At 66.3% G+C, this 205,976-nt stretch carries 197 protein-coding genes, 3 tRNA genes, 1 pseudogene and 2 riboswitches; of the genes and pseudogenes, 94 read left to right on the forward strand and 107 right to left on the reverse strand.

Annotated features, from left to right (window positions below):
* Positions 1 to 404 precede the first annotated feature (404 nt).
* The 5 genes from AC07VS_RS18760 to AC07VS_RS18780 are packed head-to-tail and all read left to right on the forward strand — an operon-like array spanning position 405 to position 4,912.
* Entirely contained in the window at positions 405 to 1,262 is an 858-nt protein-coding gene (locus AC07VS_RS18760; RefSeq protein WP_494751697.1) for a 3',5'-nucleoside bisphosphate phosphatase, read from the forward strand.
* 43 nt (positions 1,263 to 1,305) lie between these two features.
* On the forward strand, positions 1,306 to 2,187 hold the full coding sequence (locus tag AC07VS_RS18765; RefSeq protein WP_492348440.1) for a DMT family transporter: 882 nt from the start codon (positions 1,306 to 1,308) through the stop codon (positions 2,185 to 2,187).
* A 17-nt stretch (positions 2,188 to 2,204) separates the two neighbouring features.
* Entirely contained in the window at positions 2,205 to 2,840 is a 636-nt protein-coding gene (locus AC07VS_RS18770; RefSeq protein WP_492348429.1) for an L-threonylcarbamoyladenylate synthase, read from the forward strand.
* A gap of 47 nt (positions 2,841 to 2,887) precedes the next feature.
* The gene (locus AC07VS_RS18775; protein WP_494751698.1) at positions 2,888 to 3,562 is read left to right on the forward strand and encodes a site-2 protease family protein; all 675 of its coding nucleotides are present in this window, start codon (positions 2,888 to 2,890) and stop codon (positions 3,560 to 3,562) included.
* A 51-nt stretch (positions 3,563 to 3,613) separates the two neighbouring features.
* The gene (locus AC07VS_RS18780; protein ID WP_492348427.1) at positions 3,614 to 4,912 is read left to right on the forward strand and encodes a tryptophan--tRNA ligase; all 1,299 of its coding nucleotides are present in this window, start codon (positions 3,614 to 3,616) and stop codon (positions 4,910 to 4,912) included.
* A gap of 102 nt (positions 4,913 to 5,014) precedes the next feature.
* On the opposite strand, the gene AC07VS_RS18785 is transcribed toward AC07VS_RS18780, so the two are convergent.
* The 5 genes and pseudogenes from AC07VS_RS18785 to AC07VS_RS18805 form a co-directional block, all read right to left on the reverse strand.
* A complete protein-coding gene (locus tag AC07VS_RS18785; RefSeq protein WP_492348439.1) occupies positions 5,015 to 6,127 on the reverse strand; it encodes a methyl-accepting chemotaxis protein in 1,113 nt (370 codons plus the stop codon).
* Positions 6,128 to 6,208: 81 nt separating this feature from the next.
* Positions 6,209 to 6,640, reverse strand: a pseudogene (locus tag AC07VS_RS18790) (methyl-accepting chemotaxis protein); the annotation flags it as partial.
* Positions 6,641 to 6,809: 169 nt separating this feature from the next.
* Complete coding sequence (locus AC07VS_RS18795; RefSeq protein WP_494751699.1) at positions 6,810 to 8,537, reverse strand: mechanosensitive ion channel family protein; 1,728 nt, start codon at positions 8,535 to 8,537, stop codon at positions 6,810 to 6,812.
* Positions 8,538 to 8,541: 4 nt separating this feature from the next.
* Positions 8,542 to 9,549 (reverse strand): Tll0287-like domain-containing protein, encoded by a 1,008-nt coding sequence (locus tag AC07VS_RS18800; RefSeq protein WP_494751700.1) that lies wholly within the window; start codon positions 9,547 to 9,549, stop codon positions 8,542 to 8,544.
* Between the two features lie 216 nt (positions 9,550 to 9,765).
* On the reverse strand, positions 9,766 to 10,269 hold the full coding sequence (locus tag AC07VS_RS18805) for a MarR family winged helix-turn-helix transcriptional regulator (RefSeq protein WP_494656882.1): 504 nt from the start codon (positions 10,267 to 10,269) through the stop codon (positions 9,766 to 9,768).
* A 130-nt stretch (positions 10,270 to 10,399) separates the two neighbouring features.
* On the opposite strand from AC07VS_RS18805, the gene badH reads away from it, so the two are divergent.
* From badH to AC07VS_RS18840, 7 genes are all read left to right on the forward strand, one after another.
* Positions 10,400 to 11,167: a 2-hydroxycyclohexanecarboxyl-CoA dehydrogenase gene (gene badH / locus AC07VS_RS18810; protein WP_494751701.1), complete on the forward strand. Its 768-nt coding sequence runs from the start codon at positions 10,400 to 10,402 to the stop codon at positions 11,165 to 11,167.
* A 35-nt stretch (positions 11,168 to 11,202) separates the two neighbouring features.
* Positions 11,203 to 11,985 carry a 2-ketocyclohexanecarboxyl-CoA hydrolase gene (badI, locus tag AC07VS_RS18815; RefSeq protein WP_494751702.1) on the forward strand — a complete coding sequence of 261 codons (783 nt, stop codon included), beginning with the start codon at positions 11,203 to 11,205 and terminating at the stop codon, positions 11,983 to 11,985.
* A gap of 15 nt (positions 11,986 to 12,000) precedes the next feature.
* Positions 12,001 to 13,155, forward strand: a complete 1,155-nt coding sequence (gene aliB / locus AC07VS_RS18820) for a cyclohexanecarboxyl-CoA dehydrogenase (protein ID WP_494656881.1) — start codon at positions 12,001 to 12,003, stop codon at positions 13,153 to 13,155.
* A gap of 85 nt (positions 13,156 to 13,240) precedes the next feature.
* Positions 13,241 to 14,896, forward strand: coding sequence for a cyclohexanecarboxylate-CoA ligase (gene aliA / locus AC07VS_RS18825; protein WP_494751703.1), 1,656 nt, complete (start codon positions 13,241 to 13,243; stop codon positions 14,894 to 14,896).
* Between the two features lie 38 nt (positions 14,897 to 14,934).
* Positions 14,935 to 15,924, forward strand: coding sequence for a Bug family tripartite tricarboxylate transporter substrate binding protein (locus tag AC07VS_RS18830; RefSeq protein WP_492348419.1), 990 nt, complete (start codon positions 14,935 to 14,937; stop codon positions 15,922 to 15,924).
* A 12-nt stretch (positions 15,925 to 15,936) separates the two neighbouring features.
* Entirely contained in the window at positions 15,937 to 16,716 is a 780-nt protein-coding gene (locus tag AC07VS_RS18835; protein ID WP_494656879.1) for an enoyl-CoA hydratase-related protein, read from the forward strand.
* Between the two features lie 57 nt (positions 16,717 to 16,773).
* Positions 16,774 to 17,805 carry a zinc-binding dehydrogenase gene (locus AC07VS_RS18840; RefSeq protein WP_492348417.1) on the forward strand — a complete coding sequence of 344 codons (1,032 nt, stop codon included), beginning with the start codon at positions 16,774 to 16,776 and terminating at the stop codon, positions 17,803 to 17,805.
* Positions 17,806 to 17,816: 11 nt separating this feature from the next.
* Here AC07VS_RS18840 and AC07VS_RS18845 read toward each other — a convergent pair whose 3' ends face one another.
* Complete coding sequence (locus AC07VS_RS18845; protein ID WP_492348416.1) at positions 17,817 to 18,023, reverse strand: hypothetical protein; 207 nt, start codon at positions 18,021 to 18,023, stop codon at positions 17,817 to 17,819.
* Complete coding sequence (locus AC07VS_RS18850; RefSeq protein ID WP_492348415.1) at positions 18,020 to 18,934, reverse strand: helix-turn-helix domain-containing protein; 915 nt, start codon at positions 18,932 to 18,934, stop codon at positions 18,020 to 18,022. Before AC07VS_RS18850 ends, AC07VS_RS18845 begins: the two co-directional genes overlap by 4 nt.
* A gap of 113 nt (positions 18,935 to 19,047) precedes the next feature.
* Between AC07VS_RS18850 and AC07VS_RS18855 the strand changes: the two genes are divergently transcribed.
* The 10 genes from AC07VS_RS18855 (at position 19,048) to AC07VS_RS18900 (ending at position 29,718) form a co-directional block, all read left to right on the forward strand.
* On the forward strand, positions 19,048 to 19,872 hold the full coding sequence (locus tag AC07VS_RS18855) for an SDR family NAD(P)-dependent oxidoreductase (RefSeq protein ID WP_492348414.1): 825 nt from the start codon (positions 19,048 to 19,050) through the stop codon (positions 19,870 to 19,872).
* Positions 19,873 to 19,890: 18 nt separating this feature from the next.
* Positions 19,891 to 21,597 carry an FAD-dependent oxidoreductase gene (locus AC07VS_RS18860; protein ID WP_494656876.1) on the forward strand — a complete coding sequence of 569 codons (1,707 nt, stop codon included), beginning with the start codon at positions 19,891 to 19,893 and terminating at the stop codon, positions 21,595 to 21,597.
* The gene (locus AC07VS_RS18865) at positions 21,594 to 21,986 is read left to right on the forward strand and encodes an NIPSNAP family protein (RefSeq protein ID WP_492348412.1); all 393 of its coding nucleotides are present in this window, start codon (positions 21,594 to 21,596) and stop codon (positions 21,984 to 21,986) included. Before AC07VS_RS18860 ends, AC07VS_RS18865 begins: the two co-directional genes overlap by 4 nt.
* 177 nt (positions 21,987 to 22,163) lie before the next feature.
* Positions 22,164 to 23,000, forward strand: coding sequence for an SDR family NAD(P)-dependent oxidoreductase (locus AC07VS_RS18870; protein WP_492348411.1), 837 nt, complete (start codon positions 22,164 to 22,166; stop codon positions 22,998 to 23,000).
* Positions 23,001 to 23,008: 8 nt separating this feature from the next.
* Positions 23,009 to 23,860 (forward strand): branched-chain amino acid ABC transporter permease, encoded by an 852-nt coding sequence (locus AC07VS_RS18875; RefSeq protein WP_492348410.1) that lies wholly within the window; start codon positions 23,009 to 23,011, stop codon positions 23,858 to 23,860.
* A gap of 77 nt (positions 23,861 to 23,937) precedes the next feature.
* The gene (locus AC07VS_RS18880) at positions 23,938 to 24,924 is read left to right on the forward strand and encodes a branched-chain amino acid ABC transporter permease (RefSeq protein ID WP_492348409.1); all 987 of its coding nucleotides are present in this window, start codon (positions 23,938 to 23,940) and stop codon (positions 24,922 to 24,924) included.
* 10 nt (positions 24,925 to 24,934) lie between these two features.
* Positions 24,935 to 25,657 carry an ABC transporter ATP-binding protein gene (locus AC07VS_RS18885; protein ID WP_492348408.1) on the forward strand — a complete coding sequence of 241 codons (723 nt, stop codon included), beginning with the start codon at positions 24,935 to 24,937 and terminating at the stop codon, positions 25,655 to 25,657.
* Positions 25,654 to 26,367, forward strand: coding sequence for an ABC transporter ATP-binding protein (locus AC07VS_RS18890; RefSeq protein WP_494656875.1), 714 nt, complete (start codon positions 25,654 to 25,656; stop codon positions 26,365 to 26,367). Before AC07VS_RS18885 ends, AC07VS_RS18890 begins: the two co-directional genes overlap by 4 nt.
* A 44-nt stretch (positions 26,368 to 26,411) precedes the next feature.
* Positions 26,412 to 27,596 (forward strand): ABC transporter substrate-binding protein, encoded by a 1,185-nt coding sequence (locus tag AC07VS_RS18895; protein ID WP_494656874.1) that lies wholly within the window; start codon positions 26,412 to 26,414, stop codon positions 27,594 to 27,596.
* A gap of 166 nt (positions 27,597 to 27,762) precedes the next feature.
* Positions 27,763 to 29,718 (forward strand): putative bifunctional diguanylate cyclase/phosphodiesterase, encoded by a 1,956-nt coding sequence (locus AC07VS_RS18900; protein ID WP_494656873.1) that lies wholly within the window; start codon positions 27,763 to 27,765, stop codon positions 29,716 to 29,718.
* Between the two features lie 12 nt (positions 29,719 to 29,730).
* Here the strand turns inward: AC07VS_RS18900 and AC07VS_RS18905 are convergent, their stop codons facing one another.
* A complete protein-coding gene (locus tag AC07VS_RS18905; RefSeq protein WP_494656872.1) occupies positions 29,731 to 31,638 on the reverse strand; it encodes a bifunctional sugar phosphate isomerase/epimerase/4-hydroxyphenylpyruvate dioxygenase family protein in 1,908 nt (635 codons plus the stop codon).
* 87 nt (positions 31,639 to 31,725) lie between these two features.
* Positions 31,726 to 32,814: a porin gene (locus tag AC07VS_RS18910; RefSeq protein ID WP_494751771.1), complete on the reverse strand. Its 1,089-nt coding sequence runs from the start codon at positions 32,812 to 32,814 to the stop codon at positions 31,726 to 31,728.
* Between the two features lie 614 nt (positions 32,815 to 33,428).
* Between AC07VS_RS18910 and AC07VS_RS18915 the strand changes: the two genes are divergently transcribed.
* On the forward strand, positions 33,429 to 34,283 hold the full coding sequence (locus AC07VS_RS18915) for a shikimate dehydrogenase family protein (RefSeq protein ID WP_492348403.1): 855 nt from the start codon (positions 33,429 to 33,431) through the stop codon (positions 34,281 to 34,283).
* A gap of 1 nt (position 34,284) precedes the next feature.
* Here the strand turns inward: AC07VS_RS18915 and AC07VS_RS18920 are convergent, their stop codons facing one another.
* The 6 genes from AC07VS_RS18920 to AC07VS_RS18945 all read right to left on the reverse strand — a co-directional run bounded on the left by AC07VS_RS18920 (position 34,285) and on the right by AC07VS_RS18945 (position 39,814).
* A complete protein-coding gene (locus tag AC07VS_RS18920; protein WP_494751704.1) occupies positions 34,285 to 34,947 on the reverse strand; it encodes an HAD family hydrolase in 663 nt (220 codons plus the stop codon).
* Positions 34,944 to 35,729 carry an IclR family transcriptional regulator domain-containing protein gene (locus AC07VS_RS18925; RefSeq protein WP_492348401.1) on the reverse strand — a complete coding sequence of 262 codons (786 nt, stop codon included), beginning with the start codon at positions 35,727 to 35,729 and terminating at the stop codon, positions 34,944 to 34,946. The genes AC07VS_RS18920 and AC07VS_RS18925 overlap by 4 nt, the downstream gene beginning before the upstream one ends.
* Positions 35,730 to 35,789: 60 nt before the next feature.
* A complete protein-coding gene (locus AC07VS_RS18930; RefSeq protein WP_494751705.1) occupies positions 35,790 to 37,400 on the reverse strand; it encodes an acyl CoA:acetate/3-ketoacid CoA transferase in 1,611 nt (536 codons plus the stop codon).
* An 8-nt stretch (positions 37,401 to 37,408) separates the two neighbouring features.
* On the reverse strand, positions 37,409 to 38,569 hold the full coding sequence (locus tag AC07VS_RS18935) for an acyl-CoA dehydrogenase family protein (protein WP_494656868.1): 1,161 nt from the start codon (positions 38,567 to 38,569) through the stop codon (positions 37,409 to 37,411).
* A gap of 95 nt (positions 38,570 to 38,664) precedes the next feature.
* Entirely contained in the window at positions 38,665 to 38,805 is a 141-nt protein-coding gene (locus tag AC07VS_RS18940; protein ID WP_492348398.1) for a hypothetical protein, read from the reverse strand.
* An 85-nt stretch (positions 38,806 to 38,890) separates the two neighbouring features.
* The gene (locus tag AC07VS_RS18945) at positions 38,891 to 39,814 is read right to left on the reverse strand and encodes a LysR family transcriptional regulator (RefSeq protein ID WP_492348397.1); all 924 of its coding nucleotides are present in this window, start codon (positions 39,812 to 39,814) and stop codon (positions 38,891 to 38,893) included.
* 113 nt (positions 39,815 to 39,927) lie between these two features.
* Here AC07VS_RS18945 and AC07VS_RS18950 point away from each other — a divergent pair, with 113 nt between their 5' ends.
* The 5 genes from AC07VS_RS18950 (at position 39,928) to AC07VS_RS18970 (ending at position 43,754) form a co-directional block, all read left to right on the forward strand.
* Entirely contained in the window at positions 39,928 to 40,977 is a 1,050-nt protein-coding gene (locus tag AC07VS_RS18950) for a Gfo/Idh/MocA family protein (protein ID WP_494751706.1), read from the forward strand.
* Positions 40,978 to 41,023: 46 nt separating this feature from the next.
* Positions 41,024 to 41,470, forward strand: coding sequence for a type II 3-dehydroquinate dehydratase (gene aroQ, locus AC07VS_RS18955; protein WP_492348395.1), 447 nt, complete (start codon positions 41,024 to 41,026; stop codon positions 41,468 to 41,470).
* 69 nt (positions 41,471 to 41,539) lie between these two features.
* A complete protein-coding gene (locus AC07VS_RS18960; protein WP_494751707.1) occupies positions 41,540 to 42,490 on the forward strand; it encodes an AEC family transporter in 951 nt (316 codons plus the stop codon).
* 169 nt (positions 42,491 to 42,659) lie between these two features.
* Positions 42,660 to 43,538 (forward strand): KilA-N domain-containing protein, encoded by an 879-nt coding sequence (locus tag AC07VS_RS18965; protein ID WP_494751708.1) that lies wholly within the window; start codon positions 42,660 to 42,662, stop codon positions 43,536 to 43,538.
* Between the two features lie 54 nt (positions 43,539 to 43,592).
* Positions 43,593 to 43,754 carry a hypothetical protein gene (locus AC07VS_RS18970; RefSeq protein WP_494751709.1) on the forward strand — a complete coding sequence of 54 codons (162 nt, stop codon included), beginning with the start codon at positions 43,593 to 43,595 and terminating at the stop codon, positions 43,752 to 43,754.
* Here AC07VS_RS18970 and AC07VS_RS18975 read toward each other — a convergent pair whose 3' ends face one another.
* The 3 genes from AC07VS_RS18975 to AC07VS_RS18985 all read right to left on the reverse strand — a co-directional run bounded on the left by AC07VS_RS18975 (position 43,755) and on the right by AC07VS_RS18985 (position 47,219).
* A complete protein-coding gene (locus AC07VS_RS18975; RefSeq protein ID WP_494751710.1) occupies positions 43,755 to 44,591 on the reverse strand; it encodes a shikimate dehydrogenase family protein in 837 nt (278 codons plus the stop codon).
* A gap of 52 nt (positions 44,592 to 44,643) precedes the next feature.
* Positions 44,644 to 45,705 carry a Gfo/Idh/MocA family protein gene (locus AC07VS_RS18980; protein WP_494751711.1) on the reverse strand — a complete coding sequence of 354 codons (1,062 nt, stop codon included), beginning with the start codon at positions 45,703 to 45,705 and terminating at the stop codon, positions 44,644 to 44,646.
* Positions 45,706 to 45,827: 122 nt separating this feature from the next.
* Positions 45,828 to 47,219 (reverse strand): MFS transporter, encoded by a 1,392-nt coding sequence (locus AC07VS_RS18985; protein ID WP_492348390.1) that lies wholly within the window; start codon positions 47,217 to 47,219, stop codon positions 45,828 to 45,830.
* A gap of 229 nt (positions 47,220 to 47,448) precedes the next feature.
* Between AC07VS_RS18985 and AC07VS_RS18990 the strand changes: the two genes are divergently transcribed.
* The 3 genes from AC07VS_RS18990 to AC07VS_RS19000 all read left to right on the forward strand — a co-directional run bounded on the left by AC07VS_RS18990 (position 47,449) and on the right by AC07VS_RS19000 (position 50,199).
* Positions 47,449 to 48,219: an IclR family transcriptional regulator domain-containing protein gene (locus tag AC07VS_RS18990; RefSeq protein WP_492348389.1), complete on the forward strand. Its 771-nt coding sequence runs from the start codon at positions 47,449 to 47,451 to the stop codon at positions 48,217 to 48,219.
* Between the two features lie 196 nt (positions 48,220 to 48,415).
* The gene (locus AC07VS_RS18995) at positions 48,416 to 49,300 is read left to right on the forward strand and encodes a 4-hydroxyphenylpyruvate dioxygenase (protein ID WP_494656862.1); all 885 of its coding nucleotides are present in this window, start codon (positions 48,416 to 48,418) and stop codon (positions 49,298 to 49,300) included.
* Positions 49,301 to 49,311: 11 nt separating this feature from the next.
* A complete protein-coding gene (locus AC07VS_RS19000) occupies positions 49,312 to 50,199 on the forward strand; it encodes a sugar phosphate isomerase/epimerase family protein (protein ID WP_494751712.1) in 888 nt (295 codons plus the stop codon).
* A gap of 355 nt (positions 50,200 to 50,554) precedes the next feature.
* Here the strand turns inward: AC07VS_RS19000 and AC07VS_RS19005 are convergent, their stop codons facing one another.
* A complete protein-coding gene (locus AC07VS_RS19005) occupies positions 50,555 to 51,310 on the reverse strand; it encodes an IclR family transcriptional regulator domain-containing protein (protein ID WP_492348386.1) in 756 nt (251 codons plus the stop codon).
* A gap of 223 nt (positions 51,311 to 51,533) precedes the next feature.
* Between AC07VS_RS19005 and AC07VS_RS19010 the strand changes: the two genes are divergently transcribed.
* Complete coding sequence (locus AC07VS_RS19010) at positions 51,534 to 51,782, forward strand: type II toxin-antitoxin system Phd/YefM family antitoxin (protein ID WP_494751713.1); 249 nt, start codon at positions 51,534 to 51,536, stop codon at positions 51,780 to 51,782.
* Positions 51,772 to 52,053 (forward strand): type II toxin-antitoxin system RelE family toxin, encoded by a 282-nt coding sequence (locus AC07VS_RS19015; protein ID WP_494751714.1) that lies wholly within the window; start codon positions 51,772 to 51,774, stop codon positions 52,051 to 52,053. The genes AC07VS_RS19010 and AC07VS_RS19015 overlap by 11 nt, the downstream gene beginning before the upstream one ends.
* On the opposite strand, the gene AC07VS_RS19020 is transcribed toward AC07VS_RS19015, so the two are convergent.
* The 4 genes from AC07VS_RS19020 to AC07VS_RS19035 are packed head-to-tail and all read right to left on the reverse strand — an operon-like array spanning position 52,042 to position 56,124.
* Complete coding sequence (locus AC07VS_RS19020) at positions 52,042 to 52,866, reverse strand: sugar phosphate isomerase/epimerase family protein (RefSeq protein WP_494751715.1); 825 nt, start codon at positions 52,864 to 52,866, stop codon at positions 52,042 to 52,044. The two genes, AC07VS_RS19015 and AC07VS_RS19020, sit on opposite strands and share 12 nt — an antisense overlap.
* A gap of 10 nt (positions 52,867 to 52,876) precedes the next feature.
* Entirely contained in the window at positions 52,877 to 53,503 is a 627-nt protein-coding gene (locus tag AC07VS_RS19025) for an NIPSNAP family protein (RefSeq protein WP_494751716.1), read from the reverse strand.
* Between the two features lie 53 nt (positions 53,504 to 53,556).
* Entirely contained in the window at positions 53,557 to 55,278 is a 1,722-nt protein-coding gene (locus tag AC07VS_RS19030) for an FAD-dependent oxidoreductase (protein ID WP_494751717.1), read from the reverse strand.
* Between the two features lie 18 nt (positions 55,279 to 55,296).
* Entirely contained in the window at positions 55,297 to 56,124 is an 828-nt protein-coding gene (locus AC07VS_RS19035; RefSeq protein ID WP_494751718.1) for an IclR family transcriptional regulator, read from the reverse strand.
* 191 nt (positions 56,125 to 56,315) lie between these two features.
* Here AC07VS_RS19035 and AC07VS_RS19040 point away from each other — a divergent pair, with 191 nt between their 5' ends.
* Positions 56,316 to 57,122: a shikimate dehydrogenase family protein gene (locus tag AC07VS_RS19040; protein ID WP_494656857.1), complete on the forward strand. Its 807-nt coding sequence runs from the start codon at positions 56,316 to 56,318 to the stop codon at positions 57,120 to 57,122.
* Between the two features lie 52 nt (positions 57,123 to 57,174).
* Complete coding sequence (locus tag AC07VS_RS19045) at positions 57,175 to 58,911, forward strand: FAD-dependent oxidoreductase (protein WP_494751719.1); 1,737 nt, start codon at positions 57,175 to 57,177, stop codon at positions 58,909 to 58,911.
* Between the two features lie 11 nt (positions 58,912 to 58,922).
* On the opposite strand, the gene AC07VS_RS19050 is transcribed toward AC07VS_RS19045, so the two are convergent.
* The gene (locus AC07VS_RS19050; RefSeq protein ID WP_494656855.1) at positions 58,923 to 59,453 is read right to left on the reverse strand and encodes a chemotaxis protein CheW; all 531 of its coding nucleotides are present in this window, start codon (positions 59,451 to 59,453) and stop codon (positions 58,923 to 58,925) included.
* Positions 59,454 to 59,706: 253 nt separating this feature from the next.
* On the opposite strand from AC07VS_RS19050, the gene AC07VS_RS19055 reads away from it, so the two are divergent.
* Positions 59,707 to 60,135 (forward strand): acyl-CoA thioesterase, encoded by a 429-nt coding sequence (locus AC07VS_RS19055; RefSeq protein WP_492348378.1) that lies wholly within the window; start codon positions 59,707 to 59,709, stop codon positions 60,133 to 60,135.
* A gap of 36 nt (positions 60,136 to 60,171) precedes the next feature.
* On the opposite strand, the gene AC07VS_RS19060 is transcribed toward AC07VS_RS19055, so the two are convergent.
* Positions 60,172 to 61,443 (reverse strand): D-amino acid dehydrogenase, encoded by a 1,272-nt coding sequence (locus AC07VS_RS19060; protein WP_494656854.1) that lies wholly within the window; start codon positions 61,441 to 61,443, stop codon positions 60,172 to 60,174.
* Positions 61,444 to 61,500: 57 nt separating this feature from the next.
* Positions 61,501 to 61,629: riboswitch (glycine riboswitch) on the reverse strand.
* Position 61,630: 1 nt separating this feature from the next.
* Positions 61,631 to 61,733, reverse strand: a riboswitch (glycine riboswitch).
* 201 nt (positions 61,734 to 61,934) lie between these two features.
* Here AC07VS_RS19060 and AC07VS_RS19065 point away from each other — a divergent pair.
* Both AC07VS_RS19065 and AC07VS_RS19070 read left to right on the forward strand, forming a co-directional pair.
* Positions 61,935 to 63,563 (forward strand): long-chain-fatty-acid--CoA ligase, encoded by a 1,629-nt coding sequence (locus AC07VS_RS19065; protein WP_494751720.1) that lies wholly within the window; start codon positions 61,935 to 61,937, stop codon positions 63,561 to 63,563.
* A 55-nt stretch (positions 63,564 to 63,618) separates the two neighbouring features.
* Positions 63,619 to 64,872 (forward strand): branched-chain amino acid ABC transporter substrate-binding protein, encoded by a 1,254-nt coding sequence (locus tag AC07VS_RS19070; protein ID WP_494656852.1) that lies wholly within the window; start codon positions 63,619 to 63,621, stop codon positions 64,870 to 64,872.
* Between the two features lie 21 nt (positions 64,873 to 64,893).
* On the opposite strand, the gene AC07VS_RS19075 is transcribed toward AC07VS_RS19070, so the two are convergent.
* Positions 64,894 to 65,760 (reverse strand): transporter substrate-binding domain-containing protein, encoded by an 867-nt coding sequence (locus tag AC07VS_RS19075; protein WP_494656851.1) that lies wholly within the window; start codon positions 65,758 to 65,760, stop codon positions 64,894 to 64,896.
* A 132-nt stretch (positions 65,761 to 65,892) separates the two neighbouring features.
* On the opposite strand from AC07VS_RS19075, the gene AC07VS_RS19080 reads away from it, so the two are divergent.
* Together AC07VS_RS19080 and AC07VS_RS19085 are read left to right on the forward strand one after the other, a co-directional pair.
* Positions 65,893 to 66,885 carry an MBL fold metallo-hydrolase gene (locus AC07VS_RS19080; RefSeq protein WP_494751721.1) on the forward strand — a complete coding sequence of 331 codons (993 nt, stop codon included), beginning with the start codon at positions 65,893 to 65,895 and terminating at the stop codon, positions 66,883 to 66,885.
* Positions 66,886 to 66,936: 51 nt separating this feature from the next.
* Entirely contained in the window at positions 66,937 to 67,854 is a 918-nt protein-coding gene (locus AC07VS_RS19085; protein WP_494656849.1) for a polysaccharide deacetylase family protein, read from the forward strand.
* A gap of 13 nt (positions 67,855 to 67,867) precedes the next feature.
* On the opposite strand, the gene AC07VS_RS19090 is transcribed toward AC07VS_RS19085, so the two are convergent.
* Both AC07VS_RS19090 and AC07VS_RS19095 read right to left on the reverse strand, forming a co-directional pair.
* Positions 67,868 to 68,116 (reverse strand): hypothetical protein, encoded by a 249-nt coding sequence (locus AC07VS_RS19090; RefSeq protein ID WP_494656848.1) that lies wholly within the window; start codon positions 68,114 to 68,116, stop codon positions 67,868 to 67,870.
* Positions 68,117 to 68,203: 87 nt separating this feature from the next.
* Entirely contained in the window at positions 68,204 to 69,055 is an 852-nt protein-coding gene (locus AC07VS_RS19095) for an SDR family oxidoreductase (RefSeq protein ID WP_494656847.1), read from the reverse strand.
* A gap of 90 nt (positions 69,056 to 69,145) precedes the next feature.
* Here AC07VS_RS19095 and AC07VS_RS19100 point away from each other — a divergent pair, with 90 nt between their 5' ends.
* Positions 69,146 to 69,562 (forward strand): winged helix-turn-helix transcriptional regulator, encoded by a 417-nt coding sequence (locus tag AC07VS_RS19100; RefSeq protein ID WP_492348369.1) that lies wholly within the window; start codon positions 69,146 to 69,148, stop codon positions 69,560 to 69,562.
* Positions 69,563 to 69,663: 101 nt separating this feature from the next.
* On the opposite strand, the gene AC07VS_RS19105 is transcribed toward AC07VS_RS19100, so the two are convergent.
* Positions 69,664 to 69,740, reverse strand: a tRNA-Met gene (locus AC07VS_RS19105).
* A gap of 186 nt (positions 69,741 to 69,926) precedes the next feature.
* Here AC07VS_RS19105 and AC07VS_RS19110 point away from each other — a divergent pair.
* Together AC07VS_RS19110 and AC07VS_RS19115 are read left to right on the forward strand one after the other, a co-directional pair.
* Positions 69,927 to 70,610 carry a glutathione S-transferase family protein gene (locus AC07VS_RS19110; RefSeq protein ID WP_494751722.1) on the forward strand — a complete coding sequence of 228 codons (684 nt, stop codon included), beginning with the start codon at positions 69,927 to 69,929 and terminating at the stop codon, positions 70,608 to 70,610.
* A gap of 5 nt (positions 70,611 to 70,615) precedes the next feature.
* A complete protein-coding gene (locus AC07VS_RS19115; RefSeq protein ID WP_492348367.1) occupies positions 70,616 to 71,050 on the forward strand; it encodes a lysozyme inhibitor LprI family protein in 435 nt (144 codons plus the stop codon).
* Between the two features lie 19 nt (positions 71,051 to 71,069).
* Here the strand turns inward: AC07VS_RS19115 and AC07VS_RS19120 are convergent, their stop codons facing one another.
* The 9 genes from AC07VS_RS19120 to AC07VS_RS19160 all read right to left on the reverse strand — a co-directional run bounded on the left by AC07VS_RS19120 (position 71,070) and on the right by AC07VS_RS19160 (position 80,230).
* Positions 71,070 to 72,335 (reverse strand): FAD-binding domain-containing protein, encoded by a 1,266-nt coding sequence (locus AC07VS_RS19120; protein WP_494751723.1) that lies wholly within the window; start codon positions 72,333 to 72,335, stop codon positions 71,070 to 71,072.
* A 41-nt stretch (positions 72,336 to 72,376) separates the two neighbouring features.
* On the reverse strand, positions 72,377 to 73,195 hold the full coding sequence (locus tag AC07VS_RS19125) for an EAL domain-containing protein (RefSeq protein WP_494751724.1): 819 nt from the start codon (positions 73,193 to 73,195) through the stop codon (positions 72,377 to 72,379).
* Positions 73,196 to 73,392: 197 nt separating this feature from the next.
* Complete coding sequence (locus AC07VS_RS19130) at positions 73,393 to 73,815, reverse strand: BLUF domain-containing protein (RefSeq protein ID WP_494751725.1); 423 nt, start codon at positions 73,813 to 73,815, stop codon at positions 73,393 to 73,395.
* Between the two features lie 294 nt (positions 73,816 to 74,109).
* Positions 74,110 to 74,200 (reverse strand) — tRNA-Ser (locus AC07VS_RS19135).
* 146 nt (positions 74,201 to 74,346) lie between these two features.
* The gene (locus AC07VS_RS19140; protein WP_492348340.1) at positions 74,347 to 74,586 is read right to left on the reverse strand and encodes a YbdD/YjiX family protein; all 240 of its coding nucleotides are present in this window, start codon (positions 74,584 to 74,586) and stop codon (positions 74,347 to 74,349) included.
* Complete coding sequence (locus tag AC07VS_RS19145; RefSeq protein ID WP_492348339.1) at positions 74,583 to 76,649, reverse strand: carbon starvation CstA family protein; 2,067 nt, start codon at positions 76,647 to 76,649, stop codon at positions 74,583 to 74,585. Before AC07VS_RS19145 ends, AC07VS_RS19140 begins: the two co-directional genes overlap by 4 nt.
* 159 nt (positions 76,650 to 76,808) lie before the next feature.
* Positions 76,809 to 77,978 (reverse strand): acyl-CoA dehydrogenase family protein, encoded by a 1,170-nt coding sequence (locus AC07VS_RS19150; RefSeq protein WP_494751726.1) that lies wholly within the window; start codon positions 77,976 to 77,978, stop codon positions 76,809 to 76,811.
* Between the two features lie 58 nt (positions 77,979 to 78,036).
* Positions 78,037 to 79,236, reverse strand: coding sequence for a CaiB/BaiF CoA transferase family protein (locus tag AC07VS_RS19155; protein WP_494751772.1), 1,200 nt, complete (start codon positions 79,234 to 79,236; stop codon positions 78,037 to 78,039).
* Between the two features lie 16 nt (positions 79,237 to 79,252).
* The gene (locus AC07VS_RS19160; RefSeq protein ID WP_494751727.1) at positions 79,253 to 80,230 is read right to left on the reverse strand and encodes a Bug family tripartite tricarboxylate transporter substrate binding protein; all 978 of its coding nucleotides are present in this window, start codon (positions 80,228 to 80,230) and stop codon (positions 79,253 to 79,255) included.
* Between the two features lie 149 nt (positions 80,231 to 80,379).
* Between AC07VS_RS19160 and AC07VS_RS19165 the strand changes: the two genes are divergently transcribed.
* Positions 80,380 to 81,945, forward strand: coding sequence for an IclR family transcriptional regulator (locus AC07VS_RS19165; RefSeq protein WP_494751728.1), 1,566 nt, complete (start codon positions 80,380 to 80,382; stop codon positions 81,943 to 81,945).
* 43 nt (positions 81,946 to 81,988) lie between these two features.
* Here the strand turns inward: AC07VS_RS19165 and AC07VS_RS19170 are convergent, their stop codons facing one another.
* Genes AC07VS_RS19170 through AC07VS_RS19185 form a run of 4 tightly spaced genes read right to left on the reverse strand, consistent with a single transcriptional unit; the run spans position 81,989 to position 86,402 of the window.
* Complete coding sequence (locus AC07VS_RS19170; protein ID WP_492348335.1) at positions 81,989 to 82,615, reverse strand: response regulator transcription factor; 627 nt, start codon at positions 82,613 to 82,615, stop codon at positions 81,989 to 81,991.
* On the reverse strand, positions 82,612 to 84,066 hold the full coding sequence (locus AC07VS_RS19175) for a cache domain-containing protein (RefSeq protein ID WP_492348334.1): 1,455 nt from the start codon (positions 84,064 to 84,066) through the stop codon (positions 82,612 to 82,614). Before AC07VS_RS19175 ends, AC07VS_RS19170 begins: the two co-directional genes overlap by 4 nt.
* A 34-nt stretch (positions 84,067 to 84,100) precedes the next feature.
* Positions 84,101 to 85,411, reverse strand: coding sequence for a serine--tRNA ligase (serS, locus tag AC07VS_RS19180; protein WP_492348333.1), 1,311 nt, complete (start codon positions 85,409 to 85,411; stop codon positions 84,101 to 84,103).
* 46 nt (positions 85,412 to 85,457) lie between these two features.
* Positions 85,458 to 86,402, reverse strand: a complete 945-nt coding sequence (locus AC07VS_RS19185) for a threonine/serine dehydratase (RefSeq protein ID WP_494751729.1) — start codon at positions 86,400 to 86,402, stop codon at positions 85,458 to 85,460.
* Between the two features lie 101 nt (positions 86,403 to 86,503).
* Between AC07VS_RS19185 and AC07VS_RS19190 the strand changes: the two genes are divergently transcribed.
* Complete coding sequence (locus tag AC07VS_RS19190; protein WP_492348331.1) at positions 86,504 to 87,181, forward strand: CBS domain-containing protein; 678 nt, start codon at positions 86,504 to 86,506, stop codon at positions 87,179 to 87,181.
* A gap of 10 nt (positions 87,182 to 87,191) precedes the next feature.
* On the opposite strand, the gene ispH is transcribed toward AC07VS_RS19190, so the two are convergent.
* Both ispH and AC07VS_RS19200 read right to left on the reverse strand, forming a co-directional pair.
* Positions 87,192 to 88,148, reverse strand: coding sequence for a 4-hydroxy-3-methylbut-2-enyl diphosphate reductase (gene ispH, locus AC07VS_RS19195; RefSeq protein WP_494751730.1), 957 nt, complete (start codon positions 88,146 to 88,148; stop codon positions 87,192 to 87,194).
* 158 nt (positions 88,149 to 88,306) lie between these two features.
* Complete coding sequence (locus AC07VS_RS19200; protein ID WP_019573972.1) at positions 88,307 to 88,768, reverse strand: FKBP-type peptidyl-prolyl cis-trans isomerase; 462 nt, start codon at positions 88,766 to 88,768, stop codon at positions 88,307 to 88,309.
* A 162-nt stretch (positions 88,769 to 88,930) separates the two neighbouring features.
* Between AC07VS_RS19200 and radC the strand changes: the two genes are divergently transcribed.
* Genes radC through AC07VS_RS19215 form a run of 3 tightly spaced genes read left to right on the forward strand, consistent with a single transcriptional unit; the run spans position 88,931 to position 91,705 of the window.
* Positions 88,931 to 89,608 (forward strand): RadC family protein, encoded by a 678-nt coding sequence (radC, locus tag AC07VS_RS19205; protein WP_492348329.1) that lies wholly within the window; start codon positions 88,931 to 88,933, stop codon positions 89,606 to 89,608.
* Positions 89,605 to 90,279: a Smr/MutS family protein gene (locus AC07VS_RS19210; protein WP_494656815.1), complete on the forward strand. Its 675-nt coding sequence runs from the start codon at positions 89,605 to 89,607 to the stop codon at positions 90,277 to 90,279. Before radC ends, AC07VS_RS19210 begins: the two co-directional genes overlap by 4 nt.
* Before the next feature lie 58 nt (positions 90,280 to 90,337).
* Complete coding sequence (locus tag AC07VS_RS19215; RefSeq protein ID WP_494751731.1) at positions 90,338 to 91,705, forward strand: amidase family protein; 1,368 nt, start codon at positions 90,338 to 90,340, stop codon at positions 91,703 to 91,705.
* Between the two features lies 1 nt (position 91,706).
* On the opposite strand, the gene AC07VS_RS19220 is transcribed toward AC07VS_RS19215, so the two are convergent.
* Together AC07VS_RS19220 and AC07VS_RS19225 are read right to left on the reverse strand one after the other, a co-directional pair.
* Positions 91,707 to 92,207 (reverse strand): GNAT family N-acetyltransferase, encoded by a 501-nt coding sequence (locus AC07VS_RS19220; protein ID WP_492348325.1) that lies wholly within the window; start codon positions 92,205 to 92,207, stop codon positions 91,707 to 91,709.
* Between the two features lie 34 nt (positions 92,208 to 92,241).
* Positions 92,242 to 92,658: a group II truncated hemoglobin gene (locus AC07VS_RS19225; RefSeq protein ID WP_492348324.1), complete on the reverse strand. Its 417-nt coding sequence runs from the start codon at positions 92,656 to 92,658 to the stop codon at positions 92,242 to 92,244.
* 116 nt (positions 92,659 to 92,774) lie between these two features.
* On the opposite strand from AC07VS_RS19225, the gene AC07VS_RS19230 reads away from it, so the two are divergent.
* From AC07VS_RS19230 to AC07VS_RS19240, 3 genes are read left to right on the forward strand one after another with little or no spacing between them, the layout of a single operon-like run.
* Positions 92,775 to 93,011 (forward strand): TA system antitoxin ParD family protein, encoded by a 237-nt coding sequence (locus AC07VS_RS19230; protein ID WP_492348323.1) that lies wholly within the window; start codon positions 92,775 to 92,777, stop codon positions 93,009 to 93,011.
* Positions 93,008 to 93,466, forward strand: coding sequence for a hypothetical protein (locus AC07VS_RS19235; RefSeq protein WP_494751732.1), 459 nt, complete (start codon positions 93,008 to 93,010; stop codon positions 93,464 to 93,466). Before AC07VS_RS19230 ends, AC07VS_RS19235 begins: the two co-directional genes overlap by 4 nt.
* Entirely contained in the window at positions 93,463 to 94,035 is a 573-nt protein-coding gene (locus AC07VS_RS19240; protein ID WP_494751733.1) for a GNAT family N-acetyltransferase, read from the forward strand. The genes AC07VS_RS19235 and AC07VS_RS19240 overlap by 4 nt, the downstream gene beginning before the upstream one ends.
* 202 nt (positions 94,036 to 94,237) lie before the next feature.
* Here AC07VS_RS19240 and AC07VS_RS19245 read toward each other — a convergent pair whose 3' ends face one another.
* A complete protein-coding gene (locus AC07VS_RS19245; RefSeq protein WP_494751734.1) occupies positions 94,238 to 96,757 on the reverse strand; it encodes an ABC transporter permease in 2,520 nt (839 codons plus the stop codon).
* Between the two features lie 125 nt (positions 96,758 to 96,882).
* On the reverse strand, positions 96,883 to 98,418 hold the full coding sequence (locus tag AC07VS_RS19250; protein ID WP_494751735.1) for a C13 family peptidase: 1,536 nt from the start codon (positions 98,416 to 98,418) through the stop codon (positions 96,883 to 96,885).
* A 114-nt stretch (positions 98,419 to 98,532) separates the two neighbouring features.
* Between AC07VS_RS19250 and mgtA the strand changes: the two genes are divergently transcribed.
* Positions 98,533 to 101,292: a magnesium-translocating P-type ATPase gene (mgtA, locus tag AC07VS_RS19255; protein WP_494751736.1), complete on the forward strand. Its 2,760-nt coding sequence runs from the start codon at positions 98,533 to 98,535 to the stop codon at positions 101,290 to 101,292.
* Between the two features lie 96 nt (positions 101,293 to 101,388).
* Positions 101,389 to 102,201 (forward strand): 4-hydroxy-2-oxoheptanedioate aldolase, encoded by an 813-nt coding sequence (hpaI, locus tag AC07VS_RS19260; protein WP_494656807.1) that lies wholly within the window; start codon positions 101,389 to 101,391, stop codon positions 102,199 to 102,201.
* Positions 102,202 to 102,505: 304 nt separating this feature from the next.
* On the opposite strand, the gene AC07VS_RS19265 is transcribed toward hpaI, so the two are convergent.
* Positions 102,506 to 104,461: a sigma-54-dependent Fis family transcriptional regulator gene (locus AC07VS_RS19265; protein WP_492348316.1), complete on the reverse strand. Its 1,956-nt coding sequence runs from the start codon at positions 104,459 to 104,461 to the stop codon at positions 102,506 to 102,508.
* A 334-nt stretch (positions 104,462 to 104,795) separates the two neighbouring features.
* Between AC07VS_RS19265 and AC07VS_RS19270 the strand changes: the two genes are divergently transcribed.
* Together AC07VS_RS19270 and AC07VS_RS19275 are read left to right on the forward strand one after the other, a co-directional pair.
* A complete protein-coding gene (locus tag AC07VS_RS19270) occupies positions 104,796 to 106,598 on the forward strand; it encodes an NAD(P)/FAD-dependent oxidoreductase (protein WP_494751737.1) in 1,803 nt (600 codons plus the stop codon).
* Positions 106,599 to 106,672: 74 nt separating this feature from the next.
* Positions 106,673 to 107,749: a 2,3-butanediol dehydrogenase gene (locus AC07VS_RS19275; protein ID WP_492348314.1), complete on the forward strand. Its 1,077-nt coding sequence runs from the start codon at positions 106,673 to 106,675 to the stop codon at positions 107,747 to 107,749.
* Positions 107,750 to 107,831: 82 nt separating this feature from the next.
* On the opposite strand, the gene AC07VS_RS19280 is transcribed toward AC07VS_RS19275, so the two are convergent.
* The 12 genes from AC07VS_RS19280 to AC07VS_RS19335 all read right to left on the reverse strand — a co-directional run bounded on the left by AC07VS_RS19280 (position 107,832) and on the right by AC07VS_RS19335 (position 122,854).
* A complete protein-coding gene (locus tag AC07VS_RS19280) occupies positions 107,832 to 109,358 on the reverse strand; it encodes an amino acid permease (RefSeq protein ID WP_492348313.1) in 1,527 nt (508 codons plus the stop codon).
* A gap of 162 nt (positions 109,359 to 109,520) precedes the next feature.
* Positions 109,521 to 109,778: a formate dehydrogenase subunit delta gene (locus tag AC07VS_RS19285; protein WP_492348312.1), complete on the reverse strand. Its 258-nt coding sequence runs from the start codon at positions 109,776 to 109,778 to the stop codon at positions 109,521 to 109,523.
* Between the two features lie 3 nt (positions 109,779 to 109,781).
* Positions 109,782 to 110,615 carry a formate dehydrogenase accessory sulfurtransferase FdhD gene (gene fdhD / locus AC07VS_RS19290; protein ID WP_494751738.1) on the reverse strand — a complete coding sequence of 278 codons (834 nt, stop codon included), beginning with the start codon at positions 110,613 to 110,615 and terminating at the stop codon, positions 109,782 to 109,784.
* Between the two features lie 34 nt (positions 110,616 to 110,649).
* A complete protein-coding gene (gene fdhF / locus AC07VS_RS19295) occupies positions 110,650 to 113,589 on the reverse strand; it encodes a formate dehydrogenase subunit alpha (protein WP_494751739.1) in 2,940 nt (979 codons plus the stop codon).
* A 10-nt stretch (positions 113,590 to 113,599) separates the two neighbouring features.
* The gene (locus tag AC07VS_RS19300; protein ID WP_494656796.1) at positions 113,600 to 115,174 is read right to left on the reverse strand and encodes a formate dehydrogenase beta subunit; all 1,575 of its coding nucleotides are present in this window, start codon (positions 115,172 to 115,174) and stop codon (positions 113,600 to 113,602) included.
* Positions 115,175 to 115,177: 3 nt separating this feature from the next.
* On the reverse strand, positions 115,178 to 115,696 hold the full coding sequence (locus AC07VS_RS19305) for a formate dehydrogenase subunit gamma (protein ID WP_494751740.1): 519 nt from the start codon (positions 115,694 to 115,696) through the stop codon (positions 115,178 to 115,180).
* 37 nt (positions 115,697 to 115,733) lie between these two features.
* Positions 115,734 to 117,365, reverse strand: a complete 1,632-nt coding sequence (locus AC07VS_RS19310) for an OFA family MFS transporter (protein WP_494751741.1) — start codon at positions 117,363 to 117,365, stop codon at positions 115,734 to 115,736.
* A gap of 390 nt (positions 117,366 to 117,755) precedes the next feature.
* Positions 117,756 to 118,706, reverse strand: a complete 951-nt coding sequence (locus AC07VS_RS19315) for a LysR family transcriptional regulator (protein ID WP_494751742.1) — start codon at positions 118,704 to 118,706, stop codon at positions 117,756 to 117,758.
* Positions 118,707 to 118,731: 25 nt separating this feature from the next.
* Positions 118,732 to 119,820, reverse strand: a complete 1,089-nt coding sequence (apbC, locus tag AC07VS_RS19320) for an iron-sulfur cluster carrier protein ApbC (protein ID WP_494656891.1) — start codon at positions 119,818 to 119,820, stop codon at positions 118,732 to 118,734.
* 101 nt (positions 119,821 to 119,921) lie between these two features.
* A complete protein-coding gene (locus tag AC07VS_RS19325; RefSeq protein ID WP_494656793.1) occupies positions 119,922 to 120,341 on the reverse strand; it encodes a c-type cytochrome in 420 nt (139 codons plus the stop codon).
* Entirely contained in the window at positions 120,341 to 122,098 is a 1,758-nt protein-coding gene (locus AC07VS_RS19330; RefSeq protein WP_494656792.1) for a GMC family oxidoreductase, read from the reverse strand. The genes AC07VS_RS19325 and AC07VS_RS19330 overlap by 1 nt, the downstream gene beginning before the upstream one ends.
* Before the next feature lie 12 nt (positions 122,099 to 122,110).
* The gene (locus tag AC07VS_RS19335) at positions 122,111 to 122,854 is read right to left on the reverse strand and encodes a gluconate 2-dehydrogenase subunit 3 family protein (protein ID WP_494751743.1); all 744 of its coding nucleotides are present in this window, start codon (positions 122,852 to 122,854) and stop codon (positions 122,111 to 122,113) included.
* Between the two features lie 208 nt (positions 122,855 to 123,062).
* Between AC07VS_RS19335 and metG the strand changes: the two genes are divergently transcribed.
* Positions 123,063 to 125,132 (forward strand): methionine--tRNA ligase, encoded by a 2,070-nt coding sequence (metG, locus tag AC07VS_RS19340; RefSeq protein WP_494751773.1) that lies wholly within the window; start codon positions 123,063 to 123,065, stop codon positions 125,130 to 125,132.
* A 25-nt stretch (positions 125,133 to 125,157) separates the two neighbouring features.
* Here metG and AC07VS_RS19345 read toward each other — a convergent pair whose 3' ends face one another.
* Positions 125,158 to 126,984 (reverse strand): 7TM-DISM domain-containing protein, encoded by a 1,827-nt coding sequence (locus tag AC07VS_RS19345; RefSeq protein ID WP_494751744.1) that lies wholly within the window; start codon positions 126,982 to 126,984, stop codon positions 125,158 to 125,160.
* Positions 126,985 to 127,074: 90 nt separating this feature from the next.
* Here AC07VS_RS19345 and AC07VS_RS19350 point away from each other — a divergent pair, with 90 nt between their 5' ends.
* The 5 genes from AC07VS_RS19350 to panB all read left to right on the forward strand — a co-directional run bounded on the left by AC07VS_RS19350 (position 127,075) and on the right by panB (position 132,472).
* The gene (locus AC07VS_RS19350) at positions 127,075 to 128,757 is read left to right on the forward strand and encodes a SulP family inorganic anion transporter (RefSeq protein ID WP_494751745.1); all 1,683 of its coding nucleotides are present in this window, start codon (positions 127,075 to 127,077) and stop codon (positions 128,755 to 128,757) included.
* A 49-nt stretch (positions 128,758 to 128,806) separates the two neighbouring features.
* Entirely contained in the window at positions 128,807 to 129,010 is a 204-nt protein-coding gene (locus AC07VS_RS19355) for a DUF3460 family protein (RefSeq protein WP_492348301.1), read from the forward strand.
* Positions 129,011 to 129,071: 61 nt separating this feature from the next.
* Positions 129,072 to 129,941 (forward strand): segregation and condensation protein A, encoded by an 870-nt coding sequence (locus tag AC07VS_RS19360; protein WP_492348300.1) that lies wholly within the window; start codon positions 129,072 to 129,074, stop codon positions 129,939 to 129,941.
* Between the two features lie 42 nt (positions 129,942 to 129,983).
* Complete coding sequence (gene nadB, locus AC07VS_RS19365) at positions 129,984 to 131,567, forward strand: L-aspartate oxidase (RefSeq protein WP_494751746.1); 1,584 nt, start codon at positions 129,984 to 129,986, stop codon at positions 131,565 to 131,567.
* A 26-nt stretch (positions 131,568 to 131,593) separates the two neighbouring features.
* Positions 131,594 to 132,472, forward strand: coding sequence for a 3-methyl-2-oxobutanoate hydroxymethyltransferase (gene panB / locus AC07VS_RS19370; RefSeq protein WP_494751747.1), 879 nt, complete (start codon positions 131,594 to 131,596; stop codon positions 132,470 to 132,472).
* Between the two features lies 1 nt (position 132,473).
* Here panB and AC07VS_RS19375 read toward each other — a convergent pair whose 3' ends face one another.
* Positions 132,474 to 133,844, reverse strand: a complete 1,371-nt coding sequence (locus tag AC07VS_RS19375) for an MFS transporter (protein ID WP_494751748.1) — start codon at positions 133,842 to 133,844, stop codon at positions 132,474 to 132,476.
* A 179-nt stretch (positions 133,845 to 134,023) separates the two neighbouring features.
* On the opposite strand from AC07VS_RS19375, the gene AC07VS_RS19380 reads away from it, so the two are divergent.
* Positions 134,024 to 136,234, forward strand: a complete 2,211-nt coding sequence (locus AC07VS_RS19380; protein WP_494751749.1) for a PAS domain S-box protein — start codon at positions 134,024 to 134,026, stop codon at positions 136,232 to 136,234.
* Positions 136,231 to 136,839 (forward strand): response regulator transcription factor, encoded by a 609-nt coding sequence (locus AC07VS_RS19385; RefSeq protein WP_492348295.1) that lies wholly within the window; start codon positions 136,231 to 136,233, stop codon positions 136,837 to 136,839. Before AC07VS_RS19380 ends, AC07VS_RS19385 begins: the two co-directional genes overlap by 4 nt.
* 49 nt (positions 136,840 to 136,888) lie before the next feature.
* Here AC07VS_RS19385 and AC07VS_RS19390 read toward each other — a convergent pair whose 3' ends face one another.
* The 7 genes from AC07VS_RS19390 to nadC form a co-directional block, all read right to left on the reverse strand.
* Complete coding sequence (locus AC07VS_RS19390) at positions 136,889 to 139,444, reverse strand: putative bifunctional diguanylate cyclase/phosphodiesterase (protein WP_492348294.1); 2,556 nt, start codon at positions 139,442 to 139,444, stop codon at positions 136,889 to 136,891.
* Positions 139,441 to 140,988: a methyl-accepting chemotaxis protein gene (locus AC07VS_RS19395; protein WP_494751750.1), complete on the reverse strand. Its 1,548-nt coding sequence runs from the start codon at positions 140,986 to 140,988 to the stop codon at positions 139,441 to 139,443. The genes AC07VS_RS19390 and AC07VS_RS19395 overlap by 4 nt, the downstream gene beginning before the upstream one ends.
* Before the next feature lie 314 nt (positions 140,989 to 141,302).
* Positions 141,303 to 141,911 (reverse strand): ANTAR domain-containing response regulator, encoded by a 609-nt coding sequence (locus tag AC07VS_RS19400; RefSeq protein ID WP_492348292.1) that lies wholly within the window; start codon positions 141,909 to 141,911, stop codon positions 141,303 to 141,305.
* Positions 141,908 to 143,707 (reverse strand): PAS domain-containing sensor histidine kinase, encoded by a 1,800-nt coding sequence (locus tag AC07VS_RS19405; RefSeq protein WP_494656784.1) that lies wholly within the window; start codon positions 143,705 to 143,707, stop codon positions 141,908 to 141,910. Before AC07VS_RS19405 ends, AC07VS_RS19400 begins: the two co-directional genes overlap by 4 nt.
* A gap of 217 nt (positions 143,708 to 143,924) precedes the next feature.
* Entirely contained in the window at positions 143,925 to 145,721 is a 1,797-nt protein-coding gene (locus AC07VS_RS19410; RefSeq protein ID WP_494751774.1) for a chorismate-binding protein, read from the reverse strand.
* A 5-nt stretch (positions 145,722 to 145,726) separates the two neighbouring features.
* Positions 145,727 to 146,842, reverse strand: coding sequence for a quinolinate synthase NadA (nadA, locus tag AC07VS_RS19415; protein ID WP_494656783.1), 1,116 nt, complete (start codon positions 146,840 to 146,842; stop codon positions 145,727 to 145,729).
* Positions 146,839 to 147,705 carry a carboxylating nicotinate-nucleotide diphosphorylase gene (gene nadC / locus AC07VS_RS19420; RefSeq protein ID WP_494656782.1) on the reverse strand — a complete coding sequence of 289 codons (867 nt, stop codon included), beginning with the start codon at positions 147,703 to 147,705 and terminating at the stop codon, positions 146,839 to 146,841. The genes nadA and nadC overlap by 4 nt, the downstream gene beginning before the upstream one ends.
* A gap of 168 nt (positions 147,706 to 147,873) precedes the next feature.
* On the opposite strand from nadC, the gene panC reads away from it, so the two are divergent.
* Positions 147,874 to 148,722 carry a pantoate--beta-alanine ligase gene (gene panC, locus AC07VS_RS19425; protein ID WP_494751751.1) on the forward strand — a complete coding sequence of 283 codons (849 nt, stop codon included), beginning with the start codon at positions 147,874 to 147,876 and terminating at the stop codon, positions 148,720 to 148,722.
* A 38-nt stretch (positions 148,723 to 148,760) separates the two neighbouring features.
* On the opposite strand, the gene AC07VS_RS19430 is transcribed toward panC, so the two are convergent.
* From AC07VS_RS19430 to AC07VS_RS19445, 4 genes are all read right to left on the reverse strand, one after another.
* Positions 148,761 to 149,780: an NAD(P)H-dependent glycerol-3-phosphate dehydrogenase gene (locus AC07VS_RS19430; RefSeq protein ID WP_492348287.1), complete on the reverse strand. Its 1,020-nt coding sequence runs from the start codon at positions 149,778 to 149,780 to the stop codon at positions 148,761 to 148,763.
* Between the two features lie 54 nt (positions 149,781 to 149,834).
* Entirely contained in the window at positions 149,835 to 150,281 is a 447-nt protein-coding gene (gene secB, locus AC07VS_RS19435) for a protein-export chaperone SecB (protein ID WP_019574008.1), read from the reverse strand.
* 144 nt (positions 150,282 to 150,425) lie between these two features.
* Positions 150,426 to 150,683 (reverse strand): glutaredoxin 3, encoded by a 258-nt coding sequence (gene grxC / locus AC07VS_RS19440; protein ID WP_492348286.1) that lies wholly within the window; start codon positions 150,681 to 150,683, stop codon positions 150,426 to 150,428.
* A gap of 44 nt (positions 150,684 to 150,727) precedes the next feature.
* A complete protein-coding gene (locus AC07VS_RS19445) occupies positions 150,728 to 151,135 on the reverse strand; it encodes a rhodanese-like domain-containing protein (protein ID WP_492348285.1) in 408 nt (135 codons plus the stop codon).
* Between the two features lie 73 nt (positions 151,136 to 151,208).
* On the opposite strand from AC07VS_RS19445, the gene gpmA reads away from it, so the two are divergent.
* The 4 genes from gpmA to AC07VS_RS19465 all read left to right on the forward strand — a co-directional run bounded on the left by gpmA (position 151,209) and on the right by AC07VS_RS19465 (position 154,852).
* Entirely contained in the window at positions 151,209 to 151,952 is a 744-nt protein-coding gene (gene gpmA, locus AC07VS_RS19450) for a 2,3-diphosphoglycerate-dependent phosphoglycerate mutase (protein WP_494751752.1), read from the forward strand.
* 155 nt (positions 151,953 to 152,107) lie between these two features.
* A complete protein-coding gene (locus tag AC07VS_RS19455) occupies positions 152,108 to 153,544 on the forward strand; it encodes a S41 family peptidase (RefSeq protein WP_494751753.1) in 1,437 nt (478 codons plus the stop codon).
* Between the two features lie 47 nt (positions 153,545 to 153,591).
* Positions 153,592 to 154,344 (forward strand): HesA/MoeB/ThiF family protein, encoded by a 753-nt coding sequence (locus AC07VS_RS19460; protein WP_492348282.1) that lies wholly within the window; start codon positions 153,592 to 153,594, stop codon positions 154,342 to 154,344.
* 127 nt (positions 154,345 to 154,471) lie between these two features.
* Positions 154,472 to 154,852, forward strand: coding sequence for a response regulator (locus tag AC07VS_RS19465; RefSeq protein WP_492348281.1), 381 nt, complete (start codon positions 154,472 to 154,474; stop codon positions 154,850 to 154,852).
* A 35-nt stretch (positions 154,853 to 154,887) separates the two neighbouring features.
* Here AC07VS_RS19465 and AC07VS_RS19470 read toward each other — a convergent pair whose 3' ends face one another.
* Complete coding sequence (locus tag AC07VS_RS19470; RefSeq protein ID WP_492348280.1) at positions 154,888 to 155,520, reverse strand: response regulator; 633 nt, start codon at positions 155,518 to 155,520, stop codon at positions 154,888 to 154,890.
* Between the two features lie 172 nt (positions 155,521 to 155,692).
* Between AC07VS_RS19470 and AC07VS_RS19475 the strand changes: the two genes are divergently transcribed.
* Both AC07VS_RS19475 and AC07VS_RS19480 read left to right on the forward strand, forming a co-directional pair.
* The gene (locus AC07VS_RS19475) at positions 155,693 to 157,069 is read left to right on the forward strand and encodes a CHASE3 domain-containing protein (protein WP_494656888.1); all 1,377 of its coding nucleotides are present in this window, start codon (positions 155,693 to 155,695) and stop codon (positions 157,067 to 157,069) included.
* A gap of 153 nt (positions 157,070 to 157,222) precedes the next feature.
* Complete coding sequence (locus tag AC07VS_RS19480; protein WP_494751754.1) at positions 157,223 to 157,519, forward strand: hypothetical protein; 297 nt, start codon at positions 157,223 to 157,225, stop codon at positions 157,517 to 157,519.
* Here the strand turns inward: AC07VS_RS19480 and AC07VS_RS19485 are convergent.
* Positions 157,501 to 157,662 (reverse strand): hypothetical protein, encoded by a 162-nt coding sequence (locus AC07VS_RS19485; RefSeq protein ID WP_494751755.1) that lies wholly within the window; start codon positions 157,660 to 157,662, stop codon positions 157,501 to 157,503. The genes AC07VS_RS19480 and AC07VS_RS19485 overlap by 19 nt on opposite strands.
* A 21-nt stretch (positions 157,663 to 157,683) precedes the next feature.
* On the opposite strand from AC07VS_RS19485, the gene AC07VS_RS19490 reads away from it, so the two are divergent.
* Positions 157,684 to 158,391, forward strand: coding sequence for an alpha/beta fold hydrolase (locus tag AC07VS_RS19490; RefSeq protein ID WP_492348278.1), 708 nt, complete (start codon positions 157,684 to 157,686; stop codon positions 158,389 to 158,391).
* A gap of 23 nt (positions 158,392 to 158,414) precedes the next feature.
* On the opposite strand, the gene coaD is transcribed toward AC07VS_RS19490, so the two are convergent.
* From coaD to AC07VS_RS19510, 4 genes are all read right to left on the reverse strand, one after another.
* On the reverse strand, positions 158,415 to 158,915 hold the full coding sequence (gene coaD, locus AC07VS_RS19495; protein ID WP_492348277.1) for a pantetheine-phosphate adenylyltransferase: 501 nt from the start codon (positions 158,913 to 158,915) through the stop codon (positions 158,415 to 158,417).
* A gap of 119 nt (positions 158,916 to 159,034) precedes the next feature.
* Positions 159,035 to 159,667: a 16S rRNA (guanine(966)-N(2))-methyltransferase RsmD gene (rsmD, locus tag AC07VS_RS19500; protein WP_492348276.1), complete on the reverse strand. Its 633-nt coding sequence runs from the start codon at positions 159,665 to 159,667 to the stop codon at positions 159,035 to 159,037.
* Positions 159,664 to 161,025: a M16 family metallopeptidase gene (locus AC07VS_RS19505; RefSeq protein ID WP_494751756.1), complete on the reverse strand. Its 1,362-nt coding sequence runs from the start codon at positions 161,023 to 161,025 to the stop codon at positions 159,664 to 159,666. Before AC07VS_RS19505 ends, rsmD begins: the two co-directional genes overlap by 4 nt.
* 100 nt (positions 161,026 to 161,125) lie before the next feature.
* Positions 161,126 to 162,595, reverse strand: coding sequence for a M16 family metallopeptidase (locus AC07VS_RS19510; protein WP_492348274.1), 1,470 nt, complete (start codon positions 162,593 to 162,595; stop codon positions 161,126 to 161,128).
* Positions 162,596 to 162,623: 28 nt separating this feature from the next.
* Between AC07VS_RS19510 and ftsY the strand changes: the two genes are divergently transcribed.
* Positions 162,624 to 164,042 carry a signal recognition particle-docking protein FtsY gene (ftsY, locus tag AC07VS_RS19515; protein ID WP_494751757.1) on the forward strand — a complete coding sequence of 473 codons (1,419 nt, stop codon included), beginning with the start codon at positions 162,624 to 162,626 and terminating at the stop codon, positions 164,040 to 164,042.
* Positions 164,043 to 164,131: 89 nt separating this feature from the next.
* On the opposite strand, the gene cutA is transcribed toward ftsY, so the two are convergent.
* On the reverse strand, positions 164,132 to 164,494 hold the full coding sequence (cutA, locus tag AC07VS_RS19520) for a divalent-cation tolerance protein CutA (protein ID WP_494656778.1): 363 nt from the start codon (positions 164,492 to 164,494) through the stop codon (positions 164,132 to 164,134).
* A gap of 123 nt (positions 164,495 to 164,617) precedes the next feature.
* Between cutA and AC07VS_RS19525 the strand changes: the two genes are divergently transcribed.
* The 3 genes from AC07VS_RS19525 to AC07VS_RS19535 are packed head-to-tail and all read left to right on the forward strand — an operon-like array spanning position 164,618 to position 167,347.
* Positions 164,618 to 165,883, forward strand: coding sequence for a hypothetical protein (locus tag AC07VS_RS19525; protein WP_494656777.1), 1,266 nt, complete (start codon positions 164,618 to 164,620; stop codon positions 165,881 to 165,883).
* A gap of 10 nt (positions 165,884 to 165,893) precedes the next feature.
* The gene (locus AC07VS_RS19530; protein WP_494751775.1) at positions 165,894 to 166,853 is read left to right on the forward strand and encodes a DUF3034 family protein; all 960 of its coding nucleotides are present in this window, start codon (positions 165,894 to 165,896) and stop codon (positions 166,851 to 166,853) included.
* Positions 166,854 to 166,882: 29 nt separating this feature from the next.
* Complete coding sequence (locus tag AC07VS_RS19535; RefSeq protein WP_494656776.1) at positions 166,883 to 167,347, forward strand: group I truncated hemoglobin; 465 nt, start codon at positions 166,883 to 166,885, stop codon at positions 167,345 to 167,347.
* 214 nt (positions 167,348 to 167,561) lie between these two features.
* On the opposite strand, the gene AC07VS_RS19540 is transcribed toward AC07VS_RS19535, so the two are convergent.
* A complete protein-coding gene (locus AC07VS_RS19540) occupies positions 167,562 to 167,795 on the reverse strand; it encodes a hypothetical protein (protein ID WP_492348269.1) in 234 nt (77 codons plus the stop codon).
* On the reverse strand, positions 167,792 to 167,935 hold the full coding sequence (locus AC07VS_RS19545) for a hypothetical protein (protein WP_494656775.1): 144 nt from the start codon (positions 167,933 to 167,935) through the stop codon (positions 167,792 to 167,794). Before AC07VS_RS19545 ends, AC07VS_RS19540 begins: the two co-directional genes overlap by 4 nt.
* Positions 167,936 to 168,028: 93 nt before the next feature.
* Between AC07VS_RS19545 and AC07VS_RS19550 the strand changes: the two genes are divergently transcribed.
* Entirely contained in the window at positions 168,029 to 169,402 is a 1,374-nt protein-coding gene (locus AC07VS_RS19550) for an aminotransferase-like domain-containing protein (RefSeq protein WP_494751758.1), read from the forward strand.
* A 362-nt stretch (positions 169,403 to 169,764) separates the two neighbouring features.
* On the opposite strand, the gene AC07VS_RS19555 is transcribed toward AC07VS_RS19550, so the two are convergent.
* Together AC07VS_RS19555 and AC07VS_RS19560 are read right to left on the reverse strand one after the other, a co-directional pair.
* Positions 169,765 to 170,295, reverse strand: a complete 531-nt coding sequence (locus AC07VS_RS19555) for a GNAT family N-acetyltransferase (RefSeq protein WP_492348266.1) — start codon at positions 170,293 to 170,295, stop codon at positions 169,765 to 169,767.
* Positions 170,292 to 170,876: a helix-turn-helix domain-containing protein gene (locus tag AC07VS_RS19560; protein WP_492348265.1), complete on the reverse strand. Its 585-nt coding sequence runs from the start codon at positions 170,874 to 170,876 to the stop codon at positions 170,292 to 170,294. Before AC07VS_RS19560 ends, AC07VS_RS19555 begins: the two co-directional genes overlap by 4 nt.
* Before the next feature lie 321 nt (positions 170,877 to 171,197).
* Here AC07VS_RS19560 and rpoH point away from each other — a divergent pair, with 321 nt between their 5' ends.
* Both rpoH and AC07VS_RS19570 read left to right on the forward strand, forming a co-directional pair.
* Positions 171,198 to 172,142 (forward strand): RNA polymerase sigma factor RpoH, encoded by a 945-nt coding sequence (rpoH, locus tag AC07VS_RS19565; protein WP_492348264.1) that lies wholly within the window; start codon positions 171,198 to 171,200, stop codon positions 172,140 to 172,142.
* A 135-nt stretch (positions 172,143 to 172,277) separates the two neighbouring features.
* A complete protein-coding gene (locus AC07VS_RS19570; protein WP_492348263.1) occupies positions 172,278 to 173,258 on the forward strand; it encodes a Bug family tripartite tricarboxylate transporter substrate binding protein in 981 nt (326 codons plus the stop codon).
* A 43-nt stretch (positions 173,259 to 173,301) separates the two neighbouring features.
* On the opposite strand, the gene AC07VS_RS19575 is transcribed toward AC07VS_RS19570, so the two are convergent.
* The 5 genes from AC07VS_RS19575 to AC07VS_RS19595 are packed head-to-tail and all read right to left on the reverse strand — an operon-like array spanning position 173,302 to position 177,449.
* Positions 173,302 to 173,913, reverse strand: coding sequence for an SCO family protein (locus AC07VS_RS19575; RefSeq protein WP_492348262.1), 612 nt, complete (start codon positions 173,911 to 173,913; stop codon positions 173,302 to 173,304).
* 4 nt (positions 173,914 to 173,917) lie between these two features.
* On the reverse strand, positions 173,918 to 174,814 hold the full coding sequence (cyoE, locus tag AC07VS_RS19580; protein ID WP_492348261.1) for a heme o synthase: 897 nt from the start codon (positions 174,812 to 174,814) through the stop codon (positions 173,918 to 173,920).
* Positions 174,811 to 175,983 carry a COX15/CtaA family protein gene (locus AC07VS_RS19585; protein ID WP_494656771.1) on the reverse strand — a complete coding sequence of 391 codons (1,173 nt, stop codon included), beginning with the start codon at positions 175,981 to 175,983 and terminating at the stop codon, positions 174,811 to 174,813. Before AC07VS_RS19585 ends, cyoE begins: the two co-directional genes overlap by 4 nt.
* 4 nt (positions 175,984 to 175,987) lie before the next feature.
* Positions 175,988 to 176,722: a redox-active disulfide-containing membrane protein gene (locus AC07VS_RS19590; protein WP_494751759.1), complete on the reverse strand. Its 735-nt coding sequence runs from the start codon at positions 176,720 to 176,722 to the stop codon at positions 175,988 to 175,990.
* Positions 176,679 to 177,449, reverse strand: coding sequence for an SURF1 family protein (locus tag AC07VS_RS19595; protein WP_492348258.1), 771 nt, complete (start codon positions 177,447 to 177,449; stop codon positions 176,679 to 176,681). Before AC07VS_RS19595 ends, AC07VS_RS19590 begins: the two co-directional genes overlap by 44 nt.
* Positions 177,450 to 177,464: 15 nt before the next feature.
* Between AC07VS_RS19595 and AC07VS_RS19600 the strand changes: the two genes are divergently transcribed.
* The gene (locus AC07VS_RS19600) at positions 177,465 to 177,683 is read left to right on the forward strand and encodes a twin transmembrane helix small protein (protein ID WP_019574036.1); all 219 of its coding nucleotides are present in this window, start codon (positions 177,465 to 177,467) and stop codon (positions 177,681 to 177,683) included.
* A gap of 134 nt (positions 177,684 to 177,817) precedes the next feature.
* Here the strand turns inward: AC07VS_RS19600 and AC07VS_RS19605 are convergent, their stop codons facing one another.
* The 8 genes from AC07VS_RS19605 to AC07VS_RS19640 form a co-directional block, all read right to left on the reverse strand.
* A complete protein-coding gene (locus AC07VS_RS19605) occupies positions 177,818 to 178,699 on the reverse strand; it encodes a cytochrome c oxidase subunit 3 (RefSeq protein ID WP_492348257.1) in 882 nt (293 codons plus the stop codon).
* Between the two features lie 55 nt (positions 178,700 to 178,754).
* Complete coding sequence (locus AC07VS_RS19610; protein WP_492348256.1) at positions 178,755 to 178,976, reverse strand: DUF2970 domain-containing protein; 222 nt, start codon at positions 178,974 to 178,976, stop codon at positions 178,755 to 178,757.
* Positions 178,973 to 179,596, reverse strand: a complete 624-nt coding sequence (locus AC07VS_RS19615; protein ID WP_492348255.1) for a cytochrome c oxidase assembly protein — start codon at positions 179,594 to 179,596, stop codon at positions 178,973 to 178,975. The genes AC07VS_RS19610 and AC07VS_RS19615 overlap by 4 nt, the downstream gene beginning before the upstream one ends.
* A gap of 10 nt (positions 179,597 to 179,606) precedes the next feature.
* Positions 179,607 to 179,717 carry a cytochrome oxidase small assembly protein gene (locus AC07VS_RS19620; RefSeq protein ID WP_492348254.1) on the reverse strand — a complete coding sequence of 37 codons (111 nt, stop codon included), beginning with the start codon at positions 179,715 to 179,717 and terminating at the stop codon, positions 179,607 to 179,609.
* A 25-nt stretch (positions 179,718 to 179,742) separates the two neighbouring features.
* The gene (gene ctaD, locus AC07VS_RS19625; protein ID WP_492348253.1) at positions 179,743 to 181,362 is read right to left on the reverse strand and encodes a cytochrome c oxidase subunit I; all 1,620 of its coding nucleotides are present in this window, start codon (positions 181,360 to 181,362) and stop codon (positions 179,743 to 179,745) included.
* A 38-nt stretch (positions 181,363 to 181,400) separates the two neighbouring features.
* Complete coding sequence (gene coxB, locus AC07VS_RS19630; protein WP_492348252.1) at positions 181,401 to 182,570, reverse strand: cytochrome c oxidase subunit II; 1,170 nt, start codon at positions 182,568 to 182,570, stop codon at positions 181,401 to 181,403.
* A 67-nt stretch (positions 182,571 to 182,637) separates the two neighbouring features.
* Positions 182,638 to 183,114 carry a DUF2244 domain-containing protein gene (locus AC07VS_RS19635; protein ID WP_492348251.1) on the reverse strand — a complete coding sequence of 159 codons (477 nt, stop codon included), beginning with the start codon at positions 183,112 to 183,114 and terminating at the stop codon, positions 182,638 to 182,640.
* Between the two features lie 93 nt (positions 183,115 to 183,207).
* Positions 183,208 to 184,122: a methyltransferase domain-containing protein gene (locus AC07VS_RS19640; protein ID WP_492348250.1), complete on the reverse strand. Its 915-nt coding sequence runs from the start codon at positions 184,120 to 184,122 to the stop codon at positions 183,208 to 183,210.
* 66 nt (positions 184,123 to 184,188) lie between these two features.
* On the opposite strand from AC07VS_RS19640, the gene AC07VS_RS19645 reads away from it, so the two are divergent.
* Together AC07VS_RS19645 and trmL are read left to right on the forward strand one after the other, a co-directional pair.
* A complete protein-coding gene (locus tag AC07VS_RS19645) occupies positions 184,189 to 184,869 on the forward strand; it encodes a ComF family protein (protein ID WP_494751760.1) in 681 nt (226 codons plus the stop codon).
* Between the two features lie 60 nt (positions 184,870 to 184,929).
* Positions 184,930 to 185,421 (forward strand): tRNA (uridine(34)/cytosine(34)/5-carboxymethylaminomethyluridine(34)-2'-O)-methyltransferase TrmL, encoded by a 492-nt coding sequence (trmL, locus tag AC07VS_RS19650; protein WP_492348248.1) that lies wholly within the window; start codon positions 184,930 to 184,932, stop codon positions 185,419 to 185,421.
* An 18-nt stretch (positions 185,422 to 185,439) separates the two neighbouring features.
* Here the strand turns inward: trmL and AC07VS_RS19655 are convergent, their stop codons facing one another.
* Entirely contained in the window at positions 185,440 to 185,895 is a 456-nt protein-coding gene (locus AC07VS_RS19655; RefSeq protein WP_019574047.1) for a MaoC family dehydratase, read from the reverse strand.
* Between the two features lie 62 nt (positions 185,896 to 185,957).
* Positions 185,958 to 186,587, reverse strand: coding sequence for a nucleotide-binding protein (locus tag AC07VS_RS19660; RefSeq protein ID WP_494751761.1), 630 nt, complete (start codon positions 186,585 to 186,587; stop codon positions 185,958 to 185,960).
* Between the two features lie 102 nt (positions 186,588 to 186,689).
* Between AC07VS_RS19660 and AC07VS_RS19665 the strand changes: the two genes are divergently transcribed.
* Complete coding sequence (locus tag AC07VS_RS19665) at positions 186,690 to 187,331, forward strand: trimeric intracellular cation channel family protein (RefSeq protein ID WP_492348246.1); 642 nt, start codon at positions 186,690 to 186,692, stop codon at positions 187,329 to 187,331.
* A 39-nt stretch (positions 187,332 to 187,370) separates the two neighbouring features.
* Here AC07VS_RS19665 and pcaF read toward each other — a convergent pair whose 3' ends face one another.
* The 3 genes from pcaF to AC07VS_RS19680 form a co-directional block, all read right to left on the reverse strand.
* Entirely contained in the window at positions 187,371 to 188,573 is a 1,203-nt protein-coding gene (gene pcaF, locus AC07VS_RS19670; protein ID WP_494656767.1) for a 3-oxoadipyl-CoA thiolase, read from the reverse strand.
* 81 nt (positions 188,574 to 188,654) lie between these two features.
* Positions 188,655 to 189,302, reverse strand: coding sequence for a 3-oxoacid CoA-transferase subunit B (locus tag AC07VS_RS19675; protein WP_494751762.1), 648 nt, complete (start codon positions 189,300 to 189,302; stop codon positions 188,655 to 188,657).
* A gap of 14 nt (positions 189,303 to 189,316) precedes the next feature.
* Positions 189,317 to 190,033: a 3-oxoacid CoA-transferase subunit A gene (locus tag AC07VS_RS19680; protein ID WP_492348243.1), complete on the reverse strand. Its 717-nt coding sequence runs from the start codon at positions 190,031 to 190,033 to the stop codon at positions 189,317 to 189,319.
* 190 nt (positions 190,034 to 190,223) lie between these two features.
* On the opposite strand from AC07VS_RS19680, the gene AC07VS_RS19685 reads away from it, so the two are divergent.
* Both AC07VS_RS19685 and AC07VS_RS19690 read left to right on the forward strand, forming a co-directional pair.
* Positions 190,224 to 191,027: an IclR family transcriptional regulator gene (locus tag AC07VS_RS19685; protein ID WP_492348242.1), complete on the forward strand. Its 804-nt coding sequence runs from the start codon at positions 190,224 to 190,226 to the stop codon at positions 191,025 to 191,027.
* A gap of 103 nt (positions 191,028 to 191,130) precedes the next feature.
* Entirely contained in the window at positions 191,131 to 191,565 is a 435-nt protein-coding gene (locus AC07VS_RS19690) for a DUF1841 family protein (RefSeq protein ID WP_027475901.1), read from the forward strand.
* Between the two features lie 96 nt (positions 191,566 to 191,661).
* On the opposite strand, the gene AC07VS_RS19695 is transcribed toward AC07VS_RS19690, so the two are convergent.
* Positions 191,662 to 192,327 (reverse strand): c-type cytochrome, encoded by a 666-nt coding sequence (locus AC07VS_RS19695; protein ID WP_492348241.1) that lies wholly within the window; start codon positions 192,325 to 192,327, stop codon positions 191,662 to 191,664.
* A gap of 112 nt (positions 192,328 to 192,439) precedes the next feature.
* Here AC07VS_RS19695 and AC07VS_RS19700 point away from each other — a divergent pair, with 112 nt between their 5' ends.
* From AC07VS_RS19700 to AC07VS_RS19735, 8 genes are all read left to right on the forward strand, one after another.
* Positions 192,440 to 193,282, forward strand: coding sequence for an AAA family ATPase (locus tag AC07VS_RS19700; protein ID WP_492348240.1), 843 nt, complete (start codon positions 192,440 to 192,442; stop codon positions 193,280 to 193,282).
* Positions 193,283 to 193,343: 61 nt separating this feature from the next.
* Entirely contained in the window at positions 193,344 to 193,979 is a 636-nt protein-coding gene (locus tag AC07VS_RS19705) for a GNAT family N-acetyltransferase (RefSeq protein WP_492348239.1), read from the forward strand.
* Positions 193,980 to 194,007: 28 nt separating this feature from the next.
* Positions 194,008 to 195,198, forward strand: coding sequence for a vWA domain-containing protein (locus AC07VS_RS19710; RefSeq protein WP_492348238.1), 1,191 nt, complete (start codon positions 194,008 to 194,010; stop codon positions 195,196 to 195,198).
* A 52-nt stretch (positions 195,199 to 195,250) separates the two neighbouring features.
* On the forward strand, positions 195,251 to 197,185 hold the full coding sequence (locus AC07VS_RS19715; RefSeq protein WP_494751763.1) for an autotransporter assembly complex protein TamA: 1,935 nt from the start codon (positions 195,251 to 195,253) through the stop codon (positions 197,183 to 197,185).
* Positions 197,186 to 197,193: 8 nt separating this feature from the next.
* Complete coding sequence (locus AC07VS_RS19720; RefSeq protein ID WP_494751764.1) at positions 197,194 to 201,375, forward strand: translocation/assembly module TamB domain-containing protein; 4,182 nt, start codon at positions 197,194 to 197,196, stop codon at positions 201,373 to 201,375.
* A gap of 58 nt (positions 201,376 to 201,433) precedes the next feature.
* A tRNA-Arg gene (locus tag AC07VS_RS19725) sits at positions 201,434 to 201,508 on the forward strand.
* Positions 201,509 to 201,652: 144 nt separating this feature from the next.
* Positions 201,653 to 201,916, forward strand: coding sequence for a hypothetical protein (locus tag AC07VS_RS19730; protein ID WP_494751765.1), 264 nt, complete (start codon positions 201,653 to 201,655; stop codon positions 201,914 to 201,916).
* A 3-nt stretch (positions 201,917 to 201,919) separates the two neighbouring features.
* Positions 201,920 to 202,336 (forward strand): hypothetical protein, encoded by a 417-nt coding sequence (locus AC07VS_RS19735; RefSeq protein ID WP_494751766.1) that lies wholly within the window; start codon positions 201,920 to 201,922, stop codon positions 202,334 to 202,336.
* A 178-nt stretch (positions 202,337 to 202,514) separates the two neighbouring features.
* Here the strand turns inward: AC07VS_RS19735 and AC07VS_RS19740 are convergent, their stop codons facing one another.
* The 3 genes from AC07VS_RS19740 to AC07VS_RS19750 form a co-directional block, all read right to left on the reverse strand.
* A complete protein-coding gene (locus AC07VS_RS19740) occupies positions 202,515 to 203,207 on the reverse strand; it encodes an Ea47 family protein (RefSeq protein WP_494751767.1) in 693 nt (230 codons plus the stop codon).
* Positions 203,208 to 203,420: 213 nt separating this feature from the next.
* Positions 203,421 to 203,777: a hypothetical protein gene (locus tag AC07VS_RS19745; RefSeq protein WP_494751776.1), complete on the reverse strand. Its 357-nt coding sequence runs from the start codon at positions 203,775 to 203,777 to the stop codon at positions 203,421 to 203,423.
* Positions 203,743 to 204,102, reverse strand: a complete 360-nt coding sequence (locus AC07VS_RS19750; RefSeq protein ID WP_494751768.1) for a DUF2971 domain-containing protein — start codon at positions 204,100 to 204,102, stop codon at positions 203,743 to 203,745. Before AC07VS_RS19750 ends, AC07VS_RS19745 begins: the two co-directional genes overlap by 35 nt.
* 627 nt (positions 204,103 to 204,729) lie before the next feature.
* Here AC07VS_RS19750 and AC07VS_RS19755 point away from each other — a divergent pair.
* Together AC07VS_RS19755 and AC07VS_RS19760 are read left to right on the forward strand one after the other, a co-directional pair.
* Positions 204,730 to 205,653 (forward strand): hypothetical protein, encoded by a 924-nt coding sequence (locus AC07VS_RS19755; protein WP_494751769.1) that lies wholly within the window; start codon positions 204,730 to 204,732, stop codon positions 205,651 to 205,653.
* On the forward strand, positions 205,595 to 205,976 hold a 382-nt coding region (locus AC07VS_RS19760), incomplete at its 3' end, for a hypothetical protein (RefSeq protein WP_494751770.1). The genes AC07VS_RS19755 and AC07VS_RS19760, both read left to right, overlap by 59 nt.

Raw genomic sequence — 205,976 nt, forward strand, 5'->3', positions numbered from 1 at the left:
CCCACTCAACCAAGCACCCAGAGCCATCAGACCCTAACCACCTCGCTAAGCACTGTTCTGTGCAGTCGAGCCCGCTAGTATACACACAAATCAAGCTTCTTTGGAAGCACCTGCGAAAAACAGAACCATGACCTGCTCATCCAGCGCCTCTGACCTGTTGTGAACAGGCATGAGGCTGTCGCAGAGCCTGTGCCCCTCCTCAACAAACAAGCCCTGGAGGCACTCTATATATAGAGGGAGAGAAAACAGCACTTGTTGGAGGCGAGTGCCTGCCCCCCCCCATTGCAGCACCAATCGCCAAGCCACCGACAAGACGCACAAGCCAAACCGGCAAACTCAAATCAGCGCGGGTACGTATCACACTGCAACCGGCACGGAATCGCACGCGCGCCTAAAATGGCCCGGTGACTACTTCCATCCTCAACGCAGACCTGCACTGCCACTCCGTTGTTTCAGACGGCACCCTGACCCCTGAGGCCTTGGCGGCCCGAGCCAAAGCCAACGGCGTTGAACTCTGGGCCCTGACCGATCATGACGAAGTGGGTGGGCAATTGCGCGCGGCCGCGGCCGCACGCGAGGTCGGGCTGCGCTACCTGACCGGGGTCGAGATTTCAGTGACCTTTGCTGGGGAGACGGTCCACATCGTGGGCCTGGGTTTCGATGCAACGGACACTCGCATGACCGAGGGCTTGCACCAGACCCGCGGTGGCCGCGGGCAACGTGCCAAGGAAATGTCCGCTCAGTTGGCCAAGGTGGGCATTGCAAATGCCTATGACGGCGCCCTGCGATTCGTAGGCAACCCCGAGTTGATCTCACGCACCCATTTCGCTCGGTTTCTGGTCGAAACAGGGGTTTGCAAAGATACCGGCGAAGTGTTCAGGCGCTTCCTCACCGAGGGCAAGCCCGGTTACGTGCCCCATCGCTGGGCCAATCTGCAACAAGCGATTCAGTGGATCACTGAGGGCGGCGGGGTGGCCGTGATTGCCCACCCAGGTCGCTACCGCTTCACCGCCAACGAACAGTACGCGCTGTTCTCTGAATTCAAGGCCCATGGGGGTCAGGGCGTGGAGGTCGTGACAGGCAGCCATTCCAGCGCTGAATACCTCACCTATGCCGACATGGCGATTGAGTTCGGCTTGGCCGCTTCACGCGGCAGTGATTTCCACAGTCCTGACGAATCCCACACCGATCTGGGCGCCCTCCCTTTCCTACCTGGCAAACTGACCCCCGTCTGGGAGCTGCTCGCCGACCGGATCCAGTGAGAGTGCCATCGTGAGTGTGGTTTCGGGATACACGCCCCGCGGGATGTTGGCGGGCATCGGTCTGGCCATTGCCGCTACGGCCTGCTTTGCCACCCTGGACACCACCACCAAATTCATCAGTGCCTCCGTGCCTTTGATGATGGCTTTGTGGGTTCGCTATGCCTCGCAAGCCATCGCCACCACCTTGGTGGCCCTGCCTGCCCGCGGTTGGGCCCTGCTGCACACCACCAAGCCCAAGTTCCAACTGGTGCGGGGACTGCTGCTGATGGGCAGCAGCATGTTTGCCTTCTTCAGCTTGAAGCACATGCCCGTGGGCGAGTTCACCGCCGTCGTCATGATTGCACCGCTGGTGATCACGGTGCTGGCTGCCGTCTTATTGCGCGAAAAGGTATCGATGCTGCGCTGGCTGCTCGTGCTGACGGGCTTCGCGGGCACCTTGCTGATCATCCGCCCCAGCGGCTCCAGCATCGGCGGCTGGGCCATGCTGCTGCCCCTGGGCCTGGTCAGCACCAATGCAGCATTCCAGATCGTCACCAGCCGACTGGCTCGGACCGAAGACCCCCTGACCATGCACTTCTATACCGGCTGGGTCGGCACCCTGTTGTCGTCCTTGATGCTGCCCTTTGTCTGGGCGGCCAACCTGCCCTGGCAAAGCTGGGCAGGCATGTTGCTGATGGGTCTCATGGGCTGTGTCGGCCACTTCATGCTGATCCTGGGCTACAGCCGAACGCCCGCGGCCATCCTCACCCCTTACCTCTATGCCCAGATCGGCTTTGCCATGCTGGGAAGCTGGTTGATTTTTTCCCACTTGCCCGACAGCTGGTCGCTCACGGGCATTGCACTCATTGCCCTGTCCGGCGCCGCCGGCGCCTGGCTCACGCTGCGCGAGGGCCGCATTCCCTCGCGCAAGAACGATCCGGTCTGAGCTCACAACAAAACACCATGGCCCAATTCTTCGAAGTCCACCCCGACAACCCCCAACCCCGCCTGCTCAAGCAAGCCGTGGCGCTGCTTCAGGCTGGCCAGGTGATTGCAGTGCCCACCGACTCCAGCTACGCCCTGGTGTGTCAATTGGATGATCGCAACGCCACTGAACAGATGCGTCGCATCCGCCAGGTGGACGACAAACACCACCTGACCCTGCTGTGCCGCGATCTGAGCGAACTGGCCAACTACGCCAAGGTGGACAACAAACAGTACCGCCTGCTCAAAGCCGCCACGCCAGGCGCCTACACCTTCATTCTGGAGGCCACCAAAGAGGTGCCGCGCCGCGTCAGCCATCCTCAGCGCAAGACCATCGGCCTGCGGGTGCCCGACCACAAGGTCCTGCAGGCCCTGCTCGAACTGCATGGCGCGCCACTGCTGGCCACCACGCTGATCCCGGCCAGCGAGTCAGAACCCCTGAACGATGCGGCCGAAATCCGCAGCCGTTACGAGAAAACCCTGGCGGCCGTGGTCGATGCCGGCGCCTGCCCGCACGAACCCACCACCGTGGTCGACCTCACCCCGATCGACCAGGGCGACGAACCTGTCGTGATCCGCGAAGGCCGCGGATCATTGGCCGCCCTGGGTTTGTGACAAATCCGCCCGGCGCCGCAGGGCGGCGCGTCTGAGACAATGGCGCCGTGAACTCCTTTTCCGACCTCATCCAGACCGTTCTGATCTACGCACTGCCGGTGCTGTTCGCCATCACGCTGCACGAGGCCGCACATGGCTATGCAGCCCGGTACTTCGGTGACAACACCGCCGCCATGATGGGGCGCATTTCGCTCAACCCCACCCGGCACATCGACCCCATGGGCACCATCGTGATGCCTTTGTTGCTGTACTTTGCCACCTCGGGTGCCTTCTTGTTTGGCTACGCCAAGCCGGTGCCCGTCAACTTCAGCCACCTGCGCAACCCCAAGCGCGACATGATCTGGGTCGCGCTGGCCGGCCCGGCCGCCAACTTTGCCCAGGCCATGGTCTGGGCCCTGGTGCTGGTGCTGCTGGCTGGCACCGGCATCCATGAACGCTTTTTCCTCGAAATGGCGCGCGCGGGTGTACTGGTCAACCTGGTGATGTGGGCCTTCAACCTGTTTCCATTGCCCCCGCTCGATGGCGGTCGCATTCTGGTCGGCCTGCTGCCCTGGAAACAGGCCCAGTGGCTGGCCCGGGTCGAACCCTGGGGCTTCTTCATCGTGATGGGCCTGGTGGTGGCCGGCGTGGTGGGCTCGTTGTGGCTGCGCCCGCTGATGGCCATCGGCTACGGGGTCATCGAGACCCTGGTGGTCGGGCCTGCATCGGCCCTGTTCCGCTGACACTAGCCTCACTTCTGTTTTTTTGTTGACTGCAACCGAACTGTTTCTGCCATGAGCATCAAGCGCGTCCTGACCGGCATCACCACCACTGGCACCCCTCACCTCGGCAACTACGTGGGGGCCATTCGACCGGCCATTGAAGCCAGCCGCCAACCGGGTGTCGAGAGTTTTTATTTTCTGGCCGACTACCACGCGCTCATCAAATGTGACGATCCAGCCCGCATCCAGCGCTCCACGCTTGAAATCGCAGCCAGTTGGGTGGCGGCGGGTCTGGATCCAGAGCGCGTCACCTTCTACCGGCAATCCGACATTCCCGAGATCCCCGAACTGACCTGGTTGCTGACCTGCGTCACCGGCAAGGGCCTGCTCAATCGCGCCCACGCCTACAAGGCGGCGGTCGACCGCAACGAAGCGGCCGGCGTCGACCCAGACGCCGACGTCAACGCCGGCTTGTTCATGTACCCCGTGCTCATGGGCGCCGACATCCTCATGTTCAAGGCACACCAGGTGCCCGTGGGCCGAGACCAGATCCAGCACATCGAGATGGCCCGCGACATGGCCCAGCGCTTCAACCACCTGTATGGCGAGCACCTGGTCCTGCCCGAGGCCTTGATCGAAGAATCGGTCGCCACCTTGCCCGGCCTGGATGGCCGCAAGATGAGCAAGAGCTACGACAACACCATCCCCTTGTTCACGCCGCCCGAGCAGATGCGCAAGCTCATCGCCGGCATCCTGACCGACTCGCGCGCTCCCGGTGAGGCCAAAGAGGTCGAGGGCTCGGCCCTGTTCCAGATCTACCAGGCCTTTGCCAGCGCCGAAGAAACCCAGGCCTTGCGCCAAGCCTATGCCGACGGCATTGCCTGGGGCGATGCCAAGCAACTGCTGTGGGAACGCGTGACCCGTGAAGTGGCCCCCATGCGTGCCACCTACGAAGACCTGATCGCCCACCCCGAGCGCCTGGAGGACATTCTGCAGGCCGGCGCCGCCAAGGCTCGCAAACTGTCCACGGCCTTGATCTCCGACCTGCGCCAGGCCGTGGGCCTGCGCCGTCTGGGCAGCGCCGCCAGCCCGGCCCGTGCCAGCCAGGCCGAGAAGGTGAGCCTGCCCAGCTTCAAGCAATACCGCGAAAACGACGGCCGCTTCTACTTCAAGCTGCAAGACGGCCAGGGCAAGCTGCTGCTGCAAAGCACCGGCTTTGAAGCCCCCAAGGCGGCAGGCCAGGCCATTGCCCAGCTCAAGCAAAACCCCAACGCCACACTGACCGCCTTGCAAGGCAAGTGGGCCGCCGCTGACGGTGTGAGCACCGATCAGATCATTGCCGCCCTGCAAATGTTGGCCGACGCCGCCTGAACATCAGCGGCATTCACTGCCGCCAACAAGCCCCCATGAAAAAAGCGGCCCACCCTGCAAAGGGCGGCCGCCTTTCAATGGCTGAGCTCGAAAGCGATCTGCTCAGGCCGCACTCAGGCGGGGCTGCTGGGCATGGCCCAGAGCCGGCCCAGCCGGCGCATCGTCGGCATCCAGCTTGAACTCACCCACCACAGCCTGCAACTGGGCCGCCTGACTCGACAGCGACGCTGCCGCCTGGGCCGCCTGCTGCACCAGCGCCGCATTCTGCTGCGTCACCGAATCCATGTGGGCCACCGCCTGGTTCACATGCTCGATGCCGGTGCTCTGTTCATTGAGTGCGCCCGAGATCTCGGCCAGCAAACCTGTCACCTGGCCCACGGCCGAGACAATCTCGGCCATCGTGTTGCCCGCCTGCCCCACCAGGTCGGCACCGCTTTGCACCTGCTCCACCGAGTCACCGATCAGCGACTTGATCTCACGTGCGGCCACCGCACTGCGCTGCGCCAGCGATCGCACCTCGCTGGCCACCACCGCAAAGCCGCGCCCCTGCTCGCCAGCACGGGCGGCTTCCACCGCCGCGTTCAGGGCCAGGATGTTGGTCTGAAAGGCAATGCCCTCGATCACCTGGATGATGTCCACGATCTTTTTCGAGCTGCCACTGATGGCGTCCATGGTCTTCACCACCTGGTCCACCACCTGCCCGCCCCTCTGCGCAATGCCCGACGCATTCACGGCCAGGCCGCTGGCCGACCGGGCCCGCTCGGCGTTCTGACGTACCGTCGAGGTCAGCTCTTCCATGCTGGCAGCGGTCTCCTCCAACGAGGCCGCCTGGTCTTCTGTGCGGCGTGACAGATCAGAGTTGCCGGAATCGATGTCCTGCGACGCCAGGGCAATTGAATCCGTCGACTGCTTGATTCGGCCCACCAGATCGGTCAGCGTGTCCTCCATGGTCCCCAAAGACCCCAGCAGGCGCCCAAAATCGCCCCCCAGCTCGGTGGAGAACTCCTGGCTCAGGTCACCCGATGCCACCGTCTCGGCAATCAACAAGGCGTCGTTCAAGGGTTTCACAATGCTGCGGCGCAAAGACCATACCGCCAAGACAGCCACCACAGCCGCCAGCAAACCGATCGCCAGCATCCAGTAACGGGTGGCCACGATGTCGCTGTCGACCTGCTCCACGCTCTGATCCAGGCGCTGGCGCTGCACGTCGGCCATCTGCACCCCCAGCTCACGCAGCCCGTCCAGGGCCGGCAACACCTCACCCAGCAGCTTGCGCACACCGCCGTCGTGGTCACCCTGCGCCAGTTGGGCCGCCACCGCGCGCACGGCCGTCTGGGCGCGCGTGGCACTTTCGCCCAGGCGCCGCGCCAGATCCTTCTCGGCACTTGGCAGGTCCATGGCACCCAGCTCACGGGATGCATCGGTTGCCGCCTTCAACTGCGCTTCCAGCTGCTGTGCCGACTGGCCCAGCCTGGACTTGTCAGCGTCCACCTGGGCCATCACGAGCGCGCTGCGCGCCGCGGCCTCGGTGCCCTGCACGATGCCGTTCAGGGCATCACGCTCCACGCGACTGAGCTTGCCCACAGCCTGGTAGCTGCGGTCCACATCACCCAGGCGGCTCACGCCCACCAACACAATGGCCGCTGCCAGCGCCACCACATACCCGAAGGCCAAAGCCAAACGGGTGCTGATCTTCAAGTTGTCCAGAAAAGCCAAAATGGTCTCCAAGGCTGCTGAGGGTCTCCGTCATGCACAAGCCACCCAGGCCCTCAAAGGAGGGCGCCTTGCCATGCCGGATGTTCATCATACGAGCGGAAAAGACCGTGGGTGTCCCAAAAAGTGCCACTCACACCCTACACCCAGGGTCAACCCTAGGTCTGCAAGCCAGCTGAGGCACTCAAACCCGACGAAGTGACAGCGGCGAGACCAGCCAGTGCGCCCACAGCCTGGCACTCAGGCCATCGGCGCCGACGGCGCGCCAGGCCAGCAACTCGCCCAGCGCCCATTGGTCCGCCTGCGACAAACCTTGCAGCACGGTGTGCAACACCTGGGGGCTCCAGGTCATCAGAGTGCACCCCTGGCTGGCCAGGCAATAACGCGCATCGGCCGCCAACCCCAGCACCGCCCCCGACACCAGCCAGGCGCCCGGATGCAGGGTGCGCGAGCGCTCGGCAGGCGCCTGCTGCAACAAGCCGGCCCGGGCCTGGGCATCCGCCACCGAATGCGCCAGGGCCTGCCAAGCCAGCCAGGGGTCTTCGGTCAGGGCGCCCAGCCGGGCACACAGGCGCTGCGCCACTGGCCCGAGCACCAGGCTACCCTGCTGAACCAGTTGTTGCATCACGGCTGTTTCAAGACGGCACGTCCCCTCCTCGGCTCCAGGCTGTTCGGCCAGTGCCTGCAACAGCGCCCCCAGTTCGGTCTGTGCAGCTTCAGTGGCCCCCTCGTCATGCCAGGGTCGCACCTCGCGCAGACGCCCTTGCAGCAGCAGCTTGAAGTCAGGCCCACCGCAGCGCTCCTCACGACCGAAATGCTGCAACTGACCGGCCTGCAGCAGGGCCTCGCAACCCCGGTCACTGAGCGACTGCAAACCACCGATGCACGCGGCATCCAGGCCGGCACCCGGCCTCTGACGCCCCACGGGGCGCACCACGCCAGGTACCGGAGGCATCCCCCGGGCCGGGGCCCCGCCAGTAGCCGGCAGGCGCCCCGTCACCGCATCGGATGGACTCCGATCGGCAGGCATCGCCTCGCCCCGGGGTGGCCACAATGCCCAGGGGGGCGGTGTCTCGAAAGCCAGCCCCTCACGCGACATGGCATACCAGAAACGCTCCAGAAAGGCCGACGACAGCATGCCCCGGTCCAGAAAACGCGTGGTGTAGAACCGCGCCCCGTAGCGCAAGGTCCCGCTGCCGGGATCGTTCGACATCAGGACCACACTGGGTGCGGGGGTGCTGCAGATGCCGGGCAACTCACTGCCCAGCACCTGCATCACGATGCGCATCACCTGGCCGGGTGGCCACTCGCTGCTCACCTGCAGCGGCACCAGATGGCGATAGGGCTGCTCGCGCGGCACCACCTCCAGAGCCCGGCTGGTGAAGTCACTGTTGGGCATCACCACCAGTGAGCCCCGATCGGTGCGCAGCGTGACCGAACGCCAGCCCAGCGACACAACCTGGCCCTCCAGTTCATCGCGGCGCACATAGTCCCCCACGTTCAGGCGCCGCTCCACTTCGATCGACACGCCGGCGAACAGGTGCCCCAGCAGGGGCTGCAATGCCAGACCCACAATCGCCGACAACAGCGCCGAGGTGGCCAGCAGGCGGCCCAGGTCCTGCCCCAGGCCCCAACCCAGAAACACCAGCGCCAGCACGCCAAAAAGCAGCATCGACAGCACCGACTGCAGCAGGTCCGACCCCGAACCCAGTCGAAAGCGATGACTGCCCCGCAGCAAATGAACCAGCAGCCGGCGCAGCACCAGACCCAGCGCCAACGCACTGAAGCCCATGGCCAGCGGCTTCAGCCAGGCGCCCTCGGCCAGCCAACCCGACAACTCGGGGTCGCTGCCCAAGGTCACCTGCATCAGCCACAACAAGGCCGCCAAGGCCAACGTGATCAGGGGCCACATGGGCTCAGCTCCGAGGGTTCGCGGCTGGCGCACAAGATGCGTCGGGCGCCACGGCCTGCGTGGATGCGGCCCCCGCCCCAGGGGACGAGACGGTGGCAGACCCTGGCACCGGCGACAAGGTGGGGCGCCGTTCAATCAGGCGAAGCGCATGGTCCATGCTGGCCTTCAGGCGCTGGATCGCGCGCTGCAGCTCTTCGAACTGGCCATGGCCGGTCGGCAGGGGCAGGTCGTCCTGAGCCTTGTCCAGGGGTTTGTCCAGGCTGGTGGCCAAGGCCACCCGGGTCAGGGCCTCCAGCGGGCTGGTCACATGGCGGCGCAGCAGCAGCAACATCACCGCGGCGGCCAACACAAACACACTGGTGATCGAACCGATCGTCACCACCACACTGTTGAACGCCTTGGCCTCGGCCGGGGCGGTGCTCACCCGCACCAGTTGCAGCCCCACCACATCCCCCATGCGCCAGCCAAAGCCATTGGCCGCACCATAGCGCGCCACCATGGCCCGCGGCGCGGCTTCCGGCGTGCTATGGCAATACAGACAGGCCGGCGAGCCCATGCGAATCGGACGAGCCACGTAGTACTGCCGATCCTGGCCCGTGCCCAGTTCACCGCTCAGTTCAGTGCGCTGGGGATCGGCCTCGAAGGCCCGCAGCAATCCCACCTCCCAATCGGTGGCGCGGTCGTTCAGGTTGGTGGGATTGAGCGAGCTTTCCCGGTACTGGTACTCGGGCAGCTTTTTGGCCAACCGGCGCATGGCGCCCTGCGCCGCGAAAGACGGCACCTGTGCGGCATGAAAACTGCCCTTGTCGTCCATGGCCTGCAAGGCCACAGCCACCTCTTCCGAGGTATAGGCGCGCACGGCCATGGCGGTCTCCAGCACCATGTCGGCCTTTTGTTTGACCTCTTCACGGGCCTGACGGGCCTCCAGCCGGTACGAGATGTAGCCGGCCGTGCAGATACCGAACACAAAACACGAGGCAATGATCCCGGCGAAGCGGGTTTCCAGACGCATGACACCCCCTGAGCACCCCCGCCGCCTGCGGAGCCGAGGCCGCTACAGCCCATCGGGGCAGTCGGGAACGACGGGGGTTCTTGATTCTTAGAATCCGCCGATCATCCTCGCCTAGCCACCGCCTGCAAGTCCTGTCGCCAGCAACGGCGCGCTCAAGCAACACCGCGGGAGGCGCCCGGAGACATTCATCAAGATGTCACATTCACTGGAGCGTTTTCAAGCCTCATCCGCCGCCGCCTCCAGGCCATCCAGGGCACGCATGTTGTCCAGCAGCTTGAGCAGGTAATGCAGGGTGTGGGTCAGGTCGCCCACCGAAAAGTCATGCAAGGCCTGCTCGTAGTAGGCATGGATCTTCGGCAACGCCTTCACGGCCCACACCTGCTGCCCCACCTCGGTCATCGTCACCAGCCGCGAGCGGCGGTCCCTCCCGTCGGGGGCGGTCTGGATGTGGCCATCGCGCTCCATGCGACTGATCAGGCCTGACAGGTTCTGTCGGCTCACCATCAGGTAGCGCGCCAAGTCCCCCACGCTCATGCCGCCCAGCGCCTCAGGGCGGGACAAGGCCCCCAGCACAGCCCATTGCTGCGTGGTCAAGCCTTCATCCTCCACCGCCCTCGACCCGGTTTTATGCAACATGTTTGCACATTGATAGAGACGAAAGAACAACCTATTGGCCAATTCCATGCGCGCTATATCGGTGTTTTTACTAGGGTTTTCCATAGTGATTCCAGACAAAAACCGGATTGCGATCCAAGGCAGACCGAATCCATAATACGTCCATATGTTTACATATTTAAAAGCAAACATTGATTGAAAGCATAGGGCCAAAGCCCTCACCCAGGAGAAACACATGCAAGGATTGACAGACAAGACCGTGATCGTCACCGGCGGCGCCGGCGGCATTGGCAGTGCCACCTGCCGGCGCTTTGCCCTCGCCGGGGCCAAGGTCGCGGTGTTTGACCTGAACCTCGAAGCGGCGCAGAAGGTGGCAGTCGGCATCCAGGCCGATGGTGGCGTGGCCCTGGCCGTGCGCTGCGACATCACCTCGCGCACCGAGGTCGACGCTGCCGTGGCCACCACCGAGGCCGAGCTCGGCCCCATCGACGTGCTGGTCAACAACGCCGGCTGGGACATCTTCAAGCCCTTCACCAAGACCGTGCCGGCCGAATGGGAGCGCCTGATCGCCATCAACCTCACCGGCGCCCTGCACATGCACCACGCTGTGCTGCCAGGCATGGTGGCCCGCGGCAGCGGGCGCATCGTCAACGTCGCATCCGACGCGGCGCGCGGCGGCTCCTCGGGCGAAGCGGTGTATGCCGCCTGCAAGGGCGGCCTGGTGGCCCTGTCCAAGACCCTGGCGCGCGAACACGCCCGGCATCAGATCACGGTCAACGTGGTCTGCCCCGGCCCCACCGACACCGCCCTGCTGGCCGGCGTAGCCGAAGGGGCCGCCAACCCCGAGAAATTGATCGACGCCTTCAAGAAGGCCATCCCGCTGGGTCGCCTGGGCCAGCCCGACGACCTGGCCGGTGCCATCGCCTTCTTCGGCAGCGATGACTCCGCCTTCATCACCGGCCAGGTGATCAGTGTCTCCGGCGGCCTGACCATGCACGGCTGACCGCCCCTCCCTCCCCTCTTGTTCTGGAGCAACCCATGCAATTCGAAGACATCCTGTACGAGGTCCGCAACGGCGTGGCCTGGATCACCATCAACCGCCCCGAGAAGATGAACGCCTTCCGCGGCACCACCTGCGACGAACTCATCAAGGCCCTGAACAAGGCCGGCTACGACCGCGAGGTGGGCTGCATCGTGCTGGCCGGCGCTGGCGACCGGGCCTTCTGCACCGGCGGCGACCAATCGGCCCACGATGGCAACTACGACGGTCGCGGCACCATCGGGCTGCCCATGGAAGAGCTGCACACCGCCATCCGCGATGTGCCCAAACCCGTGATCGCCCGCGTGCAAGGCTTTGCCATCGGCGGCGGCAACGTGCTGTGCACCCTGTGCGACCTGACCATCTGCTCCGACAAGGCCGTCTTCGGCCAGGTGGGGCCCAAGATGGGCTCGGTCGACCCCGGCTATGGCACCGCCTTCCTGGCCCGCGTAGTGGGTGAAAAAAAGGCCCGCGAAATCTGGTACCTCAACAAGCGCTACACCGGCCCCGAGGCCGTCGCCATGGGCCTGGCCAATGTCTGCGTGCCGCCCGAGCAACTCGACGCCACGGTACAGGAATGGGGCGAGACCATCTGCGAGCGCAGCCCCACCGCCATCGCCATTGCCAAGCGCAGCTTCAACATGGACACCGCCCACCAGGCCGGCATTGCCGGCATGGGCATGTACGCCCTCAAGCTGTACTACGACACCGAGGAGTCGCGCGAGGGCGTGAAAGCCCTGCAGGAAAAGCGCAAGCCCGAATTCCGCAAGTACGCCAAGTAAGCCCGGAGCACCGCGATGAACAACCCCTACATCGACGAAGACCTGCAGGCGCTGGCCGAACACGCGCGCCGCTTTGCCAACGGACGCGTGGCGCCCGGCTTCCTGGAGCGCGACCAGACCCGCGTGCTCGACCGCCGCCTGATGGCCGAGATGGGCGAGATGGGCTTCATCGCGCCCGAACTGCCTGAGCGCTTTGGCGGCCAGGGCCTGGGCTGCCTGGCGGCCGGCGTGATCCACGAAGAGATCGCCCGGGCCGACCTCAGCCTGTCCTACATCAACCTGCTGGCCTCGCTGAACGGCCAGATCCTGGCCGAGCACGGCCGCCCCGAGGTGGTGCAACCCTGGCTGGAGAAGCTCACCCAGGGCCAGGCCCTGTTCGCCATCGCGCTGACCGAGCCCCGCGGCGGCTCCGACGCCGCCAACCTGCGCCTGCGCATCGAGCGGGTGGGTGACGAGTACGTCATCAACGGCGAAAAGACCTCCATCTCGGCTGCCGACCAGGCCGACGCCTGTGTGGTGTTTGGCCGCACCGGCGCGGTGGACAGCGGCGCCCACGGCGTCACCGCACTGCTCGTGCCCACCGATGTGCCCGGCCTCACGCGCAACCGCTTCGACTGCCACGGCCAACGCGCCATCGGACGCGGCTCGCTGTTCTTCGAGAACGTGCGCGTACCCGTCAGCCACCGCCTGGGCGACGAGAACAAGGGCTTTGTGCAGGTCATGCAGGGCTTTGACTTCTCACGTGCCCTGATCGGCCTGCAGGTGCTGGCCGTGGCCCGCGTCGCCCTGGAAGAAACCTGGGACTACGTGGCCCAGCGCGAGGCCTTTGGCAAACCACTGTCGGCGTTTCAGGGCGTGTCGCACCCGCTGGCCGACTTCGACACCCAGGTCACCGCCGCCCGCCTGCTGTGTCTGCAGACCCTGTGGCTCAAGGACCGCCAGCAGCCGCACACCGCCGAGGCCGCCATGTGCAAATGGTGGGCACCGAAGCTGGCCTACGAGGCCATCCACCAGTGCCTGTTGATGCACGGCCACGGCGGCTACGACCGCGGACCGATGGAGCAACGCCTGCGCGATGTGCTGGGCTTCCAGATCGGCGACGGCACGGCCCAGATCATGAAAACCATCGTGGCCCGTACCCGCGCCGGCCGCCAGGCCGTGCCGGCCTGATCACCTGAGAGCCCCCCGAGGGGCCGCACCGGTCGAAGAACGCCGGGCGCCCCGATCCACCGTGAAGCCAACGAGGAGACAAGACATGGAATTCGACGCCCTGCTGCTACCCGCCCGCCGCGCCACCCTGGTGGCCCAAGGCCTGTGGCACGACCGCACCATCAATGACGCACTGACCGCCTGCGTGGCCGAGTGCCCGGACAAGCTGGCCTTGACCGCCGTCCAGGTGGCCGGCGGAGCACCCCATCCGCAGACCACCCGCTTCAGCTACCGCGAGCTGTCACACATGGCCGACCGCATCGCCGTGGGCCTGGCCCGCCTCGGCGTGGGCCGCAACGACGTGGTGGCCTGTCAGTTGCCCAACTGGTGGCAATTCACCCTCACCTACCTGGCCTGCTCGCGCCTCGGTGCAGTGATGAACCCGCTGATGCACATCTTCCGTGAGCGCGAACTCAGCTTCATGCTCCAGCATGGCGAGGCCAAGGTCATGATCGCCCCCAAGACCTTCCGCGGCTTCGACTTCGAAGCCATGCACAGTGCACTGCAACCCAGCCTGCCTCACCTCAGGCACCTGGTGATCGTGGACGGCACCGGCCCCAACAGCTTCGAGGCCCTGCTCAGCGGCCCCGCGTGGGAGAACAGCCCCGAGGCGGCGGCCGTGCTGAGCCGTTCGCGCCCCGGCCCCGACGACATCACCCAGCTGATCTACACCTCGGGCACCACCGGTGAACCCAAAGGCGTGATGCACAGCGCCAACACCACCTTCGCCAACATCATTCCCTACGCCCAACGCCTGCAACTGGGCGCCGATGACGTGGTGCTGATGGCCTCGCCCATGGCCCACCAGACCGGCTTCATGTACGGCCTGATGATGCCCATCGAGCTGCGCGCCAGCGCCGTGCTGCAAGACATCTGGGAGCCCCGCACCGCCGTCGAGGTGATCAACCGCGAAGGCTGCACCTTCACCATGGCCTCGTCGCCCTTCCTCAACGACCTCTCCAAGGCCGTGATCGAGACCGCGACCCCGGTGCCCACCTTGCGCAGTTTTCTGTGCGCCGGTGCGCCCATCCCGGGGCCTCTGGTCGAACAGGCCCGCCAGTCGCTCGGCGCCAAGATCGTTTCGGCCTGGGGCATGACCGAGAACGGCGCCGTCACCCTGACCCGGCTGGACGACGACGACGAGCGCTCGGTGAACACGGATGGTCTGCCGCTGCCCGGCGTCGAGATCCGGGTGATCGACATCGACGGCCAGCCCCTGCCCACCGGCCAGACCGGCAAGCTGATGCTGCGCGCCTGCTCCAACTTCGGGGGCTACCTCAAGCGCCCGCACCTGAACGCCACCGATGCCGAGGGCTGGTTCGACACCGGCGACCTGGCCCGCATCGACGAGCGCGGTTATGTGCGCATCACCGGCCGCAGCAAGGACGTGATCATCCGCGGCGGCGAGAACATCCCGGTGGTCGAGATCGAAGCGCTGCTCTACAAACACCCCGCCATCGCCATGGCCAGCATCGTGGCCTACCCCGACGAGCGTCTCGGCGAACGGGCCTGCGCCGTGGTGGTGCCTCGGCCCGGCCAACACATCGACCTGCCCGCCATTGTCGAGTTCCTCAAGAGCCAGCAGGTGGCCCTGCAGTACATCCCTGAAAAGCTGGTGCTGCGCCAGGAGATCCCGTCCACGCCATCCGGAAAGATCCAGAAGTTCCGCCTGCGCGAGCTGCTGCGCGAAGGCCAGCTCTGACCTCGGCCCCCGGTCCTGCATCCACCACGGAGACAACCATGATTTCAAACACCTTCAGCGGCCTGCGCCGCAACACCCTGGCCTTGATCGGCACCATGCTCTGCGCAGCGGGTCTGGCCCAGGCCCAGACACCGGCCTGGCCGAGCAAACCCCTGCGCGTCGTGGTGGGCTTTGCCCCCGGCGGCACCACCGACGTCATGGCCCGGCTGATCTCGCAACAACTGGCCGAATCCCTGGGCCAGCCCGTGCTGGTCGACAACAAGCCCGGTGCCAGCAGCAACATCGCCGCCGCCGAGGTGGCCCGTGCCGCACCGGATGGCCACACCCTGCTGATCGCCCCCACCTCGGTCGAGACCGCCAACCCCTGGCTGTTCAAGTCCAACCTGCTGCCAGCGCGTGACCTCACGCCCGTGGTGGCCGTGGGCCGCACCCAGATGTACCTGGTGGCCAAGCCACAAAGCACGGCGCACGACGTGAAAGAGCTGGTGGCCCAGGCCAAGGCCGCACCGGGCAAGATGTCGTATGCCTCGTCGGGCGCGGGCACCGCCCCCCACCTGGCCTGCGAGCTGTTCAAGGTGGCCACCGGCACCTACGTCACCCACATCCCCTACCGGGGCGCCGCCCCCGCGCTGCAGGACGTGCTGTCGGGCCAGGCCGATTTCGTCTGCGACCCAGGCATCGCCTTTCCCCACATCCGCAGCAACAAAGTCAAGCTGCTGGGCATCGTCAGCGCCCGCCGATCGCCCTTCTTCCCCGACGTGCCCACCGTGGCCGAACAAGGCTTCCCGGGCGCAGACCTTGACATCTGGTTTGGCCTGTGGGCCCCCAACGGCACGCCGCCCGAGGTGCTGGCGCGCCTGGGGCGCGAGGTGGCCACCATCCTGAACCAGCCCAATGTCAAGGCCCGCTATGCCGACCTGGGCGGCGAGACCACCTACCTCGACAACGCCGAGTTCCGAAAACTGCTGATCGACGAGAACAAGCGCCTGGCCGCCCTCATCAAGCAGCAGAAGATCAACGTCGACTGAACAGGAGCCCCGGTGCAAGAAGATGCCCCCATCCTCAGTGAGACCCAGGGCCGGGTGGCCCTGATCCGGCTGAACCGGCCGCGCCAGATGAACGCCCTCAACGACGCCTTGATGGACGCCCTGGGCGCCGCCCTGCTCGGCTTTGACGCACGTGAGGACATCGGCGTGATCCTCATCACCGGCAACGACAAAGCCTTTGCCGCTGGCGCCGACATCGCCCAGATGCAGGGTGCGGGCCTGATGGACATGCTCAACAGCCAGTTCATCACCCGCAACTGGGAAACCATCCGCCAGGTGCGCAAACCCGTGATCGCTGCCGTGGCCGGCCTGGCCCTGGGCGGCGGCTGTGAACTGGCCCTGGCCTGCGACCTGGTGCTGGCCGCCCAGGGCGCTCGCTTCGGCCTGCCCGAGATCAAACTCGCCCTGTTGCCCGGCGCCGGCGGCACGCAGCGCCTGCCGCGCGCCATCGGCAAGGCCAAGACCATGGACCTGTGCCTGAGCGCCCGCACCCTGTCGGCCGACGAGGCCGACCGCTACGGCCTGGTCTCGCGCGTTCTGCCCGACGATCAACTGCTGCCCGAAGCCCTGGCCCTGGCGCAGCAGATGGCCGCGTACTCGGCCCCCGCGCTGATGGCCATCAAAGAGTCGGTCAACCGGGCCTTCGAGGGCCCGCTGTCCGAGGGCATCCTGTTCGAGCGCCGGGCCCTGTACGCCCGCTTTGCCAGCGCCGACGCCCAGGAGGGCATGAACGCCTTTCTGGCGCGACGCGCCCCGGTCTTTCAGCACCGCTGAGTGCGGGGCACAATCGCCGCCATCATCGCAATCACGCCCCTCACAGCAGGAGAACCCATGCAGGCAGCCTTCATCACTGGCCACGGTGGCAACGAAGTGGTCCAGGTCGGCGAGCGCCCCATGCCGACTCGCGGCCCCGGCCAGGTCTTGGTGCGCCTGCGCGCCGCCACCCTCAACCAGGTCGACCTGTACATGCGCAACAGCGGCGCCGGCATCCGCCACCAGCTGCCCCAGATCATGGGCCTGGACGGCTGCGGCGTGGTCGAGGAAGTGGGGCCCGAGGAAGCCCGGCTGCAGCCCGGCCAGCGCGTGCTGGTCTACCCCGGCATCACTTGCGGTCGCTGCGAGTTCTGCCTGGCCGGCCAGCCCGTGCTGTGCGCCGGCATGAGCCTGCTGGGCGAACACCGCGACGGCACCTTTGCCCAGTACCTCAGCGTGCCGGCGGCCAACCTGTTCCCGGTGCCCGACGGGCTGGGCGACGCCGAGGCCGCGGCCCTGGGCGTGAACCACCTCACCGCCTGGCGCATGGTCAACACGCAGGCCCGCCTGCAGGCCCATGAAACGGTGCTGATCTTCGGCATCGGCGGCGGCGTATCGCTGGCCGCGCTGCAGCTGGCCCGCCTCACGGGTGCGCGCACCGTGGTCACCTCGCGCGACGACCTCAAGCTGCAGCGCGCCCTGGCCCTGGGCGCGCACCATGCCATCAACAGCCAGCGCGACGACGTGGCCCGGCAGGTCATGGCCCTGACCGGCGGGCGCGGGGTGGACGTGGTGATCGAAAACGTGGGCGCCGCGGTGTGGGACAGCGCGCTGCGCTCCCTGGTGCGCGGCGGCCGCATCGTCACCTGCGGCGCCACCACCGGCGACCAGCCCCCGGCCGATCTGCGCCGGGTGTTCATCCGCCAGTTGCAGGTGCTCGGCTCCACCCTGGGCAACCCCGGCGAACTGGCCCAGGTGCTGGCCCTGTGCCAGCGCGGCCTGCTGCGCCCGGTGATCGACAGCGTCTACCCGCTGGGCGAGGTGCACGCCGCGCTGGCACGGCTCGAATCCGGCGCCCAGTTCGGCAAGCTTGCGCTGCACATCGATTAGCACCAAGGTCTTCAGGGCTTGGGGCGTTTTGCCCTGAAATGCTTGATCACCTCGTTCGACAGGTCGCAGGCATCGGGTCGCTGGGCAGGGGCGAGCGGCATGGGCCTCAGCATCTCCTGGGCCAGAGCCTCGCCAAACAACGGCGGCAACACCTCATGCGCCGGCCGGGCCTGGACAAAAACCTCATCAGTCCATTCAGGGTTGGGTCGCTTTTTCATGGGGCTTCTCCTGCCCCGCCGGGCGCCATGGCCGCGAGCGTGCGGGTGCGGAACTCGCGCGGGGTCTGCCCCGTGTGCTTGCGGAAGAAGCGGGTGAAGTAGGCCTCGTCCACAAAGCCCAGGTGGTCGGCCACCTGCTTGATGCTGCTGCGCGTGTACACCAGCTCGCGCTGGGCCTCGTGCACGATGCGGGCATTGATCACCTCCAGGCTGGAGTGCCCCATCACCTCCCGGCACAGCCGGGTCAGTTGCCCGGGCGTGATGCCCAGGTGCTCGGCATAGGCCTGCAAGGGCCAGCGCTGGCGGAAGTGCGCATCCACCAGGCTGCGAAAGCGTTCAATCTGCTGCGCCTTGCGCGAATGGGCGGGCGCGCCGGTGCTTTGCTGCACCTGCTGCACGCGAGCGATCTGCACCAGCACCGCCGTCAGCAACGACAGCCCCGCCGCCACCTGCCCCAGCGCACAGGCTCGGGCCTCGCGCTCCACCGCCAGAAAAAGCGGCACCAGGTTGTCCAGTGCCCGGTCCTGCCCCTGCAAGGACAGCACCGCGGGCCGGCGCAGGGTTTGCAGCAACTCAGGCATCACCACGGCGGCCAGCGATTCCAGCGGGCGCTGTGCCGCCGTCACCACCGGGCCGTCGACATCGGGCGTGAAGTGAAAGCCATGCACGGTCTGTGCAGGCACCAGCAGCAGACAAGGGGCCTGCACTGCCGTGCGGCTGTGGTCGATGAAGACCTCGCCGCCGCCGCTTTGCAGCAGCAGGATCTGCAAAAACGCGCCATGCGTGTGCGGCTTGATGTCGAAGTTGTAGGGCACCGAACGCTGCGGGATCCATTCGAAGTCAAAGCCGGCCTCCCAGCCTGGGGGGTCCTGGTCGCCGTACAGCGCGTAATTGGGAATGGCTTTGGACATGGCAGCTCGTGAAGGTCTGGATTTGCACGAATTGTCCAATTCTTGGCCTGAATCGTCAAAGCCGGCAACGCCCCCAAATCCAACAATCCGCCGAGTCAAACCAAGGAGACAAGATGAAGCAAGAAGCCGAGGCCGGCCGCGACTGGCTGGGCCTGCAGGAGCGGGTGTGCGTGGTCACCGGGGCGGGCAGCGGCATTGGCGCCGCCATCGCCGAAAGCCTGGTGGCCGCAGGCGCCCGGGTAGCCCTGCTGGACCGCCAGGGTGAGGCCGCGCTGGGCGTAGCCGCCCGCATCGACCCCACAGGCCAACGCACCCTGGTGCTGCCCTGCGATGTGAGCGATGTAGCCAGCGTGGCCCAGGCCGCCGCCGCCGTGCGCCAGCGCTTCGGCGCCTGCCACAGCCTGGTCAACAACGCCGGCCTGCTGCGAGCCGGTCCGCTGCAAAGCGTGAGTCTGGACGACTGGAACACGGTGTTGGCCGTCAACCTGACCGGCTACCTGCTGTGCGCGCGTGAATTCGCCCCGGCCATGTGCGAGCAAGGCACGGGCAGCATCGTCAACGTGGCCTCGATTGCGGGGCAGTTCCCACAGACCGGCAGTGGCGCCTACAGCGCCAGCAAGGGCGGCGTGCTGCTGCTGTCGCGCCAGATGGCGGTGGAATGGGGCCCGCGCGGCGTGCGCAGCAATGCGGTGTGCCCCGGCATGATCCGCACCGCGCTGTCGGCCAAGTTCTACGAAGAACCAGGCTTCGAGGCCAAGCGTGCCGCCGTCACGGCCAGCCGCCGCATTGGCGAGCCGCAGGACATCGCCGACGTGGTGCTCTTCCTGGTCAGCCCGCGCAGCGCTTATGTCAACGGCGCCGAGCTCAACGTCGACGGCGGCATGAGCTCGATGCTCATGGACATGGTGCCCCGCCCCGGCTTCAACCAGACCGCCTGAACCGCCCCGGAGACCCCCATGACCCCTCAATACGAATGCGACCTGATCGTCGTCGGCTCCGGCGCTGCCGGCCTGGCCACCGCCATCACCGCCCAATCCCGCGGCCTGAAGGTCGTGGTGCTGGAGAAGGAACCCGTCTTCGGCGGCACCACCGCCTTGTCGGGTGGCGTGCTGTGGATTCCCCTGGGCCCGCACGGCCGCCAGCAAAACGCAGGCGACCACCGCGACGCGGTGCGCCAGTACCTGATGAACGAGACGGGCCAGTTCTATGACGAAGCCACCGTTGAGTCTTTTCTGGACAACGGCCCTCGCATGGTCGAGTTCTTCCAGCGCGAAACAGACATGCAATTCGTGCCCACGCTCTACCCCGACTACCACCCCGACGTGCGCGGCGGCGTGGACATCGGCCGCTCCATCCTGGCTGCGCCTTTCGACATCCGCACGCTGGGGCCCGACATGGCCCGGCTCAAGCCACCGCTCAAGACCATCACCTTCATCGGCATGATGTTCAACTCCTCGAACGCCGACCTGAAGCACTTCTTCCGCGCCACCAAGTCGCTGACCTCCTTCGTCTACGTGGCCAAGCGCCTGGTCACCCACCTCAAGGAGCTGGCCCTCTACCGTCGCGGCATCCAGGTCACCAGCGGCAATGCGCTGGCGGCCCGGCTGGCGCATTCGGCCCTGCAGCGCGGCATCCCCATCCGCACCGGCACCCCGGTGCGCGAACTGCTGATCGAGGACGGGCGCGTGCAAGGCGTGGTGGCCGAGGGTGCGCAAGGGCGGCAGACGCTGCGCGCCCGCCACGGCGTGGTGCTGGCCTGCGGCGGCTTTCCACACGATGCCCGGCGCATCGCCCAGGCCTACCCCCATGTGCAGCGCGGCGGCGAGCACCTGTCGCCCACGCCCACCAGCAACACCGGTGACGGTGTGCGCCTGGCCGAAGGCGCGGGCGGCGTGGCCGACATCCGCTTTGGCGACAGCGCGGCCTGGATGCCCGTGTCCCGCGTGCCCTTCGGCCATGGCGAGTTCGGCGTGTTCCCACACCTGTTGGACCGCTACAAGCCCGGCGTGATCGGCGTGCTGCGCAATGGCCGGCGCTTCACCAACGAATCCAACTCGTACCACGATGTGGGTGCCGCCCTGATCCGCGCCTGTGAGGGCCAGACCGAAACCGCCATGTGGCTGGTCTGCGACAAAAGGACACTGGCCAAGTATGGCCTGGGCTATGTCAAACCGGCGCCGATGCCGATCGGCCGCTTCATTCGCAATGGCTACCTGTTCGAGGGCCGCACCCTGGCCGACCTGGCCCGCGTCACCGGCATCGATGCCGAGGGCCTGGAGACCACGGTGCGGGCCTACAACGTGGACGCCGTGCGCGGCGACGACCCGGCCTTCGGCCGTGGCCGAACCAGTTTCAACCGCTACCTGGCCGACCCCGAGCACCACCCCAACCCCTGCGTGGCGCCGGTGCAGACCGGCCCCTTCTATGCGGTCAAGGTACTGATGGGCGACCTGGGCACTTTCGACGGCCTGCAGACCCGCGTCACCGGCGAGGTGCTGCGGCGCGACGGCAGCGTGATCGAAGGCTTGTATGCCGTGGGCAACGACCGCGCCAGCATGATGGGCGGCAACTACCCCGGCGCCGGCATCACCCACGGGCCCAACATGACCTTCGGCTTTGTCACCGCCCACCACATTGCCGACCAGGCCGGAGCGCGCGTATGAGCCCCCAGTCCACACAGCCCAAGCCCCTGGTGGACCATCGCGTCTACACCATTGCCCTGCGCAAGATGCCCGAGTTCCTGGAGGTCTTCCACCGCCTGGCCATGCCGGTGCTGCTGCAGACCCTGGGCCACCCGCTGGGCTTCTACACCAGCCTGGTCGGGCCCCAGAACCAGTTCGTGCACCTGTGGGGCTACGACAGCTTGGCCGACTACGAGCAGCGCTGCGCCGCGCGTGACAGCCACCCCGACTTCGCGGCCTACCTGGCGGCCTCGGGCCACCTGATCACGGCCCAGGAGACACGGCTGATCCGGGCCACTGCCTGGCCCATCGCTTCTGCATCACCTGCCGCCCCCGCAGCGCCCACCCCGCACGCTGTGCGCGCAACCTAGGGAAATCCCGAGCCATCGATGCACGATTTGTCCTGCTTTTTGCGCCAATCGTGAAGGGGGCCACCGGCCCCGAAAAACACAATCTGCCCCAGCCCCAGGCCCGTGAAGGGCTTGCAGTGGCCTGCCAGGTGCCGCGATCAGACGGCCCGGCCCCCACCCCGCTCAGAGGAGACAAACATGAGTTCACACCTGCCCCCCTGCGGGGCGCCGGACACCGCACGCCCGGTGGCACTGATCACCGGTGCCGCCCAGGGCATTGGCTGGGCCTGCGCCCAGGCCCTGGCCGCCCAGGGCTGGTCCGTGGCCTTGCTCGACCTGGACGGCACCAGCGCCGCCCAGCGTGCCGCCGAGCTGGGCACCTGCCACCTGGGCCTGCCCTGCGACGTGACCCAGGCCGAGGCGGTGGACGCCGCCGTGCAGGCGGCGCTGGCCCACTTCGGCCGGCTCGACGGCCTGGTCAACAACGCCGGCATTGGCGACCAGACCGGCCCCACCGTGGCGCAGAGCGCCGATGCCTTCGACCGCGTGCTGGCCGTGCACCTGCGTGGCAGCTTTCTCATGAGCCAGGCCCTGGGCCGGCACTGGCTGCAACAACCCGTGGTTGCCGGCCGAGCCCGGGGCGCCATCGTCAACCTGGCTTCGATCGCCAGCCTGGGGGGCCTGCCCACGCGCAACGCCTACAGCGCCGCCAAGGCGGGCGTACTGGGCCTGACCCGGGCCCTGGCCTGCGAATGGGCGCGGGCCGGCATCCGCGTCAATGCCGTGGCCCCGGGCTATGTGCAGACCGCCCTGGTGGCCGAGCTGGCGCGCCAGGGCGCGCTCGACGCCACCGCCATCGCCCAGCGCACCCCGCTCGGCCGCCTGGCCGAGCCCGCCGAGGTGGCCGCCGTGATCGCCTTCCTGCTCTCGCCGCAGGCCAGTTACGTCACGGGCGCGGTGTGGCCGGTGGACGGCGGCTGGAGTGCCTTCGGCGCGCCCGACAACACCCTGCCCCCTCTCTCTTTGATCTCCTGAAAGCCGACATGCTGACCATCAACTTGTTCAACGGCCTGGTCTACGGCGCATTGCTGATCGTGATGTGCTCGGGCCTGGCCCTCATCTACGGCCTGCGCCGGGTGGTGAATTTCGCCCATGGTTCGCTCTACATGCTGGGCGCCTACCTGGGCTACTCGATTGCCGCGCACAGCAATTTCTGGATCGCCCTGGTGGCGGCCCCGGCCTTGATGGCCGTGCTGGGCGTGCTGCTCGACCGCTATGGCTTTCGCTTGTTGCAGGACCGCGATCCGCTCAGCGTGGTGCTGGTCACCTTCGGGCTGCTGCTGGTGATCGAGGACGTGGTGCAGACCGTCTGGGGCAAGAGCAACCTCTCGATGGCCGTGCCCGAGCTGCTCAACACCTCGCTGAACCTGCTGGGCACCCCGGTGCCGGCCTACCGTCTGGCGGTGATCGGCGCCGGCATCACCGTGGCCCTGGGCCTGAGCCTGTGGCTGCGTTTCAGCCGGGTAGGCCTGTTCGTGCGGGCCGCCAGCACCGACCCCGTGACCACCGCCATGCAAGGCGTGAACACCGATGTGCTGAGCGCCGGTGTGGTGGGCCTGGGCACCGCCCTGGCGGGCCTGGCCGGCGTGGTCGCGGCGCCCTTTCTGTCGCTGTCGCCGTCCATGAGCAGCGACGTGATCATCGACTCCTTCGTGGTCGTGGTGGTGGGCGGGCTGGGTTCGCTGGCCGGCGCCTTCATCGCCGCCATGGTGCTGGGGATGATCCAGGCCCTGGGCGCGGTCTACCTGCCCGATGTCGCCGTGCTGCTGCCCTTTGCCGTGATGGTGGGGGTGCTGATCTGGAAGCCCGCAGGCTTTGCCGGCAGCCGCACCTGAGCCCCGTTGACGTTTTCACGCGCTCCGCCCTCCTCGCCCCTGCCTCGCCTTCCTGCCCCGACCTCCGGACCTGTCCCATGACCCTCTTCAACTCCCTTCCGATGCGCCTGCTGGCAGGCGCCGTGGTCGGCGCCGCACTGGCGCTTTCGATCAGTTCGGGCACCGTGCTGTCCCTGCTCACCCAGGCCACCATCTATGCCGTGTTCGCCCTGGGCGTGGGCCTGCTGCTGCGCCAGAACGGCATGGTCAGCTTCGGCCATGCGCTGTACTTCGGCAGCGCCGGCTATGGCGTGGGCCTGCTGCTGCAACAACAGGTGATGCCAGCGGAGCTGGCCCTGCTGCTGACCCTGCTCGGCCTGGGTCTGGTGGCCTTCTTGATCGGCCTGGTGATCGTGCGGGTGCCGGGCGTGGCCTTCGGCATGCTCACCCTGGCCATCGGCCAGGTGTTCTACCTCAGCGCCTCCCGATCGCGTGGCCTGACCGGTGGCGCCGACGGCATGAACATCGATTGGCCGGCACGCCTGTTCGGCGTCGAGCTGTCGGTCCTGCTGCAACCCAAAGGCTTGTTCATGCTGAGCTGGGCCGTGCTGCTGGGGGTGATGGCCGGCCTGACGCTGCTGCTGCGCACCCGCTTCGGCGCCATCACCGAGGCGGTGCGCGACAACGAGGAGCGCGCCCGCTTCATCGGCATCCGCACCCTGGTGCCACGGGCCGCCATCTATGCGCTGTCGGCCATGGTGACCGGGCTCGCCGGCCTGTTGGCCGCCCTGAACACCGGCTTCGTGTCGCCCGAGAACCTGCACTGGAGCCTGTCGGGCGTGGCCCTGATGATGGTGGTGGTGGGGGGCTACAAGGCCTTGTGGGGCCCCGCGCTGGGCGCGGTGGTGTATTTCCTGGCCAAGGATGTGCTGGGCGATTACGCCAACCACTGGATGGCCATCTTCGGCATCGCCCTGATCACCGTCATCGTCTTCGCCCCGACCGGCCTGGCCGGTGCCCTGGGCCAGTGCCTGCGGCCCCGAGCCGCCAAGCCGGCTCGTCGCTCTGCTCCCGCAGCCCACTGAGGAAACCCCCATGAACCCTTCATACGCATTGCAGGCCGAGGACGTGGCCATCCACTACGGCGGCGTGAAAGCCCTGGACGGCGTCTCGCTGACGCTGGAGCCCGGCCAGATCCGCGGACTGATCGGCCCCAACGGGGCGGGCAAGAGCACCGTGATCGACGCCATCACCGGGCGCCGCCCCTTGACCCGCGGCACCGTGCACCTCAAGGGCCAGGACGTGAGTGCCCTGGGGGCCACCGAAAGACGCCAACGCGGCCTGTCGCGCAGCTTCCAGCGCACCAGCGTGTTCAGCCAGATGCCGGTGCGCAAGCAGGTGGAACTGGCCTCGCACAAGATGGGCGTGGCCGATTCGCAGGCCGACGCCGACGCCGTGCTGCGTGAACTGGAGCTGCACGACCTGGCCGACATCACGGCCGACGAACTCGGCTACGGCGAACAACGCCGCCTGGACCTGGCGCTGGCCCTGGTGGGTCGCCCCAGCGTGCTACTGCTCGACGAGCCCATGGCCGGCCTGTCGGTGAAAGAGTCGCACGACCTGGCCCGCCACCTCAAGGCGCTGACCTCGCGCTGGGAGGTCTCGGTGCTGCTGGTGGAGCACGACATGGATGTGGTGTTCGGCATCTCGGATGTCGTCACTGTGTTTGAACTGGGGCGTGTGATCGCCAGCGGAGAACCCGCTGCCGTGCGCGCCAACCCTCGCGTGCGCGAGGCCTACCTCGGGAGTGCCGCATGAGCGCCTTGTTGAACCTTGAACAGGTCGATGCCTTCTATGGCTCGGCCCACATCCTGCACCGCCTGGACCTGACAGTGCAGCCGGGCGAACGCGTGGCCCTGATCGGTCGCAATGGCGTGGGCAAGACCACAGTGGTGAACACCATCCTGGGCCTGGCCAGCCTGCGTGGCGGGCGCATCCGGCTGGGCGCGCGCGAGCTGCCCCGCCCCCGCCCCTACCTTGCAGCCCAGAACGGCGTGGTGGTGGTGCCCCAGGGTCGGCGCATCGTCGCCAACCTGACCGTGGAAGAGAACCTGCTGCTGGGCGCTGCCAGCAGCGACAAAAAACGCAAGGGCCCCTGGACCGTGCCCGAAATCTACCGCCTGTTCCCCATCCTGCAGGAACGCGCCCACACCCCGGGCACGGCGTTGTCGGGTGGCCAGCAGCAGATGCTGGCCGTGGGCCGGGCCCTGATGGCCAACCCCTCGCTGATCCTGCTCGACGAACCCACCGAGGGCCTGGCCCCGGTGATCGTGGATCAGCTGGGCCAGATCTTCAATGCGGTGGCCGACCAGGGCACGGCCCTGCTGCTGATCGAACAGAACATGAGCCTGGTGGTGCGTGTGGCCGAGCGCTACTGCGCCATGGCCAAGGGCTCGGTGGTGGCGCAGGGGCCGGTCGAGAACTCACCCGCCGGCCTGCGCGACCTCGAAGCCCACGTGATGGTCTGACCCACCCCCCCTTTTTTCGAAGCACCAACCCAAGGAGACAAACCATGTTCACCACCCGCCCCCTGACCCTGGCCATGGCAACACTGCTGGCCACCGCCCCCCTCGCCACCCTTGCGCAAGGCAAAGACCCGGTGCGCGTCGGCCTCGTCACCTCCAAATCGGGCGTGTTCGCCCAGCAGGGCGAAGAGGTGCTGCGTGCCGTGCAGTTCGCCATCGATGAGGCCAATGCCGCAGGCGGCGTGGACGGCCGCAAGGTGGAGGTGCAGATCGCCGACGACGAGGGCACGCCCGATGCCGGCCGCCGCGTAGCCGAGAAGCTGGCCCGCGATGGCTACAACCTGTTGATCGGCGCCATCCCGTCGTCCATCTCGCTGGCCATTGCGCAGAACCTGGAGCGCTGGGACGCCGCCTACTTCGTGGTGGCCAGCAAGTCGGACAAGCTCACGGGCGACACCTGCAAGCCGCGCAGCTTCCGCACCAACCACGCCGACGCGATGGACATCGCGATGATCAACGCCTGGGCCAAGGACCTGAAAGAAAAATCGTTCGCCGTGCTGGCGGCCGACTATGTGTGGGGCCGTGACTCGGGCGAATCGTTCAAGAAGGCCGCCGAGGCCGCCGGCAAGAGCGTGCCGCTGTCGCTGTACGTGCCCATGGGCACCAAGGACTTCTCGCCTTACATCGCCCAGTTGAAGGCCTCCAATGTCGAGGCCATCTGGGTGGCCGAGATCGGGCGCGATGCGATCGCCTTCGTCAAGCAGGCGCAGGAGTTCGGCCTCATCCCGGCCAAGAAGCTGATCGGCCACGCACTGATCCTGAACTTCATGGTCAACGCCACAGGCGACGCGCTCAAGGACACGGTGGGCACCACTGGCTACACCCCGGACATCGCCACGCCGCGCAACAAGGCCTTCGTGGCGGCCTGGAAGGCCAAGTTCAACCGATTGCCGACAGACAACGAAGGCCAGGCCTACAACGGCGTCCAGGTGATGTTTGAGGGCGTGCGCAAAGCCGCCAGCGCCAAACCCGGCGAGGTCAGCAAGGCCTTGCGCGGCGCCAGCTTTGACAGCCTCTACGGTCCGGTCACGATGCGCAGCCAGGACAACCAGTTGCTGCTGCCCAACTTCGTGGGCCGGGCCAAGGTGGTGGACGGTGTTCTGCGCCCCAGCATCGAACGTCAGTTCGAGCCCTCGATCACACCCGCACCTTCGCCGCTGTGCAAGATGTGAAGCCTGGGGCCCGGCGAAGGCGCGGGGCCCCAGTTCAGCCGAATTTCGGCCAGATCCAAGCCAAATGAGAGGAAAAGCCGGGGTTTCCACCAACTTCTTCACACTCCGACGATTCCGAGGGGGCGCCAGAATACGATCATCAAGGCGATGACCCGGCCCCCTCTCCATGGATCGCAACACACTGATTGATCGCCTGTTCCGCCGGCTGGAAGGCATCCCCCGGCAACGCATCTGGCTGCTCGGTGTCGGACTGAGCGTGCTGATGGTGGAATTGCTGGTCGCCCCCATCGGTTACCTGATCAAGGGCTACGTCCCCACCGACTACCTGTTCACCGGTCTGGTGACCGCCGTGGTGGTGGCGGCCGTGGTGTTGTGGCTGGCCAACCGCTATCTGCAGGAGGTGGCGCGGCAGAACCTGCGCCGGCAGTTGCGCATGCAGCATGTGATCTTCGAGACCACCCCGCTGGGCGTGCTGACCCTGAACGCCGACCTGCAGGTGACCCGCATCAACCCCGCCGCCCTTCAGCGCATGCAGACGCTGGGGCTGAGCATGCAGTCCACCCTGGCCGATTGGTGGCACCCCGACGATCTGCCCACGGTGCACGCCCACCTGCAGCAGTTGAGCGCCGCCAGCGGGCGCCTGATTCTGCAAAACCAGCGCGTCACAGGCCCCAGCGGGCGCGTGATCTGGGTCGACCTGGCGCTGAGCAGCCTGGTGCACAGCCATGGCCTTGTCGAGGGGGTGCTGCTGATCCTGACCGACGTGAGCCAACGCCATGAGGCGGAGCAGGCCATCCAGAAGCTGGCCTATTTCGACGCCCTCACCGGCCTGCCCAATCGCCGCCTGATGCAGGACCGGCTGCAACAGGCCCTGGCCAGCCGCCAGCAGGGTGAGGGGCACGCCCACGGGGCGGTCATCTTCATCGATCTGGACAACTTCAAGACCATCAACGACCGGCTGGGCCACCAGGTGGGTGACCGCTTTCTGCGCACCGTCGCCGAGGCACTGGGCCGCTGCCTGCGCCAGGGCGATACCCTGGCCCGCCTCGGGGGCGATGAGTTCGTGGTGATCCTGCCTGAACTGGACGCGAACCCCACCGTGGCTGCCCTGGACACGGCCCGGGTGGCCAAAAAGATCCTGGCGCAGTTGGAGCTGGTGCTGGGCCAGGCCTACCCGGGCTTCTCGACCAGCGCCAGCCTGGGCGTGGTGCTGTTCCGACCGGGCGGCCCGGACAGCGACGAACTGCTGCGCCGTGCCGACATCGCCATGTACCAGGCCAAGGCCGCCGGGCGCAACACTTTCCGCTTTTTTGAAGAGGCCATGCAAAACGAGGTGAACCAGCGCGCGGCACTGGAGACGGATCTGCGCCAGGCCTTGCCCGCACAACAGCTGTTTTGCCTGTACCAGCTCCAGACCCGCCAGGTCGGCCGCGTCTGCGGTGCCGAGCTGCTGCTGCGCTGGCGACACCCGCAAGCGGGCGTGCTGCTGCCCGAGCAGTTCATCGGTCTGGCCGAACAAAGTCAGCAGATCCAGGCCATTGGCCAATGGGTGCTGGAGCAGGCCTGCGCCCAACTGGCCTTATGGCAATGCCAGCCCCTGCTGCAGGACCTCAGCCTGAGCGTGAACGTGAGCCCGGTGCAGTTTGCCCAGGCTGATTTCGTGGGGCAGCTGCTGCAGACCCTGGCGCGCCACCGGGTGCCGCCCGGCCGCCTGCGCCTGGAGATCACCGAAGCCTTGATCCTGCAAGACCTGGAGAGCTGTGCGCTCAAGATGGCGCAGCTGCGTGCGCACGAGGTCCGGTTTTCGGTGGACCACTTTGGGGCAGGCCATTTCTCGGCCACAGACCTGTCGCGGCTGCCACTGGATCAGGTCAAGATCACGCGCGGCATCGTTCAGACCCTGCCCGACAACCGCCAGGGCATCGTGGTGGTGAAGACGCTGATCGACACGGCCCACAACCTGGGGCTGGAGGCCCTGGCGGTGGGGGTCGAGACCGATGCCCAGCGAGAGCAGTTGCTGGCCCTGGGCTGCAGCGCCTTCCAGGGCCACGCCCTGGGCGAACCGGTGCCGGTGGACGAGCTGGCTCAGCAGCTCATGGTCCGGCAGCTCGCCGCGGGTTGAGGTGGGGTGCCCTCAGTGTCCGACCGGGTCATCGACCTGGGCCACCATGCGTGCCGAGGCGTTGAGCCCGCCCTGCCCGTCATAGCCCCCGATGCGCTGCACAAACTCGAAGAAAAAGCGGCCCTCGAAGCGCTCGGTGTAGATGTGCAGGTAGGCGCCGTCGGCACTGGCGTCGTAAAGGATGCCGGCCTCGCGCAGGCTTTGCAACAGCGCCGGCTCGATGTCGAGCCGGGTCGGCAGGTCGTCGTAGTAGTTGGGTGACACCGGCACAAAGGCCACGCCCCGCTCGCGCAGGCGCCGCACCGTGCCGATCAGGTCGGCGCAGGCGAACGCGATGTGCTGCACGGCGGCGCCGCCCTGCTGGCGCGCGTCGCGGGCGGTGCGCGTGCGCTGGCTGTCGGACACGTTGAGCACCAGGCGCACGCTGCGCGCCGGGTTGAACACCGCCTGGTTGCGCACCAGACCGAAAGGGTCGGCGATGTTGACACTGTCGCCGGTCTCCAGGCCCAGCACGGCGCGCGAGAACAGCACCCAGGTGTCACGCTGGTCCAGCGCCAGCCCCAGGCCCAGGTGGTCGATGTGCTGCAGATCGGCCACGGCGGCCTGCTCCGACAGCGGAGCCAGTTCAAAGTCGGCCTCGAACAACCCCATCTCTCCCAGGGCCGCCGGCACAAAATAAGTCAGGTTGCCACCGGGCACCACGATGGCGGGCACGTGCATTTCGCTCGGGCCGATGGGGCCGTCATAGCGCTGCGAGCACATCGCGGTGGCGCGGTTCACCGCCGCCAGCGGGCTGCCCGTGCGCAAGCCCCAGGCGCACACCGAGGCACCATGCGCCTCAAAGCGCTGGCTGGCCACCGAGCCGGGCTGGGCGTTCACGATCAGGTTGACGCCCCCCTGGCGGTACAGGTCCACCGACTTGGAACGGTGTCGCCCCACGCGCTCGAAGCCCATCTTGCCCAGCCAAGCGCCCAGCTCAGCGGCCGAGTCCCCTTGCGCGGCAAACTCGAGGAACGAGAAGCCCTCCAGCGCCGGAGCCGCCGGGGGGCTGAACAGCTCGACCTGCAAGGAAGCGGACGCCGGGTTGGCGGGTGTCGCGGCTGCACGCTGCTTGCGCACCTCGCTCTCGAGGTACAGCAGCGAGCGCATCGCATCGACAGCGATGCGGCGGTTGGGCGTACCGCGGAAGACGTCGTTGAAGATTTCGAGCGACAGCGGGCCGCTGTAACCGGCCTCGAGCACGCGCTGCAGAAAGGACACCACCGGCAATTGCCCCTGGCCCGGGAAGTTGCGGTGATGGCGCGCCCAGTGCAGCACATCCAACTGCATCCAGGGCGCATCGGCCATCTGCAGGAAAAAAATCTTGTCGCCTGGAATGTCGGCAATGCCTGCCGGATCATCGCGCAGCGACAGGGTGTGAAAGCTGTCCAGAATCAAACCCAGGTGCGGGTGATTGGCGCGACGCACGATGTCCCAGGCCTGGCCATACAGATTTGTGACGCGGCCCCAGGCCAGGGCCTCGAAGCCCACGCGCAGGTTGCGCCGGGCCGCCCGCTCGGCCAGCTCGTACAACTGGGCGGCGGCCAGGTCCGCATCGTCGATCACGGCGGGCGAGGTGTTGGAGCAGCACAGCATCAACTGGGCGCCCATCTCCTGCATCAGGTCGAACTTGCGCTCGGCGCGGTCCAGGCTCTTGCGGAACAAGGGCTCGGGCATGGCCTCGAAATCACGGAAAGGCTGGAACAGGTCGATGCCCAGCCCCAGGTCCTGCGCCATGCGCCCCAGATCGCGGGCCGAGCCGTTGAAGTGGATGAAATCGTTCTCGAACAGCTCGATGCCGTCGAAGCGGGCCGCGGCGATGGCCTCCAGCTTTTCACGCAGGGTACCGCTGAGGGAGACGGTGGCAATGGAACGGCGCATCGAAGTCAAGCCCGGAAAAATCAATTCTTGAAACAACAAGGCCTGGGGCAGCGCCCCAGGCCCTCCATCAGGCCCAGGAGCCCAAGATCAGAAGCGATGGACCACGCCCACCTGGAAGCCGCTGATGGTGCGGCCATTGACGTCCGTGCCCGCGAAGTTGGGCGACAGGCCGGCCGAGCCCGAGGGGCGGAAACCGGCATTGGTGTCGTTGCGCATGGTTTCCCACAGCGCCGACAAGGTGGTGCGCTTGGACAGGGCGTAGTACGCACCGATCGAGCCACCGTTGGCGTTCTGGCCGGCACCCGACTTGTCGCTGATGCGGCCATACAGGGCGCCCACACGCAATTGCGGGCTGACGTTGTAGTCGGCCGAGACCTGGAACACATCAAAGGTGCGGTTCACGCTGGCGCTGGTCCAGTTGACCGCACCACCCACATTGCCCAGCACCTGGGCCGCGTTGTTGCCGTTGGCGCTGGACGCGATGTTGTTCGACTTGATGTAGACGGCGTAGACCTTGCCCTTGCCGTAGTCGTAGTTGGCGTAAAGGTTGTGATAGAACACATTGGCATTGATCGCAGCGTTCTGCGGGGCCTTGGCCTGCAGGCCGGCGTAGCCCACGCGGAACGGGCCGTTCAGGTAGTCGGCGGCCAACTGGGTGATCGGGGTGCTGACCTGCGTCGTGGTGGTGCTGGCCTGTTGCTGCGCAAAATGGCCTTCGAGTTGCAGGCCGGCCCAACGCGGCGAAATGTACGACACGTCGTTGTCGAAACGTGAGGGCACGCCGAAGTTGTTGACGATCGAGCCCAAGGTGCGCGAGGTGTAGTCGATGTAGTCGCCACGGTAGAAGATGGCGGTGTTCTGGCGGCCAATGCGCACCTCACCCAGGCTGCTGTCGGCCAGACCGACCCAGCTCTGACGGTCGAAGGCGCGGCTGGCGTCTGCAGTGGCGCCCGTCACGGCGGCAATGCCCATTTCAAGCTGGAACTTGGCCGACAGACCGCCGCCCAGGTCTTCGACCCCGCGGACGCCCAGACGGCTGCGCAGGTCCTTGCCATCTTGCAAGGTGTTCAGCTTGGCACCGCTGCTGCTGGTCATGTGGTTGAAGTATTGATCGATGCTGCCGTAGAGGGTCAGGCTGGATTGGGCCTGGGCGGCACCGGCCAGGCCGAGGGCCATGACGGCGGCGATGATGGGGTTTGTCTTCTTCACGGAGTGCTCCTGGTGACTTTGTTTTGACTTGCTTGTGCGTTTCAATCGGCGCGTTGCTCAGACTCATCACCCGTTTGCGTGCCGGGTGAACAAAACAGCGTCGGCACACAGGCCGGCGCTCTTTTGCAGGGGACCCGGGCCGCTGCCGTCAGCAGCCTGGGGGAACAGGTATCCAGGCGTCGGACTTGATCGCCCGCGGTGGCAGCCGCGAGCGAAAGACCCATGGAACGCCGCCCCCTCGCGAAGGCACGGCGCCCCTCCCGGCACCTTGGATGGCTGAATGCTAGGCATCGCCCCAGGCCAATTCAATGCAAGCCCTCGCGCCCCGTGCGCATAGCGCGCAAGTCGAGCGCCGGGCACCCGATTCAGGGGATATCCCTAGCGCCCTGCGCGTCCAACAAACAACAAGCCGTGTCCGCCAAGTCCTTGCCACTCAAAGGAAAAACCCTGTGATGGCAGCCTGGCCGGACGGCCTGCGCGCTGTGCGCCCACCCGCCGTGGCGCCCGCTTGAAGCCCGGCGATCCAGCCACTATCGTGCGGGCCTCGTTCATTGAAGTGCCGGCAACGGCGCCCTTTTCGCATGCTCATCGACGGACACACCCAGGTCTTCTTCGTGCTCGGTCACCCGGTCAACCAGGTGCGCGCGCCTGAGGTCTTCAATCCCTTGTTCCAGGCCCATGGCGTGAACGCCGTGCTGCTGCCTGCCGAGGTGGCACCCGAGCGTTTCGAGGGCTTTGTGCGCGGTGCCCTGGCGGCCGCCAACGTGCCCGGCCTGTGGCTCACCATCCCGCACAAGACACCCGCACTGGCCCTGTCCCAGCACGTGGACCGGCTGGGCCGGCGCGCCGGGGCGGTGAACGCGCTGCGCCGCGAACCGGATGGCAGCCTGCGGGGGGCCCTGTTCGACGGGCTGGGCCTGTCCAAGTCGCTGGACCATTTCGGGCTGGCCCCGGAAGGCCGCCGGGTGCTGGTGCTGGGGCTGGGCGGCGCGGGCACCGCCGTGGCCACCTCGCTGGCCGAACGCCGCCTGGGCGAGTTGGCCCTGTGGGACCGCGACACAGCCCACACACAGCGGATCGCTGCGCGCCTGGCCGAAGGCGCGGCCAGCCCGGTGCACGCCATGGCCACACCCGATGCCAGTGGCTTCGATCTGGTGGTGCACTGCACCTCGCTCGGCTTGAACCGCGACGATCCGCTGCCCTTTGACGTGGCGGCCCTGGCGCCGGATGCAGCGGTGGTCGACATCCTGATGAAGCCCCATGCCACGCCCTTGCAGCAGGCCTGTGAAAAGCGCGGCATCACCGTGCATCCCGGCTTCGAGATGCTGACCCAGCAGGTACCCGAGTACCTGCGCTTCTTTGGCTTCGAAGCCATGGCCGATGCGCTGACGGCCGACCTGGGCCCGGTGCGCCAGGCCTTGCAACGCGTGGCCTGACTCAGGCCAGCAGGTCGCCAAGGCGCTCGATGAAGTGCACCTGCTGCACCAGGGTGTCGGGCAGGCCGGCGCGGGGGTGCAGCGAGCAGGCCCGCATGCCGGCGGCCAGGGCGGCTTGCAGGCCGGGCAGACTGTCTTCAACCACGGCGCAGCGTTGCGGCGCGACGCCCAGGGCCTGCGCCGCATGCAGGAACAGGCCCGGCTCGGGTTTGAAGCTGCCCACCTCGTAGGCGCAGTAGACATGGAGGCCAAAGGGCTCGCGCAGACCGGTCAGGCCCAGGGACAGTTCGACCTTCTCACGCGGTCCGTTGGTGGCCACGGCGATCGGCAGGCCCTGTGCGCACAGGGTGCTCAGCAACGTCTGCGCACCCGGCATGGCCTGCAGGCCCTGGTGAAAGCGGATGTCGGTCTGGCGCCGCACCCGGGCGATGAAATCGGCCTCGAATCCGGCAGGTCGGCCTGGGCGCTGGGCCGCGATCCAGGCCACGCACTCGGTCATGCGCACACCACGAAAACGCAGCCGCGCCTGCGCCAGGGTCAGGTCGAGGCCCGCTTCAAGCGCCAGCGCATGCAGCACTTCGAGGCCCGGCTCCTCGCTGTCGACCAGGGTGCCGTCGCAGTCAAAGATCAACGCGTCGATGCCCTGCAGCACGAGGGCGCTCACACCAGATCCCGCAGCACGTTGGCCACCTCGGTCAGGCGCGGCAGAAAGCGCTGCACCATCTCGTCGTGGGTATAGGGCTGGGCCGGCATGGTCGAACCGATGGCACCCCGGCATTCGCCCTTGCGGTCTTTCACCGGCAGGGCAATGCCGCGCAAGCCCAGGGTGAGCAGCCCTTCGCTGGTCCAGTAGCCCTGGTGGCGGGCGGCGGCCACGGTCTGCAGAAACTGCGGCGCATTGGCCGCGCTGTTCTGGGTGAAGGCGTTGAACTCGTGCACCTCGGCCCAGGCCTCCAGGGCCGGCACCGGGAAGGTGGAGAGCATCGCAATGCCCGGCGTCACCAGGTGGGCCGGCACCCGTGCACTGACCGCAAAGCCGATGGATTCCATGCGGTTGCTGGCGCTGCGCGCCACGTACACCACCTCGTGGCCGTCGAGCACGCTGAAGTTGAAGGTTTCGCCGCAGTCGGCCGACAGGCGCTGCAAGAAGGGTTGCACCAGGCGCGGCAGGCGCGCCGAATCGAGGTAGCTCTGGCCCAGGCGCAGGATGCGCGGCATCAGCCAGAAGCGCTTGCCGTCGGTGTCGGCATAACCGAAGTGCACCAGGCTGAGCAGGTAGCGGCGCGCGGCGGTGCGGGTGATGCCCGAGCGCGCGGCCACCTCGGACGAACTCAGGCGCGGATGCGCGTCGTCGAAGGCTTCGATGACGCGCAAGCCCCGGCCCAGGCTGTCGATGATGTCGCTGGAATCAGCGTTGTCTTTGGAAGCGGCGGGCGCAGTGGACATGGCGGTACGGCATTCAGGTTTGACGGGGCGGCACCCACTGGAGTGCCGCCATGGGCTGCATCATGCCTCAAGCGCAACCCCATTAGGCTCATGGAAATGGGCCTGCGCCATCGTGCGCAGGTCGCTGGCGATCAAGGGGCGGAAGTCCATCTGATCGATCACGTCGCGCTGCAGGTCGATGCCCGGCGCCAACTCGAACAGCTCCAGCCCTTGGGGCGTGAGCCTGAAGCTGGCGCGCTCGGTGAGGTAAAGCACCTGCTGGCCCCGCACCAGGCTTTGCGGCCCGCTGAAGGTGATCTGGTCGACCTGGCGCACCAGCTTGCGCACCTGGCCCTGCTGCAGCACACGCATCTGGCCGTCGCCGGTCTGCAGCTTCACGCCCTTGGCGGCCAAGGTGCCGCAAAACACCACCTTGCGGGCGTTCTGGGCGATGTCGATGAAGCCACCAGGCCCCACGGTCAGGCCCCCCAGGCGCGACACATTGACATTGCCCTGGGCATCGAGCTCGCCCAGACCCAGGAAGGCGATGTCCAGCCCGCCCCCGGCATAGAAGTCGAACTGCGTGGCAGCATCGAGCATGGCGCTGGCATTGCGGGCGTAGCCGAACAGCACGCCATCGAGCAGCGTGCCGCCATAGGTGCCGTGCTCGATGGTCTGGTACAGGCGGTGCTGCTCGCCCCGCGCTGCGATCAGCTTGGCCACGGCATCGGGCACGCCCACCCCGAAATTGACCACCGGGCACGGCTTGCCGGTGTTGAACAGCTCTTCGGCCGCCCGCCGGGCCACGGCCTGACGCTCGCCAAAGGCCTGGGTGGCGGCCAGTCGCTCGGCCTCCCGGTCGGCCTGTTCGCTGGCATGGCGGGCTTCGCCCGTCAATTCGCCGCTCAGGGCCGGATCGAAAGGGATGTCGTAGCTGGCGCGCTGCCCGGGGTCGACCACGATGGCGTCCACCCAGGCGGCCGGGATGCGCACCTCGCGCGCCTTGAGGGCGCCGCGCGGCAGCCGCTCCCTGACCTGAACGATCACCTGGCCGCCGCTGTTGCGCGCAGCCAGCGCCAGCGACTGGGCATCGAGGTTGGCGGCCTCATGCTCGAAGCTGATGTTGCCGTCCTCGTCGGCCGCACTGGCCCGCACCAGCGCGATGTGGATGGGAAAGGGCTTGTAGCGCAGGAACTCGCGGCCATCGAGTTGCAGCACCTCGGCCAGGTCGTCGCATGCGCGCTCGTTCATGCGGCCGCCGCCCTGGCGCGGGTCGCACACCGTGCCCAGCCCCACATGGGTCAGCAGGCCCGGGCGGCCGGCACCGATCTCGCGCATCAACTGGCTGGACACCCCACCGGGCAGGATGTAGGCCTCGATCTTGTTGTCCAGCGCCAGTTGCTGCATGGCCGGCGACCAGACCCAATGGCCGCCGATGACGCGGCGCACCAGGCCCTCGTGGGCAAAGCAGTTCATGCCCTTGCTCTTCTTGTCGCCAATGCCCAGGGCATGCACCACGCTGAGGTCGCGCGGTGCGCCACTGGCCAGGAAGCGGGCCTGCACCGCCTCGAACAGGCAGGTGGCCTCCATCAGGCCACCACCGCCGCCCATGAGGCCCACGGTGTCACCGTCACGGATCAGCGCCGCGGCCTGGGCCGGGCTCATGAACTTGGATGGCTTGTGTTCGCTCATGTCGGGCCTCAACGGTGCAGGTCGAACAGGGTGGCGCCCTTCTTGAGCACGCTGCGCGCAATCACCGTGCGGTGGATCTCGCTGGTGCCGTCGAAGATGCGGTAGATGCGGGCGTCGCGGTAGTAGCGCTCGATCGGCAGCTCCTTGCAGAAGCCCATGCCGCCAAACACCTGAACGGCGCGGTCGACCACGCGGCCCAGGGTTTCGGCGGCATGCACCTTGACCTGGGCGATGCTTTCGCGGGCATCCTGGCCCTGGTCGAGTTGCCACGCCGCGTGCAACACCATCCAGCGCGCGGCGTTGATCTCGATCACGCTGTCGGCCAGCATCTGCTGGACCATCTGGAAGTCGCCGATGGGCTGGCCGAACTGCTGGCGCTGCGTGGCGTAGTCGACCACTTTTTCGAGCACATGGCTGGCCTTGCCCACGGCACGGGCACCGACCTGGGCCAGGCGAACCACGTTGAGCGCCCCCATGGCCAGTTTGAAGCCCTGGCCCTGCTCACCGAGCAAGGCCACGGGTTCGAGCGGCACATTGTCGAAGAACAGCTCGACGTGAGGCGTGCCGCGCAGGCCCATCATCTTCTGGTCCTTGCCCACGGTGAAGCCGGGCAGGCCCTTGTCCACCATGAACATCGAGATTTCGCGCTCGCCCGTCTTGGCCGAGACGAGGAAGAAGTCGCTCCACTCGCCATCGCTGATGAAGTGCTTGCTGCCATTGAGCACCCAGCCGCTGTCGGTGCGGCGGGCATGGGTGCGGATGCCCTGGGCGTCCGAGCCGGCGCCGGGCTCGGTGATGGCAATGGCGCAGGTGCGCTCACCGCGCACCGTGGGGCGCAGCCAACGCTCCACCTGCTCGCCTTGGCATTTGAGCAGCGGCTCGTAGATGTTGCCGAAGGCACGGCGGATCAGGATGTCGCTGGTGTGGCCGAACTGCTCCTCGCACAGGATGCGGTCCACCACGCCCAAGCCGCCGCCGCCATGCTCGGCCGGGATGTTGAGGCCGTACAGGCCCAGGGCCTTGGCTTTTTCGTGCACGGCACGGGCCTTGTCGGGGGCCAGAAAGCCCTGCTGCTCGATCTCGTCTTCGAGGGGCTGCAGTTCTTCGGCGATGAATCGACGCACGGTGTCGATCATCATTTTCTGTTCGTCATTGAGGGCGAAGTCCATGGGGTTCTTTCAGATTCGGGAAACGGCAAGCCCCCACGCGACGACACAGCGACGACGTGGCAGGGCCTGGATGGCGAGCACAAGACAGCGCCAACTCAGGCGCTGCTGTACCAACGGGCTCCGAAAAAGAAAGGCAGGCGCGACAGCGCCTCGCCGCACGACACCGAGGTGGCGCAGGCCGACGCCAGCCCGGCCATCAGCCGGCAGGGCATGGGGAACATCGTGGGCGCAGACATGGGTGATCGTGGCATGAATTCAAGTTCTGGAATCTTATTCCATTTTTGAAGATCATTCCAATATCAACCCCTTCAGGTCATCGGATCAGTGGGTGAAGGTGTGCAGGGCGTTCGGCCCTGAGCGCAGTTCATCCACCAGAAACGAGAGGCCATGGCGCAGCTTGGGCGACTGCTGGGCCCGGGCGGCCGTGACAGCCCACACGTCGGCGTTCTGGCGATACTCCGGCAACACACGCACCAGGCTGCCGTTGCGCAAAGGCTCGTCCACATCCCAGCTCGACAGCAGCACGATGCCCTTGCCGGCCAGGGCCAGGTGGTTGACCACATCGCTGTGGTTGGAGCCCAGGGTGCCGGTGACCTTGACGGTTTCGGGCCCGCGCGGCCCCTCCAGCCGCCACACGCCAAAGCTCTGGTGCCGCTCGCGGAACAGCAGGCAATCGTGCTGCACCAAATCGGCCAGTTGACGCGGGGCCCCGCGCCGGGCCAGGTAGGTGGGCGCCGCGCACAGCACGCGCACGCTGGGCAGGATGGGGTGGGCGATCAGGTGCGGTTCGGTCACCTCACCCATGCGGATGTCGATGTCAAAGCCCTCCTCCAGCAGGTCGATGCGGCGGTCCACCAGCTCCAGCCACACCTCCAGCGCGGGGTGCTGGTCGGACAGCCTGGCCAGGATGGGCGACAGGTGATTGCGCCCCAGCCGCAGGCTGGTGGCAATGCGCAGCGTGCCGGTCAGCGCATCGCCGCTCGCAGGCCCCTGGGCATGCCACTCGTTGGCGGCCTCCAGCACCCGCCTGGCCCAGGCATAGGCGGCTTCGCCCGCTTCGCTGATCAAGACCCGCCTCGTGGTGCGGTGAAAGAGCGTCACCCCCAGGGCCCGCTCCAGGCCCGCGATGCGCTTGGTCACATAGGCCGGCGAAATGCCCAGCTCGGTCGCGGCCCCCACAAAGCTGCCGCGCCGGGCCACGAGGCAGAACACCTGCAGGTCCACCAGGTCCCAGGCTTGATTCATTTATTCACCATCAGGAAATTGTGAATGGAATTTCAAGCACATTGTGAATGGATCAAGCGGTTTTATCGTGGCAGGGCCGGCGCAACAAGACCCTTCCAGAATTCGAGACACGCATGACCCACCCCCTTCGCATCGCCGTGGCCGGCGCTGGCACCATCGGCCAGGCCCACATGGCCGCCCTGCAACAGACCCCGGGCGCGCGCCTGAGCGCCGTGGTCGACCCCTCCCCTGCCGCGCAGGCCCTGGCCACGGCGGCAGGCGTGCCCTGCTACCCCGGCCTGGACGAACTGCTGCGCCACGACCGCCCCGACGGCATCGTGCTGGCCACCCCCAACACCTTGCACGTGCCGCAGGCCCTGCAATGCCTGGAGGCGGGTCTGCCGGTGCTGCTGGAAAAGCCGGTCGCGCCCACCGTGGCCGAAGCCCTGACCCTGGTCGAGCGTGTGGACGCCACGGCGGGGCGGGTGTTGATCGGCCACCACCGGGCCCACAGCCCCATCATGGCCAAGGCCCGCGAGGTGGTGCAGGCCGGCACCCTGGGCCGCCTGGTGGCGGTGATGGGCAGCGCCACTTTTTTCAAGCCGGCGCGCTACTTTGACGAAGGGCCCTGGCGACGCGAGCCCGGCGGCGGCCCGATCCTGCTCAACCTGATCCACGAGGTGCACAATCTGCGCCTGCTGTGTGGCGAGGTGATGGCGGTGCAGGCCCTGGCATCGAACGCGGTGCGCGGCCACGCCGTCGAAGACACCGTGAGCATCAACCTGCGCTTTGCCAATGGCGTGCTGGGCAGCTTCATGCTGTCCGACACGGCGGCCTGTGCGCGCAGCTGGGAGCAGACCTCGCAGGAAAACAAGGCCTATCCAAGTTACGATGACGAGGACTGTTACGTCATCACCGGCACCCAGGGCAGCCTGTCGGTTCCGACGATGCGGCTCAAAACCTACCCCCGCAGCGGCGAGTCCTCCTGGTGGAAGCCTTTCGAGGTGGGCGTGGTGGGTCTGGTGCGCGACGATCCGATCATGCAGCAGATGGCGCATTTCGGGGCCGTGGTGCGTGGCGAAGCGCCCCCGCTGGTGAGCGCACGCGACGGCCTGGCCAACCTGCGCGTGACCGAAGCCATCGCCCGCGCGGCGGCCAGTGGCGAGACGGTCGAACTCCTTTGAAGCCCCCTGATCACCACCCGATTCAAGCAACACAGAAAGACAAGCGATGAAGATCCTCATGCTGCACGGCATCAACCACAACATGTTCGGCAAGCGCGACCCCAAGCAGTACGGCACCATCACGCTCGAACAGATCGATGGCCAACTGCAAGACCTGGGCCGCGAGCTTGGCGCCGAAGTGGTCAGCTTTCAAACCAACCACGAAGGCGCGATGTGCGAGCGCATCCACCAGGCCTACGAGGAAGGCATGGACGCCGTGCTGATCAACGCCGGTGCCTGGACCCACTACAGCTACGGCATCCGCGACGCACTGGCCATCCTGACCGTGCCGGTGGTCGAGCTGCACATGTCCAATATCCATGCGCGCGAGGCCTTCCGCCATGTCTCGGTGTTCGCCGAAATCGTGAAGGGCCAGATCTGCGGCTTTGGCGTGGACAGCTACCTGCTGGCCTTGCGCGCCGCCGTGTCAGCCGTACAACAAGCCCAAACCTGATCCCATTGATTTTTTCTCAGCGCCCGCCGGCCGAAGCCCGCGGGCGCTGAGCCGTTTTCAGCCTCCCACATGCTCGACATCCTGGCCATCACCGGCCCCATCTACATCGCCATCGCCCTGGGCTTTCTGACCACGCGCGCCGGCCTGTTCAGCAAGCCCGACATGCGCCTGTTCGGCAAGTTCGTGGTCAACCTGGCCTTGCCGGCCATGCTGTTCAATGCGCTGGCCAAGCGCCCGATCGGCGAGATCCTGAACACCGGCTACCTGGTGGCCTACCTGGTGGGCTCATTGGCGACGATGGGGCTGGGCTATGCCGCCTGGCGCCGGCTGGGTCGACACTCCGCCTTGCAAAGCACCTGCTACGCCATGGGCATGTCGTGCTCGAACAGTGGCTTTGTGGGCTTTCCGATCCTGGTGCTGACGCTGGCGCCCGTGGCCGGTGTGGCCCTGGCCCTGAACATGGTGGTGGAGAACGCCTTGATGATCCCGCTGCTGCTGGCCATGGCCGAGCGCGCGCGCGGCCACGCCACGGGCTGGCGGCACATGCTGGTGGACACCAGCCGGCGCCTGATCACCAACCCGATGGTGATCGGCCTGCTGCTGGGCTTTGCGGTCTCGCTGTCAGGCCTGCACCTGCCGACTGCCCTGGAACGCAGCGTGGGCCTGTTTGCCCAGGCCAGCAGCGCCTTGTCGCTGTTCGTGATCGGCGGCACCCTGACCGGGCTGTCGTTTGGTCGCCTGCTGCGCCGGGTGGCCCCCATCGTGGCGGGCAAGCTGCTACTGCACCCCCTGGCCGTGCTGGCCGCAGCATCGGCCCTGCCTCTGATCGGGCTGTCGCCACTGGCGCCCCAGCTCAAACTGGCCGCCGTGCTCAGCGCCGCCATGCCCATGATGGGCATCTACACCATCCTGGCCCAAGCCTACGGCGAAGAAGACACCGCCGCCGCATCCCTGCTGGCTGGTACCGTGGTCTCGTTCTTCACGGTCAGCGGCTTGTTGATGGCGTTGCACACGGTGTGAGCCAAGATCGCCCCCGTGGAGCAAGGAAACGAACCGATGAACTGACAATTCAGCAGCTTGAACTGCAAGCAACGCCCCCTCGTGCACTGTTGAAAATGGAAGGCCGCATGGTGCTTCAAACCGTTGCCCATGCTCACTCCAACCCCTTGGTCAACGGAGCGCTATCACCATGGTTAAACAATTGGCAGTAAAGGGGCACACGGTCACCCTCATCTCGAAGGCTGGGCAAGACTACATCTCGCTCACCGACATGCTGAAAGCCAAACATGGCGATTTTTTCATTGCTGACTGGTTGCGCAATCGAAACACCATCGAATTCCTGGGCATCTGGGAGTCGATCCATAACCCTCACTTCAATGAAGGCGAATTCGCCACAATTAAAAGTCAAGCGGGGCTGAACAGCTACAAGCTCAGCGTCAAGGAGTGGACGAGCAAGACCGGGGCCATCGGTCTGGAAGCCAAAGTGGGTCGCTACGGCGGCACCTACGCCCACAAAGATCTGGCATTTGAATTCGGAATGTGGATCAGCCCTGAATTCAAGCTCTACCTCATCAAGGAATTCCAACGCCTCAAAGACGAGGAAGCCCGCAGCCAATCACAGGCCTGGAACGTGCAGCGGACGCTGGCCAAGGTCAACTACAAGATCCACACCGATGCCATCCAGGCCCACCTGATGCCACCGCGCATCACGCCGGAGCAGGCACGCACCCTCTACGCCAGCGAAGCCGACCTGCTCAACATGGCCCTGTTTGGCCTCACGGCAGCCCAGTGGCGTCAGGGCCAGCCTAAGAGTCTGTTCACGATCTCCCTCGGGTCGCGCAGCGGTCTTTTCGGGATGGGATGCAAGGCGCGGTGCGCCGTCGATAGCCCGCCTATCGACAAGCGCCGCAACGCCGCAGACCGCCCGAAAAGGCCACTGCCCGAAGGGTTGGAGCGAAATCGGGCGATTGGGCGCCCCGACTGCTTGCATGGGCACCAGCCCATGCAGCGCATCCGGGCCACCCACTCATCCCGATTGCGCTCCAACGCGGCCCGTGCGAGATCGTGAACAGGCTCTAAAGCCGGCGACAACCTGCGGGACACCGCCACCCTGGAGCAGTTGGTGGTGCTCTCCAACCTGGAGAGCATCAACGCGGTGTTCATACATCAGGGCCTGGGTTCGGAGCAGCGCCTGGCCCAGCTGAACGCCATCGCCATCACCCAGATGCGTTCGCTGCTGGGACTGGCCGATTTGCGGGCCCTGCAGGGGCCGCCCCCGGCCTGATCAGTACTGGATCTGCGCCACGGCGCGCAGTTGCTCCGGGGTGGCGCTGCCGAAGCCGAAGAACTCCAGGTAGGCCGGGATCATCTCGAACAGCATGTCGGTGCCCAGTTGCACCGGGCAGCCCTTGGCCAGCGCGGCTTGCAGCAGCGGGGTGTAGGCCTGCTTCATGACCACTTCGCCCACAAAGGTGCCGGGGGCGATGCGGTCCACATCAAAGGGCAGCGGGTCGCCTTCCTTCATGCCCAGGGGCGTGGCATTGACGATCAGTTCGAAACCGGCCGGGTCGTTCGAGCCCATGCTCACCTTGAGCGCGGGGTAGTGGGCTCGCAGGCGGCCGGCCAGGGCCTCGCAAGCGGCGGTGTTGAAATCGAACAAAGCCATCTCCGCCACGCCAGCCGCTGCCAGCGAGGCGGCAATGGCCGAGCCGACGCCGCCGCAGCCGGACACCAGCACGCGCCGGCCGGCCAGGGCAAAGCCCTTGCGTTCCACGCCGCGCACAAAGCCGGCGCCGTCGAACTGGTCGCCCAGCAGGCTGCCATCGGGCCGCAACAGAATGGCGTTGCAGGCGCCCGCGATGCGGGCCGTGGGGGTGGCCTCATCCACCAGGTCCAACGTGACGACCTTGTGCGGCATGGTGATCAGGGCCCCGTGCAGATTGGTGAAGCGCCGCAGCACCTGCAGCGTGGCACGGTAGTCGTCAGCCCTCACGCCCATGGGCACCACCACCGCGTCGATGCCTTGCTGCTCGAACCAGGGGTTGTAGATCATGGGGGCCTTGAAGCTCTCGGTGGGGTAGCCGATGTGGGCAATGAGTCGGGTTTTTCCGCTGATGGGCATGTCAGTTCCAGGGGGCAAAAGGGTTCGAAGGGGATCGGGATCAGGGCTAGGCTCAGAGGCCTTCAAGTGCCACGGTGCGTTCTTCGCGCGCACTCAGGGCCAGCGCTTCGAGCGTGGCCATGTTGTCCAGGCTGCTTTGCCGCGCACGCTCGAACAGCGCCCGGTCGCCATGGGCCAGCGCCTGGGCAAAGGTTTCGGCGGCAAAGCGAAAGCCGCTGCCTGTGGGACAAGAAATCTCTTCAAACGGCAGGCTGTTGGCCACGCCGCGGCGCAGGCGCAACTGGCTGGGCAGGTAGCCCCAGGGGTTGTCGCCCGGGGCCTCAGCGGTGTGGTTGAGGTATTCGGTCTCAAGCGTGCCCAAACTGCCCATCACGGTGGCGCGGCGGTGGTTGGCCGTGTCCATGGCACAAGAGAGCTGAGCGCGGCGGCCATCGGCGTAGTACAGGGTGGCGCTGGTGCTGATGTCGACGCCGCTGTCGCTCCAACTGGCATCGGCCCGCACGCGCTGGGGCGCACCGCCCATCACCGAGCGGATCAGGCTGAGGGCGTAGCTGCCGGCGTCCAGCAGTGCGCCGCCGCCCAGCTCGGGCTGCAGGCGGATGTTGCCCGTGCCCTGGGCCACAGTGAAGCCAAAGCAGGCCTGCACGCTGCGCACCTCGCCCAGCACCCCCTGGCTCAACAAGCCCAACAGGGCCTGGTTCTGCGGCTGAAAGGCATAGGGGTAGGCCTCCAGCAGTTGCACGCCGTGCCGTTCGGCTGCATCGAACATGCGGCGCGCCTGGGCCACGCCCAATGACAGGGGCTTCTCGCACAGCACGTGCTTGCCAGCCTCAGCGGCGCGAACAGCCCATTCGGCATGCAGGCTGTTGGGCAGGGGCAGGTAGATGGCATCCACCGTGCCGTCGGCCAGCAGGGCCTCGTAGCTGCCATGGGCCCGAGCGATGCCGAGTGCCCCGGCAAAGGCCACCGCCGTCTCCAGCCGGCGACTGGCCACCGCCACCACCTGCACGGCCGCGCAGGAGGCGGTGTCGCGCACAAACTGACGGGCAATGTGGGCGCAGCCCAGGATGCCCAGGCGCAGGGTTGACGGTTCAGAGGAGAGGGGATGGGTCATGGCGGGGCTCCGGTGAAAGGGCAGCCGGGCCAGAAGCCGGCAGCCGGGATCCATGAAAAAGGCCCGCCCTTGGCGGGCCCTGGGGCCAGCGCCCCCTGCCGTGGCAGGGGGTGTGGCGGACATCAGCGCTTGGCCGTGGCCAGGGCCTGTGCGCGGGCCTTGTCGTAGTCCGCGGTGGACACCGGGCTTGCGTCGGGCTTGCCCAGGTCCTTGGTCTGCAAGCGGTAGGTTTCGCGGGCCGACCAGGCCGCCAGCGAGGCGATCACGGTGATGCCCAGGGCGATGGCGCCCACGGTGGTCGGGATGTCGGCGGCGCCGGGCGGGGCAACGGCAGCAAACAGGGCCGGCAGCAGGGCCGTGATCATGGTGCCCACGTTCTGCGAAATGGCCATGGCCGTGACCCGGGTGCGGGCTGGGAACAGCTCGGGGTAGAAGCTGGGGAACACGGCGTTGTAGCCTTGGTACACCACGCCCCACATCAGCAGAGACATCACCACGGCCAGGGGCACGTTCTTGGTGCTGATGGCATACAGGTACACAAAGGACAGCAGACCGGCACCGATGGCGCCCACGATGATCGGCGGGCGACGGCCGATGCGGTCGGACAGGTTGCCGACAAAGGGGATCACCAGCACCGCCACGATGTTGCCCAGCACCGGAATCCACAGGTACACGCTCTTGTCAAAGCCGACGCCATAGCCTGGCTGCACCGCGTAGGCGGCACCGAACACGGTGGTGACCACGGGGATCACATTCATCAGGGCCATGCAGACCACGCGCAGCATGTTGGGGCCGCTTTCGGCAAAGGCCTGCACCACCGGGGCACGGGGCACGACACCTTGCTTGGACTCTTCGGCAAACACCGGGGTTTCCTCGACTTCGCGACGGATGTAGTAGCCCACGATGATCACCACAAAGCTCAGCAGGAAAGGCACTCGCCAGCCCCAGCTGTTGAATTGCTCGCTGGGCAGGTAATAGGCCAGGGGCAGGAAGATGGCCGCCGCCAGGATCTGGCCGGCCTGCACGCCTTGCAGGGTGAAGCTGGCGTAGTAGCCGCGACGCCCCATGGGGGCGTGCTCCAGGATCATCGAGCTGGCGCCCGAGATCTCACCGGCCACGGCAAAACCTTGCACCAGGCGCATCAGCACCAGCAGTGCCGGGGCCCACAGGCCGACCTGGTCGTAAGTGGGCAGCAGACCCACGGCCATGGTCGACAGGCCCATCAGGAACATGCACAGCACCAGCACCTGCTTGCGGCCATGGGTGTCGCCCCAATGGCCCAGAAAGAAGGCACCGATCGGACGCGCCACGTAGCCCACGCCATAGGTGGCCAGCGACGCCACGATGGCCACGGTCGGGTTGCCCGAGGGGAAGAAGATCTGCGGGAAGATCAGCGAAGCGGCGGTGGCGTAGATGAAGAAGTCGTAATACTCCAGCACCGAGCCGATCCAGCCGCTGGCGGTCGCTTTCTTGGTTTGTTGCAAGCCGTGCGCAGCGGCTTTTTGATCAGACATGGATGTCTCCAATCGTCGGTTGTGTTGTCGAATGCCGTCCAGAGGCACAGCGTGCTCACACGACTGCGCCCCCGACACATCGAGGCGGCCGGCAAGCCGCTTCGGGGTGGAGGCGAATGTAGGTGGCGAGGCTTTGAAATGCCAGTGCCTACCCCCATAACGCGTGCGATGATCGAACGCTGCTGTGCGCCAATGAATCACAATAGGGGTTTCACCCGAGGTCACCCTGATGAGTCAGCCCCCCGCCATCGACCGCCAGCACCTGATCGAAGGCCTGGGAAAAGGCCTGCGCGTGCTGGAATCGTTCTCGGACGAACACCCACGCCTGACCGCCACCGAAGCAGGCGAGCTGGCCGGCCTGACCCGAACCGCCGCACGCCGCTACCTGCTGAGCCTGGTCCACTTTGGCTACGCCGACACCGACGGCAAGCACTACTGGCTGCGCCCGCGGGTGCTGCGCATCGGGCAGACCTACCTCGAGTCCGCCCGCCTGCCCCGACTGGTGATGCCTTTTCTGCAGCGCCTGTCGATGCAGACCGGCGAGACCGGCAACCTCAGCGTGCTGGACGGCCACGACGTGGTGTACCTGGCCCGCAGCAACTCGCCGCGCGTGCTGTCGATCGGCTTTCACACCGGGGCCCGCATCCCCGCGCACTGTGTGTCGCCCGGACCGGTGCTGCTCAGCAGCCTGGAGCCCCCGGCGCTGGCGCATTGGCTGCAAGAACACGATTTCAGCCGCTTCACGGCCAACACCATCACCTCGCAGCAGACCTTCGAAGCCTCGGTGACGCTGGCCCGCCAGCAGGGTTATGCCGCCACCGACCAGTTCATCAATCTGGGCATCTGCGGCCTGTCGGTGCCCCTGGTCAACCGCAAAGGCAGCAGTGTGGGGGCCCTGAGCCTGACCTTCCAGCGCGAGGCCTACCCCGCGGACACGTCGTTGCACAAGCTGCTGCCTGGACTCAAGGAGATTGCCGAAATCTTGCGCGGCCTGGTCTGAGTCGGCGCTCGACAAGCCTCTCGCCCGGAAAATTCTGGGCGACTATCGCGCAGTTCGCGCGCCAGCCGATGGATCTGGGCGCCAGGCCCGACTTTCGTCGCAGTCCTTGGCAGCATTGGCGGCATACTCGCCTCATCGCCCTGCCAACGGCCGTATCAGGCCCCTGGACGGGCTGTTGCGAACCGAAGAGGACCGAATGACCCCACTTGGCACCGACCGCGAAGCCGTGCCCGACATGCCCAATCGCCTCGGGCTGAACGGCATCGAATTCATCGAATACGCCACCACACGCCCCCAGGCCCTGGGCCATGTGCTGGAGACCATGGGCTTCAAGCCGATCGCGCGCCACCGCTCGCGTGAGGTCATGCTGTACCGCCAGGGCAGCATGAACCTGATCGTCAATGCCCACAGCGAGGACGCCCGCGTCAGCGCCCTGCTGGACGAAAAGCCCGTCATTTCGGCGGTGGCCTTCCGCGTCAAGGATGCCTTGCGGGCCCACACCCGCTGCGTGGAACTGGGGGCCTGGCCGGTGCCCAGCCATGCCCAGGCGATGGAGCTGCACATCCCCGCCATCCACGGGCCCGGCGGCAGTCGCATCTACCTGGTGGACCGATGGACCGAGTTCTCGATCTATGACATCGACTTCAAGCCCATCCCGGGTGTGGACCAGCACCCGCCGGCCCTGGCCGGGCTGGACTACTTTGGCCTGGTGCAGTACGTGGACCCGGGTCGCAGCGAGGACTGGATCCGCTATTACGAGACCATGTTCGACTTCAGCACCGTGCCGGAAGACGAGCGCTACGGCATCCTGCCCAAGGGCAAGGTTCTGAAGAGCCCCTGCGGCCAGTTCATGTGGCAGTTGATCGAACCCGACCCCTGGATGGAAAGCGACCGCGCCCCCGAGAACCTTGAACGCATCGGCCTGGGCACCCCCGATGTGGGCCAGGCCGTGACCCTGCTGAAAAGCCGGGGGGTCGAATTCATCGAAACCAGCAGCCTGCACCCCGAAGACCGCGGCGCGCTGACCCGGCGCGAACTGGGCTCGGTGTCCTTCGAGCTGGTGCACCGTACAAGCGAGTGACAGAGGCCGCCATGACGATGTTTGAAAGCTACAGCCTGGACAGCCGCACCCTGGCCGGCCCACTGGAGGCCCGGCTGACGGCCATCCGCCAGGCCGGCTTTGCCAAGGTGATGCTGGACGCCCGCGACGTGGTCAGCCACCCCGGTGGCGTGGCCGGGGCCGTGGCCGCCCTGCGGGCCAGCGGCCTGCGCCCGGCCGGCCTGCAGACCCTGCACGACTTTGAAGGCCTGAGCGGGCCGCTGCACCAGTACAAGGTCGAAGTGGCCAAGGGCATGCTGCAGACCTGCGCCCAGGTGGGGGCCCCGCGGCTGCTGGTCAGCGCCAGTACCCTGCCCCAGGCCAGCACCGACCTGGCCCGACTCGCCGCCGACCTGCACAAGCTGGCCATGCTGGCCGTGCCACTGGGGCTGCAGGTGGCCTACAAAGCCCTGTCCTGGGGCCAGAGCGTGCGTGGCTTCCTGGATGCCTGGGATGTGGTGAGCGATGCCAACTGCAGCAACCTGGGCCTGTGCCTGGACGCCTTCCACATGTTTGCCAACAGCGACTCGCTGGACGACCTGATCGAACTGGAGCCCGAGCGCATCTTCCAGGTACAGCTGTCCGATGTCATCGGTGCGCTGCCCGAGCCCGCCGCCCCCGACCCCTCGGCCCGCAGCCTGCGCGTGTTCCCCGGCCAGGGCGCCCACAGCGAGCAACTGGCCAACCTGGTGCTGCGCCTGGCCCGCCTGGGCTACACCGGCGACTACAGCCTGGACGTGAGCAACGACGACTACGCCCAACTCCCCGCCCAACACGTGGCCGCCCAGGCCCGCCAAAGCGCCAGTTGGCTCAACGACGACGTGCTGCACCGTGCCGCCCCCCTGCCCCACTGGACCCGAACCACCACGGATGCGCGCTGAAGCGCGGCGCGCCCGCCGTCGGATCAGACCCAGGAATCCGAAGCGCTCGTACGGGCCCACGACGCCCGATAGCACCGCGGTCTTAACGTTCAGAAGGCTGCGGAGCAAGCCATGCCAGCAGACACCGCGGAGCTGGCTTTGCCAGGCCGCGGGTGTCATCCCTTGGGGTGCGATGGCGTCAAATTGGGACCCTACCCAGACATCAGCACTGGGCGCTGCATCCGAACAAGAAGGGCTTCACCGTTCAAAAGGCTGCGGAGCAAGCCAAGCCAGCAGACACCGCGGAGCTGGCTTTGCCAGGCCGCTGGTGTTGTCCCCCTCGGGGGGAAGGCGCCGAAGGCGACTCAGGGGGGGGTCACAACACTTGTTGCAACTGCATCGCCACGTCGGTGACCCGCGGCAGCAGGCGCGCCACCATGGCCTCGCGGCTCTGGTGCATGGTCATGGTGGCGCCCACCGCGCCCACGCATTCACCGCGCCGCGTCTTGATCGGCACGGCAAAGCCGCGCAAGCCCGAGCTGAGCTGCTGCTCGGCCACCCAGTAGCCCAGCTCGCGCGCGGCGTCCACGTCGCGGCGGAACACCTCGGCATGGGTGGGCGTGTTGGCGGTGAAGGTGCTGAACTCGTGCTCGGCCACCCAGGCCTCCATGGCGGCCGGCTCCCAGGCCGACAGGATGGCCGGCCCCGGCGTGACCACGTGGGCCGGCACGCGGGCCCCGACCGGAAACCCGATCGTCACCATGCGGTTGCTCTGGCTGCGCGCCAGGTAAACCACCTCGTGCCCGTCGAGCACACTGAAATTGAAGTTCTCGCCGCACTCGGCCGCCAGCCGCTGGATGAAGGGCAGCACCAGCCGGGGCAGGCGCGCCGCGCTGAGGTAGCTCTGCCCCAGCATCAGCACACGGGGTGACAGCCAGAAGCGCTTGCCATCGGTGGCGGCATAGCCGAAATGCACCAGGCTCAACAGGTAGCGCCGCGCCGCCGTGCGCGAAATGTCGGCCCGGATGGCGGTTTCAGAAGCCGTGAGCCGGGCATGCTCGTCGTCAAAGGCCTCAATGACCCGCAGCCCCTTGCCCAGGCCGTCGATGATGTTCTTGCGCGCAACTTCCATCACCGATTCTGTGCCGGGCGTCTCGGGCCTGGCCCTTGGTGATATCCCTCAAAACACCCGGCTGGCGCCCAAATTGCGCGCATGTCGCCCATTCAAAGGCGACCGAGAGGTGTTGAGGCAAGCTGATGCATGCCTCTTCCCAACAGCGGTCGATCCAAAAAGCACTTTTAAAGATACTCTTAGAAGCACTAATATGAACACCTGTTTGATAACAAAGCCCCCCATGCCCCATCTCATCCTGGCGGACATGAGTGCCAGCGTGTCCGAGCTGAAAAAAGACCCCATGGGCACCGTCGCTGCTGGCGACGGGCTGCCGGTCGCCATCCTGAACCGCAATGCACCCGCGTTCTACTGCATCCCCGCAAAAACCTATGAGGCCATGCTGGAGAAGCTGGAAGACCTGGAGCTGAACGCCATCGCCAACGCCCGTGAAGGCCAGGCCATCATGGCCGTGACCCTCGATGAGCTATGAGCTCGCCTTCCTGGACGAAGCACTGAAAGAGTGGCGTCGGCTCGACAGCACGACAAGGGAGCAGTTCAAGGCGAAACTGGCAGAGCGGCTCGCCGCCCCCCGCGTCCCGACGGCCAAGCTCAGCGGTCATCCGGATCGCTACAAGATCAAGTTGCGCAGCGCGGGCTACCGCCTGGTCTACGAGGTGCGCGACCAGGTACTGCTGGTACTCGTTGTGGCCGTGGGCCGACGAGACCACAACGCGGTCTACAGGGCGGCCTCACGGCGCTGACACCACCAAATCACTCAGCACCGCGCGGCTGGCCGCCAAAGCCGCACGCGCCCAGGCGGTCAGGCCCAGGCGCGCCACCCGCACCTGGTGCGGCACCTCGACACTGATGGGCAGCTCGGCCGGCAGGGCGGCAAACATGCCGGCCAGGTCGATCACGCCTTCGCCGGGTAGCTGGCGCTCGCAACGGGCCGTGTGGATCATCTGGGGCACCGTGAGATCGGGCCCGCCAGGGGCGTCGCAGATCTGGGCGTAATGCAGCAGCTCGCGTGGCAGGGCGCGCAGGTCGTCCAGCGTGGTGCCGGAGCGCCCCACATGGATCGCGTCGACCAGAATGCCCGCCGCCTGGGGGGTGCCGGCGGCCTGCACCACGCGCAGCGCGGCGCGGGCATCGGGCACCGCGGTCCAGGGCATGAACTCCAGATCGCAACTCAAACCATAGGGCGCCGCCAGCTCGCACAGGCGGGCATAGCCCTCGACCAGCCGCGCCTCGTTCGTGTCGTCGCCAGCCACCAGCAAGGCCTTGGCCTTCAGCGCCGCCCCCGCTTCGAGCAAGGGGCGGTAAGTCAGAGGATCGAAGCCCTCGCCAATGCGGATGATCTCCAGATCGAACACGCCCACGCCGGTGTCGCGTTGGGCCGCCAGCGTCTCGCGCTGCTGCTGAGGATCGTCCAGCCAGGTCTGGTAGGGCCCGCCGGGGCCGTTGGGCAACAGGCGCAGGCCCACGTGGGCATAGCCCAGCTCCGCGGCCAGCCGCAGCATGGCGGCCGGGGTGAGTGAGCCCGCCGTCAGATAGGCCAGAGAGTAGGTCCGCATGGTGTTGACCTCATTTCAAGGGCGACACCGCCGTGGGCAGGGCGATGGTCGAGACCATCTGCGTGCTCAGGTGCGCCGGGCCCCCCTTGGGCGGCCAGATGCCCTGGGCCACCGCATCGGCGCGGGCCTGGCTGCGGGCATCCAGCGTGGGGTAGGCCCAGATGTTGGTGAAGCGCAGTGGACCGTCGAGCGCCACCATGGCCACCACGCAGGGCGACAGGGCCTCGCGCGCGGGCACACACTGCGCCCACAGGTCGATGGTGGGCTGCACGCCACCGGGCTTGATGCCATAGGTGCGAATCTCATACACCGGCCCCACGATGCCCGACTCGGCGCTGGGGCGCACTGGCTTCATCCAGGGGAAGCCGCGAAAGCTCTCCAGGCTCAGGCTCTGGTACAGATCACCGCAGCCGAAGGGGCTGGCGCTGTTTTGCGTGCGCTGGCGCTCGGCTTCGAGCGTGGTCAGATCGGCAAAGCCGCGCAGCACGATCATGCGGTTGAGTTCACCGATGTCGGTGGTCCAGCAGGCCAGCAGTTCGCCCTGCGCTTCAGGCGCGTTGGCAAACGCCTGCACCTGGGTGGCCGCCTGGCCGGCGGTGCCGAAGGGAAGAGTCAGGGTAGCGAGTTCGTAGTACATGGACAGACCAGTGGAGTGTGAATCAAGGAAAAAAGCCCGCGGGCTGCGCGCCCTCAGGTCGGCAGGGCCACGCCCGCCGCATGGTGGGCCGCGATGAAACCGAAGGTCATGGCCGGCCCCAGCGTGATGCCGCCACTGGGGTAGCAACCGCCCATGAGGCTGTTCATGTCATTGCCAGCGGCGTACAGGCCGGGAATGGGCAGGCCCTGGGCATCGAGCGCCTGGGCATGGGCGTTGGCACGCAGGCCGGCGAACGTGCCCAGGCTGCCGGGCAGCACCCGCACCGCGTAGAACGGGCCGCGCTGCAGCGGCGCCATGCAGGGGTTGGCGGTGCCGGCAGCCGCATCACCCTGGATGCAGTTATAGGGGCTCTCGCCCTTGGCAAAGTCGGTGTCGCGCCCTTGTAGTGCGGCGGCGTTGTAGTGCTGCACCGTGGCCTGCAAGCCCGCCGGATCGATGCCGCAGGCCCGGGCCAGTTCGGCCAGGGTGTGACCGCGCAGCAGGTAGCTGCGACGCAGCCAGGGGCCCAACGGCATGGGCGCGGGCTTGACCGCCCCCAGACCGTAGCGACGGATGAAGCGGTGGTCACACACGAGCCAGGCTTGCACCGTTTGGCCTGCTGGCGTGGCGGCCAGCAGCGCACTCATGAAGTCGTGGTACGAGTCGGCCTCGTTGACAAAGCGCCGGCCCGCCGCCGTGACCGCGATCAGGCCGGGCTTGGCCCGTTCGATGAGGTGCGGAAAATGCGCCACCGAGCCATCGGCGCGTGGCACCAGGGACACCGGGGCCAGTGCCGCGGCACTGCGCAGGTCACGCGCCACCACGGCGCCGGCCGATTCACCCAGGCGCAAACCATCGCCCGTGTTGCCACGCGAGGCGGCCGACCAGTGCTCGCGTCCGCTGGGGGCATGCGGCAGCAATTCGCGCTTGCGCGCCTCGTCGTGTGGAAAGCCGCCACAGGCCAGCACCACGCCACAGCGGGCGCGCAGGGTTTGGTTGCCGTCGGGGCCAGCGGTCTGCACCCCAGCCACGCGCCCGCCCTCGATCAGCAGGCGCCTGACCGGGGTGTCGACCCGGATCGTCACGCCGGCCTCGATGGCCGAGGCCGCCAGCGCGCCCACCAGGGCATTGCCATTGACCAGTCGCATGCTGCGCCCATGCAGCAGGCCATCGCGCCAGTAGCGCAACACCAACCCGGTCACATGCCAGAACGAGCGCGGGCTGCGCAGTGCATTCAGAAAATGCCGCAGCTCAGCCCCCGAGGCAATGCCCATGCCCCAGAGCGTGGTCTCGGCCAGCGGAGGCTTGAGGCGGTCGATGTGGCGGCCCAGGCGGCGGGCATCAAAAGGGGCTGCACAAACCGAGCGCCCGCCCAGCGCGGCCGCCGGACTGAGGCCATGGAAGTCGGGTATGCCGTTGCCATCGATGAACTGCAGCGCGGTCTGGCGCCGGAAGAACTCGACCATGCGCGGCCCCTGGTTCAGGAAGGCGCTCACGCGCGGGGCATCAAACTGCTCGCCCAACTCGTGGCGCAGGTAGGCCTCGGGCAGGGCCGGGTCTTCGTCGATGCCGGCGGCGCGCGCCAGCGGGTTGCGCGGGATCCACATCCAGCCGCCCGACCAAGCGGTGGTGCCACCGTACTGGGGGTCTTTCTCCAGCACCAGCACTTTCAGGCCCAGGTGCGCCGCAGCCACGGCGGTGGCCAGCCCTCCGGCCCCTGAACCCACCACCAGCAAATCGACATCGGCGTTGGAAGAGGGGCTGGCGGGGTTCATGCAGGCGTGGTGGGGCCCTCAGGCCGCGTAAATGGGTTTGGCACCTGCCGCGGCGCGCACGCCCTGGGCAGGTTTGCTGAAGAAAGGCGAGCTGCCGCTGGCAGCCGCCAGTTGGGCGGCGCAGGCCTGCAGCTCATCGCCCAGGGCCTGCATGCGCTCGGGGGTGAAGCGCACGGTCGGGCCTGCGATGCTGAGCGTGCCCAGCGGTGGCTGGCCATGCAGGCGGATCGGGGCGGCCATCGCATTGAGGCCGGCGGTGTAGGTTTCACTGGTCAGGCTGTAGCCGCGCTGGCGCGTGGCCTGCACCTCGGCCATCACGGCCTGCAGGCTGGTGGGGGCATTGGGGCCGTATTTGCCGGGCTCACCCAGCCCTTGCTGGGCCAGCAGGGCCAGGGCTTCGTCGTCGCTCAGGCCCGACAGCCAGGCCAGGCCCGAAGACGAACAGGCCAGCAAGGCATCGCTGCCCATGTCGGGGTCATAGCGCAGGCCTTGGCGTGCCCCCTGGGCACGGGCCACCCAGGTGAGGCGGTGACCGTCGACCACGGCCAGGCGCACCAGTTCCCCCGAAATCTCGGCCAGCCGGTCCAGCAGGGGCTGGGCGATGTCGACGATGCCCGTGCTGCTGAGGAAGGACAGGCCCATGGCCACCAGCTTGGTTGTGAGCATGTAGTCACCATGGTCGCGCAACTGGCGCACATAGCCACAGCGCACCAGATCGGTCAGCAGGCGGTGCACCGCGCTGCGCGGGATGTCCAGGCGGTCGGCGATGACGGCCAGTTCCAGCCCGTCGCCATGCTGGGCCAGCAGTTCAAGAATGCCCAGGGTTCTTTCCAATACGCCACTCATTGCTCAACACTCCATGCGGGAAGGAGCCCGAGCGTACCCGAGCCACAGCCAGCGGTGGGGATGAGTGACGGGGCGTTGCGTGACAGCATGGCCCAATCATATCCATAAATTAGAATTAAATTCAATAGTTGAATTGAATTCCACTTTCAAATACGATCTGGCTTCTTTTCACCAGTCATCACCCTCACACCATGACAGACAAGCTGAGCCTTTCGCTCGACGGCGCCACCCGAGTCCACTACATCGTGGGCGACCCGATTGCCCAGGTCAAATCCCCCGCCGGGGTCAGCCTGGCCTTGCAGGCGCGTGGCCAGCACGCCCTGGTGGTGCCGGCCCATGTGCCGCCGGCCGAGCTGGCGGCGTGGACGCGTGGCGTGTCGCTGGCCCGCAATGTGGACGGCATCATCGTCACCGTGCCGCACAAGTTCGCCTGCTTCGATCTGTGCAGCGCCCATTCCGAGCGCTCGGCCTTTTTGCACACGGTCAACGTGATGCGCCGCCTGCCCGATGGCAGCTGGTATGGCGACATGTTCGACGGCCTGGGTTTTGTCAGCGCCATGCAGGACCGCGGCTGCCACCCGGCGGGAAAAAAAGCCTTGCTGGTGGGCGCCGGCGGCGCCGGCTCGGCGATCGCCCACGCGCTGGTGCTGGCGGGTGTCAGCGAACTGGCCATCCATGACGAGGACAACACCCGCCGCCAGACCCTGGTGAGCCGCCTGGCCGGCCTGGGCCGCTGCCCGGTGCAAGACGGCAGCGCCGACCCGAGCGGCTTTGACATCGTGCTCAACGCCACGCCCGTGGGCATGAAGAACGGTGACCCTTACCCCTTGGACGCCAACCGCCTGCAGGGCCAGATGTTTGTCGGCTGCGTGATCACCCAGCCGGCCGTGACCCCACTGATCGCCCATGCGCGCAGCCTGGGCTGCACGACCATGACTGGCGCGGACATGTTCGCGCGGGTGAAGGACCTCATGGTGGATTTTCTGTCCCCCGCTTAAGGCCGCTCCCTGAGCCGCCTTCGGCCCCACCGTTTTCTCTTGGATCACTGAAATGCAGTTGTTGGACAAAGACCTGAGCGGCCTCACAGCGGGCCAGACTTTTGATGTGGTGGTGGTGGGTGCAGGGGGGGCCGGGCTGTCGGCGGCGCTGTTTGCGGTCATCGAGGGGGCGCGGGTGTTGGTGGTGGAGAAGACCGGGTACGTGGGGGGTACAACGGCCCTGTCGGCGGCCACCACCTGGGTGCCGGGCACGCGCCAGGGCGCCGCGGTGAACCCGCAAGACAGCCTCAACGAGGCGGCGCGCTACCTCGACAACGCCATCGGCGACAACGCGCCGCGCGCCCTGCGTGAGGCTTTTCTGGCCCATGGACGGGCCGCGGTCGAGCAGATCGAGGCGCACTCCGAAGTGCGCTACCGCGCCTACGCCAAGCACCCCGACTACATCTCGGACCTGGGCGGCTCGACGCTGTGCGGCCGGGCGCTGGAACCCCTGCCTTTTGATGGCCGCCGCCTGGGCCCGCTGCTGAAGTTGCTGCGCCCACCCATCCCCGAGTTCACGGTGCTGGGCGGCATGATGGTGGACCGCAACGACATCAACCACCTGCTGGGCATGACCCGCTCGTGGGCTTCGCTCAAGCACTCGATCAAGATCCTGGCGCGGCACGGCCTGGACCGCCTCAGCCACCCGCGTGGCACCCGACTGGTGATGGGCAATGCCCTGATCGCGCGCCTGCTGTATTCGCTGGCGCAGCATGACTCGGTCAGCCTGGCACTGAACACCAGCGTGGCTGCCATCGGCCCCGACCAGCAGGGCCTGCGCGAACTGACACTGGAGCACCAGGGCCAGCGCCTGAACGTGCGGGTGCGCGGTGGTGTGGTGCTGGCCAGCGGGGGCTTCAACCGCCACCCCGAGTGGCGCCAGAAACTGCTGCCCGGGGCGGACGAGGCCTGGTGCCCGGCCGCGCCCGGCCACACCGGCCAGGCCCAGAGCCTGGCCCGGAGCCTGGGTGCCCGGCACGGCCAAAACGGCCTGAGCCCGGCCTTCTGGGCCCCGGTGTCGCTGCGCCGCCGGCCCGACGGCAGCCAGGCCGTGTTTCCGCACTTCGTGATGGACCGGGCCAAGCCCGGCATGGTGACCGTCAACCAGGCTGGTGAGCGCTTTGTCAATGAAAGCACCTCGTACCACCTGTTTGGCTTGGCCATGCAAAAGGCCGCCCCACACGCCCCCGCCATCCCGGCCTATCTGGTGTGCGACGCCAAGGCCCTGCGCCAATACGGTCTGGGCATGGTGCGCCCGGGCGGCAAGGGGCTGGCGCCTTTCCTGGCCGAGGGCTACCTGCTGCGCGGCCAGACGCTGGCCGAGCTGGCCGCCCAATTGAAGGTGCCGGCGCAGGCGCTGCAACACACGGTGGCACAAATCAACCGCTACGCCGAGACCGGCGTGGACCCCGACTTTCACCGCGGAGAAACCGCCTACCAGCAGAACATCGGCGATGCGGCGGCGGGCCATCGCAACCCCAACCTGGGGCCGCTGAGCGAGGCGCCGTTCTACGCCATCCGCCTGTACCCCGGGGACATCGGCGCCAGCACCGGCCTGGTGACCGACGCGCAGGCCCGATTGCTCGATGAGCACGACCAGGCTCTGCCCGGCCTGTACGCGGTGGGCAACGACATGAACTCGATCATGGGGGGGGTGTACACCGCACCGGGCATCACCATCGGACCTGGCCTGGTGTTTGCCTACCTGGCAGCGCAGCACGCCTGGGCGCGCGCCAGATCTGCGCTCTGAGGGTTGAAACCTTACATGGGCACCGCGAGCAAGGCCTGCTCGCTGTCGCCCAACTGGCCCAGCAACTGATCAGCGTCGAGCAGGATCAGCATCTGTTGACGGCCCTCCACGCTCAACTCACCCAGGCCCTGGATGAACGTACCGCGCCCCCCATCGGCCAGCTCAGGGGCGGGCTGGATTTGAGCCAGGGCCAGGCCCACCACATCGGTCACGCCATCCACCACAAAGCCCACGGTGCGCTGCTTGAGGTTCATCACGATGGTCACGGTAGCCACCCCGATGTCGGCCGGCAGGCCCATGCTGTGACGCAAATCCAGGATGGGGACGATCACGCCACGCAGGTTCAACACGCCGCGCACCACCTCGGTGGCACCCGCGATGCGGGTCGGCATCTCAAAGCCGCGAATCTCCTGCACACGCAGGATGTCAACGCCGTACAGCTCTTTGCCAACCTGGAAGGCCAGGTACTCACGCACCTGGGTTGCGGCCTCAGTGGGTCGGCCGGCACGGCTGGTAGAAGGCATTGAAATCGAGCGCTCCATGATTGACTCCAGAAGGCAAGCTTGTTGCCAAGTCGCCATATTTGCTTAAATTGATTTAAATGATAAGCAAAACAAATGAAAAAATCAATAGAAAACACACCCGCAGCGCGCCTCCCCTGCCCCGCAGAAAGCGAGGGGTCGCGCCGGGACAACGGCCGTCCAGCCGCTCACAGGCCACAATCGGGGCCGTGGCGAGCGGCGACTGAACCACCATCGCCCTGCCAAACAAATCAATGAAATCAATGGAGACCCCATGACCAAGACCGTGGTCTATGAAGTGAAGGTGATGTTCGGCGACTGCGATCCTGCGGGCATCGTGTTCTTTCCGAACTTTTCGAAATGGATGGATGCCTCGTCGCTGAACTTTTTCGTGAGCTGCGGCGTCCCGCCTTGGCGTGAACTGGTCAAGACCACCGGCATCATCGGCACGCCGCTGCTGGAGATCAACACCAAGTTCATGCGCCCCGCCACCTATGGCGAAACGCTGCAGATCCACACCAGTGTCGAGGAATGGCGCGACAAGACCTTTGTGCACCGCCATGTCGTGATGCGGGGCGACGACGTGCTGTGCGAGGGCCGTGAGGTGCGCGCCTTCTGCGTGCGCCTGCCCGAAAGCCCCGAAGGCCCTGAACGCATCAAGGCCGTGCCGGTGCCAGCCGACATCCTGGCGTTGTGCCGCTGAGCTGAAGGCCGGTCCGCATTCGATGCGGTAGCGTCTTCAGGCCTGTGACAGCGCCCTGCCCGAGGGGGCGACCATCACCATCGGCTGCGGCAACAAGGCCTCGGCCACCACATCCCCGATCATGTCCGCGGTGACGGCGCTCAGCGTCCAGCCCAGGTGACCGTGACCGGTGTTGTAGAACACCCCGGGAGCCCGGCCCCGGCCCACGCGCGGCAGCATGTTCGGCATCATCGGTCGCAGCCCGGCCCAAGGCACCACGCTCTGGGTGCTGACACCCGGGAAGCACTGCTGCACCCAGTCGATCAGGGGTTGGATGCGGTCGGCCCGGATGTCTTTGTTGAAGCCGTTGAATTCGGCTGTGCCCGCCACGCGGAATCGGTCCACCCCAAGGCGGCTGGTAACCAGCTTGGTGGCGTCGTCGAGCAGACTGACCTGGGGAGCGGCACGCTGGCTGGTTTCATCGCGCAGGTTGACGGTGATGGAGTAGCCCTTGACCGGATAGATGTTGATGCGGTCTCCCAGGCTGGCGGCGATCTGGCGGCTGGCGGTGCCCGCGCAGACCACGACCCCGTCAAAGCGGTGCTGCATCACGCCCGAATCATCGGCTGCCGTGATCTGGATGCCGCCACCATGTGCCTTCACGCCCTGAACATCCTGCCCGAACAGGGTGCGCACCCCGCGGCGTTCAGCCGCACGGGCCAGGCCATTGGTGAACTTGTGGATGTCGCCGGTGGAATCGCTCTCGGTGTAGTAACCGCCAAAGTACTGGCCGGCCAGCGTGGGCTCGATGGCTTTCATCTCGGCGGGGGTCACGGCACGGCGCGGCAGGCCGCCGCGCGCCAGCAATTCGGACACCCGGCCCGCATGGTCAAAGCCGGCCTTGTCGCGGTAGATGTGCAGGATGCCCTGCTTCTTGAGGTCGAAGTCGATGGCCTCTTCCTGGGCCCAGCCAAACAGATGCTCGCGCGCCGCCACCGCCAGGCGGGCCGTCTCGATGGTATTGCGCTCGTAATGCGGCAGGTGGGCCATGAACTCAGCGAACCACGAGATTTTGTGCCAGCTGGGTTTGGGGTTGACGAGCAGCGGGGCATCGTTGCGCAGCATCCACTTCAGGCCCTTGAGCAGGGTGGAGGGATGGTTCCAGACCTCGGCGTTGGAGGCCGACAGCTGGCCGCCGTTGGCAAACGAAGTCTCCATGGCGGCGTAGCGGTTCTTCTCGAACAGGGTGACCGACAGGCCGCGGCGGGCCAATGCGTAGGCGGTGGTGACACCGGTGATGCCGCCGCCAATGACTGCGATGGTTTTCATGGGAAAAGCTCCAGAACTCGTCATGAGGTTGGGGCCTGCACGCGACATTGCGTGGCAGGCGCCCCCTCTGTTCTGGACCTGAGAGATTCACCCGGCCGCCGCCCTGACAGGGGGGCGGTGCGGGCTTGCTCCTTCGGTGCGCCGGACGACGAAAACGATTTCCGGCAGCTCTTCAGAGTATCTGTCGCGTGTGAACCCGGTCCTTTTGCCTGAGAGTTTCCGGGGCGGTTGCTCCTTCGGCGCTGCGCACCAGCCATCGAAGGCGGGGCAGTCTCTCCCGGGTTCACTTGGTGTCGGAGGTTTTCAACCGACAACCGGGCGCAGTGTAGAAGAACCCGGGCCACTTGGAAACAAAAAGTTTTTACCCCCATGCCAAAACCCACCAGTCGCCGACACGACAAGGGTGAGCGAATGCGTTTGCGAACATCCGGACACATTTTCAAGGGCCGACAGCCCCGAACCCTCAAAACAGCCCCAAGGAGACACAGACAATGCAACAGCCCGGCCGCATGATGGACCGCCCCCTGCTGGTTTCGGCCATCCTGGAACACGGCACCGCCCAGTTCGGCACTCAGCAGATCGTCTCGCGCGAGACCGATGGCAGCCTGCACCGCTGCACCTTCACCGACCTGGCCCGGCGCGCCCGACAACTGGCCAAGGCCTTGCAGGCACTGGGCCTGAAGACGGGCAGCACCGTGGGCTCGATCGCCTGGAACAACCACCGCCACCTGGAGGCCTACTACGCCGTCTCAGGCAGCGGCATGGTGATGCACACCTGCAACCCGCGCCTGCACCCCGAGCAACTGGCCTACATCATCAACCACGCCGACGATGAGGTGGTGCTCTTCGACACCACCTTCGCCCCCCTGGTGCAGGCCGTGGCAACGCATTGCCCCCGCGTGCGCCACTGGGTGGCCCTGTGCGACGAGGCGGCCCTGCCCTCACTGGAGGCCGGCCCGGCCGTGCTGGCGGTGGACAGCCTGATCCAGGCCCAGGACGACCGCTTTGAGTGGCCGGAGCTGGATGAAAAGACCGGCGCCGCCCTGTGCTACACCTCGGGCACCACCGGCCACCCCAAGGGGGTGCTGTACTCTCACCGCGCCCTGTGCCTGAGCGCGTTGTCGGCCTGCCTGCCCGGCGTGCTGAGCCTGTGGGCGCAGGAGACCCTGCTGCCCGTGGTGCCGATGTTTCACATCAATGCCTGGTGCCTGCCCTATGCGGCCCTGATCTCGGGCGCCAAGCTGGTCTTGCCCGGCCCTCGTCTGGACCCGGCCAGCCTGTACGAGCTGATGGAGTCCGAACGTGTCACCGTCAGTGCCGGCGTGCCCACCATCTGGATGGGTCTGATCCATCACGTGGAGCAGCACCAGCTGCGCTTCAGCACCATGCGCCGCACTGGCGTCGGTGGCTCGGCCATGCCCAAGGCCCTGATCGCCAAGTTCAATGACGTGTATGGCGTGGACGTGCGCCACGGCTGGGGCATGACGGAGACCACGGCCATCGCCACCATGAGCCACCTGGGCCCCGACGAGATGGCCCGCCCGGCCGAAGAACGCCACGCGCTGGTGGGCAAGCAGGGCAAATCGGTGTTCGGCATCGAGATCAAGGTGGTCGACGAAAACGGCCACAACCTGCCGCGTGACGGGGTGTCGCAAGGCGAGCTGATGGTGCGCGGCCAGTGGATCGTGGAGCGTTATCACAAGGCCGAGCGCGAGGCCCTCGTTGACGGCTGGTTCCCCACCGGTGACATCGCCACCATCGACGCCCAGGGCGTGATGCAGATCCGCGACCGCACCAAGGACGTGATCAAGTCCGGCGGTGAATGGATCAGTTCGATCGATCTCGAAAACGCTGCGGTGGCCCACCCCGCCGTGGCCATGGCTGCGGTGATCGGCGTGAAGCACCCACGCTGGGATGAGCGCCCACTGATGTTCATCGTGCGCAAGCCCGGGCAGGATCTGAGCAAGCAGCAGGTGCTCGATTTTCTGACGGAGCGGGTGGCCAAGTGGTGGCTGCCCGACGAGGTGCTGTTCGTCGACAGCCTGCCCCTGGGCGGCACGGGCAAGGTGCAGAAAAACGAGTTGCGCCACCAGCACGGCGGCGTGTTCGAAGGCCAGTGACCCACCGGCCACGGCTTCCCACAACAAAAAGCGCCTAGGCGCGCCTGGAGACTTCATGACCCTGTTCAAACCCTCAAGCCTGCGCCGCCGCACCTGGCTGGCCACCGCCCTGCTGGCCGCTGCGGCCCACGCCGGCGCCGCCGAGACCGTGCGCATCGGCTTCATCGACCTGCTCTCGGGGCCCTTTGCGCTGACCGGGCAAAGCTCGCTCAAGCAGTTGCGTGAGGTGGTACAGCAACTCAATGCCAAGGCCGGCCCGAACGACCCCAAGTTCGAGGTGGTCGACTTCGACAACAAGGGCTCGCCCCAGGAAAGCCTGAACGTGCTCAAGGCGGCCACCGACCGGGGCATCCGCTACATCACCCAGGGCGGTGGCTCAGGGGTGGCACTGGCCCTGGTCGATGCGCTCAACAAGCTGGCCGAGCGCGAGCCCGAGCGCGCCACGGTGTACCTGAACTACGCCGCCATGGACCCGCTGCTGACCAACGACAAATGCAGCTTCTGGCATTTCCGCTTCTACCCCTCGAGTGAGATGAAGATCGAGGCGCTGACCACCTACCTGCAGGGCCGCAAGGACATCAAGAAGGTGTACCTGCTGAACCAGGACTACACCCATGGCCGCCAGGTGTCCAAGGCAGCCCGGGAGTACCTGGCGCGCAAGCGGCCGGACATCCAGATCGTGGGCGACGACTTCATTCCGATCGCCCAGACGCGCGACTTTGCCTCGTACGTGGCCAAGATCGCCTCCAGCGGGGCCGACACGGTGATCACCTCGAACTGGGGCAGCGACCTGACCCTGCTGTTCAAGTCGTCACGCGACTACGGGCTCAACATCAACTACTTCACCCTGAACGCCAACAACCCGGGCACCCCGGCCCAGTTGGGCAACTGGGGTGAAGGCAAGGTAGGCGTGGTGTGGAACTGGGTGCACAACGCGCCCACGCCCGAGCTGGAGAAGATCTACGTCGACTACAAGAAGAAGTACAACGACGAATTCATCTTTGCCGCGCACTGGAACAGCATGAACATGCTGCGCGAGGCCATGCGCAAGGCCAGCTCCACCGACGCCAAGAAGGTGGCCCTGGCGCTCGAAGGCATGAGCTACAAAAGCCCCATGGGCGAGGTGAAGATGCGCAAGACCGATCACCAGCTGGAGGCCCCGCTGTACCTGGGCATCTGGGCCAAGCAAGGCAGCAAAGGCGTGAAGTACGACGCCGAGAACACCGGCTACGGCTTCCGCTCCGAGGTGGCCTGGGATTCGTACATCAGTGCCCAGCCGACCTCCTGCCAGATGAAGCGGCCCAGTTGAGCGCCGGCGCGGCGACACACATCAGGGCCGGGCGGGCGGCGCCACTGCCGCCCCTTCGATGCCGTGGCGGCGCAGGCTGTCGGCCACCCGGCCCGAGGCCTTCATCTCTTCAATGAACGCACTGAGCCAGGCCTGCGCGGCCTGCCGCCCCTTGGGCACGGCCATGGCCTGCTCGATCACCATGAAGCGGCCGGGCAGCAGCCGCAGCGCAGGGCCGCCGGTGGCGGCCAAGCGATCCCTGTCGGCCTGCAACTGCTGACGCACGCCGGCCGCCACCTCCAGCCCCTCGGCCAGGAACTGATCGACCACGGCCGGCGAGGTGGCGGACCGCACCAGTTGGGCGTGCTGCAGCGTCCGCGTCAGGTACAGGTCGTAAGCGCTGCCACGGCCCACCACCACCCGGTTGCCCGGGCGGTCCACCTCGTCCAGGCGGCTCAGCGCCGAGTCGGCCCGCACCAGGTAAGCGCCCTCGATCACCACGTACGGCGGCGTGTAATCCAGGTCGGCGCCCCGCACCGGGTCGATGGCCACGAAGGCCAGGTTGACCTGCCGGGCCCGCACCGCCTCGACCGCCCGGCCCGCCGCAGGCAACTCGACCCATTCGATGGGCAGGCCCAGGCGTCGACCCACCTCACGCGCCAGATCGACCGACACGCCCTGGGGCGCACCGGGCTCGTGGCCCCGCGACGCCAGGATCGGGTTGCCCAGGTTGATGGCCACCCGCAGACGCCCCTCGGTCGCGAGTTCAGACCGAACCGCAGCGGCGGAGACATCACCCGATCGGCTGGCGCAAGCCGCCAGCGGCCAGCTGAGTGCACAGGCCCCCAACAGTTCACGGCGGCGAACCGAGACAGCCCCGGGCGGGGTTGGGCAGGTGATCGGGCGCATGCAGTCTCCTTGGGGGCGGGTCGCCATCGTCGTCAGCGACCAAGCCCCTGTCAACCCAGACCCGGCGCCACCCCGCCCAGCAAAAACGGAGGGCCTATGCAATACTTTGAAACACAAAACAGGAGACAGACCATGTTCAAGACATCCCGGCTTTCCACCGTGGGCGCCGCGCTGGCACTGACTTTCAGCTGCGGACTCAGCACCGCGGCGGCCCAGAACGTGAAGGAAAGCGTCAAGGTCACGCCGCTGGGCGGCATGGCGGGCGAGTTCTGCCCCCAGGACCGAGCCCTGGTATTTGAAGATCCGAATGGCACCCGCATCCTGTACGACCCGGGTCGCACAGTGGCCGGTGCCAACGACCCACGCCTGGGCAAGATCGACATCGTGCTGGTCACCCACTTGCATGGTGACCATGTGGGCAATGCCCACAACAAGGCCCCCAACGCAGGCAGCTGCGCCCAACCCGATGTGTCGGTCTCGGCCCTGCCGGCCACCAGCGCGGTGGCGATTGCCGTGGCCAAGAAGTCCAAGATCATCAGCGGCAGCGAAATGCCCGCCTTCTTTGCCGCCAAACTCAAGTCCAACGGCGGCGACCCTGGGCAATCGGTGCTGGCCCGCTTTGGCGGCAGTGTGATGGTGGGTGGGGTTCGCATCGCCACCGTGACGGCCCTGCACAGCAATGGTGTGGACCCCGACTACATCGGGGGCGATCTGGGCCGGGCCATGAAAGAAGCCGGCATTGCGGGCGATGCCGGTGCGGCCACCGGCTATGTGCTGACCTTCAGCAACGGCCTGGTCGCCTACCTGTCGGGCGACACCGGCATCCTGGCCGATCAGGAGCGCGTGGTGCGCGACCACTACCACGCCAAGCTCGCCGTGATGAACATGGGCGATGGCTTCACCACCGGCCCTGCCGAGGCCGCCTATGTGATCAACGACCTGGTCAAGCCCGCCTCGGTGATCCTCTCGCACGCCAACGAGGTCGGCACCGTGGGCGGCAAGGTGCGCCCCGGCAGCAAGACCGAAGCCTTTCTGAAGGCCAGCAAGGTGCCGGCCTATGTGCCGCTGTCGGACAAGACGCTGGAGTTCGATGCCGGCGGCCTGTGCACGGCCGGCTGCTCCTGAAGCACAGGCCTGCAGGCCGACAGCCCCGGTGCATGCCGCTAACATGCCGGCATGCCATCCCCCACCCTGACACAACGCCTGCGCCCGGGGCTGCTGGCGGCCCTGCTGGCCAGCAACGCCCTCTGGGCCCACGCCTCGGATGAAGCCTTGCCGGCCACGCCCCCCGCGGGCACGCGCCCCTCTGCCATCGCACCCGCCGCCGACCTGAGCGGCAATGAACACCGGGCGGCCATCCGAGCCAACCGGATGCAACACCTGAGCGAGCGCATCAACGGTGACCCCCAGCTCACGCGCGAGCGTTGCCGCTACGAGTCCGAGATCTCAACGCCCCCCCCGCCCCAGCACGTGGCACTGACCTTTGACGACGGCCCCGAGCCCGGGCAGACCGAGCACATCCTCGAGGTGCTGGAGCGGCACCAGGTACCGGCCACCTTCTTCATGATCGGCGAAAAGGCCAAACGCCACCCCGAGTTGGTGGCTGCGGTGCAACGCTCGGGCCACCACCTGATCGGCAACCACTCCTGGAATCACCCCAACTTTCACAGCATCGCGGTCGACGTGCAGGCGCGTGAGGTGCGCGACACCGAGGCCACCCTGGGCGCCGCCCTGAACCCCAAGTTGTTCCGCTACCCCTATGGCAACTCAAGTTGCGAAACCAACGCGCTGCTCAAGACCGAGGGTTACCAGACCGTGGGTTGGCATGTCGATTCGTGCGACTGGGCTTTTGACGCCAACGGCAGCGTGGACAGCAAGGAAGCGCTGGAGTGCGGCGTGCTGCCAGCCTACCGCAAAGACTACGTGGGCCACGTGCTGTCAGCACTGCGGGCGCACCGCGGAGGCATTGTGTTGATGCATGAGATCCACCCCAACACCCTCAAGTCGCTGGAGCCCCTCATCGAGGCCTTGTTGGCCGCAGGCTACACCTTCGGCTCGCTCAAGGACGAAGGCTTTGCAAGCTCCCTGCGCTGAGGCCGGGCAGCGCTCATGGCCCCGGCTCGCGGGTCAACGCCGCCTCGAACAGGGCCATCTCCTGCGCCAGGCTGCCGCGGCTGCGAAAGTGCCGGGCGGCGCGGTTGTACCAGTTCTCGGCATCTTCCAGGTCGCCCTCTTGAAGGTGCAGCAGGCCGTGCAGCCAGGCCGCCAGCATGGAATCGTCGTGCTGGATGCGGTCATGCGCCTCGTTCCAGCGGCCGGCCTGCATGAGGCGCAAGGTTTGGCGAAGGTCGGACATGGGTACGGGCTCCTGGTGGCGGACAGACAGCAGGCAGGATAAGCGCTGGCGAGCCGCGCCGACCCCGCCCGCCAGCGCATCGCAGGCTCAGCCCAGGCTGGCCTGCAGCAGCGTGGCCAGGGGCGTGGTGGGGCGCGCGATCAAGCGGCCCAACTGGCCGCTGCCCTCGTACAAGCCGCCCTGGGCCGCACCGGCATCCGAGTTGGCCAGCAGTTCGGCAATGGGCTCCGGCAGACCGGCCTGAAGCAGCGCCCCCTTGAAGTCTGCCTCGGGCAGGTTCACATACGGGACGGTCTTGCCCGTGGCCTGACTGAGCTCGGCGGCCAATTCGCTCAGGGTGTAGGCGCTGTCGCCCGCCAGCTCATAGACCTTGCCGGCCTGATCGGCCTGAGTGAGTACGGCAGCCGCGGCGTCGGCATAGTCAGCCCGCGCGGCCGACGAGATGCGCCCGTCGCCCGCGCTGCCAATCAAGGCACCGTGCGCCAACGCAGCCGGCACACTGGCCAGGTAGTTCTCGGTGTACCAGCCATTGCGCAGCAACACATGGGGCAGGCCCGAGGCCTTCAGGGCACGCTCGGTGGCCAAGTGCTCGGCCGCCAGGCCCAGGGGCGAGGTATCGGCCCTCAGCAGGCTGGTGTAGGCCAGCAGCTTGACGCCGGCGCGCACCGCGGCATCGATCACGTTCTGATGCTGAGGCTGGCGTTGGCCCACCTCGCTCGAAGAAATCAGCAACACCTTGTCCGCGCCAGCGAAGGCGGCGTCCAGGGTGGCCGGGCGGTTGTAGTCGGCCTCGCGCACCTGCACGCCCAGGGCGGCCAGCGCGCTGGCCTTGGCTGGCTGGCGCACGGCGGCGACGATTTGCGAAGCGGGCACGCTGCGCAGCAGCGATTGAATGACGAGTTGACCCAGTTGGCCGGTGGCGCCAGTGACGACGATCATGAGATGCTTTCCTGTGCTTGAAAAAGAGATGAGCCGCTATGATTGCGACGACACTAACTTTTCGCAAGTACGCACAAAAAGGTAAGCGCCATGAACAAAACACGCCCTGAGGACATCCCCCTGGCCGGCACCCTGGCCGAACGCATGGCCCGGGGCGATGTGTTCTCCGAGGCCTGCCCTTCGCGCGAGGTGCTGCGCAACGTCACCAGCCGTTGGGGGGTGTTGATTCTGGTGGCTCTGCGGGGCGGCACGCACCGCTTCAGCGACCTGCGCCGCAAGATCAAGGGCATCAGTGAAAAGATGTTGGCGCAGACCCTGCAGACGCTGGAGCAGGATGGCTTTGTGCTGCGGGTGGCCCACCCGGTGATTCCGCCCCATGTGGAGTACTCACTGACGCCAGTGGGGCAGCAGGTCAGCCAGCGGGTGGAAGACCTGGCCAACTGGATCGAGCAGAGCCTGCCCGTGATCCTCAGTGCGCGCGAATCGGCGCAAGCCAAAAGCCCCTGAGGCCCTGAATCTGGGGGTGCCGGCCTGCGTGTTGACCGAGCACAAAGCAAAACGCCCACTGATCAGTGGGCGTTTGCTACAAGCCGCAAGGGCTTGGGTATTGGTTGCGCGGGCAGGATTTGAACTTGCGACCTTTGGGTTATGAGCCCAACGAGCTACCAGGCTGCTCCACCGCGCAGCCGAATCATAACAGTGTTCGGAATATGAAATTCCGTTGATAGAAAAATAAGTTTTAAAAACTGCCAGCCCCCCCGCCGGTGCTTTGCCAGGCTGAGACACAGGCGAGCGCCAAAGCGATGACAATCGCGCCGTGCTCGGCAGCTTCCATCGCCCGGCCCTCCTGCAACCCACCCCCTGGAACCGCATGATCACCGTCCACCACCTCGAAACCTCGCGTTCGCAGCGCGTGCTCTGGCTGCTCGAAGAACTGGGCCTGCCCTACCAGATCAAGACTTACAAGCGCGACCCCAAGACCCGCCTGGCGCCGCCCGAACTCAAGGCGATCCACCCGCTGGGCAAATCGCCGGTGATCACCGATGGATCCATCACGGTGGCCGAGTCCGGGGCCATCCTGGAGTACCTGGCCGAGCAATATGGCCAGAGCCTGAGCGGTGAACTGGCCGGCCTGGAGCCCGCCCGCGGTACCGAGGAGCATCGGCAATGCCGCTTCTGGATGCACTACGCCGAAGGCTCGTTGATGAACTGGCTGGTGATGAAGCTGGTGTTCATGACCATCCCGACCCAGCCCATGCCCTTCTTCGTGCGCCCCATCGCCCGCCAGCTCTGCGCCAAGGTGCAGGCCGCACTGATCAACCCCAATGTGGACACGGCCATGGCCTTCATGGACAGCCACCTGGCCACCCACACCTGGTTTGCCGGGCCGGTACTGACACTGGCCGACTTTCAGATGAGCTTTGCGGTGGAGGCCGCCCTGTCCCGCGCCGGCAAGGCCGACCGCTATCCGCACCTGGCGGCCTTCTGCCAGCGCATGAACGCGCGCCCAGCCTACCAGCGCGCCATCGCCCAAGGCGGGCCGGTGGTGATGTGATGGCCATGAAGCCCGCATCGCTGGCCGGCCTGGCCCTGGTACTGGGGTGCTGCCTGGCCGATGCCCAGACCAACGCCCCGCCCGGCAGCCAAGCCGCGCTGGAGGCCGAGGCCCTGAAAAACTGCGAGGCCAACCAGATGAGCTTGAACCTGTGCTCTTTTCACCGCTACAAAAAGGGGGATGCCGAGTTGAACCGGCTGTACCAGGCGCACCTGGCCCGCATGTCGTCCAAGGTGGATGCGCAGCGCTACCGCGAAGCCCAGCGCGCCTGGCTGAAGTACGCCGAGGCCGATTGCCTGTACCGCAACGGGCCGCGTGAAGAATCGGGCACGATCTGGCCTCTGCTGCAAAACACCTGCCTGAGCGAGCACACCGAGGCGCGGCTGCGCATCCTGCGACAACAATTCAACTGCACCCAGGACGGTTGCCCAGGCAACTGAGGCACCCAGTCGCTGCCTTTCAGCCGCGGCTTTGGCCCAGTAGATCGCCAGCGCTGGTGAACCCTTTGGAGGCCCGAGTCCACCACTGCGAAAACGAGGTACAGGGCCGCTCCACCAGCGGGAACAGCCTGGGCGCCGGCAGGCAAGTTGCCCATCGGCTCAGCCAAGACTGCAAGTGCGGCTCGGCCACGCAGCGCACCTTGCGCGCGGCGGCAAGGGCGCAGCCCACCGCCTCGGCATCGCCCCACCATGACAGACTGGTCAGCTCGGCCAGCCGTGTTCCGACAAAGCGCCAGCGCGCCTCGCTCCAGGGCCAGGCTTGGTGAAAATCCGCCAGCCACAGGCCGATCACCACCGTGTCAGCCGGCAGATCCGCAGGCAAGGCCCCCAGCTGCCAGGGGTGCACCAGCCAGACCTCCCGGCCCGCCACATCCGCAGCCTGGGGCGAGTGGGTCCGCAGCCCCTCGGGGGGCTGGCTGTGCAATGCGGGCTCATTCAGCGCAGGCGCCAGCGCAGCCCCTGGTGACACAGCGCCAGGGCTGCGCGCCATCATGTCCAGCGCTTCGTAGCGGGTGTCGATCACGCTGCCCTCGCTGTGCCAGGACGCGGGCGCAAAGCGCGCCACATTCTCGGCATTGAACACATAGGGCTTGCTGCTGCCCGTGCCCGCCACCCATTGCCAACTCAGGTGGTTGCTCGCCAGATCGCCGTCCAGCAAGTGGCCATACAGCCAATCAGCCCCCGCACGCCAATGCACCTTGCGCACATGCACCACATAGCTCGCCAGCCACATGCGGGCGTGGTTGTGCAGGTAGCCCGTGGCGTACAAGGCCCGCACGGCCTGATCGACCGCCGGCACACCCGTGCAGCCCAGCCGGACGTCAGGCGGCAGCTGCGGCGCATACGCCTCGTCCGGCAAGGGGCCAGGATGCAAAGACTGAAAAATACCGTCCCCCAGCCGCCCCCAGACATGGCGACCAAATTCGCGCCAGCCCAGTTCGTAGACCCACTTGTGCTGCACCTCGATCGGGTGGCGCTCGTGCACGCCGGCCAACACCTGCGGCAGGCTCAGCAAACCATGGGTGATGTAGGGTGACAGCCCGCTGACGGCCCCCTCCAGCGAATTGCGGGTGCGCGCATAGGCGACAGGGTCCAGCGCGGCCAGGCGGGCCTGGGCCTCAGCCTGCGTGGGCGGGGCTTGGGTTTTGCTGACAAGCCAACCCGGGGCGAGAGGCCTGGCCTGCGGCCCATCGTCCGGGCCTTCAGTCTGATGCCATCGACTCATGAAGTGTCTTGGGAGAGGGCGTGGCCAAGCCACGGGCAGGTTCAACGATAGGCGTCAGGGTGGAGCGTGGCCATGGCACGGAAAGCCGGGCGCGCAAACAGATAGCCCTGCATCAATTCAATGCCCTGATCCAACAGAAAATCTCGCTCAGAGGCAGTCTCCACCCCCTCGGCGATGAGGGTGATGGCCATCTCGCGGCTCAGGCTCACCAGGCTTCGGACAATCGCCTGCCGCGCCGGGTTCAGATCGACACCGCGAATCAAATCCATGTCGATCTTGACCAGATCAGGCTGAAAGTCTGACAGCAGCTTGAGCCCGGCGTAGCCTGCCCCGAAGTCATCAATGGCTGTCTTGAAGCCACAACGCTTGTATTCACGAAGAATGCTGGCAAACCACGGCCCATCCTCGATCCGTTCGCCCTCGGTCACCTCAAAGATGATGTGGTCCAACGGAAAACCATGCACCCGGGCCGCTTCCAGCGTGGTGCGGATGCAGACTTCGGGTTGGTAGATGGCGTTGGGCAGAAAGTTGATGGAAATCGGCTCTTGAATCCCAAGCGCCTTCGCCCCCTTGATGGCCTTCACGCGGCAGGCCTGGTCAAAGCTGTAGCGATTCACATCATTGACCTGCGCCAGAACGCTTGCCGCCCCCTCACCATTCGGCCCGCGCACCAAGGCTTCATGCGCGAACACCGCCTTGCGCGCCAGATCCACGATGGGCTGATACGCATAATCGAAGGCAAACCCCACACGCTCGCCACGACCGCAATCGATGCAATCTTGAGCACTGCCCACCAAAGGGATGAACGTGTCCGGGAAGGATCTGTTCCCTGCGTTGGAAAGAGAAGACTCTGTCGACATGATGTGAATGGCGGGGCAGCCATGGCCTCGGAAATGGAAGCGCCACCCGAACGTCCCGCCCCCAGGTTCTACCACGTTCCAATTCGATGGACAGCCGGAGATTCATGGTGGCCCGAGCCGAACTCACGCCAGCTTTTGCATGCAAACCCAGCCTTCAGCCAGTGATGTTGCCACCGGGCTGCCACAAGGCCTCAGGATCAGTCACTCAGCACACGGGCCCGCGTCACCAGTTCGGAAAACAAGGCATCCAAAGCCGTGGCTCTCAGGGCAAAGGGATCAAAGCCCACCGCCGGCGAATAAGAAAACAACAGCGACAGGTTGTCTGCAACAGCGGGCACCAGCCCCATGCTCCACCCACCAAACAGGCGCCGATCGATTTCTGAAAAAGCCAGAATGCAAGTCTGCTGATGGCGAGAGTCCAGCGCAATCCGGTGATAAAGCGCATTCACAGAGGCGACGCTGCCTTCAAGGCACTGTAAAAACACACCATCCACCAGCAGCAGGGCACCGGTCACGCCGACTTTGGCATTGTTGCGTTGAGACGTCCGGATGATGTCTTTGACATCTGCCGGGCCGAGCACTCCCTTGGTGCGGCTGGCATAGGTCAGGCGGATGAGCATTTGGCGATGTTCCTCATGGCGGGTGCCCCAGTCTAGGCACTTGCATGAAACCCGACGCCTGAAAGGCTATTCACCGCCACACCCCCCCTGCCCCCCTCTGGACTCCATGGGGTGGCTTCGCCTTCCTTCAGGCACGCCAACAACGCAGAAGCCCAAAGGGCCCGGCATCGAGACAAGGGTGGGACGGGAAGGTGCGCGACGGCACCGCCGCCGGCGTTGGCCGGAATTTCATTTTTTGCACCGACAAAGAAAAACGGTCTGCGCTAGCTTTTCAGTAGCAACAGACCGTTGTCTTGGAGGAGAGAGAGGGATTCGAACCCTCGATACAGCATAACTGTATATCGGATTTCGAGTCCGACGCATTCGACCACTCTGCCATCTCTCCGTGGTCCCGAAACTTTCAATGCCAGTTTGGCCAGCTTTGAAAGCCGCTCTGCGAGAGACCGCAGAGCTGAATTTTTTGACATTCGGCTTAGCGCCGTTTGTCGAGCCTCGAATTCTAGCAGGGTTTTTTGGGCCTTTTGAAGAATCTCAGCAACAACGCCCCATTCGCCCTTTGCCGCCCCCGTAGCGGGCCTCCTGGCGCTCACGGAAGAAGGCCTCGTAGCTCATCACCGGCTCGCCGGGGTGGGTGCGCTGGCGGTGGGCCACGTAGGTGTCGTAGCTGGGCTGGCCCACCATCAGGCGAAACGACTGGGCAATGTAGCGCCCGGCCTCCAGCAGCGGGCTGGCGGCGGCGGGCGCCGCTGCGGTGGTGGGCGCTGCGCTCATGCCCGGGCCTCGGCCGGCAGGGGCTGGTAGGGCACTTCGCGGGTCTGGTCCCTGGCCTGGCCGCGGGCGCGCAGACAGGCGCGCACGCTGTAGACCAGGGTGCTCAGCACCACGGCCATGAACAGCACGCACAGGCCGGCGTCCAGGCGGTCGTTGAAGATCACCCGGGCCATGGCTGCTGCCGTCTTGGCGGGGGCCAGCACCTGGCCCTGGGCCAGGGCGTCGGCATAACGGTTGGCATGGGCCAGAAAGCCCACCTTCACATCGCTGGAGAAGATCTTCAGCCAGCCCGCCGACAGGGTGCAGGCCAGCAGCCAGGCCGCCGGCAGCGCCGTCACCCAGGCGTAGCGCTCGCGCTTCATGTTGAACAGCACCACGGTGCCCAGCATCAGGGCCACGGCCGCCAGCATCTGGTTGGAGATGCCAAACAGCGGCCACAGGGTGTTGATGCCACCCAGCGGGTCTTGCACGCCCTGGTAGACGAAGTAGCCCCAGGCCGCCACGGTGAGGCCGGTGGCCAGCAGGTTGGCGCCCAGCGATTCGGTGCGCTTGAGGGCGGGCACGAAGGTGCCCAGCAGGTCTTGCAGCATGAAGCGGCCGGCGCGGGTGCCGGCGTCCACCGCGGTCAGGATGAACAGGGCTTCGAACAAGATGGCGAAGTGGTACCAGAAGGCCATCATGGCCTGCCCCCCCACGGCCTGGTGCAGGATGTGGGCCATGCCGACGGCCAGAGTGGGGGCGCCGCCGGCGCGTGCCAGGATGGTGTTCTCACCCACGTCCTTGGCGGTCTGGATCAGCACGTCGGGCGTGATCACAAAGCCCCAGGTGGAGATGGTCTGGGCCACCGCCTCGGGCGTGTTGCCCACCAGGGCGGCCGGGCTGTTCATGGCGAAGTAGATGCCGGGGTCGATCACCGAGGCCGCGGCCAGAGCCATCACGGCCACAAAGGATTCGGCCAGCATGCCGCCGTAACCGATGAAGCGGGCCTGGGTTTCGTTCTCCAGCATCTTGGGCGTCGTGCCCGACGAGATCAGGGCATGAAAGCCCGACACCGCACCGCAAGCGATGGTGATGAACAGGAAGGGAAACAGGTCACCCGCCCACACCGGGCCATTGCCCTGGGCAAACTGGGTGATCGAGGGCATGGCCAGCGTGGGGTTGACCACCACGATGCCCACGGCCAGCGCCAGGATGGTGCCGATCTTCAGGAAGGTCGACAGGTAGTCACGCGGGGCCAGCAGCATCCACACCGGCAGCACCGAGGCCACAAAGCCGTAGCCGATCAGGATCCAGGTCAGCGCCTCGGGGCTGAAGTCGAAATACGGGCCCCACACCGGGCTCTCAAACACCGCCTGGCCACCCACGATGGCCGCCATCAGCAGCACAAAGCCGATCACCGACACCTCGCCGATGTGGCCCGGGCGCAGGTAGCGCACGTAAAAGCCCATGAACAGCGCGACCGGCACGGTGGCCATCACCGTGAACGTGCCCCAGGGCGAGTGCGCCAGCGCCTTCACCACGATCAGGGCCAGCACCGCCAGGATGATGATCATGATCATGAAGGCGCCGAACAGCGCGATCACGCCGGGCACGTTGCCCATCTCCTGCTTGACCATCTCGCCCAGCGAACGGCCGTCGCGTCGGGTCGAGATGAACAGCACGATGAAGTCCTGCACCGCGCCGGCCAGCACCACGCCCGCCAGAATCCACAGCAGGCCAGGCAGGTAGCCCATCTGGGCGGCCAGCACCGGGCCCACCAGGGGGCCAGCGCCGGCAATGGCGGCAAAGTGGTGGCCGAACAGCACGTGCTTGTGGGTGGGCACAAAGTCCAGCCCGTCGTTGTGGCGCCAGGCCGGGGTGTTGCGCGTGGCGTCCAGGCCCAGCACCTTGTCGGCGATGAACAGGCTGTAGTAGCGGTAGGCGATCAGGTAGACGCAGATCGCAGCCATCACCAGCCAGGTGGCACTGACGGCTTCGCCGCGGCTCAGGGCCAGGGTGGCCAGGCCCCAGGTGCCGAGCAAGGCCACGGCCAGCCACGGCAGGTGGCGTTTCAAGAATTCCATGCAGGTCTCCGTTGTATGAGAAGGCCGGCGCCGCCCCTGTGGGGGCACGGCGCCGCGGTGCGGAAATTGTCCAGAGCAGGTCGGGCCGCCGCATCCGTCGCACCACGTGGGTGCGCACGCGGCAACACCTAATGGATAACCCTGATCACCGAGTCCTGATCACAGACGCCCCTGCCGGGCCTCGAAAGACGCCAGTGTGCGTTTGGCGATGTTCAATTGGTGGATCTGGCTGGTGCCTTCGTAGAGGCGGAACAGACGCACGTCGCGGTAGAAGCGCTCGATCGGGTGGCCATGGATGTAACCGCTGCCGCCCAGCATCTGCACACAGCGGTCGGCCACCCGGCCGCACATCTCCGAGGCAAAGTATTTGCAGATCGAGGCCTGCAGGCTCACGTCCTCGCCCGCATCGCGTTCGCGTGCGGTTTGCAGGATCAGGGCCCGGGCGGCCTGGATGTCGGTCTGGCAATCCGCGATCAGGGCCTGCACCAGCTGAAACTGCGCCACGGGCAGACCAAACTGACGCCGCTGCGTGGTCCAGCGGATGGCCTCCTCCAGCATGCGGATGGCTGGGCCTGTACACAGGGCGGCCAAGTGGATGCGCTGTTTGTTGAGCACCTTCATGGCCGTTTTGAAGCCCTGCCCTTCACGCCCACCGATCAGGTTCGCGGCCGGAACACGGCAATGGTCAAAGTGCACCTCGGACACCGGGGAGCCCGCCTGTCCCATTTTTTTGTAGGGCAGCCCGGTACGAAGGCCCGGCGTGTCGCGTTCGACCAGAAAGGCCGAGATGCCATGCGCACCGGCCTGCTCGGGGTCGGTGCGGGCCAGCACGGTGAACAGGCCCGCCAGGGGCGCGTTGGTGATGAAGCACTTGCTGCCGTTCAGGATGTAATCGCTGCCGGAGCGCAATGCCTGGGTCTTGAGCGCGGTGGCATCCGAGCCGGCCTCGGGCTCCGTCAAGGCGAATGCGCCCGTGATGTCACCACTGGCCAGACGGGGCAGGTAGCGGGCCTTCTGCTCTGGGCTGCCATCGGCCACCAGGGCCTCCGAACCAATGCCGGTGTTGGTCCCCACCCGGGCCCGGAAAGCCACCGAGGCCTGGGACAAGGCCATGGCGGCCAGCACCAGCTCTTCGGTCGTCATGCCCTGGCCACCCCACTCTTCCGGAATGGACCAGCCGAAGTAGCCCAGGCTTGCCATCTCGGCCACCAGATGCGGCGGCACTTCATCCTGGGCCTCCACCTCGGCCTCACTCGGAATGAGGCGCTCACGCACAAAGCGCTCGATGGATTGCAGGGCTTGGGAAAACGCTTGGGGATCTCGGATCATGGTGGACTCACTGGGTTGATGGGTGGAATGGACGCAGAAAAAAACAGGAGGAGAACACTCAGATGACGCGCTCGTCACGCAGGCGCGTCAGGTCCTCGTCACTGAACCCCAGGCCCCGATACAGGACCTGGTTGTGCTCACCGACCGAGGGGCCGGTGCGTGGCAGCGGCGGCTGAAAGCCAGTGATACGGGGCACCGTGGCCGGCGCAGGGACCGAGCCCAACTCCGGATCTGGCAAACGCACAAAAGCACCTCGGGCCAAAAAGTGAGGGTCCTGCAGCGCATCGTCGATCGAGTTGACTTTGCTGAACGGGACATCCTGCTCACGCAGCCGCTCGGCCAGTTGCTGAAAGGTTTGCGAAGCGCACCACTCAGCGACCCAGGCATCCAGCACCTGCAGGTTCTCAACCCGGGCCGGGTTGGTCGCGAAACGAGGGTCGGCCCCCAGCTCAGGCCGGCCCATGGCGGAGCACAGCCTGCGGAAAATGGGGTCCGATGTGCCCACCAAGGTGACCCAGGCCCCCTCCCGCGTGCGGTACACGTTCGAGGGCGCTGTGTAGCCGGCCCTTGCGCCCATGCGCCCCCGCGCCAGCCCCAGGCGTTCACGCTCGACGGCCAACGGTTCCAGAACCCGAAGCAGCGCCTCAGTGGCCGACAGATCGATTTCACGGCCCGGCGCCTGAGGGTGGCGCTGCCGATAGGCGGCCTCGGCCGCGAGGCTGAACGCGGCGAAAAGCCCGGCCATGGAGTCGCCCAAAGGAAAGTTCAAGTGCTGGGGACTGCCGTCGGCTTCACCCGCGAGGTGGGCCAGACCACTCATGGCCTCGAAGATGCGGGCAAAGCCCGGCCGATTCGCGTCAGGCCCGGTCTGGCCAAAGCCGGTCAGCCGCAGCACCGTCAGCCGGGGCTGCCGGGCATGCAGGACAGGCAAGCTCAAACCCCAGCGGTCCAGCGTGCCGGGGCGAAAGTTCTCGACCAGCACATCGAACTGGGGCAGCAATCGCAGAAACAACTCGCGCCCCTGCTCCTTGCGCACATCCAGCGTGATGCCCCGCTTGCCGCGATTGAGCACCTTCCAGTACAGGGCATGCCCGGGTTCGACCGGGGCCAGTGACCGCAGGGGATCGCTGCCATCGGGCAGCTCAAGCTTGACCACCTCGGCCCCCAGATCGGCGCACAGGCTGGAGGCAAAAGGTGCGGCCACCACGGTCGCCATGTCAAGAATGCGCAGACCGCTCAAGGGGCCTTCACCGCGCACGCCAGGTTCGAGGGCATCAGTCAATGCGTGCTCCCGTCGATTTGACCAAGGCACCCCAGGTCCGGGTATCCTCGGCGATCACCTTGGCAAAGGCCTCAGGGCTGCTGCCGACCGGCTCGGCCCCGAGTTCGATCAGGCGCTTGCGCAATTCGGGGCGCAACAAGGCCTGGGCCACAGCCTCCTGCACACGTCGCACCACCTCGGGGGGCGTCCCGGCGGGGGCCATCAAGCCCTTCCAGGCTGTCGATCGGAATCCGGGCAAGCCCGCTTCGTCGACCGTGGGAATGTCCGGCGCCCCTGAGGCGCGGTGGTCACTGGCCACGCCCAAGGCACGCAATCGGCCGGTGCGCACCTGGGGCAGCAACGCGGGCATGTTGTCGATCATGAGCGTGATCTGCCCACCCATCAGGTCATTCAGGGCAGGGCCGGTCCCCTTGTAGGCCACATGGATCAACGACAGGCCGGCCATCTGATTCAGCAGTTCACCCCCCAGATGGGCAGGCGTTCCGTTGCCCGGAGAACCAAAGGAAAGGCGGTCAGGTCGCGCCTTGGCGTAGTCCAGAAACGACTTGAGATCGCTGACCGGCAAGCGGGCTGAAACAGCCATCAAGTTGTGCTCACGAACGATCTGAGTGACGGGAACCAGATCGACATCGGGGCGAAACCCCATTCGGGGATAAAGGCTCGGATTGATGGCCACCGGGCCGGTGGCTGCCAGCAACAGGGTGTAACCATCAGCGGCTGCCTTGGCGACCATCTCCCCCGCGACATTCCCGCCTGCGCCGGGTCGGTTGTCCACGACCACGGGCTGTTTCAGGCTTTGGCGCATGTCCTCGGCCACGAGGCGGGCCAGCAGGTCAGCCGATCCGCCAGCGGCAAAGGGGACGACGATCTTGATGGGCTTGCTGGGCCAGGGGGGCGCCTGGCTCATGGCCTGGTGAGGTGCCAGCAATGTGCCGGCAGCGAGGGCCATCGCTGCGATCCGCTTGAACATGGTGTCTCCGTTCCGACAGCCCGCCGAAAGGAGGCCGTTGCCGGGAGACTAGGGCTGAGGCCGACGACGCTCCAGCTTTGTTTCGCTATATTGAACGCATGCCGGCAGAACCCCCTCTCAGCACGACAAGACGCGTGGCCGACCCGCGCATGGCGTCCTCCCTGGGCCATGGCCTGGATGTGCTGGAAGCCCTCTGCAAGGCCGGCACGGCGCTGAGCAATACCGAACTGAGCCGGCGAACCGGGCTCTCCAAGGCCACCATTTCGCGCCTGACCCTGGCCCTCCTCAGCCGGGGGCTGCTTGACGACAGCGCCCCCCAGCGGGGCTTCCGGCTGGGCCTGGGCGCGCTGAGCCTGGGTTATCCGCTGCTGGCCCGATGGGGTCTGCGACAACTGGCCCGCCCGGCCATGCTGCAGCTTGCCCAGGCCTGGGGCGCCTCCGTGTCCCTGGGGCTGCGCGACCGCCATCGGATGATCTATGTCGAAACCGTTCGAGGCAGTGATCCCGCCCAGTTCAATCCCGAAGTGGGTGCCCAGCTGCCCATGCTGGCCACCGCCATGGGCAGGGCCTGGCTGGCCAGCGCCCGCACTGACGAGCTGCAAGACCTGCGGCTTCAATTGAGCCGCCAGCAGCCCTTCGACCCCGCCCAGTTCGAAGCGCGCAGACACGAGGCCGTGCGCCAGCTTCAAGGCCAAGGCTTCTGCATCTCGGCAGGCGAGTGGTTGAGTGATGTCCACGCCCTGGCCACCCCGCTGAACATCGAGGTGCTGGGTCAGCGCCTGATCCTCAACCTGGGGCTGCCCAGGTCCAGGTGCGACGCCCCATCATTTCCGGCAACACCGGGGGCGGATCTAGGCCGGCTCGCGCAACACATCGAGCGCTGCTGGAACGAGCAGGGGGCGCCCAGGCCAGCCCCCTTCCATGCCGCCCGCCGTGCGGCGCCCAAACCCAGGCCCCGCCTTCGGCATCCCTCGGCCCAGACGCTGAGCGCCGGCCTGGACCTGCTCAGCCTTTTCGAGCCCGGCCAATGGGAGCTGGGCAACAGGGAAATCGCCGACCGGCTGGGCGTCTCGCCCCAGACGGTCGTGCGCCTGACCCACACCCTGTGCGAGCGGGGCTTCCTGCAACGCAGTGGACAGCCTGTCCGCTACCAGTTGGGCTGGGCAGCCCTGACGCCAACCCAGGCCTTGTTGAATGACCTGCGCCTGAGGCGCGATGCGCGGGTGATGTTGCTGAACCTTTCCAGGCGTTTGGGGGCCGCCGTATCGCTGGGGCTGGAGTACCGATCCAGCATGATTTATGTCGAGACGGTGTGGCAAGCTGACGAACGCTTGCGCCCCCCCGACATCGGCGCCCCCATGCCTTTGTTGCGCACCGCCATGGGCCGGGCCTGGCTGGGCCAGGCCTCACCCACGCAACGGGTACAGGCCCTGAATCGACTGCGCCTGCATCAGCCTGAGGAATTCAGCCTGTACCAAGACGCAGCGCAACAGGCGGTCGATTTCTATCAGGCCAACGGCTGGTGTGGGTCCAGTGATTTCCAGGCCGACATCACCGCACTGGCCACCGCGGTGAAAGCGCCGCACGAAGGGCGCACCTATGTGCTCAACGCCGGGCTTCTGCGCTCACGCCCGCTGACAGAGCCCAGGCTGAGGGCGCTTGCCGAGGCCCTTTGCGACACCGCCCGATCCATCGAGGAGACCCTGCGGCACTGACACGCGGCCATCACCCAGACATGAAGCAGCCATCACGCAGCGATCAATGATCGCCCGCATGCTCCACCGCGTACTTGATCAGCTCGGCCTGGCCCTCGATGCCCAGCTTGCGCTTGATGCTCTGGCGGTGCGCCTCGACCGTGCGAAAGCTCAGGCCCAGGCGGGCCGCCATCTGCTTGCTGGATTCGCCGCGCCCCAGGGCACTCAGCACCTCGGCCTCGCGGGGTGACAGCAGGGGTTTGGGCTGGTCGTTGCGGAACAAGCGGCCCGCCACCCCCGGGCTCAGAAAGGTGGCGCCGCTCATCACCACGCCGATCGCGGCCACGATCTCGTCGGCCGGTGCGTCTTTCAGCAGGTAGCCGCTGGCGCCGGCCTGCAGGGCACGCTGCACGAATTCGGGGTTGTCATACATGCTGAACATCAGCACCTTGAGGCGCGGCCAGCGCGCCAGCACCTGGGCCGTCAGCTCGATGCCGTTGACGGGCTTCATGCCGATGTCCATCAGCACCAGGTGGATGTCGTGCCGCGCCAGGCTTTGCAGGGCCTCGGCGGCCGAACCGGCCTCGTCCACCACCGTGAACTGCGCCACATGGCTCAGGCGGGCGCGCAGGCCCTCGCGCACCATGGGGTGGTCGTCCACCAGCAGCAAGCGCACTTCCGATTCGCTCATCCTTCAGACTCCTGATTGAAACGGGGGCCGGCACCGGGGCCGGGGGCCGCCGGACTCAGCGGCACCTGGGCATCGAGCTGGGTGCCCTGCCCTGGCGCACTCAAAAACTCCACCGAGCCACCCACCGCCGCCATGCGTTCGCGGATGTTGCGCAGGCCGATGCCCTGCTGCGGATCGTGGTGCAGGCGCTCGGCCTCGAAGCCCCGCCCGTCGTCGCTGATCTGCAGGTGCAGCGTGGGGCCGGCACCCGGGCTCGCGGCGTCGGCCAGCAGGCTCAGCTGCACCTGCTGGGCGGCCGCGTGCTTGGCCACATTGGCCAGGGCTTCCTGCGCCACCCGGAACAGGGCGGTCTTGATTTCTTCACTGAGCTCGGGCACCTGGGGCCCCACAAAGACCTGAGCGGCCACGCCGCTGGCCTCGCTCCATTCGGCCACCAGTTGCTCCAGCGCGGCCGGCAGGCCCAGGCGGTCCAGCATGGCGGGGCGCAGGCGGTGCGACAGGCGCCGGATCTCGGTCAGGCTGTCGCCCAGGCGGGCCAGGGCCTGATGCAGGCTGTGCTCAGGCGGCGGCCCGCCGTGCTGCACCGCGTGCAGGGCCGATTCGAGCAGCAGCTTGGTCGACACCAGGGTCTGGCTGCTGCCGTCGTGCAACTCGCGCGCCAGCCGGGCGCGCTCGTCTTCCTGCGAGCGCACCAGGCGCTGGGCCAGCAGGCGCAGCTTCTGGTCGGCAATGCGCTGCTCACTGAGGTTCAGCCACAGGCCGCTCACGCTCAGGCACAGCAGGGCCAGGCCGGCAATGCCCAGCATCCACCACAGGGTGGCGCTGATGTTGCCGCGCACCTGCTGATCGAGCTGGGTGAGGGTGTCGTCCATGTCGTCCAGGTACAGGCCGGTGCCCAGCATCAGGTGCCAGCGCGGCAGGGCCACCACGTAGCCCAGCTTGGGCACCATCTTGCCGCTGGAGGGCTTTTGCCACAGGTACTCCACGTACCCGCCGCCATTGCGGGCCTGGGCGATCAGGTGCTGGATGGTGGGCTGGCCCCGGGGGTCGCGCAGGTTCCACAGGTTGCGGCCCAGCAGCTCGGGCTGGCGCGAGTGCATCAACACCTCGCCGTCCAGGTCGTAGACAAAGAAGTAGCCATCGCTGCCATAGTCGAGCGAGGCCAGGCGCTGGATCGCCTGCTGACGCGTGGCCGCATCGGTCAACCCGCTGTCATACAAGGGGCGCACCGTGCTGACGGCCAGGTCCACGTAGTGGCGCAGCTCGACGCGGCGCGCATTCATGTAGGTCTGAAGCACCAGCACGCGTTCGCGCTCGGCCAGCTCATGGTCCTGGTGCGAGACGGCCAGGGCCATCAGGCCCAGTGCCCCCAGCAAGGGCAGCAGGGCCAGCAGCACAAACTTGGCGCGCAGACGGCGCGCGGGTGACCAGCCGCCCAGGCGAAACATCATGCGCTCAGCCTGGCCGTGCCGGGGTGGATCAGGCTCAGGCCTTGAGCACCGTCAGGCCGCCCATGTAGGGGCGCAGCACTTCGGGCACGGTGATGCTGCCATCGGCCTGCTGGTTGTTCTCCAGCACGGCCACCAGGGTGCGGCCCACGGCCAGGCCCGAGCCGTTCAGGGTGTGCACCAGCTCGTTCTTGCCCTGGGCGTTCTTGAAGCGGGCCTGCAAGCGACGCGCCTGGAAGGCTTCGCAGTTCGACACCGAGCTGATCTCGCGGTAGGTGTTCTGCGCCGGCAGCCACACCTCCAGGTCATAAGTCTTGGCCGAGCCAAAACCCATGTCGCCGGTGCACAGCGCCATCACGCGGTAAGGCAGGCCCAGCCGCTGCAGGATCGCCTCGGCGTGGCCGGTCATGGCCTCCAGGGCTTCGTAGCTGCGCTCGGGGTGCACGATCTGCACCATCTCGACCTTGTCGAACTGGTGCTGGCGAATCATGCCGCGGGTGTCGCGCCCGTAGCTGCCGGCTTCGGAGCGGAAGCAGGGGGTGTGGGCCGTGAGCTTGATCGGCAGTTCGGCCTCGGCCAGCACCACGTCGCGCACAAAGTTGGTCAGCGGCACCTCGCTGGTGGGGATCAGGTAGAGCGCCGCGTGGTCGGGCACGGGCTCGCCGTCCTGACCGCCCTTTTTGGCGGCAAACAGGTCGCCTTCGAACTTGGGCAACTGGCCGGTGCCCTTGAGCGAGTCGGCGTTCACGGCGTAGGGCACATAGCATTCGGTGTAGCCGTGCTCTTGCGTCTGCACATCGAGCATGAACTGCGACAGCGCGCGGTGCAGGCGGGCAATCTGCCCCTTCATCACGGTGAAGCGCGAGCCCGAGAGCTTGACGCCCATGTCAAAGTCCAGGCCCAGGGGCTCGCCCAGGTCCACGTGGTCTTTCACCTCGAAGTCGTACTGGCCCGGCGTGCCCCAGCGGCGCACTTCGACGTTGCCCGACTCGTCCGAACCCAGCGGCACCGACTCGTGCGGCAGGTTGGGCACGGCCATCAGCAGGTGGTTGAGCTCGGGCTGCAGGGCCTCCAGGCGGGCTGCCGAGGTGTCGAGCTCGGTCTTGATGGCGGCCACGGCGGCCATGATGTCGTCCACGCTCTCGCCCTTGGACTTGCGCTGGCCGATCTGCTTGGACAGCGTGTTGCGCTGGGCCTGCAGCTCTTCAGTGCGGGTCTGCAGGGTCTTGCGCTCGGCCTCCAGGGTGCGGAAGGCCTCCACATTCAGGTAGGCCTGGGGCTTTTTGCGGGTTTCAAGGCGGGCGACGACCGAATCGAGGTCTTTGCGCAGGGAATTGATGTCTAGCATGGGGCGATTTTAACGAGGGGTCTCAGGGCAATTCCGGCGGTGCGCTTCAGGCCAGGGTGGCGGGGTCGAAATTGGCGCCACACAGCACCAGGCAGACCCGCTCACCGGGGGCCGGCACATAGGCGCCCGACTGCAGGGCAGCCAGGCCCAGCGCAGCGGCGGGCTCGACCGCCAGCTTGAATTCGCTCCACAACGTTTTGCGGGCCTTGGCAATGGCATCGTCGCCCAGCAGCAGGGCCAGGCCCACCTGGGCCTGCGTCACCTGCCAGCCGATGGCCCCGATGCGCCGGGCGCCCAGCGAGTCGGCCGCGATGCCCGACACCGCCACGTCCACGGGCTGGCCGGCCTCACGGGCTCGGAACAGGGTGGGCGCCCCTTCGGGCTCCAGGGCCACCACACGGGCGCGCTGCTCGAACCAGGCAGCAACGCCGCCGATCAGGCCACCACCGCCCACGCTCACCAGCACGCTGTCGGGCAGGCCGGCCTCGGCCTCGATCTCGCGCGCCAGGGTGCCGGCACCGGCCACCACCTCGGGCTGGTCATAGGCATGGGTGATCAGGGCCCCGCTGATTTGCTGGCGGGCCATGCAGGCCTCGAAAGCCTCGGCATAGGTGGCCCCCACCACTTCGACACGGGCCCCCAGTTCGCGCAACTTCTGGCGTTTGGCCGCAGGCGAAACTTCGGGCACGAACACCTCGCAAGGCACGCCCAGGGCGCGGGCCGCCGCCGCGGTGGCAATGCCGGCGTTGCCCCCCGAGGCCACGATCACGCCGCTGGCCGGAATCGGCTGGGCCAGCAGGCGGTTCAGCATGCCACGGGCCTTGAAACTGCCGCTGACCTGCAGGTGCTCCAGCTTGAGCCAGACCTCGGCGGCCGCCACCCCCAGGGTGGCACCGGGCAGCCGCCACAACGGTGTGGCACGCAAAAAACCTTGGGGGCCCTGCTGTTGCAGGCGGGCCGAAGCGGCCTCGATATCGGAACGCAAGATCATGGGGCGGGCAATCGTCGCAAAATACGAAGCTCGCAGTGTATCTAGCCCTGATCGTCGGGGCAGCCCACCGCTGGCCCCCACGGGCGGCTCCGGAGAAGCGCATGTTCTACGTTTTTGGTCTGGGTGGCCCCATCTACCGGGGCACGATGGAAAACCTGTCCGAGCTGAGCCCGGTGCGCGCCCTGTCGGCCACACGGGGTGTGCACCGCAGCGACGCCCTGCACCGCGACGCCTTCGAGTTGCCCGCCGCCACCCCACGCCCGCCGTCCAACGCCTTGCACACCCGGCGCAACGACGCCATGGCGGCCTATGCCGATGCCCAGCAGGCCAAACCGCCGGCCCGCCAACCCCTGGACCGGGTGCAGGACGTGATGAGCCGCGAGGTGTTCAGCGTGCCACCCGAAATCACCGTGGCCGAGGCCTGGGAGGCCCTGGCCGCACGTGGCGTGGGCCAGGCCCCGGTGCTGGATGCCCAGGGCCTGTTGATCGGTTTGCTGCTGCGCGCCGACATGATGCCGCCGGTGCTGATGCCCGCCCCCAGCGCCACCGGCATCTCGGCCTGGAAGCTGGCCCAGCAGAGCGTGCGCGACATCATGCTCACCCCCGTGCCCGCCGTGGCCGGCGACACCTCGCTGCGCCGCGCGGCCCGGGTGCTGCTGGACATGGGCCTGCCCGGCCTGCCCGTGACGCAGGACGACGGCCACGTGATCGGCTTCCTGTCGCGCGCCGACATCCTGCGCGCCGTGGTCGCCGACCCGCCGCTGGACCTGTGGACCTGAGCCCGCCTCCTCAAGCGTCCAGTTTCAGGCCCTTGGGCAAGGGGAACTTCAACGTTTCCTCAATCCCGTCCATCTTGCGCACCGCCACGGCCCCGAAGGCGCGCAGGCGCTCGATCACCTGGTTCACCAGCAGCTCAGGGGCCGAGGCGCCCGCGGTCAGGCCGACCCGGGCCTTGCCTTCGAACCAGGCGGGCTGCAGTTCGGCCGCGCTGTCCACCATGTAGGCGGGGGTGCCCAGCTTTTCGGCCAGCTCGCGCAGGCGGTTGCTGTTCGAGCTGGTCGGGCTGCCCACCACGATCACGATGTCGACCTGGGGGCTGAGGATCTTCACCGCGTCCTGGCGGTTTTGCGTGGCATAGCAGATGTCCTGCTGCTTGGGCTCGCGCACCTTGGGAAAGCGCAGGCGCACGGCCTCGGCGATCTCGGCGGCGTCGTCCACGCTCAGCGTGGTCTGGGTCACCACGGCCAGCTTGTCGGTCTGCCCGGGCTGCACACGGGCCACATCGGCCACGTCTTCGACCAGGTGGATGCCGTGATCCAGTTGGCCCATGGTGCCCTCCACCTCGGGATGCCCCTTGTGGCCGATCATGATGAACTCATAGCCCTCGCGCGCCAGCTTGGCCACCTCGACGTGCACCTTGGTCACCAGCGGGCAGGTGGCGTCGAAGATCGAGAAGCCGCGTGCCCGGGCCTCTTCCTGCACCGCCCGGCTCACGCCGTGGGCGCTGAACACCAGGGTGGCGCCCTGGGGCACGTCATCCAGTTCTTCGATGAAGATCGCGCCCTTGTTCTTGAGGTCGTTCACCACATAGGTGTTGTGCACGATCTCATGGCGCACATAGATCGGCGCACCGAACTTCTGCAGCGCACGCTCCACGATCTCGATGGCCCGGTCCACGCCGGCACAGAAGCCACGCGGCTCGGCCAGGGTGATTTCGGACAGGGTCCTCTGCTGGTCATTTTTCATTGCAATCCTCCATCCGCAGCTCAGCAAATCGCCACGTACTCATCGATCAAAAGGCCGCGGAGCAGGCCATGCCAGCAGACACCGCGGAGCTGGCTTTGCCAGGCCGCTGGTGTCGTCCCCTGGGGGAAGGCGCCGAAGGCGACTCAGGGGGGACCATCTCACAACACTCCGATCAGTTGCACTTCAAAGGTGACCGGCTGGCCGGCCAGCGGGTGGTTGAAATCGAACAGCACCGCGTCATCGCTGAGCTGCTGCACCGCGCCGGCATAGCTGCCGGTGCCATCGGGCGTGGGGAACTGCACCACATCGCCCACGTCGTACTGCTCGTCCGGGTCGCCAAACTGGGCCAGCAGCTTGCGCGCCACCCATTGCAGCATGTCGGGGTTGCGCTCGCCAAAGGCCTCGCCGGCCGGGATCTCGAACTGGGTGCGTGTGCCCTCGGCCAGGCCGATCAACCGCTGCTCCACCGCAGGCGACAACTCGCCCGAGCCCAGCGACAAAGTAGCGGGTTTGTCGTCGAAAGTATTGATGATGTCCCCCGCCGGCCCGGCCAGGCGGTAGTGCAAGGTCAGGAACGAAGAAGGCTGAACGACAGATGCTTGAGAGGGCGTTGTTGACATGGAAGTCCCGATAAACTGACCGCCATTGTAAAAAACCAGCCAGAGCCCCTTCAGCACCGGGGCTCTATTCCCCCGCCTCCCCCCCGCTTTCCGCACTTTTCTCACCATTCCTGCACCTCAGCCCCGCCCCCTGAGCCCCCTGCCCTGAGCCCCATGATCCCCATGAGCCCGCTGAACCTGCCCCCCGAAGCCCGCCCGCGCGAAAAGTTGATCGCGCGTGGCGCCGGTGCGCTCAGCGACGCCGAGCTGCTGGCCCTGTTGCTGCGCACCGGCCTGGCCGGCAAAAGCGTGCTGATGCTGGCGCAGGAGCTGCTCGACGCCTTTGGCGGCATGGCGGGCCTGCTGCAGGCCAAACTGGAAGACCTGAAACGCATCAAGGGCCTGGGCGGCACCGCCAAGCGGGCCGAACTCAGTGCGGTGCTGGAGCTGGCCCGCCGAGCCCTGGCCCAGCAGCTGAGCGAGCGCGCCGTATTCGACTCACCCGACGCCGTGCGCCGCTACCTGCAACTTCATTTGGCGCACAAGGGCCATGAGGTGTTTGCCGTGCTGTTTCTCGACAGCCAGAACCGCATGCTGGCCTTCGAAGAGCTGTTTCGCGGCACGCTCAACCAGACCTCGGTCTACCCCCGTGAGGTGGTGCTGCGCGCGCTGCACCACCAGGCCGGCGCCGTGGTGCTGGCACACAACCACCCCAGTGGCCAGGTGCAGCCCTCGGCGGCCGACCAGGCCTTGACCCAGCACCTGAAGGCGGCCCTGGGCCTGATCGATGTGCGCGTGCTCGACCACCTGATCGTGGCCCCCGGCCAGGCCTTGTCGATGGCCGAGAAAGGGCTGCTGTGAGCGCCCTGCCCGAACGCAGCGGCAGCCCCCTGGTGCTGCACTCGCTGCAAGACCTGAAACAGCTGCAAAAGCGCCTGGCCCAGCAACGCGCCGAGGCCGAAGCCCTGGAGCGCGCCCGCCGCGAGGCCGCCGCCCGCGAACAGGCCCGGCATCGCCTGTTCGAATTGGCCGTGGGCCCGGTGATCCCGCTGCGCCAGCACGGCCGGGTGCTGCTGCAAAACGACCCACCGGCGCCCATCCCCTACCAGCACCAGCTCGACGAACAGCGCGTGCTGCTCGAGTCCATCAGCGACGACTTCGACGTCAGCTCCCTGCTCGACACCGATGACGCCCTGAGCTTTCGCCGCCCCGGCATCAGCGTCGAGGTCACGCGCAAACTGCGCCGGGGCGTCTGGAGCATCCAGCGCCAACTCGATCTGCACGGCCTGCGCACCGACGAGGCGCGAGAGGCGCTGGGCCAGTTCATCCGCGAAACCCACAAGATCGGCGTGCGCTGCGTGCGCGTGGTGCACGGAAAGGGCCTGGGCTCGCCCGGCAAAAGCCCGGTGCTCAAGGGCCGGGTGCAAAGCTGGCTGGTGCAGAAGAACGAAGTACTGGCCTTTGTGCAGGCCCGGCCCGCCGAGGGTGGCGCCGGCGCGCTGGTGGTGCTGCTGCGACCGTCACCGGGTTGACACGAGCCAGGCCAGGGCATGAGGCCACAATGGCGGCACCCACTTCACGGAGCCCGCCATGACCTCACCGTCCCTCGCCCCTGCTGATGCCCTGCTCGACCTCGATGCCCGCGCCCAGGTGGCTGCCCTGGCGCGGGGCGACTGCAGCGCCCTGGCCCTGTGCGAGGCGGCCATCACCCGCATCGAGGCCCATGACGGCCCCATCAACGCGGTGGTGGTGCGGGATTTCGACCATGCCCGTGCCCAGGCCCGCGCGGCAGACGAGGCCCTGGCCCGCGGCGAACGCCGGCCCCTGCTGGGCCTGCCGATGACGGTGAAAGAATCCTTCAACCTGGCCGGCCTGCCCACCACCTGGGGCTTCGAGTTCGCCCGTCAACATCGGGCCGAGCAGGATGCCCTTGCGGTGAAGCGGCTCAAGGCGGCTGGCGCCGTGATCCTGGGCAAGACCAATGTGCCGGTGGGCCTGGGCGACTGGCAATCGGCCAACCCGAACTACGGCCGCACCCGCAACCCCCTGGACCTGAGCCGCACACCGGGCGGCTCGTCGGGCGGTGGCGCCGCGGCGCTGGCGGCGCGCTTTGTGGCCCTGGAGCTGGGCTCGGACATCGGCGGCTCGATCCGGGTGCCGGCGCACTTCTGCGGCGTGTATGGTCACAAGCCCAGCCTGGGTCTGCTGCCAGCGCGCGGCCATGATTTTCCGGGCCTGGGCAGCGGCGCCCCGAACGAACTGGCGGTGATCGGCCCGCTGGCACGCAGCGTGGACGACCTGGAACTGGCCCTCAGCGTGCTGGCCGGCCCCGAAGCGCCGCAGTCAAAGGCCTACACCCTGCAACTGCCGCCGGCCCGCGACATGCGGCAGGCGCGCTGCCTGCTGCTGGACCAACACCCCGACCTGCCGGTGTCACAAGACACCCAGGCGGCCTTGCAAGAGGTGGCCAACACCCTGCAGGCTGGCGGCTGCAGCGTGCTGCGCAGCAGCGAGCGCCTGCCCAATCTGGAGATGGCGCACAAGATCTACACGGGCCTGCTCAACACCTTCATGACCCGGGGGCAGCCCGGCGCCACATCCATCAGCGCACACGAGTGGCTGACCTTGCTGGACCGCCGCGCGGGCCTGCAGCTGCAGTGGCAGGCCTTGTTCGAGGAGGTGGATGTGGTGCTGACGCCGGTGCTGGGCTGCACCGCCTACCCGCACATCGACCCAATGGACTGGGCCAGCGCCACCGTCGAGGTGGATGGCCAATCCCACCTGCTGGGGCCGCAGATCTTCTGGCCCGGCATCGCCACGGTGGCCGGCCTGCCCGCCACCAGCGCGCCCGTGGGCCGCGACCGCGACGGCCTGCCCATCGGCCTGCAGGTGATCGGGCCGATGTTCGAAGACCTCACACCGCTGGCCCTGGTGCGCCGGCTGGAGGCCCTGCGCTGAATCAGGCCGCCCCGCCCAAGCGGGCCAGGGCCTCGCCGGTGACACGGCAGATGCGCCAATCAGGCATCACCGTGGCGCCCATGGCCTCATAGAAGTCGATCGCGCTCTGGTTCCAATCCAGCACCGACCACTCAAAGCGCCCGCAGCCGCGCTGCACGGCCAGCTCGGCCAGGGCCTTGAGCAAGGCCTTGCCCACGCCGTGTCCGCGCGCCTCGGGGCGCACGAACAGGTCTTCGAGGTACAGGCCGCGCTGGGCCAGAAAAGTCGAGTAGTTATGGAAGAACAGCGCAAAGCCCTGCACCTGGCCATCGACCTCGGCCAGCAGCACCTCGGCGGCCGGGTGAGCACCGAACAAGGTGTCGGCCAGCTTTTCAGGCGTGGCCACCACGCGGTCCAGCAGGTTCTCGTACTCGGCCAGGCCGCGGATCAGGCCCAGGATGGTGTCGACATCGGCCGGCGTGGCCGCACGCAGGTGCACGGAAGAAGAAATGGCTTCGGTCATGGGCGCCTATGTTACGCACCCGGGCCGGCGCCGTTCAGATGCCTTTGTTGCGCATCCAGTCGGCCGTGCCGAAAAAGCTTTCCTTGAGGCGGGCCCGCAGGTCCTCGGGCACGCCCGTCTCGCCCATGGCCTGGTCCATGCAGGCCACCCACTGGTCGCGCTCCTTGATGCCGATCGGAAACGGCAGATGCCGCGCCCGCAGCATCGGGTGCCCAAAACGGTCGGTGTAGTGCGAGGGCCCGCCCAGCCAGCCGCACAGAAACCAGAACAGGCGCTGGCGTGCATTGCTCAGATCGGGGCCATGGGCAGCGCGCAGGTCATGGTAGCCAGGCTCCAGGTCCATCAGATCGTAAAAGCGCTCGGTCAGCGCCAACACGCGCTCTTCGCCACCGATCCATTCGAAAGGGGTGGCGGGGGTGGAAGGGGTATCCAGGTTGTCGTCGGTGCTCATAGGATGGCGATTGTCGCCTGGGTCACATCCATCGCGGACTCTCAAACGCCCATTCACCCGACGACCCCAGCGCTCACAGCCAGCGCGACCCGATCTGCGATCAGCCCGAGGACACCATGCCTGCTCATCTGAAACTATCCCGAAATTTGGTGCGCCAGGCCCAAGCTGCCGCCATCAGAGAACACCGGACGACCGCCCAACAAATCGAGTACTGGGCGCGCATCGGCAGGATTGCACTGCAAAACCCAGACATGCCGATAGGCCTGATTCTGGAAACGCTGCACGCCTTGGCCGAAGTCGATGCGGGCGCCGTCAACCTTGACAAGCCCAACCAATCAGCGAGATGGACATGAACCCCACATGCGGCCTGTCGCTGCTCACCGCCCTGCTCCTGGGTTCGCAGGGCGGATGGGCCACCGTCATCACCACTGATCCGTCCCCCGAACCCGGGATCTACACACCCCCCGCCATTCGTAGGATCACTGTTCTGCGACAGCCCTCCGAACAGTCAGGCCGCCAACCCTACTGCCCATCCACAAGGGTCGATGCCTGGCGCGCTGGTTATTTCCTGAATGAGGCCCGCGCGGGCAGTGAAGCCCAATACCGGCGCGATCTGCTGCTGGGTGACTGTCATGCGGATCTGAGGCTCAAGTTCGCTGGTGGGCAACGGGCAACCCTGACCATCGACAACGCCACTGGCTGGGGGGTGTTGAGCCGCGCCAGTGGGGACACCTACCTCTACTGCCCAGCCTGTGAAGGCTTGCTGGAGCTTGACTTTGCCTTTTCGCCTTCGCAGGGGGCTCGATGAAAAGAGAACGAAAGCCCATCGAAACACGTCCCAAGCCGCCGCCTACGATCGTCCCGACATCTGCGGAGCATTTTGAGGGGCTGTACCAAGCACTCGATTCAGTCGCACGGGAGAGGCGTTATCTCGCCTTTTTCCAGGCTCCCCCCATTGAGAGTGCCTTTGCATTTTTCAGAAATATCGTTGAAAACGATCTTTGCCAAGTTCTCGCCGTTGAGAGTGGATCGGTTGTTGGTTGGTGCGATGTTCTTCCCAAGTTTGGAGACGCCTGTGCACATGTTGGAACTCTGGGCATGGGGCTCATCCCATCCGCACGTCATCGTGGTATCGGCTCGATGCTTCTGGCAGCCTGCATTGAACGGACTTGGACTGCGGATATTTCCCGCATCGAGCTATCCGTGAAAGCTGACAACACTAACGCGATCGCACTTTACAAAAGATTCGGGTTCATCGTCGAAGGGGTGAACCGCATGGCATTTTTCATGGATGGTCAGTTTTTTGACACGTACACCATGGCATTGCTCCGCGGCGCGGATGGTCATTCGATAACGCATAGCCCGCGATCTGAGTAAGCGTAGCTACACGACTCACTTCTGAAAATCAGATCGCAAAAGCGCTCGGTCAGCGCCAACAAATGCACTTCACCGCCGATCCATTCGGAAATGGGTGGCGGGGGTGGATTGGGCGCTTTCAGGGTGTCGTCAGTGCTCATGGGCTGTCATTGCCACCTCAGCCGGGCGGCACTCTCGGCTCGACACCGCCCCAGGCCGAGCCTCACCCCGCAGCCCGCCGCAGCGTCTCCACCACCGGCCGGCGCAGCACCTCGCGCAGGCCCCACCAGCCGGCGGCCAGGGCCAGCACGGCGCCGGCCGCGGCACCGCCCAGCAGCACCCAGGGCGAGGCGGTCCAGGCGAACTCGAACACAAAGTGGGCCAGGCCCCAGCCCACGCCGGCGGCCACGGCGCTGGCCAGAAAGCCGGCCAGCAGGCCCACGCCGAGCAGTTCGGCGCCCTGCACCTGGCGCAGCAGGCGGCTGCTGGCGCCCACGGCGCGCATGATGGCGAACTCGCGGGCGCGCTCTTCACGGGTGGCGGTGACGGCGGCAAACAGCACCACCAGGCCGGCGGCCAGGGTGAAGGCGAACAGGAACTCCACCGCCTGCACCACCTGGTCCAGCACGCGCTGGATCTGGTTGAGCGTGCTGCTCATGTCCACACTGGTGATGTTCGGAAACTGCCGCACCAGGGCATTGTCAAAGCCGCGCTGGGCCGGGGCCCGGAAGGCCGCCAGGTAGGTGACCGGCACATCGGGCAGGCTGGCCACCGGGTAGATGACGAAGAAGTTCGCGTGCAGCGAGCCCCAGTCCACCTTGCGCAGCGAGGTGATGCGCGATTCGGTCTGCACGCCGCCGATGTCAAAGCGCAACTGGTCGCCCAGCTTCAGGCCCAGGGTCTGGGCAATGCCTTCTTCGACGCTCACCGCGCCGGCCTCGTCGGGGGTCCAACGGCCCGCCACCACCGGGTTGTGCGGGGGGCGCTCGGCGCTGTTGGACAGGTTGAACTCACGGTCGACCAGGCGCTTGGCCCGCTCGCCGGGGTAGTCCTCGGGCTTGACGGGCTGGCCGTTGATGGCTACCAGGCGGCCCCGGATCATGGGGTACCAGTCGAACTGGCGCACGCCGCCCTGGCGCAGCGCGGCCTGAAAATCGCCCGCCTGCTCGGGCAGCACATTGATCACAAAGCGGTTGGGGGCATCGGGTGGCGTGGCCTGGCGCCAGCTGCTGATCAGATCGGTGCGCAACAGCACCAGCAGCACCAGGGCCAGCAGGCCCACGGCCAAGGCACTGACCTGCACCACCGCATAGGCCGGGCGGGCCGAGACCTGGCGGGTGGCCAGCACCAGCCAGCGCGGCGCGGTGCTTTCATTGACGCTGCGGCGCAAGGCCTGCACGGCCAGCCAGCTCAGGCCGGCAAACAGCAGCACGGCGCCTGCAAAGCCCCCCACCGCGATCAGGCCCAGCAGGCGGTCGCTGCTGACGGCCATCAGCAAGGCGGCAAAGCCCGCCACGCCCAAGCCCAGCACCAGCAACGAGGCCGGCTTGAGCCCGCCCAGGTCGCGCCGGATCACGCGCAGCGGCGGCACCTGGGCCAGTTGCAGCACCGGCGGCAAGCCAAAGGCCACCAACAGGGTCAGGCCCATGCCCAGGCCCAGCAGCGCGGGCCAGGCCGTGGCCGCGGGCAGGGCCGCATCCACCAGGCCTGCCAGCAGGGCCACAAAGGCATAGTGCACCGCATAGCCCAGGGCCACGCCCAGCAGGCTGGCGGCCACACCGGCCAGCACAAACTCAAAGGCGTAGGCCAGCGCGATGGTGCGCTGGCTCTGCCCCAGCACGCGCAGCATGGCGCAATCGTCCAGGTGGCTGGCGGCAAAGCCGCGGGCGGCCAGCGCCACCGCCACGGCACTCAGCAAGGCGGCCAGCAAGGCCACCAGGTTGAGGAATTTCTCGGCCCGGTCCAGGGTCTGGCGCATCTCGGGGCGGCCGCTGTCCAATGACTCGATGCGGGCACCCCGCAGGCCGCTGCGTTTCATCTCGGCCTCGGCCCAGTCGGTGAAGGCCTTGACGGCCGGGCCCTCGCCCGCCACGGCCAGCCGGTGGTTGATGCGGCTGGCCGGCTGCACCAGGCGGGTGGCCGCCAGGTCGGATTCGCGCACCATGACCCGCGGGGCAAAGTTCATGAAGCCGGCACCCCGGTCGGGCTCCAGCACCAGCACGCGCGCAATGCGCAGGCGGCTGTCGCCCAGCAGCAGGGGGTCGCCCAGGTGCAGGTCCAGCGATTCGAGCACCGCCGCGTCCACCCACGCCTCGCCGGGGGCCGGCACCTCGCGCGTGGGTTCACCGGCGCCGTCGGCCGTGGCCGAGACCAGCAACTGGCCACGCAAGGGGTAGCCGGGGCTGACCGCCTTCAGCGCCACCAGGCGGCTGGCGCCGCCCTGCTCGTCGGCCGCCCGCCCCATGGTCGGGAAGGTCTGGGTGGCCCCCACCTGCAGGCCCAGGGCCTGCGCCCGCTCGGCAAAGGCGGCCGGGGCCGGGTTGTCGCTGGCCAGCACCGCGTCGCCGCCCAACAGTTGGCGGGCATCGCGCTGCAGCCCGCCCTTGAGCCGGTCCGAAAAAAAACCCACCGCACTGAGGGCCGCCACCGCCAGGGTCACGGCCACGATCAACAGGCGCAACTCGCCGGCGCGCAGGTCACGCCACAGGGTGCGCCACCCCAGACTGAAAAATGAAGGCTTCATGCGCGCCACCATAGCGCAAAGCTGTGTCAGCCGTGGTGGGCGGAGGGCCAAGACCGGAGGTGGCGCTCAGATCGACCCGCTGGCACGCCCTGGCCACAGGTCGCGCCAGGCTCTTCGGCCACTGCTCAAGGCCCCAGCCGCGCCTCCAACGCCCCCAGCACCGGCACCAGGCCAGCGCCCAGGCGCATCTGCGGGTTGGACGGACCGTCGGGCTTGCCGGCCTCGACCTCTCGTTTGCCAATCACCAGGCGGGCCCGCTCAAAGGCCTGGGTGAAGGAATGGGTCTGGCGCAGTTGCTCGTCGACCACCGCCCGGCCGAAAAAGGTCAGCTCCGACAGGCGGCCACAGCCGTACGAGGTGTGCTCGGCATCCGACGCGGTGATGACCAGGCTGGTGTCGGTGGCCAAGGGCTCGATCCAGCCGCCGGCAAAGCAGGCCGACACCATGATCACGCGGTTGCGGATGCCGGCTTCGTCCAGCAGCCGGCGCAGCAGGCCGGGGTCGACCGGGGCCACCTCCAGCGGGTCATTGCTGGCCGCCAGTTGAAAGTTCTGCGCCCCGTGCGAGGTCAGGTACACCACCAGCAGATCGTGTTCGCGGTCCATGTGGGTGGCCAGCAGGCCGATGGCACGGCCCAGGTTCTCAGGCGTGGCCCAGGGCAAGGTGGTGGCGGTCTCGGGGTTGTTCAGCAGGTGCAGCACCCGACCTTCGGCATCAAAGCGCTGGCGCAACACATCAGCCATCAGCTGGCTTTCGCGGCGGAACACCGCCTCGCTGCCGTCGGGCGCAAACACCAGGCCATAGACTTCGACCACGCCATCGCGCTGCGCCGCCAGGCCCTGTTCGGCGGCAGGCCACAGGGCTTGCTGGGCCTCAAACACGCCTTGGCTCAGGTGCAGGCGCGGGGGCTCGGGGGTGTCGGCGGTGGCCAGTTCTGCACTCTCGTCGGGCGCCCAGGGGCGGTCCGGGAACTGCCAGATGGCCAGGGCGAACAGGCCGGCCAGCAAGGCCGCAAACAGGCCCAGACGCCAGCGCGGGCCGGCAAAACGCGCCGTCAAGCGCACCACCGCCGCCCACAGCCACACCGTCAGGCCCAGGTACAGGCCCCAGTAGATCCATGGCAGGGCCATGGTCTGGGCCGGCAGCCATTCGCGTACCACGGCGATCGACAGAGCCTGCAGCACCAACTGTGCCGGCAAGGCCACGCCCGAGCTGAGCGCAAACCAGGTGCCCAGCCCCCGCAGGTGCCAGGGGTCGTCATCGATCTCGGCCACGCGCTCGGGCGGCAGGGCAAACCAGGCGCCCCACAGCGACAGCAGCGTCATCCACCAGGGCACCAGCCAGGCCCGCCAGTCAAAGAGGGCGGGGCCGGGCACCTCCAGCCGGGCCAAGCCCAACAACAGCCCCGAAGCCAGCACCGTGAGCAACAGCACCTGAAAGGGCGAAGGCTGGGCATGACCCACGCCCGGCGACACGAAAAAGCCGGCCCTCAGGCCGCCCAGCATCCAGCGCCCGATGGACACCCGCTCGGGGGGATAGGGGCGCGCCTCACCCACGGCCCAGATCGGACCGGCCGCATCGGCCAGGGCCAGGGGGGCGGTGTCTTCGTCGTCGACAGCGACCGTGTCGTTCCAGTCCTCGGATTCGTAACTGTTCGTCATCCCGTCATGATGCCAGCAAGCTGAACGGTCAAACTAGGCATATGGGCGCGCAATGATCCCGCCATAGCCGGTTTGTCGTTCCAGACCGCCCTGCCCCATCGAAAGCCCTCTGACATGCGAGCCCTGTTGCCCCGCTGGCTGGCGCCCCTGCTGCGCCGCCGCTACACCAACCGCCTGTTTGGCCGCCACGCCTGGCTGGACCACAGCCTGGCCCATCCACCCGAAGCCCGGCCCGGCGCCGCCGACCCGCTGGTGCCCATGCTGATGCGGGCCGCCCAGGCCACCCCTGAGCAACTGCTGGCGCAGTTGCAGGCGCCCGCCGGCGGCTTGACCGAGGCCGAGGCCGCCGAGCGATTTCGCCGCATCGGCCCCAACGAGGTGGCCCACGACAAGCCGCCCACCGCCGCCCAGCGCCTGTGGCGGGCCTACAACAACCCCTTCAACCTGTTGCTGACCCTGTTGGCGGCCGTGTCGTGGCTGACCGATGACAACAAGGCCACGGTGGTGATCGGCAGCATGGTGGCCTTGAGCACGGTCGTCCGTTTCGTGCAGGAGGCGCGCTCCAGCCGCGCCGCCGAGGCGCTCAAGGCCCTGGTCAGCAACACCGCCACGGTGTGGCGGGTGCCGGCCGGCAGCGCGACCCCGCAGGCTCAGGAGCGCCCCTTGCGCGAACTGGTGCCTGGCGACCACCTGCAGCTGTCGGCGGGCGACATGATCCCGGCCGACTGCCGGGTGCTGAGCGCCCGCGACCTGTTCGTGGCCCAGGCCGCCATGACCGGTGAATCGATGCCGGTCGAAAAGTTTGTCAGTGCGCACGACCCGCAGCACCCCGAGGCCGGCCCTGGCCAGGGCCCGCTGGAGCAGCACAACCTGCTGTTCATGGGCACCAACGTGGTGTCGGGTTCGGCCACGGCCGTGGTGCTGGCCACCGGCAACCAGAGCTACTTCGGCACCGTGGCCGCCCACATGAACGCGGGCGATGGCACGGTGACGGCCTTCCAGAGCGGGGTCAACAGCGTGAGCTGGCTGCTGATCCGCTTTGCGCTGGTGATGGTGCCCATCGTGCTGCTGGTCAATGGCTTCACCAAGGGGCATTGGGGCGAGGCGTTTCTGTTTGCCATGTCGGTGGCGGTGGGCCTGACGCCCGAGATGCTGCCCATGATCGTCACCACCACCCTGGCCAAGGGCGCGGTGATGCTGTCGCGCCAGCAGGTGATCGTGAAACGCCTGGACGCGATCCAGAACTTCGGGGCCATGAACGTGCTGTGCACCGACAAGACCGGCACACTGACGCAGGACCGCATCGTGCTGGAGCGCCACACCGATGTGTTCGGCCAGGCCAGCGACGAGGTGCTGAAGTTCGCCTACCTCAACAGCCACTACCAGACCGGCCTGAAGAACCTGCTGGATCGGGCCGTGCTGGAGCATGTGGAGATGGCCACCGAACTGCGCCTGGCACAGGACTACCGCAAGGTGGACGAGATCCCCTTCGACTTCGTGCGCCGGCGCATGTCGGTGGTGGTGGCCGAGCAGGACCACCACCACGAGCTGATCTGCAAGGGCGCACTGGAGGAGATGCTGGCGATCTGCAGCCGGGTCCGCACCCAGGACGCCCAATGCCCCGAGGGCCCCTGCGAACAAGCCCTGGACGGCGAATTGCTGGCCCGGGTACGCGAGGTGGCCGCCCAGCTCAACCGCGAGGGCCTGCGCGTGGTGGCCGTGGCCATGAAAGAGCTGCCACTGGATCAGACGGTGTTCGGCGTGGCCGACGAGAGCGGGCTCACCCTGCTCGGCTACGTGGCCTTTCTCGACCCACCCAAGGAGTCCACCGCCCCCGCCCTGCAGGCCCTGGCCGCCAGCGGTGTGGCCGTCAAGGTGCTGACCGGCGACAACGAACTGGTGACGGCCCGCGTCTGCACCCAGGTGGGCCTGCCGGTGCAGCCGGTGGTGCTGGGCCCGGCATTGGACGCGCTGGACGATGCGGCCCTGGCCCGCTGCGTGGAGCAGCACCAACTGTTTGCCAAGCTGACGCCGCTGCACAAGGAGCGCATCGTGCGGGCGCTGCGCCGCAACGGCCATGTGGTGGGCTTCATGGGCGATGGCATCAACGACGCCCCCGCGCTGCGCGCGGCCGACATCGGCATCTCGGTGGACAGCGCGGTCGACATCGCCAAGGAGGCGGCCGACATCATCCTGCTGGAAAAAAGCCTGATGGTGCTGCAAGAGGGCGTGCTGGAGGGGCGGCGCACTTTCAGCAACCTGCTCAAGTACCTGCGCATGACAGCCAGCTCGAACTTCGGCAACGTGTTCTCGGTGCTGGTGGCCAGCGCCTTTTTGCCCTTTTTGCCCATGCTGCCGCTGCAGTTGCTGGTGCAGAACCTGCTGTACGACTTCTCGCAGACCGCCATCCCCTTTGACCGGGTCGACGAGGCCCTGGTGCAGCAGCCGCTGCGCTGGAACCCCGAGGGCATCGGCCGCTTCATGGTGTATTTCGGGCCGCTGAGTTCGGTCTTCGACATCGCCACCTTTGCACTCATGTGGTGGGTCTTCGGCGCCAACAGCGAGGCACGGCAGACCCTGTTCCAGTCGGGCTGGTTCGTGGTGGGACTGCTCACGCAGACGCTGATCGTGCACCTGCTGCGCAGCCCCAGGCTGCCCTTTGTGCAAAGCCGCCCTGCCCCGCTGCTGCTGGGCATGACCGCGGGGGTGGCCGCGCTGGGCATCTTCCTGGTGCAAGGCCCGCTGGCCGGGTATTTCAGGCTGCAGGCCCTGCCCCCGGCCTACTTTGGCTGGCTGCTGCTGATTCTGCTGGGCTATGGCCTGCTGACCACGGGGGTCAAGCGCTGGTATGCCGGGCGCTTTGGCTGGCAATGAGCACTGCAACAGCAAAAAGACGCAGAATCAACAATCTGTGACATTCACCGCGGGCCGAGCCGATGCGCCGGCCCCACTTTCAGGAGTTCCCACCCGATGAGCAAGCCGGCCGCCAACCCCTTCAAGCAAGCCCTGCGCGAAAAGCGCGCCCAGATCGGCCTGTGGCTGTCGGCCGCCTCGCCCTACCTCAGCGAGGTCAGCGCCACCGCCGGCTTCGACTGGCTGTTGATCGACGGCGAGCACGCCCCCAACACCTTGCAAACCACCTTGCAGCAGTTGCAGGTGGTGGCACCGTACCGCTCACAACCGGTGGTGCGCGCCGTTGAAGGCCAAGTGGCGCTGGTCAAGCAGTTGCTCGACATCGGCGCCCAGAACCTGCTGATCCCCATGGTTGACACGGCCGAGCAGGCCGAGTTGATGGTGCGCGCCGTGCAATACCCGCCCAAGGGCATCCGCGGGGTGGGCAGCGCGATCGCCCGCGCCTCGCGCTGGAGCCTGCGCGCCGACTACCTCGATGTGGCCGACGACGAGATCTGCCTGCTGGTGCAGGCCGAGAGCGTGACCGCCCTGACGAACCTGAGCGCAATCGCCGCCGTCGAGGGCGTGGACGGCGTGTTCATCGGCCCGGCCGACCTGGCCGCGTCGATGGGCCACCGCGGCAAGCCCGGCCACCCCGAGGTGCAGGCGGCCATCGAAGGCGCCATCCGGGCCATCGTCGGCGCCGGCAAGGCGGCCGGCATCCTGACCTCCGACACGCAACTGGCGCGCCACTACCTGTCCCTGGGCGCCACCTTTGTGGCCGTGGGCGTGGATGTGTCGCTGTATGCGCAGGCGGCACGCCGCCTGGCGGCCGATTTTCTGGGCGCCCAGGCCCCCGCCGCGGCGCCGCGCGCCGGCGCGGTCTATTGACGGCTTGGCCTGGCGGGGGGCTCGATGGCCCAGGTGTTGCGGTGCCACACATCGGCGCGCGAACCTGGCGCTGCGGCCGGTGAGCCATTTGCCCGTCGGCCGCTTGACCGCCGCCTCGGTCTGGCGCACAGGCTGATCCGGGTCCGGGCCCACATGCACCAAGCGGACCTGGCCATCCTGGCCGATCACGCAGGAGATGCGGTCGGCGCAAAAAGGCCATTGAGGCGAATCGGCCAAGGCCCGGCAGGCGTCCGTGGCCAGGGCCGCGGCGGCCGATCGCGTGGGCTGTCGGATGAAGCGCGCTCTAGGGCCCGCGCCATTGGGCATGCCGCACGCCAAGCTGGAGCTGCTGGATGCGGCGGTGGATGGTGGAGCGGCTGACGCCGAGTTGGCGGGCCGCCTCGGAGACATTGCCCTGGCATTGCGCCAGCAACTGCGCCAGCGCCTGGGCATCGGGTGCGCCGGGCGCGCCGGTGGGGTGGGCCAAGGCGGTGCCGTGTGGGGCGACGCTCAGCGCATCGGGCAGGTGCTCGGGCTCGATGCTGCCGTCGCCATCCTGCCCGCACAGGGCTGCGGCGTAGCGCAGCGCGTTGTGCAACTCGCGCAGGTTGCCGGGCCAAGCGTGCGCGGCCAGCAGGGCGCGCGCGGCGTCGCCCAGGTGCAGATGGCTGCCGAACGTGGCCAGCATCTGGTCGGCCAGGGCCTGCAGGTCGCTGCGCTGGCGCAGCGCAGGCAGGTGCAGCTCGGCGGCGTTGAGGCGGTAGAGCAGGTCTTCGCGGAAGCTGCCGCACCGCACCAGCTCGGCCAGCGGCCGGTGCGAGGCCGAGATGAAGCGCACGGACACCGCCCGGGGCGCACGCGCCCCCAACGGGGTGATCTCGGATTCGGACAAGACCCGCAGCAGCTTGGCCTGCAGGGCCAGCGGCATGTCGCCGATCTCGTCGAGGAACAGCGTGCCTTCGTGTGCCGCAGCGATCAACCCTTCGCGGCCCTTGCTGGCGCCGCCGGTCCAAGTGCCGGGCAAGTAGCCGAACAGCTCGCTTTCCAGCAGGGCCTCGGGAATGGCTGCGCAGTTGATGGCGACAAAGGCGCCGCTGCGACCGCTGCAGGCATGCAGGGCACGGGCCAGGTATTCCTTGCCTGCGCCGGTCTCCCCCTGCACCAGGATCGGCAGCGCTTGCGGCGCAAGCCGGGCGGCCTTGCGCAGCAGCGCTTGCAGTGCGGCATCGCCCTTTTCCAGCGCCTGCAGCGCGGCAGGCAGGGGGGGCTGCGGCGGCGTTGCCTGCGCGGGCGGGCGGCGTGTCCGGCGCTGCGGCTCCATGGCGTGGGCGAAGAGGATGCTGCCATCGCGGGCGCGGATGAGGCGCTCCTGCGCCGGGCGATGGCGGCGCAGCTCGGGCAGATCGCGCAGGTCCAGGTCGAAGAAACGCTCCAGCGGCTGGCCGATGAGGCTCTGGCGCTGGCGCCAGTCCAGTTGCGCGACGGCGGCCAGCAGGCGGGCGCCCGCGTGGGTCATGGCGCGGATGCGGCCACGTGCGTCGACGCTGATGGAGGCGTCGGGATCGACGTCGAGGAAATCGGGCGACTGGGCCAGGCGCACCACCCAGTCCTGGCCGGACTGCGCCATCAGATTGGCCTGCTCCACGCGCCGCGCAGCGGCCACGACGAGGTTGAGCGCCAGGTTCTGGCTGGCCCGCTCGACGGGCGAGCGCAGCAGCGACAGGTCCAGCACCGCCGCGAGTTCGCCGCGCAGGTCGTAGATCGGCGCGGCCGTGCAGGACAGGCTGGTGTGGGTGAAATCGAAATGGTCGCTCTGGTGCACGGTCAACGCTTCGCCCGTTTCCAGGCAGGCCCCCACGGCCGAGGTGCCGGAGTGGTCCTCGCGCCATTGCGCGCCCAGGTACAGGCCTGCACGGCGCAGGTCGCCGGCATCGGCCTCATGCCCCATGAAGTCCACCGCCACACCATGCCGGTCCGCCAGCAGCAGCACGTAGTCCAGGCCCTTGAGCTGCTGGTACAGCCGCTCAAGGCCCTGGCGGGCGATGTGGATCAGCGGTTCGGATTCCTCGCGGTGCGTGCGCAACTGGCCTTCGGTGACGACATGGGCTTCGCTGGTACGGGCCGGATCGAGCCGGTGCGAATCGATGCAGCGGCGCCAGCTGCGCAGCACCGCGCGGTCGCGCTCTTGCCCACGGTTGGAGTAGCCCAGGCCGAAGGCTTCGATTTCCTGGACGTGCGAGGCGTAGGACTGCAGGGTCATGGGAGGGATTCGATGCGGTCTGTGAACGTGCCGCAGACGATTCTGTGCCCCGTGCCTGCTCGCGCCAATGGAGGTTTACCCACTGCCGCTGCTGCACTGCAGCAGGCCTGGTGCGACAGGTGTCGCAAGGCTGCGCCAGCTGTCGCGCGCGGCAGGGGTGAAAAGCGGGGCCCTGGGCCCAGGGTTTGTGCCAGGGACCTGCACGCAAGTCATTGATTTTCCTGGCATGGCGTGCCTGTCCGGCGGGCCCCTCATGCCTGGCATGGCGATTGCCTTGGAACGCCTGCCCGAAGAAAAACCAACGGGCATGACAACCACCCTCCAGGAGACAACCATGACCCATGACACGGCCCGCGACCACGCGCAGGCGCTGCTCGACTCACTCAACCAGGCCTTGGCAGACCGCGATGCCGCGGGCGCCAGCCGCCGGTTCGCCGACGAATGCTACTGGCGCGACCTGGTGCTGCTGACCTGGAACCTCAAAACCCTGGAAGGGCGCCACCAGATCGCCGACATGCTGGCCGCCCAGCTCGACGCCGTGGCGCCCGTGCGCTTTTCGCTGGACGAGCGCGAGGCGGTGGAAGAAGCCGACGGCCTGGTGTCCGCCTGGATCGTGGTCGACACGCGCCATGCGCGCGGCAGCGGCCATGTGCGCATCAAGGACGGGCGCATCTGGACGCTGCTGACGGCCGCCCAGGAACTCAAGGGGCATGAAGAGCCCCTGGGCACGCGCCGCCCCATGGGGGCCGAGCACGGCATCCGGCGCGGCCGCCAGACCTGGCTGGAGCGCCGCCAGCAGGAGGCCCAGGAACTGGGCCGCGACACCCAGCCTTTCGTGCTCGTCATCGGTGGCGGCCAGGGCGGCATTGCGCTGGGTGCGCGGCTGCGCCAGTTGGGGGTCTCGCACATCGTCATCGACCGCCAGGCGCGCCCTGGCGACCAGTGGCGCAACCGCTACAAGTCGCTGTGCCTGCACGACCCGGTCTGGTACGACCACCTGCCCTACATGCCTTTCCCCGACAACTGGCCCGTGTTCGCCCCCAAGGACAAGATTGGCGACTGGCTGGAGATGTACACCAAGGTGATGGAGGTGAATTACTGGCCCTCCACCAACTGCCTCAACGCCCGCTTCGATGAGGCCAGCCAGGCGTGGGAAGTCAGCGTGGAGCGTGATGGCGAAACGCTGGTGCTGCGCCCCCAGCATGTGGTGTTCGCCACCGGCATGTCGGGCAAGGCGAACGTGCCCAAGATCAAGGGCCAGGAGGTCTTCCAGGGCGAGCAGCAGCACTCGTCGCAGCACCCGGGCCCCGACGCCTACGCGGGCAAGAAGGTGGTGGTGATCGGCGCCAACAACTCTGCACACGACATCTGCGCGGCCCTGTGGGAGCATGGCGCCGACGTGACCATGGTGCAGCGCTCGTCCACCCACATCGTGCGTTCCGATTCGCTGATGGACATCGGCCTGGGCGACCTGTATTCGGAGCGCGCCGTGGCCAGCGGCGTGACGACCAAGAAGGCGGACCTGGTCTTCGCCTCGCTGCCCTACCGCATCATGGCCGACTTCCAGGTGCCGCTGTACGACCGCATCCGCGAGCGCGACGCGGAGTTCTACCGCCAGTTGGAGGCGACCGGCTTCATGCTGGACTTCGGCGATGACGGCTCGGGCCTTTTCATGAAGTACCTGCGCCGCGCCTCGGGCTACTACATCGATGTGGGCGCCTGCGATCTGGTGATCGACGGCAGCATCAAGCTGCAGGCGGGCAAGCAGATCAGCCACCTTTCGGAAAACGCGGTGGTGCTGGACGACGGCACCGAGCTGCCGGCCGACCTGGTGGTCTACGCGACCGGCTACGGCTCGATGAACGGCTGGGTGGCCGACCTGATCAGCCAGGAGGTGGCCGACAAGGTGGGCAAGGTCTGGGGCCTGGGCTCGGACACCACCAAGGACCCAGGCCCCTGGGAGGGCGAGCAGCGCAATATGTGGAAGCCCACGCAGCAGCAGGCGCTGTGGTTCCACGGCGGCAATCTGCACCAGTCGCGCCATTACTCGCAGTACCTGGCGCTGCAGCTCAAGGCGCGCCAGGAAGGGCTGCCGGTGCAGGTCTACGGCCTGCAGCAGGTGCACCACCTGCGGTAAGCACCGGTTCACGATCTCCCGTGGGGCGGCCCTGTCGCCCCACGACCCAGCCCTACAGACCAGAAAGTTGAATCATGAAAGCAGCACGTTTCTACGCCCGTGGCGACATCCGCATCGAAGACATCCCCGAACCCGTGGTGGAGCCCGGCACCGTGGGCATCGCCGTGGCCTGGTGCGGCATCTGCGGCACCGACCTGCATGAGTTCATGGAGGGGCCGATCTTCATCCCGCCCTGCGGCCATCCGCACCCCATCTCGGGGGAGTCTGCGCCCATCACCATGGGGCATGAGTTCTCAGGCGTGGTCTACGCCGTGGGCGCGGGGGTGGACGACATCGAGGTCGGCCAGCACGTGGTGGTGGAGCCCTACATCGTGGCCGACGACGTGCCCACGGGGCCGGGCGACCCCTACCACCTGTCCAAGGACATGAACTTCATCGGCCTGGGCGGGCGCGGCGGCGGGCTGTCCGAGCGGATTGCCGTGAAGCGCCGCTGGGTGCATCCGATCTCCAAGGCCATTCCACTGGATCAGGCCGCACTGATCGAGCCGCTGTCCGTGGGCCACCATGCCTACACCCGCAGCGGCGCCAAGGCGGGCGACGTGGCGCTGGTGGGCGGGGCCGGCCCCATCGGTCTGCTGCTGTCCGCCATCCTGAAGGCCAAGGGCCTGACCGTCTTCATCACCGAACTGAGCGCCAAACGCAAGGAAAAGGCGCGGGAGTCCGGCGTGGCCGACCACATCCTCGACCCCTCCGAAGTGGATGTGGTAGCCGAGGTGATGCGGCTCACCGGCGGCAAGGGCGTGGACGTGGCGTTCGAATGCTCCAGCGTCAACCAGGTGCTCGACACGCTGGTGGCCGTGACGAAGGCCACGGGCGTGGTGGTGATCGTGTCCATCTGGAGCCACCCGGCCACGGTCAACGTGCACAGCGTGGTCATGAAGGAGCTGGACGTGCGCGGCACCATCGCCTACTGCAACGACCACCAGGCCACCATCCAACTGGTCGAGCAGGGCAAGATCAAGCTCGCGCCCTTCATCACCCAGCGCATCCAGCTGGAGGACCTGGTGACCCAGGGTTTCGACACGCTCATCCACAACAACGAGTCGGCGGTGAAGATCATCGTGCAGCCGCGGTTCCAGCCGGCGGGGTAGCCCGTCGGCCGCCGGCGCGCGGCCGATTTTCTGGAGGCCCCGACGCCTCGGGCGTGGCCTCTCTGCCCCGCAGCGGCGCCGTCTACTGAGGCCGGCGCCGGTGCGCCAGCGCGCCCGGGAAATGCATCTCGGCATAAGGCACCAGGCGCGAACCATGCACCAGGCGCCAGCCCCACCACATGGCCCCGAACACCGGAATGCCCAGGTAGGTGGCGATCAGATCGCCCCAGGGCACGGGCCCGCTGCCGCGCAAGGCGTCAAAGCTTTGCCCCAGCACCACCAGCAGGCACATGCCAAAGGCAAAGAAGGGCCCCCACGGAAAAAACGGTGACTGATAGGGCAGCAGGCCGGCGATGTCGATGCCCTGCACCATCAGGCCGCGCCGGAAGCGGTAGTGGCTGACGGCGATGCCCAGCCAGGCGATGAAGCCCGTCATGCCCGACAGGTTCAGCAGCCACAGGTACACCGTCTGCCCCTCGCCCAGCGAACTCAGAAAGCACAGGGCCCCCATGGCCGTGGTGGCCAGCAGGGCCGGCACCGGCACGCCCTGGCGGCTCAGGCGACTGAAGACGGCCGGGGCCCGGCCCTCGACGGCCAGGTTGTAGAGCATGCGGGTGGAGGCGTACAGGCCGGAGTTACCGGCCGACAGCACCGCCGTCAGGATCACCGCGTTCATCACCCCGGCGGCCAGGGCCAGACCAGCGCGCTCGAACACCAGGGTGAAGGGGCTCACGCCCACCTCGCGCAGGTCGGTCTTGATGAGGTTGGGGTCGGTGTAGGGCAGCAGCACACCGATCACACCCACCGCCAGCACATAGAACAACAGGATGCGCCAGAACACCTGCCGCACTGCGCGCGGGATGTTGCGTGCCGGGTCGACCGATTCACCGGCGGCCACCCCCACCAGCTCGGTGCCCTGGAACGAGAAGCCCGCAATCATCACCACGCCCAGCAGCGCCGGCATGCCCCCCACGAACGGGGCCTCGCCGTGGGTGAGGTGGCTCAGCCCCGGACTGGGCTGGCCGCGGAACACGCCCAGGATCATCAACAGGCCCAGCACCACAAAGCACAGCACGGTCAACACCTTGATCAGCGCGAACCAGAACTCGGCCTCGCCAAACCCTCGCACCGAGATCACGTTGAATGCGAACACCACCAGCAGGAACAAGGCGCTCCACCACACCCCCGGCACGGTCGGGAACCAATACTGCATGACCAGCTGCGCCGCCACCAGTTCGACCGCCACCGTGACCGCCCAGTTGTACCAGTAGTTCCAGCCCAGGGCGAAGCCGAAGCCGGGATCGACGTACAGCGATCCGTAGGTGGAAAACGAGCCCGCCACCGGCATGTAGGCCGCCAGCTCGGCCAGGCTGGTCATGAGGAAATACACCATGGCCCCGATCAGCACGTAGGCCAGCAGGGCCCCACCGGGGCCGGCCCGTGACACCATGGCACCCGAGGCCACGAACAGGCCGGTGCCGATGGAGCCGCCGATGGCGATCATGCTGAGGTGGCGCGCCTGCAGCGAGCGCTGGAGGCCAGCGGATGGGGTGCCCGCACGGGTGGCGACGTGAGGTGCCCCGTGGGGCGGGGGTCGATGTGGGGTCATGGCGGTGGGCAGCCTGGCGCCCCGGCTCACCCGACAGGCACGGTGCCGGGCCGGGGCGGGGGTCGCTGATTAAAAACGCCACGGCAGCGGCGACGGGCCGGCCCAGGCCGGCGAATGCCCCCAACGGTCAAATCACGCCGCCGAATGGCGATCAACAGGCCGTCAGCGCGCGGGCGGCAAGGCCTCGCTGAGGCGCGCACGGTGGGCCATGACGGCCTCGCGCATGAAGGGGCGCAAGGACTGGCCGGCCTCGGCATCGAGTTGCTGCAAAAATTCCGCCCGCATGCGCGGCTCCCAGAACTTGCGGATGTGGTCGGCGGCGCCCGCCAGGGCTTCGGCACGGTCGGGCATGGACTCGAAGAACTGGCCGATGCGATTGGCCATCACGATCAGGTTCTGGGTGTGCGGATTGCTGCTCATGGCTCAGGCCTCTGGGTCCACGCGCCAGGCGTGGCTGTAAACGGAAAAATCATCGCCGCGGGCAAAGCCCAGCAGGCACAGGCGGGCCGACTCGGCGGTGTGCACCGCCAGCTCGGTCACCCCGGACACGGCGGCCAGCAGCGGCACACCGACGGCAGCAGCCTTCTGGGCCATCTCGTGGCTGGCGCGGCTGGTGACCACGATGAAGCCGGTCCCGGCCTGCAGCGGCTGGCCGCGTTGCATCAGCGCACCGATCAGCTTGTCGAGGGCGTTGTGGCGGCCCACATCCTCGCGCACCAGGTGCAGTTGGCCCGAGGCATCGCACCAGCCGGCCGCATGGGTGGCCCCGGTCGCCCCCAGCAGGGGCTGGCGGGCGCGCAGCCGGCTCATGCCCTGGCTCAGGGCCTGCGGACTGAAACGGTGCTCAGCCAGCACCGGCGCCACCTGGCGCACGGCCTGGCTCAGGTTTTCAGCGCCGCACAGCCCGCAGCCAGTGCGCCCGGCCAGGCTGCGGCGCTGGTCCTTGAAGCGCACAAAACAAGCCGAGGCGACCTCGATGCGCAGGGTGATGCCGGCCGGGCAGTCGTCCACGTCGAGGCCATAGAGCTGCTCGGCCCGCTCGATCAGCCCCTCGGTGAGCGAGAAACCCAGCGCAAAGTCGGCCAGGTCATCGGGGGTGGCCAGCATCACGGCATGGGACAGGCCGTTGTACTCCAGGGCCACCGGGCGTTCACGGGCCACCAGGTCCTGCACCTCATGCCATTGGCCGTCGCGCCAGCGACGCACCGGCACCGGGGCGCAGCCTTCGGGTTGGCGGGGCTGGTCGTCAGGTTTCATGGCGGTCGGCGAAGACAGTGGGGCCGGGGCGGGCTCATTCGCCCTGGCTGGCGGCATGCAGCAGTTCGAGCTGGGTTTCATGGAACTGAGCATAGCTGCGCTGCCACGCCGACTGAGGTTCGGACTGGTGATCGGCCCGGTCGGCACCCTGCCCTGCGGCCTGGGGCACCGGCATCACGTTCACCGCCGTCACCTTGTACTCGGGGCAGTTGGTGGCCCAGTCACTGCTGTCGGTGGTGATCACGTTGGCGCCCGACTCGGGGAAGTGGAAGGTGGTGTAGACCACGCCCGGCGCCACGCGCTCGGTGAGGGTGGCGCGCAGCACGGTTTCGCCCGCGCGGCTCTGGATGCCCACCCAGTCGTCCTGGCGGATGCCGCGCTCCTCGGCGTCGTGCGGATGGATCTCAAGCCGGTCCTCAGCGTGCCACTGGCTGTTGGCGGTGCGTCGGGTCTGGGCCCCCACGTTGTACTGCGACAGGATGCGCCCGGTGGTCAGCAGCAGCGGGTACTTGCGGGTCACCTTTTCGTCGGTGGGCACGTACTGGGTGATGATGAAGCGGCCCTTGCCGCGCACGAAGCGGTCCACGTGCATGATGGCCGTGCCGGCTTCGTCGGTGCTGTCGTTGCAGGGCCACTGCACGCTGCCCAGGCGCTCGATCTTGGCGTAGCTGACGCCGGCAAAGCTGGGCGTGAGCGCCGCGATCTCGTTCATGATCTCTTCGGGATGCGAATAGTTCATGGGGTAGCCCAGGGCGTTGGCCAGCATCTGGGTCACCTCCCAGTCGGCGTAGCCGGCCTTGGGTGGCATCACCTTGCGCACCCGCGAGATGCGGCGCTCGGCATTGGTGAAGGTGCCGTCCTTTTCGAGGAAGGACGAGCCCGGCAGAAACACATGCGCGTACTGGGCGGTCTCGTTGAGGAAGAGGTCCTGCACCACCACGCACTGCATGGCCTTGAGCGAATCGATCACATGCTGGGTGTTGGGGTCGCTCTGGACGATGTCCTCGCCCTCGCAGTACAGGCCCAGAAAGCTGCCTTGCTGGGCGGCCTCGAACATGTTGGGGATGCGCAGGCCCGGCTCGGGGTTCAGCGTCACACCCCAGGCCGATTCGAACAGGCCGCGGGTGGTGCTGTCGCTGATGTGGCGGTAGCCGGGCAGCTCATGCGGGAAGCTGCCCATGTCGCAGCTGCCCTGCACATTGTTCTGTCCGCGCAGCGGGTTCACGCCCACGCCTTCACGGCCCACGTTGCCGGTGGCCATGGCCAGGTTGGCAATGCCCATCACCATGGTGGAGCCCTGGGCATGCTCGGTCACGCCCAGGCCATAGTAGATGGCGGCGTTGACCTGGCGCTCGGTCTTGCGGCCTGCGCTGTTGCCGGTGGCGTACAGGCGGGCCGCGGCGCGCAGCTCGGCCGCCGGCACGCCGCTGACGGCTTCCATGGCCTCGGGCGAGTTGTCGGGCCGGGCCACGAACTCACGCCACTCGCGGAAGGACTTGTCGTCGCAGCGCTCGGCGATGTAGGCCTCGTCCAGCAGGCCTTCGGTGACGATCACGTGGGCCATGGCGCTGATCACGGCCACATTGGTGCCGGGGCGCAGTTGCAGGTGGTGGGCAGCACGGATGTGCGGCGACTTCACCAGGTCGATGCGGCGCGGGTCGATCACGATCAACTGGGCGCCTTCGCGCAGGCGCTTTTTCATGCGCGAGCCGAACACCGGGTGGGCATCGGTGGGGTTGGCGCCGATCACCAAAATCACGTCGGCCTTCTCGACCGACTTGAAGGTCTGGGTGCCGGCCGAGGTGCCATAGGTCTGGCCCAAGCCATAGCCGGTGGGCGAATGGCAGACCCGGGCGCAGGTGTCCACGTTGTTGTTGCCGAAGGCCGCCCGGATCAGCTTCTGCACCAGGTAGGTCTCTTCGTTGGTGCAACGCGAAGAGGTGATGCCGCCGATCGAGTCGCGACCATGCTCGGCCTGGATGCGACGGAACTCGCTGGCCGCGTAGCCGATGGCCTCTTCCCAGCTGACCTCGCGCCAGGGGTCGTCGATGCTCTTGCGGATCATGGGCGTGGTGATGCGGTCCTGGTGGGTGGCATAGCCCCAGGCAAAGCGACCCTTGACACAGGCATGACCTTCGTTGGCCTGGCCGTCCTTCCAGGGCACCATGCGCACCACCTCGTTGCCCTTCATCTCGGCCTTGAAGGCGCAGCCCACGCCACAGTAGGCGCAGGTGGTGATGGTGCTGTGCTCGGGCTGGCCGAGCTGGATGATGGATTTCTCCTGCAGCGTGGCGGTGGGGCAGGCCTCGACACAGGCGCCGCAGCTCACGCAATCGGACTCCATGAACGACTGCCCCTGGCCCGGCGAGACGCGTGACTCGAAGCCTCGGCCCTGGATGGTCAGCGCAAACGTGCCCTGGGTCTCTTCGCAGGCCCGCACACAGCGGTTGCAGACGATGCACTTGCTGGCGTCGTAGCTGAAGTAGGGATTGGAGTCGTCCACCGCGGGCTTGCAGTCGCCCCGGAAGTGGTTGGCCCCATCGAGCCCGTAGCGCACCTCGCGCAGGCCGGTGACACCGGCCATGTCCTGCAGCTCGCAATTGCCATTGGCCGAGCAGGTCAGGCAGTCCAGCGGGTGGTCGGAGATGTACAGCTCCATCACGCCCTTGCGCAGCTCCTGCAGGCGCGGACTCTGCGTGCGCACCTTCATGCCGGCCTCGGCCGGGGTGGTGCACGAGGCCGGAAAGCCCTTGCGGCCCTCCACCTCGACCAGGCACAGCCGGCACGAGCCAAAGGGCTCCAGGCTGTCGGTGGCGCAGAGCTTGGGCACGCGCACCCCGGCATCCACCGCGGCACGCATCAAGGAAGTGCCCTCGGGCACCGTCACCTGCACACCGTCGATCTCCAGCGAGACGGCGTTGTCGGACGCCCGCAGCGGGGTGCCGTGGTCGGTTTCTTTCAGATGAGCCAGCATGTTGAACTCCTCAGACGGCTTGGGTAGCTTGGGTGGCGGGCACGTTGGGCACGGTGAGTCCGAAGTCCTGCGGGTAATGGTTGAGGGCCGACAGCACCGGGTACGGGGTCATGCCCCCCATGGCGCACAGCGAGCCATGCAGCATGGTGTCGCACAGGTCGCGCAGCAGCTTCACCTGCTGGGGCTGTTGCGGGCCACCGGCGGTGATGCGGTCGATCACCTCGACGCCCCGGGTGGAGCCGATGCGGCAGGGCGTGCACTTGCCGCAGGACTCCAGGGCACAGAAATCCATCGCGTACCGGGCCAGGCGGGCCAGGTTGGCCGTGTCGTCGTGCACCACGATGCCGCCGTGGCCCACCACGCCGCCAAAGGCGGCATAGGCTTCGTAGTCCAGCGGCACATCCCACTTGTCTTCAGGCACATAGGCGCCCAGCGGGCCACCGACCTGGATGGCCTTGATGGACCGACCCGAGGCGGTGCCGCCGCCAAAGCCGTAGACCAGCTCGCGCAGGGTCAGGCCAAAGGCCTTCTCGACCAGGCCTCCGTGCCGGATGTTGCCGGCAAGCTGGAAAGGCAGCGTGCCGTGCGATCGCCCCACGCCGTAGTCGCGGTAAAAGGGGGCGCCGCGCGCCAGGATGATGGGCGCCGAGGCAAAGGTGATCACGTTGTTGATCACCGTGGGCTGGCCGAACAGGCCCTTCAAGGCCGGCAACGGCGGCTTGGCGCGCACGATGCCGCGCCGGCCCTCCAGGCTTTCGAGCAAGGCGGTCTCCTCGCCGCAGACGTAGGCGCCAGCGCCCATGCGCACCTGCAGGTGGAAAGCATGGCCGCTGCCCAGCACCGAGTCCCCGATGAAGCCGGCGGCCTTGGCCCGGGCCAGTGCCTCGTTCAGCGTGGCCACCGCATGCGGGTACTCGGAGCGCACATAGATGTAGCCCTGGGTCGCGCCCACGGCCAGGGCCGCGATCGTCATGCCCTCGATCAGCATGTAGGGATCGCCCTCCATGGTCATGCGGTCCGAATAGGTGCCCGAGTCGCCTTCGTCGGCATTGCAGACGATGTACTTCTGCGCCGCCTGGGCATGGGCCACGGTCTTCCATTTGATGCCGGCCGGGAAAGCCGCCCCGCCGCGCCCGCGCAGGCCCGAGTGGGTGACCTCGTGGATGATGCCGGCGCCATCCAGCGACAGCGCTCGGCGCAGGCCGACCCAACCCTCATGGGCCTCGTAGTCGGCCAGGCTCAGCGGATCGGTCACCCCCATGCGGCGGAAGGTGAGGCGCTCCTGCAGCGCCAGGTAGGGGATCTGCTCGGTGATGCCCTGGCGCAGCGCGTGCTCCGCCCCCTGCAACAGGCCAGCGGCCAGCAGACCGGGCACGTCTTCGGGACTCACCGGACCATAGGCCACGCGGCCGGCGGCGGTCTGGACCTCCACCAGCGGCTCCAGCCAGAACAGGCCGCGCGAGCCATTGCGCACCAGCTCGATGGCGTCGCCGGCCGCGGCTTGCAGAGCCTGGGCCACTTCGTCGGCCCCCACGGCCAGGGCGGCAGAATCACGCGGCACGAAAACACGGATCTTGGTGCTCATGGTTCAGGCCTCCTGGGTTTGCAAGGGCGCCACCAGGCGGTCGAATCGCTGCAGACTGACCCGGGCATGCACCTGCTCGTCCACCACGATGGCGGGGGACGAGGCGCACAGCCCCAGGCAGTAGACGGGCAACAGCGTCACGCTGGCATCGGCGTTGGTGGCGCCATGCCCGCTGTCGGCGCAGCCCAGGCGGCTGCAGGCGTGGGCCCACAGGGCTTCGGCACCGCGCGACTGGCAGGCCTCGGCCCGGCACACCTGCACCACATGGCGCCCCGGTGGGCTGGTGCGGAAATGGTGGTAGTAGCTGAGCACCCCGTGCACCTCGGCCCGCGACAGGTTGAGGGCCTGGGCCACCAGGGGCACACCGGCTTCGGGCACATAGCCCAGCCGGTCCTGCACCGCATGCAGGATGGGCAACAGGGCGCCCGGCAGATGGGACAGTTCGGCCAGGGCCTGCTGCACGGCTTGCAGGGCGGCAAGGTCCGCGGGGGCCACGGGGGCTGAGGCGTGGGGGGTGCTCATGGGGTTCTCTGGGTGTCTTGTTTGAAACGCGTGGGGATCAGCCGAACAGCTTGAGCACGCTCAACAGGGTGCGGTAAACACCCCAGGCCAGCGGGATGCCCACGGCCGCCCAGGCCAGGGCCACCACGGCGGGGCTCACGCTGTCGGGGCGACCGCTGGAGGTGCCGGTGTTGTTGGCCGACACGGCTTTCTCGTGCGCCAGCCGCTTTTCTTCGGCCAGTTCGGCATCGCTCATGAACCATTTGTCGGCCACGGGGCGGACCAGCAGGTTGCAAATCAGGCCGATCACCAGCATGCCGACCAGGATGTACATGGTCTGGTTGTAGACCTGCTCGCGGGCGATGCCCAAGCCCAGCTGGTACTCGCGCATGTAGTTCACCACCACCGGGCCCAGAATGCCCGCCGTGGCCCAGGCCGTCAGCAGCCGGCCATGGATGGCGCCGACAAACTGGGTGCCGAACAGGTCGGCCAGGTAGGCCGGCACGGTGGCAAAGCCGCCGCCGTACATGCTCAGGATGATGCAGAAAGCCCCCACGAACAGCACCGTGCTGCCCGCCGCGGCGCTGCCCGGCACGCCAAAGTACAGCACGCCGCCGAGCACGAAAAACACCACATAGGTCATCTTGCGACCCAGCTTGTCGGACAGGCTGGCCCAGAAGAAACGGCCCCCGATGTTGAACAGGCTGAGCAGCGCGGTGAAGCCGGCCGCCACACCGGCAATCGCGGCCAGTTGGGTCTTGTCGAGCTCACCGTACTTGGCCGCCACACCGATCAGCGAGCCGCCAAACACCTCTTGCAGCATGGGCGAGGCCATGCCGATCACGCCGATGCCGGCGCTCACGTTCATGCACAGCACCATCCACACCAGCCAGAACTGCGGAATCTTGAAGGCGTTCTTCACGTGCACATGGCGCTGCGTGATCATGGTGTTGGCGGCATGGATGGCCGGCGGCGTCCAGCCCTCGGGCTGCCAACCGGTGGCGGGCACGCGGTAGCCCAGGGCCCCCGCCATCATGAAGACGAAATAGACCAGTGCCATCACGATGAAGGTGGGCATCACGCCCACGCTTTCGGGGCTGGCAAACACCTTCATCAGGTCGGCCGCCAGCGGCGAGCCGATCATGGCACCGCCGCCAAAGCCCATGATGGCCATGCCGGTGGCCATGCCGCGCCGATCCGGGAACCACTTGATCAGCGTGGACACGGGCGAGATGTAGCCCAGGCCCAGCCCGATGCCCCCGATCACGCCCGAGCCGAGCAGCATCATCCAGAACTGGTGCAGGTGGATGCCCAGGGCCGAGAACAGCATGCCGCCGCACCAGCACAGGGCCGACACCACGCCGGCCTTGCGCGGGCCGGCACGTTCCAGCCAGCCCCCCCACAGGGCGGCCGAGCAGCCCAGAAAGACGAAGAACAGGGTGTACATCCAGCCCAGGGTGGAGATCTTCCAGTCGCAGTTGGTGGTGAACATCTCGGCGAAAAAGCCCACCTCGGGGCCGCATTTCACACTCTCCTTGATGCCCAAAGCCTTGGACAGCGGGAGCCAGAACACCGAAAAGCCATAGGCCATGCCGATGCAAAGGTGGATCGCGAGCGCCGCCGGCGGCACCAGCCACCGGTTGAAGCCGGGCCCGGCAATGATGCGTTCCTTGTCAAGAAAACCTGCCATGTGTCTGTCTCCGTTGTTGTGGTGAGGAGGAAGGGTTGTTGTTTCCGCCCCGGCGCCGCTCAGGTCATGGCCTGGCGTTGTGCCGGGTCGCAGTGTCTGGGCAGGGGGGCGGCGCGGTCAAATTGAATCGGGACATGCCTTGATTCAAGGATTGAATCAAGGCCGCCGAGAGTCTATGGCCTTGCGACTGCGTGGCCGAACACCCCCATGAGGGTGTTATTGGGGATCGAATTCGCGCCTCGTTTGGCGCTTGATTTGGCGGTTGAAAAAATGGGATAGCCCTCAAAAAAAACCCATCGAATCAACGTCTTAAGAGATGTCGAAAGACGAAATTGAGGTCAATTTTGGCGGTTAAGTTGGCGCTAGATCCGGCCGACAAGGCCCCACCCCTCAAGCCCGCAGCGCTCCACTGTGGGCTGCGGCATGGGCCAGCCAGTCGGGGTCTTGCGCCAGGGCCTGGGCGGCGGCCAGGGCGCGCGAGGGGCGCTCGGCCTGGGTCAGCATGAAGCCGATGGGGGTGTGCACCTCGGGGCTGACCAAGGGGTGGGCCTGCAGCTCGGCATAGCCCAGGGCCGCGCCGACCAGCGCACCCGGCAGCACACTGCAGACCTCGCCCGCCACCACGCTGAGCGACAGGGTGAGGATGGAGTTGGTCTCGATCACCGGCGTGACCTCGGCACCGGCCAGGGCAAAGGCGCTGTCCACGATGCTGCGGTTGTGCATCTCGGGTGTGAGCAGGCACATGGGCTGGGCCGCCGCCTCGACCCAGCGCAGGGGCTCACCGCGGCGCATGCCCACGCTGCCGGCCACCGCAGGCTCCAGGGCCCGACGCACCAGAAAATACTGCTCGCTGTACTGCGGCAACACCCGCACCCCCGACTGCTGACCCAGGCGGTCGGTGTAGCCCAGGCCCAGGTCCAGGGTCAGGGCGTCGAGGCCGTTTTCAATTTCGGGCGAAGACAGCGACAGCACCGCCGGCCGGATACCGGGGTGGCGTGCCTGCAGCCAGGCCGCAAAGCGCGCCACGATGGGGATGGCCGTGGGCACGGCGCCGATGCGCAGGCGCCCGCGCGGCTGGTCGGCCTCGCTGGCCAGGTCCTGCTGCAGCAGTTCGTGCTCACGCAACATGCGCTGCGCCGTCACCAGCACGCGTTCACCCTCGGGGGTGAAGCCCGCATACTGGCGCGCCCGCTTGACGATGACCACGCCAAACTCGGCCTCCAGGGCCCGCAGCGCATTCGACAGCGCCGGCTGGGTGATGTGGCAGGCCTGCGCGGCCCGCCCGAAATGCTGGTGCTCGCTCAACGACACCAGGTAGCGCAGCGAGGCCAGGATGTTCATGGGATGAGTCGAGAAAGGACCGGCCTCAGGTGCCCTGGCTGACGGTGATGGTCGGGAACTTGGACGAGAAATCCTTGGCCTGCTGAGCCACCTTGAGCGCCACCTTGCGGGCCAGGGTCTTGTACAGACCGGCCACTTCGCTGTCGGGGGCCGCCACCACGGTGGGGTTGCCACTGTCGGCCTGCAGCCGGATGTTGATGTCCAGCGGCAGGCCGCCCAGGTAGTCCATCTTGTAGTCGGCGGCCATGCGCTGGCCACCATCGGCGCCGAAGATGTGCTCGATGTGGCCGCAGTTGCTGCACACATGCACCGCCATGTTCTCGACGATGCCCAGAATGGGCACGCCCACCTTCTCGAACATCTTGATGCCCTTGCGGGCATCCAGCAGGGCGATGTCCTGCGGCGTGGTCACCACCACGGCGCCGGTCATGGGCACGCGCTGCGACAGGGTGAGCTGGATGTCGCCCGTGCCCGGGGGCATGTCGACGATCAGGTAATCCAGGTCTTTCCAGTTGGTCTGGCGCAGCAGTTGCTCCAGGGCCTGGGTGGCCATGGGGCCGCGCCAGATCATGGCTTCGTCCTGTGCCACCAGGAAACCGATCGACATCACCTGCACACCGTGCTTGAGCATGGGCTCCATGGTCTTGCCGTCGGTGCTGGCGGGGCGGCCCTCGATGCCCATCATCATGGGCTGGCTGGGGCCGTAGATGTCGGCATCCAGCAAGCCCACGCGGGCGCCTTCGGCGGCCAGCGCCAGCGCCAGGTTGGCCGCGGTGGTGCTCTTGCCCACACCGCCCTTGCCCGAGGCCACGGCGATGATGTTGCGCACCTCGGGCAGCAGCGGCACGCCGCGCTGCACCGCATGGGCCACCACCTTGCTGCGCACCTGGGCCTGCACCTCGGTGACGCCGGCCACGCGGCGGGCGGCCGCGTCCAAGGAGGCGGTCAGGGTGGGGATGAAGGTGCGTGCCGGATACCCCAGTTCGATGTCGAAGGACACCTTGCCACCCTCGACCTTGAGGTTCTTCAGGGCCTTGGTGGAGACGAAATCCTGGCCGGTGTGGGGATCAACAACGGTTTGCAGGGCCTGCAGAAGGGCTTCGGTGGTAGGCATGTGGCTTTGGGAGGGCTGATAGGTCATGTTGAGCCCCTGAGTTTAGAGCCCAGAGACCCAAGCCGGTCAGAACCCGCCCCATGCCCGGTCTGGGGCTAGGCCTACTTCAACGTGCCAAGGTAGGCCACGAGGTCAGCCCGATCCTCGGCACTGGGCAGGCCCGAAAAGGGCATCACATTGCCGGGGACCACCGCCTGTGGATTGGCCAGGTAGGCACTCAGCGTCTCGACATCCCAGGTCTTGCCGAACTTTTTCATGGCACGACTGTAATGAAAACCCGGGGCCTTACCCGCCGTGCGCCCGATGATCCCCTTGAGGCTTGGGCCCACGCCATTGTGAGCTTCAGCGGAGTGGCAAGCAGCACATTGCTCAAAGACCTTCTGGCCTTTTTGCACATCCTGAGCCTGAGCGCTACCCACGCACAGCCAACCCAAAACAGCAAGGCAGCCCGCCGGCAGGAACAGACACTTGGAGAATTGATGAAACATGGTGATTTTTCCTTTCGTTCGCTGGCAAGTCATCACAGGCGGCCAGGGCTCTTGAAATAGCGCACCAGGTCGTCGCCAAGGCGCAGGGCCAGCGCAGCAAGAGGGCCGGTGGGGTTGTAGCTGGAGTTGTGGTCGTAGACAGAGGCGCCGACCACGAAAAGGTTTTGCGCGTCCCAGTGCTGCAAATGCGGCGAGACCACACTGGTGTGCGGGTCGGCGCCCATGACCGTGCCACCGGTGATGTGTGTGCTCTGGTACCGCCGCGCATCAAATGGCGACACCTTGACGTTCAAGGGCCCCAAAGCGTCACCGCCAAGGGTCTGGGCCACCTCATACATCTTGCGCCCGGTGTAGTCGGCCATGCGCTGCTCATTGAGTCGAAAATCGAATGTCATGCGCACCAGCGGTTGACCAAATGCATCGGTGTGCTGAGGATCGAGACTCAGGTAGTTGTCGTGGTCCGGGTAGCAGCTGCCAAGGATCGACAACGACATCGCGTGGTTGTACCAGTCCGCATTGGCCTGCTTCCAGGCCGTACCCCAGGCGGGCGTGCCCGGTGGCACCCTGCGGCCCTTGATGGGACGCCCGCCGAACTGGTTGGCCGCGATGATCGAACCGCCCAGAAAGCCCAATCCACGATGATCGAAATTGTCGTTGTTGAAATCGTCGATAGCGATCCCGGTACAGCCGGTGGCCATGAAAGGGTTGAAGAACCGGTCTTTCATGAAGATGTCCACCCCGCCATTGACCTGGTAGCAGAAATTCTTGCCCACCACCCCCTGCCGTGTGGCCGGGTCATAGGGTTTGCCAATGCCGCCCGTCAACAGCAGCTTGGTATTGGTCATGGTGAATGCGGCCAGCACCACCACGTCGGCCGGTTGCTGGTAGGTGAGTCCGGTTGTGAGGTCGAGGTAGCGCACGCCAGTGGCCCGGTGGGTGTTCCGGTCGTAATCCACTCCCAGCACGTGTGCGTCGGTGCGGATCTCAAAGCCCTTGCGCTGACGCAGCATGGGGTAGAGCAACTGCTGAGGTGAGGCCTTGGCATCGGCCTCACAAATGAAGCGCTCACAATGCCCGCAGTACTGGCAAGCCCCGAGTTTCTGCCCATCGGGATTGGTGTAGGCCCCGGAGGAGTTGGCGGCCGGAATCGGAAAGGGGTGGTAACCCATCTTTTTCGCGGCTACCTCAAAGATCAATCCGGCTTCCGTCGCTTCGAGCGGCTTTTGCGGGTATTCACTTCGACGCGGTGCCTCGAAGGGATTGCCACCGGGCTGGCGAAGGCCGGCGATGTTGCCGGCGCGCCCGGACAGGCCAAACAGCTTTTCAAAGAGCTCATGGTAGGGCTCCATCTCGGCATAGGTCACACCCCAGTCCTGCAGCGGCATGTTCGCCGGAATCGCATCCTTGCCATAGCGATCGAGGTAATAGCTGCGCAGTCGCGGCTCATGCTCACCCCAGCGCCAGGTGTGGCCGTTCCAGTGATTGCCGGCCCCGCCAATGCCTTCGCCGGGCAGAAAGGCCTCGATCCAGCGCATCGGCACCGCCGTGTCGGCCGAGCTGTGGCGGGCGGTGTAGGTTTCACGGGCCCAATTCTGGATCAGGCCCTGGCGCACGTCCCAGCGCAGTTCGTCGCGCTGGCTGGGCAATTTGGCTTCTGCACCTTCACGGTGGTCAACACCACGCTCCAGTATCAGCACATCAATGCCCTGGGCCGTCAGTTGTCGCGACACCAGGCCTGCGGCGAGTCCACCACCGACGATGACAACCGCCCTCTTGGTCAGCTTTTTCATGGGGGAATCCTTTCAGCTGAAATCGGCGATCGACATGGGCTTGGAAGCGCCGGGGAAGGGCTTGCCACGGAACTGGACGATGTCAAGCGCATGGGTGGCCGGCAACCCCGGGTAGCCAATCAGCGTCCAGAACACTTTGCCCATGTTCCCGCCGTAGATCGGGTCGCTGAAACATGCTTCAGTGAACAAGGGGTAGACCAATTCGTTGAACCAGACCCCCAGATCCAGGCCGTCGATCCGAACCTGCCCCGCGGCCAATTCGTGCAGAAAGGCGTCGCCATCTGGCGTCGGCAACTCGTCCAGCGAGGCCTTGCCCCGTCGCTTCAGCTCGGCATCGGCGGCGGCCACACCGGCCTTGAAGAACTGCTCTGGAGTCAACGGGAACTGCCATCCAAACTGAGGCTTCCCAGGGTCAAAAGGCCCTTGGCGGTAACGCCGGTCCCCCTGCCCGAAGCTGCCAGCCAATTGACGGTCGATGTAGACCGCCAGACCACAGTCCACCCCAGCAGGGGTCAAGGCATCAGCAGGGCACATGATGTTGACCAGGGCCTCCACAAAAGCGGCTTCGCCCGGGCTGAAAGATTGGTAACCCGGCCAAGGGTCTGGCAGTGTGGCCGCTGCCGCTGTGGTGGCATGGGCAGGCGATGCCAGGCCCATCGCCGAAACGCCGACCAGCGGCAAGGCGCTGGAGGCCCGTGCGACCTGTTTGAAAAAGCCACGTCGTGCAAGCTCAGAAGCGTGTGTGGGGTGGGGCATGAAAGTCTCCTGTGGGCTGCATTGATGAGCCGGATCCGCGAGTGGGATCGGCTCGACGCAGCTTAGACAGACCGGCTGGCGGAGGGGTTTGCCCAGGTAATGCACGTAATCAGACGTGGGCTGACGACGGGCTTGTTGATACACCAGAGAGACTTGGGCTTGTCACCCCATAAAATCAACGATTCGCCTGGAAAACCCAATGACCGCCATGCCCGCCCAACGCAAGCTCTTTGTTACCACCGCCCTGCCCTACGCCAACGGCAATTTCCACATCGGCCACATCATGGAATACATCCAGGCCGACATCTGGGTTCGGGTGCAGCGCATGCTGGGCCACCAGGTGAACTTTGTGGGGGCCGACGACACCCATGGCGCGCCGATCATGATCGCGGCCGAGAAGGCCGGCAAGACGCCGCAGCAGTTCGTGGCCGACATCGCGGCCGGCCGCAAGCCCTACCTGGACGGCTTTCACATCGCCTTCGACAACTGGCACAGCACCGATGCCCCCGAAAACCACCAGTTGGCGCAACAGATTTACTTGGATCTGAAGGCCGCTGGCCTGATCGAGACCCGGGTGATCGAGCAGTTCTTCGACCCCGAGAAGAACATGTTCCTGCCGGATCGCTTCATCAAGGGCGAGTGCCCCAAGTGCCACGCCAAGGACCAGTACGGCGACAACTGCGAGGTGTGCGGCGCGGTGTACGCCCCCACCGACCTGATCTCGCCCTTTTCGGCGCTGTCGGGGGCCAAGCCGGTGCTGAAGAGCTCGGAGCATTTCTTCTTCAAGCTGTCCGACCCGCGCTGCGTGGCCTTTCTCGAAGAGTGGACCCAGGATGGGCGACTGCAGCCCGAGGTGGCCAACAAGGTGAAAGAATGGTTCACCGTGCGCACCAACCCCGACGGCAGCCAGAGCGAAGGCCTGGGCGACTGGGACATCAGCCGCGATGCGCCCTACTTTGGCATCGAGATCCCCGGCGCGCCTGGCAAGTATTTCTATGTGTGGCTGGACGCCCCGGTGGGCTACCTGGCTTCGCTGAAGAACCTGCTTGAAAAGCGCGGCGAAGACTACGAGGCCACCATGGCCGATCCGGCGCTGGAGCAGTTCCACTTCATCGGCAAGGACATCGTCACCTTCCACACCCTGTTCTGGCCGGCCATGCTGAAGTTCAGCGGCCGCAAGACGCCGGACTCGGTGTTTGTGCACGGCTTTCTGACCGTGAACAACGGCGAGAAGATGAGCAAGAGCCGCGGCACCGGCCTGGACCCGCTCAAGTACCTGAGCCTGGGCATGAACCCCGAGTGGCTGCGCTACTACCTGGCGGCCAAGCTCAGCGCCCGCAACGAAGACATCGACTTCAACCCCGACGACTTCATGGCGCGGGTCAACTCTGACCTGATCGGCAAGTTCGTCAACATCGCGTCACGCGCAGCAGGCTTCATCCACAAGCGTTTTGGCGGCCAGCTGGCCGCGGTGTCGGCCGACGGCGACGCCTTGCTGTCGCACCTGCAGGACGCCGCCCCCGGTGTGGCCGAACTGCTGGCCGAACGCGACTACGGCAAGGCCCTGCGCGAGATCATGCTGCTGGCTGACCGCGTGAACGAGTACGTGGACCAGAACAAACCCTGGGAACTGGCCAAGCAAGAAGGCATGGAAGCCCGCCTGCAGGACGTATGCAGCGCCTGCATCGAGGCGTTCCGCCTGCTGAGCATCCTGCTCAAGCCCGTGCTGCCGGCACTGGCCACCCAGGTCGAGGCCTTTCTGCAGGTGGGGCCCTTTACCTTTGACAGCGCCCGCAGCCTGCTGGGCGCGGGCCACCGCATCCAGGAGTACAAGCACCTGATGCAACGCGTCGATGTGAAGCAGCTCGATGCCCTGTTCGAGCCGCCCGCGGCCCCCGAGCCCGAAGCCCCCCTGCCCGGCGGCGAAGAACTGGCCCCCACCATCGGCATCGACGATTTCGCCAAGATCGACCTGCGCATCGCACTGATCGTGAACTGCGAACCGGTGGAAGGCTCGACCAAGCTGCTGCGCCTGACGCTGGATGTGGGTGAGGGCAAGCACCGCAATGTCTTCAGCGGCATCGCCAGTGCCTACAAGCCCGAAGACCTGATAGGCAAGCACACGGTCATGGTGGCCAACCTGGCCCCGCGCAAGATGAAGTTCGGCCTCAGCGAAGGCATGGTGCTGGCCGCCAGCCATGGCGATGAAAAGGCCCAGCCGGGCATCTACGTGCTCAACCCCTGGCCGGGCGCCACGCCAGGCATGCGGGTGCGCTGAAGCCCCAGGCGCCGCCGAGGCTTCTTTAGCGCGGCGAGGTGGTGAGCTGGTCGCTCCAGCTCAGGGGCGCGGGGGCGGTGCCCACTCGCCCGGTCTCCACCGCCGGGTCTTGCCCCGGCTGCAACAGTTGCAGGGCGCGCCCACTGGCGGTGGCGTTCATGGCGTCCAGCAGCCCACCCAGACGTTGCAACAGGGCCTGGGCATCGCAGCCCGGAAAAAACCCCGCCGTGCAGGTCACCTGCAAGCGCAAGGTGGCCCCGCCGGGCAGGCGGCCCGGTTGCGCCAGGCCGCGTGCAATGATGATCTGCGCCAGGTCCAGCACCCCTTGCGGTTTGAAGTCGCCCTCCATCAGCAGCACGAAATCACCGTTGCCCAGGCGGGCCAGCGTGTCGCCGCTGCGCCGCACCACCTGAGAGATGCAATTGCTGGCCTGCAGGGTGGCGGCATCCAGGGCCGGCACGCCAGCCTCGCGGAAGATCGCCTGCAGATTGGCGATGCGGATGCGCATGACCGCCCCCAGCCGGTGCTGCCGATGCTGGCGAAGAATCAGGTGGTCCAGCCGCTCCAGCACCACGTGCTCGCTCGACAGGCCGGTCAAGGAGTCAATCCGCTTGAGCGCCTGGCGCTGCACCCCGTGATCGTGCTGCTGGCGGCAACGCCAGGCCAGCGCCAGTGCCAGCAGGCCCAGTGCCAAAGCCAGCCCCGCGGGCGCCCAGCGCAGCAACAGCGACTCCCAGGGCAAGACCCAGCTCGTGCCACGCATCGCCCCCACCCATTGCCAAGGCCCGAGCAACAGCCAGCCCCCCAGCAGCAAGGCGCCCAGACCGCCCTCGCGCCGCAAGGCGCACCATGCGATGGCGGCACCTGCCAGCCACACCAGGGCGGCATAGCCTGCGGCCACCCAGCCCAGGGCCACACCCGACAGGGCCATCACGCTCAACACCGGCCCCAGCAGCCCGAGCACCAGGCCGGCACTGCGCCAGCGCGGGGCGAGCGCGCTGCGCGCCACGCCACTGATGAACAACAGGCCAAAGCCCTGGGCCAGCGACTGGCAGGCCTCGAACACCCGATCGCTCCAGCCCCCTCTTTCGGGCCAGAGGTACTCAGCCCCCAGGCCGCCGTGAGCCACGGCAGCCACGGCCAGCGCCAGGCAAGCGCCCGCAAAATACAAGGGCAGGGCATTCCGGTATTGCTGAGCCTGAACCAGCGACAGCAACACCAGCAGCAGCATGCCGCCCAAGGCGGCGCCCCATAGCAGGTGCCAGGTCTGGGCATATCGCTCGAAGGACGCACGGTCCCACAGCCGCCAGGCCAGCTCGGCGGGCCGTCGCCCCTCCAGGCTCAGGTAGACCCGGCTCTGCCCGGGCTGAACTGTCCAGGCAAAGGCGGGGGACAGGTGGGCCAGAGGCCAGCGGGCCACCGGCAGCAAGGCACCCGCCTCGGCCGTGAACCACCGCTCGTCCGGCAGCGGCGCATGAAAGACCAGGCGCTGCACATCGGCCATCGGAACCTCCAGCACCACCTCGCGCGGCGCCTGGACAGCCGGCAGATCAATGGCGAGCCAGTGCGCGCTTGCCGGGCCCAACGCGGCGCGCTCGCCGGGATGGGCGACGGCCCCCTCCGCAGCGGCGAACCGGCTCGTCACACGGGCCGGTGTCTGCTCCCCACCCGGGTCGACCAGGCGCCAGGCGGGCGGGGTCAGGCCGTTCCAGGGTCCGGCCTGGGCCGGCGGCGGTGTCTGGGCCTGCAGGGGCCAAGCCATCAGCAGGCTCAGGCCCAGCATCCAACCCGGCCAGCGCCGGACGACGCAGGCACCGATCTGCACCGCGCAGAATGCGATGAACGTTCTCATATACACAATGTAACAATTTTGCAAGTACAGGGACATCCCCGATCTGGGTGAAGTGGACGCCGACGCCGACGAGGCCCAGAATCCGCCTCAATGCACCTGCCTCAACCCCTTGCCCGTTTTCACCCCCGCCTGCTCGATGCCTGCCGCGATTACAGCCGCGTCCGCTTCTGGCGCGATGCCGGCGCCGGGCTCACGGTGGGCATCGTGGCCCTGCCGCTGGCCATGGCCTTTGCGATTGCCTCGGGCATGAAACCGGAGGCCGGGCTGTGGACCGCCATCATCGCGGGCTTTCTGATCTCGCTGCTGGGGGGCTCCAACGTTCAGATCGGCGGGCCGGCAGGCGCTTTCATCGTGGTGGTGTACGGCATCATCGAACGCCACGGCCTGGCCAACCTGCTGATTTCCACCAGTCTGGCCGGGGTGCTGCTGTTCCTGATGGGGCTGCTGCGCCTGGGCACCCTGGTGCGCTATGTGCCGGTGACCATCGTGGTGGGCTTCACCAACGGCATTGCCGTGCTGATCGCACTGTCGCAGATGAAAGACTGGTTGGGCTTGCAGGTGCCGCGCATGCCCGCCGATTTCTTTTCACAACTGCAAACCCTGTGGCTGCATCGGGGCACGTTCAATCCGGCCGCCTTCGGTCTGGGCCTGTGCTGTGTGGTGGGTCTGTTCGCCTGGCCCTGGCTGTGGGGGCGCAAGCACCGATTCCAGGCCTCCCTTGACGACATCCCTGGCATGCGCCGCGCACTGCGCGTGACCTCGCGCTTGCCCGGCCCGGTGGTGGCCCTGGTCACACTCACCCTGCTGGCCTGGGTGCTGGGCCTGCAGGTCGAGACCATCGGCAGCCGCTTCGGCAGCATCCCGGCCGGGCTGCCCGAGCTGGCCCTGCCCGATTTCAGCTGGGAAACCGCCAAGCACCTGCTCAATCCCACGCTCACCATTGCCCTGCTGGGGGCGGTCGAGTCACTGCTGTGCGCCCGGGTGGCCGATCAGATCAGCAACACCCCGCGCCACGACCCCAACCAGGAGCTGATGGCCCAGGGCGTGGCCAACTTCGTCACCCCCCTGTTCGGCGGCATGCCGGCCACAGGCACCATCGCCCGCACCGTGACCAACATCCGCTCGGGCGCCAGCTCACCGGTCTCGGGGCTGGTGCATGCCGCCACGCTGGCACTGATCGTGCTGCTGGCGGCGCCGCTGGCGCTGCTGATTCCGCTGCCTGTGCTGGCCGGCATCCTGCTGTTTGTCGCCTGGAACATGGGCGAATGGCACGAATTCGCCGATCTCAAGCACTACTCCGGCCATTACCGGCTGGTGATGCTGGGCACCTTTGTGCTCACGGTGGTGTTCGACCTCACCGTGGCCATTGAATTCGGGCTGCTGCTGGCCTGCGCGCTGTTCATCCGGCGCATGAGTTCGCTGTTCAGCGTGGCACCGGTGCCCGTCCAGGGGCCGGAATTGCGCTTTCAGCTGTATGGCGCGCTGTTCTTCGGGGCGGTAGACCGCATCGACCGGCTGGTCAGCGCGGTGGAGCTGGCCCCGCCCGGCACCCGCGTGGTGCTCGAAGCGCATCAGCTGATCGCCCTGGATTCCACAGGGGTCGATGCCCTGCGCCAGTTGCACCGGGTGGTGCGCCAGCATGGCGGCACGCTGCACCTGGAAGGGCTGCAACCCCAGCCACACGACCTGGCCCGACGCTCGGGGCTGAGCGCCGAACTGGCGGCCGCCCAAGCCGAGGCCCAGGCGCAAAACGGCCCCTCGCCAGGCCTTTGAACGAGCCGGGCCCCGGGGCCGGTAAAATCGCGCCCAAAGGACTTGCAACATGTCGATCTTCGCCCGCCCCCACTACACCTCTGACGCCACCCAGTTCATCGAACAGCTCAAGGCCGCCAAGCCCGAACTGGACGCCCAGCAACAAGCGGGCCGCGGCCTGCTGTGGGACCGCGAGCAAGACCGCGAAAGCCAGGCCGGCTTCAAGCAGGCCCGCGTGCCGCAGAAGCCCTACGTCTACCAAAACGGCCACTGAGGCCCAGGCCCGGCGCCCCCCAACGGCCCCCGCCCGGCGCGCGCCTGCCCTACCCCCACCCATGAAGCCCAGCCCAGGCGCCGACACGGCGCTGCTCCCGCCTGCCCCTGACGGTGCCACCGAGGGATCGGCGATGCCTAGCGTGGTCGATCACGTGGCCGTGGCCCGCCTGTATGGCGAACCGCTGTTCGCCATGCCGACCGACCTGTACATCCCGCCCGATGCACTGGAGGTCTTTCTGGAGGCCTTTGAAGGCCCGCTGGACCTGCTGCTGTACCTGATCCGCAAGCAGAACTTCAACATCCTCGACATCCCGATGGCCGCGGTGACGCGCCAGTACCTGGTGTATGTGGACGAGATCCGCACCCGCAACCTCGAACTGGCGGCCGAATACCTGCTGATGGCGGCCATGCTGATCGAGATCAAGTCGCGCATGCTGCTGCCGCCCAAGCCGGCGCCCGAAGGGCAGGAGCCCGAAGACCCGCGTGCCGAGCTGGTGCGCCGCCTGCTCGAGTACGAGCAGATGAAGCTGGCCGGCGCCAAGCTCAATGCCCTGCCCCAGTTCGGCCGCGACTTCATGCGGGCCCAGGTCTACATCGAGCAAAGCCTGCAACCGCGCTTTCCCGATGTGCACGTGGTCGATCTTCAGGAGGCCTGGCGCGACATCCTCAAACGCGCGCGCCTGGTGCAGCACCACCGCATCACCCGCGAAGAACTCAGCGTGCGCGAGTACATGAGCAAGGTGTTGCGGGCCCTGCAGGGCCGCCGCTTTGTCGAGTTCGAAGACCTGTTCGAACCCGAAAAAGGCAGCACCGTGCTGGTGGTCACCTTCATCGCCCTGCTCGAACTGGCCAAGGAGACCCTGATCGAGATCACCCAGGCCGAGGCCTTTGCCCCGATCTACGTGCGCCTGGCCTACACCCCGGCCTGAACGCCCCGGGGCCATGCCCCATCCTTCATCCCCCCCTCCACCGTGACCGAATTCGACACCCTCATCGTCGGCAGCGGCCTGGCCGGCCTTTGCGCCGCCCTGCTGCTGGCCCCCACCCGCCGTGTGGCGGTGATCAGCAAGGCCACCCTGGACGCCGGGGCCAGTGGCCTGGCCCAGGGCGGCATTGCCGCCGTGCTGGCCGCCGACGACAGCTTTGACGACCATGTGCGCGACACCCTGGTGGCCGGGGCCGGCCTGTGCGACGAGGCCGCCACGCGCTTCGTGGTCGAGGGTGCGCCTGCCGCCATGGCCTGGCTGCAGGCCCAGGGCGTGCCCTTCACCCAGGAGCAGGGCGCCCTGCACCTGACCCGGGAAGGCGGGCACAGTGCCCGCCGCATCGCCCACGTGGCCGATGCCACCGGTGCCGCCGTGCAGCGCACCCTGATGGACGTGGTGCGCCGCACCCCGGGCATCACGGTGCTGGAGGGGCACAGCCTGATCGATCTGGTGCTGGCCCCACCCAACGCCGATGGGGCCGCACGCCGCTGCCTGGGCGTGACCCTGCTGGACACGACGCACGGCCTGCGGCGCACCCTGCTGGCCCCGCACACCGTGCTGGCCAGCGGCGGCGCCGGCCAGGTGTTTGCGCACACCACCAACCCCGACACCTCCACCGGCGATGGCATGGCCGCCGCCTGGCGTGCCGGCTGCCGTGTGGCCAACCTGGAGTTTGTGCAATTCCACCCGACCAGCCTGTGCCACCCCGAAGCCCAGGGCTTTCTGATCAGCGAGGCGGTGCGCGGCGAAGGCGGCCTGCTCAAACGCCCGGCCACGGTCGGCGGCGAGCGCTTCATGCCCGAGTACGACAGCCGTGCCGAACTGGCCCCACGCGACGTGGTGGCGCGGGCCATCGACGCCGAGATGAAACGCCACGGGCTGCCCTGTGTCGAACTGGACATCTCGCACCAGAGCCCGGCCTTTTTGCAGGCGCACTTTCCCAACATTGCAGCACGCTGCCTGGCCCTGGGCATCGACATCACGCGCCAGCCGATCCCGGTGGTGCCCGCCGCCCACTACACCTGCGGCGGTGTGTTGACCGATCTGGCCGGGGGCACCGATCTGCCGGGCCTGCTGGCGATTGGCGAAGTGGCCTGCACCGGCCTGCATGGCGCCAACCGGCTGGCCAGCAACTCGCTGCTCGAATGCCTGGTGTTTGCGCGCGCGGCGGCCGACCAGGTGCTGGCCGAGCCCCTGCCTGCCAGCCGCCCCAGCGCACCGCCCGACCTGGCCAACCCGGCACCCGAGCCTGCTCTGGACGCCGATGCGGCCGCCCTGCGCCAGCAACTGCGCCAGCTGATGTCGGCCCAGGTCGGCATTGTGCGCAGCGACGCCAGCCTGCAGGCCGCCGACCAGGCCTTGGCCCCGTTGCAGACCGCCAGCGCACGCCTGTGGCACCTGGGACACCCCAGCCGTGCTTTGCTGGAACTGCGCAACCTGTGTGACGTGGCCGCACTGATGGTGCGTTCGGCCCGCCAGCGCCGCGAAAGCCGGGGCCTGCACTACAGCACCGATCACCCCCAGACCGACCCCGTGGCGCAGCCCACTGTGCTGCCCGGCGCGGTCTGAGACCCCACAGGCACCCGGAGACCCCCATGACCGCCACCGACACACCCCTCAGTTCGCCCTACGGCACCCTGCCCCCGGCCTCGCCGGTGGCCACCCGCAAGCCGCTGAGCCTGCCGCGCCTGGCCGAGCTGCACGCCCGGGGTGAAAAAATCACCATGCTCACGGCCTACGACGCCACGTTTGCCGCCATGGCCGATGCGGCCGGGGTGGAGTGCCTGCTGGTGGGCGACTCCCTGGGCATGGTCTGCCAGGGCCTGCCCAGCACCGTGGGCGTGAGCCTGGAGACCCTGTGTTACCACACCGAAAGCGTGGCGCGCGGGCTGCGCCGCGTGCAGGGCACGGCCTGGATCATCGGCGACCTGCCGTTTGGCAGCTACCAGAGCAGCCGCGAGCAGGCGCTGGAAAGCGCCGTGGCCCTGCTGCAGGCCGGCGCCCACATGGTGAAGCTCGAAGGCGGCGGCTGGACCACCGAGACGGTGCGCTTCATGGTGGAGCGCGGCATCCCCGTGTGCGCCCACCTGGGCCTGACACCGCAGACCGTGCATGCCCTGGGCGGCTACCGGGTGCAAGGCCGCGGCGACAGCGCCACCCTGCTGAAGGAACAGGCCCGGGCCCTGGAGGCCGCCGGCGCCAGCATGCTGGTGCTGGAGATGGTGCCGGCCACCCTGGCCGGCGAGCTGACCCGTGAGCTGACGCGCTGCGCCACCATCGGCATCGGCGCCGGCCCCGACACCGCGGGCCAGGTGCTGGTGATGCACGACATGCTGGGCATCAACCTGGGCAAGAACCCGAAGTTCGTGCGCAACTTCATGGACGGCGCCGGCAGCGTGCAGGCCGCCCTGCAGGCCTATGTGCGTGCGGTCAAGGACGGCAGCTTTCCGGACCCGGCGCTGCACGCCTGGTGAGTCAAGCCGGATTTTCAGCGTCGATTCTGGAGGTGCTGCGCGTATCGCGCATGCACCAGCACACGATCAAGGTGCACGCGATCACGGCGGTGGCATACCAGTAAAAGCCGCTTTCCAGCCCCGCCTGCTTGAACCACAGCGCCACGTACTCGGCCGTGCCGCCAAACACCGACACCGCCAGCGCATACGGCACGCCCACCCCGGTGGCTCGGATGGCGGCCGGGAACAGCTCGGCCTTCACCACCGCATTGATCGAGGTGTAGCCCGACACGATCAGCCAGGCGCAGGCGATCAGGCCAAAGGCCTCCCAAGGGCCCTGGGCATGGCGGATGGCGGTCAGCAGCGGCACGGTGAAGATCGTGCCCAGCAAGGCAAAACCCACCAGCAAGGGGCGCCGGCCCACGCGGTCGGACAGCGCGCCGTAGATCGGCTGCAGCAGCATGGCAAACACCAGCGACGCGGCCGAGACGGCGGTGGTCTGGCTGTCTGTCAAGCCCACGGACAGACGCAGAAACTTCTGCATGTAAGTGGTGTAAACGTAGAACGCCAGGGTACCGCCCATGGTCAGGCCGATCACCAGCAACACTTCACGCGGGTGCTGGGCCAACTGGCGCAGGCCGCTCAGGGGCTTGGCCTGGCTGCGGCTGGCCTCGAACGAGGCGGTTTCGTGCAAGTCCTTGCGCATGCGCAGGGCCAACACGGCCAGGCCGGCACCGATCAGAAACGGAATCCGCCAGCCCCAGTCGCGCAACTGGGCATCGCTCAGCAACAGGTGCTGCAACACCAGCAACACCAGCAGTGCCGTCAACTGCCCGCCGATCAGGGTCACGTACTGAAAGCTGGCGTAAAAGCCCCGGTGCCTGGAGGTGGCCATCTCGGACAGGTAGGTCGCGCTGGAGCCATATTCACCCCCCAGGCTGAGGCCCTGCAGCAGCCGCGCCAGCAACAGCAGCACGGGCGCCCAGGCGCCCACCACCGCATAGGTGGGAGCGCAGGCAATGATCAGCGAGCCCAGACACATCAGCAGCACCGAACCCATCAGCGCGGTCTTGCGGCCACGGCGGTCGGCGATGCGGCCGAACAGCAGGCCGCCCAGCGGCCGGATGAAAAAGCCCAGGGCAAAAATGCCGGCGGTGGACATCATCTGCGCGGTCGCATCCTGGGCCGGAAAGAAAGAGTTGGCAAAGTACAGCGAGAAAGCGGCGTAGGTGTAGAAGTCGTACCACTCGACCAGGTTGCCGGCCGAGCCGACCAGGATGGCGCGCAGACGCCGGGCTTCGATGCGCTCGGATGGCGAAGCGGGGGCTGAGGGGGTCGCGGCAGCCGAGGCTGCAGCGCCACGGGCGGATGCATTCATGTGGTGTGTCTCCATGCAAAGGGTTTCACGCCATTGTCAAAATCACCGCCCGGCCGCGCATCCGTGCCCGCCGGGGCACCGTTCTGCGTAAAACTACGCAGAAGTCACCGTTCGAGCGGCTGACCACCACCGCTCGCGCTATCGTTGACGCCCACCAGCCCCAGCACGGCCCCTGGCCTTCGCCCCCGACCACCATGCCCAACCCACTCCCGCCCCTGCTGCAGCGCCTGACCCGCCCGCGCCCGCTGGCCTGGCTGGGCCTGGGCCTGCTCACGGCCGCCGCCGTGGGCCTGGCCGGCCATTGGGCCGAACGCCGCGAACTGCAGGCCAAGACAGCCGAGTTGCACCAGGCCGCCGAGGTCTACAGCCTGGCCCTGCGCGGGGTGGCCGAGCGCTACGACTACCTGCCTTACGCGGCGGCCCGCCATCCCGAGGTGCTGGCCTTGCTGGCACAGCCCGAGCTGCCTCTGCGGCGCCAGCAGGTGAACCGCTACTTTGAAGACCTGCGCGGGCGCACCGAGTCGGCCGCGCTGTACGTGATGGACCTGGACGGCCAGGCCCTGGCCGCCAGCAACTGGAACACGCCTCACAGCTTTGTGGGGCAGTCCTACCGGCAACGGCCCTATTTCGAACAGGCCAGCCAGGGGGTGCGCACCACTTTTTACGGGGTGGGTCTGACCACCGGGGCGCCAGGCCTGTTCATTGCCGAACCCGTGCGCCAGCATGGGGTGGTGCGAGGCGTCGTGGCCGTCAAGGTGGGGCTGGAGGAACTGAGCCAGGCCTGGGCCAAGGCCAGCGCCCCGGTGCTGCTGCAAGACAGCCGCGGCATTGTGTTTCTGAGCTCCGAGCCCGATTGGCTGTACCGCAGCAGCCGCCCCCTGTCGCCCGACGATCTGGCCTGGTTGGCCCGCCACGAACAGTACGGCCCCCCGCAGACCCTGGCCTACCCGGCCCTGCCCTGGCGACTGGAGCGAGCGGCCGATCAGGCGGAGTACCGGCTGCGCACCCGACAAGGCGGACGGCAGCGGGAGCTGCTGGCCCTGGACACGCCTTTGCCCGAGCTGGGCTGGACGCTGACCGTGAGCACCGACCTGGCCGACGTGGCCCAGGCCCGACGCCAGGCCCTGGCCCTGGCCACGCTGGGCGCTGCGGTGCTGCTGCTGGCCGCCCTGGGCTGGCAACAGCGCGAGCGCCGCTTTGCCGAACAGCGCCAGGCCCGGCAAGAGCTGGAGTTGCGTGTGCAGGAGCGCACCCGCGACCTGCAACTGGCGCATGCCTTTCGCAAGGCCATGGAAGACTCGCTGCTGGTGGGCATGCGGGCGCGCAACCGAGAGGGCCGCATCATCTACGTCAACCCCGCCCTGTGCGACATGGTGGGCTACCGTGCCGACGAACTGCTGGACTGCCTGCCGCCCTACCCGTACTGGCACCCCGACGAGATGGACCGCCACCAGCGCGACAGCGAGGCCACCTTGCAGGGCCGCGCCGCGCCCCAGGGCTTCGAGTCGCGCATCCGCCACCGCGACGGGCATGACGTGATCACCATGGTCTACACCGCCCCGTTGATCGACGCGGAGGGCCAGCACCAGGGCTGGATGAGCTCGGTGGTGGACATCACCGCCCAGCGCCAGGCCGAACAGCGCCAGCGCGAGCAGGCCTTGCAGCTGCAACGCAGCGCCCGCCTGGCCAGCCTGGGCGAAATGGCCTCCACCCTGGCCCACGAGCTGAACCAGCCACTGACGGCCTTGACGAACTTTGCCCTGGCCGCCCAGGCCCTGGCCCGCCAGGGCCCCCCCGAACTGCTGCAATCAGCGCTGGGCGACATCGTGGCCCAGGCACGCCGCGCCGGCGAGATCGTGCAGCGCGTGCGCGGCCTGATCCGGCCCCAGGGTGGCCAACACCAGGCCTGTCAGCTGGCCCAGGTGGTGGAGCGCGTGCAGGGCTTGTTGCAGGCCGAACTGGCCGCCGCCCCACTGCGGCTGGACCGCCATGCGCTGGCCGCCCTGCCCCCCGTGCGCGGCGACCGCCTGCTGCTGGAGCAACTGCTGATCAACCTGCTGCAGAACGCCCTGCAGGCCACCGAGCACCTGCCGGCCGCGCGACGGGCCATCGAACTGAGCGCCAGCGTGCAGGGCGAGCAGCTCGAACTGTGCGTGGCCGACCACGGCCCGGGCGTCTCGACAGCCCTGCGAGAACAGGTGTTCAACCCCTTTTTCAGCACCAAGGCCGATGGCCTGGGGCTCGGCCTGAACATCTGCCGCACCCTGGTGGAAGCCCATGGCGGCCAGTTGGGTGTGCGCGAGCGCCACGACAGCCAACCCGGCGCCGTCTTTTTCTTCACCCTGCCCCTGATGCCCCCGATGCCCGTGACACCCCAGCCAGCTTCGGCCCCCGCCACCCCATGAGCCCCACCACCCCCACCCTGTTCCTGGTTGATGACGACGAGGCCGTGCGCCGCTCGCTGCTGCTGCTGCTGTTTGCCCAGGGCCTGCCGGTGCAGGGCTTTGAATCGGGCGAGGCCTTCCTGCAGGCCTTGGCCCCAGGCCAGACCGGTTGCGTGATCCTGGACTTGCGCATGGGCGGCCTGAGCGGCATGGCCGTGCTGGAGCAACTGCGCCAGCGCCGCAGCCCCCTGGTGGTGCTGTTCCTGTCGGGCCACGGCGACATTCCCACCGCGCTCGAGGCCATGCGCCAGGGCGCCTTCGACTGGGTGGTCAAACCCGACACCGCCCGCCTGCTGGAGCGCCTGCCTGCGGCCCTGGCCGAAGCCCAGGCCCGCGCCCGGGCCCTGCAGCAATGGGACAGCCTGACCCAGCGCGAACGCGAGGTGGCCCGCCTGGTCGGCCTGGGCTGGGCCAACAAGGAGATCGCGCGCCAGCTCGAGCCGCCCTGCAGCCCCCGCTCGGTGGAAACCCACCGCGCCCACCTGTTCGCCAAGCTGGGCCTGGGCAATGACAACGAGCTGGGGCGGTGGTTGACGCGGCAGGGGTGGTTGGTGGGGGGCGGCTAAACGCATGGCGCAGGGGTCGCGCTCTGGCCCGCCCCGCTCGCGCGCCGCGTCAAGGCACGGCCGGCTGGCGCCCGGTGGCGTTGCGATAGAAGACGCCGAACTCAGCGGCAGGCATGGCCCGGGCAAACAGCCAGCCCTGGTAGACCTCGCAACCATGGCTGGCCAGGAAGCTGCGTTGGGCTTCTGTCTCCACGCCCTCGGCCACCACCGACAGGCCAAGGCCATGAGCCAGAGCGATGATCGAGCGCGAGATCTGCGCATCGCTCTGGTCGTGGGGAATGTCCTGGATGAACCCCCGGTCGATCTTGATCGTCGACACCGGCAGGGCCTTCAGGTAGGCCATGGACGAGTAGCCGGTACCGAAGTCATCGAGCGCCACGCTGCACCCCATCCCGACCAGGGCCTCCAGCTGCTCCCGCGCCAGGGCCGGGTGCATCATGGCCACCGATTCGGTGATCTCGATCTCCAGCAGGTGGGCTGGCGCCCCGGACGAGGCCAGCGCTGCGCGCACGCGTTCCGGCAGTTGGCCCTGCCGGAACTGGTGCGCCGACAGATTGACGGCCACGCGCAAAGCCATGCCCTGCCGGGCCCAGTCGGCGATCTGCTGGCAGGCGGTGACCAGCACCCAGTCGGACAGGGGCAGGATCAGGCCGGTTGACTCGGCCACCGGAATGAAGCGTGCCGGAGACACCTCGCCCAGCAGTTCGTCATGCCAGCGAAGCAGGGCTTCGGCGCCCACGATGTCACCGCTGCGCAGGTCGACCTGGGGCTGGTAGTGCAAGGCCAGGCGGCCACGGCCGATCGCCTCCTTGAGGCGAAGGTGCATCTGCAGGTTCTCGTGCGCCCCCAGATGGAGGTGTGCCGAATAGCAGGCCTGGGCGCCCCGGCCCGATCGCTTGGCCTGGTACATGGCCATGTCGGCGCAGCGCATGAGGCCTTCGCTGTCCTGCGCGTCGTCAGGGAAGAAAGCGATGCCCAGGCTGCTTCCCGAGAGCACATCATGGCCATTCACCACGAAGGGCTCGTCCAGCACCGACAACAGTTTGGCCGCCACCTGGGTGGCTTCTGCCACCTCGCCCACGTCCGGCAACAGCAGGGCGAACTCGTCGCCCCCCAGGCGCGCCAGCAGGTCACTTTCACGCACCGCCTGGCGCAGGCGCTGGCTGACCTGAATCAGCAGCTCATCCCCTGGACCATGGCCAAAGGTGTCGTTGACGGTCTTGAAATCGTCCAGATCGAGGAACAGCACCGCTACCCGATGCCCCGTGCGCCGGCCGTGGGCCAGCGCCTGCTCGAGTTGCAGATTGAACAACCAGCGGTTGGGCAGGTCGGTGAGCTGATCATGGGTGGCCCGGTGCCGCAAGGAGTCTTCAAAGCCCTTGCGCTCACGCAGATCGCGCACATAGGCGATGGCATGCTGTTGCTGCTCGTCTTTCCAGTGACCCAGCGAGATGTCCACCGGCACCATCACGCCGTCGGCCCGGCGCAGTTTGAGCTCGATCTGCCCCATGGCCCGGGCATCGCTTTGCTGAAAAAAGGCACGCATCGATTGCGCATGGCGTGCCCGCAGCTCCGGAGGCAGAAAGATGTCGACGTTCTGCCCGATCAATGCCGAGGCCTCGTAGCCCGACATCTGGGCCATGGCAGGGTTCGCCATCAGGATGCAACCTGTCTCGCTGATCCACAGCACACCGTCCGGGGCCACGTTGAGCACCAGGCTCTCGCGCAGGCCTTGCACCGCCATGCGCTCCAGAGGCCGGCGCAAGGCCTCATGGAAGGTGGCGTGGAAAAGAAACAGGTACCCGGCCAATTTGTAAGCCTGACTGCTCAGGACAATCCAGCTCCGATTCGCGTCGTTCTGCAAGGTCCCCAGCAGCGCGGCCAAGGCGGACAAGGACACGGCAAATGCCAGGGCCATCACGCACTCCGTGACCAGCGAGGCCCGGCGGCGCCACAACACCACCGCCGAGGCCACGTGGAGGCCGATCACCCCCCACTCCAAGCCCACCTTGAGGGGTGTCAGGCCCCACTCAGGCTCGAACAGGACGGGCCAGTCGCCAGGCTGGGCAATGCACCAGGCCGCCAGGCCGATGCTCAAGAGCGCCACCCCGGCCACCGCCAGGCGTTTGGCCTTCAGGCTGTATTGCGGCAACACCGGCAAGGACACAAACAGCAGCAAGGCCAGTGCGGCCACCCAACGGGCCGCCATGGACAGCAGCATGGTTCTCTGCACGGTCTGCGCAGGGCCGATGGCGGGCATGCCCGGCAAGACCATCAGGAGACTGAACTCCAGCATCGCGACGGCCAGAAACGCCAGGCCCAGGGTGACCACCGCCCCTTTGCGGGCCGACAGGATCGCGCGATAGCCCGTGACGAACACGAGCAAGGCCACCACCACCGACACCAGGCCCATGGCACTGCGAGCCCACAGCCACTGGGCCTCCGACAGAGGCCAGATCGGCTCGGGCTGCAGCAACCGGAGCGCCAGCGGCAGGGCCAGCAACAGCAGGGCAAAGCCCAGCACGCGCTGCACAGGATGGTCGTGCCCTTCCGCCAGGTCGGCCCGCCAATCGCCGAGATGGTGCGCCACGTCAGGTGTGTTCACGGGGCGAAGACCTGCACCGCCGCCGTCAGCCTGGCCACCTGCTCGCCCATGGCCGATGCGGCGGCCCGGCTTTGCGACACCATCTGGGCGTTCTGTTGTGTCATGCGATCCAGCTCCGCCATGGCCTGTCCGACTTGCAGAATGCCCGTTGCCTGGGTTCGCGAAGCCTGGCCGATGGCGCCCATCAGGGCCTGGACGCGATCGACCTGGCTCACCACGTCGGACATGGTCTGTCCGGCCACGGAGACCAGGGCGGCACCGCTGTCGACCTTGTGCACCGAATCGTCAATGAGCTTCTTGATCTCTCGTGCCGCCTCGGCCGAGCGCCGGGCCAGCACACGCACCTCCGAGGCGACGACCGCAAAGCCCCGCCCATGCTCGCCGGCTCGCGCCGCCTCGACGGCGGCATTCAGTGCGAGCAGATTGGTCTGGAAGGCAATGCCGTCGATCACTCCGATGATGTCGGCAATGCGGCGGCTGGACTCCGAAATCAGGCCCATGGTGGCGACGATGTCATCCACCGCCTGTCCGCCGCTGAGGGCGGCCTGGGTGGCCAGCGCAACCACGTCGCCGGCATCGCTGGCGGCCCGGTGGTTCTGCTGCACAGCCTGGGTCTGCTGCGCCATGGCCGCCGAGGTCTGCTCCAGCGCACTGGCGGCCTGCTCGGTGCGGTGGGCCAGTTCGGTGTTGGACGCAGCCACCTGTTCACTGGCGCGCTGCAGGCCCGCCACCTGCTCCTGAACGTCGGACATCAGCGAGTGGAGATTCAGGCCAGCCTGATGGATGGAGCGGGCAATCACCCCAACCGAGTCGCAGCGCTGCAGGCCCAGGTCCTGAGCCACCTCGCCCTGAGCCACCTGTTCGGCCAGGGCCTGGATTCGGCCCAAAGGGGAGACCAGCTGAAACTGCAGAAACCCCCAGACCAGCAGCAAGGCCGCCAGCATGGGCGGGATCAGTTGCCATTGCTGGCGCCCGTCCAGCCCGGCCGCAGCCATGGTGGCGAGCAGGCTGAGGCCGAGCAGCGCCATCGGCAACCCAAGGCGCCACCGGGTTGGCAGCAGTTGCAGGACCCCGAGCCAGGCCAGCAGCCCGGTGCGCACCACCAGACCCCGGTGGAAGCGCCAACCCTTGGCCTCGCCTGCCCGGAACCGCGAATAAAGACGTTCGGCCGCCTCGACCTCCGCGCGCCCGGGCCGGGTGCGCACCGACAGGTAGCCGGTCAGCACGCCGCGGCGCCTCATGGGGGCCGCATTGGCCCGCACCCAGTAGTGATCGCCGTCCTTGCGCCGGTTCTTCACCAGGCCAGACCACGAACGACCGGAGCGCAGACTGCGCCACATGTCTGCGAACGCCTCGGGAGGCATGTCCGGGTGCCGCACCAGGTTGTGGGGCTGCTGTCGCAGTTCATCAGGGGTGTAGCCGCTGGCACGCACAAAGGCGGCGTTGCCGTAGGTGATGTGGCTGTCGACATCGGTGGTGGACAACAGCGTCTCGGAAGCCGGGAAATCAAATTCCCTCTGGGTCACCGGCAGGTTGAGCTTCATCGGGGCCCCCGGCCGCCGCAGCCCGGCCGAACCCTGTCGAGCCGGTACCGCCCCATGCCCTTGCCCGCCCCCAACCTCAAGGCCGGGTCCGCGCCATGCGCCAGGCCACGCGCGGCGCAGGTGATTGAAAGAAAGCCCATGAACACCCCATCTCTCGAATGAAAGAGTCGTTTCACCGCCGCGCCTCAACAGGGTCACGGCGACGGATCAACGAGGCGGGTTCTTGGCCTCAAAACGAAACAGTGACATGCATCAAGGTCACCACTCCATTAACATGTTATTACAAATAACCAAAAATGAACAGAAGTGAACCCTCAGATTTGGTGAATCACTTCGAAAGAGCGGATCAATTCCGCCGCCACCTCGGCCAATTTGCGACGCTGGGAACGCGCAGTGGCCCGCAGGCGCTTGAAAGCCAGGTCACGGCTCAAGCGGTGCTCGACCATGGTGATGCCGACCGCCACGCTGATGTCACGCTCCAGATCCAGCGCGGTCTGCAACTGAGCGCCGGTGCTGCGCAAGTCCCGGAGTTCGTGCGAGCGCATCAACGCCGCCTTGATGGCGGGCACCATCTGAGGCACGTCCAGAGGTTTGACCAGGTAGCCCAGCGCCCCGGCGCTGGTGGCACGCTCGACGGTGCGGGCATCGCTGTAGGCACTGAAGACCACAAAGGGCAGGTTGTCGAGATCGCGCAGGCTGTCCGCCAGGCTCAGGCCTTCGTCATCCGGCAGGTGCAGATCCAGCAACACCAGGTGCGGGCGCTGCCCGGCCGACAACAGCTCTTCGGCCTGGGCCACTGACTCGGCCGTGCTCACTCGGTAGCCCGCCTGCGTCAAGCCCTGCGACACCGTCGACAGGATCAGCCGATCGTCATCAATCATCAACAGGTGCACCTGGCCCCAGGCCAGCTCCGCGGGGCTCATGAATACGCTCCAGGCAGCAGCGAAATGACCGGCGCCCCCAGCACCAGCAGGGTGTTCACCCCCAGAGGCGATTGGCTGTGAGACAGGCGGGCCCCCGCGCGAGGCATCAGCATCTCGACCAGGCCCAGCCCAACGTGCTCGTCACCGGCCACCGGCTGCCAGGAGCCGGCGTTGAAAATCGACATCTGAACCTGATCCTCGGACTCTCCCTTGCACAGACTGACCTGCACCCGGCTCTGCGGATCACGCCGGTGCTTGACGGCATTCAACATCAGTTCATTGAGGATCAGGGCCACCGGCACGGCCTCGGACGCCGCGAGCAGGCAAGGCTGCCAGGGCGTGGGAATGTCGATCCCGATCTCGGTCTGGAACAAGGCCCCCACGCCCAGGGCGATCGAAGAAGTGAGTTCGCACAGGCGCACCTGCTCCAGTGTGGATCGCCCCTGCAGGCCATGGATCACCGCCACACTCTGGACCTGGGTCACCGCATGGTTGATGGCCTCCAGTGTGTCGGGGTGCTGATAGCCGAAGGCGCGCAGGATGCCCACGATGCCCTGCAGGTTGTTCTTGATGCGGTGATGCACCTCCCGGACCAGGGCATGGCGTTGGGCCAGGTTCTTGGCCAACTGCTCTTCCCGGCGGCGGCGGCGCTCGGTCACGTCGGACACCAAGCCCGCGTAATGGGTCACAGCACCCTCTTCGTCCTGCACCAGGGTGATCGAATACCAGAGCGTGACCAACTCGCCATTGCCCCGCACGAAGGTGATTTCTTCGTCAAACTCGCCGCGGGCCTGCAAGGCAGTCCAAAAACCCGATTGATCGGATGGCGTCAGACTGCTGCCCTGCAGGATGTCCCAGGCCTTGCGGCCCATCAGGGCCTGGCGTTCGTACCCCAACAAGTCACACAGGGCTTGATTGACCCGCACCACGGTGTGCGTGGTGTCGATCAGTACCATGGCCTGCTGACTCTCGAACACCTTGCCGACAATGCGCAACTCGTCTTCCAGGGCCTTTTGCCGCGTGACATCGCGGATGACGACCAGAAATCGCTGCTGCCCCTCGCAGAGACGGTGGCGCCGGTAGACCGAGACCTCCTGCCAACGGTGCCCTGCCAGCCCGTCCACCGGGTGGCGGTGCCCACAGGAAGTGCCGGTTTGCGCCGCCGCCTGCAGCGCTCGCCGCAGCAGGGGCAGATCCACCTCCAGCCCTGCCGGACAGGCCGGCTGATCCGTTCCGGTCACCTCGGGCCATCCGGCCGAATCGACCAGGCGCCCTTGAATATCCACCTCCACCATGCGATCAGGAAACCCCATGCTGGTATCGGTCAACTCTTTGCTGAAACCGCGCAACTCCTGTTCGCGCAGCTTGCGCAAGGTGGTGTCTGCATGGGTTCCGACCATGCGCAGCGCCCGCCCATCAGCCCCCCGTTCCGTCACCTGGCCGCGGGCCAGAATCCACAGGTACGAACCATCCGCACAACGCATGCGGTATTCGGCAACATACACAGGCCATCGCGCTGACAAGTGCAAGTCCAGGCGCCTGCGCACCTCCGCTCGGTCGTCCGGATGCTGCAAATGCCCGGCATCCGCCTCGGTGCTGCCCAGCGTCGCTGGCAGGTGGCCCAGCAGGGCCGCCAGGCGACCGCAATAGTGCAGGCGGTCGTTGGGCACATCCCACTCCCACACGCCATCGCCCGCGGCCTCCAGCGCCTGCTGCCAAGGCATGGAAACCGCTTCGACGGCCTGGCCCGGGCCCATCCCGAGGACCGCCGACTGACTCGCTTCTTGGTGTTGCATGGTTTCATTCCGGAACATCGCCGCCCTGAACCCGTCCAGGGCAAGGCCGCTGTTACCAATTGTGAATGATGGCGCCCCCCCTTCGAATTGAGATGAGTCCATCAGGTGACGCGGCGCCCTGGCCTGCCGGGCACCTGCAAGCGCCACAGGGCAACCGGTCAAAAGGCCGGTCGATCGGCTCAACAGACCTGCACCCGCATAAGCGGGCCGCCCATGCTCAGCCCAGCCGCGCCGGAATCACCCCTCGCAGGCTGTTGACAAAGGCCAGCGCCTGCACCCGGGGCAGCTCGCTCACGTGCACCACGCCCTCGCTCAGCCAGCCCTCCTGCAGCGCAGCTTGGCGGCCCACGCCATCGAGCAGGCCGCAGTGCAGCGCGGGCGTCAGCCACTGGCCGTCCAGCAGCAGGGCCACGTTGCCGCGGGTGCACTCGGTGAGCTCGCCACGCTCGTTCCACAACAGGGTGTCGAAGACACCGGGCTGGGCCGGGGCCATGGCGTCGTAGTGGGCGCGGCGGGTGGTCTTGTAGCGGGTGAATTCGCTGAAGGCCTCGCCAAAGGCCTGGGGGGCCAGGCGCAGGGTGACCTGGGCGGGCGAATCCTCCAGGGCAAAGGCTTCGGCATGGGCCAGGCCCTGGGCATCGAGCAGCAGGCGCAGGCGCCAGCGGCCCTGGGGTTGGCGGCGCACCACCTGGGCCAGCACCTTGTGCACATGGGCTTCGTCCCAGCGCACATTGAAGTGCTGGGCGGCGCGGGCCATGCGGGCCAGGTGCAGTTGGCCGTGGCACAGGGCGCCGTCCTGCAGGCGCAGGGTTTCCAGAATCTCGAAGGGCTGGCTGGCGCGCTCCAGAAAGCCTTGCTTGTGTTGCCACTCGCGCCATTCGCCCGCAGCCTCGGCGGTCGCGGTGATGCCGCTGCCGACGCCGCAGCGGGCCTCGCGCCCCTGCAGGCCCACGGTGCGGATGGGCACGTTGAAGGTGGCGGCCCCACCGGGGCGCAACACGCCGATCGCGCCGCAATACACCTCACGGGGCCCGGCCTCCAGCGCCTGGATGGCTTTCATGGCCTGCACCTTGGGCGCACCGGTGACCGAGCCGCAAGGGAACAAGGCGGTGAACACGTCCAACAGGCGCGTGCCGGGCCGGGTGCGGGCCTGCACGTCCGAGGTCATCTGCCACACCGAGGGCAAGGCCTCCACCTGGAACAGGCGCGGCACACTGACGCCAAAGGGGTCGGCCAGGCGCGACAGGTCGTTGCGCAGCAAGTCGACGATCATCACGTTTTCGGCCTGCTCCTTGGCGCTGTCGAGCAGGGCCTGGCGCCGGGCCGCGTCTTCCGCCGGGGTGGCGCCACGTGGGGCGGTGCCTTTCATGGGGCGGGTGAGCAACTGGCCCTCGCGCCAGTCAAAAAACAGTTCGGGCGACACCGACAGCCATTGCTCTTCACCGGTCTGGATCAGCGCCGCATAACCGCCGGGCTGGGCACGTTGCAAGGCATCGAACAGGGCACGCCCCGCCTCGCCTTCGGTGATGCGCAGATCCGGCTCGGTGTCCACCAACTGCCCCTGGCGCTGCGCCGTGAGGTTGACCTGGTAAAAATCGCCCGCGGCGATCTGCTGCTGCAGGCAGGCAAAGGGGTGCTGAAAATCGGCGGCCTGATCCAGGGGCTGCCAATCGACGCGGGCTGGCAGGGCCTCGCCCTCGTCGGGTGCGGGCCAGGTCCGCGGCTGGTCGAACACGGCAAACCAGGCCAGCGGCCCCACCTGCGCAGCGTGTGCGGCCTGCGCGGCGTGCACCTGCAGTGCCGCATCAAAGGCCGGAGCGGCCTCGTAGCGCAGGTAGCCCACCACCCAGCGGCCGGCCTGGGCCGCGGCCTCGGCGGCCAGCAGCACCGGGGCCACGTCGCTCAGCTCACGGGCCTGCAGCACCTGCAGGGGATGGGCGAAGGCGTGACGGGTGCGCGGGCCAACCGGGTCGTGCGGGTCGGCAAAGTCGAGCAGGACGCGCACCGCCCCCATGGCGCTCAAGCAGCCCCCAGGTGGGGTACCAGACCGGCGGTGGGTTGACCGTTCTTGAGTGCGGCGGTGTAGGCCAGCATGCGGTCGATGGGCAGGCGCGCGCGCGGGATCAGGGCAGGGTCCACCCACACCTCGTTGGCACCGGTCTCCAGCACGCGGGCCACGTCGGCCAGGCCGTTCATGGCCATCCAGGGGCAGTGCGCGCAGCTCTTGCAGGTGGCACTGTTGCCGGCGGTGGGGGCTTCATGGAAGGTCTTGCCGGGGTTTTGCGTGCGCAGCTTGTGCATCATGCCGTTGTCGGTGGCCACGATGAACTCGCTGGCCGGCAGCTCGCGCGCGGCCTTGAGGATGACCGAGGTCGAGCCGACCACATCGGCCAGGGCCACCACGTCGGCCGGCGACTCAGGGTGCACCAGCACCTTGGCCTGGGGATGTTCGCGCATCAAGGCCTGCAGCTCAAACGCCTTGAACTCGTCGTGCACGATGCAGGCCCCGTTCCAGAACAGCATGTCGGCGCCGGTTTCGCGCTGGATGTAGTGGCCCAGGTGGCGGTCGGGCGCCCACAGGATCTTCTGGCCCTGGTCTTTCAGGGCCTGCACGATGTCGAGCGCACAGCCCGAGGTGACCATCCAGTCGGCGCGGGCCTTCACGGCGGCGCTGGTGTTGGCGTAAACCACCACGGTGCGGTCAGGGTGGGCGTCGCAGAAGGCGCTGAAGGCGTCGGTGGGGCAACCCAGGTCGAGCGAGCAGGTGGCATCGAGATCGGGCATCAGGATGCGCTTGTGCGGCGACAGGATCTTGGCGGTCTCGCCCATGAAGCGCACGCCCGACACCACCAGGGTCTGGGCCGTGTGGTCACGGCCGAAGCGGGCCATCTCCAGCGAGTCGCTGACCAGGCCACCGGTTTCCTCGGCCAGGTCCTGCAGATCGGGGTGAACATAAAAGTGCGACACCATGACGGCATTGCGCTCCTTGAGCAGTCGGCGGATGCGGTCTTTCAACGCCCCGCGCTCGACCTGGGTGGGCTCGGGCGGCACCCGGGCCCAGGCGCGGCGGGTGGCGCACACGCTGCCTTCGGCCAAGGCCGGCTGTTCGTAGTCGATGTCAATCACGGCACTCATGCCCAGTCCTCGAAACGCATGGAGAAATCGGTGGCCTTGACGTCCTTGGTCAGGCCGCCGATGGAGATGCGGTCAACCCCGGTGGCAGCCAGTTCAGGCAGGCGATCCAGCGTCACACCGCCCGAGATTTCAAGCACGGCGCGGCCGGCGTTCAGGCGCACCGCCTCGTGCAGGGTAGGCAGGTCCATGTTGTCGAGCAGCACCATGCGGGCGCCGGCCTCAAGCGCCTCTTGCAGCTGGGCCAGGGTTTCAACCTCGATCTCGATGAACTGGGCCTGCGCCGCCACGGCCTGTGCGGCCGCCAGCACGGGGCGGATGCCACCAGCGGCAGCGATGTGGTTTTCCTTGATCAGCACGGCGTCGTACAAGCCGATGCGGTGGTTCAGGCCGCCCCCGGTGCGCACGGCGTACTTCTGGGCCAGGCGCAGGCCAGGCAGGGTCTTGCGGGTGTCGACGATGCGGGCTCGGGTGCCCTGCACGGCGGCCACGTGCTCGGCGGTGCGGGTGGCCACAGCGCTCAGCAGTTGCAGGAAATTGAGGGCGGTGCGTTCAGCCGTGAGCAGGGCCCGGGCCTCGCCCTGCACCTCCAGCACCACCTGATCGGCCTGGCAGGTTTGCCCCTCAGCCACCTGCCAATGCAGCTCGGCGCTGGGGTCGCAGTGGCGGATCACGGCCTCGGCCCAGGGCTGACCGCACAACACGGCCGGTTCGCGCACCAGCACACGGGCCGTGATGCGCCGCCCCGCCGGCACCAGGGCAGCGGTCAGGTCGGCAGGCCCCACATCCTCTTGCAGTGCCCGGGCCACATCGGACTGCGCCAGCGCCGCCAGCTCGGCGGGCGAGAACTCAAGCAATTTCGTCATGGGCGCGAAGCATAGCCGCTGCGCCAGGGGCTTTCAGCAAACTGTCATCTTTTGTACAAACGGACAGCGCTGTCTTGGGCGACTGAGGCAAACCGATACATTTTGATACCTCGCTGGCGATTACACTCGCGCCCATTTTGGGCCCAGGGCCCTTGCCGGAGACGAGACTTGAAGATTGTTCGCAGCGTGGCGGAGCTTCGCCAGACCCTTGCCCAGGCCCAGCGCCCTGCCTTTGTGCCCACCATGGGCAACCTGCACGAGGGGCACCTTTCGCTGATCCAGCAGGCCCGCCCGCTGGGTGATGTGACCGTGGCCAGCATCTTTGTGAACCGGCTGCAGTTTCTGCCGCACGAAGACTTTGACAGCTACCCGCGCACCTGGGAGGCCGACTGCGCCAAGCTGGAGGCTGCGGGCTGCCATGTGCTGTTTGCCCCGCGCGAAACCGATCTGTACCCCGAGCCACAAACCTTCAAGGTGCAGCCCGACCCGGCCCTGGCTGATTTGCTGGAGGGCGAATTCCGCCCCGGTTTCTTCACCGGCGTGTGCACGGTGGTGATGAAGCTGTTCTCGGCCGTGTTTGCCGGCCATGCCGAAGGGGTGTCGGTGTTCGGCAAGAAGGACTACCAGCAGCTGATGGTGATCCAGCGCATGGTGCAGCAGTTTGCATTGCCGATCACGGTGCTGGGGGCCGAGACCACGCGCAGCGAGGCCGGCCTGGCCCTGTCGTCGCGCAACGGCTACCTGAGCGAGGCGGAGCGCACCGAGGCGCTGCAACTGTCACTGGCCCTGCGCGGCCTGGCGCGCGAGGCACTGGCCGCGGCGCATGCCTTGCCACAGCACCGCGAGGCCCTGGAGGCCGCCGCCCTGGCCGCCCTCAAGGCACGCGGCTGGGCACCCAACTACCTGACCGTGCGTCGGCGCAGCGACCTGCAGGCCCCCCAGGCGGGTGACCCGCTGGTGGTGCTGGGCGCGGCTCGCCTGGGCAGCACGCGCCTGATCGACAACCTGGAGATCTGAGAGCGTGAGCGCGCGCTGAGGTCCAAGCCCGCCAGGGCTCAGGCCATTTCGCCCTTGGGGCCACGCCCCATCAAGGCCGCCACGGCCTCGGCCGGCTGCAGCTGGCCGTCGAGCAAGGCCACCACGGCCTCGGAGATGGGCATTTCGACGCCCAACAGGCGGGCACGCTGCACCACGGTGCGGGCGCTGTAAACACCCTCGGCCACATGGCCCAGCGAGTCGACTGCCTGTTGCAGGCTTTGGCCGGCCGCCAGCAGCAGGCCGACCTGGCGGTTGCGGCTCAGGTCGCCGGTGGCGGTCAACACCAGATCGCCCAGCCCCGAGAGGCCCATGAAGGTGTCGACCCGGGCCCCCAGGGCCAGGCCCAGGCGCGTCATCTCGGCCAGGCCGCGGGTGATCAAGGCGGCCCGGGCGTTCAAACCCAGGTCCAGCCCGTCGCACAGGCCGGTGGCGATGGCCAGCACGTTCTTGACCGCGCCCCCCACCTCGACCCCGACCAGGTCATCGTTGGCATACACCCGCAGGCTGGGACCGTGCAGGGCCTCGACCAGGGCGTGGCGCACCGAGGCCTGGTGGCTGGCCGCCACCAGGGCGGTGGGCTTGGCCTCGGCCACCTCGCGGGCGAAGCTGGGGCCGCTGAGCGTGCCCACCGCCAGGCGCGGGGCCACCTGCTCGGCAATTTCATGGGCCAGCAGGCCGTGCAGGCCCTGGCTTGCATCGGCATCGGCCACACGCTCGAAGCCCTTGCAGAGCCAGGCCACGGGCACCGTCAGATCCGCCAGGCTGGCCAGGGTGGCGCGTAAAGCGGCCATCGGGGTGCCGATGATCACCAGATCGCTGCCCGCCGCCAGGGGGGCCAGCGGCGCGGCGCTCAGGGTCAGGGATTCGGGCAAGGGGGCCAGCGGCAGGTAGCGCTGGTTGCGGCGTGAGGCCTGCATGGCGGCCACCTGGGCCGCATCACGGCCCCACAGGGTGACTTGATGGGCGGCCGGTGCAGCACAAGCGCCAATGGCCAGGGCCGTGCCCCAGGCACCGGCTCCGGCGACGACTATTTTCATATCGGACGCAACAGGCACCCGGGCCTGCCAGAGCAGGCCGGGCGCGGCAGCTGATTACTGAGCCACCTGGCCGGCGGCCTGGGCTTGCTGCTGTTCGTACATGGCCTGGAAGTTGATTTCGGCCAGGTGCACGGGCGGGAAGCCGCCGCGCTGGATGATGTCGGCCACGTTGCCGCGCAGGTAAGGGTAGACGATCTGCGGGCAGGCGATGCCCAGGATGGCGCCCATCTGGTCTTCAGGCAGGTTGCGGATCTCGAAGATGCCGGCTTGCTTGGCTTCAACCAGGAACACGGTGCGGTCCTTGATCTTGGTCTGCACGGTGGCGGTCACCGTGACTTCGACGATGCCATCGGCCACCGGGGTGGCATCCACGCCGAGCTGGATGTCGACGCTGGGCTGCTCTTGTTCGAGCAGGATGGCGGGGGAATTCGGCTGCTCAAGCGACAGGTCCTTGAGGTAAACGCGCTGGATCTGGAAAACGGGATCTTGTTGCTCGGCCATGAGGTTTCTCGGTTCACAAAAACAAGACACCGCCTGCGGTCCAGGGTCGGTGCCCATTAAAAGAAAACCCGCCGCGGAAGCGTTACCGCAGCGGGCACTCAGGCACCATTATCTCAGCAGAAAATGGCGCTTTTGCGGCAGCGCTCAGGCGCCCAGCAGAGGCAGCAGACCGCCGCGCCCGTCCAGGGCCATCAGATCGTCGCAGCCGCCCACGTGGGTGTCGCCGATGAAGATCTGGGGCACGGTGCGCCGGCCAGTGACCTGCATCATGTGATCGCGCTGGGCCGGGTCGGCATCGATGCGGATCTCTTCAATCTCGGTCACGCCCTTGGCCTTGAGGATCTGCTTGGCGCGGATGCAATAAGGGCAGACGGCAGTGGTGTACATCTTCACGGGCTGCATGGGGACAAATTCCTTGCTGGGTAGATACGGGACATGGGCCCGGTTCAGGCCTTTTCAACTGGCAGGTTAGCCTCTTTCCAGGCTTTGAGCCCGCCACTCAGGGCTTGGGCCTGCTGGTAACCCAGTTTTTGGGCCGTCTTGACAGCGGGACCGCCGCGCGAGCCGCTGGCGCACACGAAGATCACCGGCAGGGCCTTGTTCTTGACCACCTCGGGCAGGCGCGCCTCCAGTTGGTCCAGCGGCACGCTGCGCGCGCCGTTCACGTGGGCTTGCGCGTAGTCGGCCGCGTCGCTGACATCCACCACCACGGCTTTTTCGCGGTTGATGAGCTGCACGGCATCGGCCGTGGACAGGCCGACTGCAGAGGCGCCCTTGAGGGTGGGCCACAGCAGCATCACGCCTGAACTCAGGGCAATGACGATCAGCATCCAGTTGTCGGTAATGAATTTCACGGGGTTCCTTGGGTTGGCAAACCCGACAATTTTAGAATGCTGGGTTTCGCACTGGAAAAATTGAGGGCTTCGCATGTACAAACTCGTTCTTGTCCGCCATGGTGAATCCACCTGGAACCTTGAAAACCGCTTCACCGGCTGGACCGATGTGGACCTGACCCCGACCGGGGTGGAGCAGGCCAAGAACGCCGGACGCCTGCTCAAGGCCGAAGGCTACGACTTCGACCTGGCCTACACCAGCGTGCTCAAGCGGGCCACCCGCACCCTGTGGCACACCCTGGACGAGATGGACCGCACCTGGCTGCCGGTGGTGCACAGCTGGCGCCTGAACGAGCGTCACTACGGTGCGCTGCAAGGCCTCAACAAGGCCGACATGGCCAAGCAGTACGGTGACGCCCAGGTGCTGGTGTGGCGCCGCAGCTACGACACCCCGCCGCCGGCCCTGGAGGCCACCGACCCGCGCTGCGAGCGTGGCGATGCCCGCTACAGCCGCCTGAAGCCCGAAGAGGTGCCACTGACCGAATGCCTGAAGGACACCGTGGCCCGCGTGCTGCCGTTCTGGAACGAATCCATCGCCCCCGCCATCAAGAGCGGCAAGCGCGTGGTGGTGGCTGCCCACGGCAACTCGATCCGCGCCCTGGTCAAGTACCTGGACAACATCGGCGACGACGACATCGTGGGCGTGAACATCCCCAACGGCATTCCGCTGGTGTACGAGCTGGACGCCGATCTGAAGCCGATCCGCCATTACTACCTGGGCGATGCCGAGGCGGCTGCCAAGGCCGCCGCGGCCGTGGCCTCGCAAGGCAAGGCCTGAGACCAGCCTGAGCCAAGCCCGCGTCCATCGCGGGTAAAGCACAGGTAAAGCCACCCCCCTGCTCCGCAGATTCCCCGGGTGAATGAAGGGGACTGCGGAACCTGGCCTGACGCGGCCCATCCTAGGTGTATATTGCGTCGCAAAAAGGTGATTTCATGGGTGAAAAACTCCGTATCGCAGGCTGGATTTCCATTGGCGTGGTGGCCGGCGCGCTGACCACGGTCTCGCTGCAAACCGTGGCACGGGGCAGCATTTCGCCGCTTCCACTCGAAGAGTTGCAGCAACTGGCTGCGGTGTTCGACATGGTGAAGACCGATTACGTCGAGCCGGTGGACGAGAAAAAGCTCATCACCGACGCCATCTCAGGCATGGTGGCCAGCCTGGACCCGCACTCGCAGTACTTCGACAAGAAGTCCTACAAGGAATTCCGCGAAGGCACCTCGGGCCAGTTCGTGGGCGTGGGCATCGAAATCACCCAGGAAGATGGTCTGATCAAGATCGTCTCACCCATCGAAGGCTCCCCCGCCTACCGTGCGGGCCTGAAGACCAACGACCTGATCACCAAGATCGACGACACCGCGGTGAAGGGCCTGGCCCTGAACGATGCCGTCAAGCGCATGCGCGGCGAGCCCAATACCAAGGTGTTGCTGACCGTGTTCCGCAAGGACGAGAACCGCACCTTCCCCGTGACCATCGTGCGCGAGCAGATCCGCACGCAGTCGGTGCGTGGCAAGGTGGTCGAACCCGGCTACGCCTGGGTGCGCCTGAGCCAGTTCCAGGAACGCACGGTGGACGACTTCGTGAAGAAGATCGACGAGATCTACAAGCAAGAGCCCAATCTGAAGGGCCTGGTGCTTGACCTGCGCAACGACCCGGGTGGCCTGCTCGATGCGGCCGTGGCGGTGTCCAGCGCTTTCCTGCCCGAGAACGTGACCGTGGTGTCCACCAACGGCCAGTTGGCTGAAAGCAAGTTCACTTTCAAGGCCTCGCCTGAGTTCTACCAGCGCCGCAGCGGCCCAGATCCGCTCAAGAAGCTGCCCGCCGCCCTCAAGACCGTGCCGCTGGTGGTGCTGGTCAACGAAGGCTCGGCCTCGGCCAGCGAGATCGTGGCCGGCGCCCTGCAAGACCACAAGCGCGCCACCCTCATGGGCAGCCAGACCTTTGGCAAGGGCTCGGTGCAGACCGTGCGCCCCCTGGGCCCCGACACTGGCCTGAAGCTGACCACGGCCCGCTATTACACGCCCAGCGGCCGTTCGATCCAGGCCAAGGGCATCGTGCCCGAAGTGATGGTGGACGACACCGAAGAAGGCAGCCCGTTTGCCGCCTTGCGCATGCGTGAGGCCGACCTGGAGAAGCACCTGAACAGCGGCCAGGGCGAAGAAAAGCCCGATCCGGAGCGCGAAAAGGCCCGCGACGAGGCCCGCAAGCGCCTCGAAGAGGAAGCCAAGAAGCCCGTGGCCGACCGCAAGCTGCCCGAACTGGGCAGCGACAAGGACTTCCCGCTGATGCAGGCCCTGAACCAGCTCAAGGGTCGCCCGGTGATGGTCAGCAAGACCCAGACCGAGCGCAAGGAAGAAAAGACCAGCAACTGAGCCCTGCACAACGGGGATCACCAGCGCCCTGCGGGGCGCTTTTTTTTATGAACGACGATCAGCTGCTCCGTTATTCCCGCCACATCCTGCTCGACGAGATCGGCATCGAGGGGCAGGAACGTCTGCTGGCCGCGCACGCCGTGGTGGTGGGCGCAGGCGGCCTGGGCTCGCCCGCAGCCCTGTACCTGGGCGCGGCCGGGGTGGGCCGCATCACCCTGATCGATGACGACGAGGTCGACCTGACCAACCTGCAGCGCCAGATCGCCCACACCCAAAGCCGGGTTGGGCAGGCCAAGGTCGATTCAGCCCGGCAGGCCATCCTGGCACGCAACCCCGAGGTTCGGGTGGATACGCTGCGCCAGCGTGCTGACGCCGCGTTGCTGGACCAGCTGCTGCCCGACGCCGATGTGGTGCTGGACTGCAGCGACAACTACGCCACGCGCCAGATGGTGAATGCAGCCTGTGTGCGGCATCGGCGAGCGCTGGTGTCGGGGGCTGCGATCCGCTTCGATGCCCAGATCAGCGTGTTCGATCCACGCCAGGCCGACAGCGCCTGCTACGCCTGTGTGTTCGACCCCGCCGAGACCCCCGAAGAAACCCGCTGCGCCACCTTGGGTGTGTTCGCCCCCCTGGTGGGGATTGTGGGCAGCCTGCAGGCGGCCGAGGCACTGAAGCTGATCAGCCTGGCCGGCACGCCCCTGACCGGCCAGTTGCTGATGCTGGATGCGCGCACCATGGAGTGGACGCGCATGAACCTGTCACGCCATCCGAACTGTCCGGTGTGCGGCACGGCCGTGTAGGACTGGTCTGACATCTTCAAAACGAGGTGACTGGCACAATTCACCGACCTGAACTTACCGCACAAGCGCAATCCAAATCCGTTGGTCTGGGTTGTGTCTTCGGAATGCGGGTGAACAAGGCCATCACTTGGAACTCCGAACCTACATCGTCGAAGACAACGCCACGATCCGCGAGAACCTGGTGGGCACGCTGGAAGAGCTGGCGGACGTGCGAGCCGTGGGCTTTGCAGAGACCGAGCACCAGGGCATCGAATGGCTGCACCAGCACTCAGATGACTGGGATCTGGCCATCGTGGACTTGTTTCTCAAAGAAGGCAGCGGGCTGGGCGTGATTTCGTCGTGCCAGCAGCGCCAGCCGCACCAGCGACTGATCGTGCTGACCAACTACGCCACACCCGACATCCGGCTGCGCTGCGCCAGCCTGGGCGTGGATGCAGTGTTCGACAAATCCAATGAAATTGACGCCCTGATCGATTTCTGCACGCTGCAGGCATCGTCTGATGCCTGAGCACGGCGCACCCCGCTCAGACAGGCCCGGATCGCTCAGTCGATCAATCGGTTTTTGAGGGCGTAATAGGTCAGGTCGCTGTTGGAGGCCAGGCCCATCTTCTCCATCAGGCGGGTTCGGTAAGTGCTGACCGTCTTCACGCTCAGGGACAGCGACTTGGCCACGTCGCCGGCCGTCTCGCCACGGGCCAGCTTGAGAAACACCTGAAACTCGCGCTCCGAGAGCTGCTCGTGCAGCGGCACGTCGTCCTTGCGGCCCAGTTGCTGGGCCAGCAGATCGGCCACGGTGCGGGTGATGTAGCGCTTTCCAAGCGCAATGGTGCGCACCGCCTCCACGATCTCGGCGGGGTCGCACTCCTTGTTGAGGTAGCCACTGGCGCCTTGCCGGATGAGGTTCATGGCGTAGTGCTCCTCCGGGTAGCCCGAGAGGATCAGGATGCCCACGTCGGGCGCCTTGGCCCGGATCATGGCCAAGGCGTCCAGCCCCGACTGCCCCGGCATGGCCAGGTCCATCAACAACACATCCATTTCGGTGATGCGCACGAGATCGATCGCCTCGCGTCCGTTGGCCGCCTCGCCCACCACCCGCAGGTCGACATGGTCGGCAAAGAAATTGCGCAAGCCCGAGCGCACGATGGCGTGGTCATCCACGATGCCTATTCTGATCATCGATATTGTCTTTCATCATTTGTGAGAATCCACCCACAAATGCGCCGACAATAACCGAAACTGCAACCACAGAACAAAGTTTCGCCAGCTTCCCAGCTGTGCGCAGGGAATAGGGGCTGTCCATGGCCCACCATGCCCGGAGTTTTTCATGACGAGGTTTGCATCCTTGCCGATGCGGCTGAAACAGCGTTTTTTCAGCGGTCGGCCTTTGAACATCACGCGCCAGTGGATCAGCCTGCCACTGGCCTTGCTGGCCACCCTGAGCCTGATCGGCATCAACGAGCTGGGCTACGAGCGCTCTGCCGGCACCGTCAAACGCATCACGGCCACCCAGGAGACCCGGGCCACGCTGCACAAGCTGCTGGCCCAGATGCTGGACGCCGAGACGGGCTTGCGCGGCTACCTGCTCAGCGGCGACGAGCGCTACCTGGCGCCCTACAACAGCGCGGTCTCCGAGGTCAACCAGACCTTGGACCAACTGCGCCAGACCGACCAGGCCCACCCCGTCGACCCAGCGGCCCTGGTCGCCCTGTCGCGCCACGTATCGCGCAAGCTGGCCGAGATGGACCTGAGCCTGAAACTGCGCAAACAAGGCAAGGAAGACGCTTGGAAGTACGTGATGCACACCGACGTCGGCAAGGAACACATGGACGCCATCCGGGAGCAGTCGGCGGCCCTGATCGACGAAAGCAGCCACCAGACCGAATTGGGCGATCGACAGATCCTGCGCTCTCTGATGGTGTCGCGCCTGGGCATCGCCTTGACGGCGCTGGTGGGCCTGCTGTCCTTTTATCTGTACCTGCGGCAGTCGAATGCACTCAAGGTGGCGGGTCAGCGCGAGCAACAGACCCTCAAGCAGGAGCGCGACCGCCTGGAAAGCCTGGTGCGCGATCGCACCGCCTCGCTGGCCAAGCTGGCCACCTATCTGCAGCAGGTGCGCGAGGATGAGCGCGGCCACCTGGCCCGCGAACTGCACGACGAACTGGGCTCGCTGCTGACCGCGGCCAAGCTGGACGTGGCACGCATCAAGTCGCGCCTGGGCGATCACGCCCCCGAGGCCCTGCAGCGCCTGCAGCACCTGACCGAAACCCTCAACCGGGGCATCGCCCTGAAACGCCGCATCGTCGAAGACCTGCGCCCTTCGTCCCTGTCCAACCTGGGTTTGCTGCCCTCGCTGGAAATCCTCACCCGGGAGTTCTCGGAACGCTCCGACCTGGCACTGGACACCCGGCTGGAAGCGGTGGATCTGGATGAGTCATCGCAACTGACGCTGTACCGGCTGGTGCAGGAGGCGCTGACCAACATCGGCAAATACGCCCGTGCCCGGCAGGTGTCGGTGCAGTTGCAGAACACGGGAACCCACGCGCTGCTGACGGTGAGCGACGACGGCATCGGCTTCAACCCCGAGCAGATCGGGGCCGGCTCACATGGTCTTGAGGGCATGCGCCACCGCGTCGAAGCCACCGGCGGGCGCCTGGTGGTGGAGTCCACACCCGGCCAGGGAAGCCGCATCACGGCCTACCTGCCCACCCTCACCAGCCCGCTGTGAACCCACTGTGGGCCGGCGCCTACAAGCAGGAAGCGCCGATGCCGACAGGCGGGATGCGCCCTCGCCGACCAACCTCTCGTCCACCCAAGAATACCCTTCGTAGAAGCGATAACCCACGACCCGCGTGGCTCGTCAAGCACACTGGATTTCTGCATGGACGCTTCATCCTCACTGGACCCGAACTTCGACCAGCCCATCATCCGCGACACCACGCGCCTGCGCTTTCCACCCGAGGACAGCAACAACGACGGGATGGACTGCGTGGACCTGCTGATCCGGCGCAGCCATCCCCTGAGCCACCTGGCCCCGTCGGTGCAGGCACTGCCGCCTGAAACCGGCCAGGTCGCCTGGAGCCGGGTATCGTGGCCCTGGGCCTCCAATGGCATGCAGGCAGCGGGCCGGCCACGCGGCCGCTGGCTCTCGAGCGAGCCTCAGTCCGCCAGCGACTGAACCTGCCGCGGCGGGCCCGCAGCCGGGTTGCGGCGCGGGCAGCCGGTCGCCAGCAGACTGGCGCTCACTGAGAGCGTGTTCAATGTCTCCCATGGGTCGCGCGAGACATTGAACACCCTCTTAGGCATGATCAGCAGCTTCATGGCTTTGAAGTGACCTGCCTCATGAGTACCCTGATTTTTCTGCCGGGCCTCGGCGCTGATGCCGATCTGTGGGCTGACCAGACCCGCGCCCTGCCCCCGGACCTGCGCTGGGCCATCAGCCTGGTGCACTTCCGCCACCCCAGCATCAGCGCCATGGCGGCGGCCGTGTTGCGCGAACACAGCGGCCCACTGGCCCTGTGCGGCACCTCGATGGGGGGCATGATCGCCCTGGAGGCCTTGCGCCAGGCGCCCGAACGCATCACCGGTCTGGCCCTGCTGGGCAGCAATGCACGCCCCGAAACCGAAGCCATGCGAGCGCTGCGCAGTGACGCCGTGCGCCAATTCCGCGCGGGCCAGGTGCGGCAGGTGATCGAACCCAACATGGCCCTCGCCTTCCATGCCGATGGTGCGGCCCGCCCGGATCTGCGGGCACGCTACTGGCGCTTCATCCTGGCGGCAGGCGGCGAAGCGCTGGCCCGCCAGAATGAAGCCGTGATGGACCGCCCCGATGCCCGCCCCCACCTGGGCCGCATCAGTTGCCCCGCGCTGGTGGTGTGCGGGGCCGATGACGTGCTGACGCCGCCTGAGTGCTCACACGAGATGGCTGCCGCGATCGGCACGGCCGAATGGGCCGTGATCCCGCGTTGCGGTCACCTGTTGACGATGGAGCGCGCCCCGCAGGTCAATGCCTTGCTCAAAGGCTGGATCTCACGCTGGCACCGCGCCTGAGCGCCGGCCCCAGCCAACCCAGGTCACTCGCGGCTCTGGCTGCGCACCTTTTCGGCCAGCCGCTCTTGCACCAGGGGGGAGACAAACTTGTCGACCTCGCCACCGAGCACGGCGATCTCGCGCACAAAGGTGCTCGAGATGAACTGGTACTTGTCGCTGGGGGTGAGGAAAACGGTCTCGACGTCGGGCATCAGGCTGCGGTTCATGCCGGCCAGCTGGAATTCATAGTCGAAGTCGGTGACCGCGCGCAGGCCGCGCACCATGGCCTTGCCGCCACGGGCCACCACAAAATCACGCAGCAAGCCCCCGAAAGTGGCCACCTCGACCTGGGCGAATGGCTTGACGGCGGCACTCACCATGTCGACCCGCTCTTGCAGGCTGAACAGGGTTTTCTTGTGGTGCCCGGCAGCCACGGCCACGATCACATGGTCAAACAGTTGGGTGGCTCGGCGCACCACGTCTTCGTGCCCCAGGGTCATGGGGTCGAAGGTACCCGGGTAAATTGCGATCACGTTCTGGGCCATGGCGGTGCGTCTCCTGCGGTGGGGCCTGGGGGCATTCTTTGGGCGCATTATGCATGCCGCCCGCACCCCGCATGGCCCCCCCGCGACAGGGGTGCCGGCCGACGGCCAAGAGAGACGAATCAGGTCGCAGGCGGGGTCGGCTTGAGCAGGTGGGCGTGCACCGCCCCGGCCTTGAGGTAGCGGTAAGGCTGCAGGCCCAGGCCGTGAAGCTCGTCGGCCGTCCAGGCGCGAGGAGCCTCCAGGTAGATGAAGCCCTCGGGCTGCACGGCTTGCCCCGCCGCCCGCAAGGCCGGCTCGAACAGGTCGGAGGCAAAAGGCGGGTCCAGCAGCACCAGGTCGAGACCGGCACCCCGTTGCTGGACCAGTTGGGCCACACCGTCACCTCGTTGCACCTTCACCTGGGTGGCCTTGAGGCGTATCGAGCTGGCCTGCAGATGCTGCACCAGCCCGCTGTCCTGCTCCATCAGCCAGACCTCGCGCGCCCCGCGTGAGGCGGCTTCGAAGCCCAGGGCGCCGGTGCCGGCAAACGCGTCAAAACAGCGCCAGCCACCCAGGTCCTGACCCAGCCAGTTGAACAAGGTCTCGCGAACGCGGTCCGGCGTCGGGCGCAGGCCCGGCCGGTCGGGCACGGCCAGACGGGTGCGCTTCCAGAGCCCACCGATGATGCGGATCTCCCCCGGCGCCTTGCTGAGCTTCGGGTGCCCGGAGGCCTTGCCAGCCGGTGCCGCCGGGGTTTTGCTCGGGCGGCTCATGGACGGGCCCCCACGGTCACGGTGACCTGGCGATCGGGTTGCAGATGGCGCTGAAAAGCCGCCCTGATGTCTTGCACACTGACCTTGTCGATCTGCTGCGTCCAGGTGTCCAGGTAGTCCCAGGGCAAGTCATGCAGGGCCATGTTGGCCACGTTGTCGAGCAGCTTCTTGTTGCTGTCGATGCGCAAGGCAAAGCCCCCCACCAGGTTGTCCTTGGCGGCCTTGAGCTCGGCCTCGGTCGGCCCTTCGGCCACGTACCGGCTCAGCACCTCTCGCGCCACCTTGACGGCCTCGGCCGCCTGATCGGGTCGGGTCTGCAGCCCGAGGGTGAAGGCGCCCGCATGCAGGCCCGGTGCAAAGTAGCTGTAGACGCTGTAGCTCAGGCCTCGCTTTTCGCGCACCTCGCTGGTCAGGCGTGACACAAAGCCGCCGCCGCCCAGGATGTAGTTGCCCACCAGCAGGGCAAAGTAGTCGGGGTCGGCTCGGCGGATGCCGGGCTGACCGATGAACACATGGGCCTGGGCCGAATCGAAGGGCAGGCTCAGGGTTTCTGCCTGGGTCAGAGGCGCGACCTCGGGCACCGCGGGCTGGGGCTGGCAGGGGCCGGCCGGCAACAGGGCCAGCAGGCGGCTGACCAGCACATCGGCCTGCTCGCGGGAAACCGCACCGACCAGGCTGACACGGGCGTCGCAAGCACGCACTGAACGGTTCAGGTAGCGGCGCATGTCGCTGACCTGCAGCGTGGCCAGGGTGGCGGCGGTCATCTCCTGACCGTAGGGGTGATCGCCGTAGACGGCACGCGCAAAGGCCTTGGCAGCCTGGGTACCGGGGCGGGTGTCCTCCTCTTTGAGCGAGGCCACCAGGCGCTCACGCTCACGGCGCCAGATGGCCTCGGGCAAGGTCGGTTCGGCCAGTTGGCGGGCCGCCAGGCTGATGGCCCGGTCCAGCAGATCGGGTTCGGTCAGGGTGCGCAGGCCGAAGGTGAGGCGGTCGTTGCCGGCGCTGCCGCCAAAACTGGCGCCCAGGTCGGCCCAGGCCTCGCTGAGCGCGTTTTCGTCCAGGGCGGGGGCTGCGCCATGGGCCTGAACGCCGCGCGAGCTCATGAGGGCGCTGACCGAAGCCAGCCCCGCCTGGCGGGCCGGATCCCGGCGCGAGCCGGCATCGAAGTCGATCTGTACGTCGAGCATCGGGATGGCCGGGCTTTCCACCAGGGCCACACGGGCTCCGCTGGCTTGGGTCCAGTGCTGGATGGGAAGTGCAGCCTGCGCAGCCGCGGTGGCCAGCAGCAGGGCCAGGGCCAGGCCGGCACGCCGGACCAGCAGCAGGCGCCGCGGCGGCGTCGAAACGGAAAGAGTCATGGAATCACCTGTGGAAGCACGCAGGCCGACGGCCTGGCCCAGGGTAGGGAGATAAGGGGCAGAAAAAAGAGCGGCAGACATCGGCAGGGCAGCCCGACGATCAGGAGCCATGGCGCCCGGCGGGCGCGGCCTTGCGTGGACGCTGCGGGTCCAGGGGCTGAGGCCGCAGCACGCCCACAGTCAGTTGGTCATCGCCAAAGTAACGCGCAGCCACCGACTGCACCTGGGCAGCCGTGACCCCGCGCAGGCGCTGGATCAGGCGCTCACCGGCATCCAGAGGCTGGCCCTGCACCCAGTAGCGCCCCAGTTCATTGGCCTGGTTGAACACTGAATCGAGCTTGTAGACCTCGCTGGCCACCCATTGGGCTTTGACTCGGCGCAACTCGGCCTCACTGACGCCCTGCTCGGCGACCAGGCGCACCTGGGCACGCAAGGCCGCCTCGACGGCTTCAGGGGTCTGGCCAGCCGCGGGCACGCCATCGAGCACAAACACCTGCGGGCCCCGGCCCATGAGGCCGTTGTAAGCCCCTGCACTGTCGGCCACGCGGCGTTCGCCCTGGGTCAGGCCCCGCTCCAGACGGGCCCCCGGATAGCCGTCGAGCACCGCAGCCAGCACGGTCAGCGCCAGCACGTCGTCATCCGAGGAGGTGGTTTGATCGGGGGATTCGAGCTTGGGCACCTTGAAGGCCAGCGCCACGTAGGCCTGCTCGGCCGGGGCCTTGAAGTCGAAGCGGCGCAGCCCCAGTTGCTCGGGCTCGATGCGCGGCTTGCGCAGGGGCAGGGCGTGGGCGGCAATGGGCTCGTAATGGCGCTTGGCCAGCGCCAGCGCCTGCTCGGGCTCGATGTCGCCCGCAATCACCACCGCAGCATTGGTGGGGGTGTACCAGGTGCGCCAGAAACTGCGGGCGTCATCGGGTGTCATGGCGTCCAGATCGCTCATCCAGCCGACCACCGGACGGTGGTAGGGCGAGGCCACAAAAGCCGCGGCATTCAAGGCCTCATAGAGACGAGCCCGCGGGTTGTCATCGGTGCGCATGCGGCGCTCTTCCTTGATGACTTCGATCTCGCGCTTGAACTCATCGTCGGCCCACTGGTTGTGGGCAAAGCGGTCGGCTTCGAGCTTCATCACGTCTTCCAGGCGGGCAGCCGGGATCTGCTGGTAGTAGCCCGTGTAGTCCCGCGTGGTGAAGGCGTTCTCGCGCCCTCCCAGGGCAGCCACGCGCCGTGAGAATTCGCCGGGCGGCAGGCTGGGCGTGCCCTTGAACATCATGTGCTCCAGGGCATGAGCCACACCACTGGTGCCGTCAACCTCGTCCATCGACCCCACCCGCACCCACACCATGTGGGCCACGGTGGGTGCGCGGTGGTCAGGCTTGACGATCAGCGTCATGCCGTTGGCCAGGGTGTACTGGTGCACCCCGTTGGCCAATGGGACCGGCGCTGGAACGGACGTTGGGGTGGCCGCGGAAAGCGGGGCCTGAGGCGGGGCCGCAGCCTGTGTGGACTGCGCCAGAACAGGGGCCGCCAGGGCGCAGATCAATGCGGCCAGAAGGGTGGGTGTGCGTTTCATAGAATGATGGGATTCTAAGAACCCCGCAATGTTCAGCTTTTTCAAGAAAAAATCCCCTGCTCCTGCCCCGGCAGAACCTGCCAGCGCGCCGGCCGTTTCGGCGCCCGCGCCCGCTGCCGTGCCTGAAACCTCTGCGCCCGCAGCCCCGCCGGCCCCGACAAGCACCAACGGAGGCGGCCTGAGCTGGCTGCGCAATGCCTTCGGCGGCAAGCCAGCCGCACCGGCTGAGCCCCCTGCCGAGCCACAGGCCATCGCGGTGCCCGCCGCACCTCCAGCAACAGCTCCAGCAACACCTCCAGCCGCACCGCCCGTATCTGCGCCGGCTTCTGCGCTGGCCTCTGCGCCGTCGACCCCGGCCGCACCGCAGGTCGACGCCCCGGCGCCCGTTGCGGCACCTCCTCCAGTTGCACCTGCACCCGTTGCACCTGCTCCAGTTGTTGCACCGGCACCAGCACCGGCACCGGCGCCGATCCCGGCTGTGAGGACACCGGTACCCGCCGCGGCGCCCGTTGCCGTTGCCCCTGTGGCGGTGCCAGTCCCTGCGCCAGCGCGGCAAGGCTGGCTGGACAAGCTGAAGGCTGGCCTGCGCAAGACCGGCTCGACCTTGGCCACGGTGTTCACCGGCACGCAGATCGACGACGCCCTGTACGAAGAGCTCGAAACCGCGCTGCTGATGGCCGACACCGGCGTCAAGGCCACCGAGCACCTGCTGACCGATCTCAAGCGCCGCGTGAAGGAAAGCAAGACCACCGACCCGGCCGCGGTGAAGGCCTTGCTGGCCGACGCCATCACCGATCTGCTGCGCCCGCTTGAAAAGCAACTGGTGATCGGTGAGTTCACGCCCACCGTGATCATGGTGGCCGGCGTCAATGGCGCGGGCAAGACCACCTCGATCGGCAAGCTGACCAAGCACCTGGCCAACGAAGGGGCTGCGGTGCTGCTGGCTGCGGCCGACACCTTCCGTGCCGCCGCCCGCGAACAGCTGGGCGTGTGGGCCGATCGAAACACGGTCGAGATCGTCAGCCAGGAGGGCGGTGACCCGGCGGCCGTGAGCTTCGACGCGGTCACCGCGGGCAAGGCCCGTGGCAAGGACGTGGTGCTGGTGGACACGGCCGGACGCCTGCCCACCCAGTTGCACCTGATGGAGGAGCTCAAGAAAATCCGCCGCGTGGTGAACAAGGCCGACGCCACCGCGCCGCACGAGGTGCTGCTGGTGATCGACGGCAACACCGGCCAGAACGCCCTGGCCCAGGTGCGCTCGTTTGACGACGCGCTGAAGCTGACCGGGCTGATCGTGACCAAGCTCGACGGCACCGCCAAGGGGGGCGTGCTGGCCGCCATCGCCCAGGAGCGCCCGGTGCCGGTGTACTTCATCGGCGTGGGCGAGAAGCTGGAAGACCTGGAGACTTTCAACGCCCGCGAGTTTGCCCAGGCCCTGCTGTCCTGAGGCCCGGCCCCCCACTGGCCACGAGGCCCGCCCATCGGCGGGCCTTTTTCATTTCAGGTGAGCGTGTCGGGCGAAACCGCCCTGCCCTCTCAGGGGTTCACGTTGTCACGCACCCATTGGGCGTAGTCGGCCGAGGCCTGCCAGGGGGCCCAGCACAGTTGGGGCAAGTCGTAGGGATGGTGATGCTTCAACCACGCCAGCAAGGCCGGGCCGGCCGCTGCGGTTGTCTTGAGCGTGAGGCGCCATTCCGGCTCGGCCAGGGTCTGGCCCTGCCAGCGGTAGTGCGACTGCAGGGGTTCCACCTGGACGCAGGCGGCCAGGCGCTGCGCCAAGACCTGTTTGGCGAGCGCGTCGGCATCGGTGGCCTGCCCCACGGTGGTGGTGACACACCACAGGGTCACCGAAGAGGCTTCGATGGGGGAGGGCAGTGGATTGGCCGGCGGCGTGGACATGGTCAGGCTCCAGAACAGACCCGGGATTGTGACGCAGCAGCATCCGGCGGGCATGCACCGACTCATGACAGAAAAAGGGGCTTGTCATGCCCATGACCGGTTGCTTTCAGTAGACTGATGGGCATGTTTTTGCCTACACACCGACCCAGCCATGCCCTTCGCCTGATGGCGCTTGCAGCCATCGTCTTCGTTGCCAGCTGTGGTGGTGGCGGCGGCGGGGGATCGTCCAGCACCAGCACCGGATCGGGCAGTTCCGGCAGCTCGGGCGGGTCCGATAGTTCAGGCAGTGGATCAGGCAGTGGGTCGGGCAGCGCCACCACCGATGGCCACACGCTGATCCAGCAAGCCGCCCTGGCCCAACGGCCCGGGGTGCTGGCCAAAGCCCTGGGGCGCAGCCAGCGCCTGTTGGTGGGCTTGGGCTCGACCGACGTCGCCCCCATCCAGTCGCAGACGCTCACCCCCGACATCTACGACCAGTACCTGGTGGGGGCCGGCGCCAGCGCCTGGCCGAGCTGGAACAGCCCCTCAGGCGCCTACGTGCAGTTGGTGGCGCAGCGCGCCGACCAGTTGGGGGCCGTGCCCATGTTCACCCTCTACCAGATGGCCACCCGCGGCGATGGGGTGTTGACTGGCTTGACCGACACCAGCTTCATGAAGGACTACTGGGACAACACGCGTCTGCTGTTTCAGCAACTGGCCACCTATGGCAAGCCGGCCCTGGTCAATTTCGAGCCCGACTTCTGGGGTTACACGCACCGGGTGAACGCCGACCCCACGCAGATGTTCGTCTACGTCAACACCAACCCCGACTGTGCCACCCTGCCCAACACTGTGGCCGGCATGGCCGCCTGCCTGATCCAGACCGCGCGCCAATATGCACCCCAGGCGTATGTGGGTTTCCCGCCCTCGCTGTTTGGCGACCTGCTGTCCACCGAAGTGAGCTACATGCAAAAGCTGGGGGCCGGCCAGGCCGACTTCGTGGTCATGCAGACGCTGGACCGCGACGCGGGCTGTTTCGAGGCGCAATCCAGTGTGGGCAGTTGTGTGCGCAGCGGCAGCAACTGGTACTGGGATGAGACCAACACCACCTCGCCCACCTTCACCGAACACTTTGCCACCGCCAACAGTTTCTTCCAGGGCCTGGGGCGGCCCCTGCTGTGGTGGCAAACCCCCCTGGGGGTGCCCGCTGCCACGGCCAGCAAGCAAAGCCCCTGGCGTGACAACCGCGTGCGCTACTTCCTGAGCCACCCCAACGAACTGGTCGCGGCCGGGGGGGTGGGCGTGGTGTTCAGCCCGGGCGAAGTCACCCAGACCAACATCACCACCGATGGTGGTCAGTTCAAGACCTACTCCAAAGCCTATTTCTCCAACCCCTCGGCCCTGCCCTGAGCCCCACGCGATCACCATGCCAAAACGCTGCGCTCGTCTGAAAGCCGCTGCCGGGCTGTTGGCGACCTTGCTGCTGGGCCTGGGGCTGCAGGGCGAGGCCCGGGCAGACAGCGGCAAGCTGCTGTTGACGGGCGGTGTTTCGACCGTCGAGGGGGCGGCCGGTGGTGGCATCGTGCCCTGGGCTGTGATGGGCACCCAGGCCACCGATGGTGAAATCGGGCTGAGCGCCAACCTCAACCAGTTGGCCACCCGCGACTACGGGCTGAAGACCTATGGCCTGACCTTGAACCTGCGCAATCAGATCGAGCTGAGCGTGGGACAGCAGGATCTCTCGGCCGGGCCGGCCACGGCACTGAACGCGCTGGGCTTTGACGTGCAGCCCGGCCCGCACCTGAAGATGGATGTGCTGGGGGCCAAACTGCGACTGGGCGGCGATGCGATCCTGGACAGCGACACCCTGATGCCTCAATTGGCGGTGGGCCTGCAGTACAAGCACACCCAGGCGGGCTCGCTGCAGCCGGTGTTCAACTTTCTGGGCGTGCGCAATTCGGGCACCGATGTGTATGTCTCGGCCACCAAGCTGTGGCTGGCCCAGGGCCTGCTGCTCAATGCCACCTTGCGCTACACCCAGGCCAACCAGGGTGGGCTGCTGGGCTTCGGCGCTGCCGCGCCGGGGCGCCACGGCGCGAGCCTGAACCCCGAGCTGAGCGTGGCCTACCTGCTGCGCAAAGACCTGGCCGTGGGCGCGGAGTACCGCTTCATGCCCAACAACCTGGAGGCCGTGGGGCGCGCCGCCGGCCTGGGCAACGCCTTGCGCCAGGACGACTGGAAAGACCTGTTCGTGGCCTGGGCGCCCCAGCGCAATGTCTCACTGACCGCGGCTTATGTGGACCTGGGCCGCATCGTGCCCGGCGTGACCGAACAACGGCGCCAGCGGGGCTGGTACCTGTCAGGCCAGGTCAGTTACTGAGCGCCCCCTACAGCCTTCAGGACAAGCTCATGCCCCACCGACTTCTGCCCCTTGCCATGGCCACCTTGATGCTGGTGGCCACCGCTTCGGCCAGCGCAGACCCTGACCACTATGTGCCCGCCCGCCCGGCCGATGCCGCGTTGTACCGTGCACTGGGTGAGCGCGCCGGCATCGACGCCGTGGTGGCCGGCATGCTCAAACGCTCGGCAGCCAACCCGCGCATTGCCGACAAGTTCAAGGGCATCAAGCTCAAAGGCTTGCAGGAGCAGATCACGGATCAGCTGTGCGAACTGACGGGCGGCCCCTGCCATTACGAAGGCAACTCGATGAAGGACGCGCACGAGGAACTGGCCCTGACCATGGCGCACTTCAACGCCCTGGTCGAAGACCTGCAACTCGCCATGGACGAACAAGGGGTGCCGTTCCGGACCCAGAACCGGCTGCTGGCCATTCTGGCGCCCATGTACCGCGACATCCTGAAGTCGCCCCGCTGATGGGTTGGTGCATGGCCTGCTCAAAAAACAGGCAGCGCAAGGACAACCCTTTCAAATCAAGCACTTAGCACCCCATTCAACGCTCAGGACACGGCTTGTCCACAAGTTTGTCCAAGTCTGGCGGGGACAGAACCAGTGGATGCCCTTCACGCACAGCCGGCTTGGACGGGAATGGCCGCGGCAGCACCGGGCAGTGAGCCGCGGTTCTCGACCCTCATGGCCAGGACAGGTCCAGCCCCAGCATGCCGGCCAGGTCGAAAGTGACGAAGCCCAGCCCCAGCAGTGACAGCACAAAGACCGCGGCCACCTTGCCGCTGGCGCGCAGCAGCACACGCGTCTCCTTCTTCTTTTTCTCTTGGTCGTAATGCCACTTGATGGCGAAAAACATGCCGATGCCAAGCACGATCACTTTGAAAGTCACGAAGACTACGGGGACCCAATCCATCATTTTCTATATTCCAACTCTTCATTGAGAGCCTCGATGGCGCGGAATGCCGTCGGCACCCCTCGCCATTTCAGTTCAAAAATATCACCTCGGCATTTCCCATCATCAACCGGGACATCTGCCTGATATCCGGATAATGACATTCAGACATCATTTAAAAACAATGAGATTGCCATAAGCCATGCAGGCATACTACTTAAAAACAATTTCCATACATTGAGACAAATTGTCCCAGTATGAATGCCCCACACGACCCCAATTTGCCCAGTTGGTTGCCGCGACTGGTCATGCTCGGCGAGCCTCGCTTCTTGCAGATTGCAGATGCCTTGCAGGCGGCCGTGGTCGCAGGATCGCTGAAGCCCGGTGACCGCCTGCCGCCACAACGCCAGTTGGCAGCCCAGCTCGGCGTCGACCTGACGACGATCACCCGCGCCTACGACGAGGCCCGACGCCGCCAACTGCTGGAGGGCCGTGGCGCCAGAGGCAGCTATGTTGCAGCCCCGAAGGTCGAGCTGACCGCCCGCCTCGACCTGAGCATGAACACCCCTCCCCCACCGGATGGCGTGGATTTTGACGACCTGCTGAAACAAGGCTTGTCGCAAGTGCTGAGGGGGATGGACGGTGAATTGTTGATGAGCTACCACTTGGCCGGTGGAAGCGACTTTGACCGCCAGGCTGGCGCCCAATGGCTGAAACCGATGTTGGGGCCCGTGGATTCTCGGCAGGTGCTGGTCTGTCCGGGGGCGCAAGCGGCCATCGCCGCCTTGATCCTTGCGCTGACAAAGCCTGGCGATGTCATCCTGGCAGAGCCCATGGGCTACCCCGGCCTGCGGGCCGCAGCAAGCCAATTCGGCCGTCAACTCATCACGGTGGGCGCAGACCGGCACGGCATGGTGCCTGAGCGGCTTGAGGAAGCCTGCCGCCGGCACCAGCCCCGGCTGCTCTACCTCAACCCCACCCTGCAGAACCCAACCGCCGTGACGCTGACAGCGCGTCGACGCCAGGAGATTGCCCGCATCGCCAGGCGCTGCGATGTGCGGATCATCGAAGATGACCCCTACTGGCTCCTGGCCGATGCCCCGCCGCCGCCTGTGGCCACCCATGCCCCCGATCAGGTGAGCTACATCTCAACGCTGTCCAAATGCCTCACGCCCGGCTTGCGCGTCGCCTTCGTGCTGATACGCGCCCCGCACGAGCGCGAACGTTTTCTGGCCGCGCTGAAGTCATTTGCGCTGATGGCCTCACCTCTGTCGGCCGCACTGGCCACCCAGTGGATTCTTGACGGTTCGGCGGCCGGATTGATGGAAGGCGTCCGCAAGGAGGCACGCCGGCGCCACTGGATGGCCCGGGATATTTTGGCGGGTCGGTACCAAGGCACCGGGGACGGTCTGCATGCCTGGCTTGAGTTGCCTGCGCACTGGCCCCCCTCTGAGCTTGCGCGTGCGGCCAACCGCGAGGGCATCGCGGTCACGCCGGCGCAGGCCTTCGCCATGGACAGCGGGTCAGTGAACGCCATCCGGATTTCTTTGGGGGGTGTGAGAGACCGGGACCTCTTGCAGGCGGGTCTTCGAGGGCTGTCTGATCTACTGGCGAGGCGACCTGAAGCCTGAGGCGCCGCAGCGATTTGAGCGACAGGTCAAATCCGTCTGCACCAAAGTTTTGATTTATTAAAACCAAGCCACAGGCGTCAAAAAAATCGATAAGTGAGATTATCTGATCAATCCAACCGACGCCCCTCAAGCAATTGAATACCTCATTTCAGCTGGGTATTGAACTGAATCCATCACCTCATCGGGACCATGATTTCTCAACGCGTCCGATATCAATTTAACCAGCAAGGCAACACCAAATTGCTCCCCCCCCATTCGGACGACCCGACTGAGGTCGACCTCAGGCCAGGCTCAGCTTCGGTGTCCCACGGCATCCGAGTTGACACGATCATGACCGTGCCCCGTCGCAGGCCGGCGGCCCCTCAATCGTCGACAGGGCTCAGCGGCGTGTCCAGCGTCAATTGGTAAAACGCCAGGTCAAGCCATCGGCCAAACTTGAAGCCCACCTCAGGCAAGGTGCCGACGTGTTTGAACCCCAGGCGGGCATGCAAGGCGATGCTTCCCGAGTTGGATGCGTCGATGGCCCCGATGAGTGCATGCACACCCTGCTTTCTGGCCTCTTCGATCAACGCACGCATCACCTTGGCGCCAAGCCCTTGCCCTCGGTGGTCCTGGTGCACATAGACTGAATGTTCCACCGTGTACTTGTAGGCGGGCCACGCCCTGAAGGTGCCGTAGCTGCCAAAGGCCAGCAGTTTCCCGGCTTCATCCTCGATTCCAATGACTGGAAAACGCCCTTTGTCCTTGTTCGAGAACCACGTCGCCATGCTTTCAAGCGTGCGTGGCTTGTAGTCATACAAGGCGGTGGAGTTCAGGATGGCTTCGTTGAAGATGTCAAGAATGGGCTGCGCATGGGCGGCGTGCGTGCATTGAACAAATCGATGGGCTGTCATACCAAGCTCCGAGGGGGCTCTGTCGCCGTGGTCAGGACCAGCAGGTAGCGGGCTGCCGTGAGACTGGGGTTGTGGAATGTGATCCGGGCCGCGAGTGTCATCGCCATGCAGTCCCCTCTTTGAAGCTGCCAGGTCTGGTCGCCCAAGGTCACCGCCATGTCCCCTTCGAGCACCCACATCTGTTGTTGCACGCTGGCCTTGCGCACCGGGTTGTCGAAGACCACGGTCTCACCCGGGGGGAAGATCACCTCCACCAGATCAACCGGCGACTCCAGCCCGGAGGGTGACAACTGCCGACGCAGATAGCCCGAGGCGGGGTCGGTCCATACCGGCTGTTCAGCCGCCCGACAGACGGGATCCCCCTTGGGCGGGGTGCCCCCTGCAAACAGCGAGGACAGCGAGATGCCAAACGCATCCGCCAGCTTGTTGAGGACCGCTGCGGTGGGGCTGGTCTCCTGGCGCTCAATCAACGAAATCATGGATCGGCTGACACCGCTCTGCTCCGCCAGTTGCTCAAGCGTAAGCCCACGAGCCTTGCGCAGATCGCGCACACGTTGCGCAAGAAAGGTGTCAATGTCCATAAATCCATTTTAATGGATTTTTATCCATCAAAAAGGAATGAGCGACAGGCCTGCACACAGACAAAGGCACTCCGCCGTGGACGGCGGTCGATCATGTGGGGTCGGCGGCTGGCGCATCGAAGATTCGCCTCATCAGATCAACACCTTGGCGCCGACTTCAAGGCCACGAAGAGTTCCTCGACCACCGAGACGGCCTCCTTGAAGAGGCCGCGCCCCACCCCATCTGCCTGGGATGCCCCGGCGCTCAAAAGGGCGGGAACTTTCGGTTTAGCACTCAGTCACAGAGAGTGCTAATATTCCGCCATGGAAAGGATTTCTGGTATGAAAATCCAAACTTCAATGACCGCTGCAGCCACTGCCATCACCCCGGCCAACCCGTGGGCCATGGTGCCTGCCTTGGGCAATCTTGACGCCTACATCTCGGCCGTCAACCGCCTGCCCATGCTCACCCTCGAAGAAGAACAAAAGTACGCCCGTGAACTGCGCGACGACAGCAACGTCGAGGCCGCTGGCCGACTGGTGCTGTCGCACCTGCGCCTGGTGGTGTCGGTGTCGCGCCAGTACCTGGGCTATGGCCTCCCACAAGGCGATCTGATCCAGGAAGGCAATGTGGGCCTGATGAAGGCCGTCAAACGCTTCGACCCGGATCAGGGCGTGCGCCTGGTCAGCTACGCGCTGCACTGGATCAAGGCTGAGATCCACGAATACATCCTGAAGAACTGGCGCATGGTCAAGGTGGCCACCACCAAGGCCCAGCGCAAGCTGTTCTTCAATCTGCGCTCGATGAAGCAAGGCTTCAAGGCCGATGCCATGGACGATGGCAGCACGCACCGCGACACGCTGAGCGAACACGAAATCGACGTGGTGGCGCAGCATCTCAACGTGAAGCGCGAAGAGGTCATGGAAATGGAAACCCGTATGTCGGGTGGCGATGTCCTGCTGGACCCAAGCCCCTCCGAAGACTCTGATCAGGCTTTTGGCCCCATCGCCTACCTGGCCGACGCCGCCCATGAACCAACCGCCATGATCGAATCTCGCCAGCGCGATGTGCTGGCCAGCGACGGCATTGCCAGCGCGCTCAACGGTCTGGACGAACGCAGCCGCCGCATCGTGGAAGAGCGCTGGCTCAAGGTGAACGACGATGGCTCGGGCGGCATGACCCTGCATGAGCTGGCGGCCGAGTACAAGGTCAGCGCCGAACGCATCCGCCAGATTGAAGTGGCGGCCATGAAGAAGATGAAAAAAGCGTTGGCCGAGTTCGCCTGAAGAGGCCCCGCCTTTTTCTTCAAAGCCGGATCCGTCCGGCTTTTTGTTTTTGAGCCCGTGCAGAGGCGGGCCGCCTGCCGTCATAGGGCACACTGTTGGCCCTTGCACTGATTTGCGATGCGCGGAGCCGCTGCCATGCCAACTTCCATTTCACGCCGCCAGGCCCTGGGCCTGACCTTGAGCGGTCTTTCCTTGCCCCTGCTGGCCCAGACCCCAGCCCAATGGCCCCACAAGACGCTGCGCATCGTGGTGGGCTTTCCTGGTGGATCGTCACCCGATCTGATGGCCCGCACCCTGGCCGAGCCCTTGTCCAAGGCGTTGGGACAGCCGGTGATCGTGGAAAACCGTGTGGGAGCCGGGGGCAACATTGCCGCCGAGACCGTGGCCCATGCCACCGATGGCCACACCCTGGGCCTGATGATCAACGGCAATATGACCATTGCCCGGCTGCTCAACCCCAAGATCCATTACGACCCGCTCAAAGACCTGGCGCCAGTGAGCCTGATCGGCACCGCGCCGCTGATCCTGGCTGCCCCGGCCAACCTGCCAGGCGCCACACCGCAGGCCGTGCTGGAGGCGGCACGCAAAGCTGGCGAACAATGGAGCTATGGCTCACCCGGGGTGGGCACCGTGGCCCACCTGGGCATGGAGATGTTGAAGGCCCGCGCCCACCTGGGGGCGGTGCACGTGCCCTACCCGGGCAACCCGCAGGTGATCACCGCCATGCTGGGCTCCCAGGTGCAGTTGGCCCTGTTGCCGCCAGGCCTGGCTTTGGCCCAGGTGAAGGCGGGCAAGCTGCGCGCCATTGGCGTGACATCGTCCACCCGCAGCTCGCTGGCCCCCGAGGTACCCAGCCTGGCCGAGTCGGGTGTGACAGGATTCAACCTGGAAATCTGGAACGCCGTGGCCGCCCCGGCCAGCCTGCCGGCGCCGATCGTGGCCCGGCTTTCAGATTTGTTGAGCGGGATTGCCCGCACCCCCGAAGTGCGCGAGAAACTGTTCCAGATGGGCTGGCAGGTGGCCGGCACTTCGGCCGAAGGCCTGGCCAACCGGATCAAGGCGGACACCCGCAGCATGGGCGAGGTGATCCAGAAGCAGCGCATCCAGGCCGATTGAGGCCCGCTCCGCGAAGCCTCGCATCACCATGGGGCCCAGCAGATCAGGAGGCGCGCAGCAAGGCCTGAAGGTCGGACAACAGGGCCTGCGGGCCCGACCCGTAGCGCGCAAACAAGCGCAGTCGACCCTGCGGATCGTAGATGTAGCTGCCAGCCGAATGGTCCATGGTGTAGCTGGATTCAGTCTTGCCCTCGACCTTCTTGTAGTAAATCTTGAAGTCTTTGGCGAGCGCCGCCAGTTGCTCGGGCGTTTCGGGCCGCAGTGCAATGAAGGTCGGATCAAAGTTGCCCATGTAGGCCTTGAGCAGTTCAGCGGTGTCGCGCGCTGGGTCAACGGTCACGAAGACGGCCTGCAGGCGCTCCCCATCGGCCCCCAGTTGGCGCTTGACCTCGGCCAGCTCTGACATGGTGGTGGGGCAGACATCGGGGCATTGGGTGTAGCCAAAAAAGACCACCACGGCCTTGCCTTTGAAATCGGCCATCGTGCGCACCTGACCATTCTGGTCGGGCAGCTTGAAGTCGCGCGCGTATTCGGCGCCCGTGATGTCGACCGACTTGAACTCGGTCTTGGCCGGGGCACAGGCTGTCATCAAGCTCGCGGCCATGGCGGCCCCCAGCACGGTGAAGCCCCATTGGAGCACTTGTCGTTTCTTCATGGCATCAGAACAGGTAGTGGTCGATCAGCAGGGCCGCAAACAGCAGGCTCAGGTGGATCAGAGAAAAACGGAAGGTTCGGCGCGCCAACTCGTCCGAATAGGAGCGCCACAGGCGGAAGGCATAGGCAATGAAGCCGCCACTGAGCAGCACCGCCGCGACCAGGTAAAACCAGGAACTCATGCCGTAGACAAAAGGCATCAGGCACCCGGCAAACAACACAAAGGTGTACAGCAACACCTGCAACCGGGTGAACTCGTTGCCATGGGTGACGGGCAGCATGGGCAGCCCGGCCTTGCGGTAGTCCTCGACCCGGTAGAGGGCGAGCGCCCAGAAATGCGGCGGCGTCCAGAGGAAGATGATCAGGAAAAGAATCAGTGCCTCAGGGCTCACCTCGCCCGTCATGGCCGCCCAACCCAGCACAGGGGGCATGGCACCCGAGGCGCCCCCAATCACGATGTTCTGTGGTGTCAGTGGCTTCAGGATCACGGTGTAGATCACCGCATAGCCCACAAAGGTGGCAAAGGTCAGCCACATGGTGATCGGGTTGACCCACACATACAGCAGCACCGAGCCCGCCGTGCACAGCAGCGCCGAAAACGCCAGCGACTGGCGATCACTCAACTCGCCTTTGGCCGTGGGACGCCAAGCGGTGCGCTTCATCTTGGCATCGATGCCTTTTTCGACCAGGCAATTGAAGGCCGCGGCCGCGCCCGCCACCAGCCAGATGCCCAGTGAGGCCACCGCGGCCAGACCCACATCCGACAGGCTGGGCACGCCAGGCACGGCCAGAACCATGCCGATCAAGGCACAGAACACGATCAGTTGAACCACCCGGGGCTTGGTCAGCGCATAGAACTGCCGCGCCAGGGAGGGGTAGGAAACAGAAGGGGCGACGCTCATGCAGACAGTCTCGATGCGCTCAGGGATACGGAAGAGGAAAAGGCTCCGCGGGGGCTGCTGAGGGTCAGCACCCGCGTCAACACCAGGGCCAGGGCAGCGGCACCGCCGGTGTGCGCCACCGCTGCGATCAGCGGCCAGCCCAACACCACGTTGCTCAAACCTGTCAGGGCCTGCAACAGCAACAAGGCGGCCAGCCAGCGCGCCTGGCCCCGCAACGCGGGAACCCGCCACAAACGCCAGCTCAGCACACCCAGGCAAAGCAACACCACACCCGCCGCCAGCCGATGGGCAAAGTGGATGGCCGTGAGCGCGGCGAAGGTGAGTTGCTCGCCGCTGGCCAACTGGCCCAGCGGGCGCCACAGTTCAAAACCGCCCGTCCAGTCCATCTCAGGCCACCATTGGCCCTGGCACTGGGGGAAACTGCTGCAGGCCAACACCGCGTAGTTGGTGCTGACCCAGCCCCCCAACAGCACCTGGGCGGTCAGCAGCAGCGCGGCCGCCCCCGTGAGCAGGTACAGGCCCAGCGACACCGATACAGGCCGCAGGGCGCCCTCGGCCAGGCCTTGGCGCGCCACCTGCACCGCAAGCAACACCAGCAACACCAGGCCACCGGCCAGATGCAGGGTCACGATCGCCGGAAACAGCTTCATCGTCACCGTCAAGGCGCCGAAAGCCCCTTGCAGGCAAACCCAGAGCAGGGTCAGCACCGGCCAGCCCAGCCCGGGACCCCGGCGTCCTTGGCGACGCTGGTCGCGCCGGCGGCGCCAGGCCAGGACCAACTGGGCCACGATCAAGGCCCCCACACCGGTGGCCAGGTAGCGGTGCACCATCTCAACCCAGGCCTTGCCATGGGTGACCGGGCCGGTGGGCATGGCCTGCTGGGCCTGGGCAATCGGCGCCTGCGCGCCCAGCGGGCTGGCGTGGCCATAGCAGCCCGGCCAATCGGGGCAGCCCAGGCCCGAGTCGGTGAGGCGGGTGAAGGCGCCGAACAACACCAGATCAAAGGTGAGAAACAAGGTGACCAGGGTCAAGGCCTGCAAACGCCCCTGAGGATTGCGCCCCCGGTGACGCAGCCACCACCACAGCAAGGGGCCGGAGGCGACCAAGGCGCCCATGAGCATCACCTGCAGCAGGGGCGACAGGTCGTAGGCGGGCTGAAGCGTGTTCATGGTGTCAGCGCCCCGCCTCATCCCAGCCGGCCGAGGCACGCATCAGGCGCTCCAGATCCCGCTTGGCCTTGGCCGCGCCTGCCAGATCAAGTCGGGCCGGAAAGCGCATCATCCAGTGGCCCATCGGGTCGACCAGGTACAGATGATCGGCCAGGGCCTGGCCAGCGGCAGGATTCAGCCAGGCGTTCAAGCCCTCGGGGGCCACGCGCAACACCGTGGCTTGCCCCAATGCGGGCAACAGGGCCGGGCGCACCGGCGTTTGGTCGGGTACCAGCCAGACCCAGTCCAGGCGGTCCTTGTCCTTGCCCAGGCTCTCGCGCAACTGGCGCTGCAGGTACAGGTGCTTTTCACAAGCCTCATCACAGGCACCGCCCGCCACGCTGATCAACAGCCACTGGCCCTTGAGCGATGACAGGGCCATTGGCTGGCCGTCCAGCCCCTGGGCCGTGAGGGCGGGCAGTTCTCGCTGAGGCTCGATCAACTCGCCGTAGCTCTTGTGCGCGCTGGGTCGAATCACGTAGTAGGTGAGGTAAGAGGCCAGCACTGGCGCAGCGCAGACCAGCAGCACGGCCAGCATCTTCAGACGGCCCAGGCGTGTGCGCGCACCGTTGGCGCCGGCCATCTGCTCGGGCGTGGGCATCGAATGCACCGTGAGCCCCAGGGGCGAGTCGGGCAGATGCGACAGTGGCGACAGATCAGGGCGAGCGGGGTTTGCGTCGGACAATTTGAAACCAGACATAAAGAGTGGCCATCAGGGCGCTGAGGCCGAACCATTGGAAAGCGTAACCGTAATGTTTTTCGGTGCCGGCACCGGGTTCAAACCAGTCGCGCTGCAGGCCGTCCGAACTGGCATCGATCTGAACCACGGAACCCGCTTGCAAGCGCAACCCGATCTCTTCGCTGAAAGCATTCACGTCGAGATTCTGCCGGATGCGGGAAGACCCCTCGATGGCAGCGGCCGTCCCCAGTTCCAGCAGGTGGGCCGGTGGTGGTGCGACACGGCCCAGCAGAACGACCTCACCTGAAGGCGTCTGCACCTCCGGAACACGGGCCCGGTCCTGGAAATTGCGTGGCACCCAGCCCCGCTGTACCAGCACCGCGCCCGCCTTGCCCGGCAAGGCCAGGGGCGTCACCACAAAAAAGCCGGGGCGGCCGTTCATCTGACGGTTGTCAAGGTAAAGGGTGTGATGCGTCAGCCACTGGCCGCGCAGCATGATGCGCCGGTAGTTCAGGTCTTGCCCGGCACGGCTGGCCTGCAACCAGTCTTGCCAAGTCAGGGGTGGCAGGGCTCCCTGGTGCACCATGGCCTCGTGGAGCCGCTCTTTTTCGGCAGCGCGCCCCAACTGCCAGCGACCAAGCCCCAGCGTGAGCAGCACGCCGAACAGCGCCGCGGCCGTGATGAGGACGAAGCGCTTGTTGAGCTGGCTTTTGCCAAAGCTGTTGTGCCACGCGCCTGAACGCTTCACAGGATAATCGCCTTCATGAAATACCTCGTCATCCTGGCTTTTGCCGCCATTTTGCTCAGCCTGGGAACGGCCCTGTTCTTCATGCTCAAAGGCAAGCGCCAACCCGGCGAGAAACCGAACATGGCCCGGGCACTGGCCTTTCGCGTCGGCTTTTCGGTGCTGCTGTTCGCCTGCATTCTGATCAGTTGGAAATTGGGCTGGATTCAACCGACCGGCATTCCCGCCGGCCGCTGACCATCATAGGCGCAGCAGCCCGTCACAACGCCGCGCCACCCGACTCAAAGGCCCGGCCTTGACCGGAGGCCCGGAGATCGCAAGCGGCGACAAAAAAGCGCCTTACGGCGCTTTTTTGTCAGGTCTGGGGCTTGTTACAACCAATAGACCAGCACGTACAGGCCCAACCAGACCACGTCCACAAAGTGCCAGTACCAGGCAGCGCCTTCAAAGCCAAAGTGGCGCTCAGGCGTGAAGTGGCCCTTTTGCAGGCGCAGCGTGATGAAGAACAGCATCAGCGCACCCACGAACACGTGGAAACCGTGGAAGCCCGTCAACATGTAGAAGGTCGAGCCATAGACACCCGAGCTGAGCTTGAGGTTCATCTCGCTGTAGGCGTGCATGTATTCGTAACCTTGCACGAACAGAAAGACCACCCCCAGCAGCACCGTGGTCCACATGAACAGAATCGTCTTGCTGCGCTGACCAGCCTGCATGGCGTGGTGAGCGATGGTCAGTGTGACGCCCGAGGTGAGCAGCAGCGCGGTGTTGATCGTGGGCAACCAGAACGGCGTCATGGTCTGGAAGGCATCGATGGTGCCAGCCGGCGATCCGGTGGCGCCGGCCACCGTGCCCGGCCAGGCGGCCTGGAAGCCGGGCCACAGCAAGGCGTTCTCAAGGTTGCCCAGCGCCGGCACCGAGTGCGCGCGAGCCCACCACAGAGCCGAGAAGAAAGCGCCGAACAGCATCACCTCAGAGAAGATGAACCAGGTCATGCTCCAGCGGTAGGACAGGTCGATCTTGTGACCATATTGCCCCCCCTCGCTCTCAGCGATGGCGTCGCGAAACCACTGGTAAAGCACCACAAACCACCACACCAGGCCGAAAGCCAAGGCGTAAGGGCCCCACTCACCGCTGTTGATCCAGTTGGCCGCCCCCATGATCACGAAGAACAGGCCGATCGCCCCCATCACGGGATGCCGTGATTCATGAGGAACGAAGTAATAAGGGGCTCCACCATGCGTTGTCGAACTCATTTTTGCTCCTGTCTCTCTCTAACTCTGATTGAATTTCTGGAACAAGCCATGCCAGTCACTGGACCACCCAGTGCACCAGGGCAATCAAGCCCAGCACAAACAGGAGAGCCCCAGCCAGACCGACGGCAAGGATGTGGAAAATATTGAGCTTGGCGGTGTCTTCCTGGTAGTCGCTGTTCTTGCGAATGCCCACGAAAGACCACGCCACTGCCTGAACGGTGCGCAGCCAGGACCCTTTGCGTCGCGGCGAGGACGGCTTACCCAGCGGCTGGTTCATGAGCCGGCCCTCGCACCTGCACCCACCACGGGCGCCAGAGCCGTCTGGCCCTCAGGCGCCGCCGGCGTCTTGCCACCCACCTCAAAGAAGGTATAGGACAAGGTGATGGTGTTCACGTCCTTGGACAGCTTGGGATCGATCACGAAAGCCACCGGCCACTGCTTCTTTTCGCCGGGCTCCAGGGTGTACTGGTTGAAGCAGAAGCACTCCACCTTGTTGAAGTAGGGTGCCGCCTGCCGCGGTGCATAGCTGGGAATGGCCTGGGCCGACATGCGGCGGTCCTGCACGTTCTGGAACTCGTACATGACCGTGGTCAACTCACCCGGGTGAACCTGCAAAGAACTCTGGGCCGGCTTGAAATGCCAGGGCCCGCGTGAGTTGGCGTCAAATTCAACCGTGATGGTCCGACTGGTGTCAATCTGGGTGTTGGCCGGCAGCTTGACATTGCGCCCCGTGGGCCCGCTCCCCGGCACCTCGCGCTCGACCAGGGCCAGGATGTTGATGCCCGTGGCTTCGCAGATGGCCTTGTACATGGGCACCAGGGCATAGCCGAAGGCGAACATGCCTGCCACCACGACGGCCAGCTTGCCAACCATGCGGGTGTTTTCAAGGCGGCTCATGCGGGTCCGTTCAGTGCGCGAGCAACACCATCTTGGCCATGAACCCGATGAAGAACACCGCGGCCACAGAAGCCAGGATCAGGCCCAGGCGAAGGTTGTTCTTCTTTTGTTCGGGGGTCATGGTTCAGACGGGTCCGTGGCGGGGTTCAACCGATCACGCGCGAGGCCGTGGCGTCGAGCTTGGGCGGATTTTCGAAGGTGTGGAACGGCGCCGGCGAGGGAACTTCCCACTCCAGGCCTTCAGCGGCTTCCCAAGGCTTTTGCGGGGCCTTGTCGCCCTTGCCCATCATCACTGGCAGCACGATGAACACGAAGAAGTACACCTGGGCCAGACCGAAGGCAAAGGCACCGACCGATGCCACGGCATTGAAATCAGCAAACTGCATCGGGTAGTCGGCATAGCGGCGGGGCATGCCGGCCAGACCCAAGAAGTGCATCGGGAAGAAGGTGACGTTGAACGCGATCAGCGACCACCAGAAGTGGATCTTGCCGCGGGTTTCGTTGTACATGAAACCCGTCCACTTGGGCGACCAGTAATAGAAGCCGGCGAACAAGGCAAACAGCGAGCCGGCCACCAGCACGTAGTGGAAGTGGGCCACCACGTAGTAGGTGTCCTGCAGCTGGATGTCGATCGGCGCCATGGCCAGCATCAGGCCGGTGAAACCGCCCATGGTGAACACGAAGATGAAGCCAACCGAGAACAGCATCGGGGTTTCGAAGGTCATCGAACCCTGCCACATGGTGGCAATCCAGTTGAAGATCTTCACGGCCGTGGGCACGGCGATCAACATCGTGGCGTACATGAAGAACAGCTGGCCGGTCACAGGCATGCCGGTGGTGAACATGTGGTGGGCCCACACGATGAACGAGAGGATGGCGATGGACGAGGTGGCATACACCATCGAGGCATAACCGAACAGTCTCTTGCGGGCGAAAGCCGGCACGATCTGGCTGATGATGCCGAAGGCCGGCAAGATCATGATGTACACCTCGGGGTGACCGAAGAACCAGAAGATGTGCTGGTACATCACCGGGTCACCGCCACCGGCGGGGTTGAAGAAACTGGTGCCGAAGTGGCGGTCAGTCAAGGTCATGGTGATGGCACCCGCCAGCACCGGCATCACGGCGATCAGCAGGTAGGCCGTGATCAGCCAGGTCCAGGCAAACATCGGCATCTTCATCAGGGTCATGCCGGGGGCGCGCATGTTGAGCACCGTCACGATGATGTTGATTGAGCCCATGATCGACGAAGCGCCCAGGATGTGCATGGCAAAGATGCCGGCGTCCATCGAAGGGCCCATCTGCAGGGTGAGCGGGGCATACAGCGTCCAGCCGGCAGCAGGAGCACCGCCGGGCATGAAGAACGAACCCGCCAGCATCAGCGCGGCCGGGATCATCAGCCAGAAGCTGAAGTTGTTCATGCGGGCAAAGGCCATGTCGGAGGCGCCGATCTGCATCGGCAGCATCCAGTTTGCGAAGCCCACGAAGGCCGGCATGATCGCGCCGAACACCATGATCAGGCCGTGCATGGTGGTGAGCTGGTTGAACAGCTCGGGGTTCATCAGCTGCAGGCCGGGCTGGAACAGTTCAGCACGGATGCCGAGGGCCAGCACGCCACCGATCATCAGCATGGTGAAGCTGAACAGCAGATAGAGCGTGCCGATGTCCTTGTGATTGGTCGCAAAAACCCAGCGCCGCCAGCCCGCCGGGGCGCCGTGGCTGTGATCGTCGTGCGCATGATCGTGGTGGTCGAGAACTGCACTCATGATGTTTCCTTGTCTTAATCTGGAGGGGCGACGTCGGATTACTTGCCGCGCAGTGCGAGCACTTCAGCAGGCTGCACCAGCTGACCCGTCTTGTTGGACCAATTGTTCTTGGTGTAGGTCACCACAGCAGCGATGTCGGTGTCCGACAGCTGCTTCCAGGAAGGCATGGCACCGTTGTTCTGGCCATTCAGAAGAACAGCGATCTGGAGAGCGTGGTCGGCATCAAGCACCTTGGCCGACCCGTCGAGCGGCTTGATCGGGCCAGCGCCCTTGCCATTGGGCTGGTGGCAGGCCGCGCAGTTCGAGGCATAGACCTTTTCGCCACGCTTGAGGATGTCGTCCATCGTCCAGACCTTGCTCGGATCATCGGCCTTGGCGGCGGCTTTTTTCTTCTCGGCTTCGACCCATTGTGAGTATTCGGCAGCGGCCAGCACCTTCACATGGATCGGCATGTAGGCGTGCTCTTTGCCGCACAGTTCGGCGCACTGGCCGTAGTAGTCGCCGGCCTTCTCGGCACGGAACCAGGTGTCGCGGACAAAACCGGGAATGGCATCTTGCTTGATGCCGAAGGCCGGCACCATGAAGGCATGGATCACGTCGTTGGCGGTCGTGATGATGCGCACCTTCTTGCCCACGGGCACCACCAGCGGGTTGTCGACCTTGAGCAGGTAGTTGTCAGGAATGTCGCCCTTGGCACCGTTGTTGGACATGGCCCGCTGCGTGGCATCCAGGGTGGAGATGTAGGACAGGCCTTCGCCCTCGCCCTTGAGGTAGTCGTAACCCCATTTCCACTGATAGCCGGTGGCCTTGATGGTCAGGTCGGCATTGGAGGTGTCTTTCATGGCCACCACCACCTTGGTGGCGGGCAGGGCCATGCCGATCACGATCAGGAAGGGGACGATGGTCCAGATGATTTCCACGGTGGTCGACTCGTGGAAGGTGGCCGGCTTGTAGCCGACCGATTTGCGGTGCTTCCAGATCGAATAGAACATCACGCTGAACACGGCCACGAAGATGACCACGCAAATGATCAACATCATCCAGTGCAGGAAATGCTGCTCTTCGGCGATCCGGGTCACCGGGGGGGCCAGGTTGAGCTGTCGGACGGCCGGACCGCCGGGCAGGTCATTGACCGCATGAGCGGCGGTGCCGATCAGGGCGCCAGCGGTCAGCAGCAGCGAAGCCAACTTGTTGGAAATGCTCTTCATCGTGTTCACTTCTTCATTGCCTCTATGTAATCGACGCCACCGTGCCAGCGAACCGCGGCACCGAAGGTCACAAGGTTCGCAAAGCCCTTCGAATCTCACTGGCCAGCACCGGACGCAATTCGGGGCGCACAAAGCGCCCCACTTCGACCGTCCGCCCCTGGCCGGACACCTCAATCAGGGAACGGTGCCCGCCCTTGGGCTCCACCCTCACCCAGTCGGACTTGAACTCTGTCCGAACCAGGCGCCCTGCCTGCTCCAACTCCACCAGCAAACGCCCCTCTTTGAGGAGGATCCGCTCACCGTCGGTGGCATGACGTGCGAACACCATGAACGCTACACCAACCACCAGCAGTTCGATGCCCGTGAAAACCATCACCAGCTTCGCTCCCAGGTGCCAGCAAAGCCCCGCAATCACCGTCGAAACCAGACAGATCGAGCCGTAGAACCAAGCCAGTTGCACCGGTGTCACGGAGCAATTGCGGCGCAGTCGCCAGTCGACCTCCCCGCCCGAGGCACGAGCAAAACGGAATGCCAGATCTGACATGCCTCAAGCCCCCGATGAAACGGTTGCACGGGAAAATGCCCTGAGAAAACCCGGGCCAAGTTTACCCGACAGACCACCTGGGTTTGATAATTCTCAAACAGGCGGCAAATTCTTTTTGCCCTGGCGCAACACTGTCTTCATTTGCTCCAATGAGACCGCACTCTCAGGTGCCAATCGGATGCGCGGCGCCGGCTTGAAAGCGTGGCCGTAGATGATTTCAAAGGTCAGGCTCATTTGGCCCGGCGTGGGCCCCGTCAGGGCGTCATGGGTCTGCAAGCGGCGCTTCAATTCGGTCAGCCAGCCTCGGCCGCGACAGGCGGCAAAGCGCCCCGGATTCAGGTTGCGGCCGAGCTCGCGCAGCTCCTGCAACAGTCGCTCAGGTGACTCATAACTGAGCACAATGCGCTCCATGTCCATGACCGGCTCGGCAAATCCGGCTTCGACCAGCATGTCGCCCCAGTCGTGCATGTCGGTGAAAGCGGGGCCCGGCTCGGGCCAGCCCGCGTCGGCATACAGGGCGCGCAGCTCTTTCAAGGTGTCTGGTCCGAGGCAGGAGAACATCAGAAAGCCCCCCACCTCCAGGGCCTCATGCCAGGCATCCATCAAGGCCCTGGGCTGCTCACTGAGGTGCAAGGCCATGTTGGACCAGACCATCTGCACCGCACCCGGTGCCGGCAAGCCCAGATGCGATGCCGGCCCCATCCAGCGAGCCGGCTGCCACCAGGCCGGTTCATGCCTTTGGCGGGCCTGGGCCCGATCAACCTCGAAAGGCTCGTGCACGTGGGGCACGGCCTTGGGGTAGCGGGCCAGCAGGCGCTGGTGCGCCTCAAGCCCCCCGCGAGCGGGTGCCCAGTCCAACCAGGCTTTGGGCTGCAGCACGATCCACTGCAGGCGCTCTTCCATCCGCCGGGCCACCTCTTCATGCAGCCAGGGCGAGGCCTGGCTGGCGACACGTCCCCAGCGTTGCACGGCAGAGGGGGCGATGGTAGGGGGGGACGGGTGGTTCATGCGGGCTCTCGACAATGCGCCCGCGAGTATATTGAGTCCATGCTGGCGCGGCTTTTCGAGGCAATGATGACCCGCATTCCCAGTCAGTGCGCGGTGTGCCGGGCCTGGCCAGCGCAACGGGTGTGCGAGGAATGCGTGGGTCGCTTTGCGCGCCCCGTGCCACGCTGCCGCCGCTGCGCCATCCGTGTCGAGTCAGGTCATCCGGTTTGCGGCCCCTGCCTGCTGCATCCACCGGCACTTTCCAGTTGCCAAGCGGCGCTGGACTACACCTTTCCCTGGTCAGCCTGCATTGCCGATTTCAAGTTCCATGACGACCCCTCCTGGGCCGGCATGCTGGGCCAATTGATGATGCAGGCCCCGGGTGTGGCCGAATCGGTTCAGCAGACCGACTGGGTGATCCCGATTCCCCTGTCCAGGCGGCGGCTGCGTGAACGCGGCTACAACCAGGCGGCCCTGCTGGCCCAACAGCTGACGCCGTGCCGACTGCACACCGACTTGCTGTGGCGCCTGCAGGACACGGCAGCACAGGCCCAGCTCACCCGGGCCCAGCGCCTGGGCAACCTGCGCCACAGCTTTGCCGTCAACCCGGATCAGGCCGCGCGGCTGAAGAACCGCCGCGTGCTGCTGATCGATGATGTGATGACCACCGGGGCCACGCTGCACAGCGCAGCGCGGGTGCTGAGGCAGGCGGGCGGCGCCCGTGAGGTGCATGCCTGCGTGCTGGCCCGCACGCCCGCGCCCCGCTGAGGGCGCCAGGACCCACCCCCTGCGTCAGCCCTGGGCATGCAGGCGCGCGACAATGGCGGAATGTTTCACATTGTTCTCGTTGAACCCGAAATCCCGCCCAATACCGGGAACGTCATCCGCCTGGCGGCCAACACGGGCTGCACCCTGCACCTGATCGAGCCACTGGGCTTCTCGATGGAAGACCGCTACATGCGCCGCGCCGGGCTGGATTACCACGAGTACGCCGAACTGCGCCGCCACGCCAACTGGGAGGCCTTTCTGGCGCAAGAGCAGCCGGCCCGCGACCGCATGTTCGCCCTGACCACCCGCGGATCGCGCCCCGCCTTCGAGTTGAGCTTTCAACCCGGGGATTGGCTGGTGTTCGGCGCCGAGACCCGGGGCCTGGCCCCTGAGGTGCGAGATCAATTTCCGTTGTCGCAACGACTGCGCCTGCCGATGCGCCCCGACCAACGCAGCCTGAACCTGTCCAACGCGGTGGCCGTGACCGTGTTCGAGGCCTGGCGACAGAACGGCTTCGGCGGCGCCCAGGCCACCCCCACCGGGGCTACCTGAGCGCGGCTCGGACAAGGCTCAGGGGTATTGCCGGGCCAGCGATTCGGCCACGCACACCGGCTTGCTGCCGCCCTCGCGCTCGACCGTCACCTCCCAGGCAAACTGGTAGCCCTGGTTATCGATGGGCGAGGCCTCCAGCAGGCGCAGACGGGCCCGCAGGCGGCTGCCCACCGGCACGGGCGCCGGGAAGCGAACCTTGTTGAGCCCGTAGTTGACGCCCATGCGGGCCTCGGTCACGGCCAGCGTCTCGCCAAAGAAGCGCGGCAACAGGGACAAGGTGAGAAAGCCGTGGGCAATCGGGCCGCCGAAAGGCCCCTGCTTGGCCCGTTCAACGTCGATGTGAATCCATTGATGGTCGCCCGTGGCTTCCGCAAACTGATTGACCTGCTCCTGGGTGATGGTCACCCAATCGCTGATGGCTACTTCCTGGCCCACACACGCGGCCAGGTCGGAAAGGGTCTGGAAGGTTTTCATGCAAGCACTTTAGCGGCGGCCTGTTCCCACCCATGTCGGCCACGCGACATGGCGCATCCGCGTCAGGTCGCTCGGCCCAGCCACTCGCACAGGGTCTGCCACTGAGCCAGGTCTTTGGCCACACGCCCGGGCGCCACGTCGAACACGCTCAGTCCGCTGGCGGCCAGGTGGATGTAGTTCTGGGTGTCACGCAGCGTGGCCAGTACCGGCAGGCCCAGGCGATCGACAAACTCATGCAGGCGCTCGGCGGCGATCGTGCGCTCGTCCACCCGCATGCCCACGATGCCGATCTCAACCCGTTGGGCCCGCTTCATGTCGGCCAGTTGGTTCAAAAAATCCTGGGTGGCGTACATGTCGAAAATGCTGGGCTGCAAGGGGACGATCACCTTGTCGGCCAGGCGGATGACCTCTTTGAGGCGCCCGCCATGCAGGCCGGCCGGTGTGTCGAGCACGGCATGCTGCACGCTCTTCGGGGGCCGGGCCAGTTCCTTGTCGTCGTCCTGGACGCTCCAGGCAGCGATCGGCGCGGCCGTCGCAGGCCGGAGGCTGAGCCACAAGCGCGACGATTGCTGCCGATCAATGTCCCCCAGGGCCACCGTCTGGCCCTGGCTGGCCCAGTAGCCCGCCACCTGCGTGCTGAGAGTGGATTTGCCCACTCCTCCTTTGGGATTGGCGACGACAAGCACCGTCATATCGATCCTCCAAGACTTGCGTATGCGGCGCATGTTAGCCGCTGCCGATGACCGGGGCCAGTCCCACCGCGGTCGGCCCATGCCCGTGCACAATGCCCGACCATGAACACAGTCTCATTTTGGGAGCCCTGGCTGAGGCATTTGCTGGAGTTGGCGGCCACCCTGGCCTTTGCGCTTTCTGGCGTGCTGGAGGGGGCACGCAAGAAGCTCGACCCGGTCGGCGTGTGCGTGGTGGCCTTTCTGGCGGCCTTCGGCGGGGGAACCTTGCGCGATCTGCTGCTCGACCAGCGCCCATTTTTCTGGGTGCGCCACGTGGACTATGTGTGGGGCATCCTGGGCTTGAGCCTGGCGGCATTGCTGCTGTTGAAGCGGCGCCATTTCGAGCCCACCGAACGCGCCATTCAACTGCCCGACGCGATTGGCCTGGGCCTGTTCACCGGGGTGGGCGTGGACATGGCCAACGACCTGGGCATGCCGGGGCTGATCTCGGTGATGATGGGCGTGATCACGGGCGTCTTCGGTGGCGTGTTGCGCGACATTGTCTGCAACCAGATTCCCAAGGCATTCCATGACCACCGCCCCTATGCGGTCTGCGCCTTTGTGGGCGGCTGGCTGTACCTGGGGCTGGTGCAGGCCCAGGTACCCGAGTCACCGGCGCTGATGCTGTGCGCGCTTTGCACCGCCGGCCTCAGGGGCCTGGCGCTCTGGCGCGACTGGCAGCTGCCGGGCTGGCGGCGTCTTTGAACCAGCCGGCCTGCCCTCCCGGCACGCCAGCCCGGCCGCTTACACGCGTTCCAGAATCACGGCAATGCCCTGCCCCACGCCGATGCACATGGTGCACAAAGCGTAGCGGCCACCGCTGCGGTGCAGCTGGTTGATCGCGGTGGTGGCCAGACGGGCCCCGCTGGCGCCCAGCGGATGGCCCAGCGCGATGGCACCACCGTTCGGATTGACGCGAGGATCGTCGTCTTGCAAGCCCAACTGGCGCAGGACCGCCAGGCCTTGTGCCGCAAAGGCTTCGTTCAACTCGATGACATCGAGCTGCGCCAGGCTCAGGCCGGTGAGGGCCAGCACTTTCTGGGTGGCTGGTGCCGGGCCAATGCCCATGATGCGCGGTGCCACGCCCGCCGTGGCCATGCCCACCACGCGGGCACGCGGGGTCAGGCCGTATTGCGCGGCCGTGCGCTCATCGGCCAGCAGCAGTGCACACGAGCCATCATTGACGCCGCTGGCATTGCCTGCGGTCACGGTGCCATCGGGGCGCACCACCCCTTTGAGCTTGGCCAGGGCTTCCAGGCTGGTGGCACGGGGGTGCTCATCCTGACTCACCACCACCGCGTCGCCCTTTTTCTGGGGAATGGTCACCGGCACGATTTCGGCATCGAACACACCGGCCTTCTGTGCGGCCACGGCCTTCATCTGACTGGCCAGGGCCATGCGGTCCTGGGCCTCGCGCTCAATGCCGAAATCGGTGGCCACGTTCTCGGCCGTTTCGGGCATGGAATCCACGCCGTACTGGGCTTTCATGAGCTTGTTGATGAAGCGCCAGCCGATGGTGGTGTCGTACACCGCATTGGCACGGCTGAAAGCGCTTTCGGCCTTGGGCATCACAAACGGGGCACGGCTCATGCTCTCCACGCCGCCCGCGATCATCAGGCGTGCTTCGCCCGATTTGATGGCCCGTGCCGCGGTGCCGATCGCGTCCAGCCCCGAGCCGCACAGACGGTTGACGGTGGCGCCCGGCACCTCGATCGGCAGGCCAGCCAGCAGGCTGGACATGTGGGCCACGTTGCGGTTGTCTTCACCGGCCTGGTTGGCGCAGCCATAGATCACATCCGCCACAGCGGCCCAGTCGACCCCGGGGTTGCGCTCCATCAGAGCCCTGAGCGGAATCGCGCCCAAGTCATCGGTGCGCACGCTGGAAAGAGCGCCGCCGTAGCGGCCGAAGGGCGTGCGAATGGCGTCGCAGATAAAAGCTTGTGTCATGGTTGGTCCTAGTCTCCGGGGTTGAAATTGGGGGGGCTCTTGGGGGGCTCTTGGTGGGCTCTTGGTGGGCGGATATCAGCCTCAATCCAGCAAGGGCAGGCCGATCAGGTCTTGCAGCGCCTCGCGCCCGAGGCCGTCCACGGCGTCGATCAGGCGCAGGCCCTGGGGGCTGCATTCGAGCGTGGCCAGGTCGGTGTAGATGCGCTTCACGCAAGCCAGCCCGGTCAAGGGGTAGGTGCACTGCGCCACCACCTTGCTCTGGCCCGACTTGCTCAGCAGGTCCATCATGACCCAGGTCTGCTTGGCGCCAATCGCCAGGTCCATGGCGCCGCCCACGGCGGGGATGGCGCCCGGCTCGCCGGTGCTCCAGTTGGCCAGGTCGCCCGTGGCCGACACCTGGAAGGCGCCCAGCACACAGATGTCGAGGTGGCCGCCACGCATCATGGCAAAGCTGTCGGCATGGTGAAAGAAGGCGCCGCCCGGCAGCAGGGTGACCGGCTGCTTGCCGGCGTTGATGAGGTCGTAGTCCTCTAGGCCAGGGGCCGGGGCCGGGCCCAAGCCCAGGATGCCGTTCTCGCTTTGCAGAATCACCTCGCGCCCGGGGGGGATGTGATTGGCCACCCGGGTGGGCATGCCGATGCCCAGATTGACATAGGCGCCGTCATGGATGTCGGCGGCCACGCGGCGCGCCAGTTCGTCTTTGCTGCGGGGCTGATATGGGGGGGTCATGGCTGGGTCTCCTCTCAAGCCGCTGCTTTGAAACCGCCGGCCGTGGTGGCGCGGCGGGGCACGGGCACCACATGGCTCACATGGATGCCGGGGGTGACGATGGCCTCAGGGTCCAATTGGCCCAACTCGACCACCTCGTGCACTGTGGCCACCGTACAACGGGCAGCGGTGGCCATCACCGGGCCGAAATTGCGCGCCGCCTGACGGTAGGTCAGGTTGCCCCAGCGATCGCCACGCTCGGCCTGGATCAACGCCACGTCCCCATGAATGGGGTACTCCAGGACCTGACCACGGCCATTGATGATCCGGGTCTCCTTGGGGCTGCCATCGGGGTTCATGGCCAGTTCGGTGCCGAAGCCGGTCGGGGTATAGAACGCACCTATGCCCGCCCCGGCTGCCCGCAAGCGCTCGGCCAGATTGCCCTGGGGCACCAGCTCCAGCTCGATGCGGCCCTGGCGGTACAGCGCGTCAAACACATGGGAATCGGCCTGACGGGGAAAGCTGCAGATGATCTTGCGCACCCGCCCGGTCTGCAACAGGGCCGCCAGCCCGGCGTCGCCATTGCCGGCATTGTTGTTGACCACCGTGAGATCGCGGGCGCCCTGAGCGATCAGGCCGTCGATCAGTTCAAGTGGAATGCCCGCGGTGCCAAAGCCACCGATCAGCACGGTGGCGCCATCCTGCACCCCCTGCAAAGCCTCTGCCACTGAGGCAGCGATCTTGTCAATCATGAATTAAATATCTCCAAACGGTAGTGGCACAGATAGGCTCAAACGGCATACCCTAGCGACCAGACGGGCAAAATCGTCACATGTGACTAAGCATGAGCAAAAAACTCGGCCATCTGCATCGATGGCCAGTCAATTTGTTCATAATAAGAACATTGGTTCGCACAATGAATTTTAGGAGATAGTCAACACCATGGCAACGTCACCTGACCACGAGAACGCGGCCCCACGCCCTGGCGACAGTTATGTGCAGTCCTTTGCTCGGGGGTTGGAGGTCATCCGCACCTTCAGCGCAGCCGCGCCGCAACAGACCCTGACCGAAGTCGCCGGGCGCAGCGGGCTCACCCGCGCCGGTGCCCGTCGCATCCTGTTGACCCTGCAGACTCTGGGCTATGTCGAGACCGACGGACGCCAGTTCCGACTCACACCGCGCATCCTGGACCTGGGATTTGCCTACCTGTCGTCGATGCCGATCTGGAACCTGGCCGAGCCGGTGATGGAAGGGCTGGTCGACCGGGTGAAAGAGTCCTGCTCGGCGGCCGTGCTCGAGGGCAACGACATCATTTATGTGCTGCGGGTGCCCACGCACAAGATCATGCGCATCAACCTGGGCGTGGGCAGCCGCCTGCCGGCCTACTGCACCTCGATGGGCCGCATTCTGCTGGGCAGCCTGCCCGACGAAGAGGTCCAGCGCCGCCTGGCAAGCACCGAACTCCAGGCCCGGACGCAGCACACCTTGACCCAGGTTGACGAGTTGCTGGCCAGGGTTCGCCAGGCACGCGACCAGGGCTGGTGCCTGGTCGATCAAGAACTCGAGGAAGGACTGATCTCGATGGCCGCGCCGGTGGTCAACCGCAATGGCCGGGTGATCGCGGCCCTCAACATCAGCGGCCAGGCCAACCGCAACAGCGCCTTCGACATGCAGAACCGCATGCTGCCCCATCTGCTGCAGGCAGCCCAGTCGATCTCGCGCATGGTGGGCACGCCACGGGCCTGAGAGCCTGGTCAAAGTCCCCCTCGGGTCGCGCAAGACATTGAACAGGCTCTGCCGCCCCCCCTGTACGCGTGGGGGCATCGCCCAGGGTGATACGCTCGGGCGTATGTTCAACCCCTCTCAAGACGACGTCCGTCGCTTCTTCTGCTCGGTCTATGCCAAGTCCCGCCAGGGCCTGGCCATGGAGGCCATTGAAACCCTGGCCGGTCAGTGGATCGACGAGCACCCCGAATACCACGCCGACCTGGCCGATGCCGACGCGGCCGTGGCCCGCGTGTATGACAGCCAGAAGGGCGAAACCAACCCCTTTCTGCACCTCTCGATGCACCTGTCGATCAGCGAGCAATGCAGCATTGACCAGCCCCGCGGCATCCGCCAGGCGGTTGAACTGCTGACTGCCCGCCGCGACTCGCTGCACGGCGCCCACCACGAAACCATGGAGTTCCTGGGACGCATGCTGTGGGAAAGCCAGCGCAGCGGTCGTCCCCCCGATGGCCATGCCTACATCGACAGCGTGCAACGCGCCGCCACACGCGACTGAGGCCGCCCCAAGCAACCGGCCCAGCAGAAAAACAAAAAGCCGCTGAATGATCAGCGGCTTTTTTCGTGGGCAGGGCGTTCAACGCCTGGGGCTTGATCAGCGGAAGCGCGACTCAGGCACGGTCTTCAGGTCGCTGTCGAGGGTGCTGACATACGAGGCCAGGGCCTTGAGTTCAGCATGCGAGAACTGTTTGGCGACCCCGCCCATGACAGCGTTGTTGCGGCCCATCACCGGGCTGTTGCCCATTTGATAGGACTTGAGCGCCACATACAGGTAGTCGCTGTATTGGCCGGCAATCTTGGGGTACGAGGGGTCGATGGGCTTGGCAAAGTTGGCGCCGTGGCAGGACACGCAAGCGCCCTTGTTCAGCAGGGCCGCCACCTGGGTGTTGGGTTCGCGGCTGAGCTTGTCGGGCAAGGTAGCGCCTTCGACATGGCCCAGTTGGGCGTAATAGGCCGAGATCTCGGCGATGTCTTGCTCGCTCAGCGAATCGGCAATGCCGCGCATGGTGGGGTGCTTGCGGTCGCCCTTCTTGTAGGCGTTCAAGGCAGCAGCGATGTACTTCTCGCCTTGGCCGGCGATGCGCGGCACCTTGTAGACCTCGGGGAAGGTCGCCTGATAGCGATCAATCCCATGGCAGCCGATGCACATCGCCACCTTGGCGTTGACATCTGCTTTGACCTCCTGAGCGTGGACGGCCGACGAAAAAGCGGTCACGGAAGCGACAGCAAGGGCAAATACCGTTGTCAACATCTTGTTCATTTTGCGAGCACAATCAAATGGATGATTGGGTACCGAGGGGATTGAGAAAAATCAACGATTGATTATATCGAGCCCCGCTTCTGCAACACATCTGTTAAGCGAACACTTGTCCATGAAATTCCAAGGCTCACAAAATTACGTCGCCACTCAAGACCTGATGCTCGCCGTGAATGCGGCCATCACCCTCAAGCGGCCCTTGCTGGTCAAGGGCGAGCCCGGTACCGGCAAGACCATGCTGGCCGAAGAAGTGGCCGAAGCCCTGGGCGTGCCACTGTTGCAATGGCACATCAAATCGACCACCAAGGCCCAGCAAGGTCTGTACGAATACGACGCAGTCAGTCGCCTGCGTGACTCGCAACTGGGCGACGAACGCGTCAAGGACATCGAGAACTACATCGTCAAGGGCGTGTTGTGGCAAGCCTTCACGGCCGAGCAGCCGGTGGCCCTGCTGATCGACGAAATCGACAAGGCCGACATCGAGTTCCCCAACGATCTGTTGCGCGAACTCGACCGCATGGAGTTCTATTGCTACGAAACCCGTGAACTGATCAAGGCCAAGAACCGTCCGCTGGTGTTCATCACCTCGAACAACGAGAAAGAGCTGCCCGACGCCTTCCTGCGCCGCTGCTTCTTCCACTACATCAAGTTCCCCGACGCCGACACGATGAAGAAGATCGTCGACGTTCACTTCCCCACCCTCAAGGCCGAGCTGCTGGCAGCCGCCATGAAGACCTTCTACGACGTGCGCAACCTGCCCGGCCTCAAGAAAAAGCCCAGCACCTCCGAGCTGCTCGACTGGCTCAAGCTGCTGGTGGCCGAAGACATCCCGCTGGAGGCCCTGCAAAGTGCCGACGCCAAGGTCAGCGTGCCCCCTCTGGTGGGCGCCTTGCTGAAGAACGAACAGGATGTGACCCTGTTTGAAAAGCTGGTCTTCATGAACCAGCGCAACCGCTGACCCATCCCGAGCTGCCCGCCCTGCCCCGGCAGTGCGGCACCCGCATGGCACCGGAGAAACCATGTCTTTTGTTGAACCCGTCACCCTGCGCCTGAACGGTGTGCGCCTCGAGCCCCTGAGCCTGGCCCATGAAGCCGGCCTGGCCGCCGCGGCCGCCGATGGCGAGCTTTGGAACATCCGCGTCACCTCGGTGCCCGAGCCCGGCCAGACCCGCGCCTACATCGAAACCGCCCTGCAGATGCGCGAGGCGGGCAACCGCTTTGCCTTCGCCGTGATCGAAGAGGCCAGCGGCCAGTTGATCGGCACCAGCAGCTACCACGACATCGTGCCGGCCATCCGTCGCGTCGAGATCGGCTACACCTGGTACGCCAAACGGGTCCAGCGCACCCACGTCAACACCAGCGCCAAATACCTGCTGATGAGCCATGCGTTCGACACCCTGGGCTGCGCCCTGGTCGGCTGGCGCACCGACAACTTCAACCACGCCTCGCAACAGGCCATCGAGCGCCTGGGCGCGCGCAAGGACGGCGTGCTGCGCCACCACGCGCTGCGCCGTGACGGCACGGTGCGCGACACCGTGATGTACAGCATGAGCGCCGGCGAATGGCCCGAGGCCAAGGCCCAGCTGCTGTACCTGCTCAAGCAGCGCTACCCGCAAACACCCCCACCGCCCGCGGTGGTCCACGGCGGCAAGTAAGCCCCCGTGACCTGACCTGGAGCCGTCCATGCTGATCGACTTCTTCTACACGCTGCGCAGCGCCAAACTTCCTGTTTCGGTGAAAGAGTTCCTCACCCTGCTGGAGGCCCTGCAGGCCCGCGTGGTGGGCCCCGAATCGGACGAGGCCTGGAAAATCGACGACTTCTACTACCTGTCGCGCCTCACCCTGGTGAAGGACGAAAAGCATTACGACAAGTTCGACCGCGCCTTTGCGGCTTACTTCAAGGGCGTCGAGATGCTGACCGACTTCACCAAAGACGTTCCGCTTGAATGGTTGCGCAAGAACCTCGAGCTTGAGCTCAGCCCCGAAGACAAAGCCAAGATCGAGAAGATGGGTTGGGACGAGCTCATGGAAACGCTGAAAAAGCGCTTCGAAGAGCAGAAGGAACGCCACGAAGGCGGCAGCAAGTGGATCGGCACCGGCGGCACCAGCCCCTTTGGCGCCAACGGCTACAACCCCCAGGGCATCCGCATCGGGCAAGAAAAAAGCCGCAACAAGAGCGCCGTCAAGGTATGGGACCAGCGCGCCTACAAAGATTACGACGACACCCAGGAGCTGGGCACGCGCAACATCAAGGTGGCCCTGCGCCGCCTGCGCAAGTTTGCCCGCGAAGGTTCAGCCGAAGAGCTTGACCTGCCCGACACCATCCGATCCACCGCCGCCAATGCGGGTTGGCTCGACATCAAAATGGTGCCAGAACGTCACAACAATGTGAAAGTGTTGCTGCTGATGGACGTGGGCGGCACCATGGACGAGCACATCGCCCGGGTCGAAGAGATGTTCTCGGCAGCCAAGGCTGAGTTCAAGCACCTGGAGTTCTACTACTTCCACAACTGCGTGTACGACTACATGTGGAAGAACAACAAGCGCCGCTTCTCCGAGAAGTTCGCCACCTGGGACATCCTGCGCAAGTACAACAAGGACTACAAGCTGATCTTCATCGGTGACGCCACCATGAGCCCGTATGAAATCCTGCAGCCGGGCGGCAGCGTTGAGTACAACAACGAGGAACCCGGCGCCGAATGGCTGCAGCGGTTGACCAACACCTTTCCGCGCTTTGCCTGGATCAACCCCGAGCCTCAGGGCGTGTGGCAATACCGCCAGAGCATCGCCGTGATCCAGCAGTTGATGAACCAGCGCATGTACCCCTTGACACTCAAAGGCCTCGAAGACGCGATGCGCATGCTGTCAAAATAGACACATGTTTTGGTACAGGCGAGGCAGGCCGGCTTTCAAGCCGGCCTTTTTGATGGGGCTGGCGTGCTCGGTGGTGTTGCTGCTGGCCACCCTGGGCCGACCCGCGCGTGCCGAAGGCGACGCCCAGCCCCCCACACCGACCCCAACGCTGGCCAGCAGCACCTCGGCCACGCCCCACCAGCCAGACAAGGGCTCGACCGGCACCACCGCGCCCCCAGCTTTCCTCCTGGAGGTGCATGCCCCCGAGCCGCTGCGCGACACCCTGCTGCGCCACCTGGAGCTGCAACAGTACCGCGGCCTGCAAGACCTGGACCGCGACGAACTGGACCGCCTGCTGGTCAGCGCCCAGGACAACGCCCGCAAGCTGCTCGCCACCCAGGGCTATTTCAGCGCCGAGGTCAGCATCTCGGTGACCGACCCCGCCACCGCCACGCAGCCTGCCGGCCCCGCCCCGAGCCCGCCCGCCGCCGAACCCGGTGCCGCCCAGCACGCCCCCTGGTCGGTGTTGATCGAAGTCACCCCCGGCGAACCCGTGCGCGTGAGCACCTTCAAACTGCAACTCAGCGGTGACGTGGCCCGCAACCCCGAGCTGGAGGCCGTGCAGCGCAGCCTGACCGAGACCTGGGGCCTGCGCACCGGCAGCATCTTCACCCAGGCCGCCTGGGACAGTGCCAAGACCGAAGCGCTGCGCCGCCTCACCGCCACCCGCTACCCCACCGGCCACCTGGTCGACAGCCAGGCCAGCATCGACCCCGACACGCTGCAGGCCGAACTCAGCCTGACCCTGGACTCGGGCCCCGACTTCCGCTTTGGCGAGGTGCTGGTCGAAGGCACCCAGCACCACAGCGCCGAGCTGGTGCGCCGCCTGGCCCAGATCCCCACCGGCAGCACCTACACCCAGGTCGATCTGCTCAAGGCCCAGCAGCGCGTGGCCGACAGCGGCTATTTCGACTCGGTGTTCATGTCGCTCGACACCAGCGGCCCCCCTCAGGCCGCGCCGGTGCGCGTGCAGGTGCGCGAAGCCAAGCTGCACAAGCTGGTGTTGGGCGTGGGCGCCAGCACCGACAGCGGGGCCCGCCTGTCAGCCGAATTCACCCAGCGCAAACTGCCCTGGCTGGACTGGAAAGCCTTGTCCAAGCTGTCGCTGGACCGCGACACCAAAACCCTGAGCAGCGAACTCACCAGCCAGCCCGACAAAGACAACTGGCGCTGGGTCACCTCGGGCCAGTTGCAGCGCCAGACCGGCAGCACCGCCCCCGTCAACAGCCTGACGCTGCGAAGCGGGCGTGCCAAGACCGACGAGCACTACGACCGCAATTTCTACCTGCAGTACGACCACACCCTGACGCAAAGCAGCCCCGCTGAAAGCGCCTCCAGCGTGTCGGCCAACTATGCGTGGACCCAGCGCAACTTCAACAACATCCCCTTTCCCACCCGGGGCTACGGCCTGGCGGTTGAGGTGGGCCCAGGCCTGACCCTGGGCAGCCAGCGCTCGCCGTTCCTGCGCAGCCGCGCCCGAGTGCTGGGCTTCATTCCGATCAACGAAAGCGCCTACCCCAGCGCCGCCCAGACACCCCGCCTGGCCTGGCGCGCCGAAGGTGGCGCCGTGGGGGCCCGCAGCAGCGTGGTCCTGCCCAGCACCCAGCTGTTCCTGACCGGGGGCGACACCACCGTGCGCGGCTACGGCTACCGCGAGATCGGTGTCGTGCAGGCCGACGGCACGCTGGAGCCCGGCCGCTACCTCGCCGTGGGCAGCCTCGAATGGCAAAAGCCCATCGTGCACAACGGCCGCGCCACCGAGTTCGATGGCACCGTGTTCATAGATGCCGGCGCCGTGGCCAACCAGGCCAACGACCTGCGTGCCAAGGTCGGCGTGGGCGTGGGCGCACGCTGGCGCAGCCCGGTGGGGCCCCTGGAAGTCGACCTGGCCTGGGGTGCCGCCACCCGTCGCCTGCGCCTGCACCTGGCCGTGGGCTTCAGCTTCTGAAGATCAACATGAGCGCCCAGCCACCCAACGAGTCCCAAGCGGGCCAACACCAAAGCCGCCCAAGCCACGCAGGCCCACGGCCCTGGGCCCGCCGCCTGCGCCTGGCCGCCCTGTGCGCGGCCGGCCTGCTGGGCCTGCCCCTGGCCCTGGGGGCGGCCGCCTGGGTCTGGAGCGGCAGCGAAGGCTCGCTGGCCACCACGCTGAACCTGCTGCCACGCTGGCTGCCAGCCGATCGCCAACTGCAGGTCAGCGGCGTGAGCGGCACCCTGCGCGAGGGCGGCCAGATCGCCGAAATCCACTGGTCCCAGCCCGGCACGCGGGCCACCCTCACCGGCCTGCACATCCGCTGGGACTGGCGGGCCCTGCTGAGCCGCCACCTGGCCCTGAGCGAACTCAGCGCCGAGCGCCTGGAACTGCGCGACAACGGCAAGGCCCCGCCCAGCCCACCGCTGACCGAGCTGACCCTGCCCCTCACCATCGACACCCCGCTGCAACTGGGCGAGATCCAGCTGCCCGACCAGGGCGGCCTGGTGCTGAGCCACCTCGACGGCCACTACCACTACGACGGCGAGCAACACCACCTGCAATGGTCCGAACTGGGCGTGGCGGCTGGCCACTACAGCGGCCAGGTCAGCCTGCAAGGCGCCGCCCCCATGGCCCTGCAGGCCCAACTGGAGGGCGAGATCCCCACCCACCTGGGCGCACCCGCCCCCGCACAACTGCTGGCCCGCGCCGGCCTGCAGGGCACGCTGTCGGGCCCCGCCGCCGAAATCGCCCTGGAAGCCGTGCTGGACCCCGATGGCGCCCCCCCACCCACCGCCAACGCCACCACCCGCCAGGGCCGCGCAACAACACCCGGCCCGACACCCGGCGCCATGCAGGCCCAGGTGCAGGCCCGCCTGCGCCCCTGGGCCGAACAGGTACTGCCCGAGGCCCAGGCCCACCTGCAAGGCATCGACCTCAGCCTGCTGTGGCCCCAAGCCCCCAGCACCGCCCTCTCGGGCACGATCGACATCCACCCCGGCGACGGCAAGGCCCCGGCCTGGCAGGCCCGGCTGGACCTGCGCAACGCCCAGCCCGGCCCCTGGGACCAGCAACGTCTGCCCCTGGAGCAGCTCAGCGCCCGCCTGCAACAGCAAGGTCGTGCCTGGGTGATCGACCCGGTCGAAGCCCGGCTGGGCGGCGGCACCCTGCGCCTGAAAGGCCGCTGGGAGGCCGGCAGCACCACCCCCTGGCTGACCGAGGCCACGCTGCAGGGCGTCTCGCCCCAGCGCCTGCACAGCGCCGCCCCGCCCGCCCCCCTCAACGGCCACCTGGCGCTGCGCGCCCTCGGCGGCCAAGCCGATGCCCTGGGCTTTGAGGTCGACCTCAGCCCCCAGGCCGGCGGCCCGGCACGCCCCACCCCAAGCACGCCCCGGACCCAGCCCCAGACCAAGGCGCAGGCCCGCACTGAGCCCGCAGGCAAGGCAGCCCAAGCCCGCACCAGCGCCCCGGCAGCCACGGCGGCCAAGGCCCCACCCGCGCCCGCCCAGGCCCTGTGGACCGCCCTGCTACTGCGCCAGGCCCAGGCCCAGGGGCGATGGCAAGGGGGCGAACTGCAACTGCAGCAACTGAAGCTGGAACTGGCCGAAGCCCGACTGGAGGGCTCGCTGCAATGGCACACCGGCCAGCGCCAGGGCCGGGCCGACCTGAAACTGCAAACCCCGGGCCTGAATGCCTTGCTGCAAGGCCACCTGAGTGCCGACCAGGGCCAGGGGCAATGGCAGGCCCAACTGAGCGACGCCGGTGCCCTGGGCCGATGGCTGGCCCGCCTGCCCGGCCTGGGCACCCCAGCCGCCGCGCTGCCCCAACAAGGCCAGGGCCAGTTCGACGGCCAATGGCAAGGGGGTTGGGGCGCCATGCTGGCGGCCTGGCAAGGTCAGGCCGCACCACGCCGCGGCCAGGCCCTGAGCCTGAGCACCCGACTTGACCTGCCCCGTCTGGACTGGGCCGCCACCGACCAACGCCCTGCCCTGGCCCTGCGCCAGCTGCAGCTGCGCCTCAACGGCACCCTGCCCGGCAGCGGCAACCCAGCCGGCAACCCACCCGCCACCCCATCGCTCGAACTCAGCCTCAGCGGCGAGGCCCGCCAAGGCGCCCGCCAGGCCCGCCTGCAGGCCAGCGCCCATGCCGGGCCCAGCGCCAGCAACCCACCGGGCGCCTTCAACTGGGCCGCCCGCCTGGACGAACTGAGCCTGAACCTGCAAGACAGCGCCACCGCCGCGCCCTGGGGCCTGCGCCTGAGCGCCCCCGCCACACTGAGCCTGAACCACCAGGCCAAGGCCGACCTGACCGAACTGACGCTGGCCCCGGGCGAAGCCCGCCTGGCCCATGCCGGCGTGCCCGACCTGAGCCTGCGCTGGCAGAACACCCACTGGGCCCAGCAAAAAGGCCAGGCCCGCTGGCAGACCAGTGGCCAGGTGCAAGACCTGTCGCTGCCCTGGATCGAACAACTCATGGCCCTGGCTCAGGGCGCCAGCAGCGCCAGCCTGGGCATCTCGGGCGACCTGCTGCTGAACGCCGACTGGAGCGCCAGCGCCGAACCCGGCCTGAAAGCCCGGCTGCGCCTGAGCCGGCAACGCGGCGACCTGCGCCTGCAGGCCGAAGACCTGCCCCAGGGCGTGCAGGCCAACGAAGCCCAGCGCAGCGCCGGCGCCCGCGTGGCCGAGGCCACGCTCAGCCTGGACGAAGGCGCCCTCAGCGCCGCCGTGCAATGGGACAGCGAACGCGCGGGCCAGCTGCAGGCCCGCTTTGCCACCCGCCTCAGCAACGGCCCGCAAGGCCTGAGCTGGCCACCCGACACCGCTTTGAGCGGCTCGTTGAACGCCCAGATGCCCAAGCTGGGCGTGTGGTCGGTGCTGGCGCCGCCGGGTTGGCGCATGCGCGGCACCCTGGACGCCCAGGCCACCCTCAAGGGCACGCTGCAAAACCCCGAATGGCAAGGTGAAATCCGCGCCAGCGACCTGGCCCTGCGCTCGGTGGTCGAGGGGGTGGAACTGCGCGACGGCAAACTGCGCGCCGTGCTCAGCGGTCACCAGATCGACATCACCGAGTTCACCCTGCGCGGCGCCCCCGGTGCTGGCGGCGACGGCGGCAGCCTGAGCGCGCAAGGCAGCGCCCAATGGAACGGCCAGCAACTGCAACTGCAACTGCAAACCCGCGCCAACCGCCTGCGGGTCTCCAGCCGCGCCGACCGCCGCCTGGCCCTGTCTGGCGAGCTCAACACCCGGCTGGAGCAAGGCCAGCTCAAGGTCAGCGGCGACCTCAAGGCCGACCAGGCCCTGTTCGTCCTGCCCGACGAAACCGCCCCCAGCCTGGGCGCCGATGTGCTGGTGCAGCCCGGCAGCCACGGTGCCGGCCAGGCCGCCAGCAAAACCACCAGCCAGACCGCCAACCAGGCCACGGCCGCCGCCCCCCAGCCGCCCAGTGCCCTGCCCGCAGCCGACGTGCAGGTCAGCCTCGATCTGGACAACGATTTTCGTGTGCAGGGCCGCGGCCTCGTCACCCGGCTGCGCGGCAGCTTGAAGCTGCGCCTGAGCCCGGGCAGCACCGAGCCCCAGATCACCGGTGAACTGCGCACCGACCAGGGCACTTACAAGGCCTATGGCCAGCAGCTCAACATCGAAACCGGCGTGCTGCGCTTCAGCGGTGCCTACGACAACCCCTCGCTCGACATCCTGGCCATCCGGCCCAACCTCTCGACCCGCGTCGGCGTGCAGATCAGCGGCACCGTGCTGTCCCCCCGCGTGCGCCTGTTCTCGGAGCCCGAAATGGCCGATGCCGACAAACTGGCCTGGCTGGTGCTGGGCCGCGCCGCCGCCAACGGCGCCGCCGAATCGGCCCTGCTGCAACAGGCCGCCCTGGCCCTGCTGGGCGGCGGCCGAGGCCTGTCAGACAGCCTGGCCCAATCGCTGGGCCTGGACGAAGTCTCGTTCAGCGGCGTCAAAAACACCGACACCGGTGTCACCAGCGCCGCCCTCACCCTGGGCAAACGCCTGTCCAAAGACTTCTATGTGTCGTACGAACGCAGCCTGGCCGGCACCATGGGCACCTTCTACATCTTCTACGACCTCACCCGCCGCTTCACCCTGCGCGCCCAGACCGGCGAAAAAAGCGCCGTCGACCTGATCTTCACGCTGAGCTACGACTGAACCCATGCCGGGCTGACCGAATCCTGCCCGCGCAGGCCCTACAATCCCGGGCGGTCCACTCTTCGTAGTTCAATGGATAGAACGAGTGCCTCCTAAGCGCTAGATACAGGTTCGATTCCTGTCGAAGGGACCATCTGAACATTTCAGGCGGTGTCTCTCCGCTGCCATAGAACCCGCCCCGCCCTTGGCCTGGCGGGTTTTTTGTTGCCCAGCGGCGCCGCGCTGCAGCCCCTATCTGACACGAACGGCACTTCTACCTGACGCCAGCAAAGGGTGCATGAAACGGCCTGGCGCACGGCCCACAAGGGCATCTGCGCCGATATCGGACCTTGGCAAAGCCCGCAGTACAGGCCCCGGCAAGGCCCATGCCGAGCTGCTGCAGCGCTGCGAAGAACTGCGCTCGAAGATCACCGCCCATGAGCAGGCCGCGGCTGATTCACACGACCTTTTCCGCCGGGCCTTTGCGGCTGCGAACTACACCCCGACCAAGGAAGTGAAGAACGCCCTGTTCAACAAGAACGACGCGGCCACCATGGCTTAGGAATTGCGCCTGACCCTGGCCGAGTGCGAGGCCAACACGTTTGAGCCCCAGGTGCAGGCCTCCAACGACGCTCAAAGCTATCTCCTGGCGCATCGCGCCGCCTTCAAGGCGTATGCCCACCTGCAGGTCTACCAAGCCTTGGCCGAGGTGGGAGAGCCCCTGGCCCGTGCACTGGCCCTGGTGCGCCATTGCGAGCTGCCCCGGTTGTTGAACATCACCGACGATCCGGAGGCCCGCCGCGAGGCCTTTGTGTGGGACTGCATCAAGGAGATGGCCAGCACCCAACCGGTGGTCGATGAGCGACCTGAAATCGAGGCGCTGGGCGCCCTGGAGCTGGGGCCGTTTGCGAACCGCAAGTTCATGAGCCCGACGGAGATTCACAAGGCGCGGAACGCCCAGCAGGAGTCGGCTGAGGCCTGAGTCTGGGGCTGCGCCTGATCTGGCGCATAACAAAGCAATAGGGGCGTGTCCTGCGGAGGGCACGCCCCTATTTTGTAAGCCTTCAGATCGCCCAAACAAATAACCCAGCATCAACCAAATAAATCCGATCCTCAATTCAAATTAGCGCTAACAGCATGGTATTAACTCGAATAAAGAACTAGGCCACAGTCCATCCCCACCTAGCAGGAAGTGTGGAGTCAACATCACTTTCCAGTAGTACGAAGAACGTAGGCAAGTCATATGCGACGGTGCGCAGGCCAGATTTGACACCACAAAAATGGTGCGCGTCTTCAACAAGTGCGAGCATGTAGTTCAGCGCCGGCAAACATTCACTGACAACTTCCTGATCACCAATTTCTGTCACCACCCAAGTTCGCTCTATACCTGCCTGCTCGCCGACTTGTTCATGCTTTCCGCCCAAAAAAAGGTCACCGACAAATTGTGCGGTCGCATCTAGAAGTGCTCTTGTATCGACAAATGGATTAATCTCCTTATTCATAGAAAGCTTCATTCGGCGACCACGAAATAGGCCCAAAGATACTTTGCTCCGTGCTTCCAACGACTTCTGTTTAACAACAATATTTCTAGCCTCAACCATCCTTCTGAGGGATGGTATTAAGCGCATATCAACGCGTCTCTTTTCGTACCATGCCCCAAAGCCATCTCGACGATTCAGCTCACTCTGAAGCATAAATGTAATATTACGCAGCGACTGAATAAAAGCATTCAGATTGTGAATAAATGGTTGAGGGAAGTGATAATAAACAAGGCATTGCTCAAGGAAGTACTGCGCCTCAACGCAGCGTTGATGTGTTGAAGGCAGTGGACAACCTTCTTCAAACGGCCTCATATTCATCTCAGGAATCCTCTACTACATTTCATCAACTCAAATCACAGATACCACGACACCTCTTATTGGGAATTTTCACTCAAACATCACGACCCACTCAAAATTTAGAAGCCCCACCACGGCACATTCGCCGATTCGGCTTTAGTTCCCACAAAAATGCAGGCAACGCCGACCATCGGGAAATAAGCGCATCGAATCACCAATAACCAGATATCAATGCACATCCGAAGGAACAATGGTTACAGGTTTCTTTTTTGAGCGCGGCAACTTAAAAGTATCTATCTTGAAATTTGAAAAGGCCGCTCTTGCGTGATGGATGACCACAGGCCTATCAATCCATTGGAGAAACGGCCGAAGCTCGTCTGCTGTGTGCATGCATCTCAATCCAAGAACAATTTCGCACAACTGCAAATCATCTGAGAACGCTTTGAAGTGCATGCCGTTTTGGGAAGTAAGCTCCTTCAATTTAATGATCCATCGGGACTCTTTTTCGTAGCTCCACTGCTTGAATTTCGTAGTCAAAAATCGCCACAAATCAGTTGATTTCAGCCCCCCCTTCAACGTCTGCAACCAACCTCTTCGATTCATAATTTACGTCATCCAGCTCTTCAGCAGGAACATCAAATCCCAAACAAACACCGCGATGACTGTCCGCGTAATGGGCCCACATCAATGGACTTTCGAAATTTTGACCAAAGCAAAGAACCCCATACTTATTTACGTACTCACTCTTGATTTTCCGAAAAAGTTCGCGCTGCATCTCTTCCCTCTGATTGAAGCAAGCCAGCTCAAAAGGGTCATTCAACATATTAAAACGGCCAACCTTGAGTCGCCGCTCTGGAAGAATGTGGTTGACTAGTGCCTCATAGGACGTCATGTGGTAATAGCGTTTCATAGGCATAGATTTAACATATTTCTGCAGAAATAAAAACTACCAAGAAATTTACAAAATAGCCATCCATATGATCATCGCCCTCCCAAACGCGAATTTCATGAATACTTCACACTAACAACTAACTGTTCCGTTTGCCCTCAACGACATCAAGTTGCGGCCATCTGCGGGCATCGTATCAGGCACATGCGTCCGGTCAGTCCTGGCCAGTTACACGGCTTGCAAGCCCAAGTCGACCAAGGCCGAGCCGCTATTGACTCAGTGACGTCACCAGTTCCAATAGGTCTACGCAGACTTGTTGAAAAATCCCATCAAATTTCGTGACTTCCGTGGACTCAGAAATTTTGCGCTGACCCGCACCGTATATGGTGAACACATGGGCCGCCAGGGTCGTCAAATGAGGTCCCTGAAGCCCGGGGGCGCGGCGGGGGTCTGCAGTGTGTGTAGACGTCTACTGACCGCCCCCCAGATCAAATCAGCGCTTACCCAAACAACGGAAGGACGTGAACAGCGTCAGTCATTGCCTGCTACCATAACTTTAGCCAGCAACAACGGAGCGAGAGGCAGCCAAGTCCCGTAGTCTTTGCGTTGCTAACGAAATTCAAAGAAGCTATCCGAACAGGAGCATCAATGGCTAAACAGCTTTCACCTGCCGGCGTAATGGCTCTGAAAGAAGCGCTGTGTTCGGTCTACTGGTACAAGTCCGATCTGCGCAGCTTTCTAAGCCTTTGTCTAACCAATCCTGCCATCTTGAACTCTTTTAACTGGGAGAACTACAAGCGGCAAATAGCATCGGACGTCATAGACTTCCTGGTTGCGAACCCTGGCAGTCACCTTGGTGATCTCACCAAAATTTGCTACGAGCTGTGCAAGTTGACGGATTTCTCCCACCTCAAGCCTCTTGATGATGGCCCAGCTAAAGTTGAAAAGGCGCGCGGTGCGGTTAACCAACTAAAGCAACTTGTTGAACCTCATCAAGAAATCAAGAGAGAACAAGACGAGATCAAGAGACGACAGGAAACAGCCGCACAAAAGCTGCGTCAGAACACGGCAGTACGCCAGAAGCTAGAGTCCATCAAAAATAAATATATGGCACTTATCAGCTCTAACGATCCGCAAGCTCGGGGATTCGAGCTTGAACGCATCATGTACGAGCTATTCGAACTCTTCGACCTGGACCCGAAGGCTTCATTTAAAAATCTCGGCGAGCAACTTGATGGGGCATTCACACTCGAAGGCACGGAATATCTTTTCGAAGCAAAGTGGCAAAAAGAACTTGTCAACAAGGCTGCACTCGTAGCATTCACTGACAAAGTACGCACAAAGCTCGAAAACACTCTTGGCATATTTCTCTCAATTAATGGATTTTCTCAAGACGGTGTTGCAGCCCATCAAGCGGGCGGAGCGGCCATTATCCTCATGGACGGCAGTGACTTAATGGCAGTCTTCGAGGAGCGTATTGATTTTGTCAGCCTATTGCTAAAAAAGAAACGGCATGCAGCCCAAACTGGGGGCATCTACTTCTCCTACTGCCAGATGGTCTCAGGCCAATAATACAAAAACATCATTATCTCAATACAAATCCAAACCGCCGCAATTTAATTGCATAGAATTTAATTTGGAGGCCAATTTGAGTTCAATCGAAAAATGGGCAGAACGCATTTATGCAGAAACTGATTTTGGAAAAAGCATTGCAACCAGTCTGGCAGGAGTAGTTGGGTTAACCATCTATCTACTATCCACCGATTGGACTATTGCTGCGTTTTCCGCAATTATATTTTTCCCGGTTGCACGCCTAGCAGCAACAGCGATTCATACTCGGATCGCACGTAACGCACAGCGCAGAGAGCGCAAAAGCGATGCGACCCATATATTTA

This window comes from Curvibacter sp. GW821-FHT01G03, assembly GCF_059422285.1.

Coding starts and splice junctions, on each gene's coding strand:
- AC07VS_RS18765 (WP_492348440.1), top strand. CDS start 1,306: ATGTTGGCGGGCATCGGTCTGGCCATTGCCGCTACGGCCTGCTTTGCC.
- AC07VS_RS18770 (WP_492348429.1), top strand. CDS start 2,205: ATGGCCCAATTCTTCGAAGTCCACCCCGACAACCCCCAACCCCGCCTG.
- AC07VS_RS18780 (WP_492348427.1), top strand. CDS start 3,614: ATGAGCATCAAGCGCGTCCTGACCGGCATCACCACCACTGGCACCCCT.
- AC07VS_RS18785 (WP_492348439.1), bottom strand. CDS start 6,127: ATGGCCGACGTGCAGCGCCAGCGCCTGGATCAGAGCGTGGAGCAGGTC.
- AC07VS_RS18795 (WP_494751699.1), bottom strand. CDS start 8,537: ATGTGGCCCCTGATCACGTTGGCCTTGGCGGCCTTGTTGTGGCTGATG.
- AC07VS_RS18800 (WP_494751700.1), bottom strand. CDS start 9,549: ATGCGTCTGGAAACCCGCTTCGCCGGGATCATTGCCTCGTGTTTTGTG.
- AC07VS_RS18805 (WP_494656882.1), bottom strand. CDS start 10,269: ATGGAAAACCCTAGTAAAAACACCGATATAGCGCGCATGGAATTGGCC.
- badH (WP_494751701.1), top strand. CDS start 10,400: ATGCAAGGATTGACAGACAAGACCGTGATCGTCACCGGCGGCGCCGGC.
- badI (WP_494751702.1), top strand. CDS start 11,203: ATGCAATTCGAAGACATCCTGTACGAGGTCCGCAACGGCGTGGCCTGG.
- aliB (WP_494656881.1), top strand. CDS start 12,001: ATGAACAACCCCTACATCGACGAAGACCTGCAGGCGCTGGCCGAACAC.
- aliA (WP_494751703.1), top strand. CDS start 13,241: ATGGAATTCGACGCCCTGCTGCTACCCGCCCGCCGCGCCACCCTGGTG.
- AC07VS_RS18830 (WP_492348419.1), top strand. CDS start 14,935: ATGATTTCAAACACCTTCAGCGGCCTGCGCCGCAACACCCTGGCCTTG.
- AC07VS_RS18840 (WP_492348417.1), top strand. CDS start 16,774: ATGCAGGCAGCCTTCATCACTGGCCACGGTGGCAACGAAGTGGTCCAG.
- AC07VS_RS18845 (WP_492348416.1), bottom strand. CDS start 18,023: ATGAAAAAGCGACCCAACCCTGAATGGACTGATGAGGTTTTTGTCCAG.
- AC07VS_RS18850 (WP_492348415.1), bottom strand. CDS start 18,934: ATGTCCAAAGCCATTCCCAATTACGCGCTGTACGGCGACCAGGACCCC.
- AC07VS_RS18855 (WP_492348414.1), top strand. CDS start 19,048: ATGAAGCAAGAAGCCGAGGCCGGCCGCGACTGGCTGGGCCTGCAGGAG.
- AC07VS_RS18860 (WP_494656876.1), top strand. CDS start 19,891: ATGACCCCTCAATACGAATGCGACCTGATCGTCGTCGGCTCCGGCGCT.
- AC07VS_RS18865 (WP_492348412.1), top strand. CDS start 21,594: ATGAGCCCCCAGTCCACACAGCCCAAGCCCCTGGTGGACCATCGCGTC.
- AC07VS_RS18870 (WP_492348411.1), top strand. CDS start 22,164: ATGAGTTCACACCTGCCCCCCTGCGGGGCGCCGGACACCGCACGCCCG.
- AC07VS_RS18875 (WP_492348410.1), top strand. CDS start 23,009: ATGCTGACCATCAACTTGTTCAACGGCCTGGTCTACGGCGCATTGCTG.
- AC07VS_RS18880 (WP_492348409.1), top strand. CDS start 23,938: ATGACCCTCTTCAACTCCCTTCCGATGCGCCTGCTGGCAGGCGCCGTG.
- AC07VS_RS18885 (WP_492348408.1), top strand. CDS start 24,935: ATGAACCCTTCATACGCATTGCAGGCCGAGGACGTGGCCATCCACTAC.
- AC07VS_RS18890 (WP_494656875.1), top strand. CDS start 25,654: ATGAGCGCCTTGTTGAACCTTGAACAGGTCGATGCCTTCTATGGCTCG.
- AC07VS_RS18895 (WP_494656874.1), top strand. CDS start 26,412: ATGTTCACCACCCGCCCCCTGACCCTGGCCATGGCAACACTGCTGGCC.
- AC07VS_RS18900 (WP_494656873.1), top strand. CDS start 27,763: ATGGATCGCAACACACTGATTGATCGCCTGTTCCGCCGGCTGGAAGGC.
- AC07VS_RS18905 (WP_494656872.1), bottom strand. CDS start 31,638: ATGCGCCGTTCCATTGCCACCGTCTCCCTCAGCGGTACCCTGCGTGAA.
- AC07VS_RS18910 (WP_494751771.1), bottom strand. CDS start 32,814: ATGGCCCTCGGCCTGGCCGGTGCCGCCCAGGCCCAATCCAGCCTGACC.
- AC07VS_RS18915 (WP_492348403.1), top strand. CDS start 33,429: ATGCTCATCGACGGACACACCCAGGTCTTCTTCGTGCTCGGTCACCCG.
- AC07VS_RS18925 (WP_492348401.1), bottom strand. CDS start 35,729: ATGTCCACTGCGCCCGCCGCTTCCAAAGACAACGCTGATTCCAGCGAC.
- AC07VS_RS18930 (WP_494751705.1), bottom strand. CDS start 37,400: ATGAGCGAACACAAGCCATCCAAGTTCATGAGCCCGGCCCAGGCCGCG.
- AC07VS_RS18935 (WP_494656868.1), bottom strand. CDS start 38,569: ATGGACTTCGCCCTCAATGACGAACAGAAAATGATGATCGACACCGTG.
- AC07VS_RS18940 (WP_492348398.1), bottom strand. CDS start 38,805: ATGTCTGCGCCCACGATGTTCCCCATGCCCTGCCGGCTGATGGCCGGG.
- AC07VS_RS18945 (WP_492348397.1), bottom strand. CDS start 39,814: ATGAATCAAGCCTGGGACCTGGTGGACCTGCAGGTGTTCTGCCTCGTG.
- AC07VS_RS18950 (WP_494751706.1), top strand. CDS start 39,928: ATGACCCACCCCCTTCGCATCGCCGTGGCCGGCGCTGGCACCATCGGC.
- aroQ (WP_492348395.1), top strand. CDS start 41,024: ATGAAGATCCTCATGCTGCACGGCATCAACCACAACATGTTCGGCAAG.
- AC07VS_RS18960 (WP_494751707.1), top strand. CDS start 41,540: ATGCTCGACATCCTGGCCATCACCGGCCCCATCTACATCGCCATCGCC.
- AC07VS_RS18965 (WP_494751708.1), top strand. CDS start 42,660: ATGGTTAAACAATTGGCAGTAAAGGGGCACACGGTCACCCTCATCTCG.
- AC07VS_RS18975 (WP_494751710.1), bottom strand. CDS start 44,591: ATGCCCATCAGCGGAAAAACCCGACTCATTGCCCACATCGGCTACCCC.
- AC07VS_RS18980 (WP_494751711.1), bottom strand. CDS start 45,705: ATGACCCATCCCCTCTCCTCTGAACCGTCAACCCTGCGCCTGGGCATC.
- AC07VS_RS18985 (WP_492348390.1), bottom strand. CDS start 47,219: ATGTCTGATCAAAAAGCCGCTGCGCACGGCTTGCAACAAACCAAGAAA.
- AC07VS_RS18990 (WP_492348389.1), top strand. CDS start 47,449: ATGAGTCAGCCCCCCGCCATCGACCGCCAGCACCTGATCGAAGGCCTG.
- AC07VS_RS18995 (WP_494656862.1), top strand. CDS start 48,416: ATGACCCCACTTGGCACCGACCGCGAAGCCGTGCCCGACATGCCCAAT.
- AC07VS_RS19000 (WP_494751712.1), top strand. CDS start 49,312: ATGACGATGTTTGAAAGCTACAGCCTGGACAGCCGCACCCTGGCCGGC.
- AC07VS_RS19005 (WP_492348386.1), bottom strand. CDS start 51,310: ATGGAAGTTGCGCGCAAGAACATCATCGACGGCCTGGGCAAGGGGCTG.
- AC07VS_RS19010 (WP_494751713.1), top strand. CDS start 51,534: ATGCCCCATCTCATCCTGGCGGACATGAGTGCCAGCGTGTCCGAGCTG.
- AC07VS_RS19015 (WP_494751714.1), top strand. CDS start 51,772: ATGAGCTATGAGCTCGCCTTCCTGGACGAAGCACTGAAAGAGTGGCGT.
- AC07VS_RS19020 (WP_494751715.1), bottom strand. CDS start 52,866: ATGCGGACCTACTCTCTGGCCTATCTGACGGCGGGCTCACTCACCCCG.
- AC07VS_RS19025 (WP_494751716.1), bottom strand. CDS start 53,503: ATGTACTACGAACTCGCTACCCTGACTCTTCCCTTCGGCACCGCCGGC.
- AC07VS_RS19030 (WP_494751717.1), bottom strand. CDS start 55,278: ATGAACCCCGCCAGCCCCTCTTCCAACGCCGATGTCGATTTGCTGGTG.
- AC07VS_RS19035 (WP_494751718.1), bottom strand. CDS start 56,124: ATGAGTGGCGTATTGGAAAGAACCCTGGGCATTCTTGAACTGCTGGCC.
- AC07VS_RS19040 (WP_494656857.1), top strand. CDS start 56,316: ATGACAGACAAGCTGAGCCTTTCGCTCGACGGCGCCACCCGAGTCCAC.
- AC07VS_RS19045 (WP_494751719.1), top strand. CDS start 57,175: ATGCAGTTGTTGGACAAAGACCTGAGCGGCCTCACAGCGGGCCAGACT.
- AC07VS_RS19050 (WP_494656855.1), bottom strand. CDS start 59,453: ATGGAGCGCTCGATTTCAATGCCTTCTACCAGCCGTGCCGGCCGACCC.
- AC07VS_RS19055 (WP_492348378.1), top strand. CDS start 59,707: ATGACCAAGACCGTGGTCTATGAAGTGAAGGTGATGTTCGGCGACTGC.
- AC07VS_RS19060 (WP_494656854.1), bottom strand. CDS start 61,443: ATGAAAACCATCGCAGTCATTGGCGGCGGCATCACCGGTGTCACCACC.
- AC07VS_RS19065 (WP_494751720.1), top strand. CDS start 61,935: ATGCAACAGCCCGGCCGCATGATGGACCGCCCCCTGCTGGTTTCGGCC.
- AC07VS_RS19070 (WP_494656852.1), top strand. CDS start 63,619: ATGACCCTGTTCAAACCCTCAAGCCTGCGCCGCCGCACCTGGCTGGCC.
- AC07VS_RS19075 (WP_494656851.1), bottom strand. CDS start 65,760: ATGCGCCCGATCACCTGCCCAACCCCGCCCGGGGCTGTCTCGGTTCGC.
- AC07VS_RS19080 (WP_494751721.1), top strand. CDS start 65,893: ATGTTCAAGACATCCCGGCTTTCCACCGTGGGCGCCGCGCTGGCACTG.
- AC07VS_RS19085 (WP_494656849.1), top strand. CDS start 66,937: ATGCCATCCCCCACCCTGACACAACGCCTGCGCCCGGGGCTGCTGGCG.
- AC07VS_RS19090 (WP_494656848.1), bottom strand. CDS start 68,116: ATGTCCGACCTTCGCCAAACCTTGCGCCTCATGCAGGCCGGCCGCTGG.
- AC07VS_RS19095 (WP_494656847.1), bottom strand. CDS start 69,055: ATGATCGTCGTCACTGGCGCCACCGGCCAACTGGGTCAACTCGTCATT.
- AC07VS_RS19100 (WP_492348369.1), top strand. CDS start 69,146: ATGAACAAAACACGCCCTGAGGACATCCCCCTGGCCGGCACCCTGGCC.
- AC07VS_RS19110 (WP_494751722.1), top strand. CDS start 69,927: ATGATCACCGTCCACCACCTCGAAACCTCGCGTTCGCAGCGCGTGCTC.
- AC07VS_RS19115 (WP_492348367.1), top strand. CDS start 70,616: ATGAAGCCCGCATCGCTGGCCGGCCTGGCCCTGGTACTGGGGTGCTGC.
- AC07VS_RS19120 (WP_494751723.1), bottom strand. CDS start 72,335: ATGAGTCGATGGCATCAGACTGAAGGCCCGGACGATGGGCCGCAGGCC.
- AC07VS_RS19125 (WP_494751724.1), bottom strand. CDS start 73,195: ATGTCGACAGAGTCTTCTCTTTCCAACGCAGGGAACAGATCCTTCCCG.
- AC07VS_RS19130 (WP_494751725.1), bottom strand. CDS start 73,815: ATGCTCATCCGCCTGACCTATGCCAGCCGCACCAAGGGAGTGCTCGGC.
- AC07VS_RS19140 (WP_492348340.1), bottom strand. CDS start 74,586: ATGAGCGCAGCGCCCACCACCGCAGCGGCGCCCGCCGCCGCCAGCCCG.
- AC07VS_RS19145 (WP_492348339.1), bottom strand. CDS start 76,649: ATGGAATTCTTGAAACGCCACCTGCCGTGGCTGGCCGTGGCCTTGCTC.
- AC07VS_RS19150 (WP_494751726.1), bottom strand. CDS start 77,978: ATGATCCGAGATCCCCAAGCGTTTTCCCAAGCCCTGCAATCCATCGAG.
- AC07VS_RS19160 (WP_494751727.1), bottom strand. CDS start 80,230: ATGTTCAAGCGGATCGCAGCGATGGCCCTCGCTGCCGGCACATTGCTG.
- AC07VS_RS19165 (WP_494751728.1), top strand. CDS start 80,380: ATGGCGTCCTCCCTGGGCCATGGCCTGGATGTGCTGGAAGCCCTCTGC.
- AC07VS_RS19170 (WP_492348335.1), bottom strand. CDS start 82,615: ATGAGCGAATCGGAAGTGCGCTTGCTGCTGGTGGACGACCACCCCATG.
- AC07VS_RS19175 (WP_492348334.1), bottom strand. CDS start 84,066: ATGATGTTTCGCCTGGGCGGCTGGTCACCCGCGCGCCGTCTGCGCGCC.
- serS (WP_492348333.1), bottom strand. CDS start 85,411: ATGCTAGACATCAATTCCCTGCGCAAAGACCTCGATTCGGTCGTCGCC.
- AC07VS_RS19185 (WP_494751729.1), bottom strand. CDS start 86,402: ATGATCTTGCGTTCCGATATCGAGGCCGCTTCGGCCCGCCTGCAACAG.
- AC07VS_RS19190 (WP_492348331.1), top strand. CDS start 86,504: ATGTTCTACGTTTTTGGTCTGGGTGGCCCCATCTACCGGGGCACGATG.
- ispH (WP_494751730.1), bottom strand. CDS start 88,148: ATGAAAAATGACCAGCAGAGGACCCTGTCCGAAATCACCCTGGCCGAG.
- AC07VS_RS19200 (WP_019573972.1), bottom strand. CDS start 88,768: ATGTCAACAACGCCCTCTCAAGCATCTGTCGTTCAGCCTTCTTCGTTC.
- radC (WP_492348329.1), top strand. CDS start 88,931: ATGAGCCCGCTGAACCTGCCCCCCGAAGCCCGCCCGCGCGAAAAGTTG.
- AC07VS_RS19215 (WP_494751731.1), top strand. CDS start 90,338: ATGACCTCACCGTCCCTCGCCCCTGCTGATGCCCTGCTCGACCTCGAT.
- AC07VS_RS19220 (WP_492348325.1), bottom strand. CDS start 92,207: ATGACCGAAGCCATTTCTTCTTCCGTGCACCTGCGTGCGGCCACGCCG.
- AC07VS_RS19225 (WP_492348324.1), bottom strand. CDS start 92,658: ATGAGCACCGACGACAACCTGGATACCCCTTCCACCCCCGCCACCCCT.
- AC07VS_RS19230 (WP_492348323.1), top strand. CDS start 92,775: ATGCCTGCTCATCTGAAACTATCCCGAAATTTGGTGCGCCAGGCCCAA.
- AC07VS_RS19235 (WP_494751732.1), top strand. CDS start 93,008: ATGAACCCCACATGCGGCCTGTCGCTGCTCACCGCCCTGCTCCTGGGT.
- AC07VS_RS19240 (WP_494751733.1), top strand. CDS start 93,463: ATGAAAAGAGAACGAAAGCCCATCGAAACACGTCCCAAGCCGCCGCCT.
- AC07VS_RS19245 (WP_494751734.1), bottom strand. CDS start 96,757: ATGAAGCCTTCATTTTTCAGTCTGGGGTGGCGCACCCTGTGGCGTGAC.
- AC07VS_RS19250 (WP_494751735.1), bottom strand. CDS start 98,418: ATGACGAACAGTTACGAATCCGAGGACTGGAACGACACGGTCGCTGTC.
- mgtA (WP_494751736.1), top strand. CDS start 98,533: ATGCGAGCCCTGTTGCCCCGCTGGCTGGCGCCCCTGCTGCGCCGCCGC.
- hpaI (WP_494656807.1), top strand. CDS start 101,389: ATGAGCAAGCCGGCCGCCAACCCCTTCAAGCAAGCCCTGCGCGAAAAG.
- AC07VS_RS19265 (WP_492348316.1), bottom strand. CDS start 104,461: ATGACCCTGCAGTCCTACGCCTCGCACGTCCAGGAAATCGAAGCCTTC.
- AC07VS_RS19270 (WP_494751737.1), top strand. CDS start 104,796: ATGACCCATGACACGGCCCGCGACCACGCGCAGGCGCTGCTCGACTCA.
- AC07VS_RS19275 (WP_492348314.1), top strand. CDS start 106,673: ATGAAAGCAGCACGTTTCTACGCCCGTGGCGACATCCGCATCGAAGAC.
- AC07VS_RS19280 (WP_492348313.1), bottom strand. CDS start 109,358: ATGACCCCACATCGACCCCCGCCCCACGGGGCACCTCACGTCGCCACC.
- AC07VS_RS19285 (WP_492348312.1), bottom strand. CDS start 109,778: ATGAGCAGCAATCCGCACACCCAGAACCTGATCGTGATGGCCAATCGC.
- fdhD (WP_494751738.1), bottom strand. CDS start 110,615: ATGAAACCTGACGACCAGCCCCGCCAACCCGAAGGCTGCGCCCCGGTG.
- fdhF (WP_494751739.1), bottom strand. CDS start 113,589: ATGCTGGCTCATCTGAAAGAAACCGACCACGGCACCCCGCTGCGGGCG.
- AC07VS_RS19300 (WP_494656796.1), bottom strand. CDS start 115,174: ATGAGCACCAAGATCCGTGTTTTCGTGCCGCGTGATTCTGCCGCCCTG.
- AC07VS_RS19305 (WP_494751740.1), bottom strand. CDS start 115,696: ATGAGCACCCCCCACGCCTCAGCCCCCGTGGCCCCCGCGGACCTTGCC.
- AC07VS_RS19310 (WP_494751741.1), bottom strand. CDS start 117,365: ATGGCAGGTTTTCTTGACAAGGAACGCATCATTGCCGGGCCCGGCTTC.
- AC07VS_RS19315 (WP_494751742.1), bottom strand. CDS start 118,706: ATGAACATCCTGGCCTCGCTGCGCTACCTGGTGTCGTTGAGCGAGCAC.
- apbC (WP_494656891.1), bottom strand. CDS start 119,820: ATGCCTACCACCGAAGCCCTTCTGCAGGCCCTGCAAACCGTTGTTGAT.
- AC07VS_RS19325 (WP_494656793.1), bottom strand. CDS start 120,341: ATGACTTGCCAGCGAACGAAAGGAAAAATCACCATGTTTCATCAATTC.
- AC07VS_RS19330 (WP_494656792.1), bottom strand. CDS start 122,098: ATGAAAAAGCTGACCAAGAGGGCGGTTGTCATCGTCGGTGGTGGACTC.
- AC07VS_RS19335 (WP_494751743.1), bottom strand. CDS start 122,854: ATGCCCCACCCCACACACGCTTCTGAGCTTGCACGACGTGGCTTTTTC.
- metG (WP_494751773.1), top strand. CDS start 123,063: ATGCCCGCCCAACGCAAGCTCTTTGTTACCACCGCCCTGCCCTACGCC.
- AC07VS_RS19345 (WP_494751744.1), bottom strand. CDS start 126,984: ATGAGAACGTTCATCGCATTCTGCGCGGTGCAGATCGGTGCCTGCGTC.
- AC07VS_RS19350 (WP_494751745.1), top strand. CDS start 127,075: ATGCACCTGCCTCAACCCCTTGCCCGTTTTCACCCCCGCCTGCTCGAT.
- AC07VS_RS19355 (WP_492348301.1), top strand. CDS start 128,807: ATGTCGATCTTCGCCCGCCCCCACTACACCTCTGACGCCACCCAGTTC.
- AC07VS_RS19360 (WP_492348300.1), top strand. CDS start 129,072: ATGAAGCCCAGCCCAGGCGCCGACACGGCGCTGCTCCCGCCTGCCCCT.
- panB (WP_494751747.1), top strand. CDS start 131,594: ATGACCGCCACCGACACACCCCTCAGTTCGCCCTACGGCACCCTGCCC.
- AC07VS_RS19375 (WP_494751748.1), bottom strand. CDS start 133,844: ATGGAGACACACCACATGAATGCATCCGCCCGTGGCGCTGCAGCCTCG.
- AC07VS_RS19380 (WP_494751749.1), top strand. CDS start 134,024: ATGCCCAACCCACTCCCGCCCCTGCTGCAGCGCCTGACCCGCCCGCGC.
- AC07VS_RS19385 (WP_492348295.1), top strand. CDS start 136,231: ATGAGCCCCACCACCCCCACCCTGTTCCTGGTTGATGACGACGAGGCC.
- AC07VS_RS19395 (WP_494751750.1), bottom strand. CDS start 140,988: ATGAAGCTCAACCTGCCGGTGACCCAGAGGGAATTTGATTTCCCGGCT.
- AC07VS_RS19400 (WP_492348292.1), bottom strand. CDS start 141,911: ATGAGCCCCGCGGAGCTGGCCTGGGGCCAGGTGCACCTGTTGATGATT.
- AC07VS_RS19405 (WP_494656784.1), bottom strand. CDS start 143,707: ATGCAACACCAAGAAGCGAGTCAGTCGGCGGTCCTCGGGATGGGCCCG.
- AC07VS_RS19410 (WP_494751774.1), bottom strand. CDS start 145,721: ATGGGGGCGGTGCGCGTCCTGCTCGACTTTGCCGACCCGCACGACCCG.
- nadA (WP_494656783.1), bottom strand. CDS start 146,842: ATGAGTGCCGTGATTGACATCGACTACGAACAGCCGGCCTTGGCCGAA.
- nadC (WP_494656782.1), bottom strand. CDS start 147,705: ATGACGAAATTGCTTGAGTTCTCGCCCGCCGAGCTGGCGGCGCTGGCG.
- AC07VS_RS19430 (WP_492348287.1), bottom strand. CDS start 149,780: ATGAAAATAGTCGTCGCCGGAGCCGGTGCCTGGGGCACGGCCCTGGCC.
- secB (WP_019574008.1), bottom strand. CDS start 150,281: ATGGCCGAGCAACAAGATCCCGTTTTCCAGATCCAGCGCGTTTACCTC.
- grxC (WP_492348286.1), bottom strand. CDS start 150,683: ATGCAGCCCGTGAAGATGTACACCACTGCCGTCTGCCCTTATTGCATC.
- gpmA (WP_494751752.1), top strand. CDS start 151,209: ATGTACAAACTCGTTCTTGTCCGCCATGGTGAATCCACCTGGAACCTT.
- AC07VS_RS19455 (WP_494751753.1), top strand. CDS start 152,108: ATGGGTGAAAAACTCCGTATCGCAGGCTGGATTTCCATTGGCGTGGTG.
- AC07VS_RS19460 (WP_492348282.1), top strand. CDS start 153,592: ATGAACGACGATCAGCTGCTCCGTTATTCCCGCCACATCCTGCTCGAC.
- AC07VS_RS19470 (WP_492348280.1), bottom strand. CDS start 155,520: ATGATCAGAATAGGCATCGTGGATGACCACGCCATCGTGCGCTCGGGC.
- AC07VS_RS19475 (WP_494656888.1), top strand. CDS start 155,693: ATGCGGCTGAAACAGCGTTTTTTCAGCGGTCGGCCTTTGAACATCACG.
- AC07VS_RS19480 (WP_494751754.1), top strand. CDS start 157,223: ATGGACGCTTCATCCTCACTGGACCCGAACTTCGACCAGCCCATCATC.
- AC07VS_RS19485 (WP_494751755.1), bottom strand. CDS start 157,662: ATGAAGCTGCTGATCATGCCTAAGAGGGTGTTCAATGTCTCGCGCGAC.
- AC07VS_RS19490 (WP_492348278.1), top strand. CDS start 157,684: ATGAGTACCCTGATTTTTCTGCCGGGCCTCGGCGCTGATGCCGATCTG.
- coaD (WP_492348277.1), bottom strand. CDS start 158,915: ATGGCCCAGAACGTGATCGCAATTTACCCGGGTACCTTCGACCCCATG.
- rsmD (WP_492348276.1), bottom strand. CDS start 159,667: ATGAGCCGCCCGAGCAAAACCCCGGCGGCACCGGCTGGCAAGGCCTCC.
- AC07VS_RS19505 (WP_494751756.1), bottom strand. CDS start 161,025: ATGACTCTTTCCGTTTCGACGCCGCCGCGGCGCCTGCTGCTGGTCCGG.
- AC07VS_RS19510 (WP_492348274.1), bottom strand. CDS start 162,595: ATGAAACGCACACCCACCCTTCTGGCCGCATTGATCTGCGCCCTGGCG.
- ftsY (WP_494751757.1), top strand. CDS start 162,624: ATGTTCAGCTTTTTCAAGAAAAAATCCCCTGCTCCTGCCCCGGCAGAA.
- cutA (WP_494656778.1), bottom strand. CDS start 164,494: ATGTCCACGCCGCCGGCCAATCCACTGCCCTCCCCCATCGAAGCCTCT.
- AC07VS_RS19525 (WP_494656777.1), top strand. CDS start 164,618: ATGTTTTTGCCTACACACCGACCCAGCCATGCCCTTCGCCTGATGGCG.
- AC07VS_RS19535 (WP_494656776.1), top strand. CDS start 166,883: ATGCCCCACCGACTTCTGCCCCTTGCCATGGCCACCTTGATGCTGGTG.
- AC07VS_RS19540 (WP_492348269.1), bottom strand. CDS start 167,795: ATGATGGATTGGGTCCCCGTAGTCTTCGTGACTTTCAAAGTGATCGTG.
- AC07VS_RS19545 (WP_494656775.1), bottom strand. CDS start 167,935: ATGTCATTATCCGGATATCAGGCAGATGTCCCGGTTGATGATGGGAAA.
- AC07VS_RS19550 (WP_494751758.1), top strand. CDS start 168,029: ATGAATGCCCCACACGACCCCAATTTGCCCAGTTGGTTGCCGCGACTG.
- AC07VS_RS19555 (WP_492348266.1), bottom strand. CDS start 170,295: ATGACAGCCCATCGATTTGTTCAATGCACGCACGCCGCCCATGCGCAG.
- AC07VS_RS19560 (WP_492348265.1), bottom strand. CDS start 170,876: ATGGACATTGACACCTTTCTTGCGCAACGTGTGCGCGATCTGCGCAAG.
- rpoH (WP_492348264.1), top strand. CDS start 171,198: ATGAAAATCCAAACTTCAATGACCGCTGCAGCCACTGCCATCACCCCG.
- AC07VS_RS19570 (WP_492348263.1), top strand. CDS start 172,278: ATGCCAACTTCCATTTCACGCCGCCAGGCCCTGGGCCTGACCTTGAGC.
- AC07VS_RS19575 (WP_492348262.1), bottom strand. CDS start 173,913: ATGAAGAAACGACAAGTGCTCCAATGGGGCTTCACCGTGCTGGGGGCC.
- cyoE (WP_492348261.1), bottom strand. CDS start 174,814: ATGAGCGTCGCCCCTTCTGTTTCCTACCCCTCCCTGGCGCGGCAGTTC.
- AC07VS_RS19585 (WP_494656771.1), bottom strand. CDS start 175,983: ATGAACACGCTTCAGCCCGCCTACGACCTGTCGCCCCTGCTGCAGGTG.
- AC07VS_RS19590 (WP_494751759.1), bottom strand. CDS start 176,722: ATGTCTGGTTTCAAATTGTCCGACGCAAACCCCGCTCGCCCTGATCTG.
- AC07VS_RS19600 (WP_019574036.1), top strand. CDS start 177,465: ATGAAATACCTCGTCATCCTGGCTTTTGCCGCCATTTTGCTCAGCCTG.
- AC07VS_RS19605 (WP_492348257.1), bottom strand. CDS start 178,699: ATGAGTTCGACAACGCATGGTGGAGCCCCTTATTACTTCGTTCCTCAT.
- AC07VS_RS19610 (WP_492348256.1), bottom strand. CDS start 178,976: ATGAACCAGCCGCTGGGTAAGCCGTCCTCGCCGCGACGCAAAGGGTCC.
- AC07VS_RS19615 (WP_492348255.1), bottom strand. CDS start 179,596: ATGAGCCGCCTTGAAAACACCCGCATGGTTGGCAAGCTGGCCGTCGTG.
- AC07VS_RS19620 (WP_492348254.1), bottom strand. CDS start 179,717: ATGACCCCCGAACAAAAGAAGAACAACCTTCGCCTGGGCCTGATCCTG.
- ctaD (WP_492348253.1), bottom strand. CDS start 181,362: ATGAGTGCAGTTCTCGACCACCACGATCATGCGCACGACGATCACAGC.
- coxB (WP_492348252.1), bottom strand. CDS start 182,570: ATGAAGAGCATTTCCAACAAGTTGGCTTCGCTGCTGCTGACCGCTGGC.
- AC07VS_RS19635 (WP_492348251.1), bottom strand. CDS start 183,114: ATGTCAGATCTGGCATTCCGTTTTGCTCGTGCCTCGGGCGGGGAGGTC.
- AC07VS_RS19640 (WP_492348250.1), bottom strand. CDS start 184,122: ATGAACCACCCGTCCCCCCCTACCATCGCCCCCTCTGCCGTGCAACGC.
- AC07VS_RS19645 (WP_494751760.1), top strand. CDS start 184,189: ATGACCCGCATTCCCAGTCAGTGCGCGGTGTGCCGGGCCTGGCCAGCG.
- trmL (WP_492348248.1), top strand. CDS start 184,930: ATGTTTCACATTGTTCTCGTTGAACCCGAAATCCCGCCCAATACCGGG.
- AC07VS_RS19655 (WP_019574047.1), bottom strand. CDS start 185,895: ATGAAAACCTTCCAGACCCTTTCCGACCTGGCCGCGTGTGTGGGCCAG.
- AC07VS_RS19660 (WP_494751761.1), bottom strand. CDS start 186,587: ATGACGGTGCTTGTCGTCGCCAATCCCAAAGGAGGAGTGGGCAAATCC.
- AC07VS_RS19665 (WP_492348246.1), top strand. CDS start 186,690: ATGAACACAGTCTCATTTTGGGAGCCCTGGCTGAGGCATTTGCTGGAG.
- pcaF (WP_494656767.1), bottom strand. CDS start 188,573: ATGACACAAGCTTTTATCTGCGACGCCATTCGCACGCCCTTCGGCCGC.
- AC07VS_RS19675 (WP_494751762.1), bottom strand. CDS start 189,302: ATGACCCCCCCATATCAGCCCCGCAGCAAAGACGAACTGGCGCGCCGC.
- AC07VS_RS19680 (WP_492348243.1), bottom strand. CDS start 190,033: ATGATTGACAAGATCGCTGCCTCAGTGGCAGAGGCTTTGCAGGGGGTG.
- AC07VS_RS19685 (WP_492348242.1), top strand. CDS start 190,224: ATGGCAACGTCACCTGACCACGAGAACGCGGCCCCACGCCCTGGCGAC.
- AC07VS_RS19690 (WP_027475901.1), top strand. CDS start 191,131: ATGTTCAACCCCTCTCAAGACGACGTCCGTCGCTTCTTCTGCTCGGTC.
- AC07VS_RS19695 (WP_492348241.1), bottom strand. CDS start 192,327: ATGAACAAGATGTTGACAACGGTATTTGCCCTTGCTGTCGCTTCCGTG.
- AC07VS_RS19700 (WP_492348240.1), top strand. CDS start 192,440: ATGAAATTCCAAGGCTCACAAAATTACGTCGCCACTCAAGACCTGATG.
- AC07VS_RS19705 (WP_492348239.1), top strand. CDS start 193,344: ATGTCTTTTGTTGAACCCGTCACCCTGCGCCTGAACGGTGTGCGCCTC.
- AC07VS_RS19710 (WP_492348238.1), top strand. CDS start 194,008: ATGCTGATCGACTTCTTCTACACGCTGCGCAGCGCCAAACTTCCTGTT.
- AC07VS_RS19715 (WP_494751763.1), top strand. CDS start 195,251: ATGGGGCTGGCGTGCTCGGTGGTGTTGCTGCTGGCCACCCTGGGCCGA.
- AC07VS_RS19720 (WP_494751764.1), top strand. CDS start 197,194: ATGAGCGCCCAGCCACCCAACGAGTCCCAAGCGGGCCAACACCAAAGC.
- AC07VS_RS19730 (WP_494751765.1), top strand. CDS start 201,653: ATGAAACGGCCTGGCGCACGGCCCACAAGGGCATCTGCGCCGATATCG.
- AC07VS_RS19740 (WP_494751767.1), bottom strand. CDS start 203,207: ATGAGGCCGTTTGAAGAAGGTTGTCCACTGCCTTCAACACATCAACGC.
- AC07VS_RS19750 (WP_494751768.1), bottom strand. CDS start 204,102: ATGAAACGCTATTACCACATGACGTCCTATGAGGCACTAGTCAACCAC.
- AC07VS_RS19755 (WP_494751769.1), top strand. CDS start 204,730: ATGGCTAAACAGCTTTCACCTGCCGGCGTAATGGCTCTGAAAGAAGCG.